The sequence below is a fragment of the Leucobacter sp. MMO-125 genome (genome assembly GCF_037148395.1).
In the GTDB taxonomy this organism is placed as follows: domain Bacteria; phylum Actinomycetota; class Actinomycetes; order Actinomycetales; family Microbacteriaceae; genus Leucobacter.
The window spans coordinates 805597-1036282 of record NZ_JBBCTL010000001.1; the positions used below are offsets into that span (position 1 = coordinate 805597).

Here is a 230686-nt window from a genome sequence, read left to right on the forward strand (position 1 = left end):
ACGCAAAACTTCCGGGGCCGGGCGCCATGCGCCGCAGCCCCGGAAGCCCGAGTGCGAAGCCGACGAAAGCCGCTACTCGACGCCCTCAACGACCTTGTTGTAGCCGGTGACCGGCTGGTTCTCATCGAAGGAGGCAACCTTCTGCCGGAAGCCCTTCGTGATGAAGAGCAGATAGAGGAAGCCGAGACCCGTCCAGATGAGACCGCCGAGCAGCGCGTGCCCATCGAGGTTTACCCACAACAGGCCCGTGAGAGCCGTGCCCAGCAGGGGCATGACGATGTAGTTGAAAATGTCCTTCGGCGTGTGACGGCGGCCCTTGCGGATCGCGAACCACGCAATCACCGAAAGATTAACGAAGGTGAAGGCGATCAGCGCACCGTAGTTGATGTAGGCCGCGATCATCTCCAGGGTGAAGGCGATCGCGAGCAGCGAGATCGCACCGGTGAGCACAATGTTGAAGGTGGGGGTGTGCGTTTTCGCGTTGATGTAGCCGAAGAACCTCTTCGGGAGCACATTGTTGCGACCCATCACCAGCAGCATGCGCGACACCGAAGCGTGCGAAGCCAGACCCGAAGCGAGCGTCGCCGCGAAGCCCGCGGCCGTCAGCACCGCCGCAAGCACCTTACCGCCGACAAGCTCACCGATGATCGGCAGCGTCGAATCCTCGACGAACTGCATGTCGCCGCCGGGCGCGAACTCGTTCCAATCGGGGAAACGCTGCTGCGTGAAGTAGCCCGCGACCAAGAAGATCGCACCGCCGAGCACCACCGTGAGCAGAATCGCCTTCGGCATGATCTTCGGCGTCTTCGCCTCCTCGGCGTACATGGTGACCGCGTCGAACCCGATGAACGAGAAGCAGACAATCGTGGCACCCGCGAGCACCGCACCGAGCTCGACCTCATTATGGAAGAACGGCTGCACCGTCACCACACCGCCCACACCGGCGCCGCCGGCGAGCTGCACCACAACCATCACCACGAACACAGCCATCACCGCGATCGAGAACACCAGCAGGATCATGTTCACATTCGAGGTGCCGCGCATCGTGAGGTAAATGATGCTCGTCACAAAGACAACGTAGATGATGACCCACACCCAACCGGGCACCGCGGGGAAGAACGCCTCAAGGTAGCTGCGAATGATGAGGCAGTTGACCATTGGGAGCAGCATGTAGTCGATGAGGGCGGTCCAACCCACCAGGAAGCCCACATTCGGGTGCATCGACTCGCGGGCGTAGGTGTATGCCGAACCGGCGCTCGGAATCGCGCCGGCGATCTTGCCGTAGCTGATCGCCGTGAAGATCATCACGATCAACGCGACGGTGTATGCGAGCGGCACCACATTGTTCGTGTCGCGCGCAACCAGGCCGAAGGTATCGAACACCACCGTGGGTGTCATGTAGCCCAGTCCGAGGCCCACAATGGCCCACAGGCCGAGGCTCCGCTTCAGGGACCCGCCACGCTTCGCGGCCGGCATCAACGTCTTCGTCATGTGCTCTCCGAGTCTCCGGTGGTCGCTCGGGCGGCTCGCCACGATGCGACACGATCTGCGGCGGGTTTGCACCCCACCAGGCAATCATCCTGCACCCGAAGCGCCCCCGACGCAAAAACAACAGCTTCCCGCCGCAGAATCTGCGGCGGGAAGCTGCCCAAATGGGTAACCCTGTTCTCTAGCGACGCGCCAACCGCTTCTGCTTGTTGATATTGACCATCTGCACGATGATCACGAGCAACAGCGCCCCGATGAACACAATCGACGCCAGCACATTCGCCTGCGCCGGCACACCCTTCAATGCCGAAACATAAATGAACTTCGGGAAGGTCGTCGCTGTGCCCGAGTTGAAGTTCGTGATGATGAAATCATCGAACGACAGCGCAAAGGAGAGCAGCGCCGCCCCGATAATGCCGGGAAGCAACATCGGGAAGGTGATCCGCCAGAACACCTGCGCAGGCGAAGCGTAGAGATCGCGACCCGCCTCCTCAATCGCGGGATTGAGACTTGCGACCCGAGCCTTCACCGCGACCACAACGTACGAGATGCAGAACATCGTGTGCGCCAGAATGATCGTGCCGATGCCCTTTTCTACACCCACCAGCAAGAACTGGGCGGCAAGACCCGCGCCCAACACCACCTCAGGGGTGGCCATCGGCGTGAACAGCAACAGGCTGACCGTCGAGCGGCCCTTGAACTTGAAACGCACCAGCGCAATCGCGATCATCGTGCCGAGCGTGGTCGCAATCACCGTGGCAACCACACCCACCAGAATGCTGTTGCCGAAGGCCTGGCACACCTGCGGGGCTCCGCAGGGATTCTGCCAGTTATCAAGCGTGAACCCGCGCCAGATGATGTTGTTGCGCCCCGCATCGTTGAACGAAAACAGAATCACATGGGCGATCGGCAGCAGCAGGTAGATCAGCGTGATCGTGGCGATCACAGGCACAAAGCCCTTACCGAGACTGAACTTCTTCACAGCAGATCCTCCGCCCCGCTCTTACGCACATAGGTGGCGACAAACACCAGAATGATCAGCATCAGCAAGATCGAAAGCGCCGCAGCCATCGGGTAGTTCTGAGTCTGCAAAAAGTTCGACTCGATCACGTTGCCGATCATCGTGGTGCCCGTGCCGCCCAAGAACTCGCGAGACGCATTCACGTAGTCGCCAGACATCGGAATGAAACTGAGCAGCGTGCCCGAGACCACACCGGGCATCGACAGCGGCAAGGTGATCTTGCGGAATGTCGTCACCGGCGAGGCATACAGATCGGAACCCGCCTCGAGCAGACGCAGATCGAGCGCCTGCAACGACGCAAACATCGGCAGCACCATGAACGGAATGAAGTTGTAGACCAGACCGAAGATCACCGAGAAATGCGTACCGACGAGATCACTCGGCAGAATCGACTTCCAGGCGAGCGTACGCAACAAGAAACTGATGAAGAAGGGCGCAACCACGAGGATCAGCAGCACCCCCTGCAGCATCGGCTTCGAACGCACCTTCACACCGATCAGATACGCCAGCGGGTAACTGATCAACAGACCGATGATCGTCGCAGTGAGGGCGTAGACGAAGGATCGCAGCAACTGCGGCCAATACTCGACCAGCGCAGCCCAGTAGTTGGAAAACTGAACAGCGGCCACATACTGGCCGATGCCGCCGCTCTCAGCCGGCACCTGCAGCGAAGTGAGCGCCAACTGCACGAACGGGGCGACGAAGAAGAGCAGCATGTAGGCGATGCCCGGTGCGAGCAGCACCAGCGCCATACGACCCTTCTTATTGGGCTGCTGCTCGACAGCCTTCGAGCTGCCGGAGAACGCGGTGAATGCCATGTGCGTTCCCTACTCGCTGAGACTCGCCTGCGAGGCAATCGCCCGAGTCGAGAAATCGGCGGTGAGCGCACCGGTGTCGAGACGATCATCGGCAAGGCCGAAGGTGTGCTCGACGTGCCAGCTCAACCAGACTTCCTCGCCGAGGCTCGCAGCAGGGCCGGCCTCGACGTTCTGCGAGAACACCTCGACCGCTCCGGCACCAGGCACCTCGACCGTGTATTCGGTGCTGACACCGATGAACGAGACGTCGGTGATGCGGCCAGGGCCGAGCACATTCCTGCCCGCAGTGTCTACGGGTGCCTCACGGTGCAAGCGCAACTTCTCAGGTCGCACGCCGATTGTGATCGCGCCGCTGTCGCGCTCACTGCGCGATCGGGGCAGCGTGATCGGCGTGCCCAGCAGATCGGTGTGGATCGCCGTGTCAGTGCCGCCCACCACATCGACCGCGAACAGATTCGACTTGCCCAGGAAGTTCGCCACGAACACGGTGCGCGGCAACTCGTACAGTGCCTCAGGGGCACCCATCTGCTCAATGCGCCCCTTGTTCATCACCGCGACGGTGTCGGCCATTGTCATAGCCTCCTCCTGATCGTGGGTGACGTGCAGGAAGGTCAAGCCAACCTCCTGCTGAATCTGTTTGAGCTCCTGCTGCATCTGACGTCGCAACTTGAGGTCGAGTGCGCCGAGCGGCTCGTCGAGCAGCAGCAGCGCCGGCCGGTTCACCACGGCACGGGCAAGAGCCACGCGCTGCTGCTGACCACCGGAAAGCTGCGCCGGCTTGCGATCCGCCATGTGATCGAGTTCGACGAGCTGCAGCGCCTCATGCGCCTTCGCAACCGGATCGCCGACCTTGCGGCGGCGCAGACCGAACGCGACATTCTCGAGAATCGTCATGTGCGGAAACAGCGCATACGACTGGAACACGGTGTTGACCTGCCGCTGGTGCGGTTTCAGCGCGGTCATGTCTTTGCCGCCGATGAGGATCTTCCCCTCAGTGGGATCTTCGAGACCAGCCACCATGCGCAGCGTTGTGGTCTTGCCGCAACCCGAAGGGCCCAGCAGTGCGAAGAACGAGCCTGCCGGAATCTTCAGATCGAGGTTCTCGACAGCGGTGAAACCGGGGTAGCGCTTCTGGATACCGACGAGTTCGAGGTCTGCGCCGGATGTTGCAAGTGAGTTTTCTGCCATGGTTAGAGCCCCAACACATTCTGGAATTCCGTGGAATAGCGCTTGTCTTCTTCAGCGGTGAGACTGCGGAACGAGTGCAAGTGCTGCCAATCGGCTTCGCTCGGGAAGATGAGCGGGTTGTCGGCATTCTCAGGGTTGATTTCTTTCATTGCTTCTTGCGTGCCCTTCACCGGCGGGATGAAGGTGACATAGTTGGCCACCTCGGCCATCACGACGGGATCGTAGTAGTAGTCGATCAGCTGTTCGACCTTCTTCTTCGCCTCCGCCGAGGTGCCATTGGGCACCGTGAAGGAGTCGGCCGCGATCATGCCACCCGACTCAGGGATCTCAAGGGTCCACTGATTGTCGTTCTCGGCGTTGAGCATCACCACATCACCGGTCCACGCCATCGCGGCGAGCGCGTCGCCCGTGATGAGATCTTGGGTGTAGCTGTTGCCCTTGACGTTGCCGATCTGGCCGCTATCCAACCCATCAGCGAGCCACGCTAGCGCCTCATTGAATTCCTTGTCGCCCCAGTCGCCCGAGGGGTCGTAGCCGAGACCGGCGAGCACCATGCCCATGGTGTCGCGCATCTCGCTCAGCACCACGACCTTGCCCTTCAGCTCCGGGCGCAGGAAATCGTCGAGGGTCTTAATGCCCTCCGGCACCGCCTTGGTGTTCCACACCCAGCCTGAGGCGGGGAGCTGCCACGGGATCGAGAACTTGCGGCCGGGATCGACATCGAGCGCATCCCACTGCGCATCGACAAGGTTGGCCTTCACATTGGGGAGGTTGGCGTAGTCGAACTCCTGCACCTGCCCCGCCTCGATGAGGCGGGCGTTCATCCAGTCGGTGAAGGTGACGACGTCGTAACCGGTGTACTGGTCGAGCTTCAGCTGATCCTTGATCTTGCCGTAGAAGGTGTTGTTGTCGTCGATGTCTTCGATGTAATCGACGTTGAAGCCGGCCTCCTGCACAAAGGCCTCGAGCGACGGGTAGGTGCCAGTCGCCTCGTCGAAGTCGAGGTAGTAGGTCCAGTTGCCCCAGACGATGCCGTCTCCGCCACCGCCGCCACCACCTGAGCAGGCTGAGAGGCCGAGCGCACCGGCACCCGCGGCCCCCACCGCGGCACCGCGCAGCAGCTGACGCCTGTTGAACTGCGCCCCGCGCAGCATCTGAACGATATTGCGGACAATCGGATCTTCTGGTTGACGGGCCATGAGTATCTCCTTTGGTTCTCACGGATGGGACCGACAACGCGAACGGCTGCACTGCCGGGTCTGAACATGAGACTGGCATAGAAAAGCGGCTGACGCCAAGCCCCCGCCCCGTGATCTGGCATTTCGTCACGAAAGGGTTACCTCACTCGTGCATGGCGGTGAATCTCGGCATCGATCCACCACCTGATCGACGCTTTCCGAAGCATCGCTTCCACTTGCACAGCGCGCATTGATACAGTGCTGTCAGCACCCTCCCCCGCCTTCCCAGCCGCGCACGAGAAGCGCTCATTGCTTGAGCAACGAGGCGGAGATAAGCAGAATTTGCCACCCTTTTCTTCGGATTCCTTTGCTATTTCAGCATTTCACTGCAAGAATCAGTGGCGTGAGCAGCAAACGCACTTCGCCAGCGCTCGACGCAACGTCGAAGGCGATCATCGAACAGCTTCAACGCGATGGTCGCCGCTCGTACGCGGAGATCGGCAAGGCGGTCGGCCTCAGCGAGGCCGCCGTACGCCAGCGCGTGCAAAAGCTCACGGATGCCGGGGTCATGCAGATCGTTGCAGTGACCGACCCAATGCGACTCGGCTTCAGCCGACAAGCAATGCTCGGCATCCGCGTTTCCGGCGACACCAGGGTCGTCGCCGACCGTCTCGCCGAGATGCCGGAGATCAGTTACGTGGTACTCAGCGCTGGCTCCTTCGACATCCTCGCCGAGGTTGTCTGCGAGGACGACGACGGTCTCATCGAACTGCTCAACGAGAAGATCCGCAAGATCGAGGGCGTAGCAGCGACCGAGAGCTTCGTCTACCTCCAACTCACTAAACAGAAATACGACTGGGGAACACGATAACCATGTCCTACGATCCCACTGCAGCCGTGGATGCCGCCGCGCTCCAGGCTTCGGCCCGCAACCACATGTGGCCGCACTTCACCAACCGCAAGGTGCTCAACGACGGCATCCCCGTCATCACCCGCGCCGAAGGCCACCACATCTACGACGCCGCAGGCAAGCAGTACATCGACGGCCTCGCCGGCCTGTTCGTTGTCAACGCCGGCCACGGCCGCCAGCGCATCGTCGAGGCAGCTGCCAAGCAGATGCAGCAGCTCGACTTCATGCCCCTGTGGTCCTACGCACACCCCGCCGCCGTCGAGCTGTCGGAGCGCCTCGCTTCGTACGCGCCCGGCGAGATGAACAAGGTCTTCTTCACCACCGGTGGTGGCGAGGCCGTTGAGTCGGCTTTCAAGCTTGCCAAGCACTACTGGAAGATCCAGGGCAAGCCGATGAAGCACAAGGTCATCTCCCGCTCGGTCGCCTACCACGGCACCCCGCAGGGCGCCCTGGCGATCACCGGCATCCCCGACATGAAGAAGTTCTACGAGCCGCTGACCCCCGGTGGTCACCGCGTGCCCAACACGAACTTCTACCGCGCAGAAGAGATGGGCGCCCCCTCGAACGACCTCGAGGCCTTCGGCCAGTGGGCCGCGAACCGCATCGAAGAGGCCATCCTCTTCGAGGGCCCCGACACCGTCGCCGCTGTCTTCCTCGAGCCCGTACAGAACTCGGGTGGCTGCTTCCCGCCTCCCCCCGGCTACTTCAAGCGCGTGCGCGAGATCTGCGACCAGTACGACGTGCTGCTCGTCTCGGATGAGGTCATCTGCGCCTACGGCCGTATCGGCGACTTCTTCGCGTCGAAGGCCCTCGGCTACGAGCCCGACATCATCACCTCGGCCAAGGGCATCACCTCGGGCTACGTGCCCCTGGGCGCCATGATCGTCTCGGACAAGGTTTCCGAGCCCTTCAACTCGACCGAGAACACCTTCTACCACGGTTTCACCTTCGCCGGTCACCCGGCGGCGGCAGCTGCGGCGCTCGCCAACCTCGACATCTTCGAGGAAGAAGACCTCAACGGCCACGTGCGCGAGAACAGCCCGCTGTTCCGCGCCGAGCTTGAGAAGCTTCTCGACATCGACATCGTCGGTGACGTGCGCGGCGAAGGCTACTTCTTCGGCATCGAGCTGGTGAAGGACAAGGCCACCAAGGAGACCTTCAACGAGGAGGAGTCGGATCGACTCCTGCGCGATTACCTGTCGCCCGCGCTGTGGGAGGCCGGCCTCTACTGCCGCGCCGACGACCGTGGAGACCCCGTCATCCAGCTCGCTCCCCCGCTGACCATTGGTCCGGCTGAGTTCGCAGAGATCGGCGGCATCCTCCGCAGCGTGCTGAAGGACGCCTCCTCGAAGATCTAATCTCGAGCGCGTAACCGCCCCAGACCAGTCTCGGGTTCGCAGCCCCCTCACCACCGGCCACGCCGGCGGTGAGGGGGCTTTCGCGTGCGTGAGGGGCGTGCGGGAGAGGTGTGCGGGTGGAGGCCTGGCAGCAGTCGCGGCTTGCGGTGCACAAGGTCAGCGGATCAGCGGCTGCGGATCAGCAGCGGATCGGCGACACGCCGTGACGGCCTGGCGACAGATTTCCGGCGGTCCCCCGTCTATATCTATGGCGGGCCCGCACACGCAGAAGCGCCCCGCTCCTCCGAAGAGGAGCGGGGCGCTTGCAGTAAGCCTGAGCGGCGATCGCTTAGCGGCGAAGGCCCAGACGCTCGATGAGCGAACGGTAGCGCGCGATGTCGACGTTCTGGAGGTAACCCAGCAGACGACGGCGCTGGCCGACGAGCAGCAGGAGGCCACGGCGCGAGTGGTGATCGTGCTTGTGGGTCTTCAGGTGCTCGGTCAGATCCTTGATCCGCTGCGAAAGCATCGCAACCTGCACCTCGGGGGAACCGGTGTCACCGGGCTTGGTCGCGTACTCTTCGATGATCGCCTTCTTGACTTCTGCTTCCAGTGCCATAGGGATCCCCTTCCTCTTGCTGCGCGGCGCCATCAGCGGGATGCTGGGGCTCTCTTTATCCGCGGCCGTTCTAACGGCAACCTGTACATCCTAGCACCTTTACTCCCCCCGGGGCTTCTCGAAGTAGTGTTCGGGCTCGCCCTGCGCCACATGGATCTGCCGTCCGCATGAGATCTGCCGTCGATATGACGCCCGAGGCAAGTGGCGCCATATCTGCCGCAGATCCCATACCGAGGGCCGAGGCCGAAACTCCGGCCGAAGGCATGTGACCATCCAGAAACCCACCCGTGACCCGACCGTGACACCTCAGAGACAGCCCCGAAACAGTGGCAGCGCACACTTGTCGAACCGACGGCCTACGATCGGGCCGGTGCAGAGAAAGGCAGCAGCCATGGAACTCACTCCGCAAGACGTCTGGACACTCGCGAGCACCGCGCTCGTGCTCATCATGACCCCGGGCCTCGCCCTTTTCTACGGCGGCCTCGTGCGCGTGCGCTCCGTGGTCAACATGATGCTCTTCAGCGTGAGCGCCATGGGCGTCGTCGGCGTGCTGTGGATCCTCTTCGGCTACAGCATGAACTACTTTGCCGAGGGCGAGAGCGGCTTCGCAGGCGACCCCTTCAAAGACTTCGGCCTGATTGCCACTGCCCCGGCCGACTTCATCGGTGTGGGCTTCGGCGCCGTGTTCGCGATGATCACGACCGCCCTCATCTCGGGCGCGATAGCGGATCGGGTGGGGCTCGGCTCGTGGGTGCTGTTCGCGGGCGTGTGGGCCACGCTCGTCTATTTCCCCGTCGCGGCCTGGGTGTGGGGCGGCGGCTGGATTCAGCACCTGGGCAGCGTGCTCGGCACCCCCGACGTGATCGACCTCGCCGGCGGCACGGTGATCCACATCAACGCGGGCGCTGCAGCGCTCGCATTGGCGCTCGTCGCGGGCAAACGCCTGGGCTTCGGGCCAGGATCGCACAAACCGCACAGCATCCCGCTCGTGACGATCGGTGCCGCACTGCTGTGGTTCGGGTGGATCGGCTTCAACTCAGGTCTCGCCACAGAGACCGGCGAGGCCGGCCTGATCCTCGTCAATACCCTGGGAGCGCCGGCCGCAGGCATCGTGGGGTGGATCGTGGCCGACGTGCTGCGCGGCAAGAAGCCGGGAGTGATCGGCGCGGCATCCGGCGCAGTCGCGGGGCTCGTCGCAATCACCCCGTCTGCTGCGAATCTGGCACCGATGTGGGCGCTGCTGCTCGGGCTCATCGCCGGCATCGCGTGCGCCTTCGCAATCGAGTGGAAGTACCGTCTCGGCTACGACGACTCCCTCGATGTCGTCGGCCTGCACCTCGTGGCGGGCGTGATCGGCTCGCTCTATCTCGGCTTCTTCGCCTTCAACGACGGGCTGTTCACCGGCGGCGACGCAGGCCTGCTGCTGGTGCAGACGATCTCGGTGCTCGCCGTGATGGTCTACTCCTTCACCGTCTCACTGCTGATCGCACTGGGCGTGAAGCTGCTGACCGGGCTGCGGGTGCCTGCCGAAGTCGAGGAGAGCGGCATCGACGCCGTCGCCCACGGCGAAGAAGCCTACGCCTACGAGGTGCCGGCGCTGCGATGACCCGGCGCAGGATCGGCGTTAGGCTCAGATCATGACTCTCGCGCAGCCCCACGACGCCCAGCAGCTCGCCAGCATCGCCTCAGAGGTCGCCGTCGCGGCGGGCAAGCGCATCCTCGAATTGCGACGCGGCGGCGTTGCCGTCGCCGCGAGCAAGTCGAGCGAGGTCGACATCGTCACCGAAGCCGACCGCGCCTCAGAGCAGATGGTGGTCGAAGCGCTGCTCGCCGCAAGACCAGACGATGGCGTGCTCGGCGAAGAAGGCGCGGGCATCACGGGCACCAGCGGCATCACCTGGGTGATCGACCCGATCGACGGCACCGTCAACTACCTCTACGACCTGCCCGCCTACGCGGTGAGCATCGCGGCTACCGTGCCCGACACCGCAGCGAGCGCCGACGGTCGACGCGCGATCGCGGGTGCGGTGTTCGCGCCGCGCACAGGTGAGCTCTTCGAGGCGTGGCAGGGCGGCGGATCACGCCTCAACGGCTCCCCCCTCGCGATCTCGGGCAAGCACGAACTCACGACCGCGCTCGTGGGCACCGGCTTCGGCTACACGGCCGAGCGCCGCACCGAACAGGCGGCGATGCTCTCACGCACGCTGCCGAAGGTGCGGGACATCAGGCGATCAGGATCCGCCGCCTACGACATCTGCAGCTTCGCGGCAGGCCGTCTCGATGCCTTCTACGAGCACGGCCTGCAGCCCTGGGACTACGCCGCGGCACTGCTCATCGCCCGCGAAGCCGGCGCAACGGTGATCGGCGTCGACGACACCACCGCACCGGGAGAACCCGGATTCTTCGCGGCAGACGCCCAGCTGGTGGGTGAACTGCGAGGCCTCGTGCTCGGAGCCTGAGCCGCGCCCGGCTCGGTGCGCGGCCGGGGGCGCGGTGATCCGCCCCCGCGATCCGCATGTCAATGAAAATGACAGCGACATGGATTTGCCCCGCCGGGATATGTGAGGATGGGTGAGAGAGACGTCGCAACAGCGACGCAGTTTCCAAAGGAGGGAACATGCTCCGTCAGCCCGCTGACCCCATCGTGCGCGAGCTCATCAACCGCGCCAGGGCCACCCAGCTCAACCGCCGCCAACTGCTGCGCGGCACCACCGTCGGAGCAGCACTGCTCGGCATGGGATCACTCGCCGCCTGCGCAGGCCCCAGCGGCCCCGGCGACGGCTCCGGCGGCACTGTACGCTGGGCCAACTGGACCTACTACCTCGACTACGAGGACGAGACAGGCAACTGGCCCTCACTCGACGTCTTCATGGAACAGAGCAACATCCGCGTCGAATACTTCGAAGACATCGACGACAACAAAACCTTCATCGCCAAGATCAAAGACCAGCTCAAACTCAAGCAAGACATTGGCTACGACGTCATCGTGCCATCAGACACCACCCTCGTGCGCCTGCTCGAACAAGACCAGCTCACCGAATTCGACCGCTCGCTCATGCCGAACGTCGACGCGCAAATGATCGACATGGTGCAGCACGCCTCATTCGACCCGGATCGAAGCTGGTCGATCCCCTACCAAGCAGGCATGACCGGGCTGGTCTACAACACGCAGCTCTACCCGAAGGGCGTGCGCGAAGTCTCCGACCTGTGGGTGCCGGAGCTCAAAGGCAAAGTCAACCTGCTCACCGAGCAAGACGACACCCTCGCCCTCATCATGCTCGAACAAGGCGTCGACATCGAAGGCAACTGGGGCGACGACGAGTTCGAAGCCGCGCTCGCAGTCGCGGCGAAGCACATCGACAGCGGCCAAGTCGCCACCGTGAAAGGCAACTCCTACACGCAAGATCTCGAACAGGAGACCGTCTGGGCCGGCATGGCCTGGTCAGGCGACATCGCCATCCTCAACGAAGACGCCGGCGAAGAGATCTGGAAGTTCGTGGTGCCCGACTCCGGCGCATCAGTCTTCATCGACTCGTTCTGCATGCCCACAGCCACCGAGGCATTCGAACAGGTGCACCAGCTCATCGACTACTACTACGAGCCCGAAGTGGCAGCCCAGGTCGCCGAGTACGTGCAGTACGTCACCCCCGTCGCCGGCGCGCAAGAGGCCATGGCGAAGATCAACCCGGAGCTCGCCGAAAACCCCCTCATCTTCCCCGACGAAGACATGTCGAAGCGCATCTTCGACATGCGCTCCCTCACCGCAGAAGAAGACAACCGCTACTCGCAGGCATACCAGCGCATCCTCGGCAACTGAGGTGCGCTGACACGACGAAGCCCCCGGGTCCACGATGATGGCGGATCCGGGGGCTTGATCGTGCGTGACGTTATACGCCGAGGAACGCCTCGATCGGGCCACGAGCGAAGAAGACCACGAAGCCCGCCGCGACGACCCACAGCAGCCAGTGAATGCTGCGCGCGCGGCCGCTGAGCGCGTGGATCAGCACCCAGGCCACGAAGCCCGCGCCGATGCCGTTGGCGATCGAGTAGGTCATGGGCATGACCGCGACGGTGAGGAAGACGGGCAGCAGCACGCGGAAGTCGCTGAGGTCAATGTTCTTGATCTGGGCCATCATCAGCGCACCGACGATCACCAGGGCCGCCGCGGCGACCTCGGTGGGCACGATCTGGGTGAGCGGCGTGAAGAACATCGCCAGCAGGAACATGAGACCGGTGATGACGTTGGCGAAGCCGGTGCGCGCGCCCTCGCCGATACCGGCGCCGGACTCGATGAAGACCGTGTTCGACGACGACGAGGTCATGCCGCCCGCGATCGCGCCGACGCCCTCGACCACCAGCGCCGACTTCAGTCGGGGGAAGTTGCCCTGCGCATCGGCAAGACCGGCCTCACGCGACAGACCCGTCATCGTGCCCATCGCGTCGAAGAAGTTCGTGAACAGCAGCGTGAAGACGAGCATCACCACGGTGACCACGCCAACACGGCCGAGATCAAAGCTGACCGCACCCACGAGGCTGAGATCGGGCACGCCGAACGGGGCGCCGCCCAGCTCGGGCACGGTCAGGCCCCAGCCGCCAGGGTTCGCGATCTCGCCGTCAGCGCCGGTGCGGGGCCCGAGCTGCGCGATAGCCTCAACGATCACCGAGATCACGGTACCGGTCACAAGACCGATGAGCAGGCCACCCTTCACCTTGGCTGCCACGAGCACGCCGGTGAGCACGAGGGTGATCGCGAAGATGAGCGTCGGCACAGTGAAGACCGAGCCGTTCACGCCGAGGCCCACGGGCGGCGAGCCCTGGCCGGTCGCCGTCACGAAGCCAGAGTTGACGAAACCGATGAACGCGATGAAGAGGCCGATGCCCACCGTGATCGCAAGCTTCAGCTCGACGGGCACCGCGTCGAAAATCATGCGGCGCAAGCCCGTCGCGGCAAGCAGCACAATGAGCAAACCGTTGATGACCACCAGCGCCATCGCCTCAGGCCAAGTCACCTGACCCACCACCGAGAAGGCGAGGAAGGCGTTGATGCCGAGCCCGGCCGCGAAACCGAACGGCAGACGCGAGACGAGACCGAACAGAATCGTCATCACGCCCGCGGTGAGCGCAGTCACCGCGCTGACAGCGGGGAACGAGAGCGAATTGCCCTCGACATCGACGCCGCTGGTGAGGATGATCGGGTTGAGAATGACGATGTACGCCATAGTCACGAAGGTGACGAGCCCACCCCGGATCTCGGTGCCGAATGTCGACCCCCGCTCCGTGATGTGGAAGAAGCGGTCAAGCGCTCCCTTCGGTTCGGCCGCCACCGCGGCCTGCTTCGTCGTCTCCTGGCTCGCCTCTGCCACCGTGGCTCCGTTTCTCAAGCTGAACGTTCGCTGAACACAGCAACGCTACCATCCGTGCCCTTGGACCGCCGAGCCGCCCGGATCACTGAGGTGCACGGATTGCTGAGGTGCCCGGCCCGTGCGGCACCGATCGATGTTCTTGCACCTCGCTTCTTGGGTTTTCGGTGCACGAATGTCGATCGGTGCACAAGGAAGGAAGCAAGGAGGGCAGGGTGCACGCAAAAGAGCCCGCCCCGAGGGGGGCGGGCTCAATGGCTCAACGAGTCCTGCGCACCGGGTTAGCTGACACCCAGCAGGTCGATGACGAAGATCAGGGTCTTGCCCGAGAGGGGGTGCCCGCCCGAGACGCCGTACGCCTGCGCCGGGGGCACGATGAGCTTGCGGCGGCCGCCGACCTTCATGCCGGGGATGCCCACCTGCCAGCCCTGGATGAGGGCGCGCAGCGGGAAGTTGATCGACTCGCCACGGCTCCACGAGGAGTCGAACTCTTCGCCCGAGTCGTACTCAACTCCGAGGTAGTGCACGTCGACAGTCGAGCTGGCAAGCGCCTCCTCGCCGGTGCCTTCAACGAGATCGACGATCTGCAGTTCTGCGGGGGCGGGCCCGTCGGGGAACTCGATCTCCGGCTTGGTCATGGCTGATTCACTCATTCCTCTATTCTGTCCGATCCCGCGGGGCGTCGCTCACGCGTTCGCTCTCGGGGAACCCTGCATTCGGTGGCGGATCGCGGCAGCGCGGCACAATCCGCAGCAGTGCGCTCCCCACAAAGATCACGCATCGACACGTGAGAGAACCGCTCGAAACACAGGCTCGGCGCCTTCTCGGCTACGCTGGAGACGTGAGATTCGCGCACCTGATCCTCTCCCCCTCCGGCCTCCCCGAGCTCGTCGTCGTGCACGACGACCGCTTCGCACCGGTTCGACGCCTCGGCGCCGAATACCCCACCCTGCAGCACCTCATCGAGGCCGGCCCGCAGGAGCTTGATCGTCTGCGCAGCGCAGTCGCCGAACTGCCGGAAGACGCCTGGGCTCCGCTCGCAGACGCGGTCTTCGCTCCCGCCGCCATCGGCGCCCCCATCGTGCTGGCTGTCGGCCTCAACTACGATGAGCACGCCAGCGAGCTGAGCCTCGACAACGATTCAGGCCCGGTGCTGTTCTCGCTCTTCCCCAATTCGCTCGGCGCCCACGAGGGCGAAGTGCCGCTTCCGGCGCACATCAGTGAAGAGGTCGACTATGAGGGCGAACTGGCCGTGGTGATCGGCCGCGCCGCCAAGAACGTCTCCCCCGAAGAAGCGCTCGACTATGTCTTCGGCTACACCGCGATCAACGACATCACGGCCCGCAACGTTCAGTTCCAGGAGCCACAGTGGTCGCGCTGCAAGTCGTTCGACGGTTTCACCCCGATCGGCCCCGTGGTGGTGACCGCCGATCAGATTCCAGATCCGCAGGTGCTGCGCATCACCACCGACGTCGATGATCTGCGCGTGCAAGACTCAACCACCGAGTTCATGATCCGCACCGTCGCGCAGCTCATCTCCTCGATTTCGCAGTCGCTCACGCTGCTGCCCGGCACCGTCATCTCGACGGGATCCCCCGGTGGCGCTGGCCGCTCGCGCAAGCCCCCGCTCTACCTGCGCCCCGGCACCGACGTCACCGTGACCATTGAGGGCATCGGCGCACTGACTTCCCACTGCATCGCAGCCGAATAGCGGCAGCGCAAGACGAAGGGCGGGCGGATCCTCGGATCCGCCCGCCCTTCGTCGTGTGCCGAACCGGGCCCCGAACGCGAACGGAGGGCGGCGGATCACCGATCCGCCGCCCTCCGTCGCGATGTGCCGTGGCTTACTCGCCCTGGGGCTCGTCGACCTCGTCGGCGGTCTCGCCGTCCTCGGTCTTCTCCGGCGCAGCGCCACCCACGGTGTCGATGACCCCGGTCTCGGGTGCGAGACCCGCGAGCTTCTGCGGCTGCAGAATATCGGCGAGCTGCGCCTCATCGAGCAGGCCGCGGGAGACCACCAGCTCGGAGACCTTTTCGTTGGTCGCGAGCGCCTCCTTCGCGAGCTTCGCAGCCTCGGCGTAGCCGATCACCGGCGCGAGCGCGGTGATCACTGTGACCGAACGCGAAACGGTGTCGGCGAGGCGCTCCTCGTTCGCGGTGATGCCGTCGACGCAGTTGACGCGCAGCGTCTGGCAGGCGCGCTCAAGCCACGTGATCGACTGGAACAGCGAGTGCGCGATAATCGGCTCGAAGGCGTTCAGCTGCAGCTGACCGGCCTCGACCGCCATCGACACGGTGACGTCGGCACCCGCGACCGAGTAGGCGACCTGCGACACCGCCTCGGGGATCACCGGGTTGACCTTGCCAGGCATGATCGACGAACCCGCCTGGCGCGCCGGCAGGTTGATCTCGCCGAGACCCGCCTGCGGGCCGGAGGAGAGCAGACGCAGATCGTTGGAGATCTTTGAGAGCTTCAGCGCGCTGCGCTTGAGGGCACCCGAGAAGGTGATGAACACGCCAGTGTCGCTCGTGGACTCGACGAGGTCGCCGGCGGTTTCAAGCTCAAGGCCGGTGTTCTCGCGCAGGTGGCGGATCACGGTCTCCTTGTAGCCCTTGGCCGCGTTGATGCCGGTGCCGATCGCGGTCGCACCCATGTTGACCTCGCGCAGCAGCGAGACGGCCTCGGTGAGACGCTCGATGTCTTCGCGCAGGGTCACGGCGAATGCGTTGAACTCCTGGCCGAGGGTCATCGGAACGGCATCCTGCAGCTGGGTGCGGCCCACCTTGATGATGTGTGAGAACTCGCGACCCTTCGCGGCGAAGGAGTCTGCGAGCAGCGCGAGCTCGTCGAGCAGGCTCGTGAGCGAGAACGCGAGCGCGATCTTGATCGCGGTCGGGTAGGTGTCGTTGGTCGACTGGCTGCGGTTCGTGTGGTCGTTGGGGTTGATGAAGGCGTAGTCGCCCTTCTGGTGCCCCGCCAGCTCGAGCGCGCGGTTGGTGATGACCTCGTTCGCGTTCATGTTGGTCGAGGTGCCCGCACCGCCCTGCACCACGCCAACCACGAACTGGTCGTGCAGCATGCCGGTCTTGATCTCTTCGCAGGCGCGATCGATGAGGGTGGCGCGCTGCTCGTCGAGTGCTCCGATCTCAAGGTTGGCGCGAGCCGCAGCCTGCTTCACACAGGCGAAAGCGCGAATGAAATCGGGGTACACCGAGATGGGTCGTCGCGCGATGGGGAAGTTCTCGTGAGCGCGAGCCGTGTGCACCCCCCAGTACGCTGAAGCCGGAATCTCGACACTGCCGAGCGAATCCGTTTCGGTGCGGGTTTGTGCTGACAAGAAGTCACTCACCGGTATCAAATCTCCATCGTCAGAGAACATGCGGTCGAAACCGCGGGGTCGACACATAGCCTACCCGCGAATCGGCGCAGATCAGCAGCCGCTCACGGCCGAGCCGCAGGATATTCATCATCGGGCCCAGCCCCAGAATCATCACGGGTGTTACGGGGGCCAAAACGCGGCTCCTGATCGCCTTCGAGGGGAACCTGCATATCAGCATCCGCGACGGCATCAGGGGGCGGATCAGGCAGCCGCACCATCCCCGTCGCCGGGCCCGCCGCCAGGCCGTCCTGAGGGGCTGACTCCCCCGCCCCGATCAGCTCGCCCTCGCGGCGCAGCACTGCGAGCGGGGCCGTCAGCGTCTCGGTCTGCCTGGCAGGATCATCGTCAACGCCGGGGCGCCCGGCGTGGGTCACCCGCAACCGCATACCTCCGTCGCGGTGGAAGCGCAGACGACGCTCCGTGAACAGCCACGCCACGCCCACGCCGAACGCCGCGAAACCTGCAACCGCACTGATGAACAGTGTGGATCGCGGGCCAAGCGCATCGGCCGCAGCACCCACAAGCGGTGCCCCCACAGGAGTGCCGCCCATCAGCACCGCCATGTACAGCGCCAGCACACGGCCCCGCACCGCAGGTGCCGCCGTGGTCTGCACAAACCCATTGGCCGTGGTGAGCATCGTCGAGATCGCAAGACCGAAGAACACGAGCGTTGCCGCGAAGGTCCAGAACGTCGGCATGACCGCCGCCACCAGGCTCACCACCCCGATGCCGCCAACCGCAAGAATCACCACCCGCATGCGCGCCGACGGCCGGCGCGCGGCAAGCAGCGCCCCCGACAACGAACCGATCGCGAGAATCGAGGAGAGCAACCCATAATCTCCGGCACCCCTGCCGAACTCGACAGCCATCGTCGACGAGATCACCGGAAAATTCATGCTGAACGCGCCCACCAAGAACACCATCACAAAGATCACGAGCAGGTCGTGTCTCGCACGCACATACCGAAACCCTGCCGAAAGCTGACGCCACTGCGACTCCCGCGATCCGCGATCCGCACGCTCAGGGCGCGAATCGATCAGCAGCAACGCCCCCAGCACCGCGACAAACGACGCCGCGTTGATCAGAAACACCCACCCCGAACCCACAACCGCGATCAACACCCCAGCAACAGCCGGGCCCACCAGGCGCGCCGAATTGAACGACGCGGAATTGAGCGCAACCGCATTCGACAGCTGCGTCGGCCCCACCAGGTCAGAGACAAAAGCTTGCCGCGAGGTCGTATCAAAGGCGTTCACCACGCCGAGCGCGAGTGCGAAGCCGTACAGATGCCACAGCTGCGCTTGCCCCGTAATGAGCAGCAGACCCAGCGCCGCCGCAAGCAGCATCAGCAGCGATTGCGTCACCAGCAGCACCCGACGACGGTCGAAGCGATCCGCCACCGCACCGCTGAACGGCACGAGTAGCAACTGCGGCCCGAACTGCAACGCCATCGTCACCCCGACGGCTGCAGCATTCGTGTCGGTGAGCTCGGTCAGCACCACCCAGTTCTGGGTGGTCGCCTGCATCCAAGCGCCCACATTCGACACGAGCGCTCCCGTGAACCAGATGCGGTAATTGCGCACCGAGAGGGAGCGGAACATGTTCGACACGACTGGGGCGACCTCCTCGGTTCGGTGCCCCCTACCCTACGCCCCCGCGCCCCGCCGCGGCAGGGGCTTGACGCGGGAAGACCCGGATGGAGCCCCTAGAACTTGCCGCCCATGTCAAGCAGACGGCGGATACGATCCGGGATCGGCGGGTGGGTCGCGAACAGACGGCTCATCAGGCCGGGCTTCAGCGGATCCGCAATCCACAGATGCGCCATGCTCGACTGCTGCTTCTGCAACGGCCGGCCATACTCGGAAAGCTTGTGCAGCGCGCTCGCAAGCGCTTCAGGGTGGCGAGTCGTGAGCGCACCCGTGGCGTCGGCGAGATACTCGCGCTGCCGTGACACCGCCAACTGCACGACCGAGGCAATCAGGGGTGCGACCAGCATCGCGACCAGACCGAAGATCAGCACCACAGGGTTGCCGTTGTTGTTATTGCCGCGCGCGAAGAACGCCATACGCATGAACATGTCGGCCAGCATGCCAATCGCCACGACCAAGCCGTACACGATCATCGAAACGCGGATGTCATAGTTGCGCACGTGCCCTAGCTCGTGGGCCATGACGCCCTCGAGTTCGGAGTCGGTCATGATGTCGAGCAGGCCTGTCGTGGCCGCCACCATCGCGTGCTCAGGGTTGCGGCCCGTCGCAAACGCGTTGGGGGCCGGATCGTTCACGATGTACACCTCGGGCATCGGCGTGCCCGTGGTGATGGAGAGATTCTCGACGATCCGATACAGACGCGGGTTGTCAGCCTCGGTAATGCGCTGCGCCCCGCTCATCGAGATCGCCTGCCGACCAGCGGCGAAATACTGAATCAGCGCGTACCCAGCCGCGAACACCACCACGGTAATGACGATGCCAGGCGAGTTGTAGATGTAAGCCGCCATCCAGCCGAGCGCACCGATGATGGCGACGAACAGCAGGATGATGAGGACGCTGTTGACCTTGTTGCGGCGAATCGCGCTGTACACGGACCGCCCCGGTTAGAACTGGATGCGCGGCGGCTCGGAGATCGAGGCGACGTCTTCGACCTCGAAGAACTCACGCTCGGTGAAGCCCATGCCGCGGGCGAACAGCGTGTTGGGGAACACCTGGATCTTGGTGTTGTACTCGCGCACGCCACCGTTGTAGAACCGGCGCGAAGCCTGAATCTTGTTCTCGGTGTCGACGAGCTCGCTCTGCAGCTGAAGGAAGTTCTGGCTGGCCTGCAACTGCGGGTAGGCCTCAGCCACCGCGAAGATGCTCTTCAGCGCCTGCTGCATGTGGTTCTCAGCGGCGGAAGCCTCAGCCGGGCCCTGCGCAGAGATGGTCTCGGCGCGGGCCTTCGTGACGTCTTCGAAGACGCCCTTCTCATGCGCAGCGTAGCCCTTCACCGACTCAACCAGCGAGGGAATCAGATCGGCACGACGCTTCAACTGCACCGTGATATCGCTCCACGCCTCGTCAACGCGCACACGCAGCGTAACGAGAGAGTTGTATGTGATCCAGACGTAGCCGATCAGCAGCACGAGCACGCCAGCTGCGATGAGCAGGGCAATCAATCCACCAGACATGTGTGCATCATATGCCACGAAGGCAATGAAAATACTGAGGATACGGGGCGCTCACCACCGCGGTCACGCCGAGGCGCAAGCGACCGCACGCGGCGAGCCTTGCCACCCGCACAGACACCCAAATCTGTTCAGCGCCCCAGCACCCGCTCCAGATACGAATTCGTGAAAAGCCGGTCAGGATCAAGCCGATCCCGAACCGCCACAAACTCATCGAACGCCGCATACCGCTCACGCAGCGAGTCAGCAGTCTGCGTGTGCATCTTGCCCCAGTGCGGGCGGCCGCCATGCGCGGCCAGAATCGCCTCAGCGTCACGAAAATAGCCGCGATCCCGATCCTTCCAATACCGGTGCACCGCCACATACCCGGTGTCCCGCCCATGCGCCGTCGACAGCAGCAGACCATCAGCAGCAGCCGCACGCACCTCAACCGGGAACGACACCAGATAGCCGCGCCGCTCGATCATCGCACGCAGCTCGCGCACCGCATCAGGCACCGCCTCGAGCGGCAAGCCGAACTCCATCTCATGGAACCGCACCCGGCGGTGCGTGACATACACCCGGTGCGACTCATCGCTGTACACACGTCGGCTCGACAGCGACTCGATCAGCCTGTTGATGCGCGGAATGGCGGCAGGCAGCACCCCGCCGATCGCGGTGCACGCACCGAACGCCACATTGTTGGCAAGCTCCTCATCGGCGAAGCGGGCGGCAAGGCTCAACGGCGCGCGATCCGCATCGAACGGCAACCGAGTGTTGGTCTTCGTACGCGCGCCACGGGTGTGCGGAAACCAGAAAAACTCGAAGTGATCCACCTGTCGCGTGCGCTCCACAAACCCGTCAAGCACCTCATCAAGCGGCATCGGCGCCTCCTCAGCCCGAAGCAGATAGCGCGGCACGCACTGCAGCGTCACCGTCACCAGCACCCCGAGCGCGCCGAGCCCAAGAGCGACCGCCGGCAGCAGCTCCGCATGATGATCCTCATCAATCACCAGGGTTTCACCAGCGCCCGTCACTATCGTCGCGCCCACCACACCCGTCGCGAGACCACCAAGCCGCACACCGGTGCCGTGGGTGCCCGTCTGCGTGGCGCCCGTGATCGTCTGCCTGTCAATGTCACCCATATTGGGAAGCGCAAGACCGAGCGGACCCAGGATTGCAGGCAACTCCCACAGGTGCGTACCACCCCACAGGGTGACGCGGCCGCGGGCAGGATCGGCCGACACGAGGCCCCGCAGGCGACTCATATCAATGCGGATCCCATCAGTGGCACCAATACCCGTGAAGCTGTGAGAGGCGCCGATCGGCTTCACCGTGCGACCCGTCTCCCGAGCGCGCTGCACCGCGAGCTCGATCTGCGCAACGTCGCGCGGCACGATCTCAAGCTCGGGCCGTGAGCGCTGAGTGCGCGCCCAGTTGATCCAGCTGGTGTGCCAGCGGGCGTGCGGCCCCAGCGCCGACTGCTCGTTCTGTCTCCCGGTCACAGGAAGCACCGCCCCTCTCCTCGATAGCTCAGGATCGGCGGCAGCGCCGTCCCGTCAGCGCGCACCGGCACAATATCGGCCGTGTGCTCCAACGCTTCGCCCGCCTTGGCATGTCGCAACCACACCCTGTCGCCCACGTGCAGATCGCGCGCGGCCGCGCCCCGCACAGGGGTCTGCACCTCCCCCGCACCCTCGCGCGGTTCGAAGCCGAGCCCGGCCGGCCACACCGGCAGCGGCAGACGGTCGGGCGCCGCGGGGCCAGAGGCGATCCAGCCGCCGCCGAGCAGCGTTGCCAGATCAGGCGAAGGCTTGCGCACCACATCGAGCGCGAAGGCCAACGCCGGGGCCGGCGCGAAGGCGCGGTAGTGGTCGAAGAGGTGCGGCCCGTACAACCCGCTGCCCGCCGCAACCTCGGTCACCGCCGACTCCGCAACCGTGCGCTCGATCGAACCCGTGCCACCACCGTTGACGAACTCCAGCTCCGCGACCCCGCGCACCGCCGCAACCGCTGCGGCGCGGCGATCCGCCAGTTCCGCAGCGCTCGCCCGCTGCACGGCCCGCAACAGAGCACCCTCAGCGCCCCGACCGGCGGGCGCATCGGCCACTCCCGCAATCTGCGCCTCGTATGCCATCACCCCGACAAGTTCGAAGCCAGGCCGCCGCGCAACGATCTCAGCAAGCTCCCGCAACTGCTCTGGGGTGCGGATCGGCGAACGTCGCACCCCCAGATGCCCGAGCGCACGGGTGCGCCACGAAGCATCGAGGTCAAGGCACACGCGGATCGGCGAACGCTCACTCGGGGAGACCGCGGCGTCGATCAAGTCGAGCTGATCCGCACTGTCGACCACTACCGTGACCCGAGCCGCCGCCCGCTCATCGCGGCCGAGCGACGCAAGCGCCGCGCGGTCAGCCGTGGGATACCCCACCACCACATCATCGACGCTCGACGCCAACCACAAGGCCTCCGCGAGCGTGAACGCCAGCACACCCCGAAACCCCGGCAGCGCAAGCACCGCGTCAAGCACCGGACGCGACCGCACCGACTTGCTGGCAACGCGGATCGGCAACCCGCCAGCACGCCGCAGCAGATCATGCGCGTTGTAGCTCAACGCTTCGACGCTCAACGCGACGACCGGCGCCGGTCGATCGCGCGTCGCCTCGTCCAGGGCGTGCCAAAAGCGATCCGCATCGCGCCAGGGGTGCCGCTCGGCCGCAGCCCGCACCTCCGCAGCGGCGAGATCGAGTGTCATGTATCGCAGTGTAGGGGGTGGCGGGCATCGACGGGAAGGGCTTGGTGGGCCCGGCGCCCGAACGGGACTCGGTCTCAGCAGGGGTCGTGCTGCGGAGCTGATGTGGCGTCAGCCGCCGCGCAGATCCCGGTCAAGCTCCGCCTGCCACACCGCCCGCTCCTGAGCCCGTCGCGCCCGCCACGCGCGAACACGCAAAAACAGCGCAAGCAGAATCGTGACGACGATGACGATCACGAGCAGTGCCTTGCCGAAAACCATCGCCCCAGCCTAGCCGTGCGCGGGCCGAGGTGAGCGCGTGGCAAGATTGTGGCGTTGCCCCCATAGCCCAACCGGCAGAGGCAGCCGACTTAAAATCGGCACAGTCTGGGTTCGAATCCCAGTGGGGGCACTTGCTGTGGTCGTGCCTCCGCGCAGGGTGAGGGGCTTTCGCTCAAGACTCCTCTTCGATCTTGAGCCCCACTCCAAGCGCGAACAGTGTCGGAGCCCACTCACCGATGAAAAGCCCCCAGCGGTCCGACTGCGGCCTCTCATCACCTTTGCCGCGCGAGAGCACCCAGGTCAGAAATGACACCCCCACTGAGAGAAGGCCCAGGCTGTAAGCGTGCGAGCTTCGCACTCCCCACGCGTTGAGAGTCTTCATAGGGTTCCAAGCCGTGGCTTCTGCGGCCTTCTTGATTTGCTTGCGCGTGCTCATGGTTTCCACCTTTCCTCGTATGCGTTGCAATGCGACGCTTCCCAGCCTGATCGACTGGCTCTCACGATGGAACACCCTTGCCGCAGAACCCCCCGGGTGGTAGTGGGCCGCCGCCGCGGCGAACTCAAAGCACGGATATAGTCGGGGGCATGAACACCAAAGAGCTCGATGGCGTCACCTACACTCTCACCCGCCGCGACGCGCCGGGCCCCGACCTGAGCGCGTGGTACTGGCTGGGGTCGGATGGCACGGTCCTCGAACTCGATGAGGCCGAGCAGCGCGCGCTGCGCGCGAGCGACATCATCCTCGACGAGTAGCCCGCCAGTAGACGCACCCCTCCAAAACACCACCCCCTGGTTGCGGAGATCGTGGTTTGCTACGGTGGCAGCCCACGCGACACGCAGCGAAAGGGGCGCAACGATGCAAGATGTAGCACGGCGGGCGGTGCCCCGCCCAACGGTGGCGCGGCAGATCGCGGTCGGTGTTGCGATGCTGGCAGCGGTCGCGCTGGTCGCGTGGGGCGGATCGCTGGCGAGCATCACCAACATCGACGGATGGTACGCCGAAGCCCACAAAGCTCCCTGGAGTCCACCGAATGCGGTCTTCGGGCCGGTGTGGTCGGTGCTGTATGCGCTGATCGCGCTGGCAGGCTGGCTGATCTGGCGATCGGGTGCACGCTCCGACGCCCCCAACGCTGCACCTGGGGTGCTGCGTCTGTTCGTGACGCAACTCGTGCTGAACGCGCTCTGGACGCCCGTGTTCTTCGCCGGCTACCCCCTTATGGGCGCAGCCGCCTGGTGGGTGGCGCTCGCAATCATGGTCGCGCTGATGGCATCAGTCATCCTGCTCGGGATCACAGCTGCACCGCTCTCGCGGATCGCCTCCTGGATCATGATCCCCTACCTGCTCTGGCTGATCTTCGCGACGTCGCTGAACGTCGCGGTCATCGCGCTCAACTAGCGGACGCAGCAGGATCCGCGATCCGCGATCCGCGATCCGCGATCCGCGATCCGCGATCCGCGAGAAAGAGTAAGCCCCGCCGTTGGGCAGAACGACGGGGCTTACGGTCTATGTCGCCCCTGGGACAGATCCCAGGGCGGCGGATCGGCGCACGGGCCGAGCCGCGCGCTTAGGCGCTGAGGCGCTGGCGCAGCTGCGCGAGCTGCTCACGCAGAGCCGCAGGCACGCGGTCACCGAACTGAGCGAAGAACTCCTCCGTGAGCTCGGCCTCCGCGAGCCACGACTCGGGATCAATCGCGAACAGCTCCGCAAGATCCTCGGCAGGCACCTCGATGCCGTCAAGGTTGAGCTCGCCCTCGGCGGGCACGGTGCCGATCGCGGTTTCGCGGCCCGAGACCTCGCCCTCAACACTGCGGATGATCCAGTCGATCACACGCGAGTTGTCGCCGAAGCCGGGCCACAGGAAGCGGCCGTCGGCACCCTTGCGGAACCAGTTCACCTGGAACACCTTGGGAGCCTTGTCACCGAGGGTCTCCCCCATCTCAAGCCAGTGGCCCCAGTAGTCGGCCATGTTGTAGCCGCAGAACGGCAGCATCGCGAAGGGATCGCGGCGCAGCTCGCCCACGGTGCCCTCCTGAGCGGCGGTCTTCTCAGACGACACCGTCGCACCGACGAACACGCCGTGCTCCCAGGAAAGCGACTGGGCAACCAGCGGCACATTGGTGGCGCGGCGACCGCCGAAGAGGATCGCGTCGAGCGGCACACCATCCTGCTCGTACCAGTCGGCGGCGAGCGAAGGGGTCTGCTGGATCGGCACCGTGAAGCGCGAGTTGGGGTGCGCTGCGGGGCGGTCGGCGTCGGGGGTCCAGTCGTTGCCCTGCCAGTCGGTCAGGTGCGCGGGCACCTTGTCAGTCTTACCCTCCCACCAGACGTCGCCGTCATCGGTCAGCGCGACGTTCGTGAAGATGGTGTTGCCCCACAGGGTCTCCATCGCAACGGGGTTGGTCGACTCGCCGGTGCCAGGAGCGACGCCAAAGAAGCCCGCCTCGGGGTTGATCGCGTAGAGGCGACCATCCTTGCCGGGGCGCAGCCAGGCGATGTCGTCGCCGATGGTCTCGACCTTCCAGCCTGGGATCGTGGGCTGCAGCATCGCGAGGTTGGTCTTGCCGCAAGCCGACGGGAAGGCCGCCGACAGGTGGTATGCCTTGCCGGTTTCAACGTTTGTGAGCTTGAGCAGCAGCATGTGCTCTGCGAGCCAGCCCTCGTTGCGGCCCATCACCGAGGCGATGCGCAGCGCGAAGCACTTCTTCGAGAGCAGGGCGTTGCCGCCGTAGCCTGAGCCGTACGACCACACCTCGAGGGTCTCGGGGAAGTGGGTGATGTACTTAGTGTCGTTGCAGGGCCACGCGACATCGTCCTGGCCCTCATCGAGCGGCGCGCCAACCGAGTGCACCGTGCGCACCCACTCGCTGCCCGGCTTGATGCCGTCGAGGGCGGGCTGCCCCATGCGGGTCATGATGCGCATGTTGAGCACGGCGTAGGGCGAGTCAGTGATCTCGATGCCGAGCTGGGTGATGGCGCCACCAACAGGGCCCATCGAGAAGGGCACCACGTACATGGTGCGACCGCGCATGGCGCCGTCGAAGAGCGGCATGAGCTCGGCCTTCATCTCGGCGGGAGCGACCCAGTTGTTCGTGGGGCCGGCGTCCTCCTCCTTCTCGGAGCAGATGAAGGTGCGGTCCTCGACGCGGGCGACGTCGGCGGGGTGCGAACGGGCGAGGAAGCTGCCCGGGCGAAGATCCTTGTTGAGCGGGATCAGGGATCCTGCCTCGACCATCTCAGAGGTGATGCGGTTCCATTCATCCTGAGAACCATCGCACCAGACCACCTCAGCGGGCTTCGTCAGCTCGGCAACCTCGGTCACCCAGTGCAGCACCTCCTCGTTGGCGGTGGTTGCAGTCGCTCGCACGAGGTCGGCGATCGCATTCGCGGTCTCGGCCTCGATGATCTGGGTGGCGCTCATACCTTCGTTCTCCTCGGGTTCGCACATCGTCGGTGAAGAATCGGTGACATCTCCATTCTCTGTAGCCCGTTCATCCCCCATTCACCAAATGGGCTGTAAATTTTCCAGATTCTTGACATATAGTCAAAGAATGGCACCCGATGCGACACCCGCCCAGGGCGAATCCGAACTCGACCGTCTGCTCCTTGGCAAGCGACTGCGCTTCTTCCGAGCCCGCGCCGGCCTCACCCTCGAACAGCTGGGCGAGCGCGTCGGCGTGGTCGCAAGCCAGCTCTCGCACATCGAGAACGGCCGCCGCGAGCCAAGACTCGGCCTGCTGCAGGCCATCGCGCGCGAGCTCGGCATCGATCCATCGGAGTTGCTGCGCCGCGAGGCTCCGGATCACCGCAGCGCCCTCGAAATCGAACTCGAACGTGCGCAGAGCACACCGGCCTACATGCGCCTCGGCCTCCCCCACGTGCGCACACCGCGCACCCTCGGCGACGACGCACTCGAATCATTGGTCGGCCTGCACCGCGAACTGACACGGCGATCGCGCGCAGCCGCCGCCACCTCAGAGGAGGCACGCCGTGCGAACACCGCGATCCGCCTCCAAATGCGCGAGCGCGACAACTACCTCCACGAAATCGAGCTCATCGCCTCAGACCTGATGCGCCGTGTTGGGCACACCACCGGCGCCGTCACCCACCGAACCGTGGCGATGCTCGCCGAAATGCTCGGGTTCACGCTGATCTTCGTCGACGATCTGCCCTCGAACACGCGCAGCATTACCGACCTCGAAAACGGGCGCATCTACCTGCCCCCGGCCTCAATTCCCGGCGGGCACGGCCTGCGCTCGCTGGCGCTGCAGGCCATGGCGCACCGCGTGCTCGGCCACGCCGAACCGGCAAGCTACGCCCAGTTCTTGGAGCAGCGACTGCAGATCAACTACTTCGCGGCAGCCTGCCTGATGCCCGAAGCGCGAGCGGTCGACTTCCTGCAGCAAGCGAAACGCAACCGCAATCTGGCGATCGAAGATCTGCGCGACGCGTTCGGCGTCACGCACGAGGCCGCAGCGCACCGTTTCACGAACCTCGCCACCCGGCACCTCGAGCTGCGGGTGCACCACTACCGCGCCGATGGCGAGGGGGTGCTGGTGCGCGGCTACGAGAACGACGATCTGCCGTTTCCGAGCGACGCCTCAGGGTCGATCGAGGGCGAAATGCTCTGCCACAAGTGGGGCGGCCGCACCGCGTTCCACCGCACCAATCGCACCAGCGAGTTCTACCAGTACACCGACACCCCCGCCGGCACCTTCTGGTCGAGCGTGCAAACGGGCGACGCAGAGCAGGGCCCGTTCGCGATCGCCTGTGGGGTGGCCTTCGACGATGCGAAGTGGTTCCGCGGCCGTGACACGACAGAGCGCCGCGTATCAACCTGCCCCGACGAAGCCTGCTGCCGCACCGCCGCCCCGGAGCTGCTGAGCCGCTGGCAGGGCAAGGCCTGGCCGAGCGCCCGCATGCACCAGCACGTGCTCTCGCCACTGCCGACGGGCACCTTCCCCGGCGTCGACGACACCGCCATGTACGAGTTCCTCTCGAAGCATGCGCCGGAGAATTAGGCGGGAAGCGAAGCTTTCCGCTTCTCCGGCGCGGCGCCCACAGGCGCCGGAGGCTTAGGGAGAAACGCGTCAGCGTTTCTCCGCCGGAGGCGCCCGGCTCACAAGCCGGGGAGCATTAGGCCTCACCCCATCGAGGTCACCCGAGCAGCATGCTCGCGAGCACGAGCACCTGCACCAGCACCCGCAGCTCGCGCATACGCCGAGAGCCCCGCGGCGAAACGCTGCGGGGCTCTCGGGGTGAGGCGCTCGGGGCGCCGTGGAGGTGTTAGTCGGTCTTCGGCTTGGGGCGCGAAGCGAACTCCTCGAAGATCGCGCGGGGCTCCTGCACGGCTTCGATGTTGACGATGTCGCGGCCCAGGAAGAAGTGACCCACCCAACCGCCGAACACGCGCCACTTGCGCTCCCACGTGGGGATCGCGAGGCCGTGGTAGAAGCGGTGCGCGAGCCACGCGAAGTAGCCCTTCATCGCGAAGTTGCCACCCGAACGGAACACGCCGGTGTTCACGCCGAGGCCGGCAACAGCGCCCATGTTCTTGTGGATGTACTGGCGCACGCCCTCGCCGCGCAGGTCGGCGACGATGTTCTTGGCGAGCAGACGGCCCTGGCGCACAGCGTGCTGCGCGTTGGGCACGCAGAAGCCGCCGGGGCCGGGGGTCGAGGAGATGTCGGGGGTCTGCGAGGTGTCGCCCGCGGTCCAGGCACCCTCGAGCGCTTCGCCCTCTTCGGTGGTGATGCGCAGCTCGGGGCTGCCGATGACGTGGCCGCGGGGGCCGATGGGCAGGTCGGTGCCGCGCAGGAAGGGGCGGGGCATGACGCCGGCGGTCCAGACGATCAGGTCGGACTCGAACTTCTCGCCGGTCGACAGCTCGATGTTGCCGTCGACTGCGGAGGAGAGCTGGGTGTCGAGGTGGATGTTCACACCGCGTCGGGTCTGATCCTTCACAACCCAGTCGGCGAGCTTCTCGGTGACCTCGGGCATGATGCGACCCATGGCCTCGACGAGGTGGAACTTGGTCTCCTCGAACGAGATCTCGGGGTAGCGGCGCAGCAGCGACGTCGCGAAGGAGCGCAGCTCGGAGATCGTCTCGATGCCGGCGAAGCCGCCGCCGACCACGGTGACGGTGAGCAGGCGGGCGCGCTCGGGCGAGCCGGCGGGCAGCGAGGCGGCGCGCTCGAAGTTGCCAACGAGGCGATCGCGCACGGCGACGGCCTCTTCGATGGTCTTCATGCCGATGGCGTTCTCGGCGATGCCCGCGATGGGGAAGGTGCGCGAGACCGAGCCGGTGGTGACGACGATGTGGTCGTACTCGAAGTCGAAGGCTTCACCCTCGTTCGGGGTGACCGTCGCGGTCTTGGTGGCGTGCGAGATGCCCGTCACCTTGCCCGCGATGTTGTGCGTGCTGGTGAGGTGCCGACGGCGGGCCACAACCGCGTGACGCGGCTCGATCGAACCAGCAGCAACCTCGGGAAGGAAGGGCAGGTAGGCCATGTAGGGCAGCGGATCGACGATCGTGACCTCGGCCTCGCCTGCACGGAGCAGCTTCTCGAGCTTCCATGCGGTGTAGAAGCCGGCGTAGCCACCACCAACGATCAGAATCTTCTTCGCCACGAAGCGGTCTCCTTGATGCAGTGAGCGTGAATGCCCGGATCGCGGGCACAGAAAAACCGGGCACGTCGTACCCGACATCCCATCCTACAGCTTTGCGAGAGTGGTCACTGCTGTTTCGGCGGGCATTCCGCAGAACATGCCGCTATTCGTCGGCTTGGGGGCGGATCGCCTGCAGTTTCTCCGGCAGATCCGCCGTTCGCGGGGCGAGACTACGCGCTTGCGTAGCCTTCCCACCCGCAGCGGGCCAGGGCAAGGTCGCCGATCGGGTTGACTCCCGGCCCGGCCGCCAGCGCGTGCCCGATGAGCGCGTGCAGGCACTTCACGCGTGTGGGCATGCCGCCGGCGCTTACCCCGGCAAGCTCGGGCACCTCGCCAACACTGTCGCGATCCGCAATGTACTGCTCGTGCGCGCGAGCATACTGAGCGCGCACCTCTTCGTCTTCGGCGAGCAGCTCGTTGAACTCGTTCATCATGCCGACAGCTTCAAGCCTCGACGCCGCCGCAACTGCCTCCGGGTGGCACAGGTAGTAGAAGGTGGGGAACGGCGAACCATCGGGCAGCCGCGGCGCGGTCGCAACGACAGTCGGGCTACCGTCGGCGGCACGCGCGGCAATCCCCACGACGCCACGCGCCTCACGACCAAGCTGCTCGCTCACGGCATCGATGTCGGCGGCGGTGGGCTCGGTGTACGGTGGGCGGCTCATGGCTGGGGCTCCTCGGGAGTGGGGTCTGGTGCGGGTGCGGTGCCCGCGAGTTCTTCTGGCTGTGCTGCGGTGGTGCCGGCTGTCAGGAACGAGGCTGCGATACCCCTGGCCCAGTCGCTCGTGAAGCGGGAGAGCTCAGGGCTGGTCTCCTCATCGGACTCGACCGGGAGCACGATGTCATTGACCACACCGAGCTGAGTCTCACCGGGCATCACGTAGAAAAGCCTGTCGCGAGCCTGTGACCGCACGTAGACGGGATCTTTCCATTTCACCCGCTCTGCGTCGATCTCGCTAACGGCCTCCTGATGCAGACGCACACTTTCGCGCAGTTCCGAGATCTCTCGGCGCTGCTGCACGAAGGTGGAGAGGCTGGGGCTCACGATAACGGTGCCAGCAGCAATCAGCACCACGACGAGCACTGTGAAACCGCTGAAGCGGAGGCTCGAAGCCCAAGCCCCGAGATCCTCCACCCAGCGTTTCACAGTGCTGCCGTTCGTGTTCGCGTGCTGCGGTTACGCCGTGAAGCGCGGGAAGGCAGCGCGGCCCGCGTAGGCAGCAGCACCGCCGAGCTCTTCCTCGATGCGCAGCAGCTGGTTGTACTTTGCGACGCGATCCGAGCGGGCCGGGGCGCCGGTCTTGATCTGGCCGCAGTTCGTGGCGACGGCGAGATCGGCGATAGTGACGTCTTCGGTTTCGCCGGAGCGGTGCGACATCACCGCGGTGTAGCCGGAGCGCTGCGCGAGCTGCACAGCGTCGAAGGTCTCGGTGAGGGTGCCGATCTGGTTGACCTTCACGAGCAGCGAGTTCGCAACGCCCTGCTTGATGCCCTCGGCAAGACGCTCAGGGTTGGTGACGAAGAGGTCGTCGCCCACGAGCTGCACGCGATCGCCGAGCTCAGCGGTGATGTGCGCCCAGCCCTCCCAGTCGCTTTCGTCGAGCGGATCTTCGATCGAGACGAGCGGGTAGCGGTCGAGCAGGTCGGCGTAGTAGGCCGTCATCTCGGCCGCGGTGCGCTGCTGACCCTCGAAGGTGTAGACGCCGTTCTCATGGAACTCGGAGGAGGCGACGTCGAGCGCCACGGCCACGTCGCGGCCGGGCTCGAGGCCGGCGCGCTTGATGGCCTCGACGATCAGATCGAGTGCTGCCGCGTTGTGGGGCAGATCGGGGGCGAAGCCGCCCTCGTCGCCGAGCGCGGTGGTGAGCCCCTGCTCCTTGAGGAGCGCCTTGAGAGCGTGGTAGACCTCAACACCCCAGCGCAGACCCTCGGAGAAGGTCTCGGCACCGAGCGGCACAGCCATGAATTCCTGAATATCCACGCCGGTGTCTGCATGCGCGCCACCGTTGATGATGTTCATAAGCGGCACCGGCAGCGTGTTCGCGGTCGGCCCGCCAAGGTAGCGGTAGAGGGGCAGCTCAGCGGAGGCTGCGGCGGCGTGCGCGACAGCGAGGCTGACACCAAGGATCGAGTTCGCGCCGACACGCGACTTGTTCTCGGTGCCGTCGACCTCCCTGAGCACAGCATCGATGATGCGCTGATCGTCGGCGGCGAAGCCCTCGATCGCGGGCGCGAGCTCATCGAACACGGCGTCGACGGCCTTGGTCACGCCCTTGCCGAGGTAGCGATCCTTGTCACCATCACGCAGTTCGTACGCCTCGAAGGCGCCGGTCGACGCACCCGAGGGCACGGCTGCGCGCCCCACGGAATCGTCGGTGAGGCCGACCTCAACCTCAACGGTCGGGTTGCCACGCGAATCGAGAATCTCGCGGGCGATCACCGCGTCGATAAATGCCACCATGCGCTCCTTCGGAGTGTTGTTACGGGGGTCAACGGCACTGTGTGCACCGCGGTTCCAGTGTAGCGGCAGCCTCTGACCCGCTCGCTGCGAAGCGGCCCCGGATCGGCGGGCATGCGAGCCCGGGCCGCGCTCAGTCGGCGAGGGTGCGCAGCTCCAGCGTGTCGGCGGTAGACCCGGCTCGCACATTCGCAAAGCTCGTGAAGCCCTCCTCTGCGACGCGCGCGAGCAGGGTCTTCATGTTCTTCTGCCGCTTCTCGAGCCGCACGCGGTGGCCGCGATCCACAAGCTCCCGCTTGATCGCAACAAGCTCAGCGAAGGGCACATCTGCGTCGTAGACCAGAGCGACAGCCTCCGGGCCGGCCGAGCCGGGCAGCGAGATGAGATCCACCACCCGCTCGAACCCGATCGAGAACCCGACCGCCGGCACATCCTGCCCCAGAAAGCGCCCCACCATGCCGTCATAGCGGCCGCCACCACCGACCGAGCTGCCCGAGCCGGGGTGAGCGACTTCGAAAATGGTGCCCGTGTAGTACCCCATACCGCGCACCAGCGTGGGGTCGAAGCGCAGCGCAACCCCGCTGGGCAGCGCACCATCGAGCGCCGCACCCAACTCGGCGAGGCTGTCGATGCCGGCGGCAGCTCCCGGGTTCTCGGCGGCACCGGGCAGCGCGGCTTCGATAGCGGACCGCGTGAGAGCGATACCCTCCCCTGCAAGCGCGGGTTCAACAGCGGCGAGCACGGCCCCGATCCGCTCAGCAGCATCACCGTCGATATCACGCAGCTCTTCGACGACGCCCGCGGCACCGATCTTGTCGAGCTTGTCGATAGTGATGAGCGCGCGGTCGTGGGTATCGGTCGCGAAACCGCAGTGCTCAAGCAGGCCGAACAGAATGCGGCGATCGTTGATGCGGATCACGCAGCCCTCAAGCCCCAGCGCCGAAAGCGCCTGCGAGGTGGCCGTGATCAGCTCGATCTCAGCAAGCAGGCCGGCCTCGCCGATCACGTCGATGTCGGCCTGCACGAACTGCCGGTAGCGGCCCTTCTGCGGTCGCTCGGCGCGCCACACCGGAGCGATCTGAATGGAGCGGAACACCGGCGGCAGCTCAGCGCGGTGGCTCGCGTAGAAGCGGGTGAGCGGCACGGTGAGATCGAAGCGCAGGCCAAGATCGGCGAGCTGCTCAGCGTTGCCTGCCTCGCTCGCAGCGGCGAGCGCCTCAGGCCGAATGCCGCGCTTGAGGATCGAGAAGCTGAGCTTTTCGTTGTCTCCGCCGAGGCCAGCGTGCAGCCGCGCATAATCCTCGACAACGGGGGTCTCAATCTCGTCGAAGCCGTGGGCGCGGTAGACGCCCTTAATCACGCCGAGCGCGTGCTCACGGCGTGCTTTGTCTGCGGGGAGGAAATCGCGCATGCCGCGCGGCGGGTTCACGGGTGCTGCCATGGTCACCTATTCTTCCACGCCCGGCGCGGGGCGCGCTCGCACCCGCGCACGCTCTAGGGGTGCAGCCCACCCTCGACGACGCTGCGGGCAGTGTGGGGCGATCCGCTCACCTAACGTCGGGTCACTCACCGTGAGTGACGCGGGCCGTGAAACGATCGACAGCGAGACGCAACGCACGATCAGGATCGACACCCGCGGCGTTCGCCCGCACCACGAGCGCGAGCAGCGCATCACCGATGCCGTTCTCGGCCATACGCTGCTCATCAGGACCGATCGCCGTGGCAAGCGGATCATCGGGGTAGCTGTCGCCCGCACTCGGATTCACGAGCTTGGCACGCTTCAACCGTTCCACAACCTTCGCGGCACGGGCAAGCGTGGGCATGCCTGCAGGGATGCCGTCGAGCGGGCCGCGCGATCCGCGATCCTCTCCCGCGGCGTCCTCTTTCAGCCGCTCCCACTCCGCATGCAGCTCCTCGACAGTCATGTCACCGCGGTCACCGAACACGTGCGGGTGGCGGGCGATCAGCTTCGCATCGAGCGCCTCGGCGACGCCCGCGAGGTCGTAGCCCTCGCCATCGCGCTCGGCGATCGCGGCGTGAAACAGCACCTGATACAGCACATCGCCCAACTCTGAACGCACCTCATCCGACGGCAGCTGCCGCTCCACCGCGTCAATGAACTCGGCGGTCTCCTCCACGAGGAACGGAGTCAACGACTCATGCGTCTGCACCGCGTGCCAGGCACAACCGCCCGGCCGCACCATCGTGCGCACCGTCTGCATCGCCGCCGCAACAGCCTCCGCATCGCGGGTCGCGGCCTTGCCTCCACCATTCGCCGAGAAATGCTGGGCGGCGGTCTGGTCGACGTCAACGTCCTGATCCATGCCGCCCAGCCTACTGACGCCGACTGGCAGGTCCGTGAAGGATCCCCCGCGTTCGTCGTCAACCAGCACTCATTTACCGACTGGCCCACGCCCGCCGTTCGGACGGCGGATCACAGAGCGCGGAGCGCATCGGCGCGCAGCGGAGCTGCATCGGAGCGCATCGCGCCTACGTAGCGGGATCCTCTTCGAGCAGCGTCGCAAGCACCCGCCCGGTCCACGCCACGATGTCGCCCTCGTCGCCGACGTTACGCTGACCGACACCCGCGAGGGGGCTGCGGGCCAGGGCGGTGCCGCCGGGCAAGGGAATCTGCAGCGTGCCTGTCGCCTCGGTGTAGCGCGAGCCCGGATACATGCGGTTCATGCGCATGCGGCGCGAGTCGAGCAGCTTGACGGGCTCGATGCGCAGCGCCGGCCCGGCGGCGACGACCTTCGACAGACCGAGCTTCGCCGCGCGACGGCGCAGCGCGGAGACTGCGGCGAGGCGCTGCACCTCGGCGGGGGGTTCGCCGTAGCGGTCGGTGAGCTCTTCGAGCACGAGCGTGACGTGGTCTTCTGGGGCCTGCGGGTGGGAGGCTGCCGAGAACTTCTGGTAGGCCTCGAGTCGCAGGCGCTCGCTTTCGACGTACTCTTCTGGAATGTGGGCGTCGACGGGCAGCTCGAGCACCAGCTCGACGGGCCCTGTCGATTCTTCACCCTTGAAGGTGTTGACTGCTTCGCCGATCATGCGCAGGTAGAGGTCGAAGCCGACGCCCGCGATGTGGCCCGACTGCTCGCCGCCGAGCAGGTTGCCTGCGCCTCGCAATTCGAGGTCTTTCAAGGCGACCTGCATGCCGGAGCCGAGCTCGTTGTTGGTGGCGAGCGTTTCGAGGCGCTCGTGCGCGGTCTCGGTGAGGGGCTTGTCGGGGTCGTAGAGGAAGTAGGCGTAGGCCCGCTCACGGCTGCGCCCCACGCGCCCGCGCAGCTGGTGCAACTGGCTCAGGCCGTATTTGTCTGCCGCGTCGATGATGATGGTGTTGGCGTTCGCGATGTCGAGACCGGTCTCGATAATCGTGGTCGACACGAGCACGTCAAACTTGCGCTCCCAGAAGTCTTGCACCACCTGTTCGAGCTGGTGCTCGCTGAGTTTGCCGTGCGCGACCGCGACGCGCGCCTCGGGCACGAGTTCGGAGAGCTGCGCGGCGACGCGGCTGATCGAGGAGACGCGGTTGTGCACGAAGAACACCTGCCCCTCGCGCAGCAGTTCGCGGCGGATCGCGGCGGTGATCTGCTTGTCGCTGCGGGCGCCCACGAAGGTGAGGATGGGGTGGCGGTCTTCTGGCGGGGTGGCGAGAGTGGACATCTCACGGATGCCCGTTACCGCCATTTCAAGGGTGCGCGGGATGGGGGTCGCGCTCATCGCGAGGATGTCGACGTTGGTTTTGAGCTTCTTCAGGGCGTCTTTGTGCTCGACGCCGAAGCGCTGCTCCTCGTCGATGATGAGGAGCCCGAGATCTTTGTAGTGCACGTTGTCAGAGAGCAGCCGATGCGTGCCGATGACCACGTCGACGGTGCCTGCAGCGAGACCGTCGATGGTGTCTTTCGACTCTTTGTCGGTCTGGAACCGGCTGAGCGCCCGCAGCCGCACGGGGAACCCGGCGAAGCGGTTCTGGAAGGTTTCGAGGTGCTGTTCGGCGAGGAGCGTGGTCGGCACCAGCATGGCGACCTGCTTGCCGTCTTGCACGGCTTTGAACGCCGCTCGCACAGCCACCTCGGTTTTACCGAAGCCCACGTCGCCCGCGATGAGCCGGTCCATGGGGATGGAGCGCTCCATGTCGCGCTTCACCTCGTCAATGGTGGTGAGCTGGTCGAGAGTTTCTGCGTAGGGGAACGCTTCTTCGAGCTCGTGCTGCCAGGGGGTGTCTGGGGAGAAGGCGTGGCCCTTCGAGGCGACGCGCGCCGAGTAGAGCTTGACCAGTTCGACGGCGATATCGCGCACCGCCTTGCGCGCCTTCTTCTTGGCGGTGGCCCAGTCGCTGCCGCCCATCTTCGAGAGCGGCGGGGCCTCGCCGCCGACGTAGCGGGAGAGCTGGTCGAGCTGGTCGGTGGGCACGTAGAGCTTGTCTCGGGGCATGCCGCGCTTGGTCGAGGCGTATTCGAGCACCAGGTACTCGCGCAGCGCCTTTGTTGCGTCACGGCCGATGCCTGTGGGCACCATACGCTGCGTCAGCTCGACGAAGCGGCCGATGCCGTGGGTCTCGTGCACCACGTAGTCGCCGGCGACGAGCTTGAGCGGGTCGACGACGTTCTTGCCGCGACGGCGCGCGAGCTTCTGGCCTGAGGCGGCTTGCGCGCTGACCGCGCGGCCGAAGAACTCGGCTTCGCTCGCGAGCAGCAACTTCGCTTCGTCGCTCGCAAAGCCCGACCAGGCGGTGCCTGCTACGAGGTAGATGACCCCCGCTTCGAGACGTTCGGGCAGTTCGTCGACGATGCGGGCGGCTGCACCGGCTTCGACGAGCACGTCGCGGGCACGCTCGACCAGGCCCACACCCTGCGCGGTGACGACGACGTGCCAGCCCTCGCGCACGCGATCGGAAAACAGACGGATCGCGGCGCTCGTGGCGTCGGCTCCTGCTGCGGGCCGCGGGAACGGGCCGCCTGCGACGTTGATGCGATCCGGCTCGGCAGGATCGACCGCGGCAGCAGCCACCGCGGCAGCATCGTCACCGGCGGTGTCACCCTGTGCGCCCGCACCAGGTGCGGGGGAGTCGTCGCCGGCCACGAAGGTTGAGATGGACCACCAGGGGCGGCCGTGCGAGGCTGCCCGCAATTCGGAGACCGAGAGCATGCCGTTGTCTTCGGTGGGCACGGGGGCGTCGGCACCGGCGGTGGCGGCACTCCACGCGGCTTCAAGGAATTCGCGGTTGGTCTCGGCGAGACTCACTGCGCGGCTGGCGACCCGCTCGGGCGAGGCGACGAGCACTGCACCGCCTGCGGGCAGCAACGCCGTGAGCGGTGCGATACCGGGCACGAGCTGCGGCAGCAGGCTCTCCATGCCTTCGACGGGCATGCCCTGGCTCATCTTCTCGAGCAGCGAGGAGAGCGCGGGGAAGCGCGGCAGCAGCTCGGCGGCGCGCTCTCGCACGTCGTCGGTGAGCAGCAGTTCGCGGGCCGGCCACAGTTCGAGCTCGGGCAGCGGATCGCCTGCGCTGCGCTGGTCGGAGACGGCGAAGCGGCGGATCTGGTCGACTTCGTCACCGAAGAAGTCGACGCGCAGCGCCTGATCTGCCGTGGGCGGGAACACGTCGAGGATGCCGCCGCGCACTGCGAACTCGCCGCGCCTGGTGACCATGTCGACACGGGTATAAGCGCGCAGCACCAGTTCGCGTGCCACGCCGTCGAGCGCGCCCCCGGCCTGATCGGCACCGAGCGGCACCGCTCCGGCGCGCAGCACGAGCGGTTCGGCCTGTGCCGCGTGCGGCGACACGGGCTGCAGTGCGGCGCGCACCGAGGCCACCATGACGAGAGGCCGCGCTCCGGTGTGTTCGCGCAGCAGTCGCAGCGCCACCGCACGACGCCCCACGGTTTCGGCGCTCGGGCTCAGCCGCTCGTGCGGCAGCGTCTCCCATGCTGGGAACTCGGCGGTCACGGCTTCGGGCATGAGCGAGGCGAGGGCCGAACGCAGCGCTTCTGCTTCTCGGCTTGTCGCCGCGATGACGAGCAGCGCACCCCGGTCGCCCGCTTCGCGCCGACGCCGCAGCAGCCCTGCGATGAGTGGTGCGCGCAGCCCTTCGGCGATCGAAAAGTCGGCGTCGCTCGCAACGGCACCGTCTGCGACCTCCAGCGCGCGGGCGAATGATGGCGATGCTTCAAGCAGCCTGTCGATACCTCGAAGCGTCACTTGACTGCCCTCCCGTGGAAGCGCTGCTGAGCCGCCAGCAGGCCCTCATCTACGAGGGCCTCTGCCGCGTCAGCGGCGTCTTCGAGCAGTACCGCCAAGGTCGGCCGCTCTGCGGAGGAGAAGGGGCGCAGCACGAAGTCTGCGGCGTCTTGCTGACCGGGCGGGCGGCCGATGCCGACCCGCACGCGCAGAAACTCGGGGGTGCCGAGGGCTTTCGCGATGTCGCGCAGGCCGTTGTGTCCGCCGTGACCGCCGCCCAGCTTCAGCTTGATGGCGTCGAAGGGCACGTCGAGTTCGTCGTGGATGACGATGATGCGCTCGGCGGGCACGCTGAAATATTTGGCGAGCCCGGAGACGGGGCCGCCTGAGGTGTTCATGTAGCCGTTGGACTTGGCGAGGATCAGTTTCGGCCCGCCCGGCCGTATCCGCCCCTCGGCCACGCGCGACCCGGTGCGGTGCGGTGAGAATCGGCCGCCGATGCGCTCGGCGAGCACGTCGAGCGCCATCTGCCCGACGTTGTGCCTGGTGGCTTCGTACTTCGCCCCGGGGTTGCCGAGGCCGACGATCAGCCAGCTGTCATCGGACACGCGATCCTCTTTTCTTCGCTTCTGCCAGAACATCAGTCTCTCCTCGCTCATGATGATCGCAGAGACCACCGACATTCGCCCTGAGAGACGAACGGCCCGCCGGGCGGCGACGCATCGCCGACCCGACGGGCCATCGGTATCGGAGGGTTACTCCGCAGCAGCCTCAGCCTCGTCCTCGCTTGCAGCGCCGCGCGGAGCGACGACGTGCACGACGAGCTGATCTGCGTCGTCGAGCAGCTCAGCGCCCGCGGGCAGTGCAATCCCACCGGCGAGGATCTGGGTGCCGTCTTCGAGGCCGTCGACGTTCACCTCGACGTTCTCGGGGATCGAGGTCGCGGGAACGCTGAGGCGCAGGGTGTTGAGCTCCTGCAGCGCGTTGGTGCCCGAGAAGGACTCGCCGATGACGTGCACGGGCACCTCAACCTCGACGGTCTCACCCTGCTTCACGACGAGCAGGTCGATGTGCTCGATGATCTGGCGCACCGGATCCTTCTGCACGTCCTTGACGAGCACGAGCTCGCTGCGGCCGTCGATGTCGAGCTCGATGATGGCGTTGGCGTGACGCACGATGAGGCTCAGCGGGTGGGTCTCAACCGAGACGTGCACGGGGTCGGTGCCGTGGCCGTAGACAACGGCGGGGGTCTGGCCGGCGGCGCGCAGCTTGCGGGCTGCACCCTTGCCGAAGTTGTCGCGCACCTTGGCGACGAGCTGGTTCTTCTCGCTCATGATGTTCTCCTTGCGGGCTTGCGCCCAACTGAGGCGGGTGGCCCGCCTGCTTGATATGTCTCGCCGTGTGGCGCGTCAGAAGGGCCCGCAAGAGGCTCCACCGCGTCGATCACGGGCGCATGCGCGCCCCTCGCCGAAGTACAGCCATCAATTCTACACGATGCGCTGGCCGGTGCTCGCGGTTACGCGAGTCGCCAGTCGACAGGCTCGGCTCCCTGTGCCACGAGGGCTTCGTTCGCCCGGCTGAACGGGCGCGACCCGAAGAATCCGCGTGAGGCAGACAGCGGTGAGGGGTGGGGGCTCTCGATCCGCGGCACTGCGCCGAGCATCGGCCCGAGAGCGCGCGCGTCATTGCCCCAGAGCATCGCCACGAGCGGCCCCCCGCGGTCCACGAGGGTGCGGATCGCGTGCTCGGTGAACGCCTCCCAGCCTTTCCCTCGGTGCGAGGCCGGCGCCCCGGCGCGCACCGTGAGCACTCGGTTGAGCAGCATCACGCCGTGGTCAGCCCACGCCGTGAGGTCGCCGTGGGTGGCGGGCGGTATGCCGAGATCGTCGTGCAGCTCGCGGTAGATGTTCTGCAGGCTGCGCGGGATGGGGCGCACCTCGGGTGCTGTGGCGAAGGAGAGCCCGATGGGGTGGCCCGGCGTGGGATACGGATCCTGCCCCACGATCAGCACCCGCACCTCGGCGAGAGGGCGCTGGAATGCCGCAAGGATCCGCTCCCCCGCGGGCAGCACCTGCTGCCCCTCGGCCCGCTCGGCGTTGAGAAAGCGGCCGAGTTCGGCGAGTCGGTCACCCATCGGCGCGAGCGCTTCCGCCCAGTCGGGCGCGATGCGCCCGTGCTCGGCGAGCTCGGCAAGCGTCATCGCCACCGCGTTCACTGCCCCTTCGGCGTGAGCGGGCCCCGGTGCGTGTGAAACACGCTCGACTGGGCGACGGGGCGCAGCACGATGAGGTCTTGGTTGACGTGCGGCGGCTGCTCGAAAGCACCCACGAGCACCCGCGCCACATCGTCGGCCTGCAGCGGCTCGACATCGACGTAGGGCTTCGCCGCTGCTGCGGCGTCGCCGCGCAGCCTGTTGAGCGTGAACTCCTCGGTGTGCACGAGACCCGGGGCGAGCTCCATGACGCGGATCGGCTCGCCGGCCAGTTCGAGCCGCAGCACGTTCGTCACTGCGTGCGCCGCATACTTCGCCGCGTTGTACCCGCCGCCGCCCGGGTAGGCGTCATGGCCGGCGGTCGAGGTGAGGTTGAGGATCGATGCGGATCCGCTGCGACGAGCACCGTCGCGCAGCACCGGCAGCAAGGCTGCGGTGACCGTTCTGAGACCGATGACGTTCACTTCGAACATGCGCCGCCAGTCGTCGTTCACGGCGTGCTCCACCGACTCGGTGCCGAGCGCACCGCCCGCGTTGTTCACCAGGCCCGTCGCACCGCCGGTCTCTGCGACCTCGGAGGCAAGGCGCGCCACCTGAGTTTCATCGGTGACGTCGCACACGATCGGGTGGGCTCCGGTCTCGGCGGCGAGCGCACGCAGCCGATCCTCTCGCCGCGCAACCGCGACAGTCTGCCAACCGAGCTCGGCGAAACGGCGCACCGTCGCCGCTCCGATCCCCGAACTTGCGCCCGTTACCACCACTCTCCGCAGCATCCTGCTCCCCCGCTCTTGCGCTCAGCGCCAATCCTATGGGCCAGCAGCACCGTCCCAGCCCCGCCTTCCCCCGTCCACCGGCTCGTCTATCATGAGGGCACCAGCCGCTTGCCCCACTTCAACGTCGAGACCGAGGCCGCCGTCATGTCGAACGTGAACCCCATCGCCGCCCCGGATGCAGCCACCTGGACGCAGCTCGCCGACCGTGCCGACATCGCCGCGCAACTCGACGCCCTCCCGGCATCCGCGCCGGACACCCCCTTCGCGCTCGCCGTGAAGGCGAACATCGCAGTGCGCGGCTTCCGCAGATCCGCCGCCTGCCCCGTGTTCGACACCGCAGCCGCACCCGCCGACGCCGCAATCGTCGCGCAGCTGCGCCGAGCAGGTGCCGTGGTCGTCGGCACCACGAACATGCACGAGCTCGCCTTCGGCGTCACCTCCCGCAACGCCGCATTCGGGGCCGTCGAGGTTCCCGGCCACCCGGGCCACTCCGCAGGAGGCTCATCGGGCGGCAGCGCCGCAGCCGTCGCGGGCGGCGCCGTCGAACTCGCGCTCGGCACCGACACCGGCGGGTCGGTCTCGATCCCGGCAGCCCACTGCGGGATCGTCGGGTTTCGCCCCAGCACCGGCCGCTGGTCGACCGACGGGATCCTCGGCCTGTCCACCACCCGTGACACCCCGGGTATCTTCTGCCGCACCGTGAGTGAGGCCGACCGCATCGACCGCATCGTGGTGAACGACACCCGCCCGGCCACCACCATCACCCGGCCCGCCCGCCTCGGCCTGCCAGAACAGCTGCGCGCGCAGCTGCACCCCGCAACCCGCGCCGCCTTCGACGCAGCCCTCACCAAACTCGACGAGCACTTCGAGCTCGTACCCATCGACTATGCCGAAGTGCTCCAACTATGCGACGCCGCCGAAGCCCCGCTCGTGATGTGGGAGTCGCGTCGTCTCCTCGGCGACGCTGCCGCCCGCGCACTCGCACTCGACCCCGTCACCGCGTTCAAACGACTCATCAACGGCGTCGCCAGCGATGATGTGCGTGCGATCCTGCAGGCCGAACTGCGCTCCCCCACCACCCCAGAGGCCTACGCGCTGGCGCAAGCGCGCACCCTCGCCGCACGAGAAACGGCCACGCTGATCCACGATGCGATGCGCGTCGACGCACTGCTTTTCCCCACCGCACCGGCCCCTGCTCCTCCGCTCGACACAGGCGGCACCGTCACCCACTTCGGGCAGCAGGTTCCGCTGTTTCCGCTCTACACGCGCAACACCGCTCAGGGCACGATCCTGGGAGCCCCGATGGTCACCCTGCCTGTGCCCGTCACCGCGGGCGCGCTGCCCGTCGGTATCACCCTGCAGGGCCGCCGCTTCGACGACCGTCGCACGCTCGGGCTCGCGCACATCATCGAAGCGGCGCTCGCAGGGGCGTGAATCGACGCAACGTTACGCGGCGTGTCGCACACCATTGCCGTTCCCAGGCGCGCTTCGTAGTCTCATGTGCATCGCCCATCCGAGCGAACCGTCGCCGTACACCCCCACGTACCGAACTCACCGAGGAGCATCCATGACCGAGCAGAACTGGTCCTTCGAAACCAAGCAGATCCACGCGGGTCAGCAGCCCGACGAGACCGGCGCACGCGCCGTGCCGATCCACCAGACCACCTCCTTCGTGTTCGCAGACACCGAGCAGGCCGCGAACCGCTTCGCGCTCGCCGAGCTCGGCCCCATCTACACCCGCATCACCAACCCCACCCAGGCCGTTGCCGAAGAACGCATCGCCGCACTCGAAGGCGGCACCGCAGCACTGCTACTCGCAAGCGGCCAGGCAGCATCGACCTTCGCCGTGCTGAACATCGCCAACTCCGGCGACCACATCGTCTCGTCGAGCTCGATTTACGGCGGCACCTACAACCTCTTCAAGTATTCACTCGCGAAGCTCGGCATCGAGGTGACCTTCGTCGAGGATCAGGATGACCCCGCCGCCTGGCAGCGCGCCGTGCGCCCCAACACGAAGCTGTTCTTCGCCGAGTCCATTGCGAACCCGCGCTCGGCGATCCTTGACATCCGCGCCGTCGCCGACGTTGCGCACGAGAACGGCCTGCCGCTCATCATCGACAACACCGTCGCCAGCCCCTACCTGGTGCGCCCCTTCGAGCACGGCGCAGACATCGTGCTGCACTCGGCCACGAAGTTCCTCGGCGGCCACGGCACCACCCTCGGCGGGGTCATCGTCGACGGCGGCACCTTCCCGTGGTCGCAGCACGCCGACCGCTTCCCCGGCCTCACCGAACCTGACCCCTCCTACAACGGTGTCAGCTACACGGGTGCCGTGGGCGACGCGATCGCCTACATCATCAAGGCGCGCGTGCAGCTGCTGCGCGACCTGGGTGCGGCGATCGCCCCCAACAGTGCCTGGCTGCTGCTGCAGGGCATCGAAACGCTGTCGCTGCGCATCGAGCGCCACGTGCAGAACGCCCAGGACGTCGCAGAGTGGCTCGACAACCACGACGACGTCGCCACCGTCTCCTACTCGGGCCTGCCGTCGAGCCCCTGGTACGCGCTCGCCAACCGTTACGCGCCGAAGGGCGTGGGCGCGGTGCTCTCCTTCGAGCTGAAGGGCGGCGTCGATGCCGGCAAGGCCTTCGTCAACAGCCTCGAACTGTTCAGCCACGTCGCAAACATCGGCGACGTGCGCAGTCTGGTGATCCACCCCGCATCGACCACCCACTCGCAGCTCACCCCCGAGCAGCAGCTCACCGCCGGCGTCACCCCCGGTCTTGTGCGCCTCTCGGTGGGCCTCGAGAACATCGCCGACATCAAGGCCGATCTCGAGCAGGGCTTCGCCGCCGCTCGCCGCATCGTGGCCGAGTCGAACGCACGCGCGTAATCATCGCCGCACTGCAGGGGTTCGGGCTTCGGCCCGGGCCCCTGCAGCTTTTTCAGACCGCGCGTGAGGTCGCCATGACACCGGCACTCGCCGCGACGACGAGCAGGATCGCGAGCAGCTGTCTGGCATCGAGCTGCTGGTGCAGCACTGCAAACCCGGCGAGGGCTGCGACGGCCGGCCCGAGGCTCGACAGCACCCCGAACACCCGAGCCGACATCCGCTTGAGTGCGAGAAATTCGAGACCATAGGCGATCACGGTGGTCATGAGGGCGAGGATCGCGAAAGCCCCGAGCAGGCTTGGGTCGTGCCGCACGGCCGCCACGGCATCCGCAGTGCCGAAAGGCACCACCACGAGCGCAGCCACCACCACGGCGGCGACGAGACCATCGATTCCGCGCACCTTCGCGCTGGTGCGCGCCGATGCGATGATGTAGAGCGCCCAGAAGGCGGCCGCCATTGCAGCGAAGAGGGCACCCCGCAGCGTCACCGCCCCGCTCGTGTCGAAACCGAGCAGCAGGATGCCGCCCACCGCGAGCACCACCCAGGCCGCGTCGACGGGGCGCCGGATGCTGGCTGCCGCCACGGCCAGCGGCCCCATGAGTTCGATGGTCACGGCGAGGCCGAGGGGGATCTCGGCGATGGCGAAGTAGATGCACACGTTCATACCTGCCATGCCGATCCCGAGCAGCGCCACCCCGAGCCAGGTGCGCCCGGTCCAGGTGCGCACTTTGGGGCGCACGATGGCGATAAGGATGAGGGCTGCGAGGCCGAGCCTCAGAGCGGCGGCGCCGAGTGGCCCCACCTGCGCGAACAGCGAGCCAACAAGTGCGTTGCCGAATTGCACGCTGAAGATAGCGGCAACGGCCAGCAGGCTCGACGGTATGCGGAAGGGCTGGGCGGCGGTCACCCCAGCACCCTATCGGCGGGCACCCCCTTCTTCTCGGGCAGCCATCGCTATGGGATCTCCCGAAGATATGGCGTCAGGGCCGGAATCGGGCATATCTGCGGCGGATCCCATATCGACGGCAGGGCACCCGCGCCGTGATCACGTAACATTCGCCCGCGCCGACTCCGACCCGGGCAGAATGGTGACTTATGGACTGGCAGACCCCCGAGGACTCGTTCCCCACCGATTTCATCACCGACGCGCAATTGCGGGCGTTGATGGGGCGGCCGCCGATCTCTGGCGGGTGGCGCGACGGTGACCCTGTGGGCGAGCGCAAGTTCGTGGGAATCGGCGCGCTCACCACGGAGGCCGGTGCGGAGATTCCGAATGTGCGGATCGCCTACGAGGTGTTCGGTGAGCTGAACGAGCGCCGTGACAACGCGATCCTCGTATTCCATGCGCTCACCGGGGATAGCCACCTCGTGGGCCCTGCCGGCCCCGGCCATCCGACGGACGGCTGGTGGAGCGAGATCGTTGGGCCTGGTCGCCCGCTCGACACGAGTCGCTACTGCATCATCGCACCGAATGTGCTGGGTGGCTGCCAGGGCTCGACGGGGCCGGCGAGCCTCGACCCTGACGGTCAGGAGTGGGGCGGGCGGTTCCCGTATCTCACGATCCGTGACCAGGTGGCGGCTGCTGCGCGCTTCGCCGATGAGATCGGTATCGAACGGTTCGCCGCGGTGATCGGCGGGTCGATGGGCGGGATGCACGCCCTGGAGTGGGGTATCGCGCATCAGCAGCGCACGGAGCGGCTGGCGGTGATCGCGGCTCCCCCGGTGACGACGGCGGATCAGATCGGCCTCAACCTGGTGCAGCTTGAGGCGATCCGCTCCGACCCGTTCTACCGGGGCGGTCACTACTATGACGCCCCTGATGGGGTGGGCCCGCATCACGGTCTTGCGACGGCCCGGCGGCTCGCGCTGCTGAACTATCGCAGTCACACCGAGCTGGATGATCGTTTTGGGCGGGCGTGGCAGTCGGCGGTGAGCCCGCTGGGTGGCGGTGGCCGCTTCGCCGTGGAGAGCTACCTCGATTTTCACGGCAACAAGTTCACGCGCCGCTTCGATGCCGGCAGTTACGTCACGCTGGTGCAGGCCATGAACTCGCACGATGTGGGGCGCGGGAGGGGCGGGGTGCGCGCGGCCCTGTCGACGCTCGACTTGCCCACGCTGGTGCTTGGGATCCCGAGCGATCGGCTCTTCACCGTCGAGGGGCAGGATGAGATCGCCCGCCATACCCCCGGCAGCCTCGACGGCGACCGGGCGACGCGCATCGACTCCCCATTCGGGCACGACGCTTTCCTCATCGAGTTCGAGCGGGTCGGTGAGCAGCTGCGCCGCCTGCTCGCGGTGTCAGCGCGCTAACAGGGCAAAACACCGGCGGTTACGGACGCCGCCAGCACTTGCGATGCGCGCATGGATCCTCCTGGGTGGTCGCGGTTTCCGAAGTATATGGGAGGGGCGGATCGGGCCACGGCTGATCCTGGGTGCCCTCCCACCGCCCTCTCACCTTGGCGGCGTAGTCTCACCGGGTATTGAACGTTCGCGAGAGGAGCCGGGCCATCGTGACTGCTGTGTCGTCGCGCCGTTCTGTGCGCACTTTCCGCGCGGTCGCAACGGTGTCTGCGGCGCTGCCGCTCTGTTTGACGGCTTGCGCTCCGGTGTCTTCGGTGGCGCACCAGGTGGCGGAGTTGCGTGCGGCGACGGGCTCAGATCTGCTCGAGGTGTCAACGGAGCAGGTGTACGACGCTGTTGAGACGCACCTGCTCACCGATGCGGGCAGCGGTCGCTTGTCGGCGTTGATCGGTGACTCCCTCTCGACGAGCGGCTACATCGTGCTCTTCGATGGGGTGATCACGGAGGCAAAGCTGCAGATGCACGCGGCGGGCTTGCCTGATGCGGCGTTCGAACTGACTGAGCCGACTGCGTTGCGGCGCGATATGAGCGAGAACGCCACAGTCAGCGCTGTGGGCACGCTTTCGGCCGGGGGCGCGGTGCGGCCGCATACGACGCTGCGGGTGACGCCCACGGCACTCACCGAAGACACTGTCGAGTTCGATGTGCGGTTGAGCGTGCCCGATAATCCCTTGTTTGCCCAAGACTCAGCATTCGCTGACGAGCTTGCGGCGCATGTGGTGTTCGCCGCGCACTGACACCAGCGCACACAGCGTGCGGTGACCGGGAGATCCGCGATCCGCCCCTCTCATGAGGCTTGCGGATCGCGGATCGCCGTTCAGTCGAAACGCCTGCGCCGTGTGGCGTCGTGAACTTCACCCACCAGCTCTTCGATGACATCTTCGAGGAAGACCACGCCGAGGTCTGCGCCGTCGCCGTCGTAGATGCGGGCGAGATGGATGCCACGGGCCTGCATGCGTGCCAGCACATCTTCCAGCTCGGTGCCGGCGTGGATCGACATCATTGCGCGGATGCGCTTGCCCGGAATGGGCTGAGCGATGCGGTCTTCGCCGAGCCGCACCAGATCCTTGATGTGCACGTAACCGTCGAGCCCTCCGGCGGGGTCCGCGATCGGGTAGCGCGAGAAGCCGTGGCGTGCAACCGCGGCGTCGACATCGAGCGGGGTCGCCCCTGCAGGGAGCACCACGAGCCTGTCGAGCGGTACGAGCAGATCTTCTGCACGTTTCTCGGTGAACTCGAACGCCGCGGTGAGCGTGCCGCTGCGGTCTTCGAGGAGGCCTTCGCGAGTCGATTGGTTGACGATGCTCGCGACTTCTTCGAGGGTGTAGGTGCTGGTGGTTTCAGACTTCGGTTCGACGCCGAAGAGCCTGAGGGTGCCGTTCGCGACCGCGTTGAGCGCGGCGATGATGTGCTTGAGCACCCGGGACACGGCGACGAGCGGTGGCGCGAGCAGCAGCACCGCCTGGTCTGGCATGGAAAAAGCGGCGTTCTTGGGCACCATCTCACCGAGCACGACGTGCAAGTACGACACAAGCAGCAGCGTGATCACGAAGGCGGCGATAGACACAGCTTCGGGGCGGAGCCCGGTCCAGGCGAGCGGCCCCTCGAGCAGGTGGTGGATCGCAGGCTCAGAGACGTTCAGGATCAGCAGCGAGCACACCGTGATGCCGAGCTGGCTGGTGGCGAGCATGAGCGTGGCATGCTCCATCGCGTAGAGCGCGGTCTTCGCGCGCTTCGACCCGGCTTCGGCCCGCGGTTCGATCTGTGAGCGGCGCGCCGAAATAACGGCGAACTCAGCGCCGACGAAGAAGGCGTTGGCGGCGAGCAGCACGACCAGCCAGACGATTCCCATCCAGTCGCTCATGGGCGCTCCTCCCCTGCTTCGCGGGCCTCAGTGGCTTCGCCGGCTCCGTCGGCTTCGTCTGCGGGTATGGGCGGGCTCGTGTAGCGCAGGCGCGAAATGCGTCGCCCGTCCATGCGCTCGACGCGCAGAGTGCCGCCATCAGGCAGCGCCACTTCGTCGCCCGGGTCGGGGATACGGCCCAGTTCGCGCAGTACGTAGCCAGCGACGGTGTCGTAGGCGTCGTCGTCTGGCACGTCGATGCCGGTCTGGTCGCGCACCTCGTCGGGGCGCAGATCGGCGGGGAACGTCATTTGCTCGGCGGTGCCAACGACGCCTGCGGCTGCGCGGTCGTGCTCGTCTGCGACTTCGCCGACGATCTCCTCGACGAGGTCTTCGAGGGTCACGATGCCGGCGGTGCCGCCGTATTCGTCGACCACGATGCCCAGCTGGAAGCCAGACGAGCGCAGCGCTTCGAGCAGGTGGTCGAGGTGCATGGTCTCTGGCACGCGCACCACATCTTCGGCGAGTGCCGCGACGGGCACCTCGCCGCGCTTGTTGCGGGGCACGGCGACGGCCTGCTTCACGTGCACGACCCCCACTACGTCGTCGCGATCCTCATCAATGACGGGAAAACGCGAGAAGCCGGTGCGGCCGGAAAGTTCGAGCACGGCCTGCGCGGGTTCGAGACGCTGGAGGCTTTCGATGCGCAGTCGCGGCGTCATCACATCTGCGGCGGTGAGCTCTGAGAATCGCAGGGTGCGGTCGAGCAGGGTGGCGGTGTCGGCTTCAAGCAGGCCGGCGCTTGCCGAGTGGCGCACGAGCGAGGAGAGCTCTTCAGCGGATCGCGCGCCCGACAGCTCTTCCTTGGGTTCGATACCGATGGCGCGCAAGATGCCGTTCGCACTGCCGTTGAGCACAACGATGGCGGGCTTGAACGTGGTCGTGAACGCCGCCTGCGCCGGCATCACCACGCGTGCTGTGGCGAGCGGCTTGGCGAGCGCGAAGTTCTTCGGCACGAGTTCGCCGACGATCATCGAGAACACCGTCGCCAGCGCCACCGCGAGGGGCGCACTGATAGCGCGTCGCAGGCCTTCAGGCACGCCGAGTGCTGCGAGCGGCATATCGAGGAAGCTGCTGATCGATGGTTCGAGCGTGTATCCGGCGAGCAACGTGGTGAGGGTGATGCCGAGCTGCGCACTCGAGAGGTGCGTCGAGGTTCGCGTCAACCCGCGAATCACACGGTCGAGCCCGCGCTGGCCTGCAGCACGGCGGCGTTCGAGATCGTGGCGATCGAGGGCGACGAGGGAGAATTCCGCAGCGACGAAAATGCCGGTGCCTGCGGTGAGGAGAATGCCGATCAGGAGCAGGAGCCAGTCGTTCACTGGCGGCTCCTCGGCGATGCGGAGGGCCGCGCGTCAGCGCGGCAGGTACTCGGGGGGTCCGAAGGTCTTCGAGAGTCTGCGTCCATAGCCCTCCCGATCCTAGCAGTCGGGAGTGAGGGTTGTTCCTGAGAGTCATTGCCCATCGGGTCTGCGAAAGGCGTAGGCTTGTCTATTGGATACCGGCTACGGAGCCGGTCCGGGCCACGAGTTGCCACTTACCACATCTACGAAGGGAAGTCGCTTTGGCGGAGCGCACGGAGACCACCGGTCAGGTTGGTCCCGCAGGAGATTTCGGTGCGAACGAGTGGCTCGTCGATGAGCTCTGGAAGCAGTACCAGCTCGACAAGAACTCAGTAGATCGATCGTGGTGGCCCGTGCTCGAGCAGTACGGGCAGTCCTCCGGAGCCCCGGCCGCATCGACGGCCGCCGTGCCCAAGCCGAAGGCCACCGCGCAGCCCGCTGTCGTTTCGCCTGCCGCCCCTGCGACAGGGTCGGTTCCCACTTCCACGCAGCCTGCGCGCACCACCAACGCGGCTCCCCGCGAGACCCCGATCCCCGCCGATGCGCCGCGCACCGCTGCCCGTTCAGAAGCCACCGAGGTGCAGCAGGAAGACACCGTCACTCCGCTGCGCGGTATGGCCCGCACGCTCTCCAAGAACATGGATCAGAGCCTCACCGTGCCCACCGCCACGAGCGTGCGCACCATCCCGGCGAAGCTGCTGATCGACAACCGCATCGTCATCAACAACCACCTGCGGCGCAGCCGCGGCGGCAAGGTCTCGTTCACGCACCTCATCGGGTGGGCGCTGATCCAGTCGCTGAAGGAGTTCCCCAGCCAGAACGTGGCCTACGCCGAGATCGACGGCAAGCCATCACTCGTTGCACCGGCACACATCGGCCTCGGCATCGCCATCGATGTACCCAAGCCCGACGGCACCCGTTCGCTGCTGGTGCCGAGCATCAAGCGCGCAGAAACCCTCGACTTCAACGAGTACCTGGCAGCCTACGAAGACCTCGTGAAGCGCGCCCGCAACAACAAGCTGGGTGCCGCGGACTTCCAGGGCACCACGATTTCGCTCACCAACCCGGGCGGCATCGGCACCGTGCACTCGGTGCCACGCCTCATGAGCGGGCAGGGCTCCATCATCGGCGCCGGCGCGCTCGAATACCCGGCCGAGTTCCAGGGCGCATCCGAAGAGGTGCTTGTGCGCCTGGGCATCTCGAAAACGATCACGCTCACCAGCACCTACGACCACCGCGTTATCCAGGGCGCCGGTTCCGGCGAGTTCTTGAAGCTCGTCCACGAGCGCCTCACGGGCGGCCACCGCTTCTACGAGCAGATCTTCGCGGCCCTGCGCATCCCCTACAAGCCCGTGCAGTGGGCCACAGACATCCACGTCGATGTTTCGGGTGCGGTCGACAAGACGGCCCGCGTGCAAGAACTCATCAACTCCTTCCGTGTGCGCGGTCATCTCATGGCCGACATCGATCCGCTCGAATACGTGCAGCGCACCCACCCCGACCTTGAGATCGAGAATCACGGCCTCACCTTCTGGGATCTCGACCGCGAGTTCGTCACGGGCGGCATCGGTGGCAAGCGCACCATGAAGCTGCGCGACATTCTCGGCGTGCTGCGCGACTCCTACTGCCGCAAGATCGGCATCGAGTACATGCACATCCAAGACCCTGAGCAGCGGCTGTGGCTGCGCGAGCAGCTTGAGGTGCCCTACGCGAAGCCCAGCCGCGACGAGCAGATGCGCATCCTCGAAAAGCTCAACGAGGCCGAAGCCTTCGAGACCTTCTTGCAGACGAAGTACGTAGGTCAGAAGCGCTTCAGCCTTGAGGGCGGCGAGTCCGTGATCCCGCTGCTCGATGCGATGCTCATCGACGCCGCTGAAGACGGCGTCGACAGCGTAGATATCGGTATGGCGCACCGCGGTCGCCTCAACGTGCTGTCGAATATCGCGGGCAAGACCTACGGCCAGATCTTCCGCGAGTTCGAGGGTGCTCAGTCGCAGAAGGCCGGCTCGGGCGATGTGAAGTACCACCTGGGCACCTCGGGCGTCTTCACCGCCCCGAACAGCACACAGGTGCCGGTGCACCTTGCCGCGAACCCGTCACACCTCGAAACCGTCGACGGTGTACTCGAGGGCATCGTGCGCGCGAAGCAAGATCTGAAGCCCATCGGCTCCTTCACCACGCTGCCCGTGCTCGTGCACGGCGATGCGGCGATGGCGGGCCAGGGCGTCGTCTACGAGACGCTGCAGATGTCGCAGCTGCGTGCGTACCGCACGGGCGGCACGATCCACATCATCATCAACAATCAGGTGGGCTTCACCACGCTGCCGCTCGATTCGCGCTCGGGTGTGTATTCGTCCGAGATCGGCAAGGTCGTGCAGGCCCCGATCTTCCACGTGAACGGCGACGACCCAGAATCGGTGGTGCGGGTCGCGAAGCTGGCCTACGAGTTCCGCCAGCGCTTCCACATCGACGTCATCATCGACCTCGTCTGCTACCGCCGCCGCGGTCACAACGAGGGCGACGATCCCTCGATGACGCAGCCGCTCATGACTGACCTCATCGAGGCGAAGCGATCCACCCGCCGTCTCTACACGAGCGCTCTGGTGGGCCGCGGTGATATCACCGAGGAAGAGTACGAGAAGGCCAAGCAAGACTTCCAGGATCGCCTCGAGGTCGCCTTCCAGGAGACGCACGCCGCGCAGACCGGGTCGATTCCGATCGTGGGCTCCGGCGGCATCGGTGAAGTCGCCGAGGTGGGCGGCCCCGGGCCGGCACCGCTGGAGACCGCGGTGGATCGCGCCGTGATCGAGCGCATCGGTGACGCCTTCGGCAACAAGCCCGAGGGCTTCACGGTGCATCAGAAGCTGCAGCAGCTGCTCAACAAGCGGGTCGAGATGAGCCGTGAGGGCGGGATCGACTGGGGCTTCGGCGAGCTGCTGGCGCTCGGTTCGCTGCTGATGGAGGGCACCGCGGTGCGCTTCGTAGGCCAGGATGCCCGCCGCGGCACCTTCGCGCAGCGGCACGCGGTGTTCCACGACCGGGCCAACGGCCAGGAGTGGATCCCGCTGCTCAACCTCTCCGACGATCAGGCTCGGTTCTGGATCTACGACTCGCTGCTCTCCGAGTACGCGGCGCTCGCCTTCGAGTACGGCTACTCGCTGCAGCGGGAAGACGCGCTCGTGCTGTGGGAGGCCCAGTTCGGTGACTTCGCCAACACGGCGCAGGCGGTGATCGACGAATACATCGCCGCGGCCGAGCAGAAGTGGGGTCAGCGCTCCTCGGTGGTCATGCTGCTCCCCCACGGCTACGAGGGTCAGGGGCCGGATCACTCCTCGGCGCGCATCGAGCGATACCTGCAGCTCTGCGCCGAAGACAACATGATCGTCGCCCGCCCCTCGACGCCGGCGAACTACTTCCACCTGTTGCGGCGTCAGGCCTACGCGCGTCCCCGCAAGCCGCTCATCGTATTCACGCCGAAGCAGATGCTGCGCCTGCGCGGCGCGGCCTCCGCCGTCGAAGATTTCACCACCGGCACCTTCCAGCCCGTGCTCGACGATCCCACGATCGAGAACCACGCGGCGGTGGAGCGGGTGGTGCTCGTCTCGGGCAAGGTCTACTACGATCTGCGCGCCGCGCTCGAGAAGCGACCCGACCCGCGGGTGGCGCTGGTGCGGGTGGAGCAGTTCTACCCGGTGCCGAACGTACAGCTGGGCCGCGTGCTCACCCAGTACCCCGGCGCTGAGCTGGTGTGGGTGCAGGATGAGCCCGAGAACCAGGGCGCGTGGCCGTTCATCTCGCTTGAGCTCTCGAAGCATCTGGCGAACGATCGTATCCGCGTGGTCTCCCGCCCCGCTTCTGCGGCCCCGTCGACGGGTTCGGCGAAGGTGCACGCCGTCGAGCAGGAGCGCCTCATCGCGCGCGCGCTCCGCTTCGACGACGAATCCTGATCGGGGGCACGGGTGCAGAAACCCCCGCTGGGGCAAACCCCTCAGCACGGCGAGAGCGATCCCGGCGGCCCGAGTGTCGGCGGGATCGCCCAGCGGATCGCTGCGGCGATCTCTATGGGCGTGCTCACCGTAGGCGAGCGCCTGCCCGTCGAGGCTGAGCTCGCCACGCAGTTCGGGGTTGCGGTCGCGACGCTGCGGAAGGCGCTCGCCGAACTGCGCGCGCACGGCATTGTCGAGACCCGACGGGGCCGCAACGGCGGCACCTTTGTGGTGCAGGCACCGTTTCCGTCACCGCAGGAGCTGCGGTCGTCGTTGGCGCGCACGAGTCTGGTGGCGTTGCGCGACTTCTTCGATGAGCACGCGGCGATCTCCGGGATGGCGGCGCGTCTGGCTGCTGAGCGCACGCAGCCGGGGATGCGAACGAGGCTCGCGGAGTTCGCATTCGAGGCTCGGGAGGGGCGCAACGGTCGTGAGCGTTCACTGGCCGACAGCCGTTTCCACTTCGAGATCGCGGTGCTCAGCCATTCGCGCCGGCTGCTGTCGGGTGAGCAGCGGCTGCACTCGGAGCTGGCTCCGTTCTTGTGGTGCGATGCGATCTGCCGCGCTTCGGTGCAGCAGGCTTTCGCGGAGCATCTCGCGATCGCGATGGCGATCGAGCAGCAGCAGGCCGATGAGGCCGAACGGCTCGCCGTGGAGCACGTCAGGGGAAACATGCAGCTCATCGTTGATGGCAAGCTGGCGCTCGACGCTTCGGAGGAGCTGTCGTGACCGCGGCGGAGCTTTCGGCGGCGATCGCCGGGGTTGACGGCTGGTTGCATGACCGCTTCGCCCACCTTGAGAAGCTGTCGCATGATTTTACGGCGCTGCTGACGCTCGATGAGGCGGGCCGGCTCGATCTGGGTGAGACGGTGCGGCGTCGGCTGCGTGGGCTTGCCGTGCGTTATCTCGCCGACAATGCTGTTGTCGATGGCTGCGGGCTGATTTTTGCGCGTTCGGTGCTGAGCTTCGAGCGTGGTCATCTGGAGTGGTGGGTGCGCGAGGATGAGACGCGCTTTGCCCGTTACTCGTTCGGTGTGGTGCCCGGTGCCGACCGCTACTACGACTACGAACACCATGAGTGGTTTATCAGGGCGTTCCACGAGGGCACCCCGGCGCTGGTGGGGCCCTATATCGACTATCTGGGTGTTGAGGCCTACGTGCTGACGCTGACGGTGCCGGCAAGTGTTGGCGGCGTGCGGGTGGGCGCGATCGGCAATGACATTCAGGTGGCTGATCTTGAGACCGAGCTGCTGCCGCTGTTGCAGCGCAGCGGCACCGAGATGGCGCTTGTGGGCCGTCACGGCAATGTGCTGGTGGGCAACTCGTCGCGGCTGCTCTCTGGGGTGTTTGTGCCTGAGACGGGCGGTGGCTTCGATGGCTTGACCCGCAAGCGGATCGGCCCCGAGGGTGCCGACGTGCACCTGATCTACCGCGCCGAGGCCTAGAACTCGCGCGTCGAGCCGGCCTCTCCATTTCGTGCCTCACCGAGTCGGCTCAAATGTATCGAGCCGGCCTGCTATTCGCGTGAATTGCAGGCCGGCTCGGCACAAAGGGACCGACTCAACGGGAGCGCGTGGGCCGGGGCGCGGCGCGGGGGGGGCGGCGCGGGGGGCGGCGCGGGGGGCGGCGCGGGGGGCGGATCAGGCGCTGCGCTGGGCGAGCTCGGCGAAGCGATCGGCGATCGGCAGCCAGACGGCGCCGAGCCGGGGTTCGGCCGCGCGCACGTCGCCCACAAGCACGGCCTCCTCGAGGCCGAGGTCGTCGATGCTCTGACGATCCTCGTCCACCCAGTCCTGCGCGGTGCCTCCGAGCGCCTCGGGATGAAACTGCACTCCCCACGCCGCAGCTCCGATGCGGAACGCCTGATTGCGGCAGGCGGGGCTCGACGCGAGCAGCTGGGCGCCTTCTGGGAGGCTGTCGGCTTCAAGCCAGTGCCACTGCACGGCCGGCACCGAGGTGCCTGCGAGGTCTCCGAAGAGCGGATCGCCGGCAGCCGAAGCGGCGAAGCCGACATCGAGCAGCCCCACTTCTGGGCCCGCCGGCATGGTGCGCACGTGGCCGCCGGTGGCGGTGGCGAGCAGCTGCGCGCCGAGGCAGATGCCGAGGGTCGGCACTCCCTGTTCGACGCCGTCTCGCAGCAGTTTGCGGGTGGCAGGCAGCCAGGGTGCCTGCTCGTCTTCGGTGGGGCCCATGGCCCCACCGAGCACGATCAGCGCGTCATAGCCGTCGAGCGTTTCGGGCACGGGGGCGCCGGCGTCGGGCCCCACGGTCTCGAGGTTCAAGCCGTGTTCGATGAGCCGATCCGATAGCTGTCCCAGCCCCGCGTTCTGCTGATGTTCGATCACCAGCACTCGTGCACTGCGCATTCCGTTTCCCTTCTGTTCTCAACCGCCTGCTTCTGATCCGCCGCCACCTGCCGAGCGAGATCTCCGCTCCGCAGCACGCGGCACCGCGACCCCGGGGCGGGCGACCCGGCTGCCGGTGCCGCCGTCATGCGTCTCGCCCCATTCTCGCCCGTGCCTCCTCGATGAGCCAGGCGAAGAGCGCGTGCTGGCGCTCGTCCGCCGCGGCGTTGTCCTCCGGGTGCCACTGCACGGCGATGAGCGGCGCGTCGGGGTGCTCAATTGCTTCGACCACGCCGTCGGGTGCGCGCCCGGTGACGCGCAGCCCCTCCCCGACGCGGTCGATCGCCTGGTGGTGGTACGACGACACGGGCAGGCTTGAGGCGCCGATCGCTGCGGCGAGCGCTGAGTCTGCTTCGAGTTCGACGTCGTGCACTGAGTTGCGGTGGGGGCTGTCGGCTTCAACGTCTTGCACGAGCGTGCCGCCGTATTCGATGTTCAGCAGTTGGAAGCCACGGCAGATCGCGAGCACGGGCACCCCGATCCGGATCGCCGCGGCCAGCATGCCGGCTTCGAAGTCGTCCTGCTCGGCGAAGTCGGCGGGCGAGACGGCGGCGACGGGCTCCTGCCCGTAACGGCGCGGGTCGATGTCCGATCCGCCCGGCACGAGCAGCGCATCGAGGCCGCGCAGCCGTTCCTCCGGCGGCAGCGCGCTTTCGGCGAACAGGGTGAGCGGTTCGCCGCCCGCCCGGATCACGGAACGCAGCACCGCCGCGGCGACCGCGCTGCCGTCGAAGCGCAGGCCGTGGATCTGGTTCGACCACATCCCCGTCACGCCGATGCGCGGCATCCGATCGCCGCGGAGGGCCGCCATTACGCCTCGCCTACTAGCGGAAAGTCGAGCAGCGGCATCCACTTGCGCCAGACCGCTTCGAGCGAGCCGTCGGCGATGACATCCTCGATGGCGCGGTCGATCTCCTGGCGCAGCGCGTCGTTGCCGGGTTCGACGCCGATCCCCCAGCGATTGCCGGTCTGCACGGTGAAGGCCTCGACGAAGTCGGGGTCTTCTTGGCCGAGCGGGATCATCACGACGTCGTCGTCGACGAAGCCGTCGATCTCGCCTGATCGTGTGGCCTCGATCATGTCGCTGAAGACGTCGTCGCTCGCGCCGAAGCTGACGAGTTCGACGCCGGGGAAGGTCTCGGCGAGCTTCATGTTGGTGGAGCCTGCGATCGCACCGATCTTGTAGCCTGCCAGCTGCTCAGGTGAGCGGGCGGGATCGTCGGCGCGCACGATGAGGGTTTCATTGAACACGGCGTAGGGCTTGGTGAAGTCGACCTGCGCTGCGCGTTCGGGGGTGATGCCTTGGCCGCACCAGACGGCGTCGGCGTCGCCGCGGCGCACGGCGGGAATCATCTCTTCCCAGGGCACCATCACCCATTCGATGTCGGCAGATCCTCCGGCGAGCCGCGACATGACGAGGGCGGCCGCTTCGGGTTCGTAGCCGCCTCGGGTGCGGCCGTCGGTGCTCTTGGAGAAGAGCGGCAGCGCCTCTGAGTCGATGCAGGCGAGCTTGATGGTTCGGTTGTCGGTGGTCACGGAATTGCCTCCCAGTACTGATCGAATTCCCACTGCGTGATGATGCCGCAGTAGCGCGCCCATTCGTCGCGCTTGAGCTGCAAGAAGATGCGGGTGAGCTCTTCGGGCATGGCGCCCATGAGGTACTCGTCGGCCTCGAACGATTCGATGGCCATGCCGAGGGTGTTCGGCACTGCGCCGCCCTGCGCGGCTTCGCTGAGCTGGCCCGGGTCGCCCGGGTCAATCTGCGCTTCGAGACCGTGCTCGATGGCGGCGAGCAGGTAGAGGTGCGACAGGTAGGGGTTCACGCTCGCATCGGGCAGGCGGTACTCCATGCGACCGTTCGCGGAGATGCGGATCGCGACGCCGCGCGTGTCAAGACCCCAGTCGGCCCCTGAGGGTGCGAACTGGCCCGCATCCCAGTAGCGCTTGTAGGAGTTGACCGTGGAGGCCATCACGAGCATCGAGCCGGGCGTGTGCAGCAGCAGGCCGCCGATCGCGTGGCGCGCAGTCTGCGTGGCGTGCAGTTCGACGCGGCCGTCTTCGATGACATTCTCTGCGGGGCCGTCTTCCGAGACGCGCCACAGGCTGAGGTTGTGGTGGCAGCCATTGCCCATCTTGCCGTTGTAGGGCTTGGCCATGAAGCTCGCTTCGAGGCCGAGTTCGCGTGCCACCTGCTTGCAGATCTGGCGGTAGGTGGTCATGCGCTCGGCGGTGAGGTCGGCGCGGTCGTAGTCCCAGTTGAGTTCGATCTGGCCGTCGTCTTCGTAGTCGCCCTGGATCATGGTGAAGTCGAGCGCCTGGCCGTAGCTGATGACCTTCTTGTAGACGGGGCGCATCTTCTCGAGGTTCTCGACCTGATAGGCGGGGCTCTGATCCTGCTTGCTGATGGGTTCGATACCGGGGCCGATCCAGGTCATCTCGGGTTCGAGGCCGCTGCGCAGTTCGAGGCCGGTGCGCTCGGTGAAGCCGCGGTGCGCGGCCTTGAAGAGGGCACGGGTATCGAGCGCGACGAGCCGGCCGCCGCCTTCGCCGAGGTGGGGCGGATCGTAGGCGGTGCAGAAGATGCGGCCGACCTCGGTATCCCAGGGCAGCACCTGGAAGGTCTCGGGTTCGGGGAGGCCCCAGAACTCGTGTGCATCGACGCCGCCGCCGATCAGTTCGCCCTCGCGGCTGGTCTGCAGATCGGTGAGGGCGGTGCGGTGGAAAGCGATGCCCTTCTTCAGCATGCGCTCGTAGAGTTCAGCGGGCACCACCTTGGCAACGGTGCGGCTGCCAAGGGTGGGCAGCATGTAGTAGATGTATTTGACGCCGGACTCGCGGATGCGGTCGCCGAGCGCCTGCACGGTCTCGGGTCGCAGGTTCGCCGCCTGGTGCCGCGAGAATGCGGTGTCGTCGGCGAGGATCTCCCGCAGGGCGGCGCCGAAGCGCCCTCCTGTTGTGAGGTCGGACATGTGGTTCCTTTCGTCTTTGGAAGGTCTGTCTGGTGCGGATCGGGTGCCCCGGCCGCGTTCATGGGTGCGGATCAGGTGTCCCGGCCGCGTTCATGGGTGCGGATCAGGTGTCCCGGCCGCGTTCATGAGTGCGGATCAGGTGCCCGGGCCGCGATGCGGGCGTTGCCGCTGCGGGGCGCGCGGTGTCAGCGCACGGTGAAGGTGATCGGCAGGCGCACGGGGCCGTGGTTGCCGGAGTCGGGTAGCCACTCGTCGCCGCCGGGGCAGGAGATGTCGGTGAAGGCCTGGGCGAGCAGCGGCAGGGCGACGCTCATGTCGGCGCGGGCGATGTAGTGGCCGAGGCAGTGGTGCACACCGCCGCCGAAGGTGTGGTGCTGCTTGCGGCGTTCGGATCCGGGCTCGCTGCCGGCGTTGAGGTCGATGTCGGGGTCGGGGAAGGCCTCGGGATCGGTGCCGCTCGACATGGTGAAGAGGTGCACAGTGGTGCCCTTTTCGATTTCGAGGCCGTGGAACTCGAAGTCTTCGTTGGCTTCGCGGGTGACCCAGCGGGTGGTGGGGTTGACGCGCAGGCCTTCTTCGAGGGCGGGCTTGGCGTACTTCGCGGGATCCTGGGCGAGCAGTTCCCACTGCTCGGGGTTGCGCATGAAGGTCTGCAGCAGCAGGCCGATCTGGTTGCGCGTGGTGTCCATGCCGCCGAACAGCATGAGCACGAGGGCGTTGCGCAGTTCGGCGTCGCTGAGCTTGTCGTCGGCCTGCGAGAACTGCACGAGGCGCGAGACGACGTCATCGCCGGGCTGTTCGCGTCGTTCGTCGATGAGCCGGCCCACGAAGTCGTAGAGTTCCTGTACGGCCTCGTCGACGCGGTCGATGTCTTCTTTAATGGTCACGCTGAGCGCGTAGCCGACGGTGTTGGCGCGTGAGGCGATGAAGGGCCAGTGGTCGTGGTCGAGGCCCATCATGGCGCAGAGTGCACGGGTGGCGAAGGGCTCGGAGAAGTCGGCGACGAATTCGACCTGCTCGCCGCGGGCGTGCTTCTGCTTCATGCCGTCGATGAGCTCGTTCGCAATCTCAGCGAACTCGGGTTCGAGCTTGCGCGCGACGCTGGGCGAGAAGGCGGGGTTGAGCAGGCGGCGGATGCGGTGGTGCTCTTCTCCTTCGAGCACGAGCAGATTCTTCGCCCACCACTCATAGAAGATGCCGGAGTGCACACCGTGGTGGTCGGGCCACTTCGCGCTGCCCTGGTTGAGGCTCGGGTGCTTCAGCAACTCGGTGACCTCCTTGTAGCGCAGCACACCGTAGCCGTAGTTGGTCTTCGCGTACCAACTGCGTTCGCGGGCGTCTCGCACCGCTTCCGAGTTCATGGCGAACTCGGGCGAGGCGATGTCGAGATACGGGACGTCAGCCTGGATCGTCTCTCCGGTCATCCGTACTCCTTTGTCGAATTCTGATCCGCTCAGTTTCACGAGCGGCCGGTGGTAAATAAGTTATCTGTGAATGTTTTATTCCGCAAGCCCGTCAGTGGAATCTGTGGGTCAATTGGGGAATATCAGGAAAAATCATTCACTCAACACATCTTTAGCGCTACACTGATGGCATCGACCGGATTGCAACGAAGCACCGGATCGTGGCACTGTGCCAAAACTCCCCCTGCCGCACCGCACCGCAAAGGAGCTGCGATGTCGTCATCCACGACCCCGAAGATCGCCGTGATCGGCAGCGGCCCCGCGGGCTGCTATCTCGCTCAGTCGCTGCTTCGCGCCGTGCCGGGCTGCGAACTCACCATCTTCGACCGCCTCGCGTCGCCCTTCGGGCTGGTGCGCTACGGCGTCGCCGCCGATCACCAGCACACCAAGGCCATCACGCGGCAGTTCGACAGGCTCTTTCAACACGAGGCGGTGCGCTTCGCCGGCGGCATCGAGGTAGGTCGCGACGTCTCCCTCGCGCAGCTGCGCGAACTGTTCGACGCGGTCGTGATTGCGACCGGCCTCACCGCCGACCGCGAGCTCGGCATCCCGGGGGCCGAGCTGCCGGGCGTCATCGGCGCGGGTGCCATCACGCGCACCCTCAACGCCCATCCCGATGCGGCCGCGCCGCTGCCCGCGCTGGGCTCCGATGTGGTGATCATCGGCGGCGGCAACGTGGCGCTCGATGTGCTGCGCTTCCTGGTGAAGGATCGCGCCGCCTACGAGGGCAGCGACGTCGCCGATGAGGCGCTCGACGCCTACCTTGCAGCCCCCGCCGAGCGCGTCACCCTTGTCAGCCGCTCCGCCGCCCCTGATTCGAAGGGCGACCCGCAGATGCTGAAAGAACTCGCGGCACTCCCCCGCGCCGTCTACTCTTCACCCGACCCCATCGAGGCAGGCAATGCCGGCGAGGCGCTCGACAGAGCTGCGGCTGGGCGCGTTGCCGCGATCCGCGAACTGATTGCAGCGGATCGCCCCCGCTGCACCGGGCCCGAAGTGACGCTGCGTTTCGGCTTGACCCCGCTGCGGGTGCTCGGCGAGCACCGTGTCGAGGGCGTCGAGTTCGCAGCCGGCGACGAGGTGATCGTGGTGCCCGCAAGCTCTGTGGTCACGGCGATCGGTTTCGCGGCGCACCCCGACCACGCCTTTGCGGCTCTCACCGCCGCGGGCGCGGAGACCGGCCGCGTCGAGCCCGGCCTCTATCGCACCGGCTGGGCAAAGCGGGGACCGCGCGGTGCGATCCCCGAGAACCGCGCGTGCGCGAAGGCCGTCTCCGACGAGATCGTGGCAGACCTGGCGGACGGCTCGCTGTCGGCCTCGCCGTCTACACTCGGCTTCGACGGGCTCGCCGCGGAGGTGCGCGATCGCGCCATCGGCTACGAGCAGTGGCTCAGGCTCGATGAGCACGAGCGCTCCCTCGCCGCCTCCGACCGGGTCAGACGCAAGCTTCCCGACCACGACCGCATGATCGACATCGCCCGCGGGGCGTAGACCACCGAGCCCCTGGCTCGACCCCCGACCACCGAGCACAACGCTCCTTCTGAGAGGAAACCAGCTGTGAAGTTCACGGTTCTCTACGGCACCGAATCCGGCAACTCCGAGCTCATCGCCGAGGATCTCGGCGCGAAGCTGCGCGAGACCCACGACGATGTGGAGGTCTTCGACCTGCAGAACTTCGACCCGGCAGAGCTCACCCCCGAGCGCTTCACCATCGTGGTGTGCTCCACGCACGGCGAGGGAGATCTACCCAACACGGCGATCCCGTTCGCCGAGGCCTTCGATGCTGCGCTGCCCGATCTCACCGGTGTGCGCTACGCCATGTTCGGGCTCGGCGACACCTTCTACGAAGAGACGTACAGCCAGGGCAGCGAGCACATCGACCGCCGCTTCGCGCAGCAGGGCGCCGAACGGGTGGGTGACTACGGCCGCCACGACGCCTCTTCATGGGACATGGGCAGCGATGTCGCGCTCGAGTGGCTGCCCGGCGTGCTCGAAGCGGCCTCCGCCACGGTGTAGCCGACCCGGGCGACCGTTGGCTTTCGGCCTCAGGGTCCCCGCCTCCTGCACACGCCTTCGCAGGGGTGCACTATTCACTCATAGTGCACCCCTGCGAAGGCGTGTTGGCCACAACGGAAGCCGCACCGCCGAACGCGCTCAGGCGGCCCGACGCACGAGCTCGCCGAAGATCAGCGCCCGATCCGCCGCATCCGCATCCGGTTCCTCAGGATGCCACTGCACCCCGAGCACCCAAGCCGCTTCGCGATGCTGCGTCGCCTCCACGATGCCGTCGTGCGCGTGTGCCGTCGCCCGCAGCGCGGGCGCGACCTCCGCGACGGCCTGGTGGTGGCCGTTGCGCACGACGGCGCGCGAACGCCCCAGAATGCGCGCGATCTCTGAGCCGGGTTCGAGTATGACCTCTTCGTCGATGAAGAGCTCCTCACCGGGACCGCCCTTATGCATCGGCCAGTTGCCGATGTCAGGAATCAAGGTGCCTCCGAACGCCACATTGAGCAACTGCGAGCCGCGGCAGATCGCAAGCGTCGGCAGATCACGATCCACCGCGTCGCGGATCAACCCGATGCAGTAATCGTCGGCGCGACGATCCACACCGTACAGATTCGCCGGCGGCGGGCCGCCGTGGCCGTAACAATCGAGATCGACATCTCCGCCACCGAGGAACACCACCCCGTCAGCACCGCCCAGCACCTCCTCCGCTGACGCCAGACGCGCGCCGGCAGAATCGACGAGCCGCGGCCTGCCGCCCGCCGCGCGCACCGCGTCGAACGCGATCCGCGTGAACTCGTCCTGCAGCCTGTGCGACAGGGCATCCATCCCTGGGAAGGTGAGTGACACCACCATCGGGATCAGCGGGCCATCCGGATCCTCCTCACCCACGGCGAGGAAGGGGGTCGGGTCGACGACGAGGACGGTCATCGGGGTCCTTTCTAGTGAGAGACGGGAGTCCCGCCGCCCTGCCCCGACTTCTGTGGGGCAGGGCGGCGGGACTCCCGTCGTGTGTTGCGAGGCGAATCGGGATCAGACCGTGGTGCGGATCGGCCCGCTCGCGTCACCGGCGGGCGCGTCGCCCTTGGCGTACGCCTTCGAGGCCAGCATGTAGATCCAGCCGAAGCCGACAACGCCGACGGTCGTCATGATGAGCAGGTAGTCCTCGCCCCAGCCGCCGCCCGTGGGACGCGGCCAGAGGATATTGACAACCGCAGCCAACCCCCACACGAGCGCGAGGATGTTGACCGGGTACGCCCAAGCACCGAGCCGGAACTTGCCCGCCGGCTGCCAGCCGAGGATGCGGGCTCGCAGCGCCGCGAAGACCACCATCTGGAAGCCGATGTAGATGCCCACGGTGCCGAAGCTCACCATCGCCGTCAGGGCGTCCTCGAGCAGCAGCGAGAGCAGCAAGATCATGGCCGGGAAGAACGCCGCGGTGAGCAGCGAGTTCGTCGGTACGTGGCGGCGCTCGTTGAACTTCGACAGGAAGTTCGACGCCGGCAGGAAGTGGTCGCGGCTCATCGAGTAGACAAGACGGGTCGCAGCGGCCTGCAGGCTGGTGATGCACGAGACGAACGCGATCACGATGACCGCCATCGCGACCGGGTAGACCGGGCCGAAAGCCTGCTGCAGCAGATCCGCGATCGGGTCGGCGACCTCGCCGTCGGCGACCGCCATGAAGTTCGGAACCGCGAGCGTCAGGGAGAAGGTGAGCAGAATCGTCGCGAAACCGCCGATGTAGAGCGTCATACGCATCGCCCGGGGCACCACAGAGCTCGGGTTCTTGATCTCCTCGGCCACGTCACCATTGGCTTCGAAGCCGTAGTAGGCGTACATACCGATCAGCGCTGCAGCCGCGAACGCCCCGAGGTAGCCACCGGGGGCGTCGAGACCGATCCCCATGTTGTCGAAGAAGATCGAGAAGTCCCACTGGCGACCGAAGAGCAGTAGGTAGCCGCCGATCACGAGCGCGCCGATCATCTCGGCGATGAGGCCCACAGTCGCAGCCCAGCTCAGCACCTTCGTGCCCGAGAAGTTGAGCAGCGTCGCCACCACGAGCGTGCCCAGCGCAATCGCCACCGTCGTGCCGGCGCTCACCTCAGCACCGAACACCGCACCCACGAAGGGAGCCGCGCCGTAAGCGACCGCGGCGATCGTGCCGACGAGCGCGACCACGTAGATCCAGCCGTTCATCCACGCCCACTTGCGACCCCACAAGCGCCGCGACCACGGGTAAACGCCACCCGAGACGGGATAGTTCGAAACAACCTCGCCGAACACCAGCGCAACGAGGAACTGACCGACGAGGGCAATCACCACAGCCCACGCCATGGGAGGCCCGGCGGTGCCGAGCGAGATCGCGAACATCGAGTAGACGCCGGCGATCGGTGACAAGTAGGTGAAACCGAGCGAGACGTTGCCCCAGAAGGTCATGTCTCGTTTGAAGGTGGTGTCGTAGGAATAGCCGAGGGACGCGAGATGAGCCGCGTCCTCGTCGTGCTCCACGACGGTTGTATTGTCTGACATGGTCGCAAGTACTCCCTTGTACGTCTGCTGGTAGTGGCGCACCCGCCGTCGCCAACGGGATCGCCAAATACAAACTACATGTAGATGATTTTGAATCGCAAGCGATGCGCGGCAACGAAATCGATATCGCAACACATTGGAAACAAATTCATGCACAGATGCATGAATTTATCGAGCAGATGTCGCCGAGACGACAAAGGCCGGGATCTCACGACCCCGGCCCCTGCCCGCACAACAGTTCAGAGCATCACGTAAAACTTCTCAAGCGCCTCGGTAATCTCCCACGTTCCCTTCCAACCGACAGGAAACGACGCCACATCGCCGGGGCCGAGTTCGACGGGCTCGCCACCCTGCTCGGTCACCACCATTTGACCTCGCAGCACATGGATCACCTCACCCATATCGGCGAAGTCCCACTCCGAGACACCCGGGTCGCAGCGCCAGAAACCGGTGTGCACGCCCTTCTCGGAATCCGAGGTGAACTCCTCAAGCCAGGTCTGCGTGGGGCCCGTCGTCGAGGTGCCCAGCGGAGCGCCCAGCGGGCCAGCATCGGCGATGCGCTCGAAAACCTCGGTCACGGAAACGTGTTGCGTCATTGCAATCTCCATCGTTGGATGTTCGTCAAACGGTGGGCAGCTGCGCCCGCCAACTAAACCTTAGCGTGATAGATGATTTATGCGGAAGGGGGCGGATCGCGATCCGCCGCCCCACCCCAACCCCCCCCCCGCCCCCCCCCCCCCCCGCCCCCTCGTCCCCCTCGCGCCATCTTCCCGCACCGATCGAGGTTCAAACACCCCGATCCCCGAGAAATCTGTGCATGAACGTCGATCGGTGCGCGAACGGTGAGGGACGACCCCACGGTCCCGCAACCCGGCACCCCGTCACCGCGCCGACCGAGACACAGCCCTCACGCGCCAGGTAAACTGGCACGCTAGCGGCCTGCTTGCCTGCTTTGAGGTGGCGCCGCGAGATTCAAGGAGCAACCACATGACTACTTGGCGCATGCCCATCGAGGGACACGAGCAGGAGCGGCTCTGGCTCGCGTGGCCGACCAGCGGCTACACCCTCGGCGAAACCGAGGCCGAGGTCGAAGAAGCCCGCACCACCTGGGCAGCCGTCGCGAACGCCGCCAGCGAGTTCGAAGCCGTCACCGTCGTCGTCAACCCGGGCGACGAAGACATCGCAGCGAAGTACCTCTCGGCGCAGATCGACCGCATCACCGCGCCCCTCAACGATGCTTGGATGCGCGATATCGGGCCCAGCTTCGTCATCGGTGACGACGGCCGACTCGGTGCCGTGAACTACATCTTCAACGGCTGGGGCGGCCAGGACTGGGCCCAGTGGGACAAAGACCAGCACATCGGCCGCATCGTCGCAGAAGCCGCCGGCGCCGAACTCATCAACTCCGAGATGACGAACGAAGGCGGCGGCATCCAGGTCGACGGCACCGGCCGCGTCATCCTCACCAAGACCGTGCAGCTCGATCCGGGCCGCAACCCCGGATGGACGCAGGAGCAGGTCGAAGCCGAACTCGCACGCACCATCGGCACCACCAGCGCCATGTGGCTGCCCCGCGGCCTCACCCGCGATCACGACACCTTCGGCACTCGCGGACACTCCGACATCCTCGCCGCATTCGCAACGCCCGAGGTGCTGCTCATGCACCGCCAGGACGCCGAATCGCACCCCGATCACGTCATCGCAAAGACCAACCGCGCCGTGGCCGAGCAGTACCGCACCGACACCTCCGCAGGCTTCGAGATCATCGACATGCCCGCACCTGAGACGCTGCGCGACGAAGAAGGCTTCGTCGACTACAGCTACATCAACCACGTCGTGCTCAACGGCGCGGTGCTCGCCTGCGCCTTCGGCGATCCCGCAGACGATCGCGCCCTCGCCACACTGCGCGAGGTCTACCCGGGTCGCACCGTGGTCGGCATCGATGCCCGCCCGCTCTTCGCGCGCGGCGGTGGCATTCACTGCATCACGCAGCAGCAGCCCAAGGTCGCCTAAGCAACCTGCACTCGCGCAACGCCCCTGCGGCCGGATCATTTCGGCCGCAGGGGCGTTGCGCTATCAGGCCCGCACGGCTCCCCACCCTGCAACTGTGCAGACCGGCGGCACACGGCATGCGCGCGCGTGGCACAATCTCCCCATGACCAACGAAGCGCTCTCCCCCGAACTCGAGGCCGTCGTCGCCGCAGCCGCCGCAGCCGCGCCCGCTTTCGCCGCTACGGCCCCCACCGACCGCGCCCGAGCGATCGTGGCAGTCGCCGACGCACTCGAAGCCGCGAAAGAGCGCCTCGTCGAGATCGCGATGCGCGAGACCGGGCTCACGGAGGCCCGCCTGAACGGCGAAGTGGTGCGCACGGCCGTGCAGCTGCGACTGTTCGCCGACACCCTCGTCGATGGCGGCTACCTCGACGCCCGCATCGACCCCGCCGACGCCGACTTCGCACTCGGCGTGCGACCCGACGTGCGCCGCACGCTGCTGCCGCTCGGCCCCGTCATCAACTTCTCGGCTTCGAACTTCCCCTTCGCGTTCTCGGTGCTGGGCGGAGACTCCGCTTCGATCCTCGCTGCGGGTTGCCCGCTCATCGTGAAGGCGCACTCCGGCCACCCCGAACTCTCCGACGCAACCGCCGAGGTCGCGCGCGAAGCGCTCGCCGCGGCAGGCATGCCCCCGGGCGTCTTCCACCTCATCCATGGCCGAGAGGCTGGCGTCGCAGTGTTGAAGGATCCGCGGGTGAAGGCCGGCGCGTTCACCGGCTCGATCGGCGTGGGCCGTCTGCTCGCCGACATCGCCGCATCCCGTCCTGCCCCGATCCCGTTCTACGGTGAACTCGGCAGCGTGAACCCGGTGTTCGTCACGGCAGACGCCATCGCCGAGCGCGCCGAGGAGATCGCCCAGGGCTTCCTCACCAGCGTCTCGGGCTCGGCCGGCCAGCTCTGCACCAAGCCCGGCTTCGTGTTCGTGCCGGCAGGCTCGGCGCTTCCTGCGGCGATCACCGCCGCGGCCCGCGACTTCCTCGCCGAGCACCGTCTGCTCGACCCGCGCATCGCCCGCAGCTTCGAAGAGCGTCGCACCGCGATCCTCGCCTCACCCGGCGTGAGCGCCGTGGTTCCGGGTGGCATCCGCTTCGACGAGGCGGGACAGGGCTGGGCCACCCCCACGGTCGTCACTGTGTCGCTCGACGACTTCCGCCGCGGCAAGGAGGCGCTCGTCGAGGAGGCCTTCGGCCCGCTCGCGATCCTGGTCGAAACTCCTGATGGCACCGATCTCGCGGCCCTCATGCCCGAGTTCTACGAGGGCAACCTCACCGGCACGCTGCACCTCAGCGCAGCCGAGGCGACGGGTGAGACCGCAAACGCCGAGGAGCTCCGCGCCCTCGTCGCCGCGCTGAGCCGCCAGGTGGGCCGCGTGCTCTTCAACGGCTGGTCGACCGGTGTGGCCGTCACCCCCGCGCAGCAGCACGGCGGCCCGTGGCCCGCCACCTCCAACGACACGAGCACCTCGGTGGGCACCGCGGCGATCACCCGCTTCCTGCGACCCGTCGCGTTCCAGAACGCGCCCGCCGCGTTCCTGCCCGAAGCCCTCCGCGACGACAACCCGCTCGGCGTGCCCCAGGCAATTTCCCCCGCCGGTGAGTCGAAGCAGTGGGGCGCCCGCTGGCGCTGAGGGCCCCAGCACCCCTTCAAGCTCGGGGCAATTCCATAGGAGACGACCCTAGGGTGGGAGCATGAACCGATCTCTGCGTGTGCTGGCGCTCTCCGCTACGGCGTTCACCGGGCTGCTCGCGCTCAGCGCCTGCACCGCGGCCAACGAACCGTCGGTGATCGGCGCCTGGGGCGCCCCGGGCACCAGCGGCGAGCCCTCAATCGTCTTCGCCCCCGACGGCAGCTACACCGGCAACGATGGCTGCAACGGGGTCGGCGGCCGCTGGCGCGATAACACCGGCACCGACCACACTGTCGACCTCGGCACCATGCACTCGACGCGCATGTTCTGCGAGGGCGTCGACACCTGGCTGAGCCTCGCCCGCTCGGCCGAGCTCTCCGGGAACACGCTCACCCTGCTCGATGAGGGCGGCGTGGAGATCGGCACGCTGCAACGCGCAGACGGCTGAGACAGGCGGATCGCGATCCGCCGCCCGCGAGACACCGCGATCCGCCACCACATGCCGCCGGCCCCGGCCTCACACCCCTAGCCCCCGCCCCCAACGCACATCGGCCCGGCCCATCCAAAGATGGGCCGGGCCGATTTCAGCTCAGCAGCTCGCGGCTCAGTGCCAGAGCACGGCCAGTGCCACGTTGAGAAGCGACAGGCCCGCCACCGCACCGATGACGCTACCGGGCACGCTGTCCCGCTTGCGGTTCACGAGGATGACCACGATGATCGCGATGAGCACGAGGGTCTTCACCCCGATCTTCATGTTGTTGGGCTCGTTGCCGAGCATGTAGATCGACGCGACGAGCAGCAGGCCTGTCGCGAACAGCAGCGAGGAGCCGTGCAGAATGCCGGGGGTGATGCGTGCGCGGCCGGCCTTCACAGCGGGCAGCTGCGCGAGCGCGCCGCCGAACACCGCGCCGAAGCCGACGAGGTGCAGCACGACGAGAATGCCTTTGACGATTTCCATGTGTTCTCCAATGTAGGGGTGCTTCGGGTACCGCGTGCGCCGTCAGAGCCCGGCGCATGGCTTCAGGCTTAGTGGAAGAAGTGGCGTTCGCCCGTGAAGTACATGGTCACCCCGGCGGCCTGCGCCGCTTCGATGACCTCGGGGTCGCGCACCGATCCGCCCGGCTGCACGACGGCGCGCACGCCGGCGTCGATCAGCACCTTCAGACCGTCGGCGAAGGGGAAGAAGGCGTCCGACGCGGCGACTGCACCGCGCGAGCGATCCCCCGCACGCTCCACCGCGAGGCGGCAGGAGTCGACACGGTTGACCTGGCCCATGCCGACGCCCACCGAGGCGCCGCCCTGCGCGAGCAGAATCGCGTTCGACTTCACGGCACGGCAGGCGCGCCACGCAAACTCGAGTTCGGCGAGGGTGGCAGCGTCGGCCGGCTCACCGGTGGCGAGCTGCCACTCAGATGCCGGGGCAAAGCTGCGATCGGCGTCCTGCAGCAGGAAGCCGCCCGATACCTGACGCAGTTCGACGGGGCTGGGAGTGAAGTCGGCGGGCAGCACAAGCAGCCGCACGTTCTTCTTCTGAGTGAGGATTGCGAGCGCGTCAGGCTCGAAGCCGGGCGCCACGATCACCTCGGTGAAGATGCCGGCGACCGTCTCGGCCATCTTCGCGGTGACGATGCGATTGGCGGCGATCACGCCACCGAACGCGGAGATCGGGTCGCAGGCGTGCGCCAGTTCGTGTGCGGCGGCGATGGGGTCTGCGGCGCCCTCGGGTGCGACCGCGATGCCGCAGGGGTTGGCGTGCTTGATGATCGCGACTGCGGGGCGCTCGTGGTCGAAGGCGGCGCGCAGGGCGGCATCGGCGTCGACGTAGTTGTTGTACGACATCTCCTTGCCGTGCAGCTGCGTGGCCTGGGCGATGCCGGCGCCTTCATTTTCGGTGAAGAGGGCGGCGCGCTGGTGGCTGTTCTCACCGTAGCGCAGCACCGCCTCGCGCAGACCGAACACCTCGTAGCCGACGTAGCCCTCGGTGGTCTCGAAGATGCTGTCGATCGAGCCGTCTTCTGCGGGGGTGTCGTCTGCGGGGGCGTCGCCCCACGCGGCGTCTTCCTGGTCAAGGAACCAGTTCGCCACAGCGGCATCGTACTGTGCAGTGTGCACGAAGGCCTCGGTTGCGAGCGAGCGGCGCTGCGCAAGGGTCGTGCCGCCGGCACGCACCGCCTCGATGATCTCGTCGTAGCGGCCGGGCGACACCACGATTGCCGCGTTGGCGTGGTTCTTCGCGGTGGCGCGCACCATCGCGGGGCCGCCGATGTCGACGTTCTCGATGACGTCGGCGGCGGGCTTGCCCGAGTTGACGGTCTGCTCGAAGGGGTAGAGGTTGACCACGACGAGCTCGAAGGGGGCGAAGCCGAGCTGCTGCAGCTGTGCGCGGTGGTCGGCGAGGCGCAGGTCGGCGAGCAGGCCGGAGTGCACAGCGGGGTGCAGGGTCTTCACGCGGCCGTCGAGGGCCTCAGCAAAGCCGGTCACCTCGGAGACGTCGGTGACCGGGTGGCCGGCGTCACGGATGGTGGCGGCCGTCGAGCCCGTGGAGACGATCTCGACGCCGGCTTCTGCGAGTGCGGCTGCGAGGTCGAGCAGGCGGGTCTTGTCGCTCACTGAGATGAGGGCGCGCCTCACGGGCACCAGGTCGCGGTGCTCGTAGAGGCTGGGGTCGTGGCTCTGGACTGCCATGTGGGGTTCCTTCTGGTCTGGGAGGCGGTGCGGATCGGGGTGCGGATCCGGTGGCGATCAGGGGCTGATACTGCGAGCGGGTGCTACTCCGATGGGGTGCGGTGCTCGGCGAGGCTCATATCGTTGGCGGTCAGGGGTGTGTTGGAGGGCTCAAACCTGGGCTGCGGCGGTCAGCTCGAGCTTGCCGAGCGCGATCTCGCGCACGGTCTGCACGAGCAGCGGGCGTTCGAGCTGTTTGATGCGCTCGTGCAGTGCCTCTTCGCTCTCGCCGTCGCGGATATCGACGCGCGCCTGGCGCAGTACGGGGCCGGTGTCGACGCCCTCGTCGATGATGTGCACGGTGACGCCGGTTTCGGTGGCACCGGCGGCGAGCGCGTCGCGCACGGCGTGGGCACCGGGGTAGAGCGGCAGCAGTGCGGGGTGGGTGTTGATGAGGTGCGGCGAGAATTCGCGCACGAAGCCCGCGGGCAGGATGCGCATGAGGCCGGCGCTGACGACGAGGCCGGGTTCGGGGCCGGTGCCGACGCCGTGCTCTTGGATGGCGGCGGCGAGCATCTGCCCCCACTCTTCTCGTGAGGCGTAGTCGCGGGGTCGCACCACGAAGGTGGGCACGCCTGCGGCTTCGGCGTGGGCGAGGCCGGGGGCATCGGTGTCGGAGCCGACGCACACGATCTTCGCGGGGAACTCTGGATCGGTCGCAGCTTCGAGCAGCGCCTGCAGGTTGCTGCCGCCGCCGGAGATCAGAACCGCAAGTTTCAGCACGGCAACCAGTCTACCCGGCGCGGCGCTGCCCAACCGCTCGGCCCCGGCACCTCGAATCCGCCGCCGATCTGGAACCTGCCGTCGATATGGAATCCGCCTGAGATATGGCGGATCCGCCCAGGAATGCCATATTGACGGCAGAACTCATATCGAAGGGCTGGCAAGATCACACCCGCCGCACGTCGTCGGCGAGGCGCCACGGCTCGTGTTCGGCGTAGAGCGTGTCTTCCTGGGTGGCCCAGCGGTCCCAGTGGGGGGCGTAACTGTCGCCGTCGCGGGCGAGGGCTCGGGATCGGCGCACCTCGTCGGGGCAGTCGAGCCAGAGGCTGCGCACCACCGCACCCTCCCCCGCTGCCCGCACGGCCCAGCGGCGGGCCGCTGCGAGGTTGCGGGCCGTGATCGCACCGCACCCTTCGATCACGAGCGGCGGGCGGAGTGCAATGCGATGCTCCTCAGCAAAGGTGCCGGCATACCAGTCGTAGCGGTGGTAGCGGCCCTCGTCGAGCACTGCGGCGAGCGCGGCGGATCCTTCGGCGAGCCCGTCCCACCCCGGGTAGAGATCTTCAACGCGGAGCAACTGCGGCTCGGCAGTGGAATGATGCGGATCAGCGCCGGCAGCGCCCGCCCCGCGCAGCTCCCGCACGATACGCGCGGCAAGCGAGGTTTTGCCCGATCCCGAGCGCCCGTCAATGAGCAGCACGTCGAAACGATCCTCCATCAGAACAGTTCCCCTTGCCGTCGCCCGCCCCAGCGTCCGTCAACTCGCAGCCGCTCGGCGATGAGCATGATGGCCGCGGTGAGCGTGCCCAGCAGCACCGCCGCTGCGAGACCCGCGCCGTAGCTGCCTGGTGCTTGGTGCCCGATCAGTTCGCCCACCGCGACGGGCAGGGTTTGTGCACCGGGCCGCACCAAAAACGAGGTCGCCCCGAACTCGCCAAGCGACGCCGCGAAGGAGAATCCGAGCGCGAGACCCGCGCTGCGGCCGAGCAGCGGCAGGTCGATGGTGCCGAGCACCGTCATCGGGGCGGCGCCGAGGGTCGCCGCGGCGAAGCGGATCCGCTCATCGATGCCGCGCAGCACCGGCAGCAGAATGCGCACCACGAGCGGCAGCGCCACCAGCGCCTGCGCAACCGGGATCAGCACCGTCGAGGTGCGCAGATCGAAGCCGATGCCGAGGGGCCGGTGCATCGTGATGAGCAGGCCGAAACCGAGGGTCACCGCCGACACCCCGAGCGGCAGCATCACGAGCCCGTCGAAAAGGCCCTGAGCGCGCCGTAGCCCGGGCGCGGCAGGCTTGCGCGACAGCACCAGCGCGATGAGCATTCCCAGCACCAGCGCGAGCAGAGCCGCGATGGCCGCGATGCGGATCGACAGCCACACCGCCTGCGCAACCGGGGCGTCGAGCGGCAGCTCGGCTGGCGGCTGCACAAGCGCCGCGTAGTTGGCGAGCGTCCAGTCGCTGTCGCGGCCGCGCAGGGAGCGGATCACGAGCGTCAGCAGCGGCACAGCATGCAGCAGCAGCGCGGTGCAGGCGAAAACGAGGATCGCGGGGAGGTCTGCGAGGCCGGGCCGCCGCTCGCGGGGGGCGTCCTCGCGCAACTCCACGGCCCGCTCGCCCGCGCGTCGCAGCCGCGCCGACACCACGAGCGTCGCAGCAACGATGGCGAACTGCGCAAGCGACAGCACGGCAGCCCCCCGCAGATCGAGAAACTGCACCGTCAGTCTGTAGATCTCGGTCTCGACGTTCGAGAACTCGCGCCCGCCAAGAATCAGCACGATGCCGAACGATGTGGAACAGAAGAGAAACACGAGGGCCGCGGCCGATGCGAGAGCGGGTGCAAGAGCCGGCAGCGTGACGGTGCACCAGGCACGGATCCGCCCCGCCCCCATCACCCTCGCCGCCATCGCTGAGCTGTCGTCGAGCCGCGCCCAGAAACTGCCGACCGTGCGCGCCACCACGGCGACGTTCGGAAACACGAGGGCGAGCACCAGCACGGTGAGCGTGCGGTCGAGCCCCAGCCATTCGAGCGGCCCCGCCGGCCCGAACAGCGCCGAGAAGGCGACGCCCACCACCACCGTCGGCAGCACGAAGGGCACGGTCATCAGCCCGTGCAGCAGCGTGCGCCCAGGGAAGTCGAGTTTGTACAGCACGTAGGCGGCGGGCACGCCGAGCACGACCGCGAGCGCCGCAGCGAGACCGGCCTGCAGCAGGGTCTGACCGATGACCCGCCAGGTGCGGGCCGCCCCGAACACCTCCGGCACGGCCCCCAGATCGAGGCGACCGTCGTCGGTGAAGCCCGTGGCCACGAGCGAGAGCACCGGCCACAGGAAGAAGACGATCAGGAAGGCGAGCGGCAGGGCCGTCGCGAGGGTCCACCCCGCGACGGCCCACGCGCTCGTGCGCGCGGCGGTCCTGCTCCGCCGCGCCACGTCAGAGCCCGATCGTATCGCCCAGGGTCTGCAGCCAGCCCTCGCGGCCCCGCTCGATCACGCTGGGCGCGAGGTCGTGGGTCTGGCCCTCGGCGGGCTCGGGTGCGAACTTCGCCCACGCCTCGGGCATCTCCACCGATGCGTCGACGGGGCTCATGTACATGGCGTCGGGGATGGTCTGCTGAAACTCGTGCGACACCAGGTAGTCGACGACAGCCTGCGCGCCGGCCTTGTTCGCGGCGCCCTGCAGCACGCCAGCGTACTCGACCTGGCGAGTGCAGGTGTCGAGCAGTGCCCGCGTGCGGCTCGCAGTCAGTTCGTCGTCGACGGTGTACGCGGGCGACGAGGCGTAGGAGACGACGATCGGCTTCGTGCCGCCTTCGCCGCCCTGCGTGAACTGGCCGTAGTAGGCGTCGCTCCAGCCCTGCTCGATGCGGGCGCCGTTGTCGGTGAGGCGCTGCCAGTAGTCGGCGAAACCGTCCTCGCCGAACTTCGCCACGGTGCCCACGAGGAAAGAAGCCCCGGTCGAGGATGCGGTCGGGTCGAGCAGCGCGGTGAGCGCGGCGTACTCGGGCTTTGCGAGATCTTCGTAGGTGGCGGGCTCGGCCAGCCCCTGCTCGGCGAACCAGGCGGGGTCGATGTTGACGCAGGTGGCGCCGTGATCGACGGGGGTGAGGGAGAACGGCTCGCCGTCTGCGCCTTCGCCGTCGATCGTGAACGCGAGGCCGCTGTCGGGGAACCCGGCCGGTCGGTAGGGCTCGACGACGTCGCGCTCGATGAGCCGCGAGGCGAAGATGTTGTCGACGCCGAAGAAGGCGTCGGCGATGGGGGCACCCGCGGTGAGCACCAGCTTGTTGGTGAGTTCGCCGCCGTCGCCGGCGGAGATTACCTCGACGTCGTAGCCGGTGGCGGCGCTCGCGGCCGCGGCGACCTCGTCGTTCGGGAACGAATCGTGCACGACGAGCGTGACCTTCTCGGTCTCGGCCTGGCCGTCGGGGGCGGATCCCGCGCAGCCGGTGAGCGCGAGACCGCAGACCGCGGCGAGCGCGATGAGCGGGGCGGCGACACGACGGGCGGGGGTGTGCGTGGGGCGTGCAGGCATCATTGAAGGCTTCCTTCCTCCGCTGGAATGAACCAGATCAGGTTGAACGGTCGGAGCACGCGTGCTCCCTCTCAGCCCCTCGCGTTGGGACTCCCGTGGATTGCCTGTCCAGCCTAACAGCTTGGGCGGGCGGCCAGGCCAATGACTCGGGCGGGCGGATCGGGCTCAGCGCTTGCGGCGCAACCAGGGGCGCGGGCGGTGGGGCGGATCGGGCTCGTCGCCGAGCGGCGCGCCCTCGTCCCAGGAGTAGGCGCGCAACAGTGCCTCGGTGTCGTGGGCGGTGTCGTCATCGACGGCGGGATCTTCGGGTTGGCGAGCGTCGCGGGCTGCGCTTGCACTGGCTGCGCCATCGTGGACTGCGGTCGCGGAGTCGGAGGCGTTGATGTCGAAGGCGGCCGTATCGAGTGCAGCGGTGTCGAGCGAAGCCGTGTCCTGCGCATCTGCGGCTTCGTCACCAGCATCATGCGCAGCATCGGCACGCGTGTGAACGAGCGGATCCGCCGCATCATCACCCTGCGCAGCCGCACGCAGCACCTCGTCATCAGACTCGCTCAAGAACGGCAGCGCTCCCGCGTTCGGCTGCTCGCCCCGCACCCGCCCCTGCGCCGCTCGCACGGCATCGGGCAGCGCGATCCGCACCCGCTGCAGATCCACCCGCGACGCTGCAACACCGAGCAGCAGACCGGCACCCAGCTCACCGGCCGCAAGCCCCCCAGTCAGCCACGGCTCAGCACCCACAGTGTCGAGCCTGCCAGGCCCCACCGAACCAGCGGCGAGCGCGCACAGCGCCGCCACCGCGAGCCCCGCAAGAGCCGCAGCAGCAACCGCAGTGGTGAGCATCACAGCCCAGCTCGACCGCCGCTGCAGCGGGCCGCGGGCGAACCACACGCCCAGCAGCACACCCATCAGCACCACCGCCGCCGGGGCGAGCGCGCCGAACGCCCCCCACCCCTGCGGGATCGCCCCGAACAACGGCAGCGCAGGCAGCGGTCCCAACAGCGCCTCGAACGGCGTCGCCGAACTCCCGGCCCCCACCGCGAAGCCCGCCCCCGTCAACCACGCAACGCCCCAGACAACCGCAACAGGCAGCAGCGCCAACTGCACCAGGAACACCAGCACCGACCCCAGCGGATCAAGATGCAAGCCCTGCGTCAACGCGATCACATGCGGGTAACCCACCACCACCGCAACCGTGAAGGCGAACGCGGCAATCCCCAGCACAGCAACGATCGCAGCCGTCGCGAGACGAACCACCTCAGCCACGCGCACCGGCATTGCCGCCGCCGCATACGACGCCCCCAGTCGTTCCAGCGCGCGCTGCGCCGCCCGCGTACACGCCTGCCACCAGCCGTGCTCGTCACGCGCAGCACGCACCACGAACGCCGCAGCCGAAACAGCGCCGTAGCTCAGCGCCGGCACCAGCACCTCAAGCCACAGCGGCCACACCCCGAACGGGGCCGCCACCGTCGCCGCAGCGAACGCGACAAGCCCAAAGCCGAACACACCCCCGAGCGACCCCGCGGCGCCCGTGCCACCGCGCGCACCAAACCGCCACCCGGCCCGCGCCGCAAGCAGCACCGTCACGAGGGTGATCCCCAACGGCGCAAGCGAAATCACAAACGCGAGCGGTTCCGGGGCGAGGCCCAAACCCAACGCCGCCTGCGCATCGATCTCAAGCCGCATCGGCACCCAGTGCGCCAGCAGCCACACGCTCGCGATCCCCGCAGCAACAGTGCCCGGTTCTGCAGCCAGCCCAAACACCACCGTCCACAGCAGCAGCGCAGGCACCGCAACAACAGCGAGCCCGGCGAAGGCGACGGCAGCCGCCTCGATCGCGGCGACCACGGCGGTGACTATGGCTCTCATCGCCAGCAGCTTACTCCGCATCACCGAGGAGGCGCCGACTCACCCCGTGCGGGGCGCGTCGCGGATCAGCGCGAGAATGTCATCACTCAGACCACGGAACTCAGGGCTGCGCTCCGACGCTAGCGTGCGCGGGCGCGCGATGGGCACATCGATAATGCGCTGCACGCGGCCCGGGCGCGGGCTCATCACCACCACCCGATCGCTCGTCACCACGGCCTCATCGATGTCATGCGTGACCAGCAGCACCGTCAGCCGGTGCTGTTCCCAGACCTCGAGCAGCAACTCCTGCATCGTGCGGCGCGTCAGCGCATCGAGCGCCCCGAAAGGCTCATCCATCAGCAGCATGTCCGGGCCATAGCTCAGCGAGCGAGCCAGCGCCACCCGCTGCTGCATGCCGCCCGAAAGCTGTGCCGGGAAAGAACGTTCGAAACCGTCGAGCCCCACCAGCCGCAAGAACTCGCGGGCCCGATCCGCACGATCACCGCGCGACAACCCGGCCTCACCGCGCAAAGCGAACTCGACATTCTGCTGCACCGTCAACCACGGCATCAGCGTGGCCTGCTGAAACACCACCCCACGATCCCGGCCAGGCCCGGTCACCTCACGGCCGCTCACCTCGATAGTGCCCTCGCTCGGCTCATCCAGACCCGCGACAAGCGACAGCAGCGTCGACTTGCCGCAGCCCGACGCGCCCACGATCGACACGAACTCATTCTCGGCCACCGCCAGATCGACGCCCTCAAGCGCCGTCACCGCGCGATCGCCGCGACCGAACCGCTTCACCAGCCCGGCAATCTTCAATTTCGGCGCAACCGCAATATCACCCGCAACCACAGCATCACCCGCAGCTGCAGCCCTGGCCGAAGCCCCGGCCGAAGCCGCCCGATCCTGACCGCTCATGCCCGACCTTCCTGATACGCGAACATCCGGCGCCCCGCGGCACGCATCGCCTGGTCGAGCACCAATCCCAGCAACCCCAGCACGAACACGTAACCGATGATGAGATCCGTCTGGAAGAAGCGCTGCGCCACCGTGATGCGGAAGCCCATCCCGCTCGACGCCGCCACCAACTCAGCAACCACCAACCAGGTCCACGCCCAGCCGAGGGTGATCCGCAACGCATCCCAGATGCGCGGCATCGCCGACGGCACCACGATACGACTGAGCAGCTGCAACCAACTCAGGCCGAGCGTCTCCCCCAGGCTCACCAGCGTGCGCGGCGTGCGGCGCACCGCATCAGCGACCATCAGCACCTGCTGGAAGAACGTGCCCATCCAGATGATCAGAAACTTCTGCCCCTCATCGATGCCGACCCACACGATCGTCAGCGGCACGAACGCCACCACGGGCATGTAACGGATGAAATCCATCAGAGGCTCGAGCGCGGCCTCGACCCGCGGGCTCACCCCCATCAGCGTGCCGATCGGCACCGCCATCACCGTCGCCAGCACGAAACCCACCAGAATGCGGAACGCGCTCACCCCGATATCGGCCCACAGCTCACCGTTCGCGGCCTGCGCCGCAAGCGCACCCAGCACCTCACCCGGGCCGGGCAAGAACATCGGATCGACAAGCCCGAGCGCCGCGACGAGCGCCCAGATCACGATGAGCAGCACAAAGGTGCCGACGGCCGTCGCGAGGTAGGCGGGGCGGCCGATAGGACGCCCGATGCGGGCGCGGCGGCGCGACTGACGGGGCGGGGCTGAGCTGGTCATCGCTGCGCTGGCTACTTGCCGAGGAACTCGGGGCGGATCGCGCCTGCGGCGTCGACATCGCCCGAGATCAGTCCGATGCGCTGCGCCACCGCGATCAACGCAGGCAGCGTCTCAGCGGTGTAGGCACCGTTCAGCAGCTCACGGTTCTCGGCGAGCGTGTAGAAGTGCACGCCGTCGAACGCGCTCTCCAGATCTGCAACATCGGAGCCCACCCCGGCAGCGATCACCGCACGCGCCTCAGCGGTGTGCTCGTCGGTGAACGCGACGGCGTCATCCCACGCGGCAAGCACTTCGCGCACCTCGTCGGGGCGCTGCTCGAGCACGTCGTTGCGCACCACGAGCACATCGGTGATGAGGCCCGGGTACTCGCCCGCGGTGGTAACGGTCTCGATGCCCTTGCCAGCGCTCAGCGCCTCGCTGATGTAGGGCTCGTAGGTGACGCCTGCGTCGATGCTGCCCGACATCAGCGTGGGGGCCACTTTATCGGCCGACAACTCGACGGTCTCGATATCGTCGAACGACATGCCTGCGGTCTCCAGCGCCTCTGCAAGCAGAATCTCGCTCGTCGCGCCCCGCTCGAAGCCCACCTTCTTGCCCGCGAGATCCTCGACAGAGGTGACGCCCTCGCCCGCGATGATCGCGTCGGCCTCGGTTGCCGAGTCGAGCAGCATCACGATCGAGACGTCAACGCCCTCCTCGATGAACTGCAGAGCGGCCTGCGCGCCCACGTTCGCCATATCAAGACGCCCCGCGGCAAGCGCCGCGTTGACATCGGCATCGGCGTTGAAGCTCGACAGCTTCACATCGATGCCACGGTCAGCGAAAAAGCCCTGATCCTCAGCCACATACCACTGGCCGTAGCCCAGCCACGGCTGCGTGCCCATGCGGATCGTGTCGCCCGCGGCCTGCTCGGAGGAGGCTGCGCCGCTCGCGCAGCCTGTGAGGCCGAGCGCGAGAGCGGCTGCGGCCGCGGCGGTAACGGAAAGCGAACGAAGCAGACGACTGGTCACAGGGGTCCTTTCGGGGGCTGCCGCGCGGCAGAAGACCGCGGATCGGCTGTTGAGATGCCGGAACGAAGCGGGCGCGCGGATCAGCCCGCGCAACCCCACCATTCTACGTCACCCGTCGCGTAGTGATCCGCCGCCGCTCGCGGTGCGCTCGCGGCGAGGGCTGGCGTCGACCTGGAGCCCGGAATCAAGCCGCGCGTCTCGCGCGAGCGCGGCGGCGTGCGCGCGGTTCTCAGCGCCGAGCTTGACCAAGATACTCGAGACATGTGTTTTGACGGTTGGCACCGAGATGCCAAGCCGTGCCGCGATGCGCGCGTTCGAGCGGCCCGAGCGCATCGCGTCGAGCACCTGCCGTTCTCGAGCCGTAAGCTGTTCGAGGCCCGGCAGCGGCGCCGACACGTTTACCTGCGACGCCGATGCGAATGCTGCGAGCGCCCGCCGGGTCACCCTGGGATCGAGCACGCCCTCGCCAGCCGCGACTCGTCGCACCGCTTCGACGAGCGGAGTCGCCTCTGTGGTCTTCAGCAGGAACCCGGCAGCTCCCGCTCGAATGGCCGCGAGCACCAGTTCGTCTTCGTCGAAGCTCGTGAGCACCAGCACTTCGGCGCTTTCCTCGGCGACGATGCGGCGGGTGGCCTCGACGCCATCGATCCCCGGCATGCGCAGATCCATGAGCACGACGTCGGGGTGCAGTGCAGCCGCGTTGCGGATCGCCGCCGCACCATCGCCTGCTTCACCTACCACGACGACGCCGTGAGTCTCGAGGATCATGCGGAGGCCCTCGCGGATCATGCCGTGGTCGTCGGCGAGTAGCACCCGCGGAGGCGTCTCACCGGATCGCCCCGAGCTCACCGCCGCAGTCCGCTCATCGTCCCCCGCCTTCACGCTGCTCCCTCCTCAGGCAGTCGGGCGCGCACCGCCCACACGCCGGCGCCCTCCGGCCCGGCGAAGAGATCCCCGCCGAGCGCGCGCACGCGCTCTCGCAGCAGTTCCAGCCCCATTCCACTGCCGATGAGCGCGGGGCTGGCGAGGGCGGAGCCTCCACGCGAGACCACGTCGACGCGCACCTCGCCCTCGCCCCTCGACAGCCGCACGTCGACGTCGGCGCCCGACGAGTGGCGCACGCTGTTCGCGAGCGCCTCGCGCACCACGCTGCCCACGGCCTGATCGAGCTGCGCGGGCAACCCGCTGCCGCCCTCGTCGCTCAGCGTCGCGGCGACCCCTGAACCGTTCGCGGCCTCGACCAGCCCGGGCAGCCCGGCACGGCCGGGCGGCAGCTGGAAGTCACGTTCACCCGTCCGCAGCACCTGGATCATGGTGCGCAGCGCACCGTGGGCTTCAAGGCTCGCGTCGCGCATGGCACGCAGGGCGCGCCGCTCATGTGTCTCGCCAGCAGGACTCGCGGGCAGTCCGAGCGCGGCCTCGCTGCGGATCGCGATCGCGGAGATGTGCCCTGCGACGACGTCGTGCAGCTCACGGGCCATGCGATCGCGCTCTCCCTGCACCGCGGCGGTGCGGTCGAGCTCGGCGAGCCGGGCAGTGTCGTCGGCTCGCTGCCGGTAGAGCGCGACCAGCTCACGCGACTGCGCAACTGAGTTCGCATACCAGTACGTCAGCCCGGCGAGCCCGACGAACTGGATGCCCACCATCACCGCCTCTCGCGGGTCGTCGGAGAGCACGAGGGCGGCCAGCACGAGAGCAAGCGCGCTCACGATCACCACCCCGAGCATGCGCCTACGCTGGGCCGGGGAGAGACGAACCGTGCGCGCGTGGAAGAGCTCGAGTAGCACGAGCAGCGGTACGAGCCCACCGACGGTGAGCAGGTCGGCGATAAAGACGCCCCCAGCGGCGATAAGGCCCATCAGCGGCGCGCGACGCCGCAGCAGCACCAGCGCGCAGGCGGGTGCCGCCGTCGCCAGCCCCCACCACGGCGATACCCCGCTCGGCAGCAGCGAGAACATACTCCACAATCCCGACCACCCCAACGCTGCGAGCACGATCGCGAGCACCAAGTAGCAGCCCGCGAGCGCCGCCGGTCGATCGGCGATCGCGCGGAGCACCCCGTGGGGCCGCGCCGTCTCAGTGGTCATACTTCTATCCAAGCAGCAGCATCGGACATTCGTCTCCGTCGAAAGGATGAGGCGGTGTCGTGCCTTCCGCCGATGTGCAGGCGCGGAATAGCCGCGAGAGTGGCGTCATGCTCGTCACCGCCCAGCTTCCGCTCCTCGCCGATGTCCCACTGCCTCTTGCCCTCGCGCTACTCGCCTTGCTCGACGGGCTCAGCGTCGGCACCCTGCTGATCCCCCTGTTCTTTCTCATCGCACCGGGGCCGCCTCGTGTCGCCCGCATCCTGCTATACCTGGGCACGATCACACTGTTCTACCTCGCGATCGGCGTGCTCTTCACGCTGGGCCTCGTCAATCTCATCGACGCGGGACGCGATTTCATCGGCTCGACGCTCGGCCAGTGGGTGCTGCTTGCGGGCGGGCTCGCGCTGCTTGCGAGCGGCATCGTAATCGGGGTGTCGGATGCGCTCAAACGAAAGGCCGCAACGACGGGGCCTGACAGCAACCCGACGGCTCAAACAAGCGGGCGGATCCTGCGGTGGCGCGACCGCCTGCTTTCCGACGGCACGGGACGCGCCGCAGTCGTGGGTGTCGCGCTCGCTGCGGGCCTCGCCGAGGTGGCGGGCATGCTTCCTTACCTCCTCGGCATGACGATGCTGGCCGATGCTCCCATCGGCATGCCGACCCGCTTCGCGATGCTTGCGGGTTACTGCGTCGTGATGATCCTGCCCGCCCTGATCCTGCTGGCTGCACGCCTGGTCGCCGCACGCTCTGTTGACCGCCCGCTGCGCCGCCTCACCGGATGGATGCAGCGCACGGGCGCGGAGAACACGGCGTGGATTCTCGGCATCATTGGCTTCCTGCTCGCCAGATCAGGCGCGACGCAACTCGGGATTGACCTGCCGATCATAAGTTGAGCAACGGCCGGAAGGATCGTCGTGGCGTGATCCGAGCCGCTACCAGGCTGCGGCGACCGCCCGATGCGTCTCGAACAGCGGGACCGTGGTACCCTCGGGGGCGCGGCCGAAGCCGCACTCGGTGGCGACGCCGAAGGAGCGGGACACATGCTGCTGGGCAGCCGCAATGCGGCGCTCGGCTCCCTCTGCGCCGTCCTCGCGGTGCACGAGACCGAGGTAGAGCTCGGTTTGCTGCGGGATCGCGAGCCCCGCGAGCGCCGCGAAGTACTCGGCGTCGTCGCGTTCGATCGGCACCGGGAGGTGCAGCCAGGTGAGCGGGCGCTCTGCGGCCCCGACCGCGAGGTTCGCGAATCGCACCAGGTTCTCGGTGTCGCGCGGCTCGACGAAGTGCTTCTCGGCAACGTCGCCGTAGCAGAGATGCACGCCCACCTCCACGTCGGCTGGCACCTTGTCGATCTGGCGCGCAAGCCGCGCACTGGTGCCGGCCCAGACGTCGTCGAACCATTCGTAGGGCTCACCCATGAAGCTCTTCTGCTCTTCGAGCATCGCGAACTCGAGCGCCGCATCCCATTGGATCGCGAGCTCGTGGTGCGGGATCGCAGCGAGCATGCGGTCGAGCTCGGCGGCGAGCGCTCGCTCGTAGACCGGCTCGAACTCGGCGCGATCCGCAGCCCACACGAAACTGCCGACCACACCGAGCGGCGTGGGCAGCGACACCTGGAAGCGGGTGGCCGCGGGAATCACACCCTCACCCTTCAGCCGTGAGAACACGGCGTACGAAGCGAGCGCAGCGTCGGCGTAGCCGAGCGGCGGCAGTTCGAGATCGGCGGCGCGCACCCCCTCGGCGAGGCGCACCTGGCGCATGTCGAGCATGCGCAGCGGGATCGGCGCGTCACCGACTCGCTCAATGCCTTCGGCCGCGCCCAGCCTGTCAGCCTGGAACACGATCCAGTGAAAGCGCTCCCCCACCTCGCCGTCGGGGATGCGCTTGAGGCGGTCACCGAGATGCTCTGCGGCGGTGCGCATCGTGGTCTCGGCGTCGTCACAGTTGATGCTGCCGACGAGGTGTGCTCCCTGGGGTTCGCTCATGCGCTCCAGTGTAGTGAGCGGGGTTGGAGGCCTGGGTGCTGAGCCCCTGTCCCTGCCCCGCTGCCAGAACGCGCGAAAGGCGGATTTCGCATGCGGATCGAAGGATCCAGCTGCGAAATCCGCTCTTCGAGAGGGTGGATCGCGATCGCACGAGCACAGGCGTGCAACAGGGGCGGATCGCACAGCTGCGCGATCCGCCCCTCAGCACCGGCGAGCGCACTCGCCCGCCCCTGCAACCCGGCCTGGTTACAGTGCCGCGTACGCCTCGCGCAGCAGCTCTGCGGTCTCGGTGGGAGTCTTGCCCACCTTGACGCCGGCGGCCTCGAGGGCCTCCTTCTTCGCCTGCGCAGTGCCCGCCGAACCCGACACGATGGCGCCGGCGTGGCCCATCGTCTTGCCCTCGGGTGCTGTAAAACCAGCCACGTAGCCGACCACAGGCTTCGTCACGTTCGCCTTGATGAACTCGGCCGCGCGCTCCTCGGCGTCGCCACCGATCTCACCGATCATCACAATCGCCTTCGTCTCGGGATCTGCCTCGAACGCAGCCAGGGCGTCGATGTGCGTCGTGCCGATCACGGGGTCGCCGCCGATACCGATCGCCGTCGAGAAGCCGAGATCGCGCAGCTCGTACATCATCTGGTAGGTGAGCGTGCCCGACTTCGAGACCAGGCCGATCGGGCCCTTGCCCGTGATCGTCGCAGGTGTGATGCCGGCAAGCGCCTCACCGGGCGTGATGATGCCGGGGCAGTTCGGGCCGATGATGCGGGTCTTGTTGCCCGTGGCCTTCGCGTGGGCCCACAGCTCAGCAGAATCCTTGACGGGCACGCCCTCGGTGATGATGACCAGCAGGCCGATGCCCGCATCGATGGCCTCGACGGCGGCGTCTTTGGTGAAGGCCGGGGGAACGAAGGCGACCGATACGTCGGCGCCGGTCTGCTCCATGGCCTCGGCGACCGTCGCGAAGACGGGCAGCTCGACAGCATTGCCGTGCTGATCGGTGTGCGTCACCGTGGTGCCGGCCTTGCGGGCGTTCACGCCGCCCACGATGTTCGTGCCCGAGGCGAGCATGCGCGCGGTGTGCTTGGTGCCCTCGCCGCCCGTGATGCCCTGCACGATGACCTTGGAATCCTTGTTCAGGAAGATCGACATTCTGTTGCTTCTTTCCGTGAGTCTCGTGGGTTAGCGGGCGTTCGCGAGTTCGGCAGCCTTGTCGGCGCCCTCGTCCATCGTGGCGGCAAGCGTGACGAGCGGGTGCGCAGCATCGGTGAGGATCCGGCGGCCCTCCTCGACGTTGTTGCCGTCGAGTCGCACGACGAGCGGCTTGTTCGCCGAATCACCGAGCTTCTGGAGTGCACCCACGATGCCGTTAGCCACCGCGTCGCAGGCGGTGATGCCGCCGAAGACGTTGACGAACACCGACTTCACCTGCGGATCACCGAGGATCACATCGAGACCCGCAGCCATCACCTCAGCCGACGCTCCACCGCCGATATCGAGGAAGTTCGCGGGCTTCACCCCGCCGTGGTTCTCGCCGGCATACGCGACCACGTCGAGCGTCGACATCACGAGGCCCGCACCGTTGCCGATCACACCGACCTCGCCATCGAGCTTGACGTAGTTGAGATCCTGCGCCTTCGCCTTCGCCTCGAGCGGATCCTCAGCGGCCTTGTCTTCGAGCTCTGCGTGCTCGGGGTGCCGGAAATCGGCGTTCGCATCCAGCGAGACTTTGCCGTCGAGCGCGATGATGTCACCGGCGCCGGTGAGCACCAGCGGGTTCACCTCTACGAGCGTCGCGTCTTCGCCGGTGTACACCGCGTAGAGACGTTCGAATACGGCAGCAACCTTGGCGACCAGCTCTTCGGGGAACTTCGCTGCGCGAGCGATCTCCTCGGCCTTCGCGGCGTCGATGCCGACGATCGGATCGACCTCGACCCGCGCCAGCGCCTCCGGCTTCTCGACAGCGAGCTGTTCGATCTCCATCCCCCCCTCAACCGAGCACAGCGACAGGTACGAGCGGTTGGCACGATCCAACAGCACCGAGAAGTAGAACTCCTGCGCGATGTCGGCGCCGGCGGCGACCATCACACGCTGCACTACGTGCCCCTTGATGTCGAGCCCGAGGATGGCCTGCGCCGCCTCGAAGGCCTCATCGGGGGTCTTCGCGACCTTCACACCGCCGGCCTTTCCGCGGCCGCCGGTCTTAACCTGAGCCTTGACCACGACCACGCCGCCGAGCTTCTCGGCTGCGGCTCGCGCCTCCTCCGGTGTGTCAGCGACGATGCCGGCAAGCACCGGCACTCCGTATCGCTCAAAAAGATCTCGTGCCTGGTACTCGTACAGATCCACGTACTGTCCTTCGCTTGGGAGTAATGGTGATCCGAGGCAGAAAAATGTCTCGATGTCGAGATATATCGACAATTCGAGAGTCTAGCACCGCGATATGGGCGCCTCCTCGCCGCAACTCAGCTCAGGCGCCGTGCACCACGACCGAGATACAGCGCAGCATCGGCGCGCGCGATCGCCCCGTCCAGTGTCTCGGACGGCTGCACCACCACCACACCCCACGACCACGAGAACGGAGACTCCTCGTGCGCGCGACTCAGATTCGCTTCCAGCTCCCCCGCACCGGCGTGCGCCACCAGCACGAACTCGTCTCCCCCGAGCCTCGCCACGAAGCCGCCGCCGCGACCGGAGTGCCCGCGCATGCCCACCATCGCAGACCACTGCCGCACCGACTCGCGCAGCGCCGTATCACCGGCCGCATGCCCTCCCGCGTCATTAACGTGCTTGAAATCATCGAAGTCGATCACGGCCACCGCCAGCGGCTCGTCGAGGCGTGCGGAACGGCGCAGCATCCGCGATCCCGCCTCCGCCATCCCTCGCCGGTTCAGCGCCCCCGTCAGCGCGTCGATGCTCGCCTGCGTGCGCAACTGACGACGCACCGCCCGCGCACCCTCAAAGCAGAACAGCATGATGATGAGGGCATAACCGATCATCACGATCGGCGATCCGACGGCATGGCCCATGTTGGGGTTCCAGATCAACGTGCTCGACACCCGCACCATGCTCAAGCCGATGAACCCCCACGCGATCACCGTGGGATAGAACCAGGCCACGTAGAGCGCCACCAGCGGCAACTCCAGCAGCGCGTTGATCTCGGCGTGACTGTGGCGGGAAAACAGCAAGAAGTAGCTCGACCAGGCCTCCATACCTGCCACAACCACCAGGCCCGCCCAGAGCGGATATCGGCGCCCCAACACCAGCGGAATCACCGCCAGCAGCAGGTACAACACCAGCCATAGGACCACCATCCAGCGCTGGATGTGCGGATGCCCCACCAATAGGTCGGAGGCGAACACCAACACGAGCATGAGCGGAATCAACGCACTCACCGTCGAGAACGGCGTCTGCCAGCGCACCCAACGCCGCAGCAGCGCGGCCGCACGGTCGAGCACGCCCGCCATCATGTCGCCCAGCCCGCTAGTCACCGCTGCTCACCCGCCGATCACGCTTCGACTGCTTTTCCCGATATAGTTCGACGTCAGCTCTCGCGAGCATCGCCGCCGGCGTATCGCCGGCTCGGGACTCTGCGATCCCCGCCGACCAGGGATGAGGGGTTTCGCTCCGCAAGCGGTCCACAATGCTCTGAGCCTCCTCGGCCTGGACATGCGGTAGCAGCAGCACGAACTCATCCCCGCCGATCCTGCCGACAGCGTCACCGGCACGCAGCTCCGCTCGCCAGCCCGAAGCCGTCTCGAACAGGGCCTCGTCACCGGCCGTGTGCCCGCGAGTGTCGTTGAGATGTTTGAAGTCGTCGAAATCGATCACCACAAGGCAGAACGGATCCCGCCGGGTCGAGCGGCGCTGCAGGCGGTGCGTGATCCGCTCGATAATCGCACGCCGATGGTAGGCGCCTGTCAGCGGATCGATTGCGGCCGACTGCGCCTGCCGACGCCACAAATACATGCCGGCACCGAAGCAGAACAGCATCGCGAGCAGCGCATGCACCGCAACGGGGGCCCCGATGACTCCGTCCGCTCCGAACAGCGGATTCCTCAGCATCGTGACACCGAACGACATGAGACACACCAGCACCAGCACCAGCGCCAGCCGCGGCCGCACGAACCACCCCAGGTAGAAGGCCACCACTGGGAGCTGCTGAGCGGAGGAGATCACCGCCTGAGGGTCTTCGGCGAGACCCAGATAGTAGGTCTGGGCCACGATGAAGATGAGCACACTGAGGATGCCGATCCACCGCGGAACCTGCTTGCCAAAGATGAACGCCGCGCACCCACCCACCACGCAGAACAGCAGCAGCCCCCACGTCATCGCGGGATTGCCCATGCCAGCGTGAAATACCACATCGACCACAAGCGTGATCCCGAGCAGCAGCGCAGCCGATGACAGGTACAGGGAGTGCGCATCCTGTCGCCGCATCAGCGCTGAGACTTGCCTCATGACTCCCCTTCCCCGGCGTCTCCCCATCCCGTCGAACACCCTGCCCGTTGCTGCCAGCGTACACACGCTTCAGTGTGGAATCACCCTGGTTTCACCCTGCACGCTGCCTCGCGGCCACCGGAATCCCAGGCTGCGAGCGGTATGCTGAAGGGGCTGCTGACAGTGGAGTTTCCCCGCGGAGGCATCAGGCCTCTCCGGCAGCCGGTGAACAAGGGAGGTGGACGTGGAAGAGACCAAGACACCCCAGCGCGAGGGTCTGCGGGCGCGCAAGCGTCGCGCAACCGAAAACGCCATCGAAACCTCGGCCGTGAAGCTGGCCCTCGAACACGGCGTTGAACACGTCACCGTCGAGGCGATCTGCGAGATGGCAGACATCTCACGCAGCACCTTCTTCAACTATTTTGCCGGGCGCGACTACGCCATCGTGGGGCGCGCGATCAACATCCCGGAGGGCGACGCAGCGTTCGGGGTGCTCGACAGCTGCCCCGACAACCTCACCCTTGGCATCCTTCGCCTCGTCTTCGCCGCGATCGGGCACAGCAACGTCAACACCGAGGTGGCCCGTCTGCGCGCCCAACTGCTCGCCGAGCAGCCAGAAGCCGCACGCCTTGCGCTCATCTCCATGCTCGAATCGGCCCACCACCTCACCACCACGGCCACCGCCTGGCTCATCGCGCACCCCGAGCACGCAAAGCTCGACTCCCCCTCCCGGGAGGCCACAATGGCGGCGTCGCTCGCGCACGGCGTCATCAGCGCGCAGCTCGGCGAGTGGATGCAGCGCGACGGCGACATCGCCGCCGACGAAGACGACCTCACGCGCATCATGCAGGAGTACCGCATCCTCATCGGCTGAGCCGACTGGCCGCGAAGATTCGCGGGCCCCTGTGCGCGGATCAGGGCGGATCGGGAGGCGGATCGCACCAGCGATCGACCCCCGTCACCACACCGGCGGCTCAGTCGACCTTCGTGATCGGAGCGAGCTTCACGAGCAGCTTGCGCTCCCCGACAGCGTCGAACACGACGTGCGCGATCCGCTTCGAACCAGCACCAGTGATGCTCGTCACCCGACCTTCGCCGTACTCGTCGTGGCGGATGCGATCGCCAGAGGCGAGTTCGAGGTCGCCATTGTCGCGCGCGGCACCGCCGATCATATTGGGAAAGCCACCGCCCGCTGCCTGCGCCGCCTTCGCCTGCCGTTTGCGCTCGCGCCACTTGTCAAGCGCTGACTGCATATTGCCGCTGGCCGGCTCGCTGACAGCCGCTGATCCGTAGCCGCCCGAGGTACCGAACGACACCGAGGATTCAACGCGCCCCCGCGCCCGAGCCGCACCCGATCCGTAGCCCGAGCCCGAGCCGCGAGGCGCATTGAGCGCGCGCGATTCGGTGCCGCCGCGGCCTGTGACCTCACCAGGCGACTGCCGCCAGTCGATCAGCCCCTCGGGGATCTCCTGCAGGAAGCGCGACGGCATCGCAACAGAGACGTCGCCGAAGGTGGCGCGGGTGGAGGCGAGCGTGAGGTACAGCTGCTCGCGGGCGCGCGTGATGCCGACGTACATCAGGCGCCGCTCCTCACTGATGCCCCCGACCTCATCGACCGACATCTGGTGCGGCAGCAGCCCCTCTTCCACCCCCGTGATGAACACGGCCTTGAACTCGAGGCCCTTCGCGGTGTGCATGGTCATGAGCGAGACGGTGCCGCTGGTGTCGTCGAGATCATCGGCGGCAGCGACAAGACTGACCTCGGTGAGGAATGCGATGAGGCCGGCGCCCGGCTGCTTCGCGTCGAACTCGCGGGCCACTGCGATGAGCTCTTCGAGGTTCTCGGCGCGCGCATCGTCTTGCGGGTCGCGTTTGGCCCGCAGCTTCTCGATCATCTCGGTCTCGTCGAGGACGAGCTTGAGCACGTCACCCACCGGGGCGGGCTTCGCTTCTTCTGCTGAGTCGTCGGTCGCACCGCCGCCCGCGGCCATACGAGCGGCACGGGTGAGCAATTCGGCGAGCTGCCGCACGGTGCCGCGCAGCTTCGGCCCGATGGCGGCGATCTCGTCGACGCGCAGCATGGCGTCGTGGAACGAGATGCCCTGCGCCTCCTGGAAGTTGGCGAGGTGCGCCTCTGCCATCGGCCCGATCCCCCGCTTGGGGGCGCCCAGCAGCCGCGACCACGCGATCGGGTCGTAGGGATTGGCGATGCTGGTGAGGTAGGCCATCGCGTCTTTGATCTCGGCGCGCTCGTAGAACTTGGTGCCGCCGAGCACCCGGTATGGGATCGCGGATCGGATGAGCAGCTCTTCGAGCGCTCGGGTCTGCGAGTTGGTGCGGTAGAACACGGCGACGTCACCGTAAGCCATGCCGCCCCGGTGCAGTTCTTCGATCTCCTCGGCGACGAAGCGCGCCTCGTCGTGCTGCGAATATCCGGTGAAGCCCACGATCTTCGCGCCGTCGCCCTCGGTGGTGAAGAGGTTCTTCTCCTGGCGGTCGAAGTTGTTGCCGATGACGGCGTTGGCCGCCGACAGGATGTTCTGGGTGGAGCGGTAATTCTGTTCGAGCTTCACGACCTCGGCGCCGCGGAAGTCGCGCTCGAACTCGACGATGTTGCGGATGTCGGCCCCGCGGAAGGCGTAGATCGACTGATCGCTGTCACCCACGACGGTGAGGCTGGCCGGCGGGATGCGGCCGCTCGCGTCGAGCTCGCGAGCCCTGGCGGGAGGCACGAGCCTGCTGACCTCTTCGGGCTCGATGTGGCGAGTGAGTTCGCGGATCAGGGAGTACTGGGCGTGGTTGGTGTCTTGGTATTCGTCGACGAGGATGTGGCGGAAGCGCCGCTGGTAAACCGCCGCAACGTCGGGGTGCGCGCGGAAGAGCTGCACGGTCTGGCCGATGAGATCGTCGAAGTCGAAGGCGTTGGCGCGGCGCAGCTCCTGCTCGTACATCTTGAAGATCTCGACGAAGAGGCGATCCCGCGGGTCGCTCTCGTTCATCGTCGCGGCGTAGTCGTCGGCGTCGCTCAGTTCGTTCTTGAGCTTGGAGATCTTCGAGCCGGCGTTCGCTGGGGTGAAGCCGTAGGTGTCGGCGTCGAGCTCCTTGATGATGCGCTTGAGCAGCGCGCGCGAATCGGCAGAGTCGTAGATGGTGAAGCCCGAGACGTAGCCGAAGCGCTCGGCTTCGCGCCGCAGGATGCGCACACATGCGGAGTGGAAGGTGGAGACCCACATGCCCTGCGCACCCTCGCCGAGCAGCCCTTCGATGCGCTCGCGCATCTCGGCTGCCGCTTTGTTGGTGAAGGTGATCGCGAGGATCTGGCTCGGCCACGCTTCTTTGTTGCGGATGAGGTGAGCGATGCGGTGGGTAAGCACGCGGGTTTTGCCGGATCCGGCGCCGGCGACGATCAGCAGCGCCGGGCCGCGGGACACCACGGCGCGCTCCTGCGCCGGGTTCAGCCCATCAAGCAGCGGATCGCGGCCGTCTGCCGCCCCCGCGCCGCCCGCCGAAGGACCACCGAACGGAGCCCCTGGCTCCAGAAGTTCAAACTCGCTCATCGTGGGATCCAGTCTAGGCATGACCACTGACATTCACGTCCGAGCCTCACCCGATCCGCCCCCTCACTCCGTTCCTCTCCACCCACCCGATCCACCCCCACCCCTGCCCTGCCATCGAGGTCACCCGTATGGCCGTCACCCACCTCCGCAAACGACCCCACGGGTGACCCCGATGACACTCCGAGTCGAGCACGGTGACGCGACGTGGAGCTGAACCGTTCGCCCAGACCGGCAGAATAGAGGGATGGCTACTCCCAGCGTGCTCGTCTTCGCGACGGGCGGCACGATCGGCATGCACGAGACCGACACGGGGCTCGCACCCGACCCCGATTTCCCCGAGGTGCTCGAAGGCCTCGTGGCCGGCATCTGCGGCCCACTCGGCGTCGAGGCGCGCATCAACCACCTGCTCCCCGCGATCGACAGCGCGAACGCCGACGCCGACACCGCACCCCGAATCGCCCGCGCGATCAGCGCTCGCGTGCGCACCCACCGCCCTCGCGGGGTCGTCATCCTGCACGGCACCGACACCCTCGCTTACACGGCGTCGCGGCTCGCGTTCGAACTCTCGGGTATCGGCAGCCCCGTCGTGGTGACAGGCAGCCAGCTCGCCCACGGTGCCCCCGGCACCGACGCCGTCGATAACCTTGCGCTCGCAATCCGCGCCTCGGTGAAGGCGGCACCCGGCGCGCCCGTGTCGGTGGCGTTCGGGGGCGCGATCCTGCCCGCCGTGCGCGCGGTCAAGCACGACAGCGTCTCACTCGCGGCGTTTCGCGCCGAGCGTGCGCTCGCTGCCGGACCCGCCGGAGTGCCTGCGGCCCCGGCCGGCCAGCACTCCCCAGCCGCACCCGCCCGCGTGCTCTCATTCCGCTTCACTCCGGCGGTGACCGCGGCCGATCTGCGCGCGGCTGTGGGCGGGCAGCCCGAGGGGCTCGTGCTGGAGTGCTACGGTTCGGGCAACGCGCCCATGGCGCGGCCAGGCATGCTGGGCGCGCTGCGCGAAATCTGCGGATCGCTGCCCGTGGTGGCCGTGACGCAGTGCTCGGTCGGAGGCGTGGATCTTGCCCGCTACGCGGTCGGTCGCGAGCTGGCGGCGGCGGGTGTGATCGACGGATCCGACCTTACCGCGGAAGCCGCAACGGCCAAGCTCGGCTTCCTGCTCGACCGCGGCCACCGCGGCGCCGAACTGCGCACGCTGATGGAGCAGAACCTCGTCGGCGAACTCACCCGCTGAGCCCCAGAGCGGTCCCCCCTCACCCTCCACCTCAGCGCACCGATCGACGATCCAGCACCCCGAACACCCGAATGGGGGCGCGAGAACGTCGATCGGTGCGCGTAGAGAGTCAGCAGGGGCGAGTATGAAGACAGGTCTGGTCGAGCAGGAGACGGCAGCTAGAGCAGCTAGAGCAGCGAGGGCGGCTACGCTCGCGCGTCGCGGATCGCCACGCCAAGATCGGGGTGATCGAGGAAGACGCCGTCTACTCCTGAGCGCATGAGCAGCCCGAACTCCGCCTGCCAGTCGCCCCACTCGGCCCCGCGCAGCGAGCTCTGGTGGCGCACGTTGAGGTAGCGGTTCTCGGGCCGCAGCGTCCAGGTGTAGACGAGCAAGCCACGCGCGTGCGCCCGCGCCACGAGGTCGGTGTTGCCGATCGCGCGCCCCAGCGCGTTCACCCTGATCAGATTGCCTTTGGCGACGCTGATGCCATCGACCCGCTGTGCGAGCAGATCGAGCCCCGGGTCGCTGCGGTACCAGGCGAAGCTGCGCGACGGGGCGCTGTCGACGGGTTCGTCGGCAGGCGACCCGAATCGGTCGGTAAGAAACACGAGGTCGGCGTGCACCCCGGCGGTGCGCAGCCGATCCAGCACCCCCAGCTCGAACGATTCGATCACCAGACGTTCGCGATCCGCATCCCACCCGGTGGCCGCGAGCTCGGCGAGCAGCAGCGCGCCAAGGTCGTGCCCGATGCTCGCGAAATAGGCGGCGTGCTTCACCTCGATCACGGCACCTAACCGCCGGTCCAGCCGCTCACTCGCCGCGTCGATGATCGCGAGCACGTCGCGCAGGCGCAGGATCGGCTCGGTGCCGTCAAACTCACGATTGCCGGGACGCACCCGCGGCAGCCGCTCGGTGCAGCGCAGCGTCGCGAGCTCATCCCAGGTGAAATCCTCAGTGAACCACCCGGTGAGGCGTTTACCGTCGATGGTCTTGGTGGTGCGGCGATCCGCGAACTCGGGGTGCTGCGCGACGTCGGTGGTGCCTGAGATCTCGTTCTCGTGCCGCACCACCAGCACCCCGTCGCGTGTGGCTACGATGTCCGGCTCCGCAGCGTCGGCACCGAGTTCGAAGGCGAGCCGGTAGGAGGAGGCGCTGTGCTCGGGGCGGTAGCCCGGTGCCCCACGGTGGCCGATGATGAGGGGCGCAGGGTCCGGGCTCTCCATGCGACCAGCCTATCCGCGCTGCGCGAACACGGGCTGCGGATCGGGCAGAGTCACAGCCACGGAGGCATCACCTGTGGATAAGCTGGAACAGACCCATACGCCAGGAAAGGATTCCGACGCATGAGCAACCCGGCTCTCAGCAATAACCCGGCACTCAACGGCAAGACCCTCACCGCTGATGAGCTGCGCCGCATCTACGATCAGCCTGCCGCGCAGACGCAGCGGCCAGGCATCGACGAACCGGTCGCGGAGGCCGGTTTCGGCGGCGAGCAGCCGCCCGTCATCGCCCCCTCCGACCGACCAATGACCTACGAGAACACCATCTCCAAGACGGTGATGCTGTTCCTCATCGTGCTCGTCTTCGGCGCGGTCGGCTGGTTCATGCCGCTCCTGACGCTGCCCGCGGCGATCATCGGCCTGGTGCTCGGCCTCGTCAACTCCTTCAAAAAGGAGCCGAGCGTTCCCCTCATCGTGCTCTACGCGGTGTTCCAGGGCGTGTTCCTCGGCGGCATCTCGAGCGTTTTCGAGGCGCAGTGGTCGGGCATCGTGTCGCAGGCGATCATCGGCACCCTGTCGGTGTTCGGCGTGACCCTGCTGCTCTTCCGCAGCGGCAAGGTGCGCACCAGCCCGAGGCTCAACAAGATCTTCATGATCGCCATCTTCGGCTACCTGGCGTTCTCCGTCGTCAATCTGGTGCTCATGCTCTTCGGCATCAACCAGAATCCGTGGGGTCTGCGCACCGGCTGGATCGGCGTCGCAATCGGCGTCCTGGCCGTGCTGCTCGCCGCGTACTCGCTCGTCATGGACTTCGAGCTCATCCAGAACGGCGTGAAGAACCGCGTGCCCGAGAAGTGGGCCTGGTCGGCGGCTTTCGGCCTCATGGTGACGCTGATCTGGCTGTACGTCGAGATCCTGCGTATCCTCGCGATCCTGCGCGGCGACTAATATCGTCTGCGACGCCGGAGCCTCGCGCTCCGGCATTTGGGGCCGGTCATCCACTCGGGTGATCGGCCTCAGTCGTATCTCGGGCTGGTCGGGGCTGTGGACAAGCACGCGCAGGGTGCGACGACGCCCGCTACGGTGGGGGCACCCGACCCGAAGGCAGGTGCCATGCAGACCCCCGATCCGGTGCCCGCGAGGCCCCGCGCACGCACGCACCTCAGGCTGACGTCCCTTGCACTGGCGGCGGCCGCACTGTCAGCGGCCCTCATGACGACGGCCGTGTCCCGGTGGTGGCCGCAGGCCAGCCCCGGCGTTGACATCGAGGGGGCCAGCTTCTGGCTGCTGCTCGCCGCCTACGTGCTGCTCGCCGTCGCCAGCGCAGTGCTCTGCGTCATCGATCTCGTATTGCACACCCTGCCGAACATGATTCTGCTGCCCTCGGGCGCTGCACTACTCGCCCTCGTGCTCGCGGCAGCCATCGCCGCTGGCGACGCCGGGCCGCTGATCCGTAGTCTCGTCTGCTGCCTAGCGCTCGCAACCGGCTACGGCCTGCTGTGGCGCTGCTCGCCACGCAGCCTCGGCGGCGGTGACGTCAAACTCGCTGCGTTGCTCGGTGCGGCGCTCGGCCCTCTCGGCTGGGGTGCGGCACTCGTCGGCGCGCTCGCACCGTTCCTGCTCGGCGGTGTGCACGCGGCGGTGCTGCTCCTCACACAGGCTGCGCGACGCAGGCTCGGTCAATGCAGCGGGGCGGATACGCACCGTCCGACAGCCTTCCCCTTCGGGCCGTGGATGCTCGTTGGCGCGTGGACCGGCATCTTCGCCGGCACGGATATCGCCTCCGCGATCCTCACCCCCACGTAACCTCGAAGCCCGAAACGCAGCCCCCAGAAACGCCAAAACCGGCGGCCTCCTCCGCAGAGGCGGCCGCCGGTCTCAGACGGGCGAGCACTCAACTCACTCCCACTCAGCTGTTACGCGAGCGGGAGCTCCTTCGTCACTCCCACTCGATCGCTGGCGCGATCGAGTTCCACCCAGCACTTACGCGAGCGGGAGCTCCTTCGTCACTCCCACTCGATGGTTCCCGGGGGCTTCGAGGTCACGTCGAGCACGACGCGGTTGACCTCGGGCACCTGATTGGTGATGCGGTTCGAGATACGGGCGAGCACCTCGTAGGGCACGCGGGTCCAGTCGGCAGTCATCGCGTCTTCTGAGGAGACGGGGCGCAGCACGATCGGGTGGCCGTAAGTGCGGCCGTCGCCCTGCACGCCAACGGAGCGCACATCGGCGAGCAGCACCACGGGGCACTGCCAGATCTCGGCGTCAAGGCCGGCTGCGGTGAGCTCTTCGCGGGCAATCGCGTCAGCCGCGCGCAGCGTCTCCAGACGGTCGCGGGTCACCTCACCGACAATGCGGATGCCGAGGCCGGGGCCAGGGAAGGGCTGACGCCCCACAATGGCCTCGGGGATACCGAGCTCGCGGCCGATCTCGCGCACCTCATCCTTGAACAGGGTGCGCAGCGGCTCGATCAGTTCGAAGTCGAGGTCTTCGGGCAGGCCGCCCACATTGTGGTGCGACTTGATGTTCGCGGTGCCCGCGCCGCCACCCGACTCGACCACGTCGGGGTAGAGGGTGCCCTGCACCAGGAACTTCACCTTCTCGCCCTCGGCCTTCGCCTCGGCAACAAGGTCGAGCTGCACTTTCTCGAAGGCGCGAATGAACTCGCGGCCGATGATCTTGCGCTTCTCTTCAGGGTCAGTGACCCCTTCGAGGTGGCCGAGGAAGACGTCAGCAGCGTCGACGGTGATGAGACGCACGCCTGTCGAGGCGACGTAGTCGCGCTCCACCTGCTCACGCTCCCCCTGACGCAGCAGGCCGTGGTCGACGAAGACCGCGGTGAGCTGATCGCCAATGGCCTTGTGCACGAGCGCCGTCGACACCGCCGAGTCGACGCCGCCTGACAGCGCCGAAATGACTCGGGCATCGCCAACCTGAGCACGGATCCGCTCCACTTGCTCGGCGATCACATTGCCGGCGTTCCAATCGGCAGGGATGCCGGCGACATGATGCAGGAAGTTCTCGAGGATGCGCTGCCCGTGATCGGAATGCTTCACCTCAGGGTGCCACTGCACGCCGTAAAGCTTGCGCTCGGGCGAACCGAACGCCGCCACGGGGGTGACCGCCGTGCGGGCGAGCACGTCGAAGCCCTCCGGTGCCTGCTGCACGGCGTCGCCGTGGCTCATCCAGACGTTCTGCGTCTCGGGCTGGCCGCCGAGGATCGCACCGCCGTCGCCGAGGATCGTGGCCTCGACGCCGCCGTACTCGCGGTCGCCGGTGTTGCCGACGGTGCCGCCGAGGGTATGCGCCATGATCTGGAAGCCGTAGCAGATGCCGAGCACAGGCACGCCAAGCTCGAAGATCGCCGGGTCGAACTGGGGCGCGCCCTCCTCGTACACCGACGAGGGGCCGCCCGAGAGCACGATGCCGAGCGGCTGCTTGGCCTCGACCTCGGCAGCGGTGATGCTGTGCGACACGAGCTCGGAGTACACGCCGGCTTCGCGCACGCGGCGCGCGATCAGCTGCGCGTACTGCGCGCCGAAGTCGACCACGAGAACCGGACGGTGGTCCGTGTCAGTCTGTTCTGCCATTGCAGGCCTTTCAGGGGTTGTGGGTGAGGAAGTCGATTCTACTGAAGCGAGGCCGGAACGGCTTCGGCTTCACGGGCGTCGAGGAATCCGGTGACCTCGCGCACAATGCGAGCCTCCAGGATGAACGACATGAAGGGGATCACACCGCCGAGGGCGATCAGAATGAAACGCCAGAAGTTCCAGCGCATCGGGCTCCAGAGCAGGAAGTCGGAGACGAGGTAGATGACATAGAACCAGCCGTGGGCGATGAGAATCGCCTTGAACAGGTCGAAGCCCTGCGGCTGGAAGTCAGCCTCGACACCCTCGGGCGCGATCGCGTAGAAGTGAGCGAAGCCATCGGGCGTGAAGAGGTAGAGCTGCACGCCGAAGGCGTACTTCATAACCATCACGGCGCACAGCAGCAGTAGCATGACGCCGGTGATCATCGAAGTCACCTTGTAGAAGCTCAATGCCTTGCGAATGCGCGGGTAGTCGGCGGGCTTGGGCTGCAGTTGCATGGGTTCCATTCTATTCTTGCGCCGCGTGAAGCAGCTTGAGTTCATGCTCCTTCTCCCAGGCGTCCCGCGTGAGGCGATACCAGAGGAAGAGCGCGAAGCCGGCGAACACGATCCACTCGACCCCGTAGAAGATGTTGAGCCAGTTGATGGTCTCAGCCGGCAGCGGTGCGACAGAGTCGACGGCATCGAGCTGCGCCTCGGCGAGGAGCGCTGCGGTGCCGGCCTCATCGTGCAGCACGAGATAGCCGGAGTACACGGGGCTCTCGACCCCGGTCCACACATTCGCGAGGAAGGCCGGGATCATTGTGCGCAGCACCTGTGGATCCTCGCTCGGCTTCGGCACCTGCGGCCCCTCGGGCGGCATGAAACGGCCCTCGACAGTGCGGGGAGCGGCGAATGCCGGATCCGCATCGAGCTGCGCGATCGCCCGCTCCGCATCGGCCTCGCTCGGTGCCCAGCCAAGAGCCACCGCGAGGTGCGCGCCAGGCTCGGCGTCAGGGCCGTCGGTGACGAAATGGCCCACCACCCAGGCACCGGTCTCACCCGCGTTGACCCGCGGTGCCACCACACGCGAGTCGCCAGGCACGAACGCTCCTTCGAGATGCACGACCACGCCAGCTCCGGCGTCGGTGACGCCCTGCAGGGTATCGGCGACCTCGGCGAGCGGCCGCGGGGTCTCCGTGTCGATCTCCTCGACCGTGGCCTGGCGCACCGCGCTATCCATCTGCCACTGCCCCAGCCACGCGAAAGCTGCGGCGACGAGCATGGCGAACACGAGTGCGAGGATCCAGCGGGGCCTGCGCATGACCTGACCGAGCGTAGGGTCGCCCAGATACTCAGGTCGCTTCTGGCTGCTGTGCGGGGTCGGCTGCACGCCGGCCCCGGGCTGACCCGTAGGGCCCGGAGAGGAAGGCTGGCTTGAGGACACCGGCTCTGCGGCCCCCTAGCGCTCGGCGTGCACGACGCCGACGCGCTGGAACTCCTTGAGCTCCGAGTAGCCGGTGGTCGCCATCGCACGGCGCAGCGCACCGATCAGGTTGGCACTGCCGTCGGCGACGTGCGCCGGCCCGTTCACGATCTCCGAGAGCGGTGCCACCGGCGCAACGCGCAGGCGTTTGCCACGGGGAAGATCCTCGTGATGGGCTTCCTGGCCCCAGTGCCACCCGTTGCCGGGGGCATCCGAAGCCTTCGCGAGCGCAGTGCCCAGCATGACGGCGTCGGCGCCGCACGCCATCGCCTTGATGAGATCGCCCGAGGTGCCCAGGCCGCCATCTGCGATGACGTGCACATAGCGCCCGCCCGACTCGTCGAGGTAGTCGGTGCGCGCACCGGCAACATCGGCGATCGCGGTCGCCATTGGTGCGCGGATGCCCAGCGTGGCTCGCGTAGTCGATGACGCGCCGCCGCCGAAGCCGACCAGCACACCGGCAGCGCCCGTGCGCATGAGGTGCAGGGCCGACTGGTAGGTGGCCGCACCGCCCACGATCACGGGCACGTCGAGCTCGTAGATGAACTGCTTGAGGTTGAGCGGCTCGCGCCCCTCCTTGGCGACGTGCTCGGCGGAGACGGTGTTGCCGCGGATCACGAAAAGATCGACGCCGGCCCGCACCACCGTCTCGGTGAACTCTGCGGTGCGATGCGGTGACAGCGCACCTGCGACGGTCACACCGGCCTCGCGGATCTCGCCGAGACGCGCGGTGATGAGTTCGGGGCGGATCGGCGCCGAGTAGAGCTCCCGCATACAGTGCACCGCAGCGATCTCGTCATCGATGCTCGCGAGTTCTGCGAGCAGCGCTTCAGGATGCTCGTGCCGAGTCCACAACCCCTCGAGGTTGAGCACGCCGAGCCCGCCGAGGCGGCCCAGCTCGATCGCGGTTGCCGGCGACATCACGGAGTCCATGGGCGCGCCGAGCACGGGGATGTCGAACTGGAAGGCGTCGATCGACCAGGAGGTCGAGACCAGCTCGGGATCGCGGGTGCGCCGAGTAGGCACGATACCGATCTCGTCGAAGGTGTACACGCGGCGGGCGCGCTTGCCCCGCCCGATCTCGATCTCGTTACTCACCCGACCAGTCTATCCGGCCTCCCCTGTGCGGTGGTCCGGCGGGGGCGGGACGCGTCCGCCGCCCCTCCCCCGCCGTCGACGTCACGGCTCAGTGCTGCACGGGCGGTTCCGCGCCGTGGCCGGTGAGCGCCCGTACCTCCATCTCGGCCGCGAGTTGCTTCGACTCGCGGCCGGGGTCGGTGATCGACCCGAGCCACCCGAGCAGGAAGCCGAGCGGGATCGAGACGATGCCTGGGTTCTTCAGCGGGAAAATCGCGAAATCCACCCCGTCTCCCAGCATGGCGGCCGGATCACCGGAGACGACCGGGGAGAACGCGATCAGCAGCACCGCAGAGAGCAGACCACCGACCATCGACCACACGGCCCCGCGCGTCGTGAAGCGGCTCCAGAACAGCGAGTACAGGATCGTGGGCAGGTTGGCGGATGCGGCGACCGCGAAGGCAAGCGCCACGAGGAACGCGATGTTCTGCCCTTGCACGCCGATGCCGCCGATAATCGCCGCAGCACCGATCACGAGCGTCGTGATCTTCGCGACCTTCACCTCCTGCCGGGCTGAAGCCTGGCCCCGCTTCATCACGCTGTTGTAGATGTCGTGCGCGAACGACGCCGAAGCCGTGATTGTGAGTCCCGCGACCACCGCGAGGATCGTGGCAAACGCGACGGCCGAGATGAAGCCCAGCAGCAGCGGTCCGCCGAGGTGCAGCGCCAGCAGCGGAGCAGCAGAGTTCTGCCCGCCGGGAGCGTTCGCGATGGTCTCCGGGCCGACGAGCGCCGCGGCGCCATAGCCGAGCACCAGCGTGAAGAGGTAGAAGACACCGATGAGCCAGATCGCCCACACCACGGAACGCCTGGCCTCCTTCGCGGTGGGCACCGTATAAAAGCGCATCAGCACGTGCGGCAGGCCGGCGGTGCCGAGCACGAGGGCGAGCGCAAGCGACACGAAGTCGATCGGATTGGCCCCGTACTGCAGGCCAGGGGCGAGGATCGCCGCACCGTTGGCGTTCTCAGGGTTGGTGACGGCGGCGTCGAGCACTGCGCCGAAATCGAAGCGGTTGAGCGCGAGCACCCAGACAGTCATCGCGGCGGCTCCGGCGATGAGCAACACCGCTTTGATGATCTGCACCCAGGTCGTGCCCTTCATACCGCCGATGAGCACGTAGAGAATCATGACCACGCCGACCACAGCGATCACGAGCGACTGCCCGAGCTTGTCGTCGATACCGAGCAGCAGCGAGACGAGACCACCGGCGCCTGCCATCTGTGCCAGGAGGTAGAAGAAGCAGACCGCGAGTGTGGTGAGCGCTGCGGCCATGCGCACCGGCTTCTGGCGCAGCCGGAACGACAGCACATCGGCCATGGTGAACTTCGCCGTGTTGCGCATCAGCTCGGCGACGAGCAGCAGCGCGACGAGCCAGGCGACGAGGAAGCCGATCGAATAGAGGAAGCCATCGTATCCGTTGATCGCGATCGCGCCGCAGATGCCGAGGAAGGATGCGGCCGAGAGGTAGTCGCCCGCGATTGCGAGGCCGTTCTGCCGGCCTGAGAACGAGCGTCCACCGGCGTAGAAATCGGCAGCGCTCTTGTTGTTCCGGCTCGCGCGGATCACGATGATCATCGTCACCGCGACGAACGCGAGGAAGATTCCGATGTTGAGCACCGGGTTCTGCTGACCGGCTGCGGCCTGGAGAGAGAGGATCTGCGTGTTCATCGGGAACCTCCCTCGGCACCGGCGATGCCGCTGTTATTCGGGCTGACCGGTGCCGCATGTTCGAGGCCTTCGAGTTCGGCGCGCAGCGCCGTCGTCGCCGGGTCGAGCTTCCGGTTCGCGAAGGATACGTACCACATGGTGATGCCGAAGGTCGTGACGAACTGTGCCAGGCCGAGCCACAGCCCGACGTTCAGGCCGAGCATCGGCTGCGCCATGAACTCGTGCGCGTAGGCAGCGAGGACGACGTAGAGCAGGAACCAGATCATGAACGCCACCGCGATCGGGAACACGAAGCGCCGGAAGCGGTGCTTGTACTCCTGAAACTCGGGCCGTGCCTGAAATGCTTCGTAGTCGATGGGGGTGGTCTCTTCGAACCCCCGGGGTTCATTGGACATGGGGCCTCCTTGCCTCATGGGAATACGGGAAACGACGACGGTCCGCTCAGCGCGGCACCGTCACCGCCTGAGTCGCAGGCGCTGAGACGGTGTCGCCGAGCGCAGCGATGAGGTCGTCGATCACGGCGGGATCCTCGATGGTAGCGGGCACGCGGTACTCCTCGCCGTCGACGATCTGGCGCATGGTCTTGCGCAAGATCTTGCCCGATCGGGTCTTCGGCAACCGCTCGACGATCGTCACGTCGCGGAACGCCGCGACGGGTCCGATGTGCTCGCGGACGAGCCGCACGAGCTCGGCCGCGAGCTCTTCCCGCACCACAGTCTCTCCGTGCTTGAGCGCGACGAAGCCGGCGGCCCGCTGTCCCTTGAGTTCGTCGTGCACTCCGATCACCGCGCACTCGGCTACCGCCGGATGCAGTGTCAACACCTCCTCCAGCGATCCCGTGGAAAGCCGGTGCCCGGCCACGTTGATGACATCGTCCGTCCGCCCCATCACGAAGAGGTATCCGTCCTCGTCGAAATGGCCGGCGTCGCCGGTGGCGTAGTAGCCGGGGAATGCCGATAGGTAGGAGTCGACGAAGCGCTGCGAGCTCCCCCAGATGCCCAGCAATGCGCCCGGCGCGAGCGGCAGCCGGATCGCGATGTTGCCCTCGACGCCCGGCGCCGTGATGTCAGCGCCCTTGGAGTCGACGATACGCACGTCGAAACCGGGCATCGGCACGGACGTCGAACCCGCCTTCGCGGGCAGCGTCTCGATCCCGAGAGGGTTGGCGCAGATCATCCACCCCGTCTCGGTCTGCCACCAGTGGTCCACGACGGGCACTCCGAGGCCGTCGTTGATCCAGTGCCAGGTCTCGGGATCCATCCGCTCTCCCGCGAGATACACCGCGCGCAGTGAGGAGAGGTCGTGCTTCACCAGCTCGGCGAGCTCGGGATCCTCGCGCCGGATCGCACGCAGCGCTGTCGGAGCGGTGGAGAGCATTTTCGCCCCGTAGCTCGACAGGATGCGCCAGAACGCTCCGGGGTCCGGGGTTCCCACCGGCTTTCCCTCGTAGAGCACCGTCGTGCCGCCCGCGAGTAGCGGGCCGTACACGATGAACGAGTGGCCAACCACCCAGCCCACGTCGGACGCTGTGAAGATGGTGTCGCCTGGACCGAAGTCATAGATGTTGCGCATCGCCCATCCGAGTCCCACGGCGTAGCCGCCGCTGTCACGCACGACGCCCTTCGGACTGCCCGTGGTGCCCGAGGTGTAGAGGATGTAGAGCGGGTCCTCGGAGCGCACGGGCACCGGATTGGCTGGCGCGGCTTGCTCCTCCAGCGCGTCCCAGTCGAGCCACGCGACGTCCGCCTCGTCCGCGAAGTCGGCGGCCGACCCCGGTACAGTGTCGCGGTCGCGCACGATGACTGTCTCGACGCCGGAGTCGGCACCGCCCGCGATCTCGATGGCCCGGTGTACGAGCGGCAGGTATTCGACGACCCGCTGGGGTTCCAGACCTCCGGAGGAGGTGACGATCACGCGGGGCTTGGCGTCTGCGATCCGCACCGCCAGCTCGTTGGCCGCGAATCCGCCGAACACGACCGAGTGGATCGCGCCGATGCGGGCGCAGGCGAGCATCGCGACCACTGCCTCGGGCGTCATCGGCAGATAGATCAGCACCCGGTCGCCGACGACCACGCCCGCATCGCGCAGGACGCCGGCGAAGCGCGCCACTCGGTCGCGCAACTGCGCGTAGCTGATCCGGGCGCGGGAACCGGTCATCGCAGAGTCGTAGATGAGAGCGGTCTCCTCGCCGCGACCGGCCTCGACGTGGCGATCGAGCGCATTGAAGCAGACGTTCAGCCGTCCGTCCGGAAACCAGCGCCACTCGGTGGCGCTGCGCTCTTCGATGGCGCGGGTCGGTGGGGTCGTCCATGACACCCGCTCGGCGGCCTCGAGCCAGAAGGCGTCGCGGTCTCGGGTGCTCCGCGCGATGATCTCTGGATAGTGGTGCCCGGGACGGGGAATCGATGTTGCTGTGCTCACTCATTTCTCCTTTGAAACTTCGGCGACAACGCTGTCGCTGTGTGCATGGATTAGGCTATTGACGGGGGACGCCCAGGCAATACCCCCGAAAGTTGGTAGTCCCGATGCAGCGACTCGACCCTCAGGCTCAGCAGACCTTGCTCGAACTCGCCGTGGCCGAGTTCGCCGCGGCAACGCGCTTCCCCCTGGCCTTCGGCGGTTTCGACACGCACGGAACGGCGACGATGACAGCGCTTTTCGGACATCGCACGCTGAGCCTGCAGGGACTCTGCGTGCAGGCGGGACGGGGCCTCGGAGGACGAGCGCTCGCCGAGCATCGACCCCGGCTGACCATGGACTACCGGCGCTCCCGCCACATCACCCACGACTACGATGCGCAGGTGCTCGGCGAGGGGATCGTGGCCCTGTTCGCACACCCCGTGATCGTCGACGGGGAGACCCGTGCGGTGCTCTACGGCGGTACCCGCGAGGCGACGCTCGCCGGATCGGCGTTCGCCCGGTCCGCCGCGGCCGTGGTCACCGATCTCGCCCGCGAGATCAGAAGACAAGACGAGGTGGAGCAGCGCGCGGTCTGCCTCGCCGCGCGCCTCGCGGCCGAGCAGCAGGCGCGCCACGCGCTACCCGGGCCCGCGCTCGAGGCACTGCGCAGCAGCCACGCCGAACTGCGCAGCATCGCAGCGGCGGTCGCCGATCCAACACTTCGGGCGCGCCTCGCTGAGGTCGACCGTCGGCTCACAACAATCGAGACGGGAGCCGCTCACGTCACTGCGTCGTACGGCCCGGGGCGCAGCGCCCGGTCCGGCGACACCCCGCACGCCGAGTCGGCATCAAGCACGACCGATACCGGTGCTCCCCCCGACCGCGTTCACCTGACGCCGCGAGAGCTCGATGTGATCTCCCACGCCGCCCTGGGCGGGACCAACGCCGAGATCGGGCGCGCGCTCGGGCTCACCGAGAGCACGATTAAGAGCTACGTCAAAACCGCCATGTCGAAGCTGCAGGCCTCCACCAGGCACGCCGCAGTCGCGGCCGCACGCCGCCATGGCCTCATTCCCTAAAACGCAGAGCGTGCCAGGAACCTGTGGATCCTGGCACGCTCTGCGTGGGGCCGGAGAGGCTGCGCGGCAAGCGCGCCGCAACGCAGCACTCCTAGCGCTTGTAGTTGGGTGCCTCCACGACCATCTGCACGTCGTGCGGGTGGCTCTCCTTGAGGCCCGCCGAGGTGATGCGCACGAACTCGCCGCGCTGCTTCAGCTCTTCGACCGAGCGCGCACCCACATAGAACATCGACTGGCGCAGGCCGCCGATCATCTGGTGGGTGACGGCACCGACGGGGCCGCGGTAGGGCACCTGGCCCTCGATGCCCTCGGGGATCAGCTTCTCGTCGCTCGGAACGTCGGCCTGGAAGTAGCGATCCTTCGAGTAGGAGGTGCGTTCGCCGCGGGTCTGCAGCGCGCCCAGCGAACCCATGCCGCGGTAGTTCTTATACTGCTTGCCGCCCACGAAGACCAGATCGCCGGGGCTTTCGTCGGTGCCGGCGAGCAAGGAGCCCATCATCACCGAGGAGGCGCCTGCGACGAGCGCCTTCGCGATGTCACCCGAGTACTGCAGGCCGCCGTCGGCGATCACGGGGATGCCTGCGGGGGTTGCAGCCTTCGCGGCTTCGTAGACCGCGGTGACCTGAGGCACGCCCACACCGGCAATGACGCGGGTGGTGCAGATCGAACCGGGACCAACGCCCACCTTGACAGCATCGGCGCCGGCGTCAACGATCGCCTTCGCCCCTGCGTAGGTTGCCACGTTGCCGCCGATCACGTCGACGCCGGCGAACGCCGGATCGCTCTTGATCTTCGCGATGATGTCGAGCACGCCCTTGCTGTCGCCGTTGGCGGTGTCGACCACGAGCACGTCGACACCGGCGTCGATGAGTTCGCCGGCGCGCTTCCACGCATCACCGAAGAAGCCAACGGCAGCGCCTACGCGCAGGCGGCCTGCGTCATCCTTCGTGGCGAGCGGGTACTGCTCTTCCTTGTCGAAGTCTTTCACCGTGATGAGACCGGTGAGGCGGCCCTCGCCATCGACGAGGGGCAACTTCTCGATCTTGTGCTGGCGGAAGATCGCCGCGGCGTCGTCGCGGGAAATGCCCACCGGGCCCGTGATCAGCGGCATTTTCGTCATCGCCTCGGAAACCCGCACCTGCGAGCGATCCTTCGGGTCGATGAAGCGCATGTCGCGGTTCGTGATGATGCCGAGCAGCACGCCGTTCGAGTCCACCACGGGAAGGCCCGACACACGATACTCGCCACACAGGGCGTCGACCTCGGCCACGGTCGCGTCAACCGAAGTGGTGACCGGGTTCGTGATCATGCCGGCCTCACTGCGCTTGACACGATCCACCATCTCTGCCTGATCCTGGATCGACAGATTGCGGTGCAGGATACCCAGACCGCCGTTGCGAGCCATCGCAACAGCCATACGGGTCTCGGTGACCGTGTCCATGGCAGCGGAAATCAGCGGGATATTCAGCCGGATCCGGCGGGTGAGCTGGGTGGAGGTGTCCGCATCGCTCGGGATGACGTCGGTGTGCGCAGGAAGCAGCAGCACGTCGTCGTAAGTCAGACCGGTGAACGCGAAGGGGTCACGCTGTTCCATGGAACCTCTTTTGCTGTGGGAGTGGGCCGATGGGTGCAGGCAACCGGATCACGGCGCCTCCCCCATTTAGTCTAAGGGAATGGGGCCGGTGTTCGTCTGCGCGCTGGGCGAACGTTTGAGCTGAGCGAACATATCGGCGATGAGGATCACGAGCGCGATCCACACCGCGACAAACCCGATCCAGCGACTGAACGGCATCTCCTCGTGCATCACGAAGTAGCCGTACAAGAAGCCGAGGATCGGGGTAAGAAACTGCAAGAAGCCCAGATACGACAGCGGCAGACGCCGCGTTGCCTCCCCGAACAGGATCAGCGGCACGGCCGTCATGATGCCGCTGAGCATGACCAGCGCTGTGATGCCTGGCCCGAACGAGAAGACGCCGATCCCGGACAGCCCCGCAACGATGAGCAGCTGCACGATCGCGATCGGCAGCGAGGCGAATGTTTCCACGGTGAGGCCGGTGATGCCGTCGACCTGCTCCCCCGCATGCTTGTGCACTGCGCCGTACAGGCCGAACGATCCCGCGATGCCGAGCGCAATCCACGGGAACGCACCGTACGCAACCGCTGCGGTCGCAACACCGACCGCAGCGACGCCCACAGCCCACCACTGCGGCCTGGTGAGACGCTCCTTGCGCACGACCACGCCGATGAGGATCGTAAAGAGCGGGTTGATGAAGTAGCCGAGCGAGGTCTCAAGCACATGGCCCGTCATCACACCGATCACGAACAGCTGCCAGTTCGCGTAGAGCAGCACGGCCGACAGCGCGAACCACCCGAAGAGCCGAGGAGCGCGCAAAATGGCGCCCACTTGCCCCCACCGACGGGTCACCGAGACGAGGATCACGCAGAAAGCGAGGGTCGCACCGACGCGCCAGGGCACCACCTCGAAGGGCCCGACCATCGCAATGAGGCCGAAGTAGAAGGGAAAGATACCCCAGATGAGATATGCGCCCAACCCATATCCCAGCCCTGCGCGCGAAAGTTTCACCGGCCCAGTCTATTCCCGCCGCAGCACAAACAGGCCGGGCCCCGATCCTGAGATCGGGGCCCGGCCTGTTCGCGAGGAAGCGTCTTAGCGCTCGACCACCGCGAGGATGTCGCGAGCCGAGAGCACGAGGTAGTCGGCGCCGCCGACCTTCACCTCGGTGCCACCGAACTTCGAGTAGATCACTACATCGCCCACGGCGACGTCGAGGGGGATGCGGGTGCCGCTGTCAGCCACGCGGCCGGGGCCCACTGCGACGACCTCGCCCTCCTGGGGCTTCTCCTTCGCGCTGTCCGGAATCACCAGACCGGACGCGGTGGTCTGCTCTGCCTCGACCTGCTTGATGACGATACGATCCTCGAGCGGCTTGATGGCTACCGACACGGTTGACCTCTTTCCAATGTCTGAACGTTCTCTCGCGCCCGCCTCGTGCGAGCGCTCTACAGCAGAGTTTAGAACCCCGGCTAGCACTCTCGCAAGGGGAGTGCCAGCCGGGCGACGGCGGATCGCCAACAGCGAACGGGATCCGCCGCCATCGACCAAGATTCTTCTTCCCCGCGCCGCCTAGAATCAGAAGGAACAGCCGATGCGCATCCCGCGGATCGGGATCCAGCAACCGCTCGAGGAGCAGTCATGACCACCCCGATCCCTCCCCAGCAGCCCGGCACGCAGCCCACGACGCCCTACCCCGCGGCACCGCATGCCGCTGCACCCCAGGCCGATACGAACGCCGCCCAGTACCAGCAGCAGGCCGCACCGCATACCGCCTACCGTCCGCAGTCGGCCGTGGCCACCACCCTCGGCGACACCAACACCTACGCGGTCCTCGCCGTCATTTTCGGCTTCCTCGTGCCCATCGCGGGCATCGTCTTCGGTCACATGGGCCTCTCCCAGATCAAGCGCACCGGCGACGCCGGTCGCGGCCTCGCACTGACAGGCATGATCGTCGGCTACGCCTACTTCGCGTTCCTCGCGATCTTCCTCATCGCCTACATCGGCTTCATCGCCATGATGTTCGCTTCGATGGGCAGCATGATCAGCGGATCCGATCTCTACTACTGATCCACCGACGCCCCGCCGTCGCACCTCGTTCGCCGAAAGGAACCCCGTGACTCACCCCCAGCCGCCCGTCGGCGACTCCCCCCAGCAACCCGAGGCGGGCAACGCGAGCCAGCAGCCGCAGTACGCCGCACCGGTGTACGCGCAGCCGCAGCAGCCGCAGCAGCCGCAGTATGCTGCGCCCCAGCAGGCGTACTCACAGCCCTATGCGCAGCAGAGCTACCAGGCCGCGTATGTCACCTCCGCGCCCACCAACACGCTCGCAATCCTCTCGATGATCGCGAGCATCGTCGGCCTCTTCACCTTCGCGCTCTTCGCGATCGGCGGCGTCGTGATGGGGCACATCTCACTGAATCAGATCAAGCGCACCGGCGAGAGCGGGCGCGGCATGGCAATCGCCGGCCTCATCGTCGGCTACGTGGCAATCGGCTTCTGGGTGCTGCTGCTGCTCTTCTACATCGTCGCCATCGGCTTCGCCATCTCGGCGAGCGGCTACTGACCGCCACCGCGGTGACAGCAACCGGAGCAGACGGCACCACCGGGGCGGGCGAGCGCACAGCACTCGCCTCCCCCGGTTGGGAGCAACTCACCGCTCCAACAGGCGCACGCCTCCTCGCCCGCATCACTGCCGGGCTCGCTGAAGGGCGCAGCCTCGACCAGCTCGCACGAGCCCTCCGCGCCGACGGCACCGACCCCGATCTGCTCGCAGCGGCGCTGACGCAGACCGATCTGCGAGCCCGCGCCGCAGCGAAGTTCGGTGAGCGAGCCGCAGACATGCTCTTCACGCGCGCCGCCCTGGAACAGGCCACCCGCGCGCGCGTCGCCGCGCTGCACGCCGAGCGCTTCCGCAAAGCCGGCTGTCACTCCGTCGCCGATCTCGGCTGCGGTATCGGCGCAGAGTCTCTGGCGCTTCTCGAAGCGGGCCTCACCGTGCACCCCGTCGAACTCGACCCCCTCACCGCGGTATTCGCCCAGCACAACCTCTCCATTGCCGCCGCACGCCTCGGCGCCTCGCAGCCGTTCGTGCGCGTCGGCGATGCAGAGGCGATGGGCCCTGGCGATGCCGAAGCCGCATTTCTCGACCCGGCCCGACGCACAGCCGGGCACAGCGGCACCCGCAGGCTCGCCTCACCCGACGACTACTCGCCCTCGCTGCGTTTCGCCTTCGGCCTCGCCGATGAACGGCCGACGGGCATCAAGCTCGGCCCCGGCCTCGACCGCGAACTCATCCCCGACACTGCCGAGGCCCAGTGGATTTCGGTCGACGGCCAGCTCGTTGAGACCGGGCTCTGGTTCGGATCCGCCGCACGATCCGGCGTGCGACGGGCAGCGCTGGTGCTGCGCGGCACCGATGACAGCGCCGAACTCACGGCCGCGCACGACGCCGACGACGCTGAGGTGCGCAGCCTCGGCGACTACCTCTACGAACCCGACGGTGCGGTGATTCGCGCCCGTCTGATCGGCACCCTTGCTGAACAGACGGGAGCCGGAATGCTGTCGGCCGGGATCGCCTACCTCACCAGCGATACGCACGTCGACTCACCTTTCGCGAGCGCATTCCGGGTGCTCGAAACGCTCAGCCCCCGCGAGAAGGATCTGCGGCGTGCCCTCGCGGCCCGCGAGATCGGCACGCTCGAGATCAAGAAGCGCGGTGCCGACGTGGATCCTGCAGTGCTGCGACGCCGCCTGAAGCTGCGCGGCGCGCACAGTGCCACGCTCTTCCTTACACGCGATGAGCACGGCCGTCACACCGCACTGCTGACGGAGCGCTGCTGACCGCAGCAGCTGTTGCGTTCCCGATTCCCCGATGAGGTTCGCGGCGAGATAGCGCGAACCAGCACGGAAACACGAAGCGGGGCGGATCCGGGACAATCCCGAACACGCCCCGCAGGTCACGCGTCGATCAGTAGTTCACGTCGGCGCAGGAAACGGTCTGCCCGACGATCTCAACGAACTCGGCGCCGTTCATGCACTGCTGCACCGCGTCGACGCCCACACCGGCGAGGCCGACGAGGGTGATGATGAGGATGATGTAGCCGATGGTGCCGAGAGCGCCGATCACAATGCCGACGATGCCGGGCACGTTGCTCGCGCCGACCTTGCGCGACTGCACCACAGCAACGATGCTGAGAATCAGGCCGATGAGCGGCATGAGGAACGCGACGATCAGGCCCACAATGCCGAGCGTCTTGCCGGGGGTGCTCTGAGGTGCCGGGGCGGCTGCAGCGTAGGCCGGTGCCGCAGGCTGGACGGGGTTCTCGGCGGGCTGCTGGCCGCCGGGCTGGGTATCAGACATAATGCTCCTTCGATCAAGCTTGACGGGGCGCTCCCCCGATCGCTCTTCAACCATAATGAAGAGCGGACCCCCACCGCGACCCTGTGCCGCAGCGTCACCGAGTCGTGACCAAAGCGTGTCCGCAGTCAGCGCACCTGAATCTCGGTCACGGGCAGGGTCGAATCGGCGCCGAAGCCGAGCCCCGATGGTTCGTGACCGGCCGCCACCAGCTGCGCCCCGATCGAGGCGATCATCGCCCCGTTGTCGGTGCACAGCGAGAGCGGCGGCACGCGCAGTTCGACCCCGGCGGCTTCGCAGCGCTCTCGCGCGAGTTCGCGCACCCTCGCGTTGGCAACGACGCCTCCGCCGAGCAACAAGCGCGGCACTCCAAGATCGCGGCAGGCGGCGAGCGCCTTTGTGAGGAGCACGTCGGCGACGGCCTCGCGGAAGCTTGCCGCGACGTCGGCGACGGGCAACGACTCACCGCTCTGCTCGTGCTTCTCGACCCACCGTGCCACTGACGTTTTGAGCCCCGAGAAGGAGAAATCGTAGCGGTGCCGTTCGAGATCTTTCGGCAGGGCGAGCCCTCGCGGGAAGCGGATCGCGTGCGGATCGCCTTCGGCTGCGACGCGGTCGATCTGGGGCCCGCCCGGGTAAGGCAGGCCGAGCAGTCGAGCCACCTTATCGAAGGCCTCACCGGCGGCGTCGTCGATGGTTTCGCCAAGCATTTCGACGTCGCTCACAAGGTCGCGCACGAGCAGCAGCGAGGTGTGCCCGCCTGAGACGAGCAGCGCGATAGTGGGCAGTTCGAGTTCGCCGACGGCCCCCACTGCCTCGCGAAGACCGTCGCCCTGCAGCAGGTCGGCACCAACGTGGCCCACGAGGTGGTTCACCGCGTAGAGGGGCTTGCCAAGGCCTACTGAGAGCGCTTTCGCGGCTGCGACGCCCACCATGAGCGCGCCTGCGAGCCCGGGGCCGCAGGTCACGGCAACGGCGTCGAGCTCGTCGAGAGTGACTCCGGCTTCGGTGAGCGCACGATTGATGGTGGGGGTCATCGCTTCGAGGTGCGCGCGCGCTGCGACTTCGGGCACCACCCCGCCGAAGCGAGAGTGCTCGTCCATCGACGACGCGATCGCATTAGCGAGGAGCGTGCGCCCGCGCACGATACCCACGCCGGTCTCATCGCAGCTCGTCTCGATGCCCAGCACCAGCGGCTCGCCGCTCGTGTCGGGGGTGCTGCCGAGCGGCTCGCCACTGGTGCGGTCGACGCCGTCGAGGGGTGCGCTGCTGTGGCCGGAGGTGTCTGGGGCGTTCATCGACCACCCTTCGTCTCGAGTTTCATGATGACCGCGTCGACTCCGTCTGGCTGGTAGTAGCGGGGTCGCACGCCGAGCTCTTCGAAGCCGAGCGAGCGGTAGAGGCCGCGGGCGACGGGGTTGTCTGCACGCACTTCGAGAAAGACCTCGCGCACTGCTGCCTGTTCGGCTTCGTGGAGCAGGGCGCGCATGAGCCGACGCCCGTGCCCGTTGCCACGTGCACCAGGAGCGATGGCGATAGTTTGCACGTCGCCTTCCTGGCCGACGATCAGCAGGCCGCCGTAGCCCTGCACTGCCCCGTCGACGTCGACAAGCACCAGGTACCGGCGGTGGTCGGCGGCGAGTTCTTCGCGCATCATCTCGCGGCTCCAGGCATCGGATCCGAAGACGTCGCTCTCGATCTGCCAGATCGCGTCGAGGTCACTCGCTGCGGCATCCCGCAGCGTGAGGCCTGCCGGGCGACTCATGAGCTCACCCGCTTCGGAGCCCCTGGCAGCTTGACGTCGGGGGCACGCAGGTAGACCGCGCGATCAGCCTCGAAGTCGCGGCCCGCCGCCAGACGTCGCGCCGCGAGGCCCACGAGCGACGCTGCGGGAATGCTCGCGGGCCACACTTCGTTGGGCACGGGCTCGTAGTCAATGCGGGCGACAAGCCCCGGACCTGCCACTCGCTCAGGAATGCCCGCCCAGTCGAGACCCGAGAACTCGGTCACGAAGAGTTCGCGTCGGCGGGCGTCCTGCACCACACGCACCCCGCTGCTCGCCCCTCCGAGCAGATCGAGGGCCACCGCTTCGTGGCCCTGCAGCGGAAGCAGTGGAACGCGCCTCGCGACGGCGAAGGCGTGCGCTGCCGCAATACCGACGCGGAGTCCGGTGAACGGCCCCGGCCCGATACCGGCAACCACCCCTGTGACCTCGGTCGGAGAGACCCCGCTCCACCGGAACACTTCGGCAAGCAGCAGACCGATCGCCTCGGCGTGCCCGCGCGGGTCATCGCTCGACACCTCGAAGATGCGCCCAGCGGCGCCCACCGCTACGCCCGTGCCGATCGCGGTATCGATCGCGAGCAGCACCCTGTCGCCCAGCTCGGGCGCTTCGACCTCTCGGTAGCGCGGCGCCGACGCCGACGCCGACGCCGGGGCCTGGGCCTGGACCTGCGCCTGCGCCTGTGCCTGTGCCTGTGCCGATGGAACAGCGGGCACCCCCTGCGGCTGCTCGATCGCCCCACTCATCGCAGCTCCTCTCCCGCATCGCGGGAATCATCTCTCTGGCCGTCACCGGCAATAGCCTCGGCCTCGATCGCCGCGAGTGGATCTTCTGATGGCCCGCCCCAGCGCGGCCCGTAGCCCGTGACCGTGACGGTGCGGCGCTCAACGATGGTCTCGCCCCAGTCGGGTTCATTGTCGTCGTCGCTGTGCTGCCCAGAAACCGCAGCTTCATCGTTAGCACCAGCACCAGCACCGCGCGGTCGCTCGATCACCACCTCGATCCAGGAATCACTCACACCGACCACGCCGGCACCCCACTCGGCCACCACCACCGAGCCCTCGAAATCAAGATCGAGATCGTCGAGTTCGTCGGCCCCGCCGTCGTTCTCTCCAGCGAGCCCGCCGAGCCGGTACGCGTCGACGTGCACCAGCGGTGCACCGCCCACGAGCGACGGGTGCGTGCGCGCCAGCACGAAGGTGGGGCTCTGCACAGGCCCCCGCACCCCGAGCCCTTCACCAATGCCGCGCGTGAGAGTGGTCTTGCCTGCCCCCAGCGGCCCCGTCAGCAGCACCAGATCACCTGCGGTCAGCAGCCCGCCGAGTCGCACACCGAGCCGATGCATCGCTTCAGGGTCGGCCACGCTCAAGCGCACCACGCGCCCCTCGCCACTCACTCGGCACCCCCGTCAGAGGCCACGCGCCGCACCCGAGACCCGATCCCCGCCACGATCTCATAATTGATCGTGCGCATCAGCCCGGCCCAGATCTCCACGGGCGGATGCCCCAGCTCAGGGTCGCCGAACAGCACCACCGGCTCTCCCAGCGCCACCCGACCCGCCAGAGGGCCCACGTCCACGATGAACTGGTCCATGCCGATCCGCCCCACAATGGGCCGCGGCTCGCCCGCCACCGTGACCCAAGCGCCGGCCCCGTTGAGCGCGCGCGGCATCCCATCGGCGTACCCCATGGGCACAAGCGCGAGCGTCGTCGCGGTCTCGCAGACATGATTGAAGCCATAGGAGACACCCGTCCCCGCCGGAACACCGCGCAGCGCGACGATCTCAGAACGCAGTGTCATCGCAGGCACAAGCCCCAACTGCGCCGAGGTTTTCTCGGCAAAAGGACTCAGCCCATAGGCTGCCATTCCCACGCGAACGGTGTTGTAGTGCAGATGCGGTGAGGAGAGTGTCGCCGCGCTGGCAGCCAGGTGCTGCATCTCAGGATCGATGCCCGCCTCGCGCAGCAGAGCGATCGCCTCGTCGAAGCGCGCGGCCTGGCCCCGGTCATGCTCATCACCGGCATTCGCAAGATGACTGAAGACGCCCCGCACGCGCACCAAGCCCTGCTGCGCAAGCTCAGCGGCTCGCGCGAACAGCCCCGCCCACTCATCTGGAGCGGCCCCGTTGCGGCTGAGCCCCGTGTCGACCTTCAGCTGGGCCGTAGCGGTTCGGCCCACCCGCCGCGCCGCATCGGCGAGCGCTTCGAGCTGCTGCACTCGGCTCACACCGATCTCGATATCTGCGGCAACAGCATCCGCGAAATCGACGCGCACCCCGTGCAGCCAGCACAGGATCGGAGCCTCGATCCCCGCCTCACGCAGCGCCAGCGCCTCCTCGAGATCAGCGGTTGCCACCATCGCGGCTCCGCCAGCGAGGGCGGCCTCGGCGGCGATGCTCGCACCGTGACCGTAGCCGTCGGCCTTCACCACCACGATCACCGCGCCGCCGGTCAGCTCGCGCACACGGGCAACATTGTGCCTGATCGCCGACAGAGAGATCTCCGCGACCCGCATCGATCCTGTTCTCATGTCGTCTCCGATCCCTGCTGCGGCGTCGGACCATCCGGCGTCAGCGATGCTGCGAGCGTACCGCCGACCCCCGACATTCCTGCGATCGGCGCCGCCGACTCCACGATCACGAACGCCGTTGCCACCCCCGCGTCATGCGTCAACGAAAGGTGCGCGCGATCCGCACCGCGCCCCGCGAGTGCCGCCACAAGCGCAGACGTCGCAGCGAACGACGGCGCGCGATCCGCGTCCCGCACCACCTCGAGATCGTGCCAGCCCAGCCCCGCAGAACCCCCAAGGGCCTTGATGAGCGCCTCTTTCGCCGCGAACCGAGCAGCCAAGGATGCGAGCGGCAACTCGCGCTCGGCCTGCGTGAACAACCGCGCCCGCAATGCAGGGGTGCGCTCAAGCTGTCGCTCGAAACGCGCGATATCGACGGTGTCGACGCCGATGCCCCTGATCATGGCTGTGCTGGTTCCGACTGCGCTGGAATGAGCGAGGGGCTCACTCCACCGTGACCGACTTCGCGAGATTGCGCGGCTGATCGACGTCGAGACCCTTCACCGTGGAAAGCTCGAGCGCGAACCACTGCAGCGGCACAACCTGCAGCAGCGGCTCGAAGAGCGCATCGGCGAGCGGCAGCCTGATCACTTCGTCGGCGAAGGGCAGCACCGCAGTGTCGCCCTTCTCAACCACGGCGATCACCCTGGCACCGCGCGCGCGGATCTCCTGAATGTTTGACACAACCTTCGAGTGCATCAGCGGCGACGTGCGCGGGCTCGGCACCAGCACGAACACAGGCTGCCCATGGTCGATGAGTGCGATCGGGCCGTGCTTCAGCTCGCCCGCGGCGAAACCCTCGGCGTGAATATAGGCGATCTCTTTGAGCTTCAGCGCGCCCTCCAGCGCCACGGGGTAGCCCACATGGCGACCGAGGAACAGCACCGAACGGGTGTCAGCCATCCAGTGCGCCAGCTGCGCGATCTGGTCGTGCGTCTCAACGGCTTCGCGCACCTTTTCGGGCAGTTCCTCGAACTGCTGCACAGCCTGAGCCGTGACCTCTGCCGACAGCGTGCCACGCACGCGGCCCAGGTGCAGACCTACCAAGTACAGCGCCGTGATCTGCGCGATAAACGCCTTGGTGGAGGCGACCGCAACCTCAGGGCCTGCGTGCGTGTACACAGCAGCATCTGACTCGCGGGGAATCGTTGCGCTCTGCGTGTTGCAGACCGAAACAGTGGTGACACCGCGCTCGATCGCGTACTTCACAGCCATGAGCGTGTCCATCGTCTCACCCGACTGGCTCACCGAGATCACCATCGTGCGTTCCGAGAGCACCGGGTCGCGGTAGCGGAACTCATGGCTCAGCTGCACCTCGACGGGAATGCGAGCCCACTGTTCGATCGCGTACGCGGCGACCTGACCGGCGTACGACGCCGTGCCGCAGGCGATGATGATGATCCGCTCAATACCGCGCAGCCGCTCATCGCCAAGCTCGGTGAGCTCGGGAATCTCGACACCGGTCTCCGAGATGCGCCCGCGCACCGTGTTTGCGACGGCGTCGGGCTGCTCGTTGATCTCCTTCGCCATGAACGACGACCAGCCGCCCTTGTCGGCAGCATCCGCATCCCACTGCACCTCGTATTCGGAGAACTCGACAGGATTGCCCGCGAAATCGGTGATACGCACCTCGTCAGGGGTGATGATCGCGATGTTGTCCTCATCGACCGCGACGGCGCGGCGCGTCGACGACACGAAGGCTGCCACGTCCGAGCCGAGGAAGTTCTCGCCCTCGCCGAGACCCACCACGAGCGGCGAGTGATGGCGAGCCGCCACCACCTTGCCGGGCTCATCGCGGTGCATCGCGAGCAACGTGAAGGTGCCGTGCAGGCGAGTGACCACCGCACGGAACCCGGCCTCCAGATCGCCTTGGCGCGCCACCTCACGGCCCACAAGCGCTGCTACGACCTCGGTATCGGTCTCGCTGAGCAGTTCGATGCCGTCGGCCTCGAGCTCGGCACGCAGCTCGGCGAAGTTCTCGACGATGCCATTGTGGATCAGGGCAAGCTTGCCGCCGTCACCGAGGTGCGGGTGCGCGTTGACATCGGTGGGACCACCGTGCGTTGCCCACCGGGTGTGCCCGATACCGGTTCCGGTGGCCTGCACAGGGCTCACCTCAAGCAGCTCCTCAAGCCGCGCGAGCTTGCCCGAGCGCTTACGAACGGCGAGCTCACCAGCCTCATCGACCACCGCGATACCCGCAGAGTCGTAGCCGCGGTACTCGAGGCGCCGCAGACCAGTGATGAGCGCCTCAACCGTATCGTTGGGGCCGACGTATCCGACGATTCCACACATGAGGTCAAGTTTAGTGGCACGATGGATGAACAATGGCCGAGTACAGCACCCCTGACCCTGCGCGTGTCGACGACGATCCCCGCGCCGCGAACCAGCGCGGCACGCTGAGCACCGACACGCAAGCGCTCATGCGACCCGAGTTCACCTCACCGTTCACGGAGATCGACAGGGCGGAGTGGTCACGCCTCGCCGGCGAGACGCCGATGCCGCTCACCGAGCAGGAAATCGACGCCTTCCGCGGCCTCGGCGAACCGCTCGACCTCGCCGAGGTCTCCGAGGTGTACCTGCCGCTCAGCCGTCTCATCAACCAGTACGCGATCGCGACTCGCGAGATGCATCAGCGCACGCGAGGCTTTCTGCAGCGCAACGGCGAGCGGCAGAGCCCCTTCGTGATCGGGATCGCGGGATCCGTCGCCGTGGGCAAGTCGACGGTCGCGCGCATCCTGCGAGATCTGCTGGCACGCTGGCCCGAGACGCCGAACGTGCAGCTCGTCACCACCGACGGCTTTCTCTACCCCACTCGCGAGCTCGAGCGCCGCGGCATCGTGCACCGCAAGGGCTTCCCGGAGTCGTACGATCGCCGCGCCCTGCTGCGCTTCGTGTCGCAGGTGAAGGCGGGCGTCGAGGAAGTGCGCGCCCCGGTCTACAGCCATCTCGTTTACGACATCGTGCCCGACCAGTTCACCGTTGTGCGGCAGCCCGATATCCTCATCGTCGAAGGGCTCAACGTGCTGCAGCCGGCCTCGATGCAGCACCCGCTCGCGGTGAGCGACCTCTTCGACTTCTCGCTGTACGTCGACGCGCGAGTGTCCGACATTCAGCGCTGGTACCGAACGCGATTCCTGCATCTGCGGGAGAGCGCGTTCTCCAACCCGCGCTCGCACTTCCGCCGCTTCGCCACGCTCAACGACGAGGCGGCCAGCGCCATCGCCGACGAATTCTGGAACAACATCAACGAGCCCAACCTCGTCGAGAACATCAGGCCCACACGGGCCAGGGCCACCCTGGTGCTCCGCAAGGAGGCGGATCACCGCGTGCAGAAGGTGCTGTTGAGGAAGCTGTAGGGATCCGTCCCCACTCCCCCATCCTCGCCCCCTTCCCGTCCATATGGAATCTGCCGGAGATATGCCGCTCTCACCCGGATCTTCCATATCGACGGCAGATCCCATACTGAACACAGCGCTTCAGCGAAATGCCCCACGGCTCAGTCCAGGTGCAGACCCTGGGCGATGGCATCGATGACCAGAGCCTGCACCTCAGGCCACCGGAACATCACCTGTTCGTAGCAGACCCGGAACACGGTGAACCTTCGCAATCTCAGCTCGGCATCGTGGGTGATATCGCTCGAGCGCTGACGACCTGTGTGGTGGGCGCCGTCGATCTGCAGCACCAACCGCTCACCAATGACGGAATCGACGTGATGTCCGCACAACCAGGATTGGCAGACGATCCGCACCCCGAATCTCCGCAGCGGCAGCCTCACGTATGTCTCCAGCCCGGAGTCAGCGAAGGGGGTGGTCTGCGCGAGCAGCGCCCGCACGGTCCCGTCGAGGGGCAGCCGTTCGAGCACGGATCGATCGACGAGCTTCTGATTCGTACCAGCTTGCCATCAGACACGGCGCAGGCCACACGGTGCTTGCTCACCCCGTGTTCGAAGAGGGCACGGGGTGCGAACAACGCCATCGTAGGAGGCGAGGATCTCTCGAAGCATGGCCTCAGCCTGGACGATGTTCCCCCACCAAAGGCCAGGATCCATAAAATTGTGGACAATTCACCTCGCCCGAGCCGAAACCTCCCCTGTGAGCGAGGTTCGTAGCTATGAAAAATGCCGTGGATATGGAGATTTCGAAGGAACCTCCATATCCACGGCAGATCACATACCGTGGGAAACGACCAGCCAGCTCAGACCGCGAGCCGCTCCTGCACAATGGCAGCCAGATCGTCGGCCAGACGCTGAGCCTGTTCTTCATGCTCGGCTTCGACCATCACCCGCACCACGGGCTCGGTGCCGGATGGGCGCAGCAGCACCCGCCCCTTGCCGCCCAGGGCGATCTCGGCTTGGTGCACGGCCTGCTGCAGCAGTTCATCGCCGGCCACACCGGTGCGATCCACGCCCTTCACATTCACGAGCACCTGCGGATACACGGTCATGCACTGCGCAAGCTCGGCGAGCGATTTGCCCGTGCGCTTGACCTCAGCGGCAAGGTGCAGCCCCGTCAGAATGCCGTCGCCGGTAGTCGCGTAGTCGCTCATGATGACGTGACCCGACTGCTCGCCACCGAGCGAGTAGCCGTGCTCATTGATGGCTTCGAGCACGTAGCGGTCGCCCACTCCGGTCTCGACGACATCGATACCGTTGTCGGCCATCGCGAGCTTCAAGCCGAGGTTCGACATGACCGTAGCCACGAGGGTGTTGCGTTCGAGGCGACCGCGGGTGGCCATGGAGAGCGCGAGGATCGCCATGATCTTGTCGCCGTCGACGACATCGCCGCTGCCGTCGACCGCGAGGCAGCGATCAGCGTCACCGTCGTGCGCAATGCCGAGGTCGGCGCCGTGCTGACGCACAGCTGCGATCAGCGGTTCGAGGTGGGTGGATCCCACGCCGTCGTTGATGTTGAAGCCGTCGGGATCGTTGCCGATGACGGTGACCTTCGCGCCGGCGTCGGTGAAGACATCTGGCGAGATGCCGGCTGCCGCACCGTGGGCGCAGTCGAGCACGACGTGCAAACCTTCCAGCCGCACCCCTTCAAGGGTGCCGAGCAAGTGCACGAGGTAGCGGTCTTCGGCGTCGGCGAAGCGGCGGATCCGCCCCACCTCGCGACCGGTGACCGCAATCCGCGGGCGATCCATTGCCGCTTGGATCTCGTCTTCGATGTCGTCGGCGAGCTTGCGCCCGCCTTCGGCGAAGAACTTGATGCCGTTGTCGGGGGCCGGGTTGTGCGAGGCCGAGACCATCACGCCGAAATCGGCGCCGGTGTCGGCGACGAGGTAGGCGGCGGCGGGAGTCGGGATCACACCGGCGTCGAGCACATCGACTCCGGCTGCGGCAAGCCCGGCCGACACCGCCGCGGCGATGAACTCACCGGATACGCGCGGATCGCGCGCCACGACGGCGACAGCGCGACGGCTCTCGCCCCGGGCTGAACGCCCGAGTACGAGAGCCGCTGCGTGAGCGAGGTTCATGGCCAGCTCGGCGGTCACATCGACCCCGGCTAGACCACGAACCCCGTCGGTGCCAAACAGGCGTCCCATGAAAGGGTGCTTCCTGCTTAGCGCTTCGAGTACTGAGGCGCCTTGCGGGCCTTCTTGAGACCGGCCTTCTTGCGCTCCTTGATGCGAGCATCGCGGCTCAAGAAGCCGGCCTTCTTGAGGGTCGGACGGTTGTGCTCGGCGTCGATCTCGTTCAGCGCACGGGCGATCGCGAGGCGGAGCGCGCCGGCCTGGCCCGAGGGGCCGCCGCCGACGATACGGGCGATCACGTCGTAGGAGCCGCCCAGCTCGAGCACGGTGAATGGATCGGTGATGAGCTGCTGGTGCAGCTTGTTGGGGAAGTACTCGTCGAGCTCACGACCGTTGACGGTCATCTTGCCCGAACCGGGGATGAGGCGCACGCGGGCGATGGCCTGCTTGCGGCGGCCCACAGCGGCACCGGGAACGGTGAGCGCGGGGCGGGGGGTCGACACGGTCGCCTGCGAAGCGGGCGTCTCGGTGGTGTAGCTCTCGGGGGCCACGGTCTGCTCTTCAGTCACTGTGCAGTCTCTCTCTGAATGTCTCGTCGTCGCCGCGATTACTGCGCGACCTGGCCGAAGGTGTAGGGGGTGGGCTGCTGAGCCGCGTGCGGGTGCTCTGCACCGCGGTAGACCTTCAGCTTGCGGAACAGGTCTGCTCCGAGCGAGTTCTTCGGCAGCATGCCGCGGATGGCCTTCTCAACGGCGCGCTCGGGGTTCTTCTCGAGCAGCTCGGTGTAGCTGACGGAGCGCAGGCCACCCGGGTAGCCCGAGTGGCGGTAGGCGAGCTTATTGGCCGCCTTGTTGGCGGTCAGCACGACCTTGTCGGCGTTGATGATGATGACGTAGTCGCCCATGTCCATGTGGGGGGCGAAGGTCGGCTTGTGCTTGCCGCGGAGCAGAGCTGCGGCGTGCGAGGCGAGGCGGCCGAGCACGACATCGGTGGCGTCGATGACGAGCCAATCATGCTTCTGATCGGCGGCCTTCGGCGAATATGTGCGAGTCACTGGAGTGCTGCTTTCTGTCGAATTGGAGGTGTTCGTGGATCCCACTCCGATGCCCGGTCCCCTGGGGGTGCTCGGGCGCGTGGAGGGCTCAACAAATCGGGTGCTTGCGCACCAAATGTCTACTTTAGCACAGCTTCGGAACCTGGCTGAGATCCCGGCCTCAGCGGCTGCTGAGCACCCGCTCAACGGCGATCGCCGCCCGGATCGCGCGGGACATTTCGCGCCGGGCATGGAAGTTCATGACGAGATGGGAGCCCCGGGCTCGGTCGTAAAAGAGGTAGGTGGCGAGGGATCCGAGATGCCCGACGGGTCTCGGCAGTCCGCGCAGCAGGGGCGAGAATCCGTCGAAGCGCAGCTCCATCATGGCCGCACCGTAGTGAATGCCACCGCGCACCCGACTGCGCATATCCATCATGATTGCAAGTTCCCGCGACGTGACGAGCCGCCCTCCGTGCAGCGCCTCACTGAAGGTGATGAGGTCGGCCGGCGTTGCAGCGATGCCACCTCCGGCCCAACCGCAGCTCAGCGCCCCGGAGGTGCTGAGGTCCTCGCGCCCGACGTAGCAGGCTGCGAGACGGCGTTCGCCACGGATCGGCGAGGTGAGGCCGGGCAGGAAGGTGCGCTCGAGCCCGAGGGGCTCGATGATGCGATCCCGAACGGCCTCGTGATAGGCGACGCCACTCACCTCCTCAATGAGGCGCCCGAGCAGCACGTAGCCCGTGTCGGAGTAGCGGAAGCGCTCCCCAGGCTCCCCGACCGGCCGATGATGGTCTCGGGCGAAGTCGAGCATCTCGGCGGGGGTCCAGACTCGGTCGGGCCGGGCTGCGACGACGCGCACGAGGCCATTCCGGCGGCCGCGGTCGCCCTCGAAGTAGTCGGCTGCACCGGAGGTGTGGCGCAGCAGTTCCAGCACCGTGGGCGGGCGAGAGCCGGGGGCGAAGAGCCCCGTGATCTCGCGCGACGGGAGCAGTGCGTCGATGCCGGTGTCTAGGTCGAACGCATCGCCGCGCGCGAGCTGCAGCACGATGGCGCCCGTGGCCAGCTTGCCGATGCTGGCCGCGTGGAAAGGCGTCGACTGATCGCCGTAACTGAACTCAACGTCGGGGGCGCGCAGCAGCACCTGGGGCGCTCCGAGCCTCCCCCGCCGCCGGGTAATGCGATCGAAGCGGGCGCGCAGCAGCTCCAGGGACATGTCGGACTGATCGGGCATGATGATCCTTAACACGAACGAACTAACATTACTCAAAGAAACATTACTTTGAATAACATACCGGAAAGGCGCCCGTGGCGTACGTAGTTCTCGGCCTCCTCATCGCGGTGGGCCCGCAGACCGTCTACAGCCTCAACAAGTTCTTCGAGGCAGGTATCTCGCTCTTCTACGCGGCGAGCCTCGGCGCGCAGCGCCAAGCGCTGCAGCGCTTGCTCGGCGACGGGCTCGTCACCGTCACCGAAGAGCACGACGGTGGGCGGGCGAAGAAGGTCTACGCCGTCACCGCCGAGGGCCGATCCGCGTTCCGTAACTGGATGCTCGGCCCGATCGCCGATCGCGATCTGGAAGTCGCAGCGCTTTCACGGCTGTACTTCCTCGGCGCGCTGCCCTCACCCGCCGAGCGCCGCGCCGTGCTCGAACACATCGCGCAGCGCGCGGCCGAAGACGAAGCCCGGCTCGAATCCCTCGCCACGATGATCGACGCCGCTGAGGTACCCGAGCAGTATCGCGAGCTGGCGCGCTACCAGCGCCTCACCGTCGAGTACGGCCTGCGCACCCACGGGCTGGGCCGAGCCTTCTTCACCGAGCTCGCCGAGGCCGAACACGACTGATCGCACCCCCAGGACCGTCTGATTCACTCGCCCGAGAGCGGATCGCGCCGCGCCCGCGTCTGCTCGGCCCGCAGCGCGAGCTCGGCATCGGCGGGGTAGGCGATCTCTTCCAACGACAGCCCGTGCGCCGGCATCACTGTGAAGCGGCTCGACCGTTCGCGGGCATCGCGTAGGGTCACGAGTTCGTCGTGACCGATCCGCCCGCTGCCGACAGCCACCACCGCGCCCACCAGCGCGCGCACCATCGAATGGCAGAACGCGTCGGCTTCGATGCGCGCCGCGTAGGCGCCGTCCTCGGTCTTGCGCCATTCGAAGCTCAGCAGATCGCGCACCGCGGTCGCGCCCTCACGGGCTTTGCAGAAAGTGGTGAAGTCGTTGAGGCCGATCAATTCGTCGCTCGCCCACTGCATCGCGGCGAGATCGAGTGGCTTCGGCACGTCGGCGGTGAAGCGCGCGGTGAGCGGATCGCGGCGCATCCCCTCCCCCCGCAGCCGGTACTCGTATCGGCGACGCAGGGCTGAGAAGCGGGCGTCGAACGCGGCGGGCACGACCCTCGCCTCATGGATCACGACGTCGGGTGCCGAGCGCTTCAGCACCCCGTTCAGTTTGCGTGCCCGTGTCGCCGACTCCGCCGCGTCGCCACGGCCCGCGTCGTCGCCCCGGCGGGCGCTCCACTTGGCGAGTTGGGCGTCGCTGACGTCGAGGTGCGCCACTTGGCCCCGGGCGTGCACTCCTGCATCGGTGCGGCCGCCAACGGTCAGCCGCGGGGCGTCGCCCGCACCGGTGCGCAGCAGCACCGCGAGTGCGGCTTCGATCTCGCCCTGCACGGTGCGCAACCCCGGCTGCGCCGCCCACCCCGAGAAATCGGTGCCGTCGTAGGCAAGGTCGAGGCGCAGGCGCGTGAGAGGCGATTCGAAGGTCACGCCTCGATCCTGCCAGATGCCGCGCGACGGGCGTGCCTGCCCCGGCTCGTTCTCGGCTTCCGCGCGTAGGATGGTCCGATGCGCGCTCCCTCGCAGCGCCGAAAGCTTCCCATGACTCCTCCCCCGCCCACTCCTGCCCCGCGACCCGCCCGATTCGGCGGTCTCGACGGTCTGCGAGCCGTCGCGGTCGGCCTGGTGCTCTGCTACCACCTCTTCCCTGCGCTGCTTCCCGGCGGCTTCCTCGGCGTCGACGTATTCTTCGTGATGAGCGGCTTCCTCATCACCTCGCTGCTGCTGCGAGAGTACGAACTGGATGGGCGGATCCGCCTCGGCGTCTTCTGGCGCCGCCGCGCTCGCCGGCTGCTGCCCGCCCTCGGGCTCGTGCTGCTCGTAAGCACTTCGCTCGCGCTGGCGGTGGGCGGAGACCTGCTCGTCGGCATCAAGCAGCAGATCGCGGGGGCTGTGTTCTTCGTGAGCAACTGGGTGTTCATCGCGAACGGGGCCGATTACTTCGCGCGGGACACCCCTGAGCTGTTCCGCAACATGTGGTCGCTGGCGATCGAGGAGCAGTTCTACATTGTGCTGCCGTTGCTGGTGCTGCTGCTCGTCAGGCTGCGTTCCCGAGCCGCTCGCGCCATTCCGCTCGCAGTGCTCGGCCTCGCCTCGGCTGCGCTGATGGTGGCGCTGTCACTGCTCGGAGCTGACCCCACTCGCATCTATTTCGGATCTGACAGCCACACTTTTGGTCTGCTGCTGGGCGCGGCAATGGCGGCCGCGCTGCAGCGCTCCCGGTCTTCGATGGCGGCGGATCCGGGCGCCCTGCGGCAGCTCGTTTGGGGCACCGTTGCGGTCGTCGGGCTTGGCGCGCTCGTGTGGCTTGCGCTCACCCTCGCTGAGGGCAGCCCCGCCAGCTTCCGGTGGGGCTTTCAGCTGGCGACAGCTGCCTCGCTGCTCGTGGTGTGGGCGGTGACCCGACCGGGGGTGTGGATTGGCCGCGCGCTCGATATGGCACCGCTGCGATGGGTGGGCGAGCGCTCGTACGGCATCTACCTCTGGCATTGGCCGCTGCTGCTGATTTGCGCCGCGGCCCTGAACGCCGACCTCGACTGGCTGGTGGCACCGCTGACCTTGGCAGCCACGATTCTTGCCGCGGCGCTCTCCTACCGTTTCGTGGAGCAGCCGGTGCGCCGCTTCGGGCTACGTCGTGCGCTGCGCCTGCTCGTGCGCCCGAGCGACCACACGCCGCGGCGGCGCTTCGTCGCCGTCTCACTCGGTGTGGTGCTCGCCGCGACAGTGCCGCTTACGGTTGTCGCGCTGGTCACGGCACCGCAGCAGAGCTCTGCGGAGGCGGCGATCGCGCGCGGGCAGGAAGCCCTCGAGCGCAGCCACCAGCTTGCCGAGGCTACTGTTGCTTCTGGCGCCGAGGGCACTTCAGGCAAGGGCGACAGCCCAGACTCGGCTTCAGCCGGTGCCGATGGCGCTGCCACCAAGGGCTCTGGCTCCCAGGGGTCTGGCGCAGTCGGATCCTCGAATTCTGCCGAGACGGCGCGCATCGCGTTCGAAGGCGGCGACCTCGTCGCGGTCGGCGACTCGGTGATGCTGGCGAGCCTGCCCGAATTGGAGGCCGCCTACCCGGGGATCTCGGTCGACGCTGCGGTCTCGCGAAGCATGGATGCAGGCACCGAGATCGTGGCCGAGCTCGCCTCACAGGGCGAGCTGCGCAGCGTGCTCGTCGTCGGCCTCGGCACCAACGGTCCCGTGCAGCCCGAAGACCTCGACACGATCCACCGCGCGGCGGGGACGCGTCCCCTTGTGCTGGTGAATGCCCACGCCGACCGCGACTGGATTCCCGGCGTCAACGAGCTGCTCGCCTCCTATGCCGAGGCCCATCGCGGCGTTGTGGTGGCTGACTGGACCGGCGCGGTCACCGGCGTGCCCGATGCGCTCGCCGGGGACGACATCCACCCCAATCCGAGCGGCGGCGAGATCTACGCGGCAGCTGTGCAACGCGCACTCGACAAGCTGCAAAGTCCCAGCGAAGCCATCGGCTTCGCGCTCCCCCGCCGGTAGCTCACCCCGCGATCGACGCTCCGCGATCCACCGCAGCGCGATCCGCCTGCCCCACGATCCGCCCGCCGACTCAGTCCATAGCCGCGCCAAACAGCGCAGCGCCCCGTGATCCGAACGGATCACGGGGCGCTGCGGCACTGCGAGTGCGAAAACCTTACTCGGCCTTCTCCTCAGCGGGAGCCTCGGTCTCGGCGGGCGCCTCAGCGGCCTCCTCGACAGCGGTCTCCTCAGCGGGGGTCTCGACGACCTCTTCAGCCTTGGGCTCGGCCGCAGCCTTCTTCTTCGCCTTGGCCTTCGGGGCGACGGGCTCGAGCACGAGCTCGATCACCGCGAGGGGTGCGTTGTCACCCTTGCGGAAACCGGTCTTGATGATGCGGGTGTAGCCACCCTCGCGGTTCTCGACGAGGGGCGCGATCTCGGTGAAGAGCTCGTGCACGACGCTCTTGTCGAGGATCTGACGCATCACGCGACGGCGAGCGGCGAGATCGCCGCGCTTCGCGAAGGTCACGAGGCGCTCGGCCACGGGCTGCAGGCGCTTGGCCTTGGTCTCCGTGGTCTGGATGCGCTTGTGCTCGAAGAGCTGCGCAGCCATCTGGTTCAGCATCAGGCGCTCGTGTGCGGGGCCGCCTCCGAGGCGGGGGCCCTTGTTGGGCTTGGGCATTGTTTACTCCAGTAAGTGTGCGATCAGGCGAACAGTGCCGGATCGTTAGTTGTTGTCGTCTTCGTAGCTGTAGAACTGCGCACCGTCGAAGCCGGGCACGGCATCCTTCAGCGAGAGGCCCATCTCGGTGAGCTTGTCGCGCACCTCGAATACGGACTTCTGACCGAAGTTGCGGATGTTCATCAGCTGCGCCTCGGAGAGCGCAACAAGCTCGCTCACCGTGTTGATGCCCTCGCGCTTCAGGCAGTTGTAGCTGCGCACGGAGAGATCGAGATCCTCGATCGGGATCGAGAGCTCACCCTCGGCGACGACCTCGACGGGCGCGGGGCCAATCTCGACGCCCTCGGCCGCGGTGTTGAGCTCGCGGGCCAGACCGAACAGCTCGACAAGCGTCGAACCGGCCGACGCGATCGCGTCGCGGGGGCTGATTGCGGGCTTGGTCTCAACATCGACGACGAGACGATCGAAGTCGGTGCGCTCACCGGCACGCGTGGCCTCCACGCGGTAGGTGACCTTGAGTACCGGCGAGTAGATCGAGTCGACCGGAATACGGCCAACCTCGGCGTCCTCGTTGCGGTTCTGCGCTGCCGAGACGTAGCCGCGGCCACGCTCGATGGTGAGCTCGAGCTCGAACTGTGCGGAATCGCTGAGCGTCGCGATCACGAGCTCGGGGTTGTGCACCTCGACGCCCGCGGGAGCGGAAATGTCGGCTGCAGTCACCTCGCCGGCACCGGTCTTGCGCAGGTACGCCGTGATGGGCTCGTCGTGCTCGCTGGAGACGACGAGGTCCTTGATGTTGAGGATGATCTCGGTGACGTCCTCGGTCACGCCCGGAATGGTCGTGAACTCGTGGGCGACGCCCTCGAAGCGCACGCTTGTCACGGCGGCACCGGGGATCGACGAGAGCAGGGTGCGGCGCAGCGAGTTGCCGAGCGTGTAGCCGAAGCCGGGCTCGAGCGGCTCGATGGCGAAGCGCGAACGGTACTCGGAGATCGATTCTTCAGTCAGAGTGGGTCGCTGTGCAATGAGCACTGTGTGTGGTCCTTTCGCTGGAGTCCGCTATATGACTCATGCGGGTAAAGGGAGGAACTTGCGTTCTGATCGGGTATGCGGTTTCCCCGATGGGTCAAGCCGTGTCCGGCTTGACCGGAGAAATCGCCGAGCCGACGCGGCGACTTCTTCCACGACCGGGAGGTCGCAGTCGAAGCCAACCGCAGTCGGCTTGACAACGAATTCAGACGCGGCGACGCTTGGGCGGCCGGCAGCCGTTGTGCGTCTGCGGGGTGACGTCGGTGATCGAACCGACCTCGAGGCCCGCGGCCTGGAGCGAACGGATCGCGGTCTCGCGACCCGATCCCGGACCCTTCACGAAGACGTCGACCTTCTTCATGCCGTGCTCCTGCGCCTTGCGGGCAGCCGACTCGGCAGCGAGCTGCGCGGCGAACGGGGTCGACTTGCGCGAGCCCTTGAAGCCGACGCCGCCCGAGGAGGCCCAGCTGATCACGGCACCGGTGGTGTCGGTGATCGAGACGATCGTGTTGTTGAACGTCGACTTGATGTGGGCCTGGCCCACGACAACGTTCTTCTTGTCCTTGCGACGCGGCTTACGAGCCGCGGTCTTGGGTGCAGCCATTGAGTGTTCTCCTGAAAAGCTCTGTGTGTTTGGTCAGTGAACCGGCGATTACTTCTTCTTGCCGGCGACGGTGCGCTTCGGGCCCTTACGGGTACGAGCGTTCGTCTTGGTGCGCTGACCGTGCACGGGCAGGCCCTTGCGGTGACGGAGACCCTGGTAGCTGCCGATCTCAACCTTGCGGCGGATGTCGGCTGCGACCTCGCGGCGGAGGTCGCCCTCAACCTTGAAGTTGCCTTCGATGTAGTCGCGGAGCGCGACGAGCTGGTCGTCGGTGAGGTCCTTGACGCGGATGTTCCCGTCGATGCCGGTGTCGGCGAGGGTCTTCAGCGCGCTGGTGCGGCCGACGCCGTAGATGTAGGTGAGTGCGATCTCGACGCGCTTATCGCGCGGGATGTCGACTCCTGCGAGACGTGCCATGTTGGCTCTCCTTGCGGATCTTGGAGGTTTGGTGCGTATCGGGGGTTCGGGCCTCCGTCCCGAGGTGTCCCCCGCGCTTCACCGGCCAAGGCCGGGTGGGCGCGGGTTCTTCGATGCGCTGGATCAGTTGTTGAGTTGTGTTGCTGTCATTCCGTGCGTATGGAGCGTTGCGGAATGCGGATCGCATCCTGCGCGCACGGGCTGACGACCTGCTTAGCCCTGACGCTGCTTGTGGCGCGGGTTGCTCTTGCAGATCACCATGACGCGGCCGTGACGGCGGATCACCTTGCAGTGATCGCAGATCGGCTTGACGCTGGGCTTGACCTTCATGATGTTTCCTTACTGCTTCGCTGTCCTCGTACTCGCGGGATGCCGCGAGCCGTTACTTTCCAGCGCCTACTTGTAGCGGTAGACGATGCGGCCGCGGGTCAGATCGTAGGGTGTCAGTTCTACGACCACGCGATCCTCCGGGAGGATACGGATGTAGTGCTGACGCATCTTTCCCGAGATATGAGCGAGCACTTTGTGTCCATTGGTCAGCTCGACGCGGAACATCGCGTTCGGCAGAGCCTCGACAACCTGTCCCTCGATCTCGATGACGCCGTCTTTCTTCGCCATAGCCTCACTATCGCTTGCGTAGGTGTGTGCTGGTCTTGCGAATGCCCTTCGTCCGCCCCGCGGGCCTGATCCAGAACTGCGATCGGGAACGCGAAAACAGGCGCAAAGCACCAAAGATCAAGAGTACCGGGCGTGTCGGTGTTTGTAAAGCCCGCACTCAGAGCACACCGAAGCTCAAGCCGCGGTCGCGTAGCTGCTGAACGGCGGCGAGAATCCCGGCCGCGGTGCCTGATCCTGGCTGGTTCATGTGCGCGATCACGATCTCGCCGCCAACGGCTGCACCCACGGCGACCGTCACACTCTGCGCGGGGAGGGTCGCGCCGCCGTCGCCGTTGATGGCGAAGCCGGCGATCCGCTCCCCCAACGCCGTGGAGACACTGAGCGCGACATCGTCGAGATGGGCCGTGCCTGGGCGAAACCAACGCGGTGCCACCCCTGTCAGCTCGGTGAGCGCGACATGGTTCTCCCACACCTCAAGCGCGACTTCGCGCACACTCGCGGTGCCGGGGATACCGTACGCCGACGAACCATTCACGCTCAGGGGAAGGTGGCGCGTACCGTGATTCTGAATGGAGAACAGCGGATTGGCGGCCAAAGCGGCGGCGAGCTGGTAGTTCGCCGCGATCCACCCGTGATTGAGAAACAGCGTCGCCGGAACCGCCGCCGCAGTGAGCCCCTCGATCAGGGGGGCATCGAAACCGGATCCCGCACTCCCGCCGCAGGCGTCAAGGGTGAGGTACACGGCGGCGGGGTCGAGGCCGGCCTCGCCGCCGGTGCGGATGACACCGGGAATGTCGGTGCCCCATTGGCTCGGCGCGCGGCCCTCGTGTGCGGCGATGATCGCCTCGACATCGGGCAGCGGCGGGGCTGCTGGTGCAGCGGCGGCAGGCGGATCAGCGGGAGCCACCTCACGGGGGTGCGGATCGGCCGTCACCCGAGACGAACCGGGCGCGACGGGGCGCGCGGTCGCGCACCCCGAGAGCGCCAGGCCGAGGATGCCACCCACTCCGAGCAGGGCGCTGCGACGGGCGATCCGGTGCTGATTCATGCGCGCACCCCCTCACCGAGCCGTGACTGCCTGGTTATGGGATCGGAACCGGCGTGATCCCGAGCGGCTCAAGCCCGCTGGCGCCGCCGTCTTCTGCGGTCAGCACCCAGATTCCGCGACCGTGCACCGCGACCGAGTGCTCCCACTGGGCGCTCATTGAGCCGTCGGCCATGGTCACGGTCCAGTCGTCGTCTTCGATGATCGTGTCGATGCCGCCCGCTGAGATGATGGGCTCGATCGCGACGACGAGCCCCGGCTTCACCTCCGGGCCGCGGCGCTTCACCGGCACATTGAAGACCGGCGGGTCTTCGTGCATGCTGCGACCAATGCCGTGGCCGATATAGTCCTCGAGCACACCGTAGTCGCTGTGCTTGCGCACATACGCCGAGACGGCCTCGCCGACCTCGTTCACATGTGAGGCTGTGGCAAGACGCGCGATACCGCGCCACATCGCAGCCTCGGTGACCTGACTGAGACGTTCGAGAGCGGCGGTGTGCTCGGGACGTGCAGGGTCGGGGATCACTGCGGTGATCGCAGCATCGCCGTTCCAGCCGTTCACCACGGCACCGGCGTCGAGGGCGACGATGTCGCCCGGCTGCAACGGCCTGTCGGTGGGGATACCGTGCACCACATGCTCATTGACGTTGGCGCAGATGGTGTGGCGGTATCCAGGCTCGAGCATGAAGTTGGGGGCGCCTCCGCGTGAGCGGATCGCCTCCTCGGCAATCGCATCGAGTTCGAGGGGCGTCACCCCGGCGCGCACTGCATCGCGCATCGCCGCAAGCGCGGCACCCGTCGCGAGACCGGGTTCAACCATCAGTCGCAGTTGGGCAGGCGACTTGTAGATGGAACGTCGCAGGATCCCTCGACGCGACACGAGCTAGCGCTCCACCGGCGCTGCGAGCTTGGCCTCAAGACCTGCTGCGATGCGGGCGGCGACATCCTCGACCGAGCCGAGCCCGTCGACGGTGACCAGAATGCCGCGCTCGGAGAACAGTTCGACGAGCGGAGCGGTCTGTTGTGCGTAGACCTCCTGGCGGTGACGGATCACGTCTTCGGTGTCGTCGGCGCGGCCCTCAATCTCGGCACGCTTCAGCAGACGGGCGACAACGGCATCGACGTCGGCTTCGATCAGCACCACCGCGTCGAGCGAGGCACCTTCGAGCATGCCGTCAAGAGCGTGCACCTGGTCGACGGTGCGGGGGTAGCCATCGAGCAGGAAGCCGGGAGCCGCGTCGGGCTGCGCGAGGCGATCCGCGACGATCTCGTTGGTGAGCGAGTCGGGAACGAGTTCGCCCCGCTCGATAATCTCCTGCACGCGCTTTCCAAGCTCGGTGCCGCCCTTGATGTTGGCGCGGAAGATATCGCCGGTGGAAATCGCGGGGACACCGTAGCGCTCGGCGATCGCCGCTGCCTGGGTGCCCTTGCCCGCACCGGGCGGGCCGATGATGAGCAGGCGGGTGGTCTGGGTGTCGGTCACTTGAGGAGTCCTTCGTAGTGGCGCTGCTGCAGCTGGGCGTCGATCTGCTTGACGGTCTCAAGGCCGACGCCGACAATGATGAGGATCGAAGCACCACCGAACGGGAAGTTCTGGTTAGCTCCGAAGAATGCGAGCGCGATGAGCGGGAGCAGTGCGATGAGGCCCAGGTAGATGGACCCTGCACTGGTGATGCGGGTAAGCACGTAGTTGAGGTACTCAGCGGTGGGGCGACCCGCGCGGATACCAGGAATGAAGCCGCCATACTGCTTCATATTGTCGGAGACCTCTTCAGGATTGAAGGTGATCTGCACGTAGAAGAAGGTGAAGCCGATGACCAGCAGGAAGAAGACCAGCATGTAGATCGGCTGATCGCCGTAGACGAGGTTGTTCTGAATCCAGACGACCCATGCCTTCGGCTCTTCGCCGATCTTGGGCTGGTTGAACTGGGTGATCAGCATCGGCAGGTACAGGATCGCCGAGGCGAAGATCACGGGGATCACGCCGGCCATGTTGACCTTAATCGGAATGTAGGTGCTGCTGCCCCCGTAGGTGCGGCGGCCCACGACGCGCTTCGCGTACTGCACCGGAATACGGCGCTGCGACTGCTCGACGAACACGACTGCGGCGACGACGACGAGGCCGACTGCGAGCACCAGGAAGAAGACTTCCCAGCCGCGCGACTCCTTGATGATCCACATCGCGTTGGGGAACGTGGCTGCGATCGAGGTGAAGATGAGGATCGACATGCCGTTGCCGACGCCGCGCTCGGTGATGAGCTCACCGAACCACATGATGAGTCCCGTGCCTGCGGTCATCGTGAGGATCATGATAAGGATGGCCCACCACTCCTGCGACACGAGGTTCTGGCACGACTGATCGGCCACAGCGCCGAACAGCTGGCCCGAGCGGGCGACGGTGATGAGCGTGGTCGACTGCAGCACCGCGAGTGCGATGGTGAGGTAGCGGGTGTACTGGGTGAGCTTGGCCTGGCCGGCCTGGCCCTCCTTGTGCAGCGCCTCGAAGTGCGGGATGACGACGCGCAGCAACTGCGTGATGATGGAGGCCGTGATGTACGGCATGATGCCCAGCGCGAAGATCGACAGCTGCAGCAGTGCACCGCCGCTGAACAGGTTGATCATGTCGTAGAGGCCGGAAGCGCCGTTCGCGTTCGCCGCCAGACACGCCTGCACATTGGCGTAGTCGACGAAGGGTGCCGGAATGAATGAACCGAGCCGGAACAGCGACACGATAGCGAGCGTGAAGACAATCTTCCGTCGCAGGTCGGGAGTCCGAAAGATCCGTCCGATGGCGCTGAACAAAATCTGCCTCCTGGAAACGTCGTGGGGCCTTCGCCTGACGACGAGAACCGATTGCACCAGCCTACATGTCAGCCGGGCGTCGAACACGCGGATCCGCCGAGCGGGATCCGCGAAAGAAAAACGGGGGTGGGCGGAACCGACACATGGGCCGGTTCCGCCACTCCCCCGCTACCCGAGAGAGACTCGGGCGATCGAGTTCTGACGAACCCTTACTTGATCTCTCCGCCTGCGGCGACGATCTTCTGCTCAGCGGAGCCGGAGACCTTGTCGACCGAGACGGTGAGCTTCACCTGCAGGTCACCGTCGCCCAGCACCTTGACGGGCTGGTTCTTGCGAACGGCGCCCTTGGCGACCAGATCGTCAACAGTCACGTCGCCACCCTTGGGGTAGAGCTCGGCGAGCTTCGCGATGTTGACAACCTGGTACTCGGTGCGGAACGGGTTCTTGAACCCGCGCAGCTTCGGGGTGCGCATGTGCAGCGGCATCTGCCCACCCTCGAAGCCGGCCTTCACCTGGTAGCGGGCCTTGCTGCCCTTGGTGCCACGACCAGCCGTCTTGCCCTTCGAGCCCTCGCCACGACCCACGCGGGTCTTGGCCTTCTTGGAGCCGGGAGCCGGACGGAGGTGGTGCGCCTTGAGCACCTGATCGCGCTCCTCGTTCTTCTCGCTCATGCGTCGATCTCCTCAACCTCTACAAGGTGAGCGACAGCACGCACGTAACCGCGGTTCGCCTGCGTGTCCTCGCGAACGACCGACTGGCCGATCTTCTTGAGGCCCAGGCTGCGGAGAGTATCGCGCTGGTTCTGCTTCTCACTGATAACGGACTTCGTCTGCGTAATCTTCAGGCTCTTCGCCATTACGCACCTGCCTTTGCCTTCGCGGCAGCGTCGGCCGCAGCCTTCGCCTCAGCGCGCACGATGCGAGCCGGGGCGACGCGGTCGAAGTCAAGGCCGCGGCGAGCTGCGACGGAGCGAGGCTCCTCGAGCTGCTGCAGCGCCTCGACGGTCGCGTGCACGATGTTCAGGGTGTTCGACGAACCGAGCGACTTGCTCAGCACATCGTGGATGCCGGCGCACTCGAGTACGGCGCGAACCGGACCACCGGCGATAACACCGGTACCGGCAGCGGCCGGACGCAGCAGCACGACACCAGCAGCGGCTTCGCCCTGCACGGGGTGCGGGATGGTGCTGCCGACGCGGGGCACGCGGAAGAAGTTCTTCTTGGCCTCCTCGACACCCTTGGAGATAGCGAGAGGCACCTCCTTCGCCTTGCCGTAGCCGACACCGACGGTGCCGTTGCCATCGCCCACCACGACGAGCGCGGTGAAGCTGAAGCGACGGCCGCCCTTGACGACCTTCGAGACGCGGTTAATGGTGACGACGCGCTCGAGGAACTGGCTCTCGTTGCGGTCGCGTCCGCCGCGCTCGCCACGGGTCCCGCGGTCACGGCTACCACGACGCTGCTCGCGCGGCTCGTTGCGGTGATCCTGAGCCGGGGCCTCGGCGGCCTGAGTCTCAGCAGACACTTCCTGCTCCTTCGTTTCGTTGCTCACAGCGCCAGCCCCCCTTCGCGAGCGCCATCGGCGATCGCGGCGACACGGCCTGCGTACTTGCTGCCGCCGCGGTCGAAGACGACAGCCTCGACACCGGCGTTCTTGGCACGCTCTGCGACGAGCTCGCCGACCTTGCGGGCCTTGGCGGTCTTGTCGCCCTCGAACGAGCGCAGATCGGCTTCCATCGTCGAAGCCGAAGCAACGGTGATGCCCTTCGAATCGTCGACGATCTGGACGAAGACGTGACGCGCAGAGCGGTTGACGACCAGGCGAGGACGGGCCTCGGTGCCGACAATCTTCTTGCGCAGGCGGGTGTGGCGGCGGATACGAGCAGCCGTACGACCCTTAGCCCGAGATACTGAAGCGGCCATGGGTTACTTACCAGCCTTTCCTGCCTTGCGACGGACATTCTCGCCCGCGTAGCGAATGCCCTTGCCCTTGTAGGGCTCCGGCTTCTTCAGCTTGCGAATGTTGGCGGCGGCTTCGCCGACCGCCTGCTTCGAGATACCGCTCACGGTGATCTTCGTGTTGCCCTCGACGGCAAGCGTGATGCCCTCGGGAGCGTCGACGTTGACCGGGTGCGAGAAGCCGAGGGCCAGCTCAAGGCCGGTGCCCTTCTGCTGCACGCGGTAGCCCGTACCCACGACCTCGAGCTGCTTGGAGTAGCCCTCGGTGACACCGATGATGTTGTTGTTGATGAGCGTGCGGGTGAGACCGTGCAGCGCTCGGGATTCGCGCTCATCGTTGGGACGGGTGACGAGCACCTGACCGTCCTCGAGAGCAACGCGGATCGGCTCGGAGACAACGAGCGCGAGCTCGCCCTTCGAACCCTTGACCGTGACCTTCTGGCCCTCGATCTTGACGTCTACACCACCGGGAACGGTGATGGGAAGCTTACCAATACGTGACATGACGGCTTACCACACGTAGGCGAGGACTTCCCCGCCAACGCCCTTCTGCTCAGCCTCGCGGTCGGTGAGGAGCCCCGAGGAGGTGGACAGGATCGCGATGCCAAGACCACCGAGCACGCTCGGGATCTCGGTCGAGCCCGCGTAGACCCGGAGGCCGGGCTTCGACACGCGCTTGATGCCCTCGATGGAGCGCTCGCGGTTGGGGCCGTACTTCAGCGACATGGTGAGGGTGGTGCCGACTCGAGCCGCCTCCACCTTCCAGTCCTTGATGTAGCCTTCGCGCTTGAGGATCTCAGCGATCCGCTCCTTCAGCTTCGAGCCGGGAAGCGAAACGTCGTCATGATGCGCAGAGTTTGCATTGCGCAACCGGGTCAGCATATCTGCGACCGGATCAGTCATCGTCATGAGTGACTCTTCTTTCTCGCCTGGTATCACACACCGTTACACGGAGTGTGACCTGGGTGACACACGGATCGGGTGCCCGGGAAACTCCCGGACACCCTCTCCGCTTGGACTATTCAGTTATTCCGACTTGAAGGGGAAGCCGAGCGCCTTGAGCAGCGCACGACCCTCGTCGTCGGACTTTGCGGTGGTGACGACAGTGATGTCGAACCCACGCACTCGATCAATCTTATCCTGATCGATCTCATGGAACACACTCTGCTCGGTCAATCCGAAGGTGTAGTTGCCATTTCCGTCGAACTGCTTGGCCGAAAGACCGCGGAAATCGCGGATACGGGGCAGTGCGAGGTTGATCAGACGATCGAGGAACTCCCACGCGCGGTCACCACGGAGGGTAACGTGCGCGCCGATGGCCTGGCCCTCGCGCAGCTTGAACTGCGCGATCGACTTGCGGGCCTTGGTCACCATGGGCTTCTGGCCGGTGATCTTGGTGAGGTCTGCAATAGCGCCCTCGATCACCTTGCTGTCACGAGCCGCCTCACCGACACCGGTGTTCACGACAACCTTGACGATGCCGGGCACCTGCATGATGTTGGCGTAGTCGAATTCCTCGCGCAGCTGCGGAACGATATCGCCCCGGTACTTCTGCTTGAGACGGGGCTGAACCTTGGTCTCAGTCATTTAGAGGTCCTTCCCAGACGACTTGGCGTAGCGCACGCGAACGGTCTTCTTCTTGCCGTCCTTCTCGACCTCCTCGACGCGGAACCCGACGCGAGTCGGCTTCTTCGTCTCGGGATCGACGATGGCAACGTTGGAGACGTGGATCGGGGCCTCAACGGTCTCGATACCACCCTCGCGGGTGCCACGGTCGGACTGACCGACGCGCACGTGCTTCTTGACGTAGTTCACGCCTTCGACGACGACACGGTCGCTCTCAGCGAGCACGTCGATGACGCGCCCCTGCTTGCCCTTGTAGCCGCCGCGCTCCTGCGACGGGCCCGAGATGACCTCGACGAGGTCACCCTTCTTGATCTTTGCGCCCATAGGACTAGATCACCTCCGGTGCGAGCGAGACGATCTTCATGAACCGCTTGTCGCGCAGCTCACGGCCGACCGGCCCGAAGATACGGGTACCGCGGGGCTCCCCGTCGGCCTTGAGGATGACGGCTGCGTTCTCATCGAAGCTGATGTACGAGCCATCAGCACGACGAGTCGACTTGCGCGCCCGGACGACGACGGCCTTGACCACGTCACCCTTCTTCACGTTGCCGCCGGGGATCGCGTCCTTGACGGTCGCGACGATCGTGTCGCCGAGACCGGCGTAACGACGCTTCGAGCCCCCGAGCACACGGATGGTGAGCAACTCCTTGGCACCGGTGTTATCGGCAACCTTGAGTCGGGATTCCTGCTGAATCACTTGTTACTCCTTCACTCAGTAAGCGCGAGGCTTACTTCGCCTTCTCGAGGATCTCGACCAGACGCCAGCGCTTGGTTGCGCTCAGCGGGCGGGTCTCGTGGATGAGCACGAGATCGCCGATACCGGCGGTGTTCTGCTCGTCGTGGGCCTTGACCTTCGACGAACGGCGCATGACCTTGCCGTACAGCGGGTGCTTCACGCGGTCCTCGACCTCGACGACGATGGTCTTGTCCATCTTGTCGCTGACGACGTAGCCGCGGCGAGCCTTGCGGTAACCGCGCTGCTCGTTCTCGACCTCAGCAGTCATTCTTAGGCCTCCTTCGTTTCGGTGCTCACCGAATCACTGGCGGCGTCCGCCTGCTCGGTCTTCTTGCTGCTCTTCTTCGCCTTCGCGGGAGCAGGGGCGGCCGCAGGGGTGACCCGCAGGCCGAGCTCGCGCTCGCGCAGCACGGTGTAGATGCGAGCGATGTCGCGCTTCACCTGACGCACGCGGCCGTGGCTCTCCAGCTGGCCGGTGGCCGACTGGAAACGAAGGTTGAAGAGCTCGGCCTTGGCCTTCTTGAGCTCCTCGGCCAGACGCTCGTCCTCGAAGCTATCGAGTTCGGTGATGGCCAGTTCTTTGGTACCGATCGCCATTACGCGTCGCCCTCCTCGCGCTTGATAATACGGGCCTTGAGCGGCAGCTTGTGGATCGCGCGGGTGAGCGCTTCACGAGCGAGCTGCTCGTCGACGCCGGCGACCTCGAAGAGCACGCGGCCCGGCTTGACGTTGGCCACCCACCACTCGGGCGAACCCTTACCCGAACCCATGCGGGTTTCCGCAGGCTTCTTGGTGAGGGGACGGTCGGGGTAGATGTTGATCCACACCTTGCCACCACGCTTGATGTGACGGGTCATCGCGATACGAGCGGACTCGATCTGACGGTTCGTCACGTAAGCGGGGGTCAGGGCCTGGATACCGAACTCACCGAAGGCGACAGTGTTGCCGCCCTTCGACTGACCGCTGCGGCTGGGGTGGTGCTGCTTGCGGTACTTGACTCGACGGGGAATCAGCATGCTTACTTCTCCGCTCCTGCTGCAGCGGGTGCAGCCTCAGCCTGAGCGCCACGGGGCGCACGGCGACGATCGCCGCGGTCGCGCGACGGCTTCTGGGCCGCCTGCTCGCGAGCGAGTTCCTTGTTGGTGAGATCGCCCTTGTAGATCCAAACCTTCACGCCGATACGGCCGAAGGTGGTCTTCGCCTCGTAGAAGCCGTAGTCGATGTTCGCGCGCAGCGTGTGCAGCGGCACACGACCCTCGCGGTAGAACTCCGAACGGCTCATCTCGGCGCCGCCGAGGCGGCCGGAGACCTGGATACGGATGCCCTTGGCACCCGCGCGCTGGGCGCCCTGCAGACCCTTGCGCATCGCACGACGGAACGCCACGCGAGCAGCGAGCTGCTCGGCGATGCCCTGAGCGACGAGCTGAGCATCAGCCTCGGGGTTCTTGACCTCGAGGATGTTGAGCTGGATCTGCTTGCCGGTGAGCTTCTCAAGGTCGGCGCGGATGCGCTCGGCCTCGGCGCCGCGGCGGCCAATGACGATACCGGGACGTGCCGAGTGGATGTCCACGCGGACGCGATCACGGGTGCGCTCGATCTCGACGCGCGAGACGCCGGCGCGATCGAGCTGCTTCGTCAGGTGCTGGCGGATCTTGATGTCCTCGGCAAGGTAGTCAGCGTAACGCTGGCCCTTCTTGGTCGAGTCCGAGAACCAGCGCGACACGTGGTCGGTGGTGATCCCGAGGCGGAAGCCGTAGGGATGAATCTTCTGGCCCATACCGTTAGGCTCCCTTCTTCGCAGCGGCGAGTTCGTCAGCGGTCTGCAGAACGACCGTGATGTGGCTCGTGCGCTTGTTGATACGGAATGCGCGACCCTGAGCGCGGGGACGGAAACGCTTGAGCGTTGCGCCCTCGTCGACGAAGGCGCGAGCTACGACGAGCTCGTCCTCGTTGAAACGCAGGTTCTCGTTGTCGGCCTTGACGCGGGCGTTCGCGATCGCCGAGGCGACGAGCTTGAACACCGGCTCTGCAGCAGCCTGCGGGGCGAACTTCAGGATGGCCAGGGCCTCCTGAGCGTTCTTTCCGCGGACCAGGTCAACAACGCGACGGGCCTTCTGGGGGGTGATGCGGATATGACGCACGCGTGCGATCGACTCCACCATTTCTCTTCCTCCTTCACGTCACCGCTTAGCGGCGACGGCCCTTCTTGTCGTCCTTCACGTGGCCACGGAAGGTGCGCGTGGGCGCGAACTCGCCCAGCTTGTGACCCACCATGGTTTCGGTGACGAACACCGGGATGTGCTTACGACCGTCGTGCACCGCGATGGTGTGACCCAGCATGGCGGGGATGATCATCGAGCGGCGCGACCAGGTCTTGATCACGTTCTTGGTGCCGGCTTCGTTCTGGGCAACCACCTTGTGCAGCAGGTGGTTGTCGACGAAGGGGCCCTTCTTGAGACTACGAGGCATCTTCTACTCTCTCCTACCTGCCGCTTAGCGCTTCTTGCCGGTCGGGCGGCGACGCACAATGAGCTTGTCGCTTTCCTTGTTCGGGTGGCGCGTACGGCCTTCCTTCTGACCCCAGGGGCTGACCGGGTGACGACCACCCGAGGTGCGGCCTTCGCCACCACCGTGGGGGTGATCCACCGGGTTCATGACGACACCACGCACGGTCGGGCGGACGCCCTTCCAACGCATGCGGCCGGCCTTGCCCCAGTTGATGTTCGACTGCTCGGCGTTGCCCACCTCGCCGACCGTTGCGCGGCAGCGCACGTCGACGTTGCGGATCTCGCCCGAGGGCAGACGCAGCTGAGCGTAGGGGCCGTCCTTCGCCACGAGGCGAACCGAGGCACCAGCCGAGCGAGCCATCTTCGCACCGCCGCCGGGCTTCAGCTCAATGGCGTGAATCACGGTACCGGTGGGGATGTTCTTCAGCGGCAGGTTGTTACCGGGCTTGATATCAGCACCGGCACCCGACTCAACGATGTCGCCCTGTTTCAGCTTGTTCGGGGCGATGATGTAACGCTTCGTGCCGTCCTCGAAGTGCAGCAGCGCAATACGCGCGGTGCGGTTCGGATCGTACTCGATGTGCGCAACCTTGGCGTTCACGCCGTCCTTGTCATTGCGACGGAAGTCGATGACGCGGTACTGGCGCTTGTGGCCACCGCCGATGTGGCGAGTGGTGATGCGACCCTGGTTGTTGCGGCCACCCGTCTTGGGGAGCGGGCGGAGCAGCGACTTCTCAGGGGTCGAACGCGTGATCTCAGCGAAATCAGCAACGCTCGAGCCGCGACGACCCGGGGTCGTCGGCTTGTACTTGCGAATAGCCATGTTGTGTTCCTCTTCGCCCCTTCTACAGCGCAGCCGTGAAGATGTCGATGGAGCCGGACTTCAGCGTGACAATGGCGCGCTTGGTGTCCTTGCGCTTGCCCATGCCGAACTTGGTGCGGCGGGTCTTGCCCTTGCGGTTGAGGGTACGGACCTTCTCGACCTTCACGCCGAAGACAGTCTCGATGGCGAGCTTGATCTCAGTCTTGTTCGCGGTCGGCTGCACCTCGAAGGTGTACTGGCCGTTCGCGTCGATGAGGTTGTAGCTCTTCTCCGAGACGATGGGGCGGATGATGACGTCGTGTGCGGACTTGTTCAGGCTCACTTCGTGTCCTCCTTGGCGGCGCGGCCGGCGACGAATGCGTCGAAGGCAGCCTTGGTGAAGACGAGATCGTCGCTGACGACCACGTCGTAGGCGTTGAGCTGATCCTGGTACAGCACGTGCACGTGCTGCAGGTTGCGGACGCTGAGCACGGTCGCCTCATCCTCACGGGTGACGACGACGAGCACGCGCTTGCCCGGCGCGACCGATGCGAGGAACTCGCGGGCCGACTTGGTGCTGGGCTTCTCAGCGATACCGAACGACTCGACGACATGCAGACGGTTCGCGCGAGCGCGATCCGAGAGCAGGCCGGTGAGCGCCGCGGCGATCATCTTCTTGGGGGTGCGCTGCGAGTAATCGCGAGGCACGGGGCCGTGCACGATACCGCCGCCGCGGTGCTGCGGCATACGAACCGAACCCTGACGGGCGCGGCCGGTGCCCTTCTGCTTGAAGGGCTTGACACCCGAACCGGAGCGCTCGCCACGGTTCTTGGTCTTGTGCGTACCCTGGCGCGCAGCTGCGAGCTGAGCGGTGACCACCTGGTGGATCAGCGGGACGTTGGTCTCGGTGCCGAAGATGGCCTCGGGCAGATCGACCGAACCGGCCTTCTTGCCCTTAGCGTCGAGCACCTCGAGCTTGGTAGCGGTAGCCATGAACTACGCCCCCTTCACTGCGTTGCGAACGAAAACGAGACGACCGCGAGCGCCGGGAACCGCACCCTTCACCAGGATGAGACCCTTCTCAGCGTCGATCGCCTGCACGGTGAGGTTCTGCACGGTGACACGATCGCCGCCCATGCGGCCTGCCATGCGCTGACCCTTGAAGACGCGACCCGGGGTAGCTGCGCCACCGATCGAGCCCGGCTTACGGTGGTTGCGGTGCGCACCGTGCGAAGCCGAAACGCCCTTGAAGTTGTGGCGCTTCATGGTGCCGGCGAAGCCCTTGCCCTTCGAGGTGCCAACGACGTCGATCTTCTGACCGGCCTCGAACGTGGCGTCGACGGTGAGCTCCTGACCGAGCGAGTACTCGGCGGCGTCTGCCGTGCGCACCTCGGTGAGGTGACGACGCGGGGTGACGCCCGCCTTCTCGAAGTGACCGGCCGAAGGCTTGTTCACCTTGCGGGGATCAATCTGACCAGCCGCGATCTGCACGGCGCTGTAGCCGTCGACCTCGGGGGTGCGAATCTGGGTGACCACGTTGGGGGCCACCTCGATCACGGTCACGGGAACAACGTTGCCGTTCTCATCCCAGACCTGCGTCATACCGAGCTTGGTGCCCAGAAGACCCTTCACGTTACGTGCTACTGACATGTTCGGATCCCCCCTTAGAGCTTGATCTCGATGTTGACGTCGGCAGGCAGATCAAGACGCATCAGCGAATCAACTGCCTTCGGGGTGGGATCGACGATGTCGATCAGGCGCTTGTGCGTGCGCTTCTCGAAGTGCTCGCGGCTGTCCTTGTACTTGTGGGGCGAACGGATCACAGCGATCACGTTCTTCTCCGTGGGGAGCGGCACGGGGCCGATCACGGTTGCACCCGCGCGGGTCACCGTGTCGACAATCTTGCGTGCGGAGCTGTCGATGACCTCATGGTCATACGACTTCAGTCGAATGCGGATCTTCTGTCCCGCCATGTGACTCTCTACTTTCTACTTGCGTCGTACCGCAAACCCTCAGAGCGTGTCGAAGGGCTGGCGGCATTGGACGTCTTGCGTACCAGCGCCCTGGCACACGCACTCTGACGAGCGCAACGTGCTGGGTCTCTGTTCACCTGTCAAAAACCGCGCCTGCGATATACACAGGGGCGGCCCCGCACACAGAAAGCGACCGGGCTTTCGCCGAGCCGCTTCGATGCACGGGTGGTGTTCGCTACCCGCGGCCTCACCCACCCGCTCCGATTCCCGGACAAACCAAGACACGAAGCGGTGGCAATGCACTGCCTGGCAGTGATCCGCGCCGAAGCACGGAGTACTGAACCTGTCTATTCTCGCACGGGGAAGTTGAATGATGCAACCCGGGCGTGTCGCGGCTCGGAATCGCGCGCTCGCTAGGCGGGGACCGTGAAGCTAGGCATTTGGGCGGGCGGGGAGGAGGTTGGGGAGGAGGGAGTAGAAGACGACAACGGCGAGACCGGCGACGAGCAGGGCAAGTGTGCCCCACAAACCGGTGAAGAGCGACGCGATACCGAGCAGCGAGGCGATCGCCGTGCAGCCCGCCGTGATCGCGGATGCTTGCACATGCGTGTAGCCGAGCTGCTGGATGCGCTGGTAGGCGTGCTCCTTGTGCGGCTCATCCCAGCGCTTTCCAGCGCGCACCCGCTTCACGAGCGTCACCCCGACATCACCGAAGTAGATCACCATCGGTCCGATCGTCGCGAGGAACGGCACCCCCGCCACAAGCGCGGCGAAACTCGTCACCGCCACCGCTCCCCCGAGCAGGTAACTGCCGACATCACCGAGGAAGGCCCCCGGTTTCGTAAGGTTCCATGGCAGGAACCCTGCGAAGCCCGCGGCGAGCACCAGACCCACCAGCAACAACCAACCGTGCCCAGTGACAAAGCCCGCCACAGCAAAAGCGAGTCCGGCGATGACGCCGTGGAAACCGCTGATGCCGTTGAGTCCGTCCATGAAGTTCGCCACGTTGATGTAACTGGAGATGAAGAGCACCGCGTAGACCGCGAGCAGCACCAACGCCCACACCGGTGGCTGGATGAACACCCACCCGTTCACCCACTGCAGCACGACCGGGCTGACGAGCCCCGATGATCCGCCGAACAACTGCGGCTGCCACAGCAGCGACACCGCAACACCAGACGCGATGAGCAGCAAGCACAAGCTGCGCACCTTGACGCTCAACCCGCGCAGATCTTCGGAGAGACCCAGCAGACCCGCCGCAATCGACCCAGCAACCACCGTGATCGTGTTCGTCGACACAGCAGGGTGCCCGAACAGCAGGGGCAGAAACACCGATAGAATCCCGCCGACCGCCATCGCGATGAGCACCGCAAGCCCCAGGCCGCGCAGAACCGGACGCTCATGCGAAGAACGCTCATTGGGTACATCCATGATCCCAAGCTTCGTCAGCAGCGGCTTCACCGCGAACGGCAGCAGCAGGCTGAGCAAGAACGTGATCGCGCCAACCGCGATCACGCCGAAAAGTTCTGTCACTGCACCCGCTCCTCAGCAGCCTCGGTGAGATCGAGGCGCGCGATCCACCCCTCATGATCGAGCACATCGGGCGAAATCGTGTCGACGTGTGCGTGGGAGATCTTGGGATGGAAGGGACGTTCCCGCCCCTCACCATCGCCCACCAACTCCTCGTGCAGCTTCTCACCGTGGCGCAGCCCGGTGAACACGATCTCGATGTCTTTGCCCGACTGCGCGATCATGCGGCGCGCGACATCGATGATGCGCACAGGCTCCCCCATATCGAGGATCAGCACCTCGCCGGGCCGCCCGATGCCCCCCGCCTGCACCACCAACTGGCACGCCTCGGGAATCGTCATGAAGAACCGAGTAACCTCGGGGTGCGTCACAGTGAGCGGCCCACCCGCATCGATGAGCTTGCGGAAAGTGGGCAGCATCGAGCCGCGGCTGCCGATCACATTGCCGAAACGCACCGAAAGATAACGCTGCCCGGTCTGCTCCGCCATCCAAGCGGTGAGCTTCTCCGCTACGCGTTTCGAATGGCCCAGCACACTCGTGGGGTTCGCAGCCTTGTCAGTAGAAATGTTCACGAACGCACCGACACCGGCGCTGCGAGCCGCGCGCAGCACGTTGAGCGTGCCCATCACATTCGTCTTCCAGGCCTCGTCAGGGTATTGCTCGAGCATCGGCAGATGCTTGAGCGCCGCAGCGTGGAACACCACCTCAGGGCGTCGCTCCAGGAAGATTCTCTGCAGCGTGGCTTCATCGCGGATATCAGCAAGCACCACATCGTTCGTGTCGAGCAGGCCGTGCCCACTGATCGAAAGCTGCGTCTCCTGCAGCGCCGTCTCGTCACGGTCGAGCATGATGAGCTCGCTCGGCGCGAAGCGCGCGAGCTGACGGCACAACTCGGAGCCGATCGATCCGCCAGCACCCGTCACCAGCACCCGGCGATCCTGCAGATACTCGGCGATCGACTCGGTCTCAAGACGTACTGGGTGGCGACCGATGAGATCCTCAATGGAAAGCTCACGCACATCGGATATCGCCGAGGCGTTCTGCAGGATCTGCTCCAGCGGAGGCAGCACCATCGCGGTCACACCCGCGCGATCCGCCGCCTGATCAACCCGGCGCATCATCGCCGCATCAGCATCGCCGATACACACGATGAGGCGCGTCGCACGGGTCTGGCGCACCGCGTCTGCAAGGTCATCGAAACCGCCTAGCACGCGCACACCGCGCACCACCTGGTTGCGCTTCGAAGGGTCGTCGTCGAGGAAGCCGACCGGCAGCACCGCACCCTTGGCATCGGTGAGCAGCCGCTTCGCGGTCTGCACGCCCAGGTAGCCAGCACCGTAGAGCAGGGTGCGCTCGGCCTCAGCGCCAGGCTTGAGCTGACGCTCGCTGTAGAGCCGCAGCACGTAGCGAGAGACACCCATGAGACTAAAGGTGATCGGCGCGGCGATAATCATCGCGCTGCGCGGGATCCCGTTGCCATACCCCACCAGGAACGCGAAGATCCAGCCCACGATCATGACGGCCGTGATGTCGAAGACCAGGGCTCGCACCTCGTCGAAACTGCCAATCTCGTAGCGGTTGCGATACAGCCAGAACACCCAGCCGCCCAGGAGCTGCAACAGCACCGTGACAGCGATCACTGCGAGCGTCCAACCCCAGTGGATGCGGTTCAGATTGAAATCGAAGCGCAGCACCAGCGCCGCGAGAATCCCCACAGCCCAGGAAGCGGCATCGAGCAGGAACAGCAGCCCGTACTGTCTGGTGAAGTGGGCGACGCGCTCACCGGGGGTCTGCGGCACACGTACTCCATTCGATCTGATGAAACGGCCCTGGGCGGAACCCGGGAACATCTTCGAGGATACCGCCCGCGCCTCCGCTCCCCTCCGAGCAGACCTGGTGCGCCGCAGAACCTGCGATGAGCGAACGCATAAGAGCCCGGACTCCGCTCCCCCTCGGGATGCGAAGTCCGGGCTCTGCTCGATATGGTGCCTGGCGCAGCCTGCCCATCTTCGACCCGAGGGACCCCCCGAGATCGGATCAGAGGCAGGTCACACCAGCAGCAATGGCGGCGGTGCCGTGATCCTGCCGCCCGGTGGCCCGAGCGAAGCTACCGTGCTCGATCCGCCATATTCCCACTCATCACCGAGGAACACGAAGCGGAACCTCTTCTCAGTGAGGGTGCGATCCCACTCTTTCGTGAAGAGTTTGAACTTCACCTTCACCTCGTAGCCCAGCTCAGCAAAGAGCTCGGCGGAGAACACCCACTTGTTCTTCGCGACACTGTACTTGATGCCACCGGCGACGCCGGCCCGGATCGAGATGTCGAGTTGGGGCCCGGCTAGCCCGTAGAGCGCCGTGTTCGGCGCAAACACGGGGCCGACAGCCAGCTCACCCTCAAACTCAGCGTTCAGATCAGCAATGGGGCTGAAACCGAGCGGCATGCTCGACGACTTCGCCGGCTGGTTGAGTGATTCCCACCCGTTCTTATCGGTGTATTGCGTGCCGACCACATCGGTGCGGCTAAAGCCGATCTTCGCGGTGGCCGTCGCCTTCAACTCCAGCGTGGCTTTGATTTCGAGGTTGATGGTGTTCTGCAGCACAATCGGCACGGGCCCCGCCATGATCGTGGTGACCGGCATGTTGATCGACATCACCCGCTGCGACAGCGTCATGGCGCCCTCGAACTTAACGAAGAGCGAGACCGCGGCCTGCGCCTTGAGCGTGTTCGACAGCTCAATTGAGAACTTCGTGACGGTGATGCCCGTTGGGATCACCCGCCACTTCCAGGTGATATCGGTGTCGAGTGTGAACTTGAGCGACGGAAGCGCCTGCGCAGCGAGCGATATACCGACCCCGCCCTTGACGGAGCCCTCCTTCGCCCAGCGCTTGACCTCGTTCGCTACCTCGGCTTCGGGGTCGGAGGACGACGAACCGACGTCGGTCACGCCCCAGCTCTTCTCCTTCTTCACAATCTTCGTATTGACCTTGAAGCCGAATGCGGCCGAGATCTCCGCGCCCGCAGCGGGCCGGATTCCCACTGGCCCCGTCTGCTGCATCAGCGCAGAGCTGATACTCCCCTGTGCGGCGCTGGAACCGACGGTGTCAACCATCGGCACCGGCGGGCACTGCCCATCGCCCTGGTCGGTCGCATTGGGATCGCACTCGTAGGGAAATGGGTCGAGGTCAACCTCATCCCCGGTCACGATCTCGGCGGTTTCGTATCCGGTGTCACCGGGCACGCGTTCCGCCTCGACAGCCTCGGGCACGCCGTCAACCTCTACAGTGGCGCCGAAGCCCGACTCGTCAAGCCCGCTCTCCTCAAGGTTCTCGTACTGCTCATGCTCGTCGATGTCGACCTGCAGGAAGACGTCTTCGATCTTCGCCGACTTGGTACGCACTCGCCACCGTTCACCCACGAGATCTCGTGACTCGACCTCGGCGAAGAGGCCGTTCGGCGTGGTCTCGGTGGCACCTGAGATCAGCGAGTCACCAGGCTTCACATTCCAATGCGTCGCCACATAGACCACGTCGGGCTCCTCAGGCACCACAGTGGCATCGACGGTGCCGGCAGTCTGGTTGAGCACGTGGATTTCAGGGTCGATGACGGTGTCGTCTTCGGTGAAGCGCTGCACATTCAGAGTGACCTCGGCGCGCTTCGCATTGTCGCCGCGGTCGAAGGCCTCGACCGCGTAGCCGAAGGTGCCGCTCTGCGGCGCCGAGAGATCCGCCTCCCAGCGCAGCACGCCCTGCTCTTCCCAGACATCGGCGTAGCCGAGAATCCCATCGACGCCGTCGACCGATATCTCGATCCGGTCAAGGCTCGGGGTGCCCGACTCGCTCGAGACGGTGCCGCCCAGGGTGAAGTAGCCGTCCTCGGAGAGGTCGACCTGCTCGCCCTGCTGGTGCGTGTCGATCGTGATATCGAAGTTCTTCGTGGCCTGCCTGCGCTCAGCGCCGAGGATGTCGCCAACGGGCAACCATGACAGCTGCGCCTCCCCTCGCCGCAGTGTGTAGCCGTCTTCGTTGCCGCCTGTCGAGGCCGGCACGATCACGAGCTGAGGCGCAGCGCCACGGGCAGGATCGACGACGGCGCCCCGCGCGCGGCCTTCATAGGCCGGGCCGAACTCGAAGAAGCTCCGCTCAGTACCGGCCGTGGGGGTGAGCGCCACAAGCGCGATCGAATAGGCGGCATCCGAGTTCCGAGTGGCCGTGGCGAAGTCATCGCGTCGTTCAGTGACCTTGTCGGTGTAGCTCTCGTCGAGGCTGGCCGTGGGGACGAAGCTGCCAGGCAGGCTCAACTGGGTTCCTTGGTCGGGCGCATCAGGCATCCAGCCGACGACGTGCAGCAGGAGTTGCCCCGTCGCACCGGCAACACGCACAGGCACGCCCCCGTTCTCGTCCGGAGACAGCACCGTGGTAAAGGTGCTCACCCCGGCCGGCAGCGGCATGCGCTGTGTACCGAGGTCGAGCGTTCCTGCGCGATCGAGTTCGACCGTGGCGGTGACATAGGCGGCGCGCACCCGCTCACTGGGCACGCTTCCCTGTCCCGTCAGGCCGACGTAGACCGGATCGCCGCCGAGGCCCGAACCGGCGAGGCCATTGCGCGTGTCGGCCCGCAGCACAGGCTCGGCGAGCACCAGGGTGGAGCCGGGCTGAGCCTGGGAGCCGTTGAACGCGGCAAGCACCTCGACGCGCAGCTGCACAGGTGCATTGGCCCAGAGCTGCGCCCGCCCTTCGGCATCGACGGGCACCAGCATCGTGGTCGACGCGGAAACGCCCGCAGCGGTCTGCAGCGATGGCACACCACCTGCACGGAACACGACGGTGTCCTGTGCGGGTGAGAACACCGACACCCGCACCAGTGCGGAACTGTAGTTGATCGCCCCCTCTCCCAGGGAGACCAGACCGCCTGCTTCGGTGCCCAGCACCGCTCCGATACCGACCTCTGAATCGACCTCCGGCAGGCGGTCGCGATCGTTCACCCGGTAGCCGATCTCACCGGTGACCGGAACCGGATCGTAGTCGTCAGGATTCACGGGATCGGCATGCGCCGAAGCCGCGGAGCCGAGCACGAGCATGACAGCCGTGACGGAGGCGATGGCCAGACGTGTCATATGCTTCATCGTGCGACCTCCTCGCGCGTGGCGCGCACGCGGCGCACGCCCCAGACCGTACCGCCGGCAACCACGAGCAGCGCACCGGCCAGCGCCAGCCAGATCGGCTCCTCACCGCCGGTGCGTGCCATCTTGCCCTTCGCACCGCGCTGCTGCGAATCAGTGTCAGTACCAGGGACAGCAGGCTTCGGCTCCTCGCCAGGCTTAGCCGGGCCGGCCGGGATCGCGAGGCGCAGATTCGCGCTCTGCAGCACCTGTCCCTGGGCGTCGAGCACGGTGACCGCAAGATCGGGCCGCGTCGCCGGCGCTCCCGGCTTCGGCAGGATCGTCAGCTTCAGCGCGCCGGGCACCGCCGCGATCTCGCCGTGTAGCCCGAAGGTTGTCGGCGTCATCGTCACATCGACGGTCGACGCACCGTTCTCAGCGCGCACTGAGACAGCTTCCCCGCTCAGGCCGCTCTGCTCGAGCTCGATCCACACGCGTGCCGTTTCCGACGGCAGTGTGATCCCGCCGATCGGGTCTGAACCTGTGGCGTGAGCCGCCGTCACCCCGCCGAACAGCGTCGCCAGGAGCACACTCCCGATCACGCCGAGACGAAGCCTGTTTCGCATCCCCATCTGCTACTCCCCATACTCCGAAGCCCGCGAGCGCGGGCGACGCATGGGAACACCTTACGGAGCGGCGACACCAGAAAGAAACGGAGTAGGTGGAAACGCCTACAAGGAAGCACCCTCACCGCGCACCCCGGAAACGCAAAAGACCCCCGGGATTGCTCCCGGGGGTCTTTCTTAGCTCGCTAGCGAGACTTACTCGACAACCTTGGTCACCGTGCCGGCGCCGACGGTGCGGCCACCCTCACGGATCGCGAAGCCGAGGCCCTCTTCCATAGCGATCGGCTGGATCAGCTCGACCGACATGTCGGTGGTGTCGCCGGGCATAACCATCGGCTTGTCCTCGGGCAGGGTGATGACACCGGTCACGTCAGTCGTACGGAAGTAGAACTGCGGACGGTAGTTCGTCTCGAACGGGTTGTGACGGCCGCCCTCTTCCTTCTTGAGGATGTAGGCAGTGCCCTCGAACTTGGTGTGCGGGGTGATCGAACCGGGCTGAACGACAACCTGGCCGCGCTCCACGTCCTCGCGCTTGGTGCCGCGGAGGAGGAGGCCACAGTTCTCGCCGGCCCAAGCCTCGTCGAGCTGCTTGTGGAACATCTCGATGCCGGTGACGGTGGTCTTCTGCGTCGGACGCAGACCCACGATCTCGACCTCAGAGTTGATCTTCAGCGTGCCGCGCTCGGCGCGACCGGTGACGACGGTGCCGCGACCGGTGATGGTGAAGACGTCCTCGACGGGCATGAGGAACGGCTTGTCCTTGTCACGCACGGGATCGGGGATCGACTCGTCGACAGCCTCCATGAGCTCGAGAATGGAGTTGACCCACTTCTCTTCGCCCTGCAAAGCCTGGTAGCCCGAGACGCGCACGACGGGAGCGTTGTCGCCATCGAAGCCGTTCTTGGTGAGCTCCTCGCGGACCTCCATCTCGACGAGCTCGAGGATTTCCTCGTCGTCGACCTGATCGCACTTGTTGAGGGCGACGAGCAGGTAAGGAACGCCGACCTGCTTAGCGAGAAGGATGTGCTCCTTCGACTGAGCCATGAGGCCATCGGTCGCGGCGACCACGAGGATCGCGCCGTCCATCTGAGCGGCACCGGTGATCATGTTCTTGATGTAGTCGGCGTGGCCGGGTGCATCAACGTGAGCGTAGTGACGCTTCGGGGTCTCGTACTCAACGTGCGAGATGTTGATGGTAATGCCGCGCTGGCGCTCCTCGGGAGCCGAGTCGATCGTGTCGAAGTCGCGCTGGACGTTGGTGTCCGACGGGAACTTGTCAGCGAGGGTCTTCGAGATCGCCGCGGTAAGGGTGGTCTTACCGTGGTCGACGTGACCGATCGTACCGATGTTTACGTGCGGCTTGGTCCGCTCGAACTTGGCCTTCGCCACTATGGTCCTCCTCAGGACGTCGTTGCACCTGCTTCTCTCCGACGGTTTCGGAGAGCTACCGGTGCGGGGTGTGTGTACCTATGTTACAAGCTCAGGCCGATGATCGCGACTTGAGCCTTGGAGCCGGCGGCGGGGCATTTTCCCCGCCGCCGAACCCCTGGACGGAATTACTCGCCCTTAGCCTTCTGAACGATCTCATCGGCCACAGCCTTCGGCACCTCAGAGTAGGAGTCGAAGGTCATCGAGAACACCGCGCGACCGCTGGTCTTCGACCGCAGATCACCGATGTACCCGAACATCTCGGAAAGCGGCACGAGTGCGCGCACCACCTTCACGCCACTCGCATCTTCCATGGCCTGGATCTGGCCACGACGCGAGTTGAGGTCGCCGATGACGTCGCCCATGTACTCCTCGGGAGTACGCACCTCGACAGCCATCAGCGGCTCAAGGATCACGGGCTGCGCCAGGCGCGCGGCCTCCTTGAAGGCCATCGAACCGGCGATCTTGAACGCCATCTCCGAGGAGTCGACGTCGTGGTACTGGCCGTCAAGCAGAGTCGCCTTGACGTTGACCACGGGGAAGCCAGCGAGGATGCCGTACTGCATGGCATCGCGGATACCGGCGTCGACCGAGGGGATGTACTCGCGCGGCACGCGGCCACCGGTCACCTTGTCCTCGAACTCGTAGGTCTTGTCGCTGCCCTCTTCGACCTCGAGCGGCGCAAGCGCGATCTGCACCTTAGCGAACTGACCGGAACCACCGGTCTGCTTCTTGTGGGTGTAGTCGTACTTGTCGACAGCGCGACGGATCGTCTCGCGGTAGGCCACCTGGGGCTTGCCGACGTTGGCCTCGACCTTGAACTCGCGCTTCATACGATCCACGAGGATGTCGAGGTGCAGCTCGCCCATACCGGCGATAACGGTCTGACCGGTCTCGGCGTTGAGGCTCACACGGAACGTGGGATCCTCTTCGGCGAGCTTCTGGATCGCGACGCCGAGCTTCTCCTGGTCACCCTTGGTCTTGGGCTCGATAGCCACCTCGATCACGGGCTCGGGGAAGGTCATCGACTCGAGCACGACCGGGTTGGCCGGATCACAGAGGGTGTCACCGGTGGTGGTGTCCTTGAGTCCGATCACCGCGTAGATGTTGCCTGCGGTGAGCTCGTCAACAGGGTTCTCCTTGTTGGCGTGCATCTGGAAGATCTTGCCGATGCGCTCCTTCTTGCCCTTGGTCGAGTTGACGACCTGGGCACCGGAGTCTGCACGACCCGAGTAGACGCGCACGTAGGTGAGGCGACCGAAGAAGGGGTGCACGGCGATCTTGAAGGCGAGCGCCGAGAACGGCTGGTCGGCAGCGGGCTTGCGCTCGATGACGACGGTCTCATCGCGGGGATCGTGCGCCTCGATGGCACCGACGTCGAGCGGGTTCGGCAGGAAGTCGACAACCGCGTCGAGCATCGGCTGGATGCCGCGGTTCTTGAAGGCCGAGCCGCAGTAGACGGGGTAGATCTCGTTGTTGACGACGAGCTTGCGAATACCCTTCTTAAGCTCGTCGACGCTGATCTCCTCGCCGCCGAAGAACTTCTCGAGCAGTTCGTCGTCGGTCTCGGCGACGGTCTCGACGAGCTGCGCGCGGTACTCCTCGGCCTTGGCCTGGAGCTCAGCGGGGATCTCGCGGGTCTCGTAGTTCGCACCCATGGTGACGTCGCCCTTGGCGTCGCCCTCCCACACGAAGGCCTGCATCGAGAGCAGGTCGACGACACCGGTGAAGTCGGACTCCGAGCCGATAGGAAGCTGCATCACGAGCGGCTTCGCACCGAGGCGGTTGACGATGGTGTCGACCGTGAAGTAGAAGTCGGCACCCATCTTGTCCATCTTGTTGACGAAGCAGATGCGGGGCACGCCGTACTTGTCGGCCTGACGCCAGACGGTCTCGGACTGGGGCTCAACGCCCTCCTTGCCGTCGAAGACGGCAACGGCACCGTCGAGCACGCGGAGCGAACGCTCCACCTCAACGGTGAAGTCGACGTGACCCGGGGTGTCGATGATGTTGATCTGGTTCTTGTTCCAGAAGCAGGTCACCGCGGCACTGGTGATCGTGATGCCGCGCTCCTTCTCCTGCTCCATCCAGTCAGTCGTCGCGCCGCCGTCGTGGGTCTCGCCCAGCTTGTGGTTGACACCCGTGTAGAACAGGATGCGCTCGGTCGTGGTGGTCTTGCCGGCATCGATGTGGGCCATGATGCCGATATTGCGGACCTTGCTCAGGTCGGTGAGCACGTCTTGTGCCACAGGGGTCTCCTCCGAATAGGGGGTGAAAAATGTGTGCGGACCGGTGGTGCCGATCAATCATCGAGCTTGTCGAGGTGACGGGATCCGCCACCTCGACAAGCTCAATGCGCGGATGACTACCAGCGGTAGTGAGCGAACGCGCGGTTCGACTCGGCCATCTTGTGAGTGTCCTCACGGCGCTTCACAGCGGCACCGAGGCCGTTGGAAGCATCGAGGATTTCGTTGGTGAGGCGATCCGTCATGGTGTTCTCACGACGAGCCTTCGCGTAGCTGGTGAGCCAGCGGAGCGCGAGCGTGTTCGCGCGGTGCGGCTTCACCTCGACGGGCACCTGGTAGGTGCTGCCGCCGACGCGACGCGAACGAACCTCGAGGGTGGGGCGCACGTTGTCGAGCGCCTTCTTGAGCACGGTGACGGCGTCCTGACCGGACTTCTCGGCAACGTTCTCGAGAGCACCGTAAACGATGCGCTCAGCGAGACCCTTCTTACCATCAAGGAGGATCTTGTTGACGAGCTGGCTGACCACGGGCGAACCGTAGACGGGATCTGCGACGACGGGGCGCTTGGGAGCGGGACCTTTACGGGGCATTACTTCACCTTCTTTGCACCGTAGCGGCTACGAGCCTGCTGACGGTCCTTGACCGCCTGCGTGTCGAGCGCGCCGCGCACGATCTTGTAGCGGACACCGGGGAGGTCCTTGACACGACCACCGCGCACGAGCACCAGCGAGTGCTCCTGCAGGTTGTGGCCCTCGCCCGGAATGTAGGCGGTGACCTCGGTGCCGTTGCGGAGCTTCACACGAGCGACCTTGCGCATCGCCGAGTTCGGCTTCTTGGGCGTGGTGGTGTAGACACGGGTGCAGACCCCGGCCTGCTGCGGGTTCGCCTTCAGGGCGGGCGCCTTGGTCTTGGAGACCTTCGGCGTACGGCCCTTGCGAACCAGCTGCTGAATAGTAGGCACTGATTCTCCTCATTCGTCCTGCACGGTGACAGGAATGCTTATACGGTCAAGCATGTGCGGCTGCTTGCGCGGCCGCTGAGCTGCTGTTGCCAAAGATGCGCGAACGCGCCTCCGAAAACCGAGTGCAGCTATGCCGTGGGGGTGTCGACTCTGCTGAGCGATGAACCCTACTGGTAGCACTCCCCCGCTCGCACCGCTGCATGCACAACGAAACCACCGGTGGAGGGCACCAGCATGCAACTCTACGCGCTGCTATACCAGAGCGCAAGACCCCGCACTACTGCGGAGCTTCCAGATGCTGCGAAAGCTCTTCGAGCATGGTCTGAATCTGGGGCTCGACGAATCGCTGGATCGCGGCCCCGATCCGCTGCCGATGCGTCATCAAGGCGAAGCAGACTTCCCGTCCCGTCTCCTCCGCGATGGCATCGGCGAGCTCGATCTCCCGACGCAGGCGCTGCTTCTCCTCGGCGCTCAATGGCGGCCTCGGCAGCGGCGGCTCCGGTCGACTCTCCTCGGCTAGGCCTGCCAGGGTGAATAGGAACGGCTGCTCACCGTCATCGGGCTCGGGATCAGGATCCAGTCCCTCATACTCCGGTGCGAGGTTCGCCGCGGGATCGTAGCCGCCGCTGCGCCACAGCTCCTCACCTGCGAGCTCATCGTGCAGTGCCGGCAGCTGCGCCGCAGTGAACTCGTCGACACGCTTATCGATGATGCGCTGCATCCGCGACACCAGTGCATGGGTCACCTGATGCGGCACGTCGCTCGCGAGCCCCGCCGCCGACAGCAGCGGCGACCCGGTGCATCTGCCGCACAGCCGCGATCGCCCACGATGCGTGCCAGGCTTCCAACTCGGCACCCACCGCAGCCAGGCATCGACCGCCGCATTCACCCGCTCGTCGATCGCGCCAGCCACGATCACTCGTCCTCTCCTGCGCGCTCCCACGGCCACCGCGGAGCCGGACGCTTCGTATACACCCGCCGTGCCAGCACCGCCCAGAACAGCAGCGATGCCACAGCCCAGATCAGCGGGAGCACCCCGGCGAAGGGACTCACCCAGGTCTCATCAACCGAAAGCCCGGCGATCACGCCACCGAGGCACCACAGCAGATAGACGCCGCCTGCCGCAGCCACGATCACGCCCCATGCCGGGCCGCGCCGGCCGCGCAGCAACACCAGTGCCTGCTGCCACAGCGCCGCAGCAAGCAGCAGCAGGCCGAGCATCAGCAGCAGCGGAGCGGCCCACAGCGGCACACCGTCGCTCGACACCGGATCCCGCTGAAGCATCAGCGCAAGCAACCCCCAAGCCGCAATGAGCAACGCTGCGGCCACGATCGCTGCGGCCAGAACCAGGCCAGCAACGTAGCCGCGCGTCACCCCACGACGGGAGCCGTCAGTCACGACTGCTTCGCCCGCTTCCGTGACTTCTCAGGCTTCGACACCGCAATCGGTTGCTCCGGCTGCCCGTGCTTCTCCTGCACCTCTGCAAGCGCGGCCTCGTACTCGGCAAGCGCGACCGCGTTGCGCTGCTTCATGCGACGGCCACGACCGCCGATCCACGCACCGAACCAGATCGCAGCCTCTCGCGCCGCGAGACCGGCCAGAATCGCGGGCACCGTCAGACCGAAACGCTCCGCGATCACCGCGGGCGCAATGTTGAGCAGCGCACGGAACCCGGCCTCATCGACGAGCAGACCCGCCGTTGCCGCGATCCACACCACCACGCCCACGAGGAAACTGCCGAGCACATACGCCCACCAACCGGCCCGGCCCACGATGAGTACCAGCACCGACAACCCCACGAAGAACGCAGTCGCGGCAGCAGCGGTGCTCCACGACATCAGCTGCTCAGTGAGGCCGTCGACAAACTGAGACGGGGCAAGCGTCGGCGCGAGCCACAGCGCGATCACCCCGGTGTACAGCAGCACGAAGCCCACCGTGGCCAACAGCGCGATCAGCACACCGGCGCCGCGATTTCCGCGAATCTCAGGAGGCATCGGAGTCTGCATGTAGAGCGCGGCCATCGGATGGTCCGAGCTGATTCGGATCTCACCATCGCGCTCCGGCGGCAACTGCGCCTCACCCGCGGCCGAGGGCAGCTCGTCAAGAGTGGGCAGCGACGCCAGCTCAGGTGCCTCGTTGGAAGTGCGCGACGCAGAGGGCATCTCCAGATCGAGCTGCGTGTCAACCTCGGAGGCAGCCTGGCGCCGGGCCTGCTCGGCCAGCGCCGCATCGTCTGCGGCCACGGCCTCGCTCGACTCGACCACCACGGTCTCCTCGACAACCACGAGTTCGTTCTTCGCGTCAACGGTCTCGGTCTCAGAGGAAGCGCCCTTCGAGCGCTCCACCGCCGCCAACACCTCGGTCTGACTCGCCGCGGCCTCTTCTACGGGCGCTCCGGCATTCGCCGACGTCTCAGGAGCCTCTGCGGCTCTCGATGCCGGGGTCTCGCGCTCGTCGCTCATCGCTGCACCTCTCGTCGTGGGCGCTCGTTGCCGAGCACATACTCTGGCCGCCACAATACAAGCCACCACTGACAAAGCAGGCATCACGCGCGCAGAACACACGAAAAAGGGCGTCCGCACCGCAGTGCGAACGCCCTTCAGACCCGAGGATCCCGCGCACAGCACGCGGGATCCTCAGCCCGAACCCTAGCTGTAGTTGCCGGGGTTGAACTCGTCAGCGGTGAAGCTGTCGAAGTCCACGAACGAGAGATCATTCTCGTCGAACGTGCCCTCGGTCGCGAACAGGCGGTTCGGGTAGCGCTCCGCCTTCGCCTCCTCGGTCGCCTCGACATCCACGTCACGGTAGGTGCTCAGGCCGGTACCGGCCGGGATGAGCTTACCGATGATGACATTCTCCTTGAGGCCGATGAGCGGATCGCGCGATCCCTCCATCGCCGCCTGCGTGAGCACGCGGGTGGTCTCCTGGAAGGAGGCCGCCGACAGCCACGACTCGGTCGCGAGCGAGGCCTTGGTGATACCCATGACCTCGGGACGCGCGGTCGCGGCACGCTTGCCCTCGAGCAGTGCCTCGCGGTTGATCCGCTGGTAACGCGAACGATCCACAAGCTCGCCGGGCAGCAGCTCGGTCTCGCCGTGATCGACCACGGTCACCTTGCGCAGCATCTGGCGCACGATCACCTCGATGTGCTTGTCGTGGATCGGCACACCCTGCGAACGGTAGACGCCCTGCACGCCCTCGACGAGGTACTTCTGCACCGCACGCTCACCGGGGATGTGCTTGCCCTCCTCGGTCGAACCGACCTGCAGGATGTCCTTCGGATCGAGCGTGCCCGCCAGGAACGGCTGGCCGAGCTCGACACGATCGCCGTCCTCGACGAGCAGCGTGGCGCGCTTCAGCACGGGGTACACCTTCTCCTCGGTGCCGTCGTCCGGCGTGAGCAGAATCGTACGGCCCTTGGGCGTGTCCTCGATCGTGATGCGACCAGCGGCCTCAGCGATCGGCGACGCACCCTTCGGGGTACGAGCTTCGAAGAGCTCCTGCACGCGGGGCAGACCCTGCGTGATGTCAGCCGCCGAAGCCGAACCACCCGTGTGGAAGGTACGCATCGTCAGCTGCGTACCGGGCTCACCGATCGACTGGGCCGCGATGATGCCGACGGCCTCACCGATATCGACGCGCTGACCGGTCGCAAGCGAACGGCCGTAGCAGGTGGCGCACACACCGACAGCCGAGGTGCAGGTGAGCACGGAGCGCACCTTGATCTCGGTCACGCCTGCCTCGATGAGTCGGTCGATAAGCACATCGCCAACATCCTCGCCGGCAGCCGCAACAACGGTGCCATCAGCCGTAACGGCGTCAGTTGCGAGCGTACGAGCGTAAACCGAGTTCTCAACGGTTTCGTCACGCACGAGCACGCCGTTGGCATCAGCCGCAGCGATCGGCAGATCCAGACCACGACGGGTGCCGCAGTCTTCTTCGCGGATGATGACGTCCTGCGACACGTCGACCAGACGACGGGTCAGGTAACCCGAGTCGGCGGTACGCAGAGCGGTATCGGCAAGACCCTTACGGGCACCGTGGGTCGCGATGAAGTACTCCGCCACCGACAGGCCCTCGCGGTACGAGTTGATGATCGGACGAGCGATGATCTCGCCCTTCGGGTTCGACACCAGGCCTCGAATACCGGCGATGTTCCGGATCTGCAGCCAGTTACCACGAGCACCCGACGACACCATGCGGTAGATGGTGTTGTCCTCGGGGAAGTTCTCGCGCATCGCCGTTGCGACCTCTTCAGTCGCCTCGGTCCAGATGTCGGTGAGCGCCTTACGACGATCGACATCGCTGATCATGCCGCGATCGTAGTCGCGCTGCACCTTGGCTGCGAGCTTCTCGTGCGCCGCGATGATCTCGCCCTTGTTGGGCGGGGTCACGATGTCCGAGAGGGCGACGGTGATGCCCGAACGCGAAGCCCAGTAGAAACCGGCATCCTTGATGCGGTCGAGGGTCGCGGCGACCTCCACCTTCGGGTAGCGCTCGGCCAGGTCGTTGACCAGGCCCGACAGGCTGCCCTTGTCGGCAACGCGCTCGAAGTAGGGGTAGTCGACAGGCAGCGCCTCGTTGAAGATCGCGCGGCCAAGAGAGGTCTCGACGAGCACGGGCTTCTCGGAGGTGACGCCGTTCGCATCGGTGTAACCGATGAGACGAATCTTCGCCAGAGCACCGAGATCGAGGGTGCCCTCGTCCATCGCCAGGATCGCCTCAGCGATCGAGCCGAAGGCGCGGCCGGTGCCGATGGCGTCCTTCTTAACAGTCGTCAGGTGGTGCAGACCGATGATCATGTCCTGCGAGGGCAGGGTCACCGGGCGACCGTCAGACGGCTTCAGGATGTTGTTCGATGCGAGCATCAGCACGCGCGCCTCGGCCTGAGCCTCGACCGACAGCGGCAGGTGCACTGCCATCTGGTCACCGTCGAAGTCGGCGTTAAAGGCAGCGCAGACGAGCGGGTGCAGCTGGATGGCCTTACCCTCAACGAGCTGCGGCTCGAAGGCCTGGATACCGAGGCGGTGCAGGGTGGGGGCGCGGTTCAGCAGCACCGGGCGCTCGCGGATGATCTCCTCGAGCACATCCCACACCTCGGAGCGCGCGCGCTCCACCATGCGCTTCGCAGCCTTCACGTTCTGCGCGTGCGACAGATCCATGAGGCGCTTGATGACGAACGGCTTGAACAGCTCGAGCGCCATCTGCTTCGGCAGACCGCACTGGTGCAGCTTGAGCTGCGGGCCGACGACGATGACCGAACGGCCCGAGTAGTCGACGCGCTTGCCGAGCAGGTTCTGACGGAAGCGGCCCTGCTTGCCCTTGAGCATGTCGCTGAGCGACTTCAGGGCACGGTTGCCGGTGCCAGTAACGGGGCGGCCACGGCGGCCGTTGTCGAACAGCGCGTCGACGGCCTCCTGCAGCATGCGCTTCTCGTTGTTCACGATGATCTCGGGAGCACCGAGATCGAGCAGGCGGCGCAGACGGTTGTTGCGGTTGATCACACGACGGTAGAGGTCGTTGAGATCGGAGGTCGCGAAGCGACCACCGTCGAGCTGCACCATCGGGCGCAGCTCCGGCGGGATCACCGGCACCACGTCGAGCACCATCGCGGCCGGGCTCGCACCCGTCTGCAGGAAGGCGCTGACCACCTTCAGGCGCTTGATGGCGCGGATCTTCTTCTGACCCTTGCCCTCGGCGATCTGCAGGTGCAGCGTCTCAGCCTCAGCCTCGAGGTCGAAGCCCTCAAGACGCTTCTTGATCGCCTCGGCGCCCATGTAGGCCTCGAAGTAATCGCCGTAGCGGTCCATGAGATCGGCAAACACCGCGTCCTCGGGCTTCAGGTCGCCCACCTTGAGGTTGCGGAAGTCTTCCCACACGCGCTGCAGACGAGCGATGTCGTCGTCGAAGCCCTTGCGGATCGCAGCCATCTCCTTCTCGGCAGACGCCTCAGCACGACGGCGCTGATCCGCCTTCGCACCCTCGGCCTCAAGCGCGGAAAGATCCGACTCAGCCTGCTGCTGGCGCTGCGCGATCGCGATGTCGCGCTGATCCTCAAGTGCCTTCAGCTCGAGACGCAGCTCGGCCTCCAGCTCGGCGAGATCCTCGTGACGACCTTCCTCATCGATGTCGATGATCATGTAGGCCGCGAAGTAGATGACCTTCTCGAGATCCTTCGGCGCCATGTCGAGCAGGTAGCCCAGACGCGACGGAACACCCTTGAAGTACCAGATGTGCGTGACGGGCGCGGCGAGCTCGATGTGGCCCATGCGCTCGCGTCGCACGCTCGACTTCGTCACCTCGACGCCGCAGCGCTCACAGACGATGCCCTTGTAACGCACGCGCTTGTACTTGCCGCACGCGCACTCCCAGTCACGGCTGGGGCCGAAGATCTGCTCGCCGAACAGACCGTCCTTCTCGGGCTTCAGCGTGCGGTAGTTGATGGTCTCCGGCTTCTTGACCTCGCCGAACGACCAGCTGCGGATATCATCGGCGGTCGCCAGACGGATCTGCAGCTCATTAAAACTCGTACCCTCGAGCAAAATGTTCTCCTTGGTATGGAATCTGTATGTCTATGACCCGGTCATCTGCGGGGAGTCGCAGGAACTGAGGATCCTGAGACTCGCTCGCGCAGAACGACAGGGTGGATACGGCTCTTAGATCTCGTCGACCGACGAAGTCTCGAAGCGGCTGGACAGGTTGATGCCGAGCTCTTCCGCGGTGCGGTGAGCCTCATCGTCGTTGTCGCGCAGGTTGACGGCCTGGCCGTCAGCCCCGAGCACCTCGACGTTCAGGCAGAGCGACTGCATCTCCTTCATGAGCACGCGGAACGACTCGGGGACGCCGGGCTCCGGGATGTTCTCGCCGCGAACGATCGCCTCGTACACCTTGACGCGGCCGAGGATGTCGTCGGACTTCACCGTCAGCAGCTCCTGCAGCGCGTATGCGGCGCCGTAGGCCTCGAGCGCCCACACTTCCATCTCACCGAAGCGCTGGCCGCCGAACTGGGCCTTACCGCCGAGCGGCTGCTGGGTGATCATCGAGTAGGGGCCCGTCGAACGCGCGTGGATCTTGTCGTCGACGAGGTGGTGCAACTTGAGGATGTACATGTAGCCGACCGAGATCGGGTACGGGTACGGCTCGCCCGAGCGACCGTCGAAGAGACGGGTCTTGCCGCTGGAGTCGATGAGGCGGTCGCCATCGCGCGTGACGAGCGTCGAATCGAGCAGACCTGCGATCTCCTCCTCCGTCGCGCCGTCGAACACGGGGGTCGCGACCTTCGTGTTCGGAGCAGCCTCGAGCGCCTCCTGCGTGAGCTTCTTGGCCCACTCGGGGTTGCCCTCGACCTTCCAGCCCTGCTTCGCGATCCACCCGAGGTGGATCTCGAGCACCTGGCCGAAGTTCATGCGACCGGGGATACCGAGCGGGTTGAGGATCACGTCGACGGGCGTGCCGTCTGCGAGGAACGGCATGTCCTCGACGGGCAGGATCTTCGAGATGACGCCCTTGTTGCCGTGGCGGCCGGCAAGCTTGTCACCCTCGGTGATCTTGCGCTTCTGCGCGATGTAGACGACCACGCGCTGGTTGACGCCCGAGCCCAACTCGTCATCGTTGTCGTTCTCGGCGTCGAACACCTTGACAGCGGTGACCGTGCCCGAGACGCCGTGCGGCACCTTGAGCGAGGTGTCGCGCACTTCGCGGCTCTTCTCGTTGAAGATGGCGCGCAGCAGGCGCTCTTCTGCGGAGAGCTCGGTCTCACCCTTCGGGGTGACCTTACCGACGAGGATGTCGCCCTGCTTGACCTCTGCGCCGATGCGGATGATGCCGCGCTCGTCGAGATCCTTCAGCGCCTCCATGCTGGCGTTGGGGAGATCACGAGTGATCTCTTCCTTGCCGAGCTTGGTGTCGCGGGCATCGATGTCGTACTCCTCGATGTGGATCGAGGAGAGGGTGTCGTCCTTCACCAGGTTCTGGCTGAGGATGATCGCGTCCTCGAAGTTGTGGCCCTCCCACGACATGAACGCGACGAGCAGGTTGCGGCCGAGCGCGAGCTCGCCGTTCTCCGTTGCGGGGCCGTCGGCGATGACCTCGCCGGCCTCGATGCGCTCGCCCGCCTTCACGATAACGCGGTGGTTGTAGTTCGTGCCCTGGTTGGAGCGGTCGAACTTGCGCATGAAGTAGCTCTTGCGGCCGCCCTCATCCTCCTGGATGGTGACGACGTCGGCCGAGACATCTTCGACAACGCCCGACTTCTGCGCGGTGACAACGTCACCGGCGTCGATCGCGGCGTAGCCCTCCATACCGGTGCCGACAACCGGCGACTCGCTGCGCACGAGCGGCACGGCCTGACGCTGCATGTTGGCACCCATGAGCGCGCGGTTCGCATCGTCGTGCTCGAGGAACGGGATGAGCGAGGTCGCCACCGACACCATCTGGCGCGGCGAGACGTCCATGTACTGCACGCGCTCGGAGTCGACGAGCACCACCTCGGAACCGCGGGGGCGCGCGAGCACCTGCTTCTCGGCGAACTTGCCGTCCTTGGTGAGGGGAGCGCCCGCCTGCGCGATGAGGTACTCGTCCTCTTCGTGAGCGGTGAGGTAATCAACCTGATCGGTGACCTTACCGTCGAGGATGCGACGGTACGGGGTCTCGATGAAGCCGAAGGCGTTGATACGCGCGAAGGTTGCGAGCGCACCGATCAGGCCGATGTTCGGGCCTTCAGGGGTCTCGATCGGGCACATGCGGCCGTAGTGCGAGGGGTGCACGTCTCGCACCTCGACGCCGGCACGGTCGCGCGACAGGCCGCCGGGGCCGAGAGCCGAGAGGCGACGCTTGTTGGTCAGGCCCGCGAGCGGGTTGTTCTGATCCATGAACTGCGACAGCTGCGAGGTGCCGAAGAACTCCTTGATCGCCGCGAGCACAGGGCGCGTGTTGATCAGGGTGTTCGGGGTGATCGCCTCGATGTCCTGGGTGGTCATGCGCTCGCGCACGACGCGTTCCATGCGGCTGAGGCCGGTGCGCACCTGGTTCTGGATCAGCTCGCCCACCGCACGGATGCGACGGTTGCCGAAGTGATCGATGTCGTCGGTGTCGAGGCGCAACTCGATGGGCTGGCCGTCACGCACGCCGGGAAGCGTCTCGGTGCCGGCGTGCAGGCCGACGAGGTACTTGATCGTCGCGACGATGTCTTCGAGCGACAGCACCGAGTCGGTGATGGGAGCGTCGACGCCGAGCTTGCGGTTGATCTTGTAGCGGCCGACCTTTGCGAGGTCGTAGCGCTTCGGGTTGAAGTAGCTGTTGTCGAGGAGGGCCTTAGCCGCCTCGATCGCCACCTGCTCGCCCGGACGCTGCTTGCGGTAGATGTCCTTGAGGGCTTCTTCCTGGGTGAGGATGCCGTCTTTCTCAAGGGTGAGCGCGATCGACTCGTAGCCGGCAAACTCCTCGAGGATCTCCTCGCTGGTCATGCCCAGCGCCTTGAGGAACACGGTGACCGACTGCTTGCGCTTACGGTCGATACGCACACCGACCTGGTCGCGCTTGTCGACCTCGAACTCGAGCCAGGCACCGCGGCTCGGGATGACGCGAGCGGTGAAGACGTCCTTATCGCTGGTCTTCTCCTGCACGCGCTCGAAGTACACGCCGGGGCTACGCACGAGCTGCGAGACGATGACGCGCTCGGTGCCGTTGATGATGAAGGTGCCCTTGTCGGTCATGATGGGGAAATCGCCCATGTAGACCGTCTGGCTCTTCAGCACCTGAGTCTCGGTGTTGTAGAAGGCCGCCTCGACGTAGAGCGGGGCGGCGTAGGTCTTGCCGCGCTCCTTGCACTCCTCGATGGTGAACTTCTGCTCGTCGAGGATCGGGTTCTCGAAGGACAGCTGCATGGTGCCGGCGTTGTCTTCGATCGGGGAGATCTCGTCGAAGATCTCCTCCAGGCCGCTCTTCAGCGCGATGTCGTCGCGCCCCTCGGCTTGTGCCTCGACGACGCGCTCTTTCCACGCGTCGTTGCCGACGAGCCAGTCAAAGCTCTCGAGCTGCAGTGCCAGCAGATTGGGCACCGACAGCGTGTCGGAAATCTTGGCGAAGGAGAGTCGCGAGTGGTTGCGACCGTTCTTCGGTTGGGTGGTTGACGATGCGTTGCGCGCAGCAGCCAAGGAAACTACCTCCGTGGGCCCCGTCGGGCCGGTTGACCTGGTCTTGCGAGAGATGCATCGGATCACGAGGGCGAGGCTCATCTGCGCTTTCGCGCCAGCTCCCGTCGCCTCCCGCTATATGAAGGCATACTGGTGTCCGTAGTGCAACTATCGACTGTAACACCATTGTTATCGACTGTCCACTGCACACAACACTGTTCTCGCGGATCGCAGGCCACCCCCAGCATATTCCCCGCCAGCCCGTTCCGCCCAATTGACGCCTCCGGATCCGCCGCCGCCGGGATCCGCCGCACTCGCCCAGCCTTCCTCATGCAACAGCACCGATGCACCGTAGCGCACCTTTTCACCGCCGCAGGAGGTGCACCAACCTTGATCGGTGCGCGGAGAACGGCCGCGCGCCGCCTTCGCAGACTGCCCGGCTAGCGTAGAGCCATGTCCGCTCCCCCGCAGTCACGCTCCATCGCGCGCCGCGCAACCCCCTGGGCCGTCGTGGGCCTCGTGCTGATTGCGGGGTTCGGCGCCTACTTGCGCTTCGCGCACGCAGGCCCCTTCGCCATTGACGAGTGGTGGCACGGCGTGGCCGGGGTCAGTGACGGTTCGGTGGCCCGGGCAATCGCCGTCTTCATGGCGGAGGCCGGCAGCGGGATCGGGGCCGCCGCCTGCACCGCCATCGCCACCGCGCTGCTGCTCGCGCTACGCCGCCCCCGCGATGCCGCGTCGGTGGCGACGGCAATGCTCATCGGCATCGCCGCGTCAGAGACGATCAAGGCTCTCGTGCTGCGACCGAGGCCGTGGGAGCAGCTCTACCACGCGGCTGGCAGCTCCTACCCCTCCGGCCACTCGATGGGAGCCGCCGCGCTCGCAGTGTCGCTCGCGCTGATCGCCACTGAGTCTCGCCGCCTCTCGCGCACCGCGACGCGGTGGGCCTGGGTCATTGCGGCGGCCTGGACCGTCACCATGATGTGGAGTCGCACCGCCCTGCACGTGCACTGGCTCAGTGACACCGTCGCCGGCGCTCTGCTCGGGATCTGCGCGGCCGTGCTCGCCAGACGCCTCTGGGAGCGCCCCCCGGCATCAATGTCGGCGGCGCCGCCTAGGCTGGACGCATGAGCGAAACCATCATCTTCGGAGCCGACTGGTGCGGTGACTGCCGCCGCGCCAAGCTCATCTTCGACAGGGCCGGAGCCCCCTACCGCTATGTCGATCTCGTGCAAGATCCCGCTTCAGTCGAGGTGGCCCGCGATATCAGCGGTCGCACCAACATCCCGGTGATCGTCTACCCCGACCGCAGCCACCAGGTCGAGCCGTCGAACGCCGACATGCTGCGCAAGATCGCTGAGCTGGGGTTGGGAACTGCCGCGGGCGATGGGGCGAGGCGGGTCGGCGACGGCGAACACCCCACAGGAACGGCCCCGTGATTCTGCCGGAAGCCGTCGTGCTGAGCTCGGGCCTCACGGCCGAGTTCGAGGAGGATCGCTGGGTTCCCGGCGCGATCCAACTGCTCATCGACGGCACGCCTCAGTCGCACCTCGATCTGCGCAACCCCTCTGAGCTGTTCTTCGAGTACGTGCGGCGCATCGGTCACGTCATCGACCTGTTCCGGCCGGTCGGCGCGCCCATCTCGGCGCTGCATCTCGGCGGTGGCGCGTTCACACTGCCGCGCTACGTCGAGGCGACACGACCAGGCAGCCGCCAGCAGATCGTCGAACTCGAAGGGGCGCTCGTCGACCTCGTGCGCGAGGCCGCGCCGCTCCCGCGCCGTGCGAGCATCAGGGTGCGCCGCGGTGACGCCCGCGAGGTGCTCGGCAAACTGCCAGACGGGATGCGCGGTGCCATGGACCTCGTGGTCGTCGACATCTTCGCGGGAGATCGCACGCCAGCGCACGTGTCGAGCGTCGAATTCTACGAGCTCATCAGACCGCTGCTCGCTCCGGGAGGCGTGGTCGTGGTCAACGTGACCGACGGTGCCGGGCAGGCCTTCACCCGTGGTCAAGCAGCCACGCTCGCCTCGCTTTTCGACACCGTCGCCGCAATCGCAGAGCCGCAGGTACTCAAAGGCCGACGCTTCGGCAACGTCGTGCTGCTGGCCACCGGCGGAGAGGCCGACGGCACAGGAGGTGGTGCTGGCGGTGGTGCCCACGACGTTGACAGTGCTGGCGGCGGCTTCCACGACGATCTCGACTGGTTGCCCCGGCTGCTCGCGAGCGGCCCGCACCCCGCGCGCATGCTCGTGGGGCGCGAACTCGCCGATTGGCTGCGCGGCGCGCGAGCGGTGAGCGACGCCGACGCAGCCCCCAGCCCTGCGCCGCCACCCGAGGTGTTCGGGCGTGGCTGAGCCTGGCGACGACCGTGGCTGAGCTGGCGCGCGTACGCGTGTGGGCAGACGCACTGATCCGCATGCATCTCGAACCACGCTTCGGAGCATCGAGTTGGACCTTCGACTTCGACAGGGCGAAGCGCCGCGCCGGACTCTGCAACTACACCGAACGCCGCATCACCGTGTCGCGCTACCTCGCCGAAAAGTTCGACGACGATGAGATCCACCAGGTGCTGCTGCACGAGATCGCGCACGCGATGGCCGGGTCGGCCGCCGGGCACGGACCCGCCTGGAAGCAGATCGCGGCCGAGATCGGCTACGTCGGCGGGCGCACACACGACGGGGAGATCGCCCACGAGCGAGCCCCGTGGATCGGCGCCTGTCCCGCAGGGCACGAGCACTACCGCTTCCGAAGGCCAACCCGCGTCACCTCATGCGGCCGGTGCGCTCGCGGCTTCTCACGCGCCCACGTCATCGTGTGGCAGCCGCGAGGCTGATCCGCAACCGCGAAACCGACCCGCTACAGCCGCGAAAGCGATCAGCAGCCTCCGGCGGCGAGCGCATCACGCAGCAGCCGCCCGCGGCCGTCGGGAAGCTCGTCGAGCGTCTGCGGCGACACAGCCTCATCGGGCGACATCCACGTCACTTCAAGGGCGTCCTGGCGCGGGTTGCAGGTGCCGGTTACCGGCACCACGTAGACCAGCGACACTGCGTGCTGGCGCTCGTCGACATACGGCGAGATGCCCGGCATGGGGAAGTATTCGGCCACCTGCACAGGCACCAGGGTGGTGGGCATCTGCGGGAACGCCATCGGGCCGAGGTCGTTCTCGAGGTGACGGAACAGCGCCTCGCGCAGCGTCTCACCGAAGCGTACTCTGCCCGACACGAGCGATCTGTTGAGTACACCCTCCGGGGTGCTACGCAGCAGCAGGCCCACCTCGGTGATCTTGCCAAGCCCGTCGATTCGCACCGGCACCGCCTCGACGTACACCACCGGCAGTCGGCCTCGCACGAAGCGCAGTTCGTCGTCGCTCAGCCAACCGGGGTTGCCCGCCGGAGCGGGACGATCCTCAGGCCCTTCGGGCTCGGGCAGCTCGGCCGTGTCGATGCTCATGCTGCCATTCTTGCACCGCGGCGGCCGCAGCGGGGGTCGCCGCAGTGTCAGACGCTGTCGTTAGGCTGAGGGCATGACCGCGACGAAGACGCCCGCCAGCCCGGCAAGCCCTGCCGGGATCCGCCGCATCGCCCTCGTGCAGGTAGCGAGCCCCGACTCAGAGACTCCCGCTGAGCGCATCGAACGCGTCGAGCAACTGCTGCGCCAGCACGAAGGCATCGACATGTTCGTGCTGCCCGAGCTGTGGAGCGCCGGCTACTTCGCGTTCGACAGCTACGAGGCGCGCGCCGAAACCCTCGACGGGCCGACAGTTGCGATGGCGCGGCGCGTGGCCCGCGATCTCGGCTCGGCGGTGCACCTCGGCAGCATCGTCGAGCGGCGTGTCGACGGCACGCTCAGCAATACGGCGGTGCTCGTCGACGCCGGGGGGCGGATCGCGCAGGTCTACCGCAAGATCCACGTCTTCGGCTACCGCTCGCTTGAATCGCAGCTGCTGCGCCCGGGCGCCTCGCTGAGCGTGGTGCCGGGCCCGCTGGGCGAAACCGCGAGCACCACCTGCTACGACCTGCGCTTCCCGGGCCTGTGGCAGGAGCTGAGCGCTCGCGGCGCTGAGGCCGTCGTGGTGCCTGCTGCCTGGCCCGCCGCGCGTCGTGAGCACTGGCGCCTGCTGACGCAGGCCCGCGCGGTGGAGCATCAGCTGTGGGTGCTGGCGTGCAACGCCTGCGGCACGCAGGGCGAGGGTGAGGCGGCTGTGACGCTGGGGGGTTTCAGCCGCGTGGTCGATCCTTCGGGGCGGATCGTGGCCGAGTGCGGTGACGGCGAGGAGGTGCTCGTAGTGGATGTCGATGCGGCGCGGGTCGCTGAAGTGCGCAGTGAGTTCCCCGTCATCGCCGACCGTCTGAGCGCTGAGGCGTACGCGGCCCTCTCTCCCGATCCCTCGGCCGAGCCGCGAGGCTGACGCACCGCCTGCACGAAGCCGGCTCCCGACTGCACGAATACGCTTGCGGCGTTAGGCTCGTCGGGTGACCGCTGCAGCAGAACCTCTCCTCATCCGTGTGAGCGCCGTCGTGATGCGCGACGAGGCGGGGCGGGTGCTCAATGTACGCAAGCGCGGCACCGCTGCGCTGATGCTTCCCGGTGGCAAGCACGAGGCGGGCGAGGACCCGCGTGACACTGCGGTGCGAGAGTTCGGTGAAGAGCTCGGGATCGCGCTCGACCGCGAACGACTGCGCGCCCTGGGCGTATTCCGAGCCGCGGCGGCGAACGAGCCCGGGCACACCGTCGTGGCCTCTGTGTTCGAGCATCCCTTCGTGGCGGCTGCGGCCGACGCAAAGCCGCTCGCCGAGATCGAACATCTGGAGTGGGTGGACCCGGCGGCTGAGCGCAGCGATATGGCGCCGCTCAACACCGACTTCGTCTTCCCAGCGCTGCTCGCAGGCTGAGCTGGGGTGAGGTAAGCAGGACTGGGCCGCTGAGGTGAGCATGGCCGAGCCGCTGACCAGGGCCCAGCCCAGCGAAGCTGAGCGGCGCGCATCACCGAGCCTGCAACGCCGCCCCCGCACCCATCAGAGCGCGTCGCCAGGCGGCGTTTGCAGGCCAAGCAGCGCGTTCTCCACAACCTCCATGAGTGCCGGGTGTATCCAATACTGGCCTCGCGCCGCGGTGTGGGCGTCGATACCGAAGCTCATCGCCATCACCACGACCTGAATCAGGTTTGATGCCTGATATCCCATCGCGTGCGCCCCGAGCAGGCGCCCGTCACGGCGATCGGCGATCACTTTGAACACCCCGGTGCGGTCTTCCATCGCCCAACCGTAGGCGGTGTCACCGTAGCGCTGCACCTTCGCGGTGACATGCTCGGCACCGATGGCCTCGGCCGCCTCTTGCTCGGTGAGGCCGAGCTGCGCGAGCTCGGGGTCGCTGAACACTGCCGCAGGCACGGCGTCGTGCCTGGATCGTCGCAGCTCGTGCGGGTGTTCAAGGTTGTGCGCCACCACCCGCGCCTCATGGTTCGCGACATGCTTGAGCTGGAACGGCGAACACACATCGCCGAGCGCATAGACGCCGGGCAGCGGTGATCCGCCCGACAGCACTCGCTGGTACTCATCGACCGCGATCCGCCCGTCCTCGTGCAAATCGATGCCGGCTTCGGCCGCCCCCACGAGATCGGAGTTGGGGCGGCGGCCCGTTGCCGCGAGCACGATGTCGGCCTGCAGCGTCTCGGCCCCGGAACCGGCAAGCGTCACCCGCAGCCCGCCGGCCTCATTCTCGGCGATCGAATCCGCCGAGCAGCCGAGCCGCAGGCCCCAGCGTTTCGCTGCCTCTGTTGTGAAGCTCTCCGCGATCTCGGCGTCGAGGCGAGGCAGCAGGCGATCCCCGCGCACCAGCTGCACCACCTCGGAGCCGAGACCGGAGAATATCGCGGCGAACTCGCAGGCGATGTAGCCGCCGCCGATCACGATCACGCGGGCCGGCAACGCGTCAAGACGCATCACCGTATCGGAGGTGTGCACGTCGGGCAGTTCGATGCCGGGAATGTCGGGCAGCACCGGCCGCGAGCCCGCGGCGATCACGAGATGCCGAGCTTCAACACGGCTGATCCCCGCCCCCTCGCCGGCATCCGTGCTGCCCTCGACCATGAAGGCACGCGGGCCGTCGAGTCGCACCCGCTTGGGGATCAGCTCGACATTGTCGAGTTCGTGGGCACGATAGTGCTCCCCCGCGGCTGAGATCGCATCGATACGGGTGAAGATTCGGTCGCGGATCGCGGTCCAGTCGGCGCCCTCGAAGCGCAGCGCCACACCGAGTCTGGCGGCCTCTTCGGGGGTGCGGGCGAGGGCGGCCGGCCGCACATACATCTTGGTGGGGATGCAGCCCACGTTGAGGCAGGTGCCGCCAAAGACGCCGTGTTCGGCGATCACCACTCGCTTGTCGTCCCAGAAGGGCGTGACCAGCGAGTTGCCCGAACCCGAGCCGATGATCGCGAGATCCGCATTGAGGGTGCTCATAGCTCGTATGTTCTCAGACCTCGGCGGCCCGCCTCCTCTCAGACCAGCTTCTTCTCAGCGAGCCAGTCGGCCGCGATGCGGTCGGCCGGCAGCTCATCTTTCACGCTACGCCCGTTCATCGCGACCAGATCTTCCGTGGTGAGCGCGGCGCTGACCTTGTTGATGATCTCCTCGGCGCCCGCATCGACGCGCTCACTCGCGAGCGGCACCACATGCGAAGCGAGGAACAGACCCTTCGTGTCTTCGAGTGCGACGAGGTTGTTCTCAGCAACGGTGGGATCCGCCGTGTAAATGATGGCGAGCTGAATCGACCCGTCGCGCAACGCCTTCACGGTGAGCGGGCCACCGCCGTCCTCAATGGGGGTGAATCCCACGTCAGCGACCCCATAGACGTCGGCGAGGCCCTTCGGGCCGTAGGGGCGGGTTTCTGCCTCGGAGTTGGCTCCGAGCGTGAGGGGTGCGTCGACTCCGGCGAGGTCTGCGACGGTCTTCAGCTTCCACTGGTCTGCGAACTCGCGGGTCACCATGTACGAGTCCTGGTCGGTCGCGGGGGCCTGGTCGAGCACGCGCAGGCCGTCGGGGGCGGCCTCCTCCAGCGCAGCGTAGACGTCGTCGCTCAGACGCGCCTGGGTGTCAGGCTCCCAGTACTGCAGCAGATTGCCGGTGTACTCGGGAAAGAGATCAATGGAGCCGGCCTCGAGCTCGGGCAGGTACACCTCGCGCTGCCCGATGCGGAACTGCCTGTCAACCTCATAGCCGCCGTCTTCGAGCGCCTGCGCGTAAACCTCGGCAATGATCTCGTTGGAGTAGTAATCCTGCGAACCGATGACGATGGCGTCACCCTTCGCGGGGTCGGCGGATTCTGGTGCGGCGAGCGGATCGCCACCACCGCAGGCGGTGAGCAGCGTCGCCGAGAGGGCGACGGTGCCCGCGGCGAGCGCGGCACGGCGCCACGGAGAGCGGCGGAGCTGGGGGCGTCGGTTCATGATCGGACTTCCTCTCGTTGGGCGGGTGAGGCTGGGTGAGTTGCGTCGGGGGTCGGCAAAGTCGGCGCGGTCGCCGCGCGGGAGCGCGAGGCGCGACGGCGGACCCGGGATCCGGGACGCCCGAAGCGAGCCGTCGCGGCGCGCTGGCAGGCGGCGAGCAGCACTTCGAGCACCAGGGTGAGTGTGATGACGAGCAGGGCTCCGGCGAGCATCTGGGCATAGTCGCGGGATTTCAGGCCGGAGAACAGGTAGCGACCGAGTCCGAGATCTGCGGTGTACGCGGCGAGCGTGGCCGTCGACACGAGCTGCAGCACGGCGGCACGGATACCGCCGACCATCACGGGCAGCGAGAGCGGCAGTTCGACGCGCAGAATCACCTGCGCCGGGCTGAACCCCACCGCTTGCGCGGCCGCCGGCACGGCGGGGTCGATCGCCTGCACCCCAGCGTAGGCACCCGCGAGCAGCGAAGGGATGGCGAGCACGACGAGTGCGAGCAACGGCGCTGTCAACCCGATACCGAAGGCAAGCCCAAAGAGGGTGAGCAGGCCGAGCGTGGGAAGCGCACGTGCCGCGCCGGTGAGTCCGCCGACAAGGGCGGTTCCTCTGCGCGTATGCCCGATGAGCACGCCGGCGGGCAAGGCGACGACAGCTGCGATCACGAGCGCGAGCGCGGTCACCCCCAGATGCTGCAGCACGCGGTTCGGAATTCCGCCCGCCCCGGCCCAGTGCGCAGGGTCAGCAAGCCAGGCGAGTGCCTCACCGAACAGGCCGAGCGCCGCGGGCGTCACGCGCGCACCGCCCGTGTCCACGGGGCAACCGCGCGACCGATCCCCAGCACCACGGCGTCAAGTAACAGCGCGAGCAGCGCCGTTGCGAGCACACCGGTCCACACCTCTGCCGCGATCCCCCGCTGAAAGCCATCGGTGAGCAACGAGCCAAGCCCCGGCACTCCGATAAGCGCACCGAGCGTGACCAGGCTGATCGTCGACACCGTGACCACCCGCACCCCCGAGATCAGCACCGGCACCGCAAGCGGCAGATCCACCCGCCAGAACAAGCCCCGCGGCGAGTAGCCGGTGGCAAGCGCCGCATCACGCAGCTGCGGGTCCACCGCCGAGAACGCATCGCAGACGGTGCGCACGAGCAGCGCAACACCGTAGACGGAGAGCGCAATCACCATGGTCTGCCACGACCGCAACGGTGTGCCCACGATCGCCGGGATGATGATGAGCAGCGGCAGCGCCGGGATCGCGTAGGCAAGCGTCGTCATCGTGAGCAGCGGGCCGCCGATGCGGGGTCGCCGAAAAGCGAGCCTGCCGATCGGCACGGCCACAAGCACGCTGATCAGAATCGCCGGCAGGCTCAGCAGCAAGTGGTCGAGCACCAGCCCCGCCACCGACCCCCAGTTCGCGAGCAGCCAGTTCACCCGTCGAGCACCCCCACAGGCCGACCGGCCTCATCGACGGCAATGCTGCGACCGCCCACCTCCACCGGGCGCAGGCGACGCTCGGCGCGGTCAGCGCCCACGAAGTCGCGCACGAAATCGTCAGCCGGATCCGCCAATATCTCGGCGGGAGATCCCTGCTGCGCGATCCGCCCCTCCCGCTCGAGCACGATCACCTCGTCACCCAGCAGAAACGCCTCATCGATGTCGTGTGTGACGAACACGATCGTCTTTCCCAACTCGGCCTGCAATTGCAGCAACTCGCTCTGCAGCTCACGGCGCACGATCGGGTCGACAGCTCCGAACGGTTCATCCATGAGCAGGATGTTGGGGTCGGCGGCGAGCGCGCGTGCCACGCCGACGCGCTGCTGCTGGCCACCCGAGAGCTGGGCGGGGTAGCGGTCGCCGAGCGCGGGGTCGAGGCCCACGCGCTCCAGCAGTGCACCCGCCGCGGCGCGGGCCTCCCGACGAGAGACGCCCGTGAGCATCGGCACCGTAGCGACGTTGTCGCGCACAGTGCGGTGCGGCAGCAGGCCGCCGTGCTGCATGACGTAGCCGATGGCGCGACGCAGCTCGACGGCATTGCGCTCGCGAACGTCCTCACCATCGATGAGCACGCGTCCCTCACTCGGGTCGACCATCCGGTTGACCATGCGCAGCAGTGTGGTCTTACCGGATCCCGAGGAGCCGACGAGCACCACGCAGCGGCGGGAGGGAATGACGCAGGAGAAATCGCGCACCGCGACGGCACCGCCCGGATACGTCTTAGACACCTGCTCGAACTCAATCACAGCGGCACCTCCCCTGAGGCCGGGCGCACCCGGCGTGCGCTCACCCCACCCTAACCGCCACCTTCCCGCAGCGCACTGACCCTTGCCATCCGTGCCCGCCAGGGTGTATGCGCGACGGCAATCCTCGCGAATCAGAAGCGGCTGTGCGGGAGTAGGCTCGGAGGGTGCCTGCAGAGAGCGGATCCGTCGCACGCCCCGGCCCGGTGTTCTTCATCGGCCGCGCAGTGCTGCGCCCGCTGCTGCGCCTGCGATTCCGCCCCCGCGTGACGGGGCGCGAGCATGTGCCTGAGCAGGGGGCGGTGCTGCTCGCGAGCAATCACCTCTCGGGTCTCGACACGATCCTCATCCCTTCGTTCTCGCCTCGCAAGGTGCAATTTCTCGCGAAGGCGTCGCTCTTTGATTCGCGCCTCGGCGGCTGGTTCTTCAGGCAGATCGGCGCGATCCCGGTGCACCGGGAGGCCTCGGCTGCCGCCCAGGAAGCGCTCGACGCCGGGCGGGAAGTGCTTGCAGCCGGCAGCGTGTTCGCCGTGTTTCCCGAGGGCAGTCGGTCCCGCGACGGCAGGCTCTACCGCGGCCGGGCCGGTGCCGCCTGGCTTGCACTCGAAACGGGTGCGACGGTGGTGCCCGTGGGCCTCATCGGCACGAACCGGGCGCTACTGAACCCCGACACAGGACGCCCCTATCGTGTCGAGCTGCGCTTCGGCGCGCCGGTCGGGCTCGACGATCTCGCCGGCCTGCCGCGAGGCCGAGCCCGCCGCGAGGCGACCGAGCGCATCATGGCGGCGATCCACGCCCTCACCGGGCAGCCGCTCGCCGACGATCATGCCGCCGGGGGCCGCGGCGCCTGACACGAACAGCGCCTGCTGCGAGCGGCGGTGATTCAATCGGATCCGGCGGCAGCGAGCCCCGATATCGCGGGCCGCGCGAGACGGTTGCGCTCCAGACGGTCGAGGCTCCACTCATAGCGTTCGAGCCAGACGAAGGCGTGCACCCACGTCTCGACGTGCTGCACCCCAGGGTGGGCGCGAATCGCCCGCACAATATCGGTGTAATCGGCGAGTGAGCGCGCCGCAATCGTTGCGATCAGGCCGTAGCGGCCGAGGGTGCGGGCGGCGAACTCGATCGTGGGAATGTCGAGCAACAGCTCTTCGGCGCTTGCCGTCTGCGCCTGGTCCCCACGGAGCACGATCCCCACTCCTGAGAGCACCGAACTCGTCGTGCTGCGGCGGCTGCGCACCGCGCCGATCCGCATCACCCCTGAGTCGAGCAGCCGCAGCACGCGCGCCCTGCAGGCCGACGCCGAGCGGCCGGTGCGTCTGGCGAGCTCGCCGAAGGTGAGTCTGCCGTCGAGCTGCAACTGGGCGATGAGGGCGATATCGAAGTCGTCGAAGACGAGGTCGGTGGCCTCGGGGTCTTCGCCGAGGCGCAGGCGACGCAGCACGCGGTCGTAGAGCGAAAACTGCGTTTCGACCACGCCATCGATCGCCTGGATCGCTCGGATCGAGCGTGCGACGTCTTCGCGGTCAGCCGCCCAGACTTCGACCACCGCCTGGGATTGGCCGGTGATCTCTGAGAGGAACACGACATTCGTGAACTCTTGGATGCGTTCGAAGATGGGCGAGGTGGGGCCGCTAATGCGCAACTGGAGATTTGCTTGGATGGGCAGACCGACGGCCCTCGGGTGCACGGCCGCGAGGATGCGGATCTCGCCGGAGGCGAGCAGATCGTGCACGCGCTGGGCGACGACAGTGCGGTGCACGCCGACTTGGTCTGCAAGCGTCGAGAACTGCGCCCGACCATCGAGCTGGAGCGCGCGGATCAGGTCCTCATCGAAATCATCCATGCCTGAGATGATGCCAGACCGACAGCACCCCTCGCCTCACTTCATCTTCCAGAGTCCTCATATTTACGCATTAGCACGCGAAAATGCCACACTATATCGACATCTCCGCTTTCTGAATCATTGTGGCGCTTTTTCTGCTTTCATCGCCCACGAATTGCGCGTACTCTCGGAGCGATTCGAGACAAAGGAGTTCACCGTGCGCAAGCTCGCCTTCACCCAGGCACCCACTGCCGCCGCACCGCAGATTGTCACTGCCGCCCGCATCGACGCGCTCGACGCCACTGGCAGCACCCCCGAAGCGTTCCTCGTGATCGGCGACCGTTTCGCCCACGTCGGCACCATCGACGAATGCCGTGAGGCGGCAGCATCCGTGAGCGCACTCGCCCCCGAACTCGTCGACCTCGGCGAGGCCGTCGTAGTGCCCGGCTTCATCGACGCCCACGCCCACCCCCTCATGCTCGGCCAGATGATGAGCTGGGTCGACTGCGGGCCCGCCCAGGCCGGCTCGATCCCGGAAATCATCGCTCTGCTCAAGGAGGCCGCGAAGACGCTGCCGGCCGGCCGACCCATCCGCGGCTACGGCTACGAGCAGCGCAACCTCGCCGAGCGCCGGCACCCCACCCGCTTCGAACTCGACGAAGTCGCCACCGACCGCGAGGTCTACCTCATGAACGCATCAGGGCACGGCGGTGTGGTCAACTCGTACACCTTCGAACTGCACGGTGTCACCCGGGACACCCCCAACCCCAAGGGCGGCGAATTCTTCCGCGACGCAGACGGCGAACTCACCGGCGAACTCTCCGACGCCGCCTGCAATGTGCTCACCGGCCTCGAGGGCGTGAAGATCGGGCACCACGGCCCCAACTTCCACCTCGCCGACGAGCCCGAGGAGCACAAGCGCCAGCTCGCCGCGGCGCAGCAGAACTTCCTCGAAGGCGGTGTCACCACCATCGGCGATGCGCAGGTCAGCCGGCGCGAGTTCGACATGTACCTGCGACTCGCCGAATCCGGGGACCTCAAGGTGCGCGTGAGCATGTACCTGCTCTCCCATCTGCTCGACGAAGCCATCGAGATGGGCCTGCACGGCCAGTTCGGCAACGAGCACCTCAGCTTCGCCGGCATCAAGTTCTACTCGGACGGCACCCTCGGTGGCTGGACCGCCTACTTCCCCGATGGCTACGTGGGCGACCCGTGCCGCACCGGGCAGCTCTACCACGAGCCCGGCGACTACGCAGAGCTGATCCGCAAAGCCCACCGTGTCGGCCTGCAGACCGCCACGCACTCACAGTCACCTACCGCGCTCGAAATGGTGATCAGCGCGATCGAAGCCGCGCTCGAAGATCGTCCTGACTCCGACGCCCGCCACCGCATCGAGCACTGCGGCCTGCCCACCCCCGAGCAGATCACCCGCATGGCGAAAGCCGGCATTTATCCCGTCAACCAGCCGCAGCACCACTACAACTGGGGCGAGGGCGTCGAACAGGCCATCGGCACCCCCGGTGAGCGCTTCAACCCCCTCGGCGAATTCGAACGGGCCGGGGTTCCGGTCACGATCTCCTCGGACGCCCCCGTGGCCGATCCACGCCCGATGGAGGCCATCCAGGCCGCCGTCTCCCGCATCACTCGCCGCGGCACGCAGCTCGGCCCCGACGACCTCGCCGTCTCGCTCGACACCGCGCTGCGCGCCCACACCATCTCGGCGGCCCGAGCGCTCGGCCGCGAAGACGAACTCGGCAGCATCGAGGCCGGTAAACGCGCCGACTTCGCCGTGCTCGACAGAGACCCCCACACCACCCCCGTCCCGGAGCTCGCACAGATCTCCGTGACCGAAACCTGGGTCGGCGGCGAGCGCGTCTTCGCCCGCTGACCCCTCAGGGTCGGGGCCGCCACGCCCCGACCCCCACTCCCCCGGCATCCAGCAAAGGAGCTCACATGTCCACGTCCACGGCCACCGCGCCGAACTCCCACAAACGTGCCCTGAGAGGCGGCATGGCCGCCCTCGTCGGCACCTCGATCGAGTGGTACGACTTCTACGTCTACGCGACCGCGGCGGCAATCATCTTCCCGCACGTCTTCTTCCCCGAGGCAGAACCGGCGCTCGCCACGCTCGCCTCATTCGGCACCTACGCCGTCGCCTTTTTCATGCGACCCATCGGCGGCATCATCTTCGGGCACGTGGGCGACAAGCTCGGCCGCAAACCCGCACTCACGATCACCCTGATCCTGATGGGTGTCGCCACCACACTTGTGGGGGTGCTGCCCGGCTACGCGACCATCGGCATCTGGGGCCCGATCCTGCTCATCCTGTGCCGTATGGCGCAGGGCCTCGCCGTCGGCGGCGAGTGGGGCGGTGCCAGCCTCATGGCCGTGGAGAGCGCACCGGCGAAGTGGAAGACGTTCTACGGCGGCTTCACCCAGGTCGGCAACCCGCTCGGCGCGATGATGGCCACAGGTGCCTTCTGGGCACTGTCGACGCTTGGCGAGGATGCCCTGCTGAGCTGGGGATGGCGCGTGCCGTTCCTCTTCAGCATCGTGCTCATCGCGGTCGGCTTCTGGGTGCGCTACCGCGTCGAGGAGACCCCCGTGTTCGAAGCAAAGGTCGACGGCAAGGAGCAGTCGACGCCGCTGCTGTTCGCGCTGAAGAACAACTGGCTGCCGATCCTGCTCGGCTTCTGCATCATCGCGATGTCATCGGGCGGCTACGTGATCGCCACGACCTTCGTGCAGAACTACGCAGACAGCCCCGAGATCGGGCTCGACCCCTCGATCATTCTGGGTGCGATGACCGTCGCCTCGTTCGTTGAGTTCCTCGTCACCCTGCCGATCGCCGCGCTCGGCGACAAGATCGGCGCGAAGACGGTGATGTACCTCGGCATCATCCCGTCGTTCCTGGTCATCATCCCGCTGGTGATGTCGATCCAGGCGAAGAACGTGGGACTGATCTGGCTCTTCGTGATCCTGATCCGTGTCACCCTGAGCGGGGCTTGGGCGCCACTGTCGACGCTGATGGCGCAGATGTTCCGCCCGCAGTCGCGCTACACCTCGATGTCGCTCTCCTACGGCATCGGCGCCGCTGTCTGGGGCGGCCTCTCGCCCGCGATCGCGTCGATGCTGCTCATCGCCACCGACGGCAACTTCTGGTCGGTCGTAGCGTTCTTCGGTGTGCTCACCGTGTCGGCGTTCATCGGCGTGCGCTTCGCACCGCAGCACTCCGATGAGGCCCCGGTGACGGGATCCTTCAGGCCCCGTCTCGACACCACCACGATCGACACCCGGGATCCGCACACCCCCTAATCCCCCGCCCCCGCCGAGAGGCGGATTTCGCCGCAGCATCGCACGATCCGGCTGCGAAATCCGCCTCTCGGCGCACAACTCACGAACTCGAGGAACAGCATGGACACCATCCCCAAGCGCACGACCGGCTGGGTCGTCATGGAAACCCTCCGCGGCTACGGCATCGACACCGTCTTCGGCATCCCCGGCACCCACAACCTCGAGCTCTACCGGCCCCTCGGCGCGCTCGGGATCCGCCCCGTCACCACCCGCCATGAGCAGGGCGCGGGCTACGGCGCCGACGGCTGGTCACTGCAGACAGGGCTGCCGGGCGTCGTTATCACCACGAGCGGCCCGGGCCTGCTCAACGCGCTTTCAGCGGCAGGCACCGCCTACTGCGAATCGCGCCCTATGATCCTCATCTCGCCGGGCCCGGCCCGCGGCGCCGAATTCGCCGACATCGGCACCCTGCACGAAACCAAAGATCAGCTCGGCGCAGCCTCCGCTATCGTCGAGTGGGGGCGCCGTGCCCACTCGGCAGAAGAGGCCGTCGCCGCGATCCACGACGCCTTCGAGCTGTTCGCCACCACACGCCCGCGCCCCGTGTACCTCGAAATCCCGCTCGACGTCCTCGAAGCAGAGACCGCAATGCCCGCCACGGCCACGGCTCCGCGCAAACACGCCGCAACGGCCGCCCCCGAGGCCGAGTCCGTCACGTCGGCCGCTGCGCTGCTCGCGGGCGCTGCGCAGCCGGTGATTCTCGCAGGCGGCGGATCGCGCGGTGCCACGGAGCAGCTGCGCGCGCTCGCTGAGCGGATCGCCGCCCCCGTCGTCACCACCCTCAACGCGAAGGGCGCCCTCGACGAACAGCACCCCCTCGCTGTCGGCTCGAACCTGCGGCTCGCCGCGGGGCGGCGGATCGCGCAGGAGGCAGACGTGCTGCTGATCGTCGGCTCAAAACTCGGCGAAGCCGAGCTGTGGGTGCCGCGGCTCGAAGCCGAGGGCACCGTGATCCGCGTCGACCTGCTCTCCTCGCAGATCGACAAGAACCAGACCGCACAGGTGGGTCTTGTGGGCGACGCCGCCGCCACGCTCGACGCGATCCTCCGCGCGCTGCCCGAGGGCGAGGCCGGGGCCGACCGCACCGAACGGGCCACAGCCCGCGTGCGCGAGAGCATCGCCGCCGCGCGCGCCGAGTCCGCCGAGCTGTCGGCAGAGAACACGGCCCTCGCCGAGTGCATCACGGCTGCGCTGCCACAGCACGCGATCGTCGCAACAGACTCCTCACAGATCGCCTACTGGGGCCTGCTCAACGCGCTGCGCGTATCCGAACCGAATTCCACCCCGTACATGGCCACGTACGCGACGCTCGGCTACGGCCTGCCCGCGGCCCTCGGCAGTCGCATTGCGGCCCCGCACCGCCCCGCCTTCGTAGTGACGGGCGACGGCGCCCTCATGTTCTCGATGAACGAGTTCATCACCGTGATCGAGCAGGGCGAAGACGTCACCGTGGTCGTCGTCGACAACGGCGGCTACGCCGAAATCAAGCAGAACGAAGTCGACGCCGGCATCGCCCCGGTGGGCGTAGACCTCGCCCAACCTGACTGGGTGGCTGTCGCGGCGGCCTTCGGCGGGCGGGGTCGCCGTGCCGCCACTCCCGGCGAGCTCGCCGACGCCGCCGCAGCGGCCGTGCGCGAGGGCGGCCTGCAGTTGATCCATATCGAGCAGCATTCCTTCAATTTCTCCGAGGAGGCCACCGCATGAGCGCCACCACTGGGCGACCTCTCGCCATCTACACCGATATCGACGACACCGACCCCTCGGCCGGCATCCGGCTGCTGGAGGAGCACGGCTTCGAGGTGCGCGTGCTCGGCACCCGCGACCCCGCCGAGATCATCGCGGGAGCGCAGGGCGCGGTCGCCTTGCTGCCCGGCTACGCGGCGATCAACCGTGAGGTCATCGAGGCGCTGCCGTCGCTCAAAATCGTGTCGCTCATGTCGATGGGCTTCGACTACGTCGACATCGAAGCCGCGAGCGAGCGCGGCGTCTGGGTGACGAACGTGCCGGGAGCTGCCACCGAGGAGGTCGCCACGCACGCGCTCGCGATTCTGCTCAGCAGCGTGCGTCAGCTCCCCTTCTACACGGCCTCTGCAACGCCCGCCGATTGGAACGATCGGGCCCCCATCGCTCCGCCCCGCCTCAGCGAGACCACGCTCGGGGTGATCGGGCTCGGCAAGATCGGGCGCGAGCTGGTGCGGCTCGCAGCTCCCCTCTTCGGATCCGTGCTCGGCTACGACCCGATGCTGCCAGACACCCCGGAAGTGCGAGCAGAACTCGCCGCACTCGGTGTGCGGCGCGCGAGCCTCGAGGAGGTGCGCGCGGCAGCCGATGTGCTCTCCCTCCATCTGCCGCTCACCCCGCAGACGGAGCATATGGTCGACGCCGGATTCATCGCAGCGATGCCGCGCAGATCCGTGCTCGTCAACGTGTCACGCGGAGGTCTGATCGACTCCGCAGCGCTCGCTGCCGCACTCGACTCCGGCCACCTTGCGGGTGCGGCGCTCGACGTGCTCGATCAGGAGCCGCCTGCACCGGGCCACCCGCTGCTCGGCCGCGACGATGTGGTACTCACCCCGCACATCGCTTATTTCTCGGCGCGCACCGAGATCGAGTATGTGCGGATCCAGGCGCAGAACGCTGTCTCGCTGCTGCAGGCCGGCGTACCGGACTCGCCGGTCAACACACCGGCGTAATCGAGGCTCGGGCTGATCCGGCTCAGCTGCATGCTGCGGATCCGGATCAGCCCGCTGCAGCGAGCGCCGACGCGTAGGCCGGCTGATCCGGGCAGCTCGCGAGCACCCGACGCATCGCGTCGCCCTCGGCATCCGTCACCCACAGACCGTACGCGGCCTTCACCGAGATCTGACGGGCCACGTACTCGCAGCGGAAGCCCCGCTCGGGCGGCAGCCACGTCGCGGCGTCACCATCACCCTTGCGGGAGTTCGCAGCGCCATCCACGGCCAGCAGGTTCAGCGGATCGTTGGCGAACGCGATCCGCTGCTCCCGAGCAAGCGCCTGCGCACCCTTCTGCCAAGCATCCGAAAGCGCGACGACGTGGTCGATCTGCACCGCCTGCGAGCTGCGCTCGCCACGCAGGAAATCGATGTCGGCACCCGTGTACGGGTCACGCAGCACCCCCGACAGCACCCGGCAGCGCTCGTCGATGCTGACATCTACGAGGTCGCGACGCAGCACGTCGTTGCGGGCGTCGCAGCCGTTGCGATCGGGATCCTGCCAGCCATCCCCGAACCCCGCTCGGCGGTCGTAGCCCGTCTTCGGGGCACGACCCTTGACGGGGATTGCGTCGAGCACCTCGACCGCGGTGCGCTCAGCGACGGGTGCGGGCGAGGCTCCGCGATCCGCACCGACCGGCCCCTTCGGCTGCGGCTCCGTCTGCCGGAGAGTGCCCGTGCCCGCTTGGGGAGACGCGGAGGATCCGCCGCCTTCCGCCGAACCCTGGGCAACGAATGCACCGGCCACAGCCAGCGCGCACACTGCCAGAGCCGCGAGCACCAGCGCGCGCACGCCACCCCCCGAACCTCCCGCGCCGCCGCGCCGCCGCGCGCCGATCAGCTCTCTCCCCCGAGCATGCCCGTGAGACGCCCATGCAGATCGCTCGTGCGCGCATTCATGCCGACCAGCTCGACCCGCTTGCCCAGACGCGCGTACTTCGTCACGACCGCGTCAAGCGCGGCAACCGTCGACGCATCCCACACGTGCGCCTCAGACATGTCGATCACTACACGCTCAGGGTCGCCCCGGTACTCGAACTGGGTGGTGAGATCGTTGCTCGACGCGAAGAACAGCTCGCCCGTCACCCGATAGCGGGCGAACTCGATACTGCCCTCGGCGGGCACAGCGGGCTGCACCTCGCGATCCACCCGCACGAAGTGGGCGACCCGTCGCACGAACAGCACCGACGCCACCAGCACACCGCCGATCACCCCCACCGCGAGATTGTGCGTGACCACCACCAGCACCACCGTCGCCAACATCACGAAGGTCTCGCTCTTCGGCAAGCGGCGCAGGGTCGATGGTGCGATGCTGTGCCAGTCGAACGCCTCAATCGACACCATGATCATCACCGCGACGAGGGCCGCCATGGGGATCATCGCGACGAGATCTCCAAGCACCACCACGAGCACCAGCAAGAAGACGCCGGCGAGGAACGTCGAAATGCGGGTGCGCGCCCCCGACGCCTTCACGTTGATCATCGTCTGGCCGATGACCGCGCAACCACCCATGCCGCCGAAACAGCCCGAGAGCAGATTGGCAACCCCCTGCGCCCAGCCCTCACGCGTCTTGTTCGAGTGGGTGTCGGTGATTTCGTCGACAAGCTTCGCCGTCATCAGCGACTCCATGAGACCGACAAGCGCCATCGCGAAGGCATACGGCGCGATCGCCGCAAGCGTGCCCCACTCCCACGGCACCGCCGGGAATACGAGCTCGGGCAGGCTGCGCGGCAACTCGCCCTGATCTCCCACCGTGGGCACATTGATCGCGCAGACCACCACCACGACGGTCACCGCAATCACCGACACCAGCGGCGCGGGCACGGCCTGGGTGATCCGCGGCATGATGAGCAGGATCAGGATTCCGCCCGCCACGAGCGGATACACCAACCACGGCACGCCGATCAGCTGCGGCAACTGCGCGATGAACACCAGAATCGCGAGCGAGTTCACGAAGCCGACCATCACACTGCGCGGGATGAACCGCATCAGCTTCGCCACCCCCAGCGCGGCGAGCAGAATCTGAATCACCCCTGCGAGCAGCACCGTCGCAATCAGATACTCCGGCCCGTACTCTCGCACCACCGGGGCCACAACCAGCGCAACCGCCCCCGTCGCCGCCGTGATCATGGCGGGCCGCCCGCCGAGGAACGCGATGCTCGTCGCCATGATGAACGACGAGAGCAGCCCCATACGAGGATCCACACCAGCGATCACCGAGAACGCGATCGCCTCCGGGATCAGCGCGAGCGCGACGACAAGCCCGGCCAGCACCTCCCTCGTGAGCAGCCGCGGGCTGCGCAAGGCCGTCAGTACGGAGGGGTCGGGTCGGTATCGGGCGCGCTCATCGGGGGCCTCCCGAGATGCGGTCGCTGGGGTCACAACGGTTCCTTCATAGCTGACGGCGGGGCCTCGCCAAGCGCCGAAGCGCCCGGCTCAGGAGCAGCCTAGCGGTGCCTGGGACGCGGCACTGGTGGCGGTGCTGGGGATCGTGCCTCGCGGCGCGGGCGCGGGCGGTGCACCGGGTGCGGCACTGGGCGACACACTGGGTGGTGCGCTCAAGCTGATGGGATAGGCTCACCCCACAATCGGCCCCGAACCGTCGGGGGTTCGGGGAGGTGGGGATGCCCGGAATCGCAGACATCGTTATCCTGCTGCTGCTGATCATCGGGCTCACGGCCGGCTTCCGCGCCGGGCTGTTCTCGTCGCTGGGCATGACACTCGGGCTGGTCGCCGGAGCTGCGGCCTCCCCCTGGGTGCTGCCTTTGATCGCGCGCGCACTGCCAGAAACAGCGTGGCGCAGCACCGCCGTGATCGCGTCGGCCGCGCTGCTGCTCGCCATCGGCGGCAGCGTTGGCGCGAGCATCGGGTCACTGATCCGACGAGGAGCCGACCGGATCCGCTTGCGCCCACTCGACCGCATCCTCGGAGGAGCCGTCGGCCTGCTCGCCGCCGTCACCTCGGTCGCGCTCATCGGCTCCGCGGTCGCGGCCTCCGGGATCCCCGGGGTGTCCTCCACTGTCGCCTCGTCGTCGATGCTGCGCTTCATCGAGCGCGTCACCCCCGATCCGCTCGTCACCGCCATGTCGCGCCTGCACGCCGCAGTGCTGGGAGACACGGTGCTGCCCACGATCGACGGGCTCATCGACGAGTCGCTTCTGCTCGCCTCACCCGATACCTCTCGCATCGACACCGACGACCCCGCGCTCGCCGCCGCCGCAGCCTCTGTGGCGCGCGTCTCCGGTATCGCCTACGGATGCGGCACCATGCCGAGCGGCAGCGGATTCGTCGTCGCCGAGGATCGCATCGTCACCAACGCGCACGTCGTCGCCGGCATCGGCACGCCCCTCGTCGAACTGCCAGGCGAACCCGCCCGCGACGGCCGCATCGTCTACTTCGACCCGGTCGCCGATCTCGCCGTCGTAGCCGCCGACGTCGACGCCGCGCCGCTCCCGCTCGATGACTCGCTCGCGCCGGGCAGCGTCGGAGCGGTACAGGGCTACCCGCGCGGCGGCCCGTTCCGCACCGCGGCTGCCGGCGTGCTCGCGACCGGCTCGACGACGGTTCCCGACATCTACGGCGCAGGAGGCGCGCCCCGCCAGGTGCACACCCTCTCCGCCGAAGTGCAACCGGGCAACTCCGGCGGGCCGCTGCTCACCGAAGCCGGGGCCGTCGCCGGAGTCGTGTTCGCCCGCGACGCGGTGCGCCCCGGCATCGGATACGCCATGACTCTCTCCGAACTGCTGCCCGTGCTCGCAACGCTCGACGCCTCCGCCGAGCCCGCTGCGGTGTCGTCGGGGCAGTGCGTGGGGTAGGCCCGGGGGGGGGCGGCCTCAGATGACTTGCTCATCGAGGAGACGCGCTCGCGCCGAGAAAGACTCCGGAAACCAGAACAGCCCCGCGCTGCGGGGCTGTTTCGCGGTGGGACTCTTCTCCTGCAACTCGAAAGAACTCTCACCCCTGTTGAAGTACATCAATCAGCTCGAAGAGGCTGGTACGCGAGAGATCATTTCACCTCGCGATGAAGAAGAAACCGCCCTACGCCCAGTGAGCCCCAGGCAAGCTGCCGAGATAGTTGAAGGCTACCTTTCCGGGAGATCGACCAGACATCTCGCTGAGGAATTTGGACGAAGTCGCGCAACCATCAGCGCGGTGCTGAAGCGTGCAGGAGTGGAGATGCGCACCTTCCGTGCCTCCACCCAAGAAGAAATCCAGCAGATGATCACGCTCTACCGTTCCGGGCTATCACTTATCCAGGTTGCGGAACGGGTCGGGTTCTCGGAGCGGACTGTTTTCAACCGGCTCAAGCGAGCCGGTGTAGAGCTTCGGAGACCCGGCAAGGCCTAATGGCTCCTCGCCTGCGGCTCAAGAGAGCAAGTTGAGGTTGTATGTGCTGCAGTCGCAGCGGAGTGCATCTTCTGGCACGCCGTGCACCCGGATCCAGCCAGTGCACTTTTCATTGGGGCAGAGGAAGAGGTCGAAGAACTCCTTCGTGGCTTCCAAGACTGGTCTAAAGTCGGCAACCGATGCATTGACCCAATCGTTGTTGTGGACCAGCTTATTGACAAGCCACGCTTCGCCTTCTTGATCTGGGATGATTCGCCCGCGCTCTTCTTTCAGTACCTCAATTTCAGCCCTTGCAGCTTCGTTGCCCCATTTGTTTGCAGATTTCGCAGCCTTGGCCAACAGATTCTTATATTGCCCCTTCACTGCGTTTAAGAGAACCGAAGGATCGTACGCGTTGTCGCCCCGGTACGGTACGGGTGCCCTCAAATTGTCAGCCAGGTCTCCGGCCGCAGCTTCAAGATGGCGTCGAAGCTTATGCGCCGCACCGGCCACGTCCTCCCTCGCAAGATCCTCGTCGATCCGATCCCAAATATCTCCGTGCTCATAGAGTGGCCCGTCCTGAACGTTCCACCCGTAGAATCGCGCCTGGGTCTTCGAAGTGATGAGACCCTCGGTTTGCATCTGCCGAGCCCATACTGCGTCATGGGTGGTGATGATGAACTGCACGTCAGGAAACTCCTCTTTGAGGAGTCGGCAGAATTGTCTTCTATGCGTTGTATCGACTGACATTACGACATCGTCAAGTACCGAATAGCGGAAATCATCACCAAGCAACTGCTTCACAAGAGCAAGGTAGAGGCAGACTCCCATCCCATCCTGATGCCCTTCGCTGTGGTATGCGTTAGGCGGGAACTTCCCTTCACCATAGAACTCGACCGCCAGCTCTAGGCTGCCTGACAATGGCTTAAGTTCGGCAGAGAAGTTTCCTTCATCATCAGCATTGATGATTTGGTAGTACCTGCTGAAGTCCACTTCCACAGTCCTGTACAGTGCCTCGAGCGCGGCATCTGCCTTTTCGCAGTACTTGTCGTATGCCAGTTTGATGTTGTCGCTTACTGCCTTCGCTTTCGCTTTCGCCGATCGCGCGACCCGAACCTGTAACCAACGCTCTTGGGCGATAGTGAGGAAGCTTTGTGCATCAGACACAGCAGATTGGTCTGGCTCATCCTCAATCGCAGTTACCAGTTTTGTGACTTCGTCCAGGATCTCAGATTCTGGAGCGAACACGGTGGGGATAAGCGAGTCATATGAGCCAAGGATCGCGCTTACGGTACTTCCAACGCTCGTTTCGTGGGTCAGGAGCGTGGCGGAAAAAGCAGTGAGCCGAGCGTGAAGTTCTGGCTCGCCATGTGACTTAGCGATTGGCAAAACTTTGTCTACCGTGGACTTCAGAGTGGTCAATCCAGTCCGATATGCGGTCGCTGCATTCGTCAACGCAGTGCTGAAGCCTTTTGCGCTGTCAGAACGCTCGATCTTTCGGTTGAGGTGGCTCCTAAGGTCCTCCGGGCTGTCCCACTCGTGGTCACAGAGAGGGCAATGGTTGTCAACGAGGGCCTGGATCCCAGACTCAATAAGGCTCCGATGCTTCAGACTCTCGAGAATCGAGGGGTCATTCTTAATATCCTCAATTGCATTGCGAAGACCATTCTGAAGATCGATAAGAGGCGACTGGTTGTCGAACGCACCTTCGAGCTCCTTTGACTCGCGCTTCGCAGTAGCAAGGTTGAAGGCTTGTCGAGATTCGGCTGCTTTCATTCCTTCGTCGAGGTTCGAGTCGATCGTCACCCCGGCCAGTGGCTTCAAGTCGAGAATGGTGCGTCGACGGTTCACCTCTCGTTCGATGTCAGTAGCGAGCAACGCATCAATCTGAAGGTGCGCTTTGACCCCAGCCTCAGCCGTAGACACAGCAGACTCAGCTGTCTTCAACTCACCAGATGCTTTACCGGTGGTCGATCTTAGGAGTTTGCGGAAAGTCTCCATGCGGCTCAACTGAAGAAGAGTCTGTACTTGTGCCGCACGATCAGCAGGCTTAGCGACCACATAACGAATAATTTCACGTCGAGACAGCGTGAGCTCAGGGTGAGACTGCGCCTCAAGTACGGATGTGCGCACACTTGGCAGGTCCGGGGTAAGTGTGAACTTTGCTGCATCCTTGATGCTTCGCTTCAGGACAGACACTTCTCCCGATGCCACGTCTTTGATAGTTAATTCGACGACGGCAGCCCCCGGATCGTCCCGCTTGCTCACGTGCGGACCATGCTTCGTAAGCGAGACGTTTCCCATACCTGCGCCAGCAAGTCTTCCGATATTGCCCGTGAGCGCAAAGTCGATTGCATCGATTACGCCGCTCTTGCCGGAGCCATTCGGGCCATGAACCACGAACGATTTACCGCCAAGGGGCAGATCGATGAGGCGGATGCCTCGAAAGTCTTGAATCCGGAGGTTCTCAAGCTGGATCATGCCGCACGATCTCCGCTCTGTTCCTTGAACGTTTGCAGCAGCGTGTCTGCCGAGGTCGGCTTTTCAGCACGAAACACCGTTTCGAGGTGTTCGACGAGTCCCTGTTGCACCCCGGACTCAATTAGGACGGTCACAAACGACTCCAGCATGGAATCCTCGAACGGTGTCGTCATCTTTTCTTGGCCCTCATTTACATCGTCGTACATCTATGCCTGATTATGACAGCAAACGCAAAGGCGTCAACAAGTCAGTCGCCGCTTCAGGTGTCAGTTGAACTGAAAGTCTCGATACGAGCTCCGAACATTAAACCTGCGACCTTCTTTCCGTCGCTGAACAAAGCCTGCGATTGTTTCGACATCATCCGGGCGCATTCCCAAAGCTCGACACTTCGCGCGCACCTGCTCGACGGTGACATCCCGCCACCTTTCGGGGCAGTTCATCATGTCGGCGCGGAGCTTGTCCTCCTCGTTCCACTTCAAGCCCGACGAATACCCCGCGGCCATCGACGCTACGTACTCCAGGATGCGGTCAATGTTGTTCGGCAGAGGTTCGAGCTCAACAGCACCAGCATCGGTCGGCTCCAATATGACCTTGCCAGGGAGTAGTAACGTGGGGTTTGCATCCTCAACCCATTCGGCGGTGACCGCTTCGCTCCACTCGATTACAGCAAGTGCATCTGCGCCGGCATCCCAAAGCTCATTCAGGTGCTTGCGATCCGGCCATGCCACCAGCGCCCTCGTGCCTTCGAGGAACCCTGCGGAGAACCCACGCCAAATGTAGTGGGATACGCCAGGACGGGAGATTAACGCGTTGAGAGCCTTGCCATTGAATTGTCGCTTCGGCGTTACGACGACGATGGGGCCGCCTCCTTGTTCGAGAAGCCATTTGATGGCGCGAGCATCCTGCGCTTCCCGCGAGGTCTCGTTCTCACCAAGCTTCGAAAGCGCGACCGGGTAGGGGTAGTTGGTCGAGGACATGAGCTCTCCTTATCGATCAGTGTTGCCTGATGACGCAAGGGTAGGTCAGACCACCGACATTCACCGTCCTCAGACCCAGGTCGCCATCTCTAAGATGATTGAGATCTCGCTTGAGAGTGCACCGCGCTTCGTGGAGACCACGGCATCAGGCGCGCGAGAAAGCGAGCGCCTGAATCGGGTACGGCGGGGATCAGCAACGCCCAAGCAGGCCGCTGCCATCGTCTACGGCTACCTCGCCGGAAATCAATTGAGCTGCTCGTCGCTGAGTATGCCCGAAGTCGTGCAACCATCAGTCCCGTACTGAGCCGAGCAGGAGTTGAGATGCGGACATTTCGAGCCTCCAATCCAGAGGACTGAATCCTACGCACAAAGGTGCTCGCTGAGGGCAAAGCTTATCTGGGCCATGGTGCTTTGGTCGTTCACGGTTAGTTAGGCGTGAGGATTCTTCCTTTGGTCGCAGCAAATTCGTCGACGGCGAGGAATCCCTTACCTAACTCGTTGAGGACGAGCTCAAGGCGCCAACTATCGACTTCCCCGGCGAAGTTCGCATAAGGGCGCAGTTCTCGTCCGCCAATCATCGCTACTCGCCATTCGTCGTAGTCCTCTGACTCGTATCGATCTCCCTCATCGTCGTAATGAACGCAATCCACCTCCCACGCTTCGTAGTCGGCATCGTCATAGGTCTCTTCGTGGACAACCACATTTGCCCAGGGCACCAAAGCAGGAAGGACTTCTTCATATGGACGAAGGCCCACCATTATGAACCAGCTACTTAGCTCTTGGCGATCCTCGTTAGCATCGTCAACAGAGACGATCTGAATATCGCCACGACCCGATGACTTATTGATCCACTCGTCTGCTTCGAGCAAGAGTCGGCGTCCGGATTGGAGAAGTTTCATCCAAGGTAGCGCCAGCCGAAGTTGACGCAGTTTCAGCTCGTAGGGGTTTCCCTCGGCAGCGCGAGAAAGAATACGCTGTGAGTTCACTCCGAGACGTTGGGCTTTGGGTATGAGAACCTTCTTACCCCCTCGTTTGCCAGTCACAACAGTCGTGGATGTTACGACCTCCCAATAAGCCGTTGACGTGTCCGTGTCATAGAGCACGACAATTACCGGAAGCGAATGATCAAGCCAGTACTCAAGGTCGTTTGGGTCGAGCCGGAACCACCAGCCTCTATTGGTCTCCTTTTTGAAGTAGCTCGGTCCCGATTTAGCTTGCGCAGCGAGCAACCTGCCCGCGGCAATGCCTTCTTCAACCACTTCAACCTGCGCGTCGATCCCGTAGTCCTCGACTGGTTGCTCCCGGAAGATCCATTTCAGCTCGGTAGTCCCAATACTTTGGACTGCAGCGATACCCTCGCGCTCACGTCGCGCTGACTGCTTAACCTTCTTTGGCAACTTCCGCCCTAAACCTTTCCTTGGCGCGCAACTCTCCGTGATTCGATAATACGAATCAATGGTGTCAAGTTGATAGCTTGCCGTAGTCAGGTGAGACGGGCGTTCTCGAACGTACAGCGGGTGTGGCGTGAATCACGTCGACTATGAGTCCATATCAGTGCAAGATCCCCGTGGCATGCGGATGTCGGAGGGGTCTGATGCACGTTTAGGTGACAGCTTGGTCAGGCAGCGAGTGCGACCTATTTGTTCATGATGGTCTCGTATTCGATCGGCGTCAAACGCCCCAATCGGGCTTGTCTGCGGCGTCGATGGTAAGTGCGCTCGATCCATGTCACGATGGCAAGACGAAGCTCGTCTCGGGTGCCCCAGGTCTTGCGGTTCAGGACGTTCTTCTGGAGCAGGCTGAAAAACGACTCCATCGCCGCGTTATCGCCCGCAGCACCCACACGCCCCATTGAGCCGGCCATGCCGTGAACGGTGAGCGCGCGCTGCAGTTTCCGGCTTCGGAACTGCGATCCACGATCCGTGTGCAGCACACACCCACGCACGTCTCCGCGGCGAAGCACGGTGTTGCTCAACGCGGTCACCGCAAGCGCGGAGGTCATGTGCGCGTCGATGGAGTAACCCACGATTCGGTTCGACCACACGTCCTTCACTGCGCACAGATACAGCTTGCCTTCACTCGTCCAATGCTCAGTGATGTCCGAAAGCCATAGTTCGTTCGGAGTAGCCGCCACGAACTCGCGCTGCACCAGGTCGTCATGCACGGGGGGGCGGGCTTTCTGCGCTTCCCTCGTGCTTTCTTCTTCCCGAACGCTGACCACCACTGCTGGTCTCGGCAGAGCCGCCATGCAGTCCGGTCACACATCACTTCACCGAGAGTCTTCGCTTCGTCGGCGAGAAACCGGTACCCGAACTCGGGGTCTTCAAGATGGGCGTCGTGGAGCGCGTTCGCTCGATACACCTGCGTAAGGTCACGCTCAGCCACTGGGGAACGGAGCCACCGGTAGTAGGGTTGGCGGGCGAGCTTCAATACCCGGCACGACACCTGGACGGGGATCCTGTCACTGGTGAGCTCTTTCACGAGCGGGTAGAGCCTTTCCCGGTAGATGCGCCTGGGAAAGATACGCCGCCGCACGACGAAGCACTTCCACTTCTTGCTCGAGGAGCTTGTTCCGTTTGCGAAGCTCCCGAAGCTCAGCATTCTCGGAACAGGTGACACCGGGCTTCTGGCCCTGTTCGACGCGTTCCTCTCGGAGCCATTTATCGAGCGTGCCGACATGGATTCCGAAGTCTTTCGCGATCTGCGCCAGCGTCACCTCCGGGCCGCGATTCAGGGCGACTTGCACGATGTCGTCGCGGAACTCTTTGGGGTAACGAGAGGGCATAGGTTCATCCTTCCAGGCCAGCCGAAACTAGCCGTGTTGAATGTCACCTAAAAATGCATCAGACCCGGGCAATGGTCGTCAGAGAATTCATTGACCCCGGCTACTCAGGCACCTCGCTCAACCGACCTGGCATGCAGGCCATGCTCCGCTACCTGGAAGAGGAAGCAGAGCAGGTTGACTACCTCGTCGTGCACAAGCTTGACCGTCTCGCACGCAACCGGGCCGACGAAGTCACCCTCACCACCCGTCTCAACGAACTGGGTATCCGGCTTGTCTCTACCACTGAGAACATTGACCAGACGCCCGGCGGGTTGCCCGTCCAAGGCATCATGAGCGCCTTCTCCGAGTTCTACTCGAAGAACCTCGCCAACGAAGTGCTCAAAGGAATGAGCGAGAAGGTGCGCAACGGCGGCAGCGTCGGCCGCGCACCCATCGGCTACCTCAACCACCGCATCATGAGCCACGGACGGGAAATCCGCACCGTCATCGTGGACGAGAACCGTGCACCACTGGTCACCTGGGCGTTTGAAGCTCACTCAACCGGTAACCACACGATGAAGTCGCTTGCGGCCGAACTCAAGAAGCGAGGCCTCACCACCGTCCCGACGCGCAAAATGGCAGAAAGAGAGGTGCAGGAACGTCAGATCCACGGCATGCTCACCAACCCCTTCTACATCGGCATCGTGACGTTCAAGGTAGTCCAGTACCCCGGGCGGCACACCCCCATCATCGACAAAACGACGTTCGAGAAAGTGCAGCTCGTGCTCCAAAGCAAGCTCACCGGCGAGCGCTCCCGCAAGCACGACCACTACCTCAAATCAACGCTCTTCTGCGGCCACTGCACATCCCGACTTCTGATGCAGAAAGTGCGTTCCGGGAGTACCGGCGAACTCTACGACTACTTCTCCTGCGCCGGACGCCACGCCAAACGAACCGACTGCAACTTCCGTTCCGTCCAGATCGCCGAAATCGAAAAGGGTATCCAGCGCATCTACGAGCGGATCAGTTTGGACCCTGCGCTCCGTGCCGACCTCGAAGCTATGCTCAAAGCCGTCATGAAGCACCTCCGCCGACAAGAAGACGAAGAACGCGAGCAACTTGAGACCGCGAAGCTTCAGATTGAGCGCAAGCAACACAAGCTCCTCGAAGCGCACTACAGCGACACTATCCCGCTCGAAATGCTCCGCTCCGAACAGCAGCGCCTTGACGCCGAGCTACAGGTCGTCACCCGAAAACTCGCCGCTCACGTCACCAACGTCACCGAAACCAACGACCTCATCACGATGGCGCTCACCCTCTGCGAGAACATCGCGAACAGCTACCGCCAAGCCCCCGAACACATCCGCCGGGCCTTCAACCAACTCATCTTCGAGCGCATCGATGTCCACTACGACGAAGACGAAGGCACCTATGAATTCCAGCCGGAATACACCGAAGCCTTCGCGTTCCTCGGCCACCACGGCATCCGCGCCACCGTCGACCAGTTCATCAAGCAAAACAAAAAGCCCGCCGAAACCGACGGGCTCAATGACAATACATGGGACGAATCTCTTACCTATGCCATTGGTTTCAGTAAGAGCCTCGTGGTGGATCTGAGGGGAATCGAACCCCTGACCTTCTCATTGCGAACGAGACGCGCTACCAACTGCGCCACAGACCCTGACAGCGACCAACTGTAGCAGCCGCTGGGCCGGGGAGTGAAATCGACCTCCTGATCGCCCTCCCCAGGAGGGATGCCCCTAGCGCGAAGGAGGGGTGGAGGGCTCGAAAGGCGGATTTCGCATGCGGCAGGGTCGTACTGCATGCGAAATCCGCCTTTCGAGGGGCGCCACAGGCGCGGGGCAGCAGGGCAGCAGGGCACGAGGTGCCAGGGGCGGGTCGGGCCACCGAGCAGTTCGTGGGGTCGGACGACGGCGCAGCCGTCCACCCCTACGAAGAACCTAGCTCGCGTTGCGGCGACGGCGCAGGGCGGCGTCGAGGTCGGGCATGCCCTGGCTGGTGTCGCCGATCACACCCATTTGCCGCAGCCGTTCACGGGCTGCCTGCTCCTGGGCGCTGTGCGCGGATCCGGGGGCGCGGCGTGCGGCGCGGCGGGCTTCGCCTGCCTCGCGCGCGGTGAGCGGTGCAGCAGGCCGCGATGGGATCGCGCTGCTCGCTGCTGCCTCGACACCAGCTGTTCCAGAAGCACCAGCACTGGAAGCACCTGCACCAGCCGCATCAGGAACCCCCTGAGCCGCTGCTCCGCGGGCTGCGCTCACCTGCGCGCGAGCCTCGCGCAGCAGGATGGAGTCGGTCTGGTTCTCACGGGTCGCCGGCCGTTCCGCTCTGGCGCGGGCCAGCGCGCGGGCGCGGTCGATACGGTCGGCGGCTGCGCGCTGCGCGGCGGCGTGGGCGGCCGCGGTGCGCTCGGTCTCACCGGTGGCGATGGGGGTGGCCGGGGCGATGGATGCGGGCTCTGGTGCGGCCTGCACCGCGACCCGTTCGGCCTCGATGGAGCGCATGCGGGCGCGTCCGGGAGCGAGCAGCACGAGCGCACCCAGCGAGGCTACGAAGACGAGCCCGCTCCAGGTGAGGATGGCGGCACCGCTGCCGGCCACGGCGAGCCCCGCTCCAACGAGTGCGCCGAGCAGTCCGATGAGGGCTCCGAGCGCGGAGAGCGCCCGCACGCGACGCACCAGCGGTTTGCGCAGCTTGGCTGCCCGCTGCGCGGCGGCTTGCTTGCGGCGCATCTGCTGGGCACGGATCTCGGCGCGCAGTTGCTCGGCGCGGGCTTCGGCGAGCTGTGCTTCGCGTTCGGCTTCCTGCCGTTTCTGCGCGGTGCGCAGCAGCTTCTCATGGGCGAGCGCCTCACGTGCGGTGGCCTCGAGGTGCAGCTCCTGCGGCACCTCCGAGGTTTCGGCGAGCACTCGCAGCGTGCGCTGCAAGCGCATCGCGTTGCGCTCTGCGCTGCGGAACTCCCGGCGTCGAATCCACGCGGGAACCAGCACGGCGCCCCAGAGCAGCGCGGCAACCACGAAGATCACTCCACCACCCAGTGCCCCGCCTGTCATGGGCATCACTGTACGGTGTTCGTGGCAGTCGTGGTGCCCGGCGCGCCGTGATCCCGCAATCGATTACTGGAGGCGGCGCAACAGGCCGTCAGGGATCTCTTCTCTGGTGATCGCGTAACTTTCGTGGTCGCGCCAGGCGCCGTCGATGTGAATGTATGCGGCCCGGCGCCCCTCGTATCGCAGCCCGAGCTTCTCGACGACACGCAGCGAGGCCGCGTTCTCGGGGCGAATGCAGATCTCCACTCGGTGCAGCCCCAGCTCTGCGAAGAGGTAGTCGACGGCGAGCGCGACCGCAGCTGGTGTGACGCCCTGCCCTGCGACGTGCTGCGACACCCAGTAGCCGATCTGTGCCGATTGCAGCGCCCCGCCGCTGATCTCGGAGACGCTGAGCTGCCCGACGACGTTACCGTCGAGCAGCATGACGAAGGGCAGGCCGCTGCCGGCGCGTAGCTGCGCACGCAGCAGGCGCACGGTCGGCCGCATCGACACGCTGCCGGGGGCGACGCTTCTCCCTGCGGGGTGCGTCGCCTCCCATTGCCGTAGCCAGCCGCGGTTCTCGGCGAGCAGTTGGCGCAGCGGTTCTGCGTCGCGTTTGCGGATCACCCGCAGTTCGACGCGGCCGACGCGCAGCGGCGGCGGCTCCTCGATCGGGCGACCGAGCGGCATGTCTTAGCCGTTGGCGTTGCGGGCGCGAAGGCGGTCTGCGAAGTCGATAATCCAGTTGGAGATCTCTTCGCCGAGTTCTTCGTGGTCGACACCCAGCAGCACGTTCGCTTTGATCCAGTCGGCGCGGTCGCCGGTGTCGTAGCGGCGCCCACGGAACACGACACCGTAGACGGGGCCGTCTCCTTTGTCTTCTGCGAGGTGGTTGAGCGCGTCGGTGAGCTGGATCTCGCCGCCGCGGCCGGGCTCGAGGCCGTCGAGCACGTCGAAAATCTCGGGGCGCAGCACGTAGCGGCCGATGATTGCGAGGTTCGAAGGTGCTTCTTCTGCCTCAGGCTTCTCTACGAGGCGGGTGATACGCACCACGTCGGGGTCGTCGGTCGCTTCGACGGCCGCGCAGCCGTAGAGGTGGATCGACTCCTGAGGCACCTCCATCAGCGCGATGACGGTGGCGTTGCGCTTGTCGTGTTCTTCGATCATGCGATCGAGCAGCGGATCGCGGGCGTCGATGAGGTCATCGCCGAGCAGCACGGCGAACGATTCGTTGCCGACGTGGCGGCGAGCGCAGGCCACGGCGTGACCGAGGCCGAGGGGCTGCCCCTGGCGCAGGAAGTGGATTTCGGCGAGCTCGCTCGACTCGTGCACCTTGCGCAGCTTGTTGGTGTCGCCCTTGCGTTCGAGGGTGCGCTCGAGTTCGGGCACGCTGTCGAAGTGGTTCGAGAGGTTGCCCTTGTTGCGGCCCGTGATCACGAGCACATCGTCGAGCCCGGCGGCTACGGCTTCTTCCACGACGTACTGAATTGCCGGCTTGTCGACGATCGGCAGCATTTCCTTGGGCGTCGCCTTGGTGGCGGGCAGGAAGCGCGTTCCCAGGCCGGCTGCGGGAATGACGGCCTTGGTCACTGAGCTATGAGTGGGCTGATTTTCAGTCATGACGGCCAGCCTAGTCTCAGGGGTGGGCCTGGCAAAGCTGCCCGGGCGGCGTCTCATGGGGAGCTGCGGCGTGTCTGGGAGCTGGCCTCTATGCTGACTCGCATGGGGTTCGATGCCGCTGAGGAGATCGCGCAGCAGAAGTGGCAGGTGCGCGAGGAGGTGCGCCGCCGCCGTGCCGCACTCACGCCGGCTGAACGTCTGCGGGCGCGTGATGCGCTCACGGATCGTTTGGTGTCGCTGGTTCGGGATTGCGGCGCCGCAACGGTTTCCTGCTACGTGCCGCTGCCCGATGAGCCCGACACCTCTGGTTTCCTGGCCTGGGCGGCCAGTGCCGGGGTGGAAGTGCTGCTGCCGGTCTCGCTGCCAGGGACGCGCCTTGCCTGGACACGCTCGGGTTCGCCCCTCATCCCCGGCCGTCACGGCATTCTCGAGCCGAGCGGCGAGCAATTGCCGGCGTCGGCCGCGGCGGGGCTCGATCTCATGCTGTTGCCGGCCTGCGCGGTCGATCTGCGTGGCATGCGTCTCGGCTGGGGTCTGGGCTACTTCGATCGCTGTCTGTCTGAGCTGCAGCGCAGGCCGCCGCTCTTCGCCGTTGTGCATGAGGCCGAAGTGCTGCCGGCCCTGCCTGGTGAGACGCACGATATCCCCGTCGATGGCGCGGTCACCCCGGAGGCGATCCGCTACTTTCCGCGCTAACAACACACCTCGCCGCCCCGCGGTGGCGGCCCGTCGCGGCCCGTCAACCGCGGGCGGTAGAATCGTCTCGTGCCTACCTATGCCTACCGCTGCGCCGATTGCGAGCACGCTTTCGACATCTATCAGTCCTTCTCCGACGCTGCGCTGACGGAGTGCCCGGAGTGCGGCGGCAAGCTGCGCAAGGTCTTCGGCTCCCTAGGCGTCACCTTCAACGGCTCTGGTTTCTACCGCACGGATTCCCGCTCCGGCGGGTCTGGTTCGGGTTCGGCTGGCGGATCGGGATCCGCATCCTCATCAGGCTCGTCTGCGCCCGCGACTTCCTCGACCAGCTCCTGACCGCTGCGGCGACCCCATCAGCCCCAGTGGGGCGGGCGATCACCGAGCAGCCTGGCGTCGTTCTCATGCTCTGAACGCCGTTCGGCAGGCGGATCATAGGGTGCGGGATCGCTGCCCTCCGGGGCGGGGAGCGTCGCGCGGCGGCGACGCCTCACCACGCGCTCACCAGCAGCGTCGCGAGGAACGCCCCCGTCGGTGTCGCCTGTTGCGGCGTCGCCGGGGTCGATTTTGTCGCTCACGCTGACTCGGCCTCGCCCGTGTCGAAGCCGACGATGCGGGCGATCCGCGACGCCACCTCGTCGGGGTCGGCGAACAGGTCGAAGCTGTGCACGCGATGGTAGTGCCACCCGAGACGACGCAGCACCGCAGGCCGCAGGCGCAGCGTGTCGCGCAGGCTATCGCCGCCGTCGATGCCGCCGAGGTCGAGATCGATCGCGATGGCACGGTCGCCGATGGAGGCTGCCAGCGGAATCACACCGCGGTAGTCGATCGCCACTGAGAAGCCCATCGCTTCGAGCCTGTCGGCCAGTTCGCCCATCATCGGGTCGCGTTCGGCTGGCAGGGCGGGTGCCTCGGGCTCGGGATGCTCAAATGCGAGCAGCTCGGCGAGTTCGACGACGCCGTGCTTAATGCGGTTGGTGTCGAGGTGTTCGGGCTTGAAGCAGCTCACGATCGTCATGGCGCGACGCGCGCGGGTCATCGCGACGGCGAGCAGGCGTTCGCCGCCCGGGCGCCCCAGACCGCCGAAGTTCGACAGCACGCGCCCGTGCGGGGTGCGGCCGTAGCCGATCGAGAAGATGACGCGGTCGCGGCTCTGCGCCGTGGCCTGCTCGAGCGTGAGTACGGCGAAGGGCTCCGCCCGCTCCCCCAGCAGGAACTCGCGATACTGCGGGAACTTCGAGAAGGCCTGCAGCACCGCCTGGTACACGCGCACGGCATGGCGCTCGCTCGCGGTGATCACCATTAGCGACTCACGGGGGCGCTCGCTCGCGTGTTCGAGCACGAGCTGCACCACGTGATCAACCTCGGCATCGGTGCTCTCGACCGCTCCGGTCTGCTGATCGGGCAGCCCCTGACCGCCAGGCACGAACTCGTAGGTAAGGCTCGAATGGCCCAGGAAGCTTCCCGCCCAGGGCAGCGTCTGGATCGCGCCGTCGTAGAAGCGACTGTTGACGAGGTTTGTGAGGTCTTCACCGCCGGCGCGGTAGCTGCGGGTGAGGGTGAGCGTCGGCAACACCGTGCCGAGCTGCGCGAAGGCGGAGCTACGGTGCAGCGTATCGACATCCACGGACTCGTCATCGCTGTCGCCGGACGCCCCGCCGACAGGGATCTCGAAGGGTGACGGGGTCTGCGTCATGGTGTCGCCGAAGGCGACCACCTGATCGGCGCGGCGGATCGCCCCGAGGTTCTCCACAAGCGTCGTTGCCCCGGCATCGACGAGCAGTGCGGTGTCGAACCGCATCGTGTCGGGCAGCTGCGCCACCTCGTAGGGCGACATCACCCAGACCGGTGCGAGCACGCTGAGTAGATTCGGGGATCGCTGCGCGAGTGCCGCGGGCGACACGTATCCACTGCGCAGGGCTTCGCGCAGAGCCAGCGCTTCTTGCTTATGGTCGAGCACGGCGACACGCCAGGCGTCGGCGAGCGAACCCGCGAGCAGCGAACCGTTCGCGCCGGCGTGCGCGTCGTCGACGAGCCTGAAATCGGCTTCCAGTCGCTCGATCACGCTCGTGTTCGCGCTGAGCAATGCCTGGTTGGTCTGCAGCATGCGCTCGAGCACGGACTGCCACCACGCTAGTTCGAGCTCTGCCGCAACATCTTCTGCCGGCACGTGGCGGGCCGAGAGGTCGTCGAGCAGCGGCTCGAGGTGAGCAGCGCGCATGCGCTCCACGATGGTGGTGCGCTCCTGAATGTTCTGCAGCACCTCAGACTCGCGGGCGAGATCGGAGATGCGGTGCGCCAGGCGACCGAGCGTCATGTTCTTCAGGCGATCCGCATCGCCCGCCGTGCCGAGCACCCGGTCGAGCTCGTCGAGATCCTGGTACGCCGACTGGAACGCGACCACCACATCGGCGATGCCGAGCGGCACCTCGGGCCGAGCACCCACCACAGTGGTGTAACGCTGCCAGAGCACGCGCTGCTGCTGGATCTGCACCAGGCGCGAGTACATGTCGGTGATGTGCACGCCAGGGCGCACGTACTCGCGGGCGAGCTTGCGCAGGCGCCGCTTGTTGGCCGCCGACATCTCATCGCCGCCCCGCGGCGCGTGCGCCGCGATGACCTCGGTCAGTGAGCGGTCGTACACCTGCGGGGTGAATCGATCGAGCGTATCGCGGATGCCCATGAGCAACCGCAGGTACACACCCAGCTCAGCGACGGTGTCGTAGGGCCGCATGGAGGTCTGGCCGATCACCTCGTTCGCCATCGAGATGAGGCGGGGCAGCTGCGACTCGGCGAGGTCGACGGCGAGACCGTAAGCGGTGCGCGCCTCCTCCGTCGTGGTGAAGCTCACGCCGTACCACGGCGAATCCTCAGGACCGTATTGGAACTGCCCGAGCCGGGCCACCTCGGTAAGGGCCTCCGCAACCGATGAACGGTCGAGGGTGAGCTGGCCAAGAGCCTGATCATCGAGGCGCACCGTGGTGCTCGGGGGTCGCTCTCCGAGCGCGAGCACGGTGAGACGGCGCAGCGCATCGAGCGGTGAGACACCGTAGCGCTGATCGGGGGTCGAGAGCGCTCGCTGGTAGTCGAGCAGCACGCCGCGCAGGCGGGTGAGCGCCTCATCAACATCGCGCAGCTGCTCACCGCGCGCGTTCTCGTTGCGACTGATGGCTTCGACGAGGTTGCGGCGCAGGCGGCGCGGCGTCACCGCGAGTCCGGCGAGACCGGCACGGGTGAGACGGTGAGTGATGCCGTCGAGCGCGGCGCGACGCGGCGACACCACGAGCACGCGCTTACCTGCCCGCACGAGATTGCCGATTGCGTTCACCACGGTCTGGGTGCCGCCGGTGCCAGGCAGAGTGTGCACCACGAGCGAGTGGCCGGCGTCGATCTGCGCGAGCACATCGTCCTGCTCGACGTCAGCGTCGTAGAGGTTGCGGTCGGTGTCCGGGGCACGCTCGTCAGGCGGCGTGGGGCTGACAGGTCGGTAGGCCTCTGCGAGGCGACGGGCGGCGGGCTCGCTGCCGCAGATCGCTGCGAGGATCGGCGAGTCGAGATCTTTCGCGTCGGCAACCATGCGCTGCGACACGTTGTGGAACGACGACACTACGAGCCGCGGCTGCACCACGAAGCCGGGCACCCCGGCCGCCATCTGGCGCAGCCTGTCAATGACGGGCTGCGGTTTGAAGACGCCCTCAGACTGAGAGAGCTCGATCAGCGCGCGGGCGTCGACGACGATCCCGAACTGCTCGCGCAGCGCACGAATCAGCTCAGAGTTGACGACGGGGAACTGCTTGAGCTTGAGCTCGAAGTCGCGACCGTAGCGGCGAATCGCGAGCGGGCGCAGCAAGATCGGGGCGCAGAACTCCTCGCCTTCGAAACTCCACTTGGCGATGCCCACGCCAAGGTTGACGGTTTCGAGGCCGCGCACCGTGCGCATCTCGATGGCTTTGTCGGTGACGCGGCCGGCCGCTGCGCGTGCGTGGCGCAGCGCGAGATCGTCGCGGATCAGAGCCGACAGCAGAATCTTGTTGCCGGTGATGAATTGCGGCAGACCGCCGGGGTGCGTCGTCGAAAGCTCGATGCGGTTGGCGGGTCTGTCGTCGAAGTGGAGCAGTGGATTGCGCCCCCCGATGCGGGAGAGCTCTTCGCGCCACTCTGCGTGCTCATCGGCGTAAGCATCGACGAGTGAAACGGGGCCGGTCAGGCGAGCCGTGAGATCGTCGTCGGGAGCTGCGGAATCAGGTGCAGGATCGGGCGCTTTCGCGAGGGAACCCTCGTTCTGAGGCAGCGCGACCTCAGTGACCGCCTCATCCGGCGCTCCCTTGCCGCGACCATTGGCACCGTTCTGCCGTCGCCGATCTACACTCCACACACGGCCACCCTAAGCGGCCATGCCAAAAATCGCCGCAACCCAGGCGGTGTTTCGCCGCGACTCAGCGCGTTCTCACGGAGTACACCGATGTTTCGGACCGCTGTGCGGGGTGCGGATCCGAAACATCGGTGTGCTCCGAGCCTGAAGCACGGCCCAACAGTCGGCGGGCCGAGCAGACAGTGCTAGTGCTTGGCTGGAGCGCGGCTCGCGCCGGTCTCGGCAGTCACTACCGGATCCGCCACCTGCACTTCACCGCCGCGCAGCTTCGACAGCCCACTCATGAGGTGGTAAACGGCGATCGCAGCGATGGTGCCGAGAGCGATACCGTTAAACATCACCGAGCCGAGCTGCAGCGTGAAATCTGCGATGCCGACGATGAGCGCCACAGCCGCGGTGAACTGGTTGATGGGCTTGCCGAAGTCGACCTTGTTGTCGATCCAGATCTTCACACCGATCAGGCCGATGAGGCCGTAGAGCGCGACGGTAACGCCCGCGAGCACACCCGCGGGGATCGTGTTGATGAGGGCGCCGATCTTCGGCGAGAAGCTGAGCAGCACTGCGATGATGCCGGCCACCCAATAGGCAGCGGTCGAGTAGACGCGCGTAGCAGCCATGACGCCGATATTCTCGCCGTAGGTGGTGGTGCCCGATCCGCCGCCGAAGCCGGCGAGCACCGTGGAGATGCCGTCAGCGAGCAGCGCGCGGCCCGTTACCGGGTCGAGGTCGCGACCGATCATGAGGCCGACGCTCTTCACGTGGCCCACGTTCTCAGCGATGAGCACGAGCACGACAGGCAGGAACGCGGGCAAGAGACCCCAGAGCGTCGGATCGGCGAAGGGGTTGCCGACAGCGTGGAAGGCGGGAAGACCGATCCACGCCGCGTCATTGACCGATGCAAAGTCAACCTCGCCCATCGCGACTGCCGCGATGTACCCGACGGCCACACCGAGCACAATCGAGAGGCGGCCGATGAGGCCGCGGAACAGCACCGTGATGAGCAGCATCGCCACGAGGGTGATGAGCGCCACCCAGCCGGAAAGCTCGGTCGCGTTCCAGTTGTTCTTCACGGCAGGGCCGAGGTTGAAGCCGATAAGCGCAACAATCGCGCCCATCACCACGGGCGGCATGAGGGCGTTGATCCACCCGGTGCCCCACTTCGCGACGATGATGCCGACGATCGCCATCAGCACACCGATGGCGAGGATGCCGAAGGAGGCGCGCGCAAGCCCCTCAGCGCTGTCGCTACCACCGGCGCTGGCCGCCATGATGGGCGCGATGAACGCGAAGGAGGAACCGAGGTAGCTCGGCAGGCGGTTGCCGGTGAGGAGCAGGAAGAGCAGCGTGCCGAGGCCCGAGAAGAACAGGGTCGCGGTCGGACTGAAGCCCGTGATGAGCGGCACCAGGAACGTGGCGCCGAACATCGCGACGACGTGCTGAGCGCCGAAGCCGATCGTACGGGGCCAGGTCATGCGCTCCTCGGGCAGCACGATCGCATCGGGAGAGACGTGCTTGCCGTCTCGGTGCAGCTTCCAGGGCAGCGCCATTGGTGGCTCCTTCAGGTTCGGGATCGGCGCGCTCGCGCCAACGCATTATCCTAATGCGCTGAGTGCCACCTGCGCGCCTACTCGGCCGAGATGTAGACCTTGCGGATGTGATCTTCGACGGTCCACCGGGTGCGGGAACCGGCGAGGAGACGCATCACGTCACCAGCACCCACCTCGACGGTGCGATCCTCATCGAGGAACTCGATCAGCGCACTCCCCGAGAGCACGACGAACAGCTCGTCGACCTCGGTGTCGGTGACCACTCCCCCGCGCAGCTCCCAAATGCCCGCTTCTGCACCGCCGATGCTGCCGAGCTCGGCGACGCCCTGCTGCGGTGAGCCCGAGACGACGTCTTCGGCGGGCACGTCTTCGAGGTCGACACCGAGGGTGCGCCCGTTTACGGCCAGATTCATGTCGTTGGGCAGCAGCTCGCTCATGAGTCGAACCCCAGTCCCAGCGCGTCGAGCGTTTTCAGCAGCAGATTGCGCTTGCCGTCGTTGTGGTCGGCTCGGTCGAGCGCCCAGCGAGTGAGGTTGATGCCGATCGACGCCGCGGGCTCAGGCGGGAAGGGCAGCGGCACCTGCTTCACCATTTCGAGCTCGGTGCGCTCGGTGACGCGGCCCTCGAAACGGTCGACGAGCACATCGGCGGCGAAGTGCGTAGCCCCCACGCCCAATCCCGTGAAGCCCGCGACGTACTGCACACGACCGCCGTGGGCCTGCCCGAAGAACGCGCAGAAGCGGGTCGAGGTGTCGATGACGCCGGCCCAGCGGTGGGTGAATTTGACGCCAGCGAGCTGGGGGAAGGTGGTGAAGAAGTGGCTGGCGAGCTTGCGGTGGCTCTCCATGCGGTCTTCGTGCTCTCGCTTGATGCGACCGCCCGCGAAATAGACCGCGTCGTAACCGCCCCAGAGAATGCGGTTGTCCTTGGTGAGTCGGGAGTAGTGGAACTGGTTCGCCATGTCGGCGAGGCCTTCGCGACCCTCCCACCCGATCGAGGCCAGCTGCTCGTCAGTGAGCGGTTCGGTCATGAGCACGTAGTCGTATACGGGCACGGTGTGGAAACGGTAGCGCTTCAGCAGCGACGGGAAGACGTTGGTGCAGAGGGCAACCCGCTCTGCGGTCACGGTGCCGGATTCGGTGGTGAGGCGGATCGGCGCATCAGCCGAGCCGTCGAGGCGTGTGACCGGGGTCTGCTCGTAGATCTCGACGCCGATGGAGGCGGCGTGACGCGCGAGCTCTGCTGCCAGCTTGGCGGGATGCAGGTTCGCGTTCTCACGGGGCGCGAACTCGCCGCCAAGGAAGGTGGGCGAGGCAATGCGCTGCTGCACCTGCTCACGGTCGAGGGTGACCACGTGCGGATCGTCGCTCTCGCCGAGCCATTCGGCCTGGTAGGGCTCGTTCGCGACGGAGAGCTGACCGGTGCGCTCGAAGTCGACGTCGAGACCGTGCTCGTCGATGAAGCGCTCGATCGCATCGAGGTTCTCGTAGCCAAGGCGGCGCAGCGTGCCGGTCTCGTTGGGCCAGCGCGACTCGGCGTTGGGTTCGCCGTGCGTGATGCTCGCCTCGCAGAAGCCGCCGTTTCGGCCGCTCGCGGCCCAACCGACCTGCATCGCTTCGAGCAGCACAACGCGACGCTCGGGGTGTTCGTTCTTCAGCTTGATGGCTGTCCAAAGGCCCGCGTAGCCGCCGCCGACGACGGCGTCGTCGACGCGCTGATCGCCGTCGAGCGCTGGGTAGCGTGCGGCGTCGGCGACGTCTTCGGTCCAGAAGACTCCGAGCTTCGTATCGGCGAGCGAGTCGTCGATGATCTTCGCGGCGGGGCGGTTGGTTTCGAAAATGGTGGGTTGCATGGGATCCTCGTCCTCGATTTCCTCACTGATCCTCGCACACTACGAGCCGAATGTAAATGGGAATGTCAATGGCATTTACATTCGCGGGCGAGTGGGCGCCCGGCTATTCGGTCGGCGGCTTCATGATGGCGCCCGTCGCAAGCCCCATGGCGAGGCCAGCAGGCAGCCACAGCCAGAATTGTGTGAGTGCCGCAATCACCACACCTACCACGGCGCCGATCACCAGCGCCACGATGAACTGCTTGCGACGCGCCCGCTGCGAGGCCTCATCCTGCTCATCGCGCTGCTTCCGAGATTTCGATCCGCTGCTCATAGCACCAGCCTACGGCGTCTCTTCCTGAGCAGCCCGGCGATCCGAGGCATCAAGCTGTTCGAGAGCGGCGATCTCCGCATCCCCTGCCCCAGCGGCCCGAGCCACTGCGATCAGTTGCCCCGTCGCCCGAGCAATCTTCGCAAAGCTCAGCGACGGCGTCGCGCCGGCCGCGAGCAGCACCGGCTCCACACGATCAAGCACCGCCGCACCGGCATCACTCGAACCGGCAGCGGGCAGCAGCTCAGCCTCCCACTCCCGCCAGGCACGACGCACACCAGTGACCCCCTCGCGGGCGCGCACCCTGTCATCCGCGATTTCCACAAGTTCCCGCCCCGCCGCATCGCACAGCACCATGGTCGTGCGCTCGGTCTCTAGCTCAGCGATCGGCAGTAGGCGATCGAACGAGACGCCGATCCGCCCCTCAATCTCCTCCCGCAGCGCCTGCGGCATCTCGGCACTGTACGGCCACAACAACTCGCGAGTGCCCTGCACAGTGCGCTGCTTCAGATGCCAGCCGTCGTCCTTGCCGCCCTGCCGCACCCGCACCGCGAAGCCGCCACGGGCCACGTCACCGTTCGAAGTATCGAAATAGCACGCAGAGAGGCGCTGCACGTCTGGCTCCCGCGCCACGAAACCCGCTGCCGCAAACGCATCCGCACCGGGCAGTCGCAACCCAATCGCAGCCTCGTACTTGCGCTCAACCTCAAGCGATTCAGCCCCCTGGGCCGCAGTTTGATCAGTCACACCGCCAGCATAGGGCTCTTCAAGAGGGCAACGGCGGCACCAGCTACGGCGAGCGTCGCTCCCCCGCCAACCACACAATGCCGGCACCGGCCACAACCACCAGCACCACACCCACAACCGCAACCGGAGTCAGCAACTGGCCCAAGAACACGGCCCCGATCACAGTACCCACCACCGGATCGAACGCGAAAAACACACCCAGCACCCGCGCAGAAGTGAGCCGACCAGCCATCGTGTCAACCGTAAAGGCAAGTGCCGTACCCAGCAGCGCCGAGGAAAGCAACGGCACTACATGCTGCGGCTGCAGCAGCGGCACCACCGGCACCGAGAACGGCAGCATGAGCACCGCAGCAACCACCACAGCAAGCGCCACACTCGGCAGCCCACCCTCGGACTGGCCGACGCGCGCCGCAAGCAGCGTGTACAGACCGAACGACGCGCCCGCAAGGGCCGCGAACACTAGACCCATCGGCTCGAAAGGCCCGCCGAAGCCCGCGATCAGACCGACTCCGATCAGGGCGGCGACCGCGAGCAGTCCCTCCCGGGGCCGCCTCGACGCCGCCAGGGCGACGAGGCACGGCCCGAGAAAGTCGATCGTCGTGGCGACCCCGAGCGGCAGGCTGCCGAGCGCGAGGTAGAGGAACGCATTCATCGCCGCCATAGCAACGCCGTAGAGCACAATGGCAAGCCACTCGCGGCCACTGCGCCCACGCAAGCTCGGTCGAAACACCGCCAGCAATACCAGCGCCGCAATCGACATACGCACCGAACTCGTGCCCAGCACGCCCAGCTCGTCGAACAGGCCGATCGCGATCGCAGCCGAGCCCTGCACGCCAATCGCCCCGACGAGCACCAGCAGCATGGCGCGGATCGTGGCACGGCGGGCGGCGCTCTGCGCAGCTGATGAGACGGTCACCGGCCACAGTCTAACGGCGGCTACACTGGCCGCATGACGGCTGAGATCTCCGACGCCGCAGCACGAGCTGCGCAAGCGTGCGCGGAGACCGCCGCGGCGCTGAGATCGGCCGGAGTGGCACCCGAAGCCCTCGCGGAGTATGTGCCGCCGCGGCGCGTACTGCTGTGGACACGACCAGCCACCATGCAGGCGCTCGGCGAGGTATGGCGCCTCGGCGCGCTGCTGCTCGGCGACGACGGGCAGCTCTTCGCGGCGGGCCGGGCAACCCGCGCCGCCGAACGGGGCAGACCCGGCTACCAGTCAGTGTCTCGCGAAGAACGCCGCGAGATCGCAGCCGCAGCCTTGCGCGGCGGCTATCCGGCGGGAACACCTGTCAACTTCGATGCGGCCGCGATCCGCCTCGACCCAGCCTCACTGGCGGCCTCACTCACCGCGACATCCGAGAGCCCCGACAGCCCCGTCGGTTTTGCCGAGGGTGAGGTGCGTGTGCGGTGGCGCGCAGGCGCACCGCTCACCGGCGCGCCCACGCTCGCGTCGTTCCTCGCCGAGCGCGCGAACCTGCTTATCGAGCCACCGCTGTAGACGCCGACCCATTCATGTCAGCTTCGTTCTCCCCCGCAACACCCACGCCCCGCACGGGTATTCCGCCGTGGACGATGGCCATCGCCGCGATGCTGCTCATCCAAGTCTCGAACGCGCTCTCCGTCGGGGTGATCGAGCAGGCCGGTGCCGCGGGCACCGCCTGGCTGCGCATGTGTTTCGGCGCGGTCTTCCTCTGGATCATCGTGCGGCCCTCGCTGCGGTCGATCAAGCTCCGAGATCTCCCAGCACTGCTCGCCCTCGGCGCGGTCACCGGATTCATGACCACGTTCTTCCTCGCCGCGGTCGAGCGCATTCCGCTCGGCACCGCCGTCGCGATCGAGTTCCTCGGGCCGCTTGCGGTGGCCGGCATCGCGAGCCGGCGGCGGAGCGGGCTGGTCTGGCCGGGGCTTGCCCTGGTGGGCGTGGTGCTGATGACCGAGCCCTGGCACGGGCGCGTCGAACTGCTGGGCGTCGGCTTCGCACTGCTCGCGGGCGTGTGCTGGGGGCTCTACAACGTGCTCACACAGGTCATCGGCGACCGCTTCTCAGGCATCAGCGGCCTGTCCATCACCATCCCCATCGCGGCAGTGTTCACCACGGCGTTCGGGCTGCCGCAGGTGATCGAAGGCGCACCCGACTGGCGAGTGGTGGGGCTCGCCGCACTCATCGCGCTCATCACACCCGTCATCTCATTCGGCCTGGAAATGCTCGCGCTCCGACGGATGACCCACACCGCATTCGGAACGCTGCTCTCGATCGAACCCGCATTCGGCGTCCTGATCGGGCTCATCGTGCTCAGCCAGACCCCCACGCCCATGCAGTTCGCCGGAGTCGTGCTCGTGGTGCTCGCAGGAGCGGCAGCACAGCGCGATGGGAGGCGCCCCGACCCACTCACATCCTGAGCTATGCGACCTCTAGCTTTCGCCAACTCGCCCAATAGACCAGGCCGGCGAGCACCGAGCACGCCATAGCCAGCGAGTGCGCGGCAAGGTACAAGTTCCATTCAATAACCGGATCCTGCAGCGCATACGCCAAAGATCCAACTACGAGCAGCACGCCGAGCGCGAGCAGCACCGCCGCACCGAAGGCCATCAGCACCACATACACAACCCGCAGTTTCGGCGCACGATCAACGCGCGAGATTCTGCCGGCACGGTGCAAGATGAGGGCGGCGATCGCCCCCATCATCAGGGCCACCATGTCACCGCCCAGGGTGTCAGAGAAACGGTGCCACTTCGCCGTGACAGTGTAGGCACCGATGCCGATCGCCCACGTCATCACCACGAACATCGCCAAGCCACGATAACGGAACGGCACCACGAGGAGCACCGCAACCAACGCAGTCATCGCAATCGTGGTGTGACCGCTGGGGAACGAGTTCTGCACGAAGTCGCCGGTCACCGGGACCAGCTCCGGGCGGGGCAGAATGAAGCGTTTGAGCGACTGGGTGACGACTTGGCCGCCCACGATCGTGCCCACTGCCACGGCGGCAAGCAGGTACTTTTTTCGCAGCACTCCGATGAGTCCGATGAGCACCGTGCCCACGGCAAGGCTCCAGACGGTGATCTGGCCCAGACTCTTCCAGGCCTGATCCGAGTCAGGGTCTGACACCTGATCCGCACCCCTGAGCGCTGCGTTCTCCAGCGATTGGCCGCCCGCCGTCTGCACCGCAAGCACATAGGTGATCACCAGCAACACAGTGGCGCACGTCAGAAGCATCCACCATCTCCGCGCCAAGCCAGGTATCACGACACGGGCGCCGGAATCACGAGCACCAGCGCTGACAACGATCTGCTTCTCCCCCAAGCTCACAGTGCCACCGTACACCCCGTTGTGCATACAGCCCAGTTGCGCGGCTGCGAGGGCTACGGGATGGCGTTCAAGCGGCCTCCGGCCGTTCGGCAGTGGGCCGCACCCGGTAGCGGGCGCAGACGAAGTCGCGGTTACGCGCGGTGTCGATGAGTTCGAGATCGAGGCGGCGAGGCAGCAGCGGCCGCCCCTCGCCGAGCATCACCGGCGCGAACTGCACCCAGACTTCGTCGAGCAGCCCCGCCTCTGCAAACTGACCGGCGAGGTCTCCGCCACCCACCACCCAGACGTCGCGCTCCCCGGCCGACGCGGTGATCGCCTCGTGCAGATCCTGCACCTTACCCTGCGCGAAGCGCACATCGGCGCCTTCGGGAACGGGCAGCTCACGGTGGGTGAGCACCCACGTCGGCTGCGTGTAGCCCCAGGTCTGCTCGTTGCGCAGCAGCCACTCGTAAGTGGAGGCGCCAATGACGAGCGCCCCGACCCCCTCAATGAAGGCGGGATACGCCATCGGCCCTTCAAGATCGAAATCGTGCGCGAACAGCCACTCGAGCGAGTGATCAAGGGTCGCGATAAAACCGTCGAGGGTCGACGCTGTGTAAAAGTGCGTGGCCATGCCCCCACCATAACCATCGCTTCGACAAAGCTGCTGCTGCCATCTGAGAGACAAGAAGTCGGTGGGCGCAGAGCGACAGCGCAGCGACAGCGCAGCGGCAGCGCAGCGACAAAGTGCCCTGGAGAGGAATCGAACCTCCGACACCTTCTTTAGGAGTCAGCGAGCCTATGTGTCGCTGAGCGTCGGAAACCGCATGATTTCAACGATGCTGGAGAACAGTTTGTGGCTGAATGTCGGTGAATGACGGTTCCTATTGATGCACTAATTGATGCACCATGCGTGAATGTCAGACGCGTGTGCCACCCCAGATGCGTGCCCGCTGTGGATCCATAGTCGACACACGCTCGACAAGCCGATGATAGAATCGGACCCACAACAACATAGCCGAGCACTGGTGGTTGGGGCTCGAGCACGCAGGACCAACAGCATGAACACGCTGGATACCCTTGTCGCCCTCGATCACACCGGACACGCAGATGTCGGCTACCTCGAAATGCGCGACTTCAACCGCTTCGTCTGGGCCTGGGCCGAAGCCGCACGCATCGTCTCCTGGCTCTACTCCGCCGGCAACCTCAACAGCACGAGCGAAACCGACGTGCGAGTCGACTCATCCGCAACGGCGTCGATCAACCTGCCGGCGACATGGCTCGCCGCAGACGAGATCTCGCGACTGCTGCAGCAGCTCAACCGCTTCCCCACCCCGGAGGATGCAGCGAACGACAAGATCGGCGCATCTCTCGCACTAGACCTCGGCCGCGCCGTCGCAACAGCCGACTACAGGTGGCCCCGCGAAGAGAAACCGCACAAGGTCACCTACATGAGGTGCGGCGGATGCGAGATGCTCACACTGAAGTTTCGGCCCCCTCGCTGGCACGGAGACTTCATCAAAGTGGACTGCTCATGCGGGTACGAGCTCAGCGAAGAGGAATGGACGTGGGCTGCGCAGATCGTCATGGCCGAGATGGAGGCCACGGCATGACCACCTCACAAGACTGGGTGATGGCGAAGGATGCCCCAGAGCTTCTTGCTAGGCCCAAGAGCACCATCTACAAGTGGGTCGAATCGGGGCAGGTTCGCACCTTCCGGCCTCTCCATGAGAAGTGGCTGTTCATTCCAGATCTACGGCGAATGGACCGCGCAACTCCGAGGCGGAGACGAGCTAAGCAGGCGGCTTGACTTTCTTATGACCGATATGTAATCTGAGATCAGATGGTGGAGTTCTATACCCACACACCATGGCCCCGGCAGCGAACAGCGTCGGGGCCTTCGTGTTCCATCTGTACAAGTGCATAGCCCGGGATCACGGTTCGCGGGCAGCCCCACAGGGATTCGATGCCACACGATAGACGGTGGGCGGATGGTTCGACTCCATCCGGGGGCGCAATGTTGACGGTGTGCGCTGGGCAAGGGAGCCTACATGCCGCGCACGCCGTCAGCTATCGTGAGACCCATGAGCAAGATTCGCGCCACGGCCACTCTCGCCGCGCTCCTCATCACGATCCCGGTAGCAGGGTGCAGCACGGCTGCCGAACCCCACCAGGAACAAAGCGCCCCGGCGGCCGAGAACACGACCACGCCCGCGCCAGCAACCACTCAACCCCCCAACCTCGAGGAAATGACCCTCGACGAACTTCTCGGAGAGTTCGCCGCCCAGAAGGAACAGCCCAGGGCCGTGCAGGTGCTCGAGATCGTCGCACAACTCATCAAGACAAGCGACACCGAGTGCACGCCCACGCTCCAAGGAGAACAGCTCACAACCCTCCTTGAAACCAAAGCAGCAGCCGACGCCGCAACCATCGAACTCGGGAACGGCGCAGCCCCCAAGACCAAAGGACCAGAGTTCTACCTCGCATGGGCACCATACGCAATGCTCATCGACGGCCTCTGCGGGCCCGCCAGCCAATAACCCCGACCACCATGGAGGGACGCCTTGACAATGAGCACAGGACGTCCCGATCCGAAACGCGCACTACTGCGCGACCTGCACGCGAAGGAGATGAGCGTGCGGGCTATCGCCGACGAACTCGGAGTTTCTCGGTCGACGGTGTCGCGGTGGGCGAAGGAGGATGGTCTGGCGTTCGATCGGGCGCGCACTGCGCAGGCGGTTGCTGCGCATTCGATTGATCTTGCTGCGGGCCGTCAGCGTCTCGCGGAAAAGATGCTGCGGCGCGCTGAGGAAGCTCTCGACGAGCTCGATAAGCCGTACGTCGTGTTCTCGTTCGGTGGGCGCGACAACGTCTACAACGAGCACGAGCTCAAGCGACCTCCGATCGAGGTCAAGCGCAACGTGCTCACCATGGCAGGGATCACGTTCGACAAGCTGACCCGGATCGTGGAGAAGGATCCCGACGTGTCGGGTGCTGCTTCGGTGGTGCAGTCGCTCGAGGCTGGCATCCTTGCGGCGGCGGAGGTGCTGCGCGCACCGGAGACGGAGACGATCGAGGAGGCCTGACTCACTCGGGGTCTACATAGAGGATGACGTCGTCGTCTAGGTGAAAGACCTCTCGAACTTCTTTGGCAGCTTCATGCTCGTCCCATGCCTGTACGGAAACACTCTCAACTGCGCCCTCGGGTCGCACTGTCCACCAGGGCCGCGAATCGCTGATCTGAACCCCGGTCCCCCGCAACGAGAAGTCAATGCCCTTTGCCGCGAGCGCGGTCTCGATGACCGCCTGAGCTTGGCGCTGCATCTCGAGTGTGGCTTCCTCGCCGAACCAAACACGGTACTCGACAAGTCCCCCATCCATCCCAGAGGAGTACCCCTCTGGGAGGCAGGCGAGCGCCTCGTCAATCTGGCCCTGAGGAACCTCGTATCTCATGGAAATGGTGCCCTTCATGTAAGCGACCATACCCGAGCTTCTGATTATCGATTAAGGCGGCCGCATCTCGCCATCACAAGGAGGCCTGATTGGACGCGCTCGCCGGCCTCACTTCGATCATGTCGCGGGCGCAGCTGCTCAGCGTCGCCGACTGCACGAGGGCAAAGATCGCGCTGTGGAGCGGCGCGGTGCGCTCGGGCAAGACGTTCATCTCGCTCTTCGCATTCCTGTTCGCCGTGCTCCGCGCACCCAAGACCGGCGTGGTCATCATCGTCGGGCGCACGCTCGACACCATCAACGGCAACCTGTTCAGCCTGCTCACGAACCCCGAGATCTTCGGCCCCCTCGTGAAGCACATCAAGTACACGCCAGGTGCGAAGACCGCGACCATCCTCGGCCGCACCGTGCACCTGTACGGCGCCAACGACGCGAGCAGCGAGACTAAGATCCGCGGCCTCACCGTCAGCCTCGCCTACGTCGACGAAGCCACGATCATCCCGGAAGCGTTCTGGGACATGCTCGTCACCCGTCTCAGCGTGGACGGCGCCCGCCTGCTCGCCACCACGAACCCCGGCTCGAAGTCGCACTGGCTGCGCAAGCAGTGGATCCTCAAGGCCCGAGAGAAGTCGCTCATCCACTTCGCGTTCACCATGGACGACAACCCTTCGCTGAGCGAGCGGTTCAAGGCCGAGATGAAGGCCTCGTACGCTGGCGTGTTCTACCAGCGCTTCATCCGCGGCGAATGGACGAACGCTGAGGGTGCCGTGTACCCGATGTGGTCGGAGGAGCGCCACCTTATCCGGCACGCTGACCTCCCACCGATCGCGCGCACGCTCGCCGTCGGCATGGACTACGGCACCACCAACGCCACCGTGGCGCTCCTCCTCGGCATCACCGACGAGGAGCAGCCGCGGCTCGTGTTCATCGACGAGTGGCACTACGCAAGCTCGGAGCACCACGGTGAGACCCTGCCCGACATCGAACTGTCGCGCCGCTTCCGCGAGTGGCTACGCACGCAGCACGGCACCGACGACGTCTACGTGCCGGCACCCGAGTTCGTGTTCCTCGACCCCTCAGCCGCGTCGATGCGCTCCCAGCTCCACAACGACCAAGTCACGTCGTGGGCGGCCGACAACGCCGTGCTCGACGGCGTCCAAACCGTCGGCTCGCTCCTCGCACAGGGCCGCCTCATCGTCACCGACCGGTGCAAAACGTTCCTTGCCGAGGTCACCGAGTACGAATGGGACTCGAAGGCCGCCGAGGAAGGCAAGGACGAGGTCGTCAAGCGCGACGACCACGCCATGGACGCCGCCCGCTACGCCGTGCAGTCCACCATCGGGCAGTGGCACTACGAGATCTACGGGCTCGCAGCCTAGAGGTTCCTCTCGGTCGTCTGCTCCGACGACGGCTCGGCCTCATAGTGCCACCCAATAATCACCTTTGTCGGAGACGGCATACTAAACGATTCGAACCACCGCAGTCCGAACGCATCCCCGTATTCGACACGATGGGGGCGAGCGGGGGCTTCCGCCCTCGTCGTGTCGGGTTCGATCTCTATCGAAGTTACGACGACATGGCGACCCGAGTTGTTCGTGAACGAAACGACGTGATCATCTACGAACTGTGCCTGTGACCACGTGGGCGGCGCAAGGCGCTCGTTCAGCGCTTGAGAGTCGGCAAGTAGCGCGTTCGCGGCCTCCAATGCATCCGCCTGCCTCTCGGCAGCTGCAGCGGACTGCCGGGCGGCGGCCAGCGCCTCATCTCGGGCGTTCTCCGCTGCGGTTTGCGCCGCCTGAGCGTCCTTCCGCTCGTCGACCGCTGTCTTCGCCTGAACCCACGCGAAGATCGCTCCTCCGACGCCGCCCGCGGCTCCAACAGCCGCGATCACAGTTTCTCCAACGTTCATAGCCCATGACCTTACCGGGAGGTACCCACAATGCCGATGCCTGCCGAGAACTCCCCCTGGCCCCCGCCCGCCTGGGCTGACGCCTACGCACAGTACGCGGAGAACGACGCCTGGCTCACGGGCAACACGAAGACCCTCGCGTCGATCTACGGCGGGCAGGGTGGCGGCGCTACGCACACCCGCCACGGGCAGGCGCGCCGCGGTGGCCTCGCCGGCGCCATGTCGACCATGATCTGGGGGCGCCCCGTCCCCGCCGGCCAGCAGCGCACCCGCCTGCACGTACCCATCCCCGCGGACCTCGCGACCCTTGCGTCGGACCTGCAGTACTCGGATCCGCCCGAGACGAGCTTCGCCGGCGACGAGAAGCATGACGAGAAGGCGCTCGCCCGCCTCGACGGCCTCATGAACTCGGACGAGGCGCACGCGATGTTCAACTCGCAGGGCGAGATCAAGTCGGCGCTCGGAGCGACCGTGATCATCCCCCGGTGGGACACCGAAGTCGAGGATCACGTGTGGCTCGACTACGCGGCAGCCGACGCCGCCGTGCCCGTGTTCCGGCAGCGCCGCCTCGTCGAGGTGACGCTCTGGTCCGAGTACCTCGATGGCCACGTGTACTGGCGGCACCTCGAGCACCATGCCCCCGGCTACATCGAGCACGCCCTCTACCGCGGCACACAGACGAACCTCGGCCAGCGCGTCCCCCTGCAGGAACGGCCCGAGACCGAGGCGTACGCCGCGTTGGTCGACGGTGAGAGCCGGATCCCGACGCGCATCGACCGTCTCACCGCCGGCTACCTCCCGAACGCCCCAGCATGGTCCTGGCGCAAGCAGGGCGTGCTCGCAGACGCGGGCCGCTCTGACTTCAACCAGTGCATCCCGCTCTTCGGCGCCATGGACGAGGCGTTCTCGTCGTGGATGCGCGACCTCAAGCTTGGCGCCGGCCGCCTCATCGTCCCCGAAGCGTACCTGCGGAGCCTCGGCCCCGGCGCGGGCGCAGCGTTCGACACCTACCAGGAGCTGTTCCTCGGGCTCAACACTCCGGGCAAGGCGGGCGACGGCATGGACCTCACCCCGCAGCAGTTCCAGATCCGGGTCGAGGAGCACGAGCAGACGATGCGCGGCATCATGCGCGAGATCCTCCGCAAGGCCGGATACTCGCCCTCGTCATGGGGCGACCCCGACCAGAAGGGCGGGCAGGCGACCGCGACGGAGATCGAGCAGCGCACCGAGCAGACCGAGCGCACCCGGGCGAAGAAGAACCTCTACGACCGACGCGTGCTCTCCCGCATGGGGAGCGTGGCGCTGGAGCTCGACGGCTTGCTCTTCCCGGGGAAGGGCGGCGGGCAGTACGACTTGAACGTCGTCTTCCCCGACCTGTCGCGCACCGATCCGAAGGCCGAGGCGGAGACGATCGGCATCCTCAAGCTGGCTGATGCGATCTCGCAGTGGCAGGCCGTGAAGCGCGTGAACCCGGAGTGGGATGACGACCAGGTGCAGGCCGAGGTCGACCAGATCCTCAAGGAGAAGGGCGCGCAGCAGCCGCCCGACCCGGTCACGTTCGGCCGCGTCGACGACGAACCCGAAGACGACGAGCAGTAGCGCGAGGGGGTCGCCATGGCAGAGCAGTGGCCCGGCGACTCCCCCGCCGCGTGGATCGACGACATCGGCCACGCGATCGCGGAACGCTACCGGCGCATCGAGGACGCCTTGCGGGAGACGCTGGAGCGGCTCGCTGAGCAGCACCTCGACGCGCCGGACGACACGCTCGCCCGTTATCGCGCGATCCAGCACCTCCGCGAGCAGGCCGAACGCCTCGTGCACACCGTCGACCCGGACGAGCTCGCGCGCTGGGCGACCGCTGAGGCGGCGATGGGCGCGTCGGCGGAGATCTCCCGCGTCCTGCTCGACTTCCCCGCCTACGCCCCGGCGAACGTCTCCGCGCTCACCGCGGGCGGCGCCTACGCCGTGGCCGCCGTCGAACTCGACCTGCGCGACGCACTCCGCGCCCTGAACGCGAGGATCCTGCGCGCCCCGGCCGACGCCTACCAGGCGATGACGTCGAAGCACATCGGCTCCCTGCTCGCCGGCATGACGACATCGCAGGCGCTCCACCGTCGCATCCTCGACGAATACCTCGCCGACGGCATCACGGGATTCACTGACAAGGGTGGACGCCGGTGGACGATCGGCGCGTACTCCGAGATGGCCACGAGGAGCGCCGCAGCGCGCGCCTGGCGAGATCAGAGCGTCGCCAGCATGCAGAGAGCCGGGATCACGACATTCACCCCTGTAATCGGATCCTCCGCGTGCACGAAGTGCGGGGCATGGCAGGGCAAGATCGTCACCGACGTCGGCCCCGTTGGCGACATCATCGTCCCGCATGCGATCACCGTCGAACCCACCACGCTGCATGTCGACGGGACGCTCGCCGAGATGCGCGCCTCAGGCTGGGGACACCCGAACTGCCGGTGCACCCTCATCCCTGGCTTGCCGGGCGGGACGGACACCAACAGGCTCACCACGCACGACCCGCAGAGGCAGGCCGATCGGGAGAAGCTGCGCGAGCTGGAGCGCGACGTGCGCGCCGCGAAGCGAGACGGGGACCCCGACGAGATCGGTGCAGCGCAGGCCGCGCTCCGCAAGCATGTGCAGGAGACGGGCATCATCCGGCGCTCCTACCGAGAGCAGCTCGACTTCGCCGACGGCGGCACGAGCAACCCACGCGGCCGGCAGGCACCCACGCCTCCGCTTATTCCGCGCGAAGAGCAGACGTGGGCGCAGCGGCAACGCCGCCTCGGCTTCCAGACCGGCCCACGCTGGGACCTTGAACCACACGAGGTGCTGTTCTACGAGCGCTTCACCGACGCCGGCCACGACGTGCGCCTCATCCCGAAGAGCACGAACCGGAAACCCACCAACGACTTCTGGTGGCTCTCACATGACGGGGTCGAGGTCGAGGTGAAGCGGCCCGCGAACCCGAGCTACGCGTCAAGCAAGCAGCTCGTGCAACGAGCAGTCGAGAGAGCCCGGAGAAACCACGGCTTCACCAAGGACCGGTTCATCCTCGACTTTGGCGAGCACGTCCTCGACGACCTCGTGCGGAAGCAACTGGGCGAGTACAACGAGCGGAACCCGTTGAACCAGATCCGCGAGCTGTGGGTGTGGTCCCGCGGCGCACTCGTTCCGATCGCGCTCGAGGCAAAGAAGTAGGGCCCTAGCCCGGCCGTTTGATTGTCCGGGGAGGCCCTACACCAACCAGTGTACGCCGATCCGCGGCGTTCCACCATGCCCGCACGCGGGCCAAACCCTGCCTGAGGAGGCACGACCCATGAACACCACTTTTCGACGCCAGGGCGACCCCGTGCAGTGCGGTTGGTCGATCGGCCGAGCACCGCTCGCGCTCCGCGGCATCCGCTTCGCGGACGGCGAGGACGGCGCGGCACCCCCGGCCGGCGGCGGGCAGGCGCCCACGGGCCAGGCGCCCGCCGCACAGGGAGCATCGCCGACCGACGTCGCCGCGATGCTGGCCACCCTCGGCAAGGCGACCCCGCCGGCACCGCAGGCGCCGGCACAGCCTGCAGCACCGCAGCAGATCCAGGGATTCACGCCCGAGCAAGTGCAGAAGCTCATGGCCGACAACGCTGCAGCGCAGAAGGCCCTCGATGACGCTCAGACCGCCGCCCAGCAGGCACAGAAGGAGCGCGACGAGTTCCAGGCCCAGCTCGCTGGCTTCCAGCGCGAGAAGGCCGTCACCACGGCCGCCGACGGCAAGGCCAACGCCGCCCTGCTGCTCGACTCCGCGAAGTTCCAGGCCGCGGTGAAGGACATCGACCTCACCGACACGGCCGCGCTCACCGCTGAGGTGGAGGCGTTCGTGAAGGACAACCCCGCCTACGCCGCCGCCCCCGCCGGGCCGCAGCTCCCCAACACTTCCGGCGGCACCCCCGCTGGCGGAACGACCACCAAGCCCACCGACATTGATGGCGCGGTCGCTGCCGCGATGAGCGCCTAACCCGAAAGGAGTAGCCCATGCCGATCACCCTGGCGGAAGGCAACCGCAATACCCAGACCGACCTCGACGTCGCCGTTATCGACGAGTTCCGCAAGGAATCCGTGGTGCTCGACACCATGATCTTCGACGATGTCGTCAACCCTGCCGGCGGCGGCGCGACGATGACCTACGGGTACCGTCGCCTCAAGACTCAGCCCACCGCCGCGTTCCGTGAACTCAACACCGAGTACACGCCCGCGAACGTCGAGACCGAGCACCATACGACCGGCCTCGCCGTGCTCGGTGGCACCTTCCAGATCGACCGCGTCATCGCGAAGCTCGGCCCCGCCGCCTCCGGTGGTGTCGCGCTCAACATGCGCCAGAAGACGAAGGCGACCATCACGAAGTTCCAGGACGCCGTCATCAACGGTGACGTCGCCGCGGAAGCGCACGGCTTCGACGGCCTCGACAAGGCCCTCACCGGCTCGTCGACGGAGATGACCACGACCGCGTCGTGGCAGGACCTCGACACGGACCCGTCGGCCCCGCACAAGGCGCTCGACCTGTTCGATGAGTTCCTGTCCTTGCTCGACGGCACGCCGACGATCATCCTCGGCAACACGAAGGCGCTCGCCAAGGTGCGCGCGATCGTGCGCCGGTCGTCGATGTACCAGCGCGAGCCCATCGAGGGCCTCGTCGGCGCGAATGGCCGCCCCATCACCCGAGAATCCTACGGAGGAATCTTCTTCGCGGATCCGGGAAACAAGGCCGGCACCAACAACCCGATCATCCCTGTCACGGCCGGGAAGACCGACCTGTACGCCTACCGTGTGGGCCTCGATGGCTTCCACGGCATCTCCACCGCGGGCGGTCAGCTCGTCGAGACCTGGTTGCCCGACTTCTCGAACGTGAAGGCGGTGCAGGAGGGCGGCGTTGAGCTCGGCCCCGTCGGCGTCGCGCTCAAGGCGACTAAGGCCGCAGCGGTGCTCCGCGGCATCACGGTCTGACTCGATCCCCGCGTGCGGGCCGCACATAGCTTGCGCGGCCCGCACGCCCACGCACACCCCCGAGAGAAGGGACAGCGCCATGGCGCACATTCAGACGCCCGTGAAGGGCTTCACCGGCAAGGTCGCGGGCGTGAGCTTCGCGGACGGCGCCGGCGAGACCGAAGACCCGGCCGCGCTCGCGTACTTCGAGCGGCACGGCTACACCGTCGAGGCAGCCGAGCTGACGCCGAAGCAGAAGCTGCAGGCCGAAGCGAAGTCGCTCGGGCTCTCCGAGGAGGGCACGAAGGACGAGCTGGAGGCTCGTATCGCCGAGCACAAGGCGAAGGGCGAGCAGAAGCCAACCGATCCGCCCGCTGGTGGCGAGGGCAAGGAGCAGGGCTGATGCCCCGCTACCGTGACCCTCGCGCCCCCGTCGGCCGCGTGGTCTTCGGCGGCGTGCCGTTCGTCGACGGCGTGACGGCCGACATCGAGCCTGGTGAAGGCACCCTCTCGCTGTTCGCGTCGGCAGGGATCGCTGAGGTCGCTGCCGACGGCGTCGAATCCACGCCTGAGGCACTGAGCGAGCCGGCGCCCGACCAGCCCGACACCGAGAAGCCCGCGCCCCGGCGCCGCAAGTAGAGGAGCAGAGATGAGCCGCACCTACGCCACCAGCGACGAATACGCCGAATGGTTGGGCGAGGACTCCCCGCCCGAGGGTGCGGCTCGTCTCCTCCGTGACGCATCACTCGAGGTCGACGAGATGCTCCTCACCGCGGTCTACCGTGTCGATCACGACGATATGCCCGTCGACCTCAAGGTGCGTGAGGCTCTGCGGGACGCGACGTGCGCGCAGGCTGAGTACCGCGGCGACTACGGCGACGAGCTCGAAACGATGAACGCGGGCGAGTCCATCAAGCTCGGCCCGCTCTCGTTCGGCGGTGCGTTCTCATCGGGCCCGAACCCGCAGCAGCTTCCCCGCTTCGCCCCGAAGGCGATCCGGGCGCTGCGCGTCGCGGGCCTCATCCCGGGGGCGGTGCTCGATGGGTAGGCCGCTCTCCCCTCGGCGCCTCGAGCGCGCTCTCGCGCGGCTGCTCTGCCACCGAGATCTCGTCACGATCGAGCCGTACGCGGGCGGTGCGGCGAACCGCCGCATCTACGGTCCTGCCGTCAGCGTGAAGCGCGCCCTGATCATCGACGCCGCGCGCCTCACCGGTGACCAGTACGACAAGGAGACCACCGTCGACGCGACGGTGTACCTCGAGCGGTCGGCCGTCGCCGAGATCCCGTCCCCGGAATCGCGGGTGACGATCTGGGCGGGCACCCCGGACGAGCGCACTGCGCACGTCGAGGTGTGCGGCCGATACCAGCATCCCGAGCTCACTGATCTGCTGGAGGTGAAGCTGCGATGAGCGGAGTCAGCACAGAGTGGAACGGCGACATCGTCTCCGCGACGATCGACGCCAACGCCGCCGAAGCCCTGAACCATGCTGCCGAACTGCTGCGCGGTGACTCGGTGCCGCTCGCGCCGATCGACCGCGGCCCGCTGCGTGGCTCCGCGCAGGTCACCCCGGCGACCGAGGGGAACCTCACCGCCTACGTCTCCTACGACACCCCGTACGCCGCCCGCCAGCACGAAGAGCTCGACTGGCGCCACGACGATGGGCAGGCGAAGTACCTCGAGGGACCGCTCACGGAGAACGAGGCGAAGTACCAGCAGGCGATCGCATCCCGGCTCGGTCAGGGGCTCTCATGAGCACGTACGTGCCGCGCGGCTACACCGGCCGTCTGATGGTCGGCATTGCCGAACGCATCCACGCCGCCGGCCTCGCGGTCTACAACCCCAACCACGACACCGAGCCATACCCGGACGGCGTGCGAGGCATCTACTTCGACCACTCCCCCAGCGGGCGCGGCGCCGAGACGATCGCGACCTGCGTCATCACCCCCTACCTGCCGCAGCCCGGCGACCTCAATGTCGAGCACACCCGGGTGCAGATCCGCGCCCGGCATCCGGGCCTCGGCGCGCTCGAGGTTCGCGACTGGCTCGACGACATGCGCGCCCTCTTCCCCGACAAGACCCGGCTCACGATCGGCGGCATCGACTTCGACCGTGTCCGTCAGACCGGCTCCACGTCGTGGGGCGAACCGTCGTCGACGGAGTCGCTCGAGACGACGCAGAACTTCACGTTCCGCGGCAACCGCTACGACTGAGCTCCCATCCAAGACCCTGAGCCCCTGGCAGCCGCTGGGGGCTTTTTCGCACCCAGAACGGAGGCATCATGCCCTACACCCCGCCCGCCCCCACCCAGGGCCTCAACGGCCAGTCCTACGAGTACCACTGCGACGTCGCCGCGCCGCCCGTGTCGCCCGCTGAGCCGACCTGGCTCACCGCCCCGGACATCACCGGACTGCAGCCCAACCCCTCCCCGAAGACTGCCGACGGCACGACCTACGCGAACCGCGGCCAGGACGACACCTCGACGATCGGTGAGACCTTCACCGTCACCTTCGATGCGAAGGCCGTGAAGAACTCCGCCGGTGAGGTGCAGCCGTTCATCTCGCTCCTCATCGCCGCGGCGCAGTCGCACCTCAAGGGTGGCGACCCGACCAAGAAGGTCGTGAAGGTTCGCGTCTACCACGAGTGGATCGAAGAGCTCTCGTGGGAGTTCACCGCCGAGGTCTCGTTCCAGCGGAAGAACACCGGCAATGCCGACATCGAGTTCTTCACGTTCACGCTCACCTCGAAGGGTGACCGCGAGGTCGTCCCGAATCCTGCTCTCACCCCGTAACACCAGGGTGTTTTCACTCCTCGGGGGCGCGCCTGGTCGTGCCGCGCCCCCGAGGCTCCCCCTCCTCGCACGACCCACAGACACTCAAGGAGCACGACCATGCCCACCACCGCCCGCGAACTCAACGGCAACCTCGTCATCGACTTCGGCGACGGCACCGACTACACCGTCTACCCCGTCCCCGGCTCCGTCGGCATCGAGATCCAGACTCTCCTCATCGGCGTCGCCCTCGGCACCACCATGCACGGCCACGGCGCCGAGAAGGTGATGGAGGACACCGACCGACTCACGAAGCTCGCCCTCGGCATCCCCACGAAAAAGCGGAAGCAGGCCCCGAACCGGCGCATGCGCGAGTTCGAGGAGATGCGCGCCGCCCGCCAGCAGGTCATCGCGCAGGCCGCGATCCTCTGGAACACCGGAGGTGGCGGCATCGACGCCGTGCAGGACCTCCTCGACGAGGCGGGCGGTGGCTACCCAAAAGCCCTCGAACGCGTGATGCGATCCTCCGGGCTGGGAGATCAGTACGCAGTGCTGAGGACATGGCTCGATTCGGCGGCCGACACCTTGGAGACGGCTTCTATGCCGAACCCGAGTGGTGGCCCGAGTACCTCCGCCTAGAGCGCGAGGAATCTGACCAGGAGCCCACGGGCATCGACTCGCGCGAGCTGTGGGCTCACGTGTTCGAGCACTGGCGGTCCTGCGTGCTGCCTGATCTGCAGCGCTTCTACCCCCGCTTGCCTGCCGATGACGAGCAGGCACTCCTCGCGCTCCCGTGGCGATCGCTGCGGGAGGTGTTCATCTCCCTCTTCGGGATCCGCGACTCCATGACCGGCGCCACTTTCGCGCGCCTCCACGACAAGAAGGAGGGCACGTGAGCTTCGAAGTCGGCCGCCTCTCCGCGGCCCTCACCCTCGACGGCGTCGACCAGTTCCACCGCGACATCGACGGCGCCGGCCGTAAGCTGCAGGAGACCGGGCAGCGCGGCGCGAGCTTTGGCCGCGCAGCCGAGGCCGCAGTACGCACCGCCGCAGGCGCAACGACAGGTCTCGTTACCGCTGCGGGCGCGTATCTCGCGATCCTCACGAAGACCGGTGTCGCCTATAACTCGCTGCAGCAGAACAGCCGTGCCGCTCTGTCGGTGCTGCTGGGCGGTGCCGAGCAGGCGAATGCGCAGATGGACAAGCTCGACGCGTTCGCGAAGAACTCGCCCTTCTCCAAGAGCGTGTTCATCCAGGCGCAGCAGCAGCTCATCGGCTTCGGCATGCAAGCCGGCAAGGTCATCCCCACACTCGACGCGATCCAGCAGGGCGTCGCCGCGATGGGCGGCTCGAACGAGCAGATCTCCGAAGTCGTCAACATTCTCGCCAAGGTCCAGTCCACGGGCAAGTTCACCGCGGAGACCCTGAACGAGCTCGGCTACCGAGGCATCGACGCCGCAACCCTCATGGGCAACGCCATGGGGAAGACCGCGGCGCAGATCCGCGAAGACGTATCCGATGCCGCGATCGGCGGCAGCGAAGCCATCGACATCCTCGTCGACGCCATGCAGAACCGCTTCGGTGGCGCCGCCGACGGCGTCAAACAGCAGTGGTCTGGCGCGGTCGACCGCATCAAGGCCGCGCAGCGCGACCTCGGCGCCAATATCGCAGAACCGTTCGTGTCTGCGCAGGGCGGCGGCATGGCCGTAACCTGGGGCAACCAGGTCGCTGACGTGCTGCGCGCGATCGAGAAGCAAGCCGTCCCAGTCATGGGAATCCTCACCCAGCGAGGTATGCCATTCTTCGCGGCGCTCACGCAGGGCCTCGACTCCGCGCAGGCGTCGATCCAGCGATGGAACCCTGCCTCGCTCGAGGTGTCGCTCGATCGGCTCGCGAACCACGCGCCCGGCATCGCTGCGACCGCTGGCGCTGTGCTCGCGCTCGGCGCCAACGTCGGCCCGCTCGGGCAGATGCTGTCTGTGCTGGGAATCAGCGCGAACCCTGCCGTGGCGGCCTTCGTGGGTCTCGCTGCCGCCTCCCCTGAGGTGCGGGCAGCCCTCGGCGACCTGCTCGCGGCAGGCAAGCCGCTACTGCCCCTCCTGGGCGAGCTCGCAGTAATCATGTCCGGCACCTTGAACTCGGCGCTACCACTCGTCTCTGACGGCGTGGAGGTCCTGACCGCGCTGCTGCGGCCCGCTATCGGGCTGCTCGACGCGATCCCCACGCCGGTGCTCGCCGGGGCGCTCGCATTCCTCGCCATGCACAAGGCGCTCGGGCCGCTCACCCCGGCAATTCAGATGGCGGGCCGGTCCCTGCAGAGCATTCAAGAGCAGATGCGACTGCAGCAGCACCTCGCCTCGATGAGCACCTCATCAATGACCCAGCTTGGCGTCGCCACTGTCGACGTAGCTCGCACGGGTGGCCGCGAATTGGGAACCTTCGGGGCTGCCGCCGCGACGGCTTCGGCCCAGGTGACCGGGCTCGGCAATGCGCTCAAGACCGCGTTTCTTGCGAACCCAATCGGGATTGCTCTGACCGTCGTCGCGACCGCTGTAGGAGCCTGGGCAATGGCGAACGCCGCCGCACAGCGGAAGGTCGAAGAGCACAACGCGGCCGTCACTGCATTGAAGGACACTCTGAACCAGACCACGGGCGCCACCACCGAGGCGACGCTGTCGCAGATCGAGCAGAACCTCGCGAATAGCGACGCCGTCAGCCAGATGGAGAAGCTGGGCATCAGCCACGCTGAGGCAGCCGCCGCGATCCTCGACGGCGGGGCCGCCTACGACGAGCTCACGCAGAAGGTGAAGGACAACAGCCAAGAGGCCCACCGCGGGTCTGAGGCGTATGCGCAAGCCCGTGAGGGGTTCACTCTCACCGCAGGCGAAGGCATGACCCTCCTCGAAGTCCTCGAGGATCAGGTAGCTGCGCAGGAAGCGGCTAAGCAGGCGGTCCAGGACAAGATCCAGGCGGACCGAGATGCGGCCGCGGCGATGTCTGAGGCTGGGCGTTCCAACGAGCGTTTCAACGAGGCGCTGCAGGTCGCCCGCGACATCACGCAAGACGCCGAGACTCGAGTGCGGGCACTCAAGCAGGCACTCGACGAACTCACTGGCGGGCAGCTCTCGGCTGAGGAGGCTGCGAAGCAGCTCTCTGAGGCGAACCTCACACTCGCGGAGGGTCTCTCGCAGACGGATCAGGCCGGTACGAAGCTGTGGCAGTCCACGCTCGACGGCGTCGGCACGATCGATATCGGCACTCGGCAGGGACTCGCTTTCGCTGACGCGATGGGTCAGTCTCGCGATGCCATGCTCGATGCCGCAATCGCGGCTGCCGATCAGGCCCTTGCGCAGGGCGACGTGGTCGGCGCGGTCGAAGCCGCTACGGCGGCCGGCAACGGCTACATCGATACCCTGCGGCAGACGATGGCCGATGCCGGGCTCACGCAGGAGCAGATCGACGGGCTCATCGGGAAGTACCTCGATGTGCCCTCGGTCGTGGCCACGCTACTCACGGATGAAGGGACGATCTCAGAGGTCGACCAGAGAGCGCTTGCGCTCGCTCTGCAGCTTGAGGGTATCCCCGAGGGGAAGTCGATTACGGTCGATGACCCCGGTTCGCCTGCGGTGATTCAGCGGTTGCGGGACGTTGGCCTCAAGGTCGAAGCGATCCCCGGCACGAAGCAGATTCAGATCACCCAGTCGGGCGCTGACGCGGTCGAGTCGATTCTCAACAATCTGGTTCGGCATCGCGTCGCCGAAGTCGGCGTCCGGTACACCGGTGGCGGCGGCACGATGACGAAGGCGGACGGCGGTGTCGTCGGCCACGCTGGTGGCCGCAGTGTCGACATGCGGTCGTTCGCGAACGGTGGCGGATTCCCGACGGGGATCTTCGCGGGCGGTCCCCCGCTGATCAAGTTCGCGGAGCCCGAGACTGGCTGGGAGGCGTTCATCTCGGGCAGGAAGGGCCAGGAGGCCCGGAACGCGAAGATCGCGATGGACGCGCTCGCCCGGCTTGGGTTCCCGGTCGTGCCCGTGTCGGCGCTGCGCGGTATCCCCGCCTTTGCGAATGGTGGCGCGGTGAACCACTCCTCTGCGGTGTCGGGCAGACCTCCGGTCGGCACTGTGCCGGTGCAGCGTCGTGAGCGGCGCCGGGGCCGGCGGGGAATGCTCGCGGACACGATTCACATCGGCGAGAAGGCGACGTCGAACGATTACAGGAATGCTGCCTCGATTCTGGGGCGGCTGATGGACGAGTTCGAGCGGGAGAGGTGAGCATGTACGGCGACTGGATCCTCCGCTATCCCGGCACCGAGTATCGATTCGGCCCTCCCTCCTACCCGGTGCAGCTCGTCGAGTGGGAACAGGACGCCGACGGCGTCGACGTCGAAGACGTCCGGCCCGTCGGTGCGGACGGTCTCTGGATGGGGCGGGACACCATCGAGCCGGGTGCGGTGACCGTGCACGTGAAGATCGATTTCACTACGGCGCCGTACCCGGTCGAGGAGTGCGCCCGCCTCGCCCTCGCAGCCCGGTCCGAGCTCGCGAGAGTGTGGCGAGGTGACGCCGTGCGCACCCAGTCGGGTGAGGTCGCTGAGCTCGTGATGGGCGGCGGCCTCGTCATCGAGGGTCGTCCCCGACGGCCTCGCTTCGACGACGCCGACCAGAACGTCGGCCTGGTGTTCGCCGAGCTGCCATTCATCCCGTCGATGACCGGCGCCTACCTCCTCGACGAGCACGGCGAATCGTGGCGTGAGGCGGAGGTGCAGATTGTGCCCCCTCAGCCACGCTCTGGGTGGCAGTTTCCGCTCGTGTTCCCGGTGCAGAATCTGGAACCCGCCGTGCGGGGAACGTGGTTCTCGGT

224 protein-coding genes, 2 tRNA genes, 3 pseudogenes and 1 riboswitch (2 of these 230 running past the window's edge) are annotated in these 230686 nt (G+C 66.4%); of the genes and pseudogenes, 72 read left to right on the forward strand and 157 right to left on the reverse strand.

What is annotated here, in order from left to right:
• On the forward strand, window positions 1-103 hold the final stretch of the coding sequence (gene yczE, locus WFI54_RS03640) for a membrane protein YczE (protein ID WP_336651652.1). Its footprint begins 590 nt before the window's first position; 103 of the gene's 693 nt are visible here — the last part of the coding sequence; the start codon falls outside the window, past its left edge; its stop codon occupies window positions 101-103.
• Here yczE and WFI54_RS03645 read toward each other — a convergent pair.
• The 5 genes from WFI54_RS03645 to WFI54_RS03665 all read right to left on the reverse strand — a co-directional run bounded on the left by WFI54_RS03645 (window position 73) and on the right by WFI54_RS03665 (window position 5714).
• Complete coding sequence (locus WFI54_RS03645) at window positions 73-1491, reverse strand: APC family permease (protein WP_336651424.1); 1419 nt, start codon at window positions 1489-1491, stop codon at window positions 73-75. The two genes, yczE and WFI54_RS03645, sit on opposite strands and share 31 nt — an antisense overlap.
• Window positions 1492-1669: 178 nt before the next feature.
• Complete coding sequence (locus WFI54_RS03650) at window positions 1670-2470, reverse strand: ABC transporter permease (protein ID WP_336651425.1); 801 nt, start codon at window positions 2468-2470, stop codon at window positions 1670-1672.
• On the reverse strand, window positions 2467-3327 hold the full coding sequence (locus WFI54_RS03655) for an ABC transporter permease (protein WP_336651426.1): 861 nt from the start codon (window positions 3325-3327) through the stop codon (window positions 2467-2469). Before WFI54_RS03655 ends, WFI54_RS03650 begins: the two co-directional genes overlap by 4 nt.
• A 9-nt stretch (window positions 3328-3336) precedes the next feature.
• The gene (locus WFI54_RS03660) at window positions 3337-4515 is read right to left on the reverse strand and encodes an ABC transporter ATP-binding protein (RefSeq protein ID WP_336651427.1); all 1179 of its coding nucleotides are present in this window, start codon (window positions 4513-4515) and stop codon (window positions 3337-3339) included.
• Window positions 4516-4517: 2 nt separating this feature from the next.
• Window positions 4518-5714, reverse strand: coding sequence for an ABC transporter substrate-binding protein (locus WFI54_RS03665; protein ID WP_336651428.1), 1197 nt, complete (start codon window positions 5712-5714; stop codon window positions 4518-4520).
• A gap of 382 nt (window positions 5715-6096) precedes the next feature.
• Here WFI54_RS03665 and WFI54_RS03670 point away from each other — a divergent pair, with 382 nt between their 5' ends.
• Window positions 6097-6564, forward strand: a complete 468-nt coding sequence (locus WFI54_RS03670; protein WP_024357680.1) for an Lrp/AsnC family transcriptional regulator — start codon at window positions 6097-6099, stop codon at window positions 6562-6564.
• Window positions 6565-6566: 2 nt separating this feature from the next.
• The gene (locus tag WFI54_RS03675) at window positions 6567-7961 is read left to right on the forward strand and encodes an aspartate aminotransferase family protein (RefSeq protein WP_336651429.1); all 1395 of its coding nucleotides are present in this window, start codon (window positions 6567-6569) and stop codon (window positions 7959-7961) included.
• Between the two features lie 328 nt (window positions 7962-8289).
• On the opposite strand, the gene rpsO is transcribed toward WFI54_RS03675, so the two are convergent.
• On the reverse strand, window positions 8290-8559 hold the full coding sequence (gene rpsO, locus WFI54_RS03680; protein ID WP_017885160.1) for a 30S ribosomal protein S15: 270 nt from the start codon (window positions 8557-8559) through the stop codon (window positions 8290-8292).
• Window positions 8560-8950: 391 nt separating this feature from the next.
• Between rpsO and WFI54_RS03685 the strand changes: the two genes are divergently transcribed.
• From WFI54_RS03685 to WFI54_RS03695, 3 genes are all read left to right on the forward strand, one after another.
• A complete protein-coding gene (locus WFI54_RS03685) occupies window positions 8951-10165 on the forward strand; it encodes an ammonium transporter (RefSeq protein ID WP_336651430.1) in 1215 nt (404 codons plus the stop codon).
• A gap of 31 nt (window positions 10166-10196) precedes the next feature.
• Window positions 10197-11018: an inositol monophosphatase family protein gene (locus WFI54_RS03690; RefSeq protein WP_336651431.1), complete on the forward strand. Its 822-nt coding sequence runs from the start codon at window positions 10197-10199 to the stop codon at window positions 11016-11018.
• Between the two features lie 158 nt (window positions 11019-11176).
• Window positions 11177-12376 carry an ABC transporter substrate-binding protein gene (locus tag WFI54_RS03695; RefSeq protein ID WP_336651432.1) on the forward strand — a complete coding sequence of 400 codons (1200 nt, stop codon included), beginning with the start codon at window positions 11177-11179 and terminating at the stop codon, window positions 12374-12376.
• Between the two features lie 70 nt (window positions 12377-12446).
• Here the strand turns inward: WFI54_RS03695 and WFI54_RS03700 are convergent, their stop codons facing one another.
• On the reverse strand, window positions 12447-13922 hold the full coding sequence (locus WFI54_RS03700) for an NCS2 family permease (protein ID WP_442918349.1): 1476 nt from the start codon (window positions 13920-13922) through the stop codon (window positions 12447-12449).
• Window positions 13923-14200: 278 nt separating this feature from the next.
• The gene (locus tag WFI54_RS03705; protein ID WP_336651433.1) at window positions 14201-14572 is read right to left on the reverse strand and encodes an FKBP-type peptidyl-prolyl cis-trans isomerase; all 372 of its coding nucleotides are present in this window, start codon (window positions 14570-14572) and stop codon (window positions 14201-14203) included.
• A gap of 188 nt (window positions 14573-14760) precedes the next feature.
• On the opposite strand from WFI54_RS03705, the gene WFI54_RS03710 reads away from it, so the two are divergent.
• The gene (locus tag WFI54_RS03710) at window positions 14761-15630 is read left to right on the forward strand and encodes a fumarylacetoacetate hydrolase family protein (protein WP_336651434.1); all 870 of its coding nucleotides are present in this window, start codon (window positions 14761-14763) and stop codon (window positions 15628-15630) included.
• A gap of 133 nt (window positions 15631-15763) precedes the next feature.
• Here WFI54_RS03710 and WFI54_RS03715 read toward each other — a convergent pair whose 3' ends face one another.
• The 7 genes from WFI54_RS03715 to WFI54_RS03745 form a co-directional block, all read right to left on the reverse strand.
• Entirely contained in the window at window positions 15764-17299 is a 1536-nt protein-coding gene (locus WFI54_RS03715; protein WP_336651435.1) for an aspartate ammonia-lyase, read from the reverse strand.
• A gap of 62 nt (window positions 17300-17361) precedes the next feature.
• Entirely contained in the window at window positions 17362-18900 is a 1539-nt protein-coding gene (locus tag WFI54_RS03720) for an MFS transporter (RefSeq protein WP_336651654.1), read from the reverse strand.
• Window positions 18901-19004: 104 nt separating this feature from the next.
• Window positions 19005-19880 (reverse strand): M48 family metalloprotease, encoded by an 876-nt coding sequence (locus tag WFI54_RS03725; RefSeq protein ID WP_336651436.1) that lies wholly within the window; start codon window positions 19878-19880, stop codon window positions 19005-19007.
• Window positions 19881-19892: 12 nt separating this feature from the next.
• Window positions 19893-20462 (reverse strand): LemA family protein, encoded by a 570-nt coding sequence (locus tag WFI54_RS03730; RefSeq protein ID WP_336651437.1) that lies wholly within the window; start codon window positions 20460-20462, stop codon window positions 19893-19895.
• Between the two features lie 128 nt (window positions 20463-20590).
• Complete coding sequence (locus WFI54_RS03735; RefSeq protein WP_336651438.1) at window positions 20591-21943, reverse strand: D-arabinono-1,4-lactone oxidase; 1353 nt, start codon at window positions 21941-21943, stop codon at window positions 20591-20593.
• A complete protein-coding gene (locus WFI54_RS03740; RefSeq protein ID WP_336651439.1) occupies window positions 21940-23193 on the reverse strand; it encodes an alanine racemase in 1254 nt (417 codons plus the stop codon). The genes WFI54_RS03735 and WFI54_RS03740 overlap by 4 nt, the downstream gene beginning before the upstream one ends.
• Before the next feature lie 108 nt (window positions 23194-23301).
• Window positions 23302-23451, reverse strand: coding sequence for a hypothetical protein (locus tag WFI54_RS03745; RefSeq protein ID WP_336651440.1), 150 nt, complete (start codon window positions 23449-23451; stop codon window positions 23302-23304).
• A gap of 56 nt (window positions 23452-23507) precedes the next feature.
• Between WFI54_RS03745 and WFI54_RS03750 the strand changes: the two genes are divergently transcribed.
• Window positions 23508-23581, forward strand: a tRNA-Leu gene (locus WFI54_RS03750).
• Between the two features lie 42 nt (window positions 23582-23623).
• On the opposite strand, the gene WFI54_RS03755 is transcribed toward WFI54_RS03750, so the two are convergent.
• Complete coding sequence (locus WFI54_RS03755; protein ID WP_336651441.1) at window positions 23624-23887, reverse strand: hypothetical protein; 264 nt, start codon at window positions 23885-23887, stop codon at window positions 23624-23626.
• 149 nt (window positions 23888-24036) lie between these two features.
• Here WFI54_RS03755 and WFI54_RS03760 point away from each other — a divergent pair, with 149 nt between their 5' ends.
• Both WFI54_RS03760 and WFI54_RS03765 read left to right on the forward strand, forming a co-directional pair.
• Window positions 24037-24204, forward strand: coding sequence for a hypothetical protein (locus WFI54_RS03760; RefSeq protein WP_161608008.1), 168 nt, complete (start codon window positions 24037-24039; stop codon window positions 24202-24204).
• 103 nt (window positions 24205-24307) lie between these two features.
• Complete coding sequence (locus tag WFI54_RS03765; protein WP_336651442.1) at window positions 24308-24847, forward strand: TspO/MBR family protein; 540 nt, start codon at window positions 24308-24310, stop codon at window positions 24845-24847.
• A gap of 169 nt (window positions 24848-25016) precedes the next feature.
• On the opposite strand, the gene WFI54_RS03770 is transcribed toward WFI54_RS03765, so the two are convergent.
• Complete coding sequence (locus tag WFI54_RS03770) at window positions 25017-26870, reverse strand: phosphoenolpyruvate carboxykinase (GTP) (protein ID WP_336651443.1); 1854 nt, start codon at window positions 26868-26870, stop codon at window positions 25017-25019.
• Window positions 26871-27000: 130 nt separating this feature from the next.
• On the opposite strand from WFI54_RS03770, the gene WFI54_RS03775 reads away from it, so the two are divergent.
• The gene (locus WFI54_RS03775) at window positions 27001-28470 is read left to right on the forward strand and encodes a helix-turn-helix domain-containing protein (protein WP_336651444.1); all 1470 of its coding nucleotides are present in this window, start codon (window positions 27001-27003) and stop codon (window positions 28468-28470) included.
• A gap of 265 nt (window positions 28471-28735) precedes the next feature.
• On the opposite strand, the gene WFI54_RS03780 is transcribed toward WFI54_RS03775, so the two are convergent.
• The 11 genes from WFI54_RS03780 to WFI54_RS03830 all read right to left on the reverse strand — a co-directional run bounded on the left by WFI54_RS03780 (window position 28736) and on the right by WFI54_RS03830 (window position 41741).
• The gene (locus WFI54_RS03780; RefSeq protein WP_336651445.1) at window positions 28736-30079 is read right to left on the reverse strand and encodes an NAD(P)/FAD-dependent oxidoreductase; all 1344 of its coding nucleotides are present in this window, start codon (window positions 30077-30079) and stop codon (window positions 28736-28738) included.
• Window positions 30080-30288: 209 nt separating this feature from the next.
• Entirely contained in the window at window positions 30289-30783 is a 495-nt protein-coding gene (locus tag WFI54_RS03785; protein ID WP_336651446.1) for a DUF501 domain-containing protein, read from the reverse strand.
• A complete protein-coding gene (locus WFI54_RS03790) occupies window positions 30780-31265 on the reverse strand; it encodes an FtsB family cell division protein (RefSeq protein ID WP_336651447.1) in 486 nt (161 codons plus the stop codon). The genes WFI54_RS03785 and WFI54_RS03790 overlap by 4 nt, the downstream gene beginning before the upstream one ends.
• A 30-nt stretch (window positions 31266-31295) precedes the next feature.
• Window positions 31296-32576, reverse strand: coding sequence for a phosphopyruvate hydratase (gene eno / locus WFI54_RS03795; protein WP_336651448.1), 1281 nt, complete (start codon window positions 32574-32576; stop codon window positions 31296-31298).
• Between the two features lie 133 nt (window positions 32577-32709).
• Window positions 32710-34017 carry a histidine--tRNA ligase gene (gene hisS, locus WFI54_RS03800; RefSeq protein ID WP_336651449.1) on the reverse strand — a complete coding sequence of 436 codons (1308 nt, stop codon included), beginning with the start codon at window positions 34015-34017 and terminating at the stop codon, window positions 32710-32712.
• 121 nt (window positions 34018-34138) lie between these two features.
• Window positions 34139-34900, reverse strand: a complete 762-nt coding sequence (locus WFI54_RS03805; RefSeq protein ID WP_336651450.1) for a MazG nucleotide pyrophosphohydrolase domain-containing protein — start codon at window positions 34898-34900, stop codon at window positions 34139-34141.
• 166 nt (window positions 34901-35066) lie between these two features.
• Window positions 35067-38777 (reverse strand): transcription-repair coupling factor, encoded by a 3711-nt coding sequence (gene mfd / locus WFI54_RS03810; RefSeq protein WP_442918344.1) that lies wholly within the window; start codon window positions 38775-38777, stop codon window positions 35067-35069.
• On the reverse strand, window positions 38774-39397 hold the full coding sequence (gene pth, locus WFI54_RS03815; protein ID WP_336651451.1) for an aminoacyl-tRNA hydrolase: 624 nt from the start codon (window positions 39395-39397) through the stop codon (window positions 38774-38776). The genes mfd and pth overlap by 4 nt, the downstream gene beginning before the upstream one ends.
• Window positions 39398-39511: 114 nt before the next feature.
• Window positions 39512-40090, reverse strand: coding sequence for a 50S ribosomal protein L25/general stress protein Ctc (locus WFI54_RS03820; RefSeq protein WP_336651452.1), 579 nt, complete (start codon window positions 40088-40090; stop codon window positions 39512-39514).
• A gap of 182 nt (window positions 40091-40272) precedes the next feature.
• Window positions 40273-40962, reverse strand: coding sequence for a uracil-DNA glycosylase (locus WFI54_RS03825; protein ID WP_336651656.1), 690 nt, complete (start codon window positions 40960-40962; stop codon window positions 40273-40275).
• A gap of 5 nt (window positions 40963-40967) precedes the next feature.
• The gene (locus tag WFI54_RS03830) at window positions 40968-41741 is read right to left on the reverse strand and encodes an SDR family oxidoreductase (protein WP_336651453.1); all 774 of its coding nucleotides are present in this window, start codon (window positions 41739-41741) and stop codon (window positions 40968-40970) included.
• A 108-nt stretch (window positions 41742-41849) separates the two neighbouring features.
• Between WFI54_RS03830 and WFI54_RS03835 the strand changes: the two genes are divergently transcribed.
• Both WFI54_RS03835 and WFI54_RS03840 read left to right on the forward strand, forming a co-directional pair.
• On the forward strand, window positions 41850-43175 hold the full coding sequence (locus tag WFI54_RS03835; RefSeq protein ID WP_336651454.1) for an amidase family protein: 1326 nt from the start codon (window positions 41850-41852) through the stop codon (window positions 43173-43175).
• 133 nt (window positions 43176-43308) lie between these two features.
• Window positions 43309-44631, forward strand: a complete 1323-nt coding sequence (locus WFI54_RS03840; RefSeq protein ID WP_336651455.1) for a bifunctional o-acetylhomoserine/o-acetylserine sulfhydrylase — start codon at window positions 43309-43311, stop codon at window positions 44629-44631.
• A gap of 52 nt (window positions 44632-44683) precedes the next feature.
• Here the strand turns inward: WFI54_RS03840 and WFI54_RS03845 are convergent, their stop codons facing one another.
• A complete protein-coding gene (locus WFI54_RS03845; protein WP_336651456.1) occupies window positions 44684-45538 on the reverse strand; it encodes an EamA family transporter in 855 nt (284 codons plus the stop codon).
• A gap of 188 nt (window positions 45539-45726) precedes the next feature.
• Here WFI54_RS03845 and metX point away from each other — a divergent pair, with 188 nt between their 5' ends.
• Both metX and WFI54_RS03855 read left to right on the forward strand, forming a co-directional pair.
• Window positions 45727-46941, forward strand: coding sequence for a homoserine O-acetyltransferase MetX (gene metX / locus WFI54_RS03850; RefSeq protein ID WP_336651457.1), 1215 nt, complete (start codon window positions 45727-45729; stop codon window positions 46939-46941).
• A 200-nt stretch (window positions 46942-47141) separates the two neighbouring features.
• Window positions 47142-47729, forward strand: a complete 588-nt coding sequence (locus WFI54_RS03855; protein ID WP_336651458.1) for a hypothetical protein — start codon at window positions 47142-47144, stop codon at window positions 47727-47729.
• Between the two features lie 80 nt (window positions 47730-47809).
• On the opposite strand, the gene WFI54_RS03860 is transcribed toward WFI54_RS03855, so the two are convergent.
• Both WFI54_RS03860 and WFI54_RS03865 read right to left on the reverse strand, forming a co-directional pair.
• Window positions 47810-48856, reverse strand: coding sequence for a hemolysin family protein (locus WFI54_RS03860; RefSeq protein ID WP_336651459.1), 1047 nt, complete (start codon window positions 48854-48856; stop codon window positions 47810-47812).
• Entirely contained in the window at window positions 48853-50217 is a 1365-nt protein-coding gene (locus WFI54_RS03865; RefSeq protein WP_336651460.1) for a hemolysin family protein, read from the reverse strand. The genes WFI54_RS03860 and WFI54_RS03865 overlap by 4 nt, the downstream gene beginning before the upstream one ends.
• Window positions 50218-50459: 242 nt before the next feature.
• Here WFI54_RS03865 and WFI54_RS03870 point away from each other — a divergent pair, with 242 nt between their 5' ends.
• From WFI54_RS03870 to WFI54_RS03880, 3 genes are read left to right on the forward strand one after another with little or no spacing between them, the layout of a single operon-like run.
• Window positions 50460-54185, forward strand: a complete 3726-nt coding sequence (locus WFI54_RS03870; protein ID WP_336651461.1) for a multifunctional oxoglutarate decarboxylase/oxoglutarate dehydrogenase thiamine pyrophosphate-binding subunit/dihydrolipoyllysine-residue succinyltransferase subunit — start codon at window positions 50460-50462, stop codon at window positions 54183-54185.
• A gap of 12 nt (window positions 54186-54197) precedes the next feature.
• Complete coding sequence (locus WFI54_RS03875; RefSeq protein WP_336651462.1) at window positions 54198-54953, forward strand: FadR/GntR family transcriptional regulator; 756 nt, start codon at window positions 54198-54200, stop codon at window positions 54951-54953.
• On the forward strand, window positions 54950-55669 hold the full coding sequence (locus WFI54_RS03880; RefSeq protein ID WP_035733496.1) for a cache domain-containing protein: 720 nt from the start codon (window positions 54950-54952) through the stop codon (window positions 55667-55669). The genes WFI54_RS03875 and WFI54_RS03880 overlap by 4 nt, the downstream gene beginning before the upstream one ends.
• 195 nt (window positions 55670-55864) lie before the next feature.
• Here the strand turns inward: WFI54_RS03880 and WFI54_RS03885 are convergent, their stop codons facing one another.
• The 5 genes from WFI54_RS03885 to WFI54_RS03905 all read right to left on the reverse strand — a co-directional run bounded on the left by WFI54_RS03885 (window position 55865) and on the right by WFI54_RS03905 (window position 61022).
• Window positions 55865-56590: a type 1 glutamine amidotransferase gene (locus WFI54_RS03885; protein ID WP_035733492.1), complete on the reverse strand. Its 726-nt coding sequence runs from the start codon at window positions 56588-56590 to the stop codon at window positions 55865-55867.
• Window positions 56591-56714: 124 nt separating this feature from the next.
• The gene (locus tag WFI54_RS03890; protein WP_026937603.1) at window positions 56715-57440 is read right to left on the reverse strand and encodes a gamma-glutamyl-gamma-aminobutyrate hydrolase family protein; all 726 of its coding nucleotides are present in this window, start codon (window positions 57438-57440) and stop codon (window positions 56715-56717) included.
• On the reverse strand, window positions 57440-58165 hold the full coding sequence (locus tag WFI54_RS03895) for a substrate-binding periplasmic protein (RefSeq protein ID WP_336651463.1): 726 nt from the start codon (window positions 58163-58165) through the stop codon (window positions 57440-57442). Before WFI54_RS03895 ends, WFI54_RS03890 begins: the two co-directional genes overlap by 1 nt.
• Complete coding sequence (locus tag WFI54_RS03900) at window positions 58162-59598, reverse strand: glutamine synthetase family protein (RefSeq protein ID WP_336651464.1); 1437 nt, start codon at window positions 59596-59598, stop codon at window positions 58162-58164. The genes WFI54_RS03895 and WFI54_RS03900 overlap by 4 nt, the downstream gene beginning before the upstream one ends.
• A gap of 185 nt (window positions 59599-59783) precedes the next feature.
• Window positions 59784-61022 (reverse strand): cytochrome P450, encoded by a 1239-nt coding sequence (locus tag WFI54_RS03905; protein WP_336651465.1) that lies wholly within the window; start codon window positions 61020-61022, stop codon window positions 59784-59786.
• 252 nt (window positions 61023-61274) lie between these two features.
• Between WFI54_RS03905 and WFI54_RS03910 the strand changes: the two genes are divergently transcribed.
• Both WFI54_RS03910 and WFI54_RS03915 read left to right on the forward strand, forming a co-directional pair.
• Window positions 61275-62552, forward strand: a complete 1278-nt coding sequence (locus WFI54_RS03910; protein WP_336651466.1) for an FAD-dependent oxidoreductase — start codon at window positions 61275-61277, stop codon at window positions 62550-62552.
• Between the two features lie 66 nt (window positions 62553-62618).
• Window positions 62619-63077, forward strand: a complete 459-nt coding sequence (locus WFI54_RS03915; RefSeq protein WP_026937598.1) for a flavodoxin domain-containing protein — start codon at window positions 62619-62621, stop codon at window positions 63075-63077.
• A 138-nt stretch (window positions 63078-63215) separates the two neighbouring features.
• On the opposite strand, the gene WFI54_RS03920 is transcribed toward WFI54_RS03915, so the two are convergent.
• From WFI54_RS03920 to WFI54_RS03930, 3 genes are all read right to left on the reverse strand, one after another.
• Entirely contained in the window at window positions 63216-63995 is a 780-nt protein-coding gene (locus WFI54_RS03920; RefSeq protein ID WP_336651467.1) for a gamma-glutamyl-gamma-aminobutyrate hydrolase family protein, read from the reverse strand.
• A 102-nt stretch (window positions 63996-64097) separates the two neighbouring features.
• Window positions 64098-65594, reverse strand: coding sequence for an APC family permease (locus tag WFI54_RS03925; RefSeq protein ID WP_026937596.1), 1497 nt, complete (start codon window positions 65592-65594; stop codon window positions 64098-64100).
• A 239-nt stretch (window positions 65595-65833) separates the two neighbouring features.
• A complete protein-coding gene (locus WFI54_RS03930; protein ID WP_336651468.1) occupies window positions 65834-66190 on the reverse strand; it encodes a cupin domain-containing protein in 357 nt (118 codons plus the stop codon).
• A 391-nt stretch (window positions 66191-66581) separates the two neighbouring features.
• Here WFI54_RS03930 and WFI54_RS03935 point away from each other — a divergent pair, with 391 nt between their 5' ends.
• From WFI54_RS03935 to WFI54_RS03945, 3 genes are all read left to right on the forward strand, one after another.
• Window positions 66582-67607, forward strand: a complete 1026-nt coding sequence (locus tag WFI54_RS03935; protein ID WP_336651469.1) for an agmatine deiminase family protein — start codon at window positions 66582-66584, stop codon at window positions 67605-67607.
• A gap of 142 nt (window positions 67608-67749) precedes the next feature.
• Window positions 67750-69273, forward strand: a complete 1524-nt coding sequence (locus tag WFI54_RS03940; RefSeq protein ID WP_336651470.1) for an aldehyde dehydrogenase (NADP(+)) — start codon at window positions 67750-67752, stop codon at window positions 69271-69273.
• A gap of 61 nt (window positions 69274-69334) precedes the next feature.
• Complete coding sequence (locus WFI54_RS03945; protein WP_336651471.1) at window positions 69335-69721, forward strand: META domain-containing protein; 387 nt, start codon at window positions 69335-69337, stop codon at window positions 69719-69721.
• A gap of 156 nt (window positions 69722-69877) precedes the next feature.
• Here the strand turns inward: WFI54_RS03945 and WFI54_RS03950 are convergent, their stop codons facing one another.
• The 12 genes from WFI54_RS03950 to WFI54_RS04005 all read right to left on the reverse strand — a co-directional run bounded on the left by WFI54_RS03950 (window position 69878) and on the right by WFI54_RS04005 (window position 82930).
• Window positions 69878-70231 carry a hypothetical protein gene (locus WFI54_RS03950; protein ID WP_336651472.1) on the reverse strand — a complete coding sequence of 118 codons (354 nt, stop codon included), beginning with the start codon at window positions 70229-70231 and terminating at the stop codon, window positions 69878-69880.
• 68 nt (window positions 70232-70299) lie between these two features.
• Entirely contained in the window at window positions 70300-71958 is a 1659-nt protein-coding gene (gene purH / locus WFI54_RS03955; protein ID WP_336651473.1) for a bifunctional phosphoribosylaminoimidazolecarboxamide formyltransferase/IMP cyclohydrolase, read from the reverse strand.
• Between the two features lie 150 nt (window positions 71959-72108).
• Window positions 72109-72720 carry a phosphoribosylglycinamide formyltransferase gene (purN, locus tag WFI54_RS03960; RefSeq protein WP_336651474.1) on the reverse strand — a complete coding sequence of 204 codons (612 nt, stop codon included), beginning with the start codon at window positions 72718-72720 and terminating at the stop codon, window positions 72109-72111.
• Window positions 72721-72886: 166 nt separating this feature from the next.
• Complete coding sequence (locus tag WFI54_RS03965; protein WP_336651475.1) at window positions 72887-73438, reverse strand: hypothetical protein; 552 nt, start codon at window positions 73436-73438, stop codon at window positions 72887-72889.
• Window positions 73438-75150 (reverse strand): ABC transporter permease, encoded by a 1713-nt coding sequence (locus WFI54_RS03970; RefSeq protein ID WP_336651476.1) that lies wholly within the window; start codon window positions 75148-75150, stop codon window positions 73438-73440. Before WFI54_RS03970 ends, WFI54_RS03965 begins: the two co-directional genes overlap by 1 nt.
• A gap of 1 nt (window position 75151) precedes the next feature.
• Window positions 75152-76255: a thiamine ABC transporter substrate-binding protein gene (locus WFI54_RS03975; protein WP_336651477.1), complete on the reverse strand. Its 1104-nt coding sequence runs from the start codon at window positions 76253-76255 to the stop codon at window positions 75152-75154.
• A riboswitch (TPP riboswitch) is annotated at window positions 76250-76359 on the reverse strand. It overlaps the preceding gene by 6 nt.
• Window positions 76360-76417: 58 nt before the next feature.
• Window positions 76418-78118, reverse strand: a complete 1701-nt coding sequence (locus WFI54_RS03980; protein ID WP_336651478.1) for a cell division protein PerM — start codon at window positions 78116-78118, stop codon at window positions 76418-76420.
• A gap of 39 nt (window positions 78119-78157) precedes the next feature.
• Window positions 78158-79018, reverse strand: coding sequence for an ABC transporter ATP-binding protein (locus WFI54_RS03985; RefSeq protein ID WP_336651479.1), 861 nt, complete (start codon window positions 79016-79018; stop codon window positions 78158-78160).
• Window positions 79015-79833: an ABC transporter permease gene (locus tag WFI54_RS03990; RefSeq protein ID WP_336651480.1), complete on the reverse strand. Its 819-nt coding sequence runs from the start codon at window positions 79831-79833 to the stop codon at window positions 79015-79017. Before WFI54_RS03990 ends, WFI54_RS03985 begins: the two co-directional genes overlap by 4 nt.
• Window positions 79834-79844: 11 nt before the next feature.
• Window positions 79845-80843: an aliphatic sulfonate ABC transporter substrate-binding protein gene (locus tag WFI54_RS03995; RefSeq protein WP_336651481.1), complete on the reverse strand. Its 999-nt coding sequence runs from the start codon at window positions 80841-80843 to the stop codon at window positions 79845-79847.
• A gap of 108 nt (window positions 80844-80951) precedes the next feature.
• On the reverse strand, window positions 80952-81632 hold the full coding sequence (locus tag WFI54_RS04000) for a response regulator (RefSeq protein ID WP_442918449.1): 681 nt from the start codon (window positions 81630-81632) through the stop codon (window positions 80952-80954).
• A gap of 89 nt (window positions 81633-81721) precedes the next feature.
• Window positions 81722-82930 (reverse strand): sensor histidine kinase, encoded by a 1209-nt coding sequence (locus WFI54_RS04005; protein WP_336651482.1) that lies wholly within the window; start codon window positions 82928-82930, stop codon window positions 81722-81724.
• A 107-nt stretch (window positions 82931-83037) separates the two neighbouring features.
• Here WFI54_RS04005 and WFI54_RS04010 point away from each other — a divergent pair, with 107 nt between their 5' ends.
• Window positions 83038-83823: a GAP family protein gene (locus tag WFI54_RS04010; RefSeq protein ID WP_336651483.1), complete on the forward strand. Its 786-nt coding sequence runs from the start codon at window positions 83038-83040 to the stop codon at window positions 83821-83823.
• 39 nt (window positions 83824-83862) lie between these two features.
• On the opposite strand, the gene WFI54_RS04015 is transcribed toward WFI54_RS04010, so the two are convergent.
• The 5 genes from WFI54_RS04015 to WFI54_RS04035 all read right to left on the reverse strand — a co-directional run bounded on the left by WFI54_RS04015 (window position 83863) and on the right by WFI54_RS04035 (window position 89370).
• The gene (locus tag WFI54_RS04015) at window positions 83863-84912 is read right to left on the reverse strand and encodes a hypothetical protein (protein WP_336651484.1); all 1050 of its coding nucleotides are present in this window, start codon (window positions 84910-84912) and stop codon (window positions 83863-83865) included.
• Window positions 84913-85158: 246 nt separating this feature from the next.
• Complete coding sequence (gene sucD, locus WFI54_RS04020; RefSeq protein ID WP_336651485.1) at window positions 85159-86061, reverse strand: succinate--CoA ligase subunit alpha; 903 nt, start codon at window positions 86059-86061, stop codon at window positions 85159-85161.
• 30 nt (window positions 86062-86091) lie between these two features.
• Window positions 86092-87258, reverse strand: coding sequence for an ADP-forming succinate--CoA ligase subunit beta (gene sucC / locus WFI54_RS04025; RefSeq protein WP_336651486.1), 1167 nt, complete (start codon window positions 87256-87258; stop codon window positions 86092-86094).
• A 116-nt stretch (window positions 87259-87374) separates the two neighbouring features.
• A complete protein-coding gene (locus WFI54_RS04030; RefSeq protein WP_336651487.1) occupies window positions 87375-88400 on the reverse strand; it encodes a GGDEF domain-containing protein in 1026 nt (341 codons plus the stop codon).
• On the reverse strand, window positions 88393-89370 hold the full coding sequence (locus WFI54_RS04035; RefSeq protein WP_336651488.1) for a GGDEF domain-containing protein: 978 nt from the start codon (window positions 89368-89370) through the stop codon (window positions 88393-88395). The genes WFI54_RS04030 and WFI54_RS04035 overlap by 8 nt, the downstream gene beginning before the upstream one ends.
• A gap of 223 nt (window positions 89371-89593) precedes the next feature.
• Between WFI54_RS04035 and WFI54_RS04040 the strand changes: the two genes are divergently transcribed.
• The gene (locus WFI54_RS04040; protein ID WP_336651489.1) at window positions 89594-90223 is read left to right on the forward strand and encodes a TetR/AcrR family transcriptional regulator; all 630 of its coding nucleotides are present in this window, start codon (window positions 89594-89596) and stop codon (window positions 90221-90223) included.
• A 100-nt stretch (window positions 90224-90323) separates the two neighbouring features.
• On the opposite strand, the gene WFI54_RS04045 is transcribed toward WFI54_RS04040, so the two are convergent.
• On the reverse strand, window positions 90324-92906 hold the full coding sequence (locus tag WFI54_RS04045; protein ID WP_336651490.1) for an ATP-dependent helicase: 2583 nt from the start codon (window positions 92904-92906) through the stop codon (window positions 90324-90326).
• Between the two features lie 244 nt (window positions 92907-93150).
• Here WFI54_RS04045 and WFI54_RS04050 point away from each other — a divergent pair, with 244 nt between their 5' ends.
• Window positions 93151-94137 (forward strand): asparaginase domain-containing protein, encoded by a 987-nt coding sequence (locus tag WFI54_RS04050; protein ID WP_336651491.1) that lies wholly within the window; start codon window positions 93151-93153, stop codon window positions 94135-94137.
• A 185-nt stretch (window positions 94138-94322) separates the two neighbouring features.
• Here the strand turns inward: WFI54_RS04050 and WFI54_RS04055 are convergent, their stop codons facing one another.
• On the reverse strand, window positions 94323-95342 hold the full coding sequence (locus tag WFI54_RS04055; protein ID WP_336651492.1) for a glycerophosphodiester phosphodiesterase family protein: 1020 nt from the start codon (window positions 95340-95342) through the stop codon (window positions 94323-94325).
• A 120-nt stretch (window positions 95343-95462) separates the two neighbouring features.
• Here WFI54_RS04055 and WFI54_RS04060 point away from each other — a divergent pair, with 120 nt between their 5' ends.
• A complete protein-coding gene (locus tag WFI54_RS04060) occupies window positions 95463-96287 on the forward strand; it encodes a Bax inhibitor-1/YccA family protein (protein ID WP_336651493.1) in 825 nt (274 codons plus the stop codon).
• 96 nt (window positions 96288-96383) lie between these two features.
• Complete coding sequence (locus tag WFI54_RS04065) at window positions 96384-97145, forward strand: prepilin peptidase (protein WP_336651494.1); 762 nt, start codon at window positions 96384-96386, stop codon at window positions 97143-97145.
• A gap of 200 nt (window positions 97146-97345) precedes the next feature.
• Here WFI54_RS04065 and guaA read toward each other — a convergent pair whose 3' ends face one another.
• From guaA to WFI54_RS04100, 7 genes are all read right to left on the reverse strand, one after another.
• Window positions 97346-98929 (reverse strand): glutamine-hydrolyzing GMP synthase, encoded by a 1584-nt coding sequence (guaA, locus tag WFI54_RS04070; protein WP_336651495.1) that lies wholly within the window; start codon window positions 98927-98929, stop codon window positions 97346-97348.
• Between the two features lie 38 nt (window positions 98930-98967).
• Complete coding sequence (locus WFI54_RS04075; protein ID WP_336651496.1) at window positions 98968-99426, reverse strand: DUF3817 domain-containing protein; 459 nt, start codon at window positions 99424-99426, stop codon at window positions 98968-98970.
• A 10-nt stretch (window positions 99427-99436) separates the two neighbouring features.
• Window positions 99437-100231: an SURF1 family protein gene (locus WFI54_RS04080; RefSeq protein WP_336651497.1), complete on the reverse strand. Its 795-nt coding sequence runs from the start codon at window positions 100229-100231 to the stop codon at window positions 99437-99439.
• Between the two features lie 138 nt (window positions 100232-100369).
• Complete coding sequence (locus WFI54_RS04085; protein WP_336651498.1) at window positions 100370-101491, reverse strand: GuaB3 family IMP dehydrogenase-related protein; 1122 nt, start codon at window positions 101489-101491, stop codon at window positions 100370-100372.
• A gap of 88 nt (window positions 101492-101579) precedes the next feature.
• Window positions 101580-103199: a solute symporter family protein gene (locus tag WFI54_RS04090; RefSeq protein ID WP_336651499.1), complete on the reverse strand. Its 1620-nt coding sequence runs from the start codon at window positions 103197-103199 to the stop codon at window positions 101580-101582.
• Window positions 103196-103594: a DUF485 domain-containing protein gene (locus WFI54_RS04095; protein ID WP_336651500.1), complete on the reverse strand. Its 399-nt coding sequence runs from the start codon at window positions 103592-103594 to the stop codon at window positions 103196-103198. Before WFI54_RS04095 ends, WFI54_RS04090 begins: the two co-directional genes overlap by 4 nt.
• A gap of 46 nt (window positions 103595-103640) precedes the next feature.
• On the reverse strand, window positions 103641-105620 hold the full coding sequence (locus WFI54_RS04100; RefSeq protein WP_336651501.1) for an AMP-binding protein: 1980 nt from the start codon (window positions 105618-105620) through the stop codon (window positions 103641-103643).
• A 104-nt stretch (window positions 105621-105724) separates the two neighbouring features.
• On the opposite strand from WFI54_RS04100, the gene WFI54_RS04105 reads away from it, so the two are divergent.
• Window positions 105725-106678, forward strand: coding sequence for a helix-turn-helix transcriptional regulator (locus WFI54_RS04105; RefSeq protein WP_336651502.1), 954 nt, complete (start codon window positions 105725-105727; stop codon window positions 106676-106678).
• A gap of 91 nt (window positions 106679-106769) precedes the next feature.
• Here WFI54_RS04105 and guaB read toward each other — a convergent pair whose 3' ends face one another.
• From guaB to groES, 3 genes are all read right to left on the reverse strand, one after another.
• A complete protein-coding gene (gene guaB / locus WFI54_RS04110) occupies window positions 106770-108272 on the reverse strand; it encodes an IMP dehydrogenase (protein WP_336651503.1) in 1503 nt (500 codons plus the stop codon).
• 66 nt (window positions 108273-108338) lie between these two features.
• On the reverse strand, window positions 108339-109262 hold the full coding sequence (rarD, locus tag WFI54_RS04115) for an EamA family transporter RarD (RefSeq protein ID WP_336651504.1): 924 nt from the start codon (window positions 109260-109262) through the stop codon (window positions 108339-108341).
• 84 nt (window positions 109263-109346) lie between these two features.
• Window positions 109347-109643, reverse strand: coding sequence for a co-chaperone GroES (gene groES / locus WFI54_RS04120; RefSeq protein WP_024356817.1), 297 nt, complete (start codon window positions 109641-109643; stop codon window positions 109347-109349).
• Window positions 109644-109892: 249 nt separating this feature from the next.
• Here groES and WFI54_RS04125 point away from each other — a divergent pair, with 249 nt between their 5' ends.
• From WFI54_RS04125 to WFI54_RS04135, 3 genes are all read left to right on the forward strand, one after another.
• Window positions 109893-110321, forward strand: a complete 429-nt coding sequence (locus WFI54_RS04125; protein ID WP_336651505.1) for a DUF4190 domain-containing protein — start codon at window positions 109893-109895, stop codon at window positions 110319-110321.
• Window positions 110322-110367: 46 nt separating this feature from the next.
• Complete coding sequence (locus WFI54_RS04130; protein WP_336651506.1) at window positions 110368-110817, forward strand: DUF4190 domain-containing protein; 450 nt, start codon at window positions 110368-110370, stop codon at window positions 110815-110817.
• A gap of 122 nt (window positions 110818-110939) precedes the next feature.
• A complete protein-coding gene (locus WFI54_RS04135; protein WP_336651658.1) occupies window positions 110940-112094 on the forward strand; it encodes a class I SAM-dependent methyltransferase in 1155 nt (384 codons plus the stop codon).
• A 127-nt stretch (window positions 112095-112221) separates the two neighbouring features.
• On the opposite strand, the gene WFI54_RS04140 is transcribed toward WFI54_RS04135, so the two are convergent.
• The 8 genes and pseudogenes from WFI54_RS04140 to glmS all read right to left on the reverse strand — a co-directional run bounded on the left by WFI54_RS04140 (window position 112222) and on the right by glmS (window position 119257).
• Window positions 112222-112614 (reverse strand): DUF4190 domain-containing protein, encoded by a 393-nt coding sequence (locus tag WFI54_RS04140; protein ID WP_336651507.1) that lies wholly within the window; start codon window positions 112612-112614, stop codon window positions 112222-112224.
• A 125-nt stretch (window positions 112615-112739) separates the two neighbouring features.
• A complete protein-coding gene (gene tsaD / locus WFI54_RS04145) occupies window positions 112740-113909 on the reverse strand; it encodes a tRNA (adenosine(37)-N6)-threonylcarbamoyltransferase complex transferase subunit TsaD (RefSeq protein ID WP_336651508.1) in 1170 nt (389 codons plus the stop codon).
• Window positions 113906-114376 (reverse strand): ribosomal protein S18-alanine N-acetyltransferase, encoded by a 471-nt coding sequence (rimI, locus tag WFI54_RS04150; RefSeq protein WP_336651509.1) that lies wholly within the window; start codon window positions 114374-114376, stop codon window positions 113906-113908. Before rimI ends, tsaD begins: the two co-directional genes overlap by 4 nt.
• Window positions 114373-115140: a tRNA (adenosine(37)-N6)-threonylcarbamoyltransferase complex dimerization subunit type 1 TsaB gene (gene tsaB / locus WFI54_RS04155; protein WP_336651510.1), complete on the reverse strand. Its 768-nt coding sequence runs from the start codon at window positions 115138-115140 to the stop codon at window positions 114373-114375. Before tsaB ends, rimI begins: the two co-directional genes overlap by 4 nt.
• Entirely contained in the window at window positions 115137-115739 is a 603-nt protein-coding gene (gene tsaE / locus WFI54_RS04160) for a tRNA (adenosine(37)-N6)-threonylcarbamoyltransferase complex ATPase subunit type 1 TsaE (protein ID WP_442918448.1), read from the reverse strand. The genes tsaB and tsaE overlap by 4 nt, the downstream gene beginning before the upstream one ends.
• A gap of 47 nt (window positions 115740-115786) precedes the next feature.
• On the reverse strand, window positions 115787-116923 hold the full coding sequence (gene alr / locus WFI54_RS04165; RefSeq protein WP_336651511.1) for an alanine racemase: 1137 nt from the start codon (window positions 116921-116923) through the stop codon (window positions 115787-115789).
• A gap of 92 nt (window positions 116924-117015) precedes the next feature.
• A pseudogene (locus WFI54_RS04170) lies at window positions 117016-117366 on the reverse strand (holo-ACP synthase); the annotation flags it as partial.
• Between the two features lie 40 nt (window positions 117367-117406).
• Window positions 117407-119257: a glutamine--fructose-6-phosphate transaminase (isomerizing) gene (gene glmS, locus WFI54_RS04175; protein WP_336651512.1), complete on the reverse strand. Its 1851-nt coding sequence runs from the start codon at window positions 119255-119257 to the stop codon at window positions 117407-117409.
• Between the two features lie 128 nt (window positions 119258-119385).
• Here glmS and coaA point away from each other — a divergent pair, with 128 nt between their 5' ends.
• Window positions 119386-120321, forward strand: coding sequence for a type I pantothenate kinase (coaA, locus tag WFI54_RS04180; protein WP_336651660.1), 936 nt, complete (start codon window positions 119386-119388; stop codon window positions 120319-120321).
• Between the two features lie 140 nt (window positions 120322-120461).
• On the opposite strand, the gene WFI54_RS04185 is transcribed toward coaA, so the two are convergent.
• The 5 genes from WFI54_RS04185 to WFI54_RS04205 form a co-directional block, all read right to left on the reverse strand.
• A complete protein-coding gene (locus tag WFI54_RS04185) occupies window positions 120462-120827 on the reverse strand; it encodes an endonuclease domain-containing protein (protein WP_336651513.1) in 366 nt (121 codons plus the stop codon).
• 332 nt (window positions 120828-121159) lie between these two features.
• Window positions 121160-122509 carry a phosphoglucosamine mutase gene (glmM, locus tag WFI54_RS04190; RefSeq protein WP_336651514.1) on the reverse strand — a complete coding sequence of 450 codons (1350 nt, stop codon included), beginning with the start codon at window positions 122507-122509 and terminating at the stop codon, window positions 121160-121162.
• Window positions 122510-122526: 17 nt separating this feature from the next.
• Window positions 122527-123006, reverse strand: a complete 480-nt coding sequence (rpsI, locus tag WFI54_RS04195; RefSeq protein WP_336651515.1) for a 30S ribosomal protein S9 — start codon at window positions 123004-123006, stop codon at window positions 122527-122529.
• 38 nt (window positions 123007-123044) lie between these two features.
• Window positions 123045-123491 (reverse strand): 50S ribosomal protein L13, encoded by a 447-nt coding sequence (gene rplM, locus WFI54_RS04200; protein ID WP_336651516.1) that lies wholly within the window; start codon window positions 123489-123491, stop codon window positions 123045-123047.
• A 160-nt stretch (window positions 123492-123651) separates the two neighbouring features.
• Window positions 123652-124701, reverse strand: a complete 1050-nt coding sequence (locus WFI54_RS04205) for a serine hydrolase domain-containing protein (RefSeq protein WP_336651517.1) — start codon at window positions 124699-124701, stop codon at window positions 123652-123654.
• Window positions 124702-124775: 74 nt separating this feature from the next.
• Between WFI54_RS04205 and WFI54_RS04210 the strand changes: the two genes are divergently transcribed.
• Window positions 124776-125312: a PadR family transcriptional regulator gene (locus WFI54_RS04210; protein ID WP_336651518.1), complete on the forward strand. Its 537-nt coding sequence runs from the start codon at window positions 124776-124778 to the stop codon at window positions 125310-125312.
• A 23-nt stretch (window positions 125313-125335) separates the two neighbouring features.
• Here WFI54_RS04210 and truA read toward each other — a convergent pair whose 3' ends face one another.
• Window positions 125336-126235 (reverse strand): tRNA pseudouridine(38-40) synthase TruA, encoded by a 900-nt coding sequence (truA, locus tag WFI54_RS04215; protein ID WP_336651519.1) that lies wholly within the window; start codon window positions 126233-126235, stop codon window positions 125336-125338.
• A 111-nt stretch (window positions 126236-126346) separates the two neighbouring features.
• Here truA and WFI54_RS04220 point away from each other — a divergent pair, with 111 nt between their 5' ends.
• Complete coding sequence (locus WFI54_RS04220) at window positions 126347-128305, forward strand: acyltransferase family protein (RefSeq protein WP_336651520.1); 1959 nt, start codon at window positions 126347-126349, stop codon at window positions 128303-128305.
• 154 nt (window positions 128306-128459) lie between these two features.
• On the opposite strand, the gene rplQ is transcribed toward WFI54_RS04220, so the two are convergent.
• The 43 genes from rplQ to rpoB form a co-directional block, all read right to left on the reverse strand.
• Window positions 128460-128966, reverse strand: a complete 507-nt coding sequence (rplQ, locus tag WFI54_RS04225) for a 50S ribosomal protein L17 (protein WP_336651521.1) — start codon at window positions 128964-128966, stop codon at window positions 128460-128462.
• A gap of 45 nt (window positions 128967-129011) precedes the next feature.
• Entirely contained in the window at window positions 129012-129998 is a 987-nt protein-coding gene (locus WFI54_RS04230) for a DNA-directed RNA polymerase subunit alpha (protein ID WP_336651522.1), read from the reverse strand.
• A 202-nt stretch (window positions 129999-130200) separates the two neighbouring features.
• Entirely contained in the window at window positions 130201-130599 is a 399-nt protein-coding gene (gene rpsK, locus WFI54_RS04235; protein ID WP_017885301.1) for a 30S ribosomal protein S11, read from the reverse strand.
• A gap of 48 nt (window positions 130600-130647) precedes the next feature.
• Entirely contained in the window at window positions 130648-131016 is a 369-nt protein-coding gene (rpsM, locus tag WFI54_RS04240; RefSeq protein ID WP_017885302.1) for a 30S ribosomal protein S13, read from the reverse strand.
• 213 nt (window positions 131017-131229) lie between these two features.
• Window positions 131230-131346, reverse strand: coding sequence for a 50S ribosomal protein L36 (gene rpmJ / locus WFI54_RS04245; RefSeq protein WP_017885303.1), 117 nt, complete (start codon window positions 131344-131346; stop codon window positions 131230-131232).
• 66 nt (window positions 131347-131412) lie between these two features.
• Entirely contained in the window at window positions 131413-131634 is a 222-nt protein-coding gene (infA, locus tag WFI54_RS04250) for a translation initiation factor IF-1 (protein ID WP_336651523.1), read from the reverse strand.
• A gap of 157 nt (window positions 131635-131791) precedes the next feature.
• Window positions 131792-132682 carry a polysaccharide deacetylase family protein gene (locus WFI54_RS04255; protein WP_336651524.1) on the reverse strand — a complete coding sequence of 297 codons (891 nt, stop codon included), beginning with the start codon at window positions 132680-132682 and terminating at the stop codon, window positions 131792-131794.
• A 34-nt stretch (window positions 132683-132716) separates the two neighbouring features.
• Window positions 132717-133499, reverse strand: a complete 783-nt coding sequence (gene map / locus WFI54_RS04260; protein WP_336651525.1) for a type I methionyl aminopeptidase — start codon at window positions 133497-133499, stop codon at window positions 132717-132719.
• A 63-nt stretch (window positions 133500-133562) separates the two neighbouring features.
• On the reverse strand, window positions 133563-134162 hold the full coding sequence (locus tag WFI54_RS04265) for an adenylate kinase (RefSeq protein WP_336651526.1): 600 nt from the start codon (window positions 134160-134162) through the stop codon (window positions 133563-133565).
• Complete coding sequence (gene secY, locus WFI54_RS04270) at window positions 134159-135481, reverse strand: preprotein translocase subunit SecY (RefSeq protein ID WP_336651527.1); 1323 nt, start codon at window positions 135479-135481, stop codon at window positions 134159-134161. The genes WFI54_RS04265 and secY overlap by 4 nt, the downstream gene beginning before the upstream one ends.
• A 209-nt stretch (window positions 135482-135690) precedes the next feature.
• The gene (gene rplO / locus WFI54_RS04275) at window positions 135691-136152 is read right to left on the reverse strand and encodes a 50S ribosomal protein L15 (RefSeq protein ID WP_336651528.1); all 462 of its coding nucleotides are present in this window, start codon (window positions 136150-136152) and stop codon (window positions 135691-135693) included.
• The gene (gene rpmD, locus WFI54_RS04280) at window positions 136149-136337 is read right to left on the reverse strand and encodes a 50S ribosomal protein L30 (protein WP_024356787.1); all 189 of its coding nucleotides are present in this window, start codon (window positions 136335-136337) and stop codon (window positions 136149-136151) included. Before rpmD ends, rplO begins: the two co-directional genes overlap by 4 nt.
• Entirely contained in the window at window positions 136337-137032 is a 696-nt protein-coding gene (gene rpsE, locus WFI54_RS04285; RefSeq protein ID WP_017885310.1) for a 30S ribosomal protein S5, read from the reverse strand. Before rpsE ends, rpmD begins: the two co-directional genes overlap by 1 nt.
• The gene (gene rplR / locus WFI54_RS04290) at window positions 137029-137403 is read right to left on the reverse strand and encodes a 50S ribosomal protein L18 (protein WP_024356786.1); all 375 of its coding nucleotides are present in this window, start codon (window positions 137401-137403) and stop codon (window positions 137029-137031) included. The genes rpsE and rplR overlap by 4 nt, the downstream gene beginning before the upstream one ends.
• Before the next feature lie 3 nt (window positions 137404-137406).
• A complete protein-coding gene (gene rplF, locus WFI54_RS04295; RefSeq protein WP_336651529.1) occupies window positions 137407-137943 on the reverse strand; it encodes a 50S ribosomal protein L6 in 537 nt (178 codons plus the stop codon).
• 6 nt (window positions 137944-137949) lie between these two features.
• Window positions 137950-138348, reverse strand: coding sequence for a 30S ribosomal protein S8 (gene rpsH, locus WFI54_RS04300; protein ID WP_024356784.1), 399 nt, complete (start codon window positions 138346-138348; stop codon window positions 137950-137952).
• A gap of 117 nt (window positions 138349-138465) precedes the next feature.
• Window positions 138466-139026 (reverse strand): 50S ribosomal protein L5, encoded by a 561-nt coding sequence (rplE, locus tag WFI54_RS04305; protein ID WP_336651530.1) that lies wholly within the window; start codon window positions 139024-139026, stop codon window positions 138466-138468.
• Window positions 139027-139389, reverse strand: coding sequence for a 50S ribosomal protein L24 (rplX, locus tag WFI54_RS04310; RefSeq protein ID WP_024356782.1), 363 nt, complete (start codon window positions 139387-139389; stop codon window positions 139027-139029).
• A 4-nt stretch (window positions 139390-139393) separates the two neighbouring features.
• Window positions 139394-139762: a 50S ribosomal protein L14 gene (gene rplN, locus WFI54_RS04315; protein ID WP_017885317.1), complete on the reverse strand. Its 369-nt coding sequence runs from the start codon at window positions 139760-139762 to the stop codon at window positions 139394-139396.
• A gap of 31 nt (window positions 139763-139793) precedes the next feature.
• The gene (gene rpsQ / locus WFI54_RS04320; protein ID WP_336651531.1) at window positions 139794-140069 is read right to left on the reverse strand and encodes a 30S ribosomal protein S17; all 276 of its coding nucleotides are present in this window, start codon (window positions 140067-140069) and stop codon (window positions 139794-139796) included.
• A gap of 2 nt (window positions 140070-140071) precedes the next feature.
• Window positions 140072-140398, reverse strand: a complete 327-nt coding sequence (rpmC, locus tag WFI54_RS04325; RefSeq protein WP_336651532.1) for a 50S ribosomal protein L29 — start codon at window positions 140396-140398, stop codon at window positions 140072-140074.
• A complete protein-coding gene (gene rplP, locus WFI54_RS04330) occupies window positions 140398-140817 on the reverse strand; it encodes a 50S ribosomal protein L16 (protein WP_017885320.1) in 420 nt (139 codons plus the stop codon). Before rplP ends, rpmC begins: the two co-directional genes overlap by 1 nt.
• A 2-nt stretch (window positions 140818-140819) precedes the next feature.
• A complete protein-coding gene (rpsC, locus tag WFI54_RS04335) occupies window positions 140820-141578 on the reverse strand; it encodes a 30S ribosomal protein S3 (RefSeq protein ID WP_024356779.1) in 759 nt (252 codons plus the stop codon).
• Between the two features lie 4 nt (window positions 141579-141582).
• Window positions 141583-141963 carry a 50S ribosomal protein L22 gene (gene rplV / locus WFI54_RS04340; protein WP_024356778.1) on the reverse strand — a complete coding sequence of 127 codons (381 nt, stop codon included), beginning with the start codon at window positions 141961-141963 and terminating at the stop codon, window positions 141583-141585.
• A 25-nt stretch (window positions 141964-141988) separates the two neighbouring features.
• On the reverse strand, window positions 141989-142270 hold the full coding sequence (gene rpsS, locus WFI54_RS04345; protein ID WP_017885323.1) for a 30S ribosomal protein S19: 282 nt from the start codon (window positions 142268-142270) through the stop codon (window positions 141989-141991).
• A 24-nt stretch (window positions 142271-142294) separates the two neighbouring features.
• Window positions 142295-143131 carry a 50S ribosomal protein L2 gene (rplB, locus tag WFI54_RS04350; protein WP_024356777.1) on the reverse strand — a complete coding sequence of 279 codons (837 nt, stop codon included), beginning with the start codon at window positions 143129-143131 and terminating at the stop codon, window positions 142295-142297.
• Between the two features lie 22 nt (window positions 143132-143153).
• Window positions 143154-143453 carry a 50S ribosomal protein L23 gene (rplW, locus tag WFI54_RS04355; RefSeq protein WP_336651533.1) on the reverse strand — a complete coding sequence of 100 codons (300 nt, stop codon included), beginning with the start codon at window positions 143451-143453 and terminating at the stop codon, window positions 143154-143156.
• Window positions 143450-144103 carry a 50S ribosomal protein L4 gene (rplD, locus tag WFI54_RS04360; RefSeq protein WP_336651534.1) on the reverse strand — a complete coding sequence of 218 codons (654 nt, stop codon included), beginning with the start codon at window positions 144101-144103 and terminating at the stop codon, window positions 143450-143452. Before rplD ends, rplW begins: the two co-directional genes overlap by 4 nt.
• A gap of 3 nt (window positions 144104-144106) precedes the next feature.
• Window positions 144107-144760 (reverse strand): 50S ribosomal protein L3, encoded by a 654-nt coding sequence (rplC, locus tag WFI54_RS04365; RefSeq protein WP_223044596.1) that lies wholly within the window; start codon window positions 144758-144760, stop codon window positions 144107-144109.
• A gap of 14 nt (window positions 144761-144774) precedes the next feature.
• Entirely contained in the window at window positions 144775-145083 is a 309-nt protein-coding gene (gene rpsJ, locus WFI54_RS04370) for a 30S ribosomal protein S10 (RefSeq protein WP_010156393.1), read from the reverse strand.
• Window positions 145084-145515: 432 nt separating this feature from the next.
• Window positions 145516-146616: a UDP-phosphate alpha-N-acetyl-D-fucosaminephosphotransferase gene (locus WFI54_RS04375; protein WP_336651535.1), complete on the reverse strand. Its 1101-nt coding sequence runs from the start codon at window positions 146614-146616 to the stop codon at window positions 145516-145518.
• Window positions 146613-148412 (reverse strand): polysaccharide biosynthesis protein, encoded by a 1800-nt coding sequence (locus WFI54_RS04380; RefSeq protein ID WP_336651536.1) that lies wholly within the window; start codon window positions 148410-148412, stop codon window positions 146613-146615. Before WFI54_RS04380 ends, WFI54_RS04375 begins: the two co-directional genes overlap by 4 nt.
• A 249-nt stretch (window positions 148413-148661) precedes the next feature.
• Entirely contained in the window at window positions 148662-151736 is a 3075-nt protein-coding gene (locus WFI54_RS04385) for a hypothetical protein (RefSeq protein WP_336651537.1), read from the reverse strand.
• Window positions 151733-152338: an LPXTG cell wall anchor domain-containing protein gene (locus WFI54_RS04390; RefSeq protein WP_336651538.1), complete on the reverse strand. Its 606-nt coding sequence runs from the start codon at window positions 152336-152338 to the stop codon at window positions 151733-151735. The genes WFI54_RS04385 and WFI54_RS04390 overlap by 4 nt, the downstream gene beginning before the upstream one ends.
• A 195-nt stretch (window positions 152339-152533) precedes the next feature.
• Window positions 152534-153727, reverse strand: a complete 1194-nt coding sequence (gene tuf / locus WFI54_RS04395; RefSeq protein ID WP_336651539.1) for an elongation factor Tu — start codon at window positions 153725-153727, stop codon at window positions 152534-152536.
• 167 nt (window positions 153728-153894) lie between these two features.
• Entirely contained in the window at window positions 153895-156015 is a 2121-nt protein-coding gene (gene fusA, locus WFI54_RS04400) for an elongation factor G (RefSeq protein WP_336651540.1), read from the reverse strand.
• A gap of 116 nt (window positions 156016-156131) precedes the next feature.
• On the reverse strand, window positions 156132-156602 hold the full coding sequence (gene rpsG / locus WFI54_RS04405; protein WP_024356767.1) for a 30S ribosomal protein S7: 471 nt from the start codon (window positions 156600-156602) through the stop codon (window positions 156132-156134).
• Complete coding sequence (rpsL, locus tag WFI54_RS04410) at window positions 156602-156973, reverse strand: 30S ribosomal protein S12 (RefSeq protein WP_017885335.1); 372 nt, start codon at window positions 156971-156973, stop codon at window positions 156602-156604. Before rpsL ends, rpsG begins: the two co-directional genes overlap by 1 nt.
• A 277-nt stretch (window positions 156974-157250) precedes the next feature.
• On the reverse strand, window positions 157251-157892 hold the full coding sequence (locus WFI54_RS04415) for a spermidine/putrescine ABC transporter substrate-binding protein (protein ID WP_442918332.1): 642 nt from the start codon (window positions 157890-157892) through the stop codon (window positions 157251-157253).
• Window positions 157889-158371: a hypothetical protein gene (locus WFI54_RS04420; RefSeq protein WP_336651542.1), complete on the reverse strand. Its 483-nt coding sequence runs from the start codon at window positions 158369-158371 to the stop codon at window positions 157889-157891. The genes WFI54_RS04415 and WFI54_RS04420 overlap by 4 nt, the downstream gene beginning before the upstream one ends.
• Entirely contained in the window at window positions 158368-159435 is a 1068-nt protein-coding gene (locus WFI54_RS04425; RefSeq protein WP_336651543.1) for a hypothetical protein, read from the reverse strand. Before WFI54_RS04425 ends, WFI54_RS04420 begins: the two co-directional genes overlap by 4 nt.
• Before the next feature lie 186 nt (window positions 159436-159621).
• Window positions 159622-163515, reverse strand: a complete 3894-nt coding sequence (locus WFI54_RS04430; RefSeq protein WP_336651544.1) for a DNA-directed RNA polymerase subunit beta' — start codon at window positions 163513-163515, stop codon at window positions 159622-159624.
• A gap of 114 nt (window positions 163516-163629) precedes the next feature.
• Window positions 163630-167127, reverse strand: coding sequence for a DNA-directed RNA polymerase subunit beta (gene rpoB, locus WFI54_RS04435; RefSeq protein ID WP_336651545.1), 3498 nt, complete (start codon window positions 167125-167127; stop codon window positions 163630-163632).
• 432 nt (window positions 167128-167559) lie between these two features.
• Here rpoB and WFI54_RS04440 point away from each other — a divergent pair, with 432 nt between their 5' ends.
• The 4 genes from WFI54_RS04440 to WFI54_RS04455 are packed head-to-tail and all read left to right on the forward strand — an operon-like array spanning window position 167560 to window position 169941.
• Window positions 167560-168237, forward strand: coding sequence for a phosphatase PAP2 family protein (locus WFI54_RS04440; protein ID WP_336651546.1), 678 nt, complete (start codon window positions 167560-167562; stop codon window positions 168235-168237).
• Window positions 168234-168545, forward strand: coding sequence for a glutaredoxin domain-containing protein (locus WFI54_RS04445; RefSeq protein ID WP_336651547.1), 312 nt, complete (start codon window positions 168234-168236; stop codon window positions 168543-168545). Before WFI54_RS04440 ends, WFI54_RS04445 begins: the two co-directional genes overlap by 4 nt.
• Window positions 168542-169462, forward strand: coding sequence for a spermidine synthase (locus WFI54_RS04450; protein WP_336651548.1), 921 nt, complete (start codon window positions 168542-168544; stop codon window positions 169460-169462). The genes WFI54_RS04445 and WFI54_RS04450 overlap by 4 nt, the downstream gene beginning before the upstream one ends.
• Before the next feature lie 14 nt (window positions 169463-169476).
• A complete protein-coding gene (locus tag WFI54_RS04455; RefSeq protein WP_336651549.1) occupies window positions 169477-169941 on the forward strand; it encodes a SprT-like domain-containing protein in 465 nt (154 codons plus the stop codon).
• 41 nt (window positions 169942-169982) lie between these two features.
• Here the strand turns inward: WFI54_RS04455 and WFI54_RS04460 are convergent, their stop codons facing one another.
• On the reverse strand, window positions 169983-170558 hold the full coding sequence (locus WFI54_RS04460; RefSeq protein ID WP_336651550.1) for a DUF4916 domain-containing protein: 576 nt from the start codon (window positions 170556-170558) through the stop codon (window positions 169983-169985).
• A 73-nt stretch (window positions 170559-170631) separates the two neighbouring features.
• Here WFI54_RS04460 and WFI54_RS04465 point away from each other — a divergent pair, with 73 nt between their 5' ends.
• A complete protein-coding gene (locus WFI54_RS04465; RefSeq protein WP_336651551.1) occupies window positions 170632-171516 on the forward strand; it encodes a nitrilase-related carbon-nitrogen hydrolase in 885 nt (294 codons plus the stop codon).
• A gap of 64 nt (window positions 171517-171580) precedes the next feature.
• On the forward strand, window positions 171581-172000 hold the full coding sequence (locus WFI54_RS04470; protein ID WP_336651552.1) for an NUDIX hydrolase: 420 nt from the start codon (window positions 171581-171583) through the stop codon (window positions 171998-172000).
• 123 nt (window positions 172001-172123) lie between these two features.
• Here WFI54_RS04470 and WFI54_RS04475 read toward each other — a convergent pair whose 3' ends face one another.
• From WFI54_RS04475 to WFI54_RS04495, 5 genes are read right to left on the reverse strand one after another with little or no spacing between them, the layout of a single operon-like run.
• Window positions 172124-173566, reverse strand: a complete 1443-nt coding sequence (locus WFI54_RS04475; RefSeq protein WP_336651553.1) for a mycothione reductase — start codon at window positions 173564-173566, stop codon at window positions 172124-172126.
• Window positions 173567-173604: 38 nt separating this feature from the next.
• On the reverse strand, window positions 173605-174552 hold the full coding sequence (locus WFI54_RS04480) for an ABC transporter substrate-binding protein (RefSeq protein WP_336651554.1): 948 nt from the start codon (window positions 174550-174552) through the stop codon (window positions 173605-173607).
• Entirely contained in the window at window positions 174549-175361 is an 813-nt protein-coding gene (locus WFI54_RS04485) for an ABC transporter permease (protein ID WP_336651555.1), read from the reverse strand. The genes WFI54_RS04480 and WFI54_RS04485 overlap by 4 nt, the downstream gene beginning before the upstream one ends.
• A complete protein-coding gene (locus tag WFI54_RS04490; RefSeq protein ID WP_336651556.1) occupies window positions 175337-175978 on the reverse strand; it encodes an ABC transporter permease in 642 nt (213 codons plus the stop codon). Before WFI54_RS04490 ends, WFI54_RS04485 begins: the two co-directional genes overlap by 25 nt.
• Complete coding sequence (locus WFI54_RS04495) at window positions 175975-176787, reverse strand: ABC transporter ATP-binding protein (protein ID WP_336651557.1); 813 nt, start codon at window positions 176785-176787, stop codon at window positions 175975-175977. Before WFI54_RS04495 ends, WFI54_RS04490 begins: the two co-directional genes overlap by 4 nt.
• Window positions 176788-176951: 164 nt before the next feature.
• On the opposite strand from WFI54_RS04495, the gene WFI54_RS04500 reads away from it, so the two are divergent.
• Window positions 176952-177635 (forward strand): lysophospholipid acyltransferase family protein, encoded by a 684-nt coding sequence (locus WFI54_RS04500; protein WP_336651558.1) that lies wholly within the window; start codon window positions 176952-176954, stop codon window positions 177633-177635.
• A gap of 32 nt (window positions 177636-177667) precedes the next feature.
• On the opposite strand, the gene WFI54_RS04505 is transcribed toward WFI54_RS04500, so the two are convergent.
• Window positions 177668-178630, reverse strand: coding sequence for an Lrp/AsnC family transcriptional regulator (locus WFI54_RS04505; RefSeq protein ID WP_336651559.1), 963 nt, complete (start codon window positions 178628-178630; stop codon window positions 177668-177670).
• A 196-nt stretch (window positions 178631-178826) separates the two neighbouring features.
• On the opposite strand from WFI54_RS04505, the gene WFI54_RS04510 reads away from it, so the two are divergent.
• From WFI54_RS04510 to WFI54_RS04525, 4 genes are all read left to right on the forward strand, one after another.
• Window positions 178827-180497 (forward strand): amidohydrolase, encoded by a 1671-nt coding sequence (locus tag WFI54_RS04510; RefSeq protein ID WP_336651560.1) that lies wholly within the window; start codon window positions 178827-178829, stop codon window positions 180495-180497.
• Between the two features lie 65 nt (window positions 180498-180562).
• Window positions 180563-181924 (forward strand): MFS transporter, encoded by a 1362-nt coding sequence (locus WFI54_RS04515; protein ID WP_336651561.1) that lies wholly within the window; start codon window positions 180563-180565, stop codon window positions 181922-181924.
• 99 nt (window positions 181925-182023) lie between these two features.
• Window positions 182024-183667 (forward strand): thiamine pyrophosphate-dependent enzyme, encoded by a 1644-nt coding sequence (locus WFI54_RS04520; protein WP_336651562.1) that lies wholly within the window; start codon window positions 182024-182026, stop codon window positions 183665-183667.
• Window positions 183664-184656, forward strand: a complete 993-nt coding sequence (locus WFI54_RS04525; protein WP_336651563.1) for a C-terminal binding protein — start codon at window positions 183664-183666, stop codon at window positions 184654-184656. Before WFI54_RS04520 ends, WFI54_RS04525 begins: the two co-directional genes overlap by 4 nt.
• Window positions 184657-184702: 46 nt before the next feature.
• Here WFI54_RS04525 and WFI54_RS04530 read toward each other — a convergent pair whose 3' ends face one another.
• On the reverse strand, window positions 184703-185488 hold the full coding sequence (locus tag WFI54_RS04530; protein WP_336651564.1) for an HNH endonuclease family protein: 786 nt from the start codon (window positions 185486-185488) through the stop codon (window positions 184703-184705).
• Between the two features lie 44 nt (window positions 185489-185532).
• The gene (locus WFI54_RS04535) at window positions 185533-187077 is read right to left on the reverse strand and encodes a SulP family inorganic anion transporter (protein ID WP_336651565.1); all 1545 of its coding nucleotides are present in this window, start codon (window positions 187075-187077) and stop codon (window positions 185533-185535) included.
• Window positions 187078-187319: 242 nt separating this feature from the next.
• On the opposite strand from WFI54_RS04535, the gene WFI54_RS04540 reads away from it, so the two are divergent.
• Complete coding sequence (locus tag WFI54_RS04540) at window positions 187320-188510, forward strand: MarP family serine protease (RefSeq protein ID WP_336651566.1); 1191 nt, start codon at window positions 187320-187322, stop codon at window positions 188508-188510.
• Window positions 188511-188658: 148 nt separating this feature from the next.
• Window positions 188659-189042: a helix-turn-helix domain-containing protein gene (locus tag WFI54_RS04545; RefSeq protein WP_336651567.1), complete on the forward strand. Its 384-nt coding sequence runs from the start codon at window positions 188659-188661 to the stop codon at window positions 189040-189042.
• Window positions 189043-189060: 18 nt separating this feature from the next.
• Here WFI54_RS04545 and WFI54_RS04550 read toward each other — a convergent pair whose 3' ends face one another.
• The 5 genes and pseudogenes from WFI54_RS04550 to WFI54_RS12735 all read right to left on the reverse strand — a co-directional run bounded on the left by WFI54_RS04550 (window position 189061) and on the right by WFI54_RS12735 (window position 195264).
• Entirely contained in the window at window positions 189061-191502 is a 2442-nt protein-coding gene (locus WFI54_RS04550; protein ID WP_336651568.1) for an ATP-binding protein, read from the reverse strand.
• Window positions 191499-191708 carry a hypothetical protein gene (locus tag WFI54_RS04555; protein ID WP_336651569.1) on the reverse strand — a complete coding sequence of 70 codons (210 nt, stop codon included), beginning with the start codon at window positions 191706-191708 and terminating at the stop codon, window positions 191499-191501. Before WFI54_RS04555 ends, WFI54_RS04550 begins: the two co-directional genes overlap by 4 nt.
• Before the next feature lie 60 nt (window positions 191709-191768).
• Window positions 191769-192479, reverse strand: coding sequence for a hypothetical protein (locus WFI54_RS04560; RefSeq protein WP_336651570.1), 711 nt, complete (start codon window positions 192477-192479; stop codon window positions 191769-191771).
• A 425-nt stretch (window positions 192480-192904) separates the two neighbouring features.
• Window positions 192905-193876 carry a DUF4365 domain-containing protein gene (locus tag WFI54_RS04565; protein WP_336651571.1) on the reverse strand — a complete coding sequence of 324 codons (972 nt, stop codon included), beginning with the start codon at window positions 193874-193876 and terminating at the stop codon, window positions 192905-192907.
• Between the two features lie 239 nt (window positions 193877-194115).
• Window positions 194116-195264: pseudogene (locus WFI54_RS12735) on the reverse strand (IS3 family transposase).
• 71 nt (window positions 195265-195335) lie between these two features.
• Here WFI54_RS12735 and WFI54_RS12740 point away from each other — a divergent pair.
• A pseudogene (locus WFI54_RS12740) lies at window positions 195336-195974 on the forward strand (recombinase family protein); the annotation flags it as partial.
• Between the two features lie 108 nt (window positions 195975-196082).
• Here the strand turns inward: WFI54_RS12740 and WFI54_RS04590 are convergent.
• From WFI54_RS04590 to galU, 6 genes are all read right to left on the reverse strand, one after another.
• A complete protein-coding gene (locus WFI54_RS04590) occupies window positions 196083-196418 on the reverse strand; it encodes a hypothetical protein (RefSeq protein WP_336651576.1) in 336 nt (111 codons plus the stop codon).
• Between the two features lie 60 nt (window positions 196419-196478).
• On the reverse strand, window positions 196479-196760 hold the full coding sequence (locus tag WFI54_RS04595) for a hypothetical protein (RefSeq protein WP_336651577.1): 282 nt from the start codon (window positions 196758-196760) through the stop codon (window positions 196479-196481).
• Window positions 196761-196848: 88 nt separating this feature from the next.
• Window positions 196849-196924 (reverse strand) — tRNA-Ala (locus WFI54_RS04600).
• 280 nt (window positions 196925-197204) lie between these two features.
• The gene (locus WFI54_RS04605) at window positions 197205-198314 is read right to left on the reverse strand and encodes a hypothetical protein (protein ID WP_336651578.1); all 1110 of its coding nucleotides are present in this window, start codon (window positions 198312-198314) and stop codon (window positions 197205-197207) included.
• 63 nt (window positions 198315-198377) lie between these two features.
• Window positions 198378-198980 carry a GNAT family N-acetyltransferase gene (locus WFI54_RS04610; protein WP_336651579.1) on the reverse strand — a complete coding sequence of 201 codons (603 nt, stop codon included), beginning with the start codon at window positions 198978-198980 and terminating at the stop codon, window positions 198378-198380.
• Between the two features lie 3 nt (window positions 198981-198983).
• The gene (gene galU, locus WFI54_RS04615) at window positions 198984-199910 is read right to left on the reverse strand and encodes a UTP--glucose-1-phosphate uridylyltransferase GalU (RefSeq protein ID WP_336651580.1); all 927 of its coding nucleotides are present in this window, start codon (window positions 199908-199910) and stop codon (window positions 198984-198986) included.
• 102 nt (window positions 199911-200012) lie between these two features.
• Here galU and WFI54_RS04620 point away from each other — a divergent pair, with 102 nt between their 5' ends.
• On the forward strand, window positions 200013-200606 hold the full coding sequence (locus WFI54_RS04620; RefSeq protein WP_336651581.1) for a 5-formyltetrahydrofolate cyclo-ligase: 594 nt from the start codon (window positions 200013-200015) through the stop codon (window positions 200604-200606).
• 69 nt (window positions 200607-200675) lie between these two features.
• Entirely contained in the window at window positions 200676-200942 is a 267-nt protein-coding gene (locus tag WFI54_RS04625) for an FmdB family zinc ribbon protein (protein WP_336651582.1), read from the forward strand.
• 17 nt (window positions 200943-200959) lie between these two features.
• Here WFI54_RS04625 and WFI54_RS04630 read toward each other — a convergent pair whose 3' ends face one another.
• The 8 genes from WFI54_RS04630 to WFI54_RS04665 form a co-directional block, all read right to left on the reverse strand.
• On the reverse strand, window positions 200960-201181 hold the full coding sequence (locus WFI54_RS04630; RefSeq protein ID WP_336651583.1) for a hypothetical protein: 222 nt from the start codon (window positions 201179-201181) through the stop codon (window positions 200960-200962).
• Window positions 201178-204894, reverse strand: a complete 3717-nt coding sequence (locus tag WFI54_RS04635; protein WP_442918447.1) for an AAA family ATPase — start codon at window positions 204892-204894, stop codon at window positions 201178-201180. Before WFI54_RS04635 ends, WFI54_RS04630 begins: the two co-directional genes overlap by 4 nt.
• 266 nt (window positions 204895-205160) lie before the next feature.
• Entirely contained in the window at window positions 205161-206522 is a 1362-nt protein-coding gene (locus WFI54_RS04640; protein WP_336651585.1) for a uracil-xanthine permease family protein, read from the reverse strand.
• A gap of 77 nt (window positions 206523-206599) precedes the next feature.
• A complete protein-coding gene (locus WFI54_RS04645; protein ID WP_336651586.1) occupies window positions 206600-206959 on the reverse strand; it encodes a cupin domain-containing protein in 360 nt (119 codons plus the stop codon).
• Window positions 206956-208374 carry an NAD(P)/FAD-dependent oxidoreductase gene (locus WFI54_RS04650; RefSeq protein ID WP_336651587.1) on the reverse strand — a complete coding sequence of 473 codons (1419 nt, stop codon included), beginning with the start codon at window positions 208372-208374 and terminating at the stop codon, window positions 206956-206958. The genes WFI54_RS04645 and WFI54_RS04650 overlap by 4 nt, the downstream gene beginning before the upstream one ends.
• Window positions 208375-208477: 103 nt before the next feature.
• Window positions 208478-208687 carry an HPP family protein gene (locus WFI54_RS04655; protein ID WP_336651588.1) on the reverse strand — a complete coding sequence of 70 codons (210 nt, stop codon included), beginning with the start codon at window positions 208685-208687 and terminating at the stop codon, window positions 208478-208480.
• Between the two features lie 9 nt (window positions 208688-208696).
• Window positions 208697-209431, reverse strand: coding sequence for a CYTH domain-containing protein (locus WFI54_RS04660; RefSeq protein WP_336651589.1), 735 nt, complete (start codon window positions 209429-209431; stop codon window positions 208697-208699).
• A gap of 43 nt (window positions 209432-209474) precedes the next feature.
• A complete protein-coding gene (locus WFI54_RS04665) occupies window positions 209475-210347 on the reverse strand; it encodes an EamA family transporter (protein WP_336651590.1) in 873 nt (290 codons plus the stop codon).
• Between the two features lie 33 nt (window positions 210348-210380).
• On the opposite strand from WFI54_RS04665, the gene WFI54_RS04670 reads away from it, so the two are divergent.
• Window positions 210381-210929 carry a hypothetical protein gene (locus WFI54_RS04670; RefSeq protein ID WP_336651591.1) on the forward strand — a complete coding sequence of 183 codons (549 nt, stop codon included), beginning with the start codon at window positions 210381-210383 and terminating at the stop codon, window positions 210927-210929.
• 14 nt (window positions 210930-210943) lie between these two features.
• On the forward strand, window positions 210944-211831 hold the full coding sequence (locus WFI54_RS04675; RefSeq protein WP_336651592.1) for an EamA family transporter: 888 nt from the start codon (window positions 210944-210946) through the stop codon (window positions 211829-211831).
• A 1-nt stretch (window position 211832) separates the two neighbouring features.
• Here WFI54_RS04675 and WFI54_RS04680 read toward each other — a convergent pair whose 3' ends face one another.
• Window positions 211833-212648, reverse strand: coding sequence for a phosphatase PAP2 family protein (locus WFI54_RS04680; protein WP_336651593.1), 816 nt, complete (start codon window positions 212646-212648; stop codon window positions 211833-211835).
• 160 nt (window positions 212649-212808) lie between these two features.
• Window positions 212809-213354: a dihydrofolate reductase family protein gene (locus WFI54_RS04685; protein WP_336651594.1), complete on the reverse strand. Its 546-nt coding sequence runs from the start codon at window positions 213352-213354 to the stop codon at window positions 212809-212811.
• Between the two features lie 427 nt (window positions 213355-213781).
• Between WFI54_RS04685 and WFI54_RS04690 the strand changes: the two genes are divergently transcribed.
• The 3 genes from WFI54_RS04690 to WFI54_RS04700 all read left to right on the forward strand — a co-directional run bounded on the left by WFI54_RS04690 (window position 213782) and on the right by WFI54_RS04700 (window position 215806).
• Window positions 213782-214333 carry a hypothetical protein gene (locus WFI54_RS04690; RefSeq protein ID WP_336651595.1) on the forward strand — a complete coding sequence of 184 codons (552 nt, stop codon included), beginning with the start codon at window positions 213782-213784 and terminating at the stop codon, window positions 214331-214333.
• Window positions 214334-214804: 471 nt separating this feature from the next.
• Window positions 214805-215260: a hypothetical protein gene (locus WFI54_RS04695; protein WP_336651596.1), complete on the forward strand. Its 456-nt coding sequence runs from the start codon at window positions 214805-214807 to the stop codon at window positions 215258-215260.
• A 30-nt stretch (window positions 215261-215290) separates the two neighbouring features.
• A complete protein-coding gene (locus WFI54_RS04700; protein ID WP_336651597.1) occupies window positions 215291-215806 on the forward strand; it encodes a helix-turn-helix domain-containing protein in 516 nt (171 codons plus the stop codon).
• Window position 215807: 1 nt separating this feature from the next.
• Here WFI54_RS04700 and WFI54_RS04705 read toward each other — a convergent pair whose 3' ends face one another.
• Entirely contained in the window at window positions 215808-216191 is a 384-nt protein-coding gene (locus WFI54_RS04705) for a hypothetical protein (protein WP_336651598.1), read from the reverse strand.
• Between the two features lie 71 nt (window positions 216192-216262).
• Between WFI54_RS04705 and WFI54_RS04710 the strand changes: the two genes are divergently transcribed.
• Entirely contained in the window at window positions 216263-217549 is a 1287-nt protein-coding gene (locus WFI54_RS04710) for a PBSX family phage terminase large subunit (RefSeq protein ID WP_336651599.1), read from the forward strand.
• On the opposite strand, the gene WFI54_RS04715 is transcribed toward WFI54_RS04710, so the two are convergent.
• A complete protein-coding gene (locus tag WFI54_RS04715) occupies window positions 217546-218079 on the reverse strand; it encodes a hypothetical protein (RefSeq protein WP_336651600.1) in 534 nt (177 codons plus the stop codon). The two genes, WFI54_RS04710 and WFI54_RS04715, sit on opposite strands and share 4 nt — an antisense overlap.
• A gap of 30 nt (window positions 218080-218109) precedes the next feature.
• On the opposite strand from WFI54_RS04715, the gene WFI54_RS04720 reads away from it, so the two are divergent.
• The 15 genes from WFI54_RS04720 to WFI54_RS04790 form a co-directional block, all read left to right on the forward strand.
• Window positions 218110-219678, forward strand: a complete 1569-nt coding sequence (locus WFI54_RS04720; protein ID WP_336651601.1) for a hypothetical protein — start codon at window positions 218110-218112, stop codon at window positions 219676-219678.
• Window positions 219679-219693: 15 nt separating this feature from the next.
• Complete coding sequence (locus tag WFI54_RS04725; protein WP_336651602.1) at window positions 219694-221289, forward strand: phage minor capsid protein; 1596 nt, start codon at window positions 219694-219696, stop codon at window positions 221287-221289.
• Window positions 221290-221407: 118 nt separating this feature from the next.
• The gene (locus tag WFI54_RS04730; RefSeq protein ID WP_336651603.1) at window positions 221408-222091 is read left to right on the forward strand and encodes a hypothetical protein; all 684 of its coding nucleotides are present in this window, start codon (window positions 221408-221410) and stop codon (window positions 222089-222091) included.
• Window positions 222092-222108: 17 nt separating this feature from the next.
• Window positions 222109-223077, forward strand: coding sequence for a major capsid protein (locus WFI54_RS04735; protein WP_336651604.1), 969 nt, complete (start codon window positions 222109-222111; stop codon window positions 223075-223077).
• Between the two features lie 79 nt (window positions 223078-223156).
• Complete coding sequence (locus WFI54_RS04740) at window positions 223157-223459, forward strand: SAP domain-containing protein (RefSeq protein WP_336651605.1); 303 nt, start codon at window positions 223157-223159, stop codon at window positions 223457-223459.
• Window positions 223459-223695: a hypothetical protein gene (locus tag WFI54_RS04745; RefSeq protein WP_336651606.1), complete on the forward strand. Its 237-nt coding sequence runs from the start codon at window positions 223459-223461 to the stop codon at window positions 223693-223695. Before WFI54_RS04740 ends, WFI54_RS04745 begins: the two co-directional genes overlap by 1 nt.
• 10 nt (window positions 223696-223705) lie before the next feature.
• Window positions 223706-224104 carry a hypothetical protein gene (locus WFI54_RS04750; RefSeq protein ID WP_336651607.1) on the forward strand — a complete coding sequence of 133 codons (399 nt, stop codon included), beginning with the start codon at window positions 223706-223708 and terminating at the stop codon, window positions 224102-224104.
• Complete coding sequence (locus tag WFI54_RS04755) at window positions 224097-224465, forward strand: hypothetical protein (protein ID WP_336651608.1); 369 nt, start codon at window positions 224097-224099, stop codon at window positions 224463-224465. Before WFI54_RS04750 ends, WFI54_RS04755 begins: the two co-directional genes overlap by 8 nt.
• On the forward strand, window positions 224462-224809 hold the full coding sequence (locus WFI54_RS04760; protein WP_336651609.1) for a hypothetical protein: 348 nt from the start codon (window positions 224462-224464) through the stop codon (window positions 224807-224809). The genes WFI54_RS04755 and WFI54_RS04760 overlap by 4 nt, the downstream gene beginning before the upstream one ends.
• Complete coding sequence (locus tag WFI54_RS04765) at window positions 224806-225267, forward strand: hypothetical protein (protein WP_336651610.1); 462 nt, start codon at window positions 224806-224808, stop codon at window positions 225265-225267. The genes WFI54_RS04760 and WFI54_RS04765 overlap by 4 nt, the downstream gene beginning before the upstream one ends.
• 68 nt (window positions 225268-225335) lie before the next feature.
• Window positions 225336-225845: a phage tail tube protein gene (locus WFI54_RS04770; protein WP_336651611.1), complete on the forward strand. Its 510-nt coding sequence runs from the start codon at window positions 225336-225338 to the stop codon at window positions 225843-225845.
• 99 nt (window positions 225846-225944) lie between these two features.
• Window positions 225945-226463: a hypothetical protein gene (locus WFI54_RS04775; RefSeq protein WP_336651612.1), complete on the forward strand. Its 519-nt coding sequence runs from the start codon at window positions 225945-225947 to the stop codon at window positions 226461-226463.
• Window positions 226464-226522: 59 nt separating this feature from the next.
• Window positions 226523-226720, forward strand: coding sequence for a hypothetical protein (locus WFI54_RS04780; protein ID WP_336651613.1), 198 nt, complete (start codon window positions 226523-226525; stop codon window positions 226718-226720).
• Window positions 226717-230097, forward strand: coding sequence for a tape measure protein (locus WFI54_RS04785; RefSeq protein ID WP_336651614.1), 3381 nt, complete (start codon window positions 226717-226719; stop codon window positions 230095-230097). Before WFI54_RS04780 ends, WFI54_RS04785 begins: the two co-directional genes overlap by 4 nt.
• Window positions 230094-230686 carry the 5' portion of a hypothetical protein gene (locus WFI54_RS04790; protein WP_336651615.1) on the forward strand. The gene runs 322 nt beyond the window's last position, so only the first 593 of its 915 coding nucleotides appear in the window; it begins with the start codon at window positions 230094-230096; the stop codon falls past the right edge of the window. The genes WFI54_RS04785 and WFI54_RS04790 overlap by 4 nt, the downstream gene beginning before the upstream one ends.

Coding starts and splice junctions, on each gene's coding strand:
- WFI54_RS03645 (WP_336651424.1), bottom strand. CDS start 1,491: ATGACGAAGACGTTGATGCCGGCCGCGAAGCGTGGCGGGTCCCTGAAG.
- WFI54_RS03655 (WP_336651426.1), bottom strand. CDS start 3,327: ATGGCATTCACCGCGTTCTCCGGCAGCTCGAAGGCTGTCGAGCAGCAG.
- WFI54_RS03660 (WP_336651427.1), bottom strand. CDS start 4,515: ATGGCAGAAAACTCACTTGCAACATCCGGCGCAGACCTCGAACTCGTC.
- WFI54_RS03665 (WP_336651428.1), bottom strand. CDS start 5,714: ATGGCCCGTCAACCAGAAGATCCGATTGTCCGCAATATCGTTCAGATG.
- WFI54_RS03675 (WP_336651429.1), top strand. CDS start 6,567: ATGTCCTACGATCCCACTGCAGCCGTGGATGCCGCCGCGCTCCAGGCT.
- rpsO (WP_017885160.1), bottom strand. CDS start 8,559: ATGGCACTGGAAGCAGAAGTCAAGAAGGCGATCATCGAAGAGTACGCG.
- WFI54_RS03685 (WP_336651430.1), top strand. CDS start 8,951: ATGGAACTCACTCCGCAAGACGTCTGGACACTCGCGAGCACCGCGCTC.
- WFI54_RS03690 (WP_336651431.1), top strand. CDS start 10,197: ATGACTCTCGCGCAGCCCCACGACGCCCAGCAGCTCGCCAGCATCGCC.
- WFI54_RS03695 (WP_336651432.1), top strand. CDS start 11,177: ATGCTCCGTCAGCCCGCTGACCCCATCGTGCGCGAGCTCATCAACCGC.
- WFI54_RS03705 (WP_336651433.1), bottom strand. CDS start 14,572: ATGAGTGAATCAGCCATGACCAAGCCGGAGATCGAGTTCCCCGACGGG.
- WFI54_RS03715 (WP_336651435.1), bottom strand. CDS start 17,299: ATGTTCTCTGACGATGGAGATTTGATACCGGTGAGTGACTTCTTGTCA.
- WFI54_RS03720 (WP_336651654.1), bottom strand. CDS start 18,900: ATGTTCCGCTCCCTCTCGGTGCGCAATTACCGCATCTGGTTCACGGGA.
- WFI54_RS03730 (WP_336651437.1), bottom strand. CDS start 20,462: ATGTCTGGTGGATTGATTGCCCTGCTCATCGCAGCTGGCGTGCTCGTG.
- WFI54_RS03740 (WP_336651439.1), bottom strand. CDS start 23,193: ATGACACTCGATCTCGCCGCTGCGGAGGTGCGGGCTGCGGCCGAGCGG.
- WFI54_RS03745 (WP_336651440.1), bottom strand. CDS start 23,451: ATGGTTTTCGGCAAGGCACTGCTCGTGATCGTCATCGTCGTCACGATT.
- WFI54_RS03755 (WP_336651441.1), bottom strand. CDS start 23,887: ATGAGCACGCGCAAGCAAATCAAGAAGGCCGCAGAAGCCACGGCTTGG.
- WFI54_RS03760 (WP_161608008.1), top strand. CDS start 24,037: ATGAACACCAAAGAGCTCGATGGCGTCACCTACACTCTCACCCGCCGC.
- WFI54_RS03765 (WP_336651442.1), top strand. CDS start 24,308: ATGCAAGATGTAGCACGGCGGGCGGTGCCCCGCCCAACGGTGGCGCGG.
- WFI54_RS03770 (WP_336651443.1), bottom strand. CDS start 26,870: ATGAGCGCCACCCAGATCATCGAGGCCGAGACCGCGAATGCGATCGCC.
- WFI54_RS03775 (WP_336651444.1), top strand. CDS start 27,001: ATGGCACCCGATGCGACACCCGCCCAGGGCGAATCCGAACTCGACCGT.
- WFI54_RS03785 (WP_336651446.1), bottom strand. CDS start 30,783: ATGAGCCGCCCACCGTACACCGAGCCCACCGCCGCCGACATCGATGCC.
- hisS (WP_336651449.1), bottom strand. CDS start 34,017: ATGGCAGCACCCGTGAACCCGCCGCGCGGCATGCGCGATTTCCTCCCC.
- WFI54_RS03805 (WP_336651450.1), bottom strand. CDS start 34,900: ATGGATCAGGACGTTGACGTCGACCAGACCGCCGCCCAGCATTTCTCG.
- pth (WP_336651451.1), bottom strand. CDS start 39,397: ATGTTCTGGCAGAAGCGAAGAAAAGAGGATCGCGTGTCCGATGACAGC.
- WFI54_RS03820 (WP_336651452.1), bottom strand. CDS start 40,090: ATGAGCGAGAAGAACCAGCTCGTCGCCAAGGTGCGCGACAACTTCGGC.
- WFI54_RS03830 (WP_336651453.1), bottom strand. CDS start 41,741: ATGCTGCGGAGAGTGGTGGTAACGGGCGCAAGTTCGGGGATCGGAGCG.
- WFI54_RS03840 (WP_336651455.1), top strand. CDS start 43,309: ATGACCGAGCAGAACTGGTCCTTCGAAACCAAGCAGATCCACGCGGGT.
- metX (WP_336651457.1), top strand. CDS start 45,727: ATGGACTGGCAGACCCCCGAGGACTCGTTCCCCACCGATTTCATCACC.
- WFI54_RS03860 (WP_336651459.1), bottom strand. CDS start 48,856: ATGAGCGACTGGATGGGAATCGTCTGGCTGGTCGTGCTGCTCGCCGCC.
- WFI54_RS03885 (WP_035733492.1), bottom strand. CDS start 56,590: ATGCGCAGTGCACGAGTGCTGGTGATCGAACATCAGCAGAACGCGGGG.
- WFI54_RS03890 (WP_026937603.1), bottom strand. CDS start 57,440: ATGGCGGCCCTCCGCGGCGATCGGATGCCGCGCATCGGCGTGACGGGG.
- WFI54_RS03900 (WP_336651464.1), bottom strand. CDS start 59,598: ATGTCCGACCTCACAACAGGAGGGCGCTTCGGCGCCGCCCTGCGGGAG.
- WFI54_RS03905 (WP_336651465.1), bottom strand. CDS start 61,022: ATGACCGGAGAGACGATCCAGGCTGACGTCCCGTATCTCGACATCGCC.
- WFI54_RS03910 (WP_336651466.1), top strand. CDS start 61,275: ATGTCGTCATCCACGACCCCGAAGATCGCCGTGATCGGCAGCGGCCCC.
- WFI54_RS03920 (WP_336651467.1), bottom strand. CDS start 63,995: ATGACCGTCCTCGTCGTCGACCCGACCCCCTTCCTCGCCGTGGGTGAG.
- WFI54_RS03925 (WP_026937596.1), bottom strand. CDS start 65,594: ATGTCAGACAATACAACCGTCGTGGAGCACGACGAGGACGCGGCTCAT.
- WFI54_RS03930 (WP_336651468.1), bottom strand. CDS start 66,190: ATGACGCAACACGTTTCCGTGACCGAGGTTTTCGAGCGCATCGCCGAT.
- WFI54_RS03935 (WP_336651469.1), top strand. CDS start 66,582: ATGACTACTTGGCGCATGCCCATCGAGGGACACGAGCAGGAGCGGCTC.
- WFI54_RS03940 (WP_336651470.1), top strand. CDS start 67,750: ATGACCAACGAAGCGCTCTCCCCCGAACTCGAGGCCGTCGTCGCCGCA.
- WFI54_RS03945 (WP_336651471.1), top strand. CDS start 69,335: ATGAACCGATCTCTGCGTGTGCTGGCGCTCTCCGCTACGGCGTTCACC.
- WFI54_RS03950 (WP_336651472.1), bottom strand. CDS start 70,231: ATGGAAATCGTCAAAGGCATTCTCGTCGTGCTGCACCTCGTCGGCTTC.
- purH (WP_336651473.1), bottom strand. CDS start 71,958: ATGGCAGTCCAGAGCCACGACCCCAGCCTCTACGAGCACCGCGACCTG.
- WFI54_RS03965 (WP_336651475.1), bottom strand. CDS start 73,438: ATGGAGGATCGTTTCGACGTGCTGCTCATTGACGGGCGCTCGGGATCG.
- WFI54_RS03975 (WP_336651477.1), bottom strand. CDS start 76,255: ATGATGCCTGCACGCCCCACGCACACCCCCGCCCGTCGTGTCGCCGCC.
- WFI54_RS03980 (WP_336651478.1), bottom strand. CDS start 78,118: ATGAGAGCCATAGTCACCGCCGTGGTCGCCGCGATCGAGGCGGCTGCC.
- WFI54_RS03985 (WP_336651479.1), bottom strand. CDS start 79,018: ATGAGCGGTCAGGATCGGGCGGCTTCGGCCGGGGCTTCGGCCAGGGCT.
- WFI54_RS03990 (WP_336651480.1), bottom strand. CDS start 79,833: ATGACCAGCTCAGCCCCGCCCCGTCAGTCGCGCCGCCGCGCCCGCATC.
- WFI54_RS04000 (WP_442918449.1), bottom strand. CDS start 81,632: ATGATCCGCGAGGGCCTCCGCATGATCCTCGAGACTCACGGCGTCGTC.
- WFI54_RS04005 (WP_336651482.1), bottom strand. CDS start 82,930: ATGACCACTGAGACGGCGCGGCCCCACGGGGTGCTCCGCGCGATCGCC.
- WFI54_RS04010 (WP_336651483.1), top strand. CDS start 83,038: ATGCTCGTCACCGCCCAGCTTCCGCTCCTCGCCGATGTCCCACTGCCT.
- WFI54_RS04015 (WP_336651484.1), bottom strand. CDS start 84,912: ATGAGCGAACCCCAGGGAGCACACCTCGTCGGCAGCATCAACTGTGAC.
- sucD (WP_336651485.1), bottom strand. CDS start 86,061: ATGTCGATCTTCCTGAACAAGGATTCCAAGGTCATCGTGCAGGGCATC.
- WFI54_RS04035 (WP_336651488.1), bottom strand. CDS start 89,370: ATGAGGCAAGTCTCAGCGCTGATGCGGCGACAGGATGCGCACTCCCTG.
- WFI54_RS04045 (WP_336651490.1), bottom strand. CDS start 92,906: ATGAGCGAGTTTGAACTTCTGGAGCCAGGGGCTCCGTTCGGTGGTCCT.
- WFI54_RS04050 (WP_336651491.1), top strand. CDS start 93,151: ATGGCTACTCCCAGCGTGCTCGTCTTCGCGACGGGCGGCACGATCGGC.
- WFI54_RS04055 (WP_336651492.1), bottom strand. CDS start 95,342: ATGGAGAGCCCGGACCCTGCGCCCCTCATCATCGGCCACCGTGGGGCA.
- WFI54_RS04060 (WP_336651493.1), top strand. CDS start 95,463: ATGAGCAACCCGGCTCTCAGCAATAACCCGGCACTCAACGGCAAGACC.
- guaA (WP_336651495.1), bottom strand. CDS start 98,929: ATGGCAGAACAGACTGACACGGACCACCGTCCGGTTCTCGTGGTCGAC.
- WFI54_RS04075 (WP_336651496.1), bottom strand. CDS start 99,426: ATGCAACTGCAGCCCAAGCCCGCCGACTACCCGCGCATTCGCAAGGCA.
- WFI54_RS04080 (WP_336651497.1), bottom strand. CDS start 100,231: ATGCGCAGGCCCCGCTGGATCCTCGCACTCGTGTTCGCCATGCTCGTC.
- WFI54_RS04090 (WP_336651499.1), bottom strand. CDS start 103,199: ATGAACACGCAGATCCTCTCTCTCCAGGCCGCAGCCGGTCAGCAGAAC.
- WFI54_RS04095 (WP_336651500.1), bottom strand. CDS start 103,594: ATGTCCAATGAACCCCGGGGGTTCGAAGAGACCACCCCCATCGACTAC.
- WFI54_RS04105 (WP_336651502.1), top strand. CDS start 105,725: ATGCAGCGACTCGACCCTCAGGCTCAGCAGACCTTGCTCGAACTCGCC.
- guaB (WP_336651503.1), bottom strand. CDS start 108,272: ATGGAACAGCGTGACCCCTTCGCGTTCACCGGTCTGACTTACGACGAC.
- WFI54_RS04125 (WP_336651505.1), top strand. CDS start 109,893: ATGACCACCCCGATCCCTCCCCAGCAGCCCGGCACGCAGCCCACGACG.
- WFI54_RS04140 (WP_336651507.1), bottom strand. CDS start 112,614: ATGTCTGATACCCAGCCCGGCGGCCAGCAGCCCGCCGAGAACCCCGTC.
- tsaD (WP_336651508.1), bottom strand. CDS start 113,909: ATGAACGCCCCAGACACCTCCGGCCACAGCAGCGCACCCCTCGACGGC.
- rimI (WP_336651509.1), bottom strand. CDS start 114,376: ATGAGTCGCCCGGCAGGCCTCACGCTGCGGGATGCCGCAGCGAGTGAC.
- tsaB (WP_336651510.1), bottom strand. CDS start 115,140: ATGAGTGGGGCGATCGAGCAGCCGCAGGGGGTGCCCGCTGTTCCATCG.
- tsaE (WP_442918448.1), bottom strand. CDS start 115,739: ATGCATCGGCTCGGTGTGCGACTCGGCGGGCTGCTGACCGCAGGTGAT.
- alr (WP_336651511.1), bottom strand. CDS start 116,923: ATGAGAACAGGATCGATGCGGGTCGCGGAGATCTCTCTGTCGGCGATC.
- glmS (WP_336651512.1), bottom strand. CDS start 119,257: ATGTGTGGAATCGTCGGATACGTCGGCCCCAACGATACGGTTGAGGCG.
- coaA (WP_336651660.1), top strand. CDS start 119,386: ATGCGACCCGAGTTCACCTCACCGTTCACGGAGATCGACAGGGCGGAG.
- glmM (WP_336651514.1), bottom strand. CDS start 122,509: ATGGGACGCCTGTTTGGCACCGACGGGGTTCGTGGTCTAGCCGGGGTC.
- WFI54_RS04205 (WP_336651517.1), bottom strand. CDS start 124,701: ATGCCCGATCAGTCCGACATGTCCCTGGAGCTGCTGCGCGCCCGCTTC.
- WFI54_RS04220 (WP_336651520.1), top strand. CDS start 126,347: ATGACTCCTCCCCCGCCCACTCCTGCCCCGCGACCCGCCCGATTCGGC.
- rplQ (WP_336651521.1), bottom strand. CDS start 128,966: ATGCCCAAGCCCAACAAGGGCCCCCGCCTCGGAGGCGGCCCCGCACAC.
- rpsK (WP_017885301.1), bottom strand. CDS start 130,599: ATGGCTGCACCCAAGACCGCGGCTCGTAAGCCGCGTCGCAAGGACAAG.
- rpsM (WP_017885302.1), bottom strand. CDS start 131,016: ATGGCACGTCTCGCAGGAGTCGACATCCCGCGCGATAAGCGCGTCGAG.
- rpmJ (WP_017885303.1), bottom strand. CDS start 131,346: ATGAAGGTCAAGCCCAGCGTCAAGCCGATCTGCGATCACTGCAAGGTG.
- infA (WP_336651523.1), bottom strand. CDS start 131,634: ATGGCGAAGAAAGACGGCGTCATCGAGATCGAGGGACAGGTTGTCGAG.
- WFI54_RS04255 (WP_336651524.1), bottom strand. CDS start 132,682: ATGAATCAGCACCGGATCGCCCGTCGCAGCGCCCTGCTCGGAGTGGGT.
- map (WP_336651525.1), bottom strand. CDS start 133,499: ATGGTTGAACCCGGTCTCGCGACGGGTGCCGCGCTTGCGGCGATGCGC.
- rplO (WP_336651528.1), bottom strand. CDS start 136,152: ATGAGCGAGAAGAACGAGGAGCGCGATCAGGTGCTCAAGGCGCACCAC.
- rpmD (WP_024356787.1), bottom strand. CDS start 136,337: ATGGCGAAGAGCCTGAAGATTACGCAGACGAAGTCCGTTATCAGTGAG.
- rplR (WP_024356786.1), bottom strand. CDS start 137,403: ATGGCCGCTTCAGTATCTCGGGCTAAGGGTCGTACGGCTGCTCGTATC.
- rplF (WP_336651529.1), bottom strand. CDS start 137,943: ATGTCACGTATTGGTAAGCTTCCCATCACCGTTCCCGGTGGTGTAGAC.
- rpsH (WP_024356784.1), bottom strand. CDS start 138,348: ATGACGATGACTGATCCGGTCGCAGATATGCTGACCCGGTTGCGCAAT.
- rplE (WP_336651530.1), bottom strand. CDS start 139,026: ATGACTGAGACCAAGGTTCAGCCCCGTCTCAAGCAGAAGTACCGGGGC.
- rplX (WP_024356782.1), bottom strand. CDS start 139,389: ATGGGCGCAAAGATCAAGAAGGGTGACCTCGTCGAGGTCATCTCGGGC.
- rpsQ (WP_336651531.1), bottom strand. CDS start 140,069: ATGACTGCTGAGGTCGAGAACGAGCAGCGCGGTTACCGCAAGGCTCGC.
- rpmC (WP_336651532.1), bottom strand. CDS start 140,398: ATGGCGATCGGTACCAAAGAACTGGCCATCACCGAACTCGATAGCTTC.
- rplP (WP_017885320.1), bottom strand. CDS start 140,817: ATGCTGATTCCCCGTCGAGTCAAGTACCGCAAGCAGCACCACCCCAGC.
- rpsC (WP_024356779.1), bottom strand. CDS start 141,578: ATGGGCCAGAAGATTCATCCCTACGGCTTCCGCCTCGGGATCACCACC.
- rplV (WP_024356778.1), bottom strand. CDS start 141,963: ATGGTGGAGTCGATCGCACGCGTGCGTCATATCCGCATCACCCCCCAG.
- rpsS (WP_017885323.1), bottom strand. CDS start 142,270: ATGCCTCGTAGTCTCAAGAAGGGCCCCTTCGTCGACAACCACCTGCTG.
- rplB (WP_024356777.1), bottom strand. CDS start 143,131: ATGGCTATTCGCAAGTACAAGCCGACGACCCCGGGTCGTCGCGGCTCG.
- rplD (WP_336651534.1), bottom strand. CDS start 144,103: ATGGCTACCGCTACCAAGCTCGAGGTGCTCGACGCTAAGGGCAAGAAG.
- rplC (WP_223044596.1), bottom strand. CDS start 144,760: ATGTCAGTAGCACGTAACGTGAAGGGTCTTCTGGGCACCAAGCTCGGT.
- rpsJ (WP_010156393.1), bottom strand. CDS start 145,083: ATGGCGGGACAGAAGATCCGCATTCGACTGAAGTCGTATGACCATGAG.
- WFI54_RS04385 (WP_336651537.1), bottom strand. CDS start 151,736: ATGAAGCATATGACACGTCTGGCCATCGCCTCCGTCACGGCTGTCATG.
- WFI54_RS04390 (WP_336651538.1), bottom strand. CDS start 152,338: ATGCGAAACAGGCTTCGTCTCGGCGTGATCGGGAGTGTGCTCCTGGCG.
- rpsG (WP_024356767.1), bottom strand. CDS start 156,602: ATGCCCCGTAAAGGTCCCGCTCCCAAGCGCCCCGTCGTCGCAGATCCC.
- WFI54_RS04425 (WP_336651543.1), bottom strand. CDS start 159,435: ATGAGCGACGAGCGCGAGACCCCGGCATCGAGAGCCGCAGAGGCTCCT.
- WFI54_RS04440 (WP_336651546.1), top strand. CDS start 167,560: ATGTCCGCTCCCCCGCAGTCACGCTCCATCGCGCGCCGCGCAACCCCC.
- WFI54_RS04445 (WP_336651547.1), top strand. CDS start 168,234: ATGAGCGAAACCATCATCTTCGGAGCCGACTGGTGCGGTGACTGCCGC.
- WFI54_RS04460 (WP_336651550.1), bottom strand. CDS start 170,558: ATGAGCATCGACACGGCCGAGCTGCCCGAGCCCGAAGGGCCTGAGGAT.
- WFI54_RS04465 (WP_336651551.1), top strand. CDS start 170,632: ATGACCGCGACGAAGACGCCCGCCAGCCCGGCAAGCCCTGCCGGGATC.
- WFI54_RS04475 (WP_336651553.1), bottom strand. CDS start 173,566: ATGAGCACCCTCAATGCGGATCTCGCGATCATCGGCTCGGGTTCGGGC.
- WFI54_RS04480 (WP_336651554.1), bottom strand. CDS start 174,552: ATGAACCGACGCCCCCAGCTCCGCCGCTCTCCGTGGCGCCGTGCCGCG.
- WFI54_RS04505 (WP_336651559.1), bottom strand. CDS start 178,630: ATGGATGATTTCGATGAGGACCTGATCCGCGCGCTCCAGCTCGATGGT.
- WFI54_RS04515 (WP_336651561.1), top strand. CDS start 180,563: ATGTCCACGTCCACGGCCACCGCGCCGAACTCCCACAAACGTGCCCTG.
- WFI54_RS04520 (WP_336651562.1), top strand. CDS start 182,024: ATGGACACCATCCCCAAGCGCACGACCGGCTGGGTCGTCATGGAAACC.
- WFI54_RS04525 (WP_336651563.1), top strand. CDS start 183,664: ATGAGCGCCACCACTGGGCGACCTCTCGCCATCTACACCGATATCGAC.
- WFI54_RS04540 (WP_336651566.1), top strand. CDS start 187,320: ATGCCCGGAATCGCAGACATCGTTATCCTGCTGCTGCTGATCATCGGG.
- WFI54_RS04550 (WP_336651568.1), bottom strand. CDS start 191,502: ATGATCCAGCTTGAGAACCTCCGGATTCAAGACTTTCGAGGCATCCGC.
- WFI54_RS04555 (WP_336651569.1), bottom strand. CDS start 191,708: ATGTACGACGATGTAAATGAGGGCCAAGAAAAGATGACGACACCGTTC.
- WFI54_RS04560 (WP_336651570.1), bottom strand. CDS start 192,479: ATGTCCTCGACCAACTACCCCTACCCGGTCGCGCTTTCGAAGCTTGGT.
- WFI54_RS04605 (WP_336651578.1), bottom strand. CDS start 198,314: ATGACAGGCGGGGCACTGGGTGGTGGAGTGATCTTCGTGGTTGCCGCG.
- WFI54_RS04610 (WP_336651579.1), bottom strand. CDS start 198,980: ATGCCGCTCGGTCGCCCGATCGAGGAGCCGCCGCCGCTGCGCGTCGGC.
- galU (WP_336651580.1), bottom strand. CDS start 199,910: ATGACTGAAAATCAGCCCACTCATAGCTCAGTGACCAAGGCCGTCATT.
- WFI54_RS04620 (WP_336651581.1), top strand. CDS start 200,013: ATGGGGTTCGATGCCGCTGAGGAGATCGCGCAGCAGAAGTGGCAGGTG.
- WFI54_RS04640 (WP_336651585.1), bottom strand. CDS start 206,522: ATGGCGCTGCCCTGGAAGCTGCACCGAGACGGCAAGCACGTCTCTCCC.
- WFI54_RS04645 (WP_336651586.1), bottom strand. CDS start 206,959: ATGAGCGAGCTGCTGCCCAACGACATGAATCTGGCCGTAAACGGGCGC.
- WFI54_RS04650 (WP_336651587.1), bottom strand. CDS start 208,374: ATGCAACCCACCATTTTCGAAACCAACCGCCCCGCCGCGAAGATCATC.
- WFI54_RS04655 (WP_336651588.1), bottom strand. CDS start 208,687: ATGAGCAGCGGATCGAAATCTCGGAAGCAGCGCGATGAGCAGGATGAG.
- WFI54_RS04670 (WP_336651591.1), top strand. CDS start 210,381: ATGACGGCTGAGATCTCCGACGCCGCAGCACGAGCTGCGCAAGCGTGC.
- WFI54_RS04675 (WP_336651592.1), top strand. CDS start 210,944: ATGTCAGCTTCGTTCTCCCCCGCAACACCCACGCCCCGCACGGGTATT.
- WFI54_RS04680 (WP_336651593.1), bottom strand. CDS start 212,648: ATGCTTCTGACGTGCGCCACTGTGTTGCTGGTGATCACCTATGTGCTT.
- WFI54_RS04685 (WP_336651594.1), bottom strand. CDS start 213,354: ATGGCCACGCACTTTTACACAGCGTCGACCCTCGACGGTTTTATCGCG.
- WFI54_RS04690 (WP_336651595.1), top strand. CDS start 213,782: ATGAACACGCTGGATACCCTTGTCGCCCTCGATCACACCGGACACGCA.
- WFI54_RS04695 (WP_336651596.1), top strand. CDS start 214,805: ATGAGCAAGATTCGCGCCACGGCCACTCTCGCCGCGCTCCTCATCACG.
- WFI54_RS04700 (WP_336651597.1), top strand. CDS start 215,291: ATGAGCACAGGACGTCCCGATCCGAAACGCGCACTACTGCGCGACCTG.
- WFI54_RS04705 (WP_336651598.1), bottom strand. CDS start 216,191: ATGAAGGGCACCATTTCCATGAGATACGAGGTTCCTCAGGGCCAGATT.
- WFI54_RS04715 (WP_336651600.1), bottom strand. CDS start 218,079: ATGAACGTTGGAGAAACTGTGATCGCGGCTGTTGGAGCCGCGGGCGGC.
- WFI54_RS04720 (WP_336651601.1), top strand. CDS start 218,110: ATGCCGATGCCTGCCGAGAACTCCCCCTGGCCCCCGCCCGCCTGGGCT.
- WFI54_RS04725 (WP_336651602.1), top strand. CDS start 219,694: ATGGCAGAGCAGTGGCCCGGCGACTCCCCCGCCGCGTGGATCGACGAC.
- WFI54_RS04730 (WP_336651603.1), top strand. CDS start 221,408: ATGAACACCACTTTTCGACGCCAGGGCGACCCCGTGCAGTGCGGTTGG.
- WFI54_RS04735 (WP_336651604.1), top strand. CDS start 222,109: ATGCCGATCACCCTGGCGGAAGGCAACCGCAATACCCAGACCGACCTC.
- WFI54_RS04740 (WP_336651605.1), top strand. CDS start 223,157: ATGGCGCACATTCAGACGCCCGTGAAGGGCTTCACCGGCAAGGTCGCG.
- WFI54_RS04745 (WP_336651606.1), top strand. CDS start 223,459: ATGCCCCGCTACCGTGACCCTCGCGCCCCCGTCGGCCGCGTGGTCTTC.
- WFI54_RS04750 (WP_336651607.1), top strand. CDS start 223,706: ATGAGCCGCACCTACGCCACCAGCGACGAATACGCCGAATGGTTGGGC.
- WFI54_RS04755 (WP_336651608.1), top strand. CDS start 224,097: ATGGGTAGGCCGCTCTCCCCTCGGCGCCTCGAGCGCGCTCTCGCGCGG.
- WFI54_RS04760 (WP_336651609.1), top strand. CDS start 224,462: ATGAGCGGAGTCAGCACAGAGTGGAACGGCGACATCGTCTCCGCGACG.
- WFI54_RS04765 (WP_336651610.1), top strand. CDS start 224,806: ATGAGCACGTACGTGCCGCGCGGCTACACCGGCCGTCTGATGGTCGGC.
- WFI54_RS04770 (WP_336651611.1), top strand. CDS start 225,336: ATGCCCTACACCCCGCCCGCCCCCACCCAGGGCCTCAACGGCCAGTCC.
- WFI54_RS04775 (WP_336651612.1), top strand. CDS start 225,945: ATGCCCACCACCGCCCGCGAACTCAACGGCAACCTCGTCATCGACTTC.